A 230,686-nucleotide genomic window follows, 5' to 3' on the forward strand; every position below is an offset into this window, starting at 1 on the left:
AAGGCGCGCTGCCGCTCGGAACCGTGCTGACAATGGCGGCTACCGGCTCGGAGATGAACAACGGCTCGGTCATTACCAATGAAGTCACCAAGGAGAAAATGGGCTGGGGCAGCATCTATGCCTACCCTGCCTTCTCGATCCTGGACCCGGAGAACACCTTCTCCCTGCCGAAGGACCAGACGGTCTATGGAATGGTGGACATTATGTCCCATACCCTGGAGCATTATTTCCACACTGACGGCAATACGCCTGTACAGGACGGCTTCTGTGAGACTCTGCTCCGTACAGTGATCGAGACCGGGCCGAAGCTGATCGAGGATCTGAACAACTATGAACTGCGCGAGACGATTATGTACTGCGGAACGATGGCGCTGAACGGCATGGTAAGCATGGGCTTTGCCGGGGACTGGGCTACGCACAATATCGAACATGCTGTTTCCGCAGTGTATGATATTCCGCACGGCGGCGGCCTGGCGATTCTGTTCCCGCAGTGGATGAAGTATAACCTCAGCACCAATCCTTCCCGCTTCCGCCAGCTGGCGGTGAATGTATTCGGCATTGATCCTGCCGGCAAAACAGATGAGCAGATTGGTCTCGAAGGCATCGAAGCGCTCCGCCGCTTCTGGGATTCCATCGGTGCGCCGAAGACGCTGGGCGATTATAATATCGACGACAGCGAGATCGGAATTATGGCCGACAAGGCAGTCCGCTTCGGCCCGTTCGGCAACTTCCGCAAGCTGGACCGTGAGGATGTTGTAGAGATTTACAAGATGGCGCTGTAAGCCAAGCCAAGGAGCCATATAAGTTATATAAGAGCCGCTTCCCTCTTTCTTTCAATGGGGAAGCGGCTTTTTCAATAGATAAGATTTTATGTTTTGGGGTCTCCGCAAAGTACCTGAGTCATCATCGAAGCTAAAGCCTCACTTTGTGGGGGGATTTCATGGCGTAACAGGTGTCTGCCCGGGTAAATATAAATGAACACCGTTAATTTCGCCGCTCCTTACATACATTATTGAGAGGATTCCCCAAGTTTGTGAAACCAAGGACATGGCTGCTGCGTTTATAGTAGTATGGCAGTCCGGAAGTAATGACGGGAGGAGAATGTTATGCAAACGCTGTATTTGGGCTGTTTGGTGCTTGGTATCTTATTTGCCGTGGTCAGTGTGGTGATTGGCGACCTGATTGGGAGTGCGCTGGACGGGATTTTTCACATGCCGTCGTTCGATTTCTTCAATCCCTCGATCATAGCAGGAGCGGTGACCGTGTTCGGCGGAGCGGGCGTGCTGCTGAACCGCTACAGCGGGCTGGAGGATGGCATCATCCTTGCCCTTGCCCTGTTAATCGCGGCATTCATGGGCGTGGTGATGCATCTGCTCGTGGTGCGGCCGATGCGGAACAGCGAGATGTCGACCGGCTTCTCCATGAGCGAATTGCCGGGCCGGATCGGGGAGATTACCGTGCCGGTTCCGGCAGCGGGCTATGGAGAGATTATGGTGAAGTTCGGCGCAGGCAACAGTCTGCATACAGCGGCGAGCTTTGAACAGCAGGCGCTGCCGGCCGGCATCAAGGTGGTTGTCGTAGAGGTCCGCGAAGGCGTGGCATTGGTATCAGAATTTGAGAAGAGAAGAGGAGAGGATTCATAATGCTAGAGAACATTCCAGAAGCCGTATTTATACCTGCCGTTGTTATCGGCGTCCTGCTGGTCCTCGGACTGGCGTTCTGGGCGCGTTACAAGACAGTCGGACCCGACGAAGGCATGATCGTGACCGGTTCTTTCCTGGGCAAGAATCATATCTCGGATGACGGCTCCGGCCGCAAAATCAAAATCGTCCGCGGCGGCGGTGCTTTCATCCTGCCGGTCTTTCAGAAGGCGGAGTTCATGTCCCTGCTCTCCCATAAGCTCGATGTGACGACCCCTGAGGTCTACACCGAGCAAGGGGTGCCGGTTATCGCCGACGGGGTAGCGATCATCAAGGTGGGCAGCTCCACTGAAGATGTGGCAACGGCAGCCGAGCAGTTCATGGGCAAGCCGATTGACTCGCTGAAGAGTGAAGCACAGGAAGTACTGGAGGGTCATCTGCGGGCGATTCTCGGAACGATGACCGTAGAAGAGGTCTACCGCAACCGCGACCGCTTCGCGCAGGAGGTGCAAGGCGTTGCTGCCCGCGATCTGAAGAAGATGGGGCTGCAGATTGTCTCCTTCACGATCAAGGATGTACGCGATAAGCACGGATATCTGGAAGCGCTCGGTAAGCCGCGGATTGCCGCCGTGAAGCGGGATGCGGAGATTGCCGAAGCGGAAGCGCTGCGGGATGCGCGGATTCAGAAGGCCAATGCCGAAGAGCAGGGGCAGAAGGCGGAACTGCTGCGCGATACCAATATCGCTGAAGCGTCTAAGGAGAACCAGCTGAAGGTTGCGGCGTTCAAGCGCGACCAGGATACCGCCAAGGCGGAAGCCGACCAGGCGTATCACATTCAGGAAGCACGCGCCAAGCAGACCGTGGTGGAAGAGCAAATGAAGGTCGAGCTGGTCCGCAAGGAACGCGAAATTGACATTCAGGCGAAGGAAATCCAGGTCCGCGAGAAGCAGTATGACGCAGAGGTCAAGAAGAAGGCCGAAGCGGACCGCTATGCGGTAGAGCAGGCTGCGGAGGCCGACAAGGCCAAGCGGATGCGCGAAGCCGACGCCCTTCAATACAGTATTGAGAAGCAGGCGCAGGCAACGTCCGAGCAGAAGCGTCTGGAAGGCCAGGCAATTGCGGATGCAGAGCTGGCCAAAGGTAAAGCGGAGGCAGAGGTTATCCGCCTGCGCGGTCTGGCCGAAGCCGAAGCCAAAGAGAAGCTGGCGCAAGCCTTCGAGAAATTCGGCGAAGCCGCCGTGCTCGATATCATTGTCAAGATGCTGCCGGATCTGGCGGGACGGATCGCCGAGCCGCTGGGCTCCATTGACAAGCTGACGGTGGTGGATACCGGCAACGGTGAAGGCGCAGCCCGGGTCAGCAACTATGTGACCCAGCTGATGGCGACAGCACCTGAGATGCTGAAGAGCGTGTCCGGGATTGATGTCGAATCGCTCATCAAGGGACTCACAAGCAAAGGGAGTAAGCCGGAGCAGAACAATGTGGTCAGACATACGGCTGAACCAATCACCTCCGTAGTCACCAGACCGGTTCCGGCATCCCCGGCTCCTCCGGCCCCTAAGGCCGATATAAGCGATAAGGGCGGGCAGCCCGAAGAGTAGAATGAATGAACAATCAGGCATGGCCGGCAGCAGCAAGCCTGCCATGCCTTTTTAGTACATAGAGAATGGAGGGGTAGGCGTGGAGCTCATCTTAGATAATATACGTAAGAGCTTTGACGGCAAGGAAGTGCTGAAGGGGATCGACTTTACCTTTGAGCAAGGCAAAATCTACGGCCTGCTCGGACGTAACGGCGCAGGCAAAACCTCGCTGTTCAACTGTCTGAGCGGGGAGATTCCGATGGATAGCGGGGGGGCTTTTCTACGGAGAAATGAGGTGAGTCTGCCGCTGCTGGAAGAGCAGATCGGTTACGTCTTCTCGCTGCCCATTCTGCCGGATTTCCTCACCGGGTATGAATTCGTGAAGTTCTATATGGATATCAACAAGGACAAGATCGAGCCCGGGCGGACGATTGAGGATTATTTCGAAATCATCCGCTTCGAGGAGGAGGACCGGCACCGGCTGATTAAGGGCTACTCCCACGGCATGAAGAACAAGATCCAGATGCTCTGCTTCATCATTACCCGACCGCCGGTCATCCTGCTGGATGAGCCGCTGACCTCGTTCGATGTCGTGGTGGCGCTGGAGATCAAGAAGCTGCTGCGTGAGATGAAGCAGGATCATATTATTATTTTCTCAACCCATATTCTGCAGCTGGCCGCCGATCTGTGCGATGAACTGGTCATTCTGAACAACGGCTCGCTCCGGGAGATTTCTGCAGAGACCCTGCACAGCCCGGAATTCGAGGAACAGATCATTGCCCTCCTGAAGGATGAGCACCATGATTAGGACGCTGAAGGCCATACTCGAAGTAAGAGGGATGTCCGGTGCCAACCGGCTGATGTTCTATATCCGCAAGCTCCCGCTGATCGGCAGGCTGCTCCCGGCTTCGGTCTACTCCAGGACATCCATGAAGCAGAAGTTATCCATCGTGGTGCATATCCTGAAAGTGCTTATGGCATTCATAACCAAGTTCGCCTACTTGGGCATTATGATCTATCTTCCGGTCAAGCTGGCCGCGCGCGAATCAAGCTTATCCCTGCCCGTGCAGTATCAGCTCTATCTGCAGATCCTGCTGTGCATCAGCTTCCTGACGGGAGCTGTATCCAGCGCGATTATTCTGGAGCCGAAGCGGGACAAGTATATATTCGTGAAGCTGATGAGACTGCCGGCAGAGCGGTATATGCGGACCACCCTCACCTTACGCGGGATCAGCTTCCTGGTCACGTTCCTTCCGGCGCTGCTGCTGTACGGCAGCCTGCTGGGCGCTCCGCTGTGGCAGGGGGCGGTGCTCGCGCTGCTGCTGACGTTCTGGCGAATTGCCTGCGAGGCGGTCCATCTGCTCGTTTTTGACCGCACTGGCATTGTTATTGTCAAAAAAAACGGCTGGGTCTGGAGCTCCATTGCCGCAGGTTATCTGCTGGCGTATCTTCCGCTGCTGCCCGGCTTCGCGGTGGTGGAGAGCGGGCTGCTGTTCAGCCTCCCTGTGCTGCTGGGCGTCCTGTTCCTGGGCGCCTTGGGTTTAATCTATATCGCCCGGTATGGAGACTACAGGAAGGCCGTCGATGCCGTGACCAAAATCGATGATCCGCTGCTGGATTTCGGGCGCATGATGAAGGAGGCGCGGGTGAAGGAGGTCGCCACTCAGGAGCAGAAGCACACGGCAGAGCAGCTTCGGCCAGGCCGATTCTCCGGCAAAAGCGGATATGCGTATCTGAACGCCATTTTCTTCTCGCGGCACCGGCGTTTACTGATCCAGCCGGTGCAGCGGCGTCTGGCGATTATCGGCGGGCTTTTCGCCGCCGGCGTGCTGACGATGCTGTTGTCCGGGGAGGCTTTTGCCATCCTTGTGCAGCTTCTGATCCGTGCTTTACCTGCTTTCCTGTTCATCATGAATTTCACCTCCATCGGAGAACGGGTCTGCAAGGCGATGTTCTATAATTGCGATCTTAGCCTGCTGCGTTACGGATTCTACCGCGAACGCAAGGCGATTCTGAGCAACTTCCGTATCCGGCTGCTGCGGCTCAGCCTGCTTAATCTGATCCCCGCTGCGGCCATCTGCCTGGCGGTGAATCTGCTGATTCTGCTGTCGGATCAGCGCTGGGAGGCGGCGGATGCCGGGATTTACAGTGTGACGATTGTGGCGTTGTCCCTGTTCTACTCGGTGCATCATCTCTTCATGTACTATATTTTCCAGCCATACAGTACAGAGCTGAATGTAAGGAATCCGTTCTTCACTATAGTGAACAGCATCGTGCTGGGGGTAGGAATTGTCGTCATGCAGCTTCAGAGTGAGCCTGGTATGCTGGCTATTACGGTGGTACTCTCTGCTGCCGTCTATATGCTGCTTGCCCTGATTCTGGTCAGCCGTTTCTCGGTCCGCACCTTCCGGGTGAAATGAGCTCACGGCTGCTGTGCAGCACCCTTCTATTTTGAGATGCCGGATGTTATGATAGTAGCTCAAGGCTATCATTAGATGCAGACCCGCGAGGCTGCATTGAGCGAATAAATGAAGGATTCAGAAGGCAAAGAGGTGTGACCGTGAGCAGCATAACAGTGGCTAAGGTGCTTAATAATAATGTGATCATTGCTGAGCACCCCCAGCATGACGAGGTTGTGGTGATTGGCAAGGGGATCGGCTTCAACCGCAAAATGCGGGACCGGATCAGCCTGTCCTCCGTTGAGAAGATGTTCATTCTGCGGAGCCAGGCCGAGCAGGAGCAATATAAGCAGCTGGTGCCGCAGGTGGACGAGAAGCTGATTGAGGTTGTGCAGGAGATAGTGCTGCATATCATGCAGAAGAGCCGCCAGACGGTGAACGAGCATATTCATATTGCGCTTACTGACCATATCTCCTTTGCGATCCGCAGAACCGAGCAGCAGATGGCAATTCATAATCCGTTCCTGTATGAGACGCGGGAGATTTATCCCGAGGAATACAGTCTGGCCGAATATGCCGTGGACCGGATCAACAGGGCGATGGGCGTAACGCTTCCGCCGGATGAGGTCGGCTTCGTGGCCCTGCATATTGTCAGTGCGCTGAGCAACCAGCATATCTCCGAGGTGAAGCAGGATTCCCAGCTTATCGGCGATCTGGTGGGGCTGGTGGAGGATAACCTGGAATACCGCATCCCGCGCGATTCCCTGGACTATTCCAGGCTGGTGACCCATTTGCGGTTCGTGCTGGAGCGGCTCCGGCGGGGAGAGACGGTACGTGAGACCTCGTCGCTGGATGGGCTGATGAAGCGCGAGTATCCCGAGATGTATATGCTTGCCTGGAAGCTGACCAAGGTGATTGAGCAGCGCGTGCATATTCCCGTGTATCCTGCCGAGGTCAGCTATCTGACCATCCATCTGCAGCGGCTGACCCAGAAGAAGGAAGACGAGGCGGATATGGAGCAGCCGGGGAGCGTTTAGGCGATTTTGCCGCTTGCAACTTCTTAACATTGGTGCTACAATGTTCCCTGTTAAGTTATTCAATAGAATAATAACGTGTAACTGATACGATCAGGCATGAGTGATTTACAGTATTATGGTTGTCCTGCCCCATCTTGGGGTACTCTAACGTTAGCGTTAGAACGACAATCTGTGTACTGTATTGCTCATGCCTTTTTTGGCTTTCTGTTACAAGAAATTCAGGGTGAGGAAGTGAATTCAATGTTCAAAAAGTTATTCGGTGTCCTGCAGAGAGTCGGTAAAGCGCTCATGCTGCCGGTCGCCATTCTTCCGGCAGCAGGCTTGCTGCTCGGAATCGGGAACATGCTGGTGAATCCGGACTTCCTGCAATATGTGCCTGCCCTGGAGAATCATATGGTTCAGGCGATCGCCACGGTTTTAATGAATTCCGGGCAAATCGTGTTCGATAATCTCGCTCTGCTGTTTGCAGTCGGCGTAGCCATCGGGCTGGCCGGGGGCGAGGGCGTAGCCGGGCTGGCCGCCATTATCGGCTTCCTGGTCATGAACGTGACCATGGGTACGGTAGTCGGCGTCAATGATTATGTGCTTAGCTTAAGAGACTTCGCTTATGCCCGCGTTCTCGGCATTCCTACCCTGCAGACCGGGGTGTTCGGCGGTATCCTGGTAGGGATACTGGCCGCGTCCATGTACAAAAGGTTCTTCCGCATAGAGCTGCCTTCTTATCTCGGCTTCTTCGCGGGGAAACGCTTCGTACCGATCATGACGGCGGTGACCTCGCTGATACTGGGGCTTGTGCTCACGATTGTATGGCCGCCGATCCAGCACGGTCTGAACTATGTGTCACAGAGTATGATCAACACGAACCTGACGCTGTCGGCCTTCATCTTCGGGGTCGTTGAGCGTTCGCTGATTCCGTTCGGGCTGCATCATATCTTCTATTCACCGTTCTGGTATGAATTCGGCAGCTACATCGACAAGGCAGGGGATCTGGTCCGCGGAGACCAGCGGATCTTCATGCAGCAGCTTCGCGACGGTGTGCAGTTCACAGCCGGTACATTTACTACCGGTAAATATCCGTTCATGATGTTCGGACTTCCGGCCGCTGCGCTGGCGATCTATCATGAGTCCAAGCCGGAGAACCGCCGGGTCGTGGGAAGCTTGATGATCTCCGCCGCTCTGACCTCGTTCCTGACGGGGATTACAGAGCCGCTGGAATTCTCCTTCCTGTTCGTGGCTCCGCTGCTGTTCGCTGTACACGCAGTATTCGCCGGGCTGTCCTTCATGACGATGCATATCCTTAATGTCAAAATCGGCATGACCTTCTCCGGCGGCTTCATCGACTATGTGCTGTTCGGGATCATTCCGAACCGCACCGCCTGGTGGCTGGTCATTCCGGTAGGTCTGGTGCTTGCGGTCATCTACTACTTCGGCTTCCGCTTTGTCATCCGCAAGTTCAACCTGAAGACGCCGGGCCGTGAGGATGCGGCCGAGGATGAAGATGAAGTAAGCACAGAGAGCGTGTCCAAGACGGGCGACGATCTCCCGCGCAACATTCTGTCCGCCCTTGGCGGCAAAGAGAACATCACCCATCTGGATGCCTGCATTACCCGCCTGCGCGTGGAAGTGAAGGATAAAGCGGGTGTCGACAAGAACCGGCTGAAGAAATTAGGTGCTTCTGGGGTTCTGGAAGTGGGTAACAACGTACAAGCGATCTTCGGAACCCGTTCGGACACGATCAAGTCACAGATTCAGGATGTAATGAACGGCAGAACACCAGCCGCAGCGCCTGCGGCTCCGCAGCCGGAGCTGGAACAGGCGGCGGGCGAGCAAGGGGAGGCTATTATCGCGGAGGATATCGTATCCCCGGTGAACGGCGAGCTGCTGGACATTACCGAGGTTCCGGATGCCGTCTTCTCCCAGAAGATGACCGGTGACGGCTTCGCCTTCCTGTCGGCAGACGGCAAGATTGCCTCGCCGGTATACGGCAAGGTATTCAATGTGTTCCCAAGCAAGCACGCCATCGGCATCATGTCGGACGGCGGCAAGGAGGTCCTGGTGCATATCGGGGTCAATACGGTGAAGCTGAAGGGCCAGGGCTTCACGGTGCTGGTAGAGGAAGGCGATCTGGTCGCTGCCGGACAGCCGATTATGGAGGTGGATCTGGACTATGTGAAGGCCAATGCGCCTTCGGTCATCTCTCCGGTCATCTTCTCCAATCTGCCTGAAGGCTCCAGCGTCACCTTGAAGAAGCCGGGCCGGGTATCCATTGGCGATAAGGACATCATCACCATTCAGTAGCATGTGCAATGGCTTAGCGCTTCCATTATAATGAAAGGAAGCGCAAGCCTTCACCATAAATAACTATTCCAAATTAACAGAAAGCGAGATGGATGATATCATGCAGACAACTTTCAGAATTATTGACGAAGACGGAATTCACGCACGCCCGGCAACAGCGCTGGTTAATACAGCTACGAAATTCAAAGGCACTGAGGCTTTTGCTGAAGCCAAGGGCAAGAAGGTAACCCTGAAATCGATCCTGGGCGTACTGTCCCTGGGCCTTGAAGCCGGAGACACCCTCACCCTGATCACAGAAGGCAGTGAAGAAGCAGAAGCACTGAACGCCTTGCAGGAAGTTATGGTCAAGGAAGGGCTGGGAGAAGTTCATGAGTAAAATTTCAGGAATCGCGGCTTCCGCAGGGATTGCAGTTGCCCGTGCCTTTATCCTGGAACATCCGGACTACACCATTACCCGGACAGCAATTACTGATACCGATGCTGAGCTTGCGAAGCTGAATGCCGCCCTGGACCAGTCCAGAGGCGAGCTTCAGCGTATCAAGGAGCGTACACTGGCTGAGCTTGGGGAGAAGAAGGCGGAGATTTTTGAATCGCATCTGCTGATTCTGGATGACCCTGAGCTGATCACCCCGGTAATGGACAAAATCCGTGAGGAATCCGTGAATGCGGACTACGCGCTTCATGAAGTAGCCAATCAGTTTGTGGAAATGTTCCAGAACATGAAAAGCGCCTATCTCCAGGAACGTGCAGCCGATATGCGCGACGTTACCAAGCGGGTGCTGAACCACCTGCTCGGCATCCACTACGTGAGCCCGGCGGAGATCAGCGAAGAGGTAATCGTGATTGCCCAGGACCTGACACCGTCCGATACGGCGCAGCTGAACCGCAATTTCGTCAAAGGCTTCACCACCAACATCGGCGGCCGGACCTCCCACTCGGCGATTATGGCCCGCTCGCTGGAGATTCCGGCGGTTGTCGGAACCAAGAATGTCATGTCGCTGGTTAAGGCCGGAGATCTGGTGATCGTGGATGGTCTGAACGGCGATGTGCTGATCAACCCTTCAGAAGCTGAGGTTGCCGAGTACACAGCGAAGCAGGAAGCTTACAACCTTCAGATTGCGGAATGGAAAAAGCTCCGCGACGAGCCGACGGTATCCGCTGACGGCAAGCATGTGGAGCTGGCGGCCAATATCGGTACGCCGAACGATGTGAACGGTGTCATTGAGAACGGCGGCGAAGGCGTCGGCCTGTACCGGACGGAATTCCTCTACATGGGCCGCGACAAGCTGCCATCCGAGGAGATTCAGTACAACGCCTACCGCACCGTGCTTGAGAATATGCAAGGCAAGCCGGTAGTAGTGCGGACACTGGATATCGGGGGAGACAAGGAGCTGCCTTATCTGGAGCTGCCGAAGGAAATGAACCCGTTCCTGGGCTTCCGGGCGATCCGTCTCTGTCTGGACCGTCAGGATATCTTCCGCACCCAGCTGCGCGCCCTGCTCAGAGCAAGCGCCCACGGCGACCTGCGGATTATGTTCCCGATGATCGCTACCCTTGGCGAGTTCCGGGCGGCCCGCGAGCTGCTGCTGGAGGAGAAGGCCAAGCTGCGTGAAGAGGGCAAAGAGGTGGCCGACAACATTCAGCTCGGCATTATGGTGGAGATTCCTTCGACAGCGGTGCTGGCTGACCAGTTCGCCAAGGAAGTGGACTTCTTCAGTATCGGAACCAATGACCTGATTCAATATACTATGGCGGCCGACCGGATGAATGAACAGGTATCCTACCTGTATCAGCCTTACAACCCGGCTATTCTCCGGCTGGTCAAAATCGTCATCGATGCGGCTCATGCCGAAGGCAAATGGACCGGCATGTGCGGTGAAATGGCTGGCGACGCAACAGCGATTCCGCTGCTGCTGGGCCTCGGCCTGGATGAATTCAGCATGAGCGCCACCTCCATCCTGCCGGCGCGCAGCCAGATTTCCAAGCTGTCTGCTGCAGAGATGAAGGAGATGGCGGCCGAGGCGCTGCAGCTCGGCACGGCTGAGGAAGTGGCTGCCCTCGTGCAGTCCCGCGCGAAGTAACTCCGTTAACTCCTGTTTCCGTATTCCAACTTTTTCCAACAACATTTGCCGGTTCCCGCTTTGGGGGCCGGTTTTTTTCTGAATATGCGGGGAGGAATATAGCAAATCTGGAGCCGCCTGTTCCACAACATTTTTATATAATAACTCCATAACTTTCGGAGGTGGAACGATTCTTGCAGAAATTCAGCGCTTCACAGATTTATCTCTTCATGACCTTTATGATGTCTTTGGCCGCCAGCACGATATTTACAACCTACAGCATCTATTACGTGATGGAGCTCAGACTCAATCCGCTGCAGCTGGTGCTGATCGGGACGGTGCTTGAAGTTACCGTGCTGGTCTTCGAGGGAATTACCGGGGTGGTTGCAGATACCTACAGCCGTAAGCTGTCGGTTATTATTGGCATGTTCGTATTAGGGATGGCTTTTGTCCTGGAGGGGAGCATTGTCTGGATCATGCAGCCGGCTACGCTGCTGCCCGCCTTCGGCTGGCTGCTAATCTCCCAGATGCTGTACGGCATCGGCTGGACGTTCTTCAGTGGTTCGGATACCGCCTGGATTGTGGACGAGCTGGAAGAGGGGCAGACAGGGCAGCTGTTCATGCGCTCCAAAATGTTCGGATTAACCGCGTCTCTGCTGGGCATCGCTGTCAGCGTAGGCCTGTCTATTATTGCACCTAACCTGCCCTTTCTGGCAGGGGGAGCCATCTACTTCCTCCTTGGGCTGATCCTGATCCGTTATATGAAGGAGACGGGATTCACCCGCCGGGAGCGTACGCCGCATTCGTCGCCTCTCCGTGAGCTTGGCAGGACCTGGGCCAGCGGTGCATCTATTCTAAGGCGTCATCCGCTGCTGCTGATGCTGGCGGTTGTAACTTTATTCAGCGGTGCTGCGTCTGAAGGGTATGACAGGCTATGGCCGGTCTACCTGATGAATGACATCGGCTTTCCGGCGGGAGCCGTATCTATGGCCACCGTATTCGGGGCGATCAGCGCAGTGACTGCACTATTAGGGCTGCTGGCCGTACATCTGGCCGGACGGATGCTGGATTTGAACAAGGAGCGGACAGCCGCCGCCGCCCTGTTCCTGCTGACTTTGGCCCGCGCAGGCTGCATTCTGCTGCTGGCGCTTGCATCTGATTTCTACGTTGCAGTCAGCGCGGTGCTGATCCTGGGAGTGGTCGGTTCCGTAACCGAGCCGGTCTATACGACATGGCTGAATACGAAGCTGCCCGCCCGGAACCGGGCGACGCTCCTGTCGATGATCAGCCAGACCGATGCCCTGGGGCAGAGCGCGGGCGGTCCTGCTGTAGGCTATATCGGCAGCCGCATCTCGATTAGAGCTTCGCTGCTGTCCGCCGGCATCCTGCTGCTTCCCGTCATCGCGCTGTACGGGAAGGTGCTGCGCAAGTCCCGGTGAAGCTGCCCAGCTCTTCAATGGAGGGGGCTTGATGCCGATATTGGATAGATGGGGCATTATTCTTCCATTAACCCATACGTGTAAACCTAGTGCAACGTATGATAAGATGAACCCTATATGGCTTGATTCCGGGCATATTCCCGCTTGCAGAGCAGTGCAAGCAATCACAAGTATCAGTTGTCCAAAATGTGGAAATAGCTTGAAGGAGTAGAGCAATTCGTTCTCTGCGCGTTCTGCGGAGGGCATGAGGATGGTGAATATCCATGAGCAGCAATTATATAAATGCAGAATCTGTTATTGAAATCTATGAAGGCAATGACCTTGGCCTAACGTATACTGCGGAATCCAGCCTGTTCAAAGTCTGGGCGCCTACAGCATTTACAGTCTCTCTTGTATTGTATGACACAGGAGGGAACGGACTGGAGGCTGGGACCGGAAGCTACCGGGAGGGCGGCAGGCTTCACAGAATGCAGCGCGCAGAAGGCGGAGTCTGGGAACTCCGGATTCCCGGGAATCTTAAAGGCAAATATTATATGTACCGGGCCGTGTTTGCAGACGGGTCGATCTCTGAAGCGGCGGACCCGTATGCAACCGCTGTATCGGCGAACGGTCTGCGCACAGCCATCGTAGACCTGGCGGAGACGGACCCGGAGGGCTGGGCGCAGGATGCTTCTCCGGCTCTGCCTCATCCGGCCGATGCTGTCCTCTATGAGCTTCATGTCCGTGACTTCTCGGTGCATGAGAGCTCTGGACATAAGTACAAGGGGAAATTCAAGGCGTTCACAGAGAGCGGCCTTAAGGATGCGGCAGGCCATCCTCTGGGTATCGACCATCTGGCCGAGCTGGGCATCACGCATGTCCATCTGCTGCCGGTCTTCGATTATCAGACGGTGGATGAGCTGGCAGCGGAGGGCGCGGAACCCTCGTCTCCGCTGTTCACCGCATACAACTGGGGGTATGATCCGCAGCATTATAATGTGCCTGAAGGCTCCTACAGCACCGATCCGGCTACGCCCGGAACACGCATCCGCGAGTTCAAGGAGATGGTGCAGGCGCTGCATAGCTGCGGCATCTCGGTCATTATGGATGTGGTCTATAACCATACGTACAGTCTGGAGCAGGGGCCGTTCCAGCCGCTGGTGCCGGATTATTATTACCGCCAGGACTCCGGCGGCCGGCTCTCCAACGGTTCGGGTGTCGGCAATGAGCTGGCGACGGAGCGGCCGATGGTCCGCAAGTATATTAAGGATTCCCTGGCTTATTGGGCGGAGGAATATCATATTGACGGGTTCCGCTTCGACCTGATGGGCCTGATCGACAGTGTAACCATGCGCGAGATCACCGAGGAGCTGCGGCTTAAGATTAACCCGAATCTGCTGATCTACGGCGAGCCGTGGACAGGTGGCGACTCCCCGCTCGCAGCCAAGACGCTTAAGGGTGTGCAGAAGGGCAAAGGCTACGCCGTCTTCAACGACAACTTCCGCTCCGCCATTAAGGGTGACAGTGACGGCTGGGGCAGAGGCTTCGTGACAGGGGAACACGGCAAGGAGGGCGCGGTTGCAGCCGGGGTTCTGGGGGCGATTCATGACTTCACCGATTCGCCTGTGGAGACTGTGAACTATGTAACCGCCCATGACAATCTCAATCTGTGGGACAAAATACTCGCCACGCAGGGTCTGCGCGGGGAAGCGCGTCTGCCGGAGCTTGCGGACGGCAAGCTGCGGGGCGGCGGCGATCTGCAGGCTGCCCTTGCACAGGCTGATCCGTACTTCGCGGTAAATACGCTGGAGGTGCTGGAGAATGAGACGGTACGGCGCTCCCTGCTGGCCAGCGGGATTATTCTGACCTCACAGGGCATCCCGTTCCTTCATGCCGGAGATGAGCTGCTGCGCAGCAAATTCGGCGATCATAACAGCTACCGCAGCCCGGACGCCATCAACGCCATCCGCTGGGAGAACAAGCAGCGGTTCATCCCTGTCTTCCAGTATTACAAGGGTCTGATTGAGCTGCGCCGGACACATCCGGCCTTCCGCCTGCACGGCCGCCAGGAGATTGAACGCAGTCTGGAGTTTCTGCGCTGTGACGGCGGGGTGGTGGCTTACATGCTGAAGGATCATGCCGGCGGAGATACATGGAGAAATATCGTGGTGATCTATAATGCCAACATGGAGCCGGTCACCCAGTGTCTCCCGGAGACCACCGGCTGCTGGAACATCGTAGTCGATCATACTAATGCCGGAGCGGAGGCCTTCCGGCAGACGGAGAGCGGCAGTGTAGAGGTCGCCGGTCTGTCGGTGATGGTACTCTATGATGAGTATGATGAACCGGGACCCAGATCGAAGATTATCGAGGTTCATTATGAACGGCCGGACGGCGATTACCGGGGCTGGAATCTCTGGGTATGGGGTACAGGCATTCAGGATGGCCAACGTGACTTCCAGCATATGGAGAACGGACATGCGATAGCGCGGATTGAGGTGCTGCCCGAGACGGCTTCAATCGGATATATTCTCCGGCTGAATGACTGGGAGGAGAAGGACGGTGCCTCGGACCGCTTCATCGACTGTCCGGACGGAGAGGAAGTTATCAAGGTCAGCGTGCGTGAACGCAGCCTGGAGCAGCGCATCGAACGGGCTGATCCGCTGCCGCAGACCAGCTAGAACATAATAAGAGCGGGTCCTGCTCCCCTTGCGGAGAGGGCCCGCTCTTTGTGCATTCCGGACAAGGCAACCCCCAGCGCTAATTCCGCTGGCTGTTGTAGTTATTATCCAGTTGTTCGCTGTACAGACTGGCTTCATTGCCGCCGTTATTCTTGGAGCGGTACATGGCCAGATCAGCGGCGCGGAGCAGCTCGTTGATGGTGCTGCCATGCTTCGGATATAAGGCAACGCCAATGCTGGCAGAGGTATGGAAGCTTGCGCCATGGTTGAAGGACCAGGTTTTGTTGAACAGCTGAAGCAGGCGGCCCAGGATTTCATCCAGCACCTGCGGGCTGTTGAACCGGTGAATCACTACAGCGAATTCATCCCCTCCGATGCGGAAGGCCTGGCCGTAGCCCTTCACGGTCTGCTGCAGCTCCCGGGAGAGCATCTGCAGGAATTCGTCCCCGGCCAGGTGGCCGAGCGTATCATTGAGCTGCTTGAAGCGGTCGCAATCCAGCAGGGCTACGGCGATTTCCTGTCTGTGCTCCTGCGGCTGGTGGATGAGGTTCTCCATATACATTTTGAAATGGGCCCGGTTCGGAATCGCGGTCAGATGGTCATAGAAGGCCAGCTTGTGCAGCCGCTCCTCGTATTGCTTGCGCTGGGTGATCTCGCGCGATACCAGCATGAACTGCGCCGGGAATGCGCGGCTTCCTGCAATCGGGGTCACCTTGGTCTCCAGCCACACCCAGTGCCCTTCGGCTGAACGCATCCGCAGCTCGGAGATTCTGGGGGATGATTGCACCACGCTCTTGAGCTTGGCCCAGGAAATCTCCGCCTCACGGATGTAATTGGACAGCGGCGCCCCCTTGCTGGGCACGTAACCGAGTGCGCTGGCATGGGAAGGGGAGGCGTACAGAATCAGGCCGTTCGGATCAGTCAGCACAATGAAATCAGACATCGTCTCACCGATCAGCTGGTACAGGGATTTCTCCTCCAGCATTTCATTCTGCAGGGTAATCAGTCTGCGGCTGAGATAGATAATCACCAGAACGAGCAGGAAGAGGAAGATGGAATAGACAGCGAACAGCGAGCTTTTGAGATCCTTGAACTCCAGCATCACCTGCTGAGCATAGCTGTCAATCAGCTCCTCGGCATGATCCAGACGTCCTCTTACCTCGTTCAATTCGGTATGTACGGTCAGCAGGGAATAAGAAGCAGGATTCCAGTCGCTCTGAACCCGTTGTGAGATCCATTCCCTGCCGGTATTCTTCCAGTCTGCAAGCGAAGTATTGAACCCGCCCAGCTCGTCTCTTAATTCATCCAGCAGCAGCTCACTTTCCTTCATGCCGCTAAAGGGACTTTTGACGGCGTCCAGATTGTAGCTGGCGGTGCCGATACGCTGCTGTGCCTGGGCATTGTTGTCCTCGAACTCCTGTGACAGTCTGCTGCGCTCTTCGCTGGTCAGCGCTCCGCCGACGGCGGTCTGAAGCGCAAGGGCGGCCTGGTACAGGTCCCGGTCGGCATTCAGGATGAGCTCGGAGTTCTGGTATACATCACTGTACAAGGCATCTGATAATTTGTTAATCGTATGGCTCAGGTACAGCAGGGAGGCTACACTGACGCCCACCAGCAGAACGGAGATTGAGGTGAATAATAGGATTAATCTGCGTGTACTCGTAATCTCGGATAGAACAGCCACTGTGATCCTCTCCCCGCACAGAACTTTTGTGAATCCAAAGGGGTGTATCGTTGATGCATCGGAACGGGTCCATATACGGAAATAAATAAATTGCAGGCAAGATTAAGAGAGTACAGGTTAGGAGTCCTAGCAAGCAGGGGAAGAAGGAGGCAAGGATGCGTGCAGCAGCTTCCGGTCTAGTAGCGGTTACTTTTCACCAGTATATAGGACATCTCTTAAGCAGAGCAATTGCTGAAAAAAATAATAAGCCCCGTCAGCTTCCGCCTCCTGTTGTACAGGCTTAGAAGCGGATCATGGAGCCGGAATGAAAGCTTGGAAGACAGATCAGTTACAGCCGATACAAAGAACTACTATGTATACCATACTACTATGTACAAGGTATTCTGACCTTTGAGTCCTATTACCCACTTTTACTGCAAACGATACCCCTTAGGTATCAAATATGCATTAAAAATATAACCAAAAAATCCGCCAGCCCAGAGATCTGAGACTGACGGATTAAACAGCAGATTATATACTGCAGGGTACAGGAGGCGCTAATCGTTGCGCAGCGCATAGATCGGGCGCATTCTTGCAGCCTTGCTTGCAGGGATCATTCCAAACAGGACACCGATGATCAAAGAGAATGAAAAGGAGATCAGAACCATATTCCAGGAAGGCGCCACATTCAAGGTGGTATAGTTACCGACAGCCCAGCTGGCACCAAGTCCCAGTGCGACTCCGATCAGGCCTCCGGTTCCGCTTAAGACGACGGACTCGATCATGAACTGCATCATGATGTTCTTCTTTTTGGCCCCGATAGCCTTCCGGATGCCAATCTCTCTGGTCCGCTCATTGACGGAGACAATCATAATGTTCATAATCCCTATCCCGCCTACAAATAACGAAATACCGGCGATACCGCCGAGTGCCATTGAAAGTGTGGCGCTGGTTTCATTTACCGTTTCCAGCATCTCCCGGGAATCAAAGACAGAGTAGGCGTTCTCGGCTGCATTGAACTTGGCATCAAGGCTCGCCTCCAGCCTGGTCTTAACCTCATCCACATTGTCGTTAGAAGTGGTTGTGATAGTAATGGAGCGGATTCCTCTGCTCTGCAGGAACCGTTCGGCTGTAGAGATGGGGATCAGCAGCTTCTCATCGCTTGAGCCCATGCTGGTGGAGCCTTTACTCTCCAGCAGCCCGACGATCTTGAAGCTGGTGCCGTTGATCTGCACCTTTTGGCCGACAGGATTATCCGTACCGAATAGATCCTCCGCCGTATCTGATCCGATTAAAGCAACCTTTTGCCGGTATTCTGTATCCATCTCAAGCAGAAATCTTCCGGATTGCACATGGAAATCCTGGACCTCTTCGTAGGCAGGTGTAATCCCTTCTAAGGATACGGAAACGTTGTCGGTACCGTGCTTGGCGGTAACGTTCCCGCTGATTACCGGGGATACATTGTCCACCCCTTCAATCTCACCCAGGGCCAGAGCCTCCTCGTAAGTCAGAGAAGTGGTGGCTCCACGGCCCATAATGTTGACGGTCAGCTGGTTGGTTCCCAGGGAGCTTAGGGACTCTGTTATCTGTGAGGTGGTGCCCTGGCCCACAGCGACAAGTGCAATGACGGAGGAGACCCCGATAATAATGCCCAGCATGGTAAGAAAGGCTCTTACTTTACTGCTGAGGATACTTTTGAAGGCCATTTTCATACTCTGGTACAGCATCATGAGGGCACCACCTTCCGGTCCTCTACAAGATCCCCGTCTTGAATCCGGATCACCCGTTTGGCCTGCTCGGCAATCTCCAGATCATGCGTAATCAGAATAATGGTATGCCCCTGCCCGTTAAGCTCCTTGATCATATGCAGAACTTCCTTGCCTGTCTTGGAGTCCAGCGCTCCGGTCGGCTCATCGGCAAGAAGTATCGGGGGGGTTCCGGCAAGGGCGCGGGCAATAGCCACACGCTGCTGCTGGCCCCCGGACAGCTCGGAGGGACGGTGATTCATTCTGCTCTCCAGGCCTACCCGGACCAGGGCACTGCGGGCGACCTCTCTGCGCTCCCTGTGAGACATTCCACGGTAAATCAAGGGCAGCTCCACATTCTCTACGGCTGATAATTTCGGCAGCAGATTGAAGTTTTGAAAGATGAAGCCAATCTTCTCATTGCGGATCTGAGCCAGCTTGTTGTCAGACAGCCTGCGGATCTCCTGGCCGTCCAGGAAATAATCGCCTTCATTGGCCACATCGAGACAGCCGAGCATGTTCATCAGGGTGGACTTGCCTGACCCTGACGGACCGATAATCGCAACGAATTCTCCGTGATTAATGTTAAAGCTCAGGCTCTTCAGAACCGTCATCGATTCTCCGGCCATTGTGTAGCTGTGCTTCATATTCTCAACCCGGATCAGCGGCTCTGATGAGATCATCGTCCGCCACCGCCTCCGCCGAAGCCGCCGCCCCCGCCGGGGAATCCGCCCCCGCCGCCAGGAAAGCCGCCTCCACCGCCGCCGGGGAATCCGCCCATGCCGCCCATGCCGCCTTGCTGCGGAGAGACGGCATTGCCTGAAGAAGTCACGGTCGGGAGGATCACTTCATCCCCTTCACTTAGGCCGCTGACAATTTCGATGCTGCTCTCATTGTGGATACCGGTCTCTACGGCCACCCGTTTCATACCTGAGCCGAAACCCGCTCCACTTCTTTCGCTTCTTTCGCTTCTGCCTCCGGCTGCCATGCCGGGGAACTCTGCGCCAGCAGGGAACTCTGCGTCAGCAGGGAACTCTCCAGACGGAGGTTCACCACCCTGGAATTCTCTGCCGCTGGGGGCGCCTGGGCCTCTGGTACCCGCTTCATTACCGGAGGGTTCACTACCCGCTGCAGCGCCAGCAGGGGAATTGGAGCCCGGCGCATCTTTGTCCGCCCTGCCGGATTCTTCATCCCCGGTTACCGCTACATTGACAAAGGATTCCCCGTTTATCTTCGTTACAGCTTCGATGGGAACGGTCAGAATATCCTTCTTCTCTTCGATGGTAATCGCCACCTCTGCAGACATGCCGACGAGTACACCTGCTGAGTCATTTAATCCTACAGTGACGTTGAACAGGGAGACACCATTCGATGAGGTGCCTTCTTTGCCGATGTCTATAACTTTACCGGTAAAAGACTTGTCCTCAAGGGCATCCACTGTAATGGTAGAGGCTTGATTCAGCTTGATTTTGGGGATATCCAGCTCGTCTACCTGCACGGTAACGCTTAGGTTAACGTAGTCGGTCATGGTGAACAGCTCAGCACCATTCTGGGCCTGTTCACCATCCGTAATATTCACGGCAGTGATCGTCCCGTCGATAGGTGCGGTCAGCGGATCGGGCGGAGCCATATCTTCGTAGATATCAGCGATAGCTTCCTGCCCGTCCACAATATCACTATTGGCTTTATCAATGGCTTTTTTTGCGGATTCCAGCTCTTCCTCTGTAGCGTCATTCATCGCCAGCGTCTTGTAGCTCTCCTGTTTATTCTCAAGCTCTGTCTTGAGATTCTCCAATGACTTGTTGGCTTCCTTCAGCTTGTCGTCCAGATCGCCCGCAACAAATGTGATCAGCACATCGCCTTTTTTGACGACATCTCCTTTCTTAACCTTGACCTTATCGACCTTCCCGGCTTCTTTGGTACGGATGCTCTCGCTGTTGATTGCCGATACTGCACCTGAACCCGAGACACCCACCAGGATATCCCCCTTACTGGCAACCGCCGTATTCAGCGGAGCGGCAGTGATCTGCCGGTTCTGATCCGGCCAGAGCATATAGCCCGCAATCCCTGCAATAGCAACGGCAACTATAACTGAAGCGGTAATAATACTTTTCTTCTTGTTCATTGTGCGGCTCCTTCAGAATCTCCGGTATTTCCTGCTGCCGCTGCTGCGGAAGAGGAGGAGGTGGCTGCTTTGGCGGTAACCTCAAGGGCATAGGCCTGGCTGGCGATCTCCGTCCGCACTCCCTGGAATTCATCGTAGAATTTAAGGGCATAGGTGCCGGAGCTGAGATTTTTGAACAGAACGCTGGATAGAGTCGTTGAATAAGAGTTGTTTGTTCCCAAGGTCAGGTCGGTTCCCAGCGTCAGTGTTTTCTCGTGAGACTTTCCGTAAGGATCGATTACCTGAAGAATGAGCTTATGCTGGTAAGCGCCTGTCTGATAGGTAGTATCCTGATTGAGATTGTAGTTGAACGTCACAGCAATGCTGCTTGCGCCCTTGGTAAGCTCCCCTATAGAGCTGGTAACTTCCAGTGTGTAAGGGAAAAGTGGAACCGAAGCCAGATTGGTCAAAGGCGTAACCTCTGCCGGAGTCAGTGTCAGCGCTGCTGTATTCACGTATCCTGTCGCTGCCGTTCCGGCGGTAGTCAGCTTGCCATCGGCAATAGCCTGGCTGATATACAGCTGCAGACCTGCGGTGTCCAGATTGGCCGGGACTTTCGCCCAGAAGGTAACCAGTGTTTTGCCCCCAGGGCTGGTCGACAGCTCAGACTGGTTGACTGTAGCTTCAAAATATTGCCCGTCAGCAGTCCTGAACTGTGCGTACAGACGGGCCAGATCGGTCTGCCGGACTTCTTCGCTGTTCATTTCCACTTCACTGTACACCAGGTTCGAGCCGGTTCCTGTATACAGGAGGGTGGACCGTTCCTTCACGGTGGCTTTTTTGCCGGTGGAATTGATCTTGAAGGCTTCTCCTGCAGCCAGCGGAGCTACACTCTTAATGGCACTGTCGCTTGTGCTGAGAGAGAGGAACTGCGACACCTCTGTACCCTTAGTCTCCTGGAGAATGAGCTTGATTTGTCTGACATCCAGGGTGTAGGGAATACGGCCTTGAACCGTGATCTGAGTGCTGGCACCAGGGGCAAGCACCGAAGAGCTGTTGTCCGTATAAGTCTGCGAAGAGGAGCTGAGATCCTGCTGATCCGCCAGGAGTACGCCGGTAAGAGCAGGTAAGGTAATAGATTTGGACGTTGCATTGCGTATCGTCAGTTTGGCCTGTACCAGATCCTCGCTGCTCCAAGGCAGACGCAGCAGGGAGTCCAGCGAGACCGCGAAGGTGCCGTAGGTATTGGTTACGCTGGTCTCAGAGGCGAGATGAATCTGGCTCTCCGGCGTATACGGGATGCGGAAATAGGCCACAGGCAGCGTTATTTTATCCTCGCTGGCTGCAGGAGCAATCATTTGCAGCTCCAGCGAATTCTGAGCCAGCTCCAGCGGAACATTAGCGCTCAGCTCAATCAGCTTCTCTTCCAGCGGCTTCAGGGTCAGGCTGTCGAAGGCTGTGGCCGTTACCGGGAAGCTGTAGCCTTCCGCCGATTTGACATTAAGCTCATAAGCAGGCAAAGTGACCGCTTTGCTGCCGGCATTCTTCACCCGGAGCTGATAGCTCCAGACGCCATTTCCGTTATCCGCGTGTACATTAGCCTTCAGCAGCTGCATATCCACATTGTTGCTGCCTATGGAGATCTTCCTGGTGTAGCCCGCCGCTACGGTGAAGTCTGCGGTTACGGCAGCCGGAAGTGCATAGGAAGAGACGGGCAAGTACAGCTTGAGTCCCTCATCCAGCTTGGCGATCTGCAGCGTCAGCTTGCTGACATTCATGTAGGAAGGGATCTCGGTCATATAATAGAGAGTCTTCTTCTCCTGAGGCTGGAGCTTGAATTCGGAGCTGCTGTCATCCAGTGTAAGCGTGAAGACTGAGCCGCCCGAGGATTTCAGGTACAAGGCATAGCCCGGATCTGTAAGCACTTTGGTCCCCAGATTGGTTACAGTAAGCCCGACCTTGGCATAGACTTTGCCGTTATATTTGTAGATTTGCACGGATTCTGCTTTGGTGCCGGCGGTAATGCCGCCGAGTTCAACCTTCCGGGTCTCCCCTATAAGAGAGGATAATGAATAATTAGAAGGAAGCGTGAACGTGCCTATGCGCTGTTCATAATTAGCGGCGCTGAAATTCCAGCCGTATATGTTGATTTTGAGTCCTTTGACTGAAGCGGCAGTGCCAATATTGGCATAGTATGTAAGGCTGATGCTCTGCTTGGCAGGGATTTTCTTGACAGCATTGTCTGCGCTGACCGGTTTTCCCTTGATGATGCTGCCGCCCGCAGTTACAATTTTGGAGAAATAGTCGGCCAGATTGACGCTGCTGCCGGCATTGTTAGTATAGGTAAGCGTGTAGGTGAGAATATTGCCGCCGGTTTGGCTCTGAATCCCCACATGGCTCAGCTTCACCTGAAGCGCGGTGCCGAGCTTGAGCGCGCTTTGACCGTTAAATGTAGAGACTTCCGTGACCGTGCTTGCGGCGGCAGCCTTTGAACCGGATGAAGCGGCATATGCTGCGGTTCCCGGGCTCCCTACGGTTTGAGTTGCGGCAATTGTGCTAAGCAGCAGCAGAACAAATGCCTTTTTTCGTGTGAGCATGAAATGTCCTCCCTTTATACAAGTCTGTATTCACCTAAAGCGGCCACCTTCCACGGAAGGACAGCCAGATGATCTCATAAGGCAAAATATCAATGTTGACTGAATGTCCGCTGAAAAAATGGCCTTCAAACCGCGCTGAAGCTTAAAGAAAGCTTAAAAGAAGATAAAAAATAAGCAAAATTTGCCCGGCTTGTCAAATTCGCTGTTTTTGCTTATAATAGATGGGCATATCTTCCCAAGTGGAGGATCGAAGTGCAGAGGATATAATCCGCATAAATGCATTGATGGAGAAGAGTACGCAGTGCCTGGCTTACAGGGAGGAAGCGCCGCAGATTGAGAGCGTTTCTAAGAGAGCAGAGCTGCCGAAGTTCACTCCGGAGCAGTTCCCTGAAATTGGCCAAGAGCTTCCTTGGCAGGATAGTAGGGGAGACCGGCCGCAGACCGTTATATCTGCATAGAGTGAGACAGGTCTTGGCCGCACCGGAAGAGGGAATAGTACTCTTAAGGGAAGCATCCGGCCGTCTAACAAGGGTGGTACCACGGTCTTTTCGTCCCTTACCGGGAGGAAAGGCCTTTTTTGTGTTGCACAATACGAGATTTGAGGGGGCAGTACCATTGATGAAGGAGAAATTGGAAGCATTGAAGGCTGAGGCGCTGGCGAAGCTGGAGGCGGTAACCGATCCGCAGCTGCTGAATGACTTGCGTGTCAAATACCTTGGCAAAAAAGGCGAGCTGACCGAGGTTCTGCGCGGAATGGGCGGGCTGAGCGCGGAGGAGCGTCCCGTAATCGGACAGGTGGCGAACCTGGTGCGCAGCGCCATTGAGGAGGTTATCGGCACGAAGCAGGAGTTCTTCCAGCAGGAGGAGACCCGCAGCCGTCTGAACGCCGAGAAGGTGGATGTGACGCTGCCGGGCCGCGGCCTGCCGCAGGGCGGAATTCATCCGCTGAGCCGGGTGCTTCAGGAGGTCGAGGATATCTTCATCGGCATGGGCTTCCGGATCGCTGAGGGCCCTGAGGTGGAGACGGACTATTACAACTTCGAGGCGCTGAATCTGCCGAAGAACCATCCGGCCCGGGATATGCAGGATTCCTTCTATATAACGGATGATATTCTGATGCGGACCCAGACGTCGCCGGTGCAGGTGCGCACCATGCAGGCAGCGAACGGAGAATCTCCGGTCAAAATCATCTGTCCCGGCAAGGTCTTCCGCCGCGACGACGACGATGCGACCCACTCCTTCCAGTTCCATCAGATTGAAGGCCTGGTCATCGGCCGCAATATCCGCATGAGCGACCTGAAGGGCACGCTGCAGCAGTTCACCAAGGAGATGTTCGGACCGGCAGCGGGAATCCGTCTGCGTCCAAGCTTCTTCCCGTTCACCGAGCCGAGCGTTGAGGTCGATGTGAACTGCTTCAAATGCGGCGGCAGCGGCTGCCGTCTCTGCAAGCAGAGCGGCTGGCTGGAGATTCTGGGCGCCGGTATGGTGCACCCGAACGTGCTGCGGATGGGCGGCTACGACCCGGAGGTCTACAGCGGCTTCGCCTTCGGCATGGGCGTGGAGCGGATTGCGATGCTGAAGTACGGCATCGACGACATCCGCAACTTCTACACGAATGATATGGGTTTTGTGCAGCAGTTCAAGGGGATTTAGGGATTTGGCGGGGGTGTGCGGGGCGCGTTGGACAGGAAGGGTGCAGCGGATTTTGAGTTACTGTTTCTTTAACTGTTAAGAATGCACCGGAGGGGAATTTTGGAACTGGAGGAGCGGAAGCGTCCGCCTTTGGATTTGAATTTCTACCGCGGGAAGCGGTTCTAATCAGGAAATTCAAATACAACAGCGGCCGGAAGTCCAAACATTCCTTGCAGGTGCGCTATTAACAGGAATTGTGAAGCAGGAAGGAAAGATCACGCAGCAGCTTCCGAAAAAGGGCCCCAGCACAACCGGCATGGAGATAAATACATCTGAACCAAAAGGAAGTGTGCGATTATGAAAGTATCAACCGCCTGGCTGGCCGATTATATATCGCTGGAAGGGGTGACCGCGGGTGAGCTGGCGGACAAAATCACCACCGCCGGCATCGAGATTGACGGAGTAGAACCGCGCAACAAAGGAATATCCGGGATCGTAACCGGCTATGTGAAATCCAAAGAAAAGCACCCGGATGCCGATAAGCTGAACATCTGTATCGTGGATGCGGGCCAGGGCGAGGACCTGCAGATCGTCTGCGGAGCGAAGAATGTCGCAGCGGGCCAGAAGGTGCCGGTCGCGCTGGTAGGCGCCAAGCTGCCGGGCCTGGAGATCAAAAAAGCCAAGCTGCGCGGCGTGCTGTCGCAAGGCATGATCTGTTCGGCCAAAGAGCTGGGCCTGAACGACAAGCTGCTGCCCAAGGAGCTGCAGGAGGGCATCCTTGTACTGCCTGAGCAGACTGAGGTCGGCCAGGATATTCTCAAGGTGCTGGGGCTGAATGATGAGGTGCTTGATTTCGATCTGACGCCGAACCGTTCCGATTGCCTCAGCATGATCGGCGCCGCTTACGAGGTTAGCGCGGTGCTGGGCCGTGACCTGAAGCTGGCCGATCCGGCGGCAGAGCTGGTGGAGACCGGCGGGAAGGCTGCTGACTCCATTGCGGTTAGCGTAGAGGATGAAGCTTTTTGCAGCCATTATGCCGTGCGTTATATCACCGGTGTGAAGGTCGCTCCATCCCCGCTTTGGATGCAGAACCGCCTGATGGCAGCCGGGGTGCGCCCGATCAACAACATCGTGGATATTACCAACTATGTGATGCTGGAATACGGTCAGCCGCTGCACGCTTTTGACGGAGGAGAATTGCAGGGCGGAACCATCGGTGTGCGCTTCGCCCGTGAAGGCGAGCTGCTGACCACCCTTGACGGGCAGGAACGCAAGCTTGAGCCGCAGATGCTGGTCATTGCCGACGGCTCGGGAGCCATCGGGCTGGCTGGAGTGATGGGCGGACTGTCAACGGAGGTTACGGAGAACACGGTCAGCATCGTATTGGAATCGGCCAAGTTCGACGGCGGAACCGTCCGCAAGACCTCGCGCCAGCTCGGCCTGCGCTCCGAGGCTTCCCAGCGCTTCGAGAAGGAAGTGGACCCGAATGCGGTAATTCCTGCGCTGAACCGCGCTGCCGCTCTGATGGCCCGGTATGCCGGCGGAGCCGTGCATGAAGGCATTGTCCAGGCTGGCGGCGCTCCCGTAGCGGAGAAGGTGATTACGCTGTCGCTGGAGAAGCTGAACCGTTATCTCGGCACGGAGCTGTCCCTGCTGGAAGTGAAGACCCTGTTCGGCCGTCTGCACTTCAAGTGCGGCGATGCGGCCCAGGGAATCGTTGAGGTGCAGGTGCCGACCCGCCGCGGCGACATCACTCAGGATGTCGATCTCATTGAAGAGATTGCCCGTCTGTACGGATACGATAATATTCCGACTACCCTCATTGAAGGGACAACAACGCCAGGTGCTTTCACCAGACAGCAGTTCCTGCGCCGGGAGCTCCGCCGCCTGCTCTCGCTGGGCGGATATCAGGAGGTTATGGGTTATTCCTTCATTCAGCCGGAGCAGACTAAGCTCTTCCCCGCGCTTACGGGCGGCAAGCTGCCGGTGAAGCTGGCGATGCCGATGAGCGAGGAGCGCAGCGTGCTGCGCACCAGCCTGCTGCCGCAGCTGCTGGACATTGCCCTCTACAATACGAACCGCCGCCAAGGCGATCTGGCGCTGTTCGAGATCGGCAATGTGTTCCTTACAGAAGAAGAGGTGCTTACCCGCCAGCCAAGCGAGCTGCCGGTACTCGGCCTGCTGCTGAGCGGCACCCGTGCGGCCAAGCAGTGGAACGTAGCGGCGGAGCCGGTGGACTTCTTCGATCTGAAGGGTGCACTGGAGACGGTGCTTGAGCATCTTGGACTCACTGATCGGATTACCTACGAAGGCGATGCGCCTGAAGGCTATCATCCGGGCCGCTCCGCCTCGGTCTATCTGCAGCAGCCTGAGGGCCGCGTGAAGATCGGTACGCTGGGCCAGCTGCATCCGGAGCTGCAGCGCCGCATGGATCTGGAGGATACTTATGTAGCCGAAGTGCTGCTTCAGCCGCTGTATCATGCGGCCCGTTCCCATCTGCAATACAGCGAGCTGCACCGCTTCCCGGGCGTGGAACGGGATATCGCAGTCGTTGTCGGTGCGGAGGTGCCGGCAAGCCATCTGACCGCTACCATCCGTGAGCATGGCGGAACACTGCTGCAGCATGTGCAGGTCTTCGACATCTATACCGGAGGCAAGATGGAGGCAGGGAAGAAGAGCGTTGCGCTGTCGCTGCTGTACCGCCATACCGACCATACGCTGACCGATGAAGAGGTTGTGGAAGTGCATGACAGAGTAGTCTCTGCGCTGGAACAAACTTTTGGCGCTGAATTAAGAAAATAGCAGGAATTGTGCAAAGCCGCAGCGAATCCATTTAGAAACAGAGATTCGCTGCGGCTTTTCTGTACCCTTGTGAAATGCGGAGTATCACCGTTCTTTTGCCAAAGGTTAAGAAATCACGCTACAATAGGAGCAAGGAAACCATCTTAGAATCCGCACACATACAAAGGAGGGCACAACTGTGGCTATGGACCGGACCCGTGTCGCCGTGGAGATATACGGAACTTCCTATAAGCTTGTTGGAAGCAGTACAGAATATATGAAACAAGTTGCCCGTTATGTCGATGAGCATATGCGTGCAATATCCAAATCACATACACGCCTGGATACCCCGCGGATTGCGGTGCTTGCGGCTGTACATATGGCAGAGCAGGCGATTCAGGTTCAGGATTTCAAAAACGAGCTGAACATGCTGACCGGCGAGCGTACCGAGCTGCGCGCCGAAGTGTCGCGCCTTCAGGATGCGCAGCGTGAGCAGCAGGAAGCCTATGAGAAGCTTGATGCGGCGGCGAAGGAAGAAGCGGCGCGCCTGATTGCCGCTGCGGAAGAAGAGCGCGCAAGGCATCTGGAGGCGCAGGAGCAGGAGCGCCAGCTTCATGCCGAACTGCTGGAGGAAGAGAAGCAGGCTGCGGCTGCCGGCCGTGAGCAGCTTGAGCAGCAGCTGAAGGAACGCGAAGCCGAGCTGAAGACGCTGCGCGAGAATCACGCCGCAGAGCAGGCTGCTGCCCGCGAGGCTGCGCGGCAGGAGCTGGAAGCTGCTGAAGCCCTGCGGCTGAAGCAGGTGGAGGAACTGCAGGCTGCCCATCTGCAGGAGCTGGAGGAGCTGCGCGAGACATTGACCCGCGAGCGGATGGAGACGTTGTCAGGTCTGGAGCAGGAGCTGCAGCAGACCCGGGAATCGATGGGCAGCGAGATCGTGGAGATCCGCAGCACGTTGAGCAAGGAGCTGGCCGAGACGAAGGAGGCGCTCACCGGTGAGCTTGCCCGGGAGCGGGAAGCGCTGGAGAAGGAGCAGGCCAAGACCAAGGAGCTGCGCCAGTCCCAGGGAACGCAGGAGCACCGGCATAAGCAGCAGCTCCAGGAGCTGGAGAAGCAGCTCGGCGAGCTGCGCGGCGGAACCGGACAGCTGCAGTCCCGGCTGCGTGCAGCGGAAGCGGGGCTTAAGAGCGAGCGTGATGCGCGCCAGACGCTGCTCGCCCAGTACGAAGCTGTGCTGAAGCGCGAGGAGCAGCTGGGAGAAGAGCTGAAGCTTGCGGCTGAGCAGGCAGAGCAGCAGAACGCGGCGCTGGAGGAAGTGCGCTCGCAGGCTGCGGCTTCGCAGAGCGAAGCGGAAGCGCTCCGCAGCGAGCTGCGGGATGCAGAGGACAAGCTACGCGCTGCGCAGGAGGAGCTGCATACGGCAAACGAGCTGGGCACCCTGCTGAACGAAGAGCTGGAGGGGCTGCGTAAGCAGGCTACGGCAGCGCAGAGCGAGGCGGAAGCGCTCCGCAGCGAGCTGGAGAATGCAGAGAGCAGACTAAGCGCTGCGCAGGAGGAGCTGCACACAGCGAGCGAGCTGGGCAACCTGCTGAACGAAGAGCTGGATGAGGTGCGTAAGCAGGTTGCGGCTACGAAGAGCGAGGCGGCGGAGCTCCGCAGCGAGCTGCGGGACGCAGAGGGCAAGCTAAGCGAAGCGCAGGAGGAGCTGCACACCGTGAGCGAGCTGGGCACCCTGCTGAACGAGGAGCTGGAAGGGCTGCGTAAGCAGTATGAGCAGACGCACGAGGAAGCAGCGGCTGTGCGCCATTCGCTGCGCGAGACGGCGGAACGGCTGACCCGTACTGAGGCAGACCTGAACCGGACGGCGGAAGAGTCGGCTTCCTGGGAGGCGCTGGCGAATAAGCATATGGAGGATATCAGCGAGCTGGAGATGAGTCTTCTGGAGGCAGGAGAGAAGTCGGAAGCGCTGCAGCGTGAAGTGGAGACCCTGCGGGGCCAGGCCGATGGCATGGTGCAGCAGCTGGACCGCGAAGCGCGGCTTCGTGCCGAGGCGGAGCAGGAGCTGGCTGTGCAGCAAGAGGCGGCAGAGACGGCCCGCAAGGAGCTGGCCGCGCTGCGCGGCCGTTACGAGGAGCTGATTGCCCAGTACGACGAGATTCTGCAGGAGGGCGAGCAGCTGAAGGAGCGGTACGAGCTGCTGGAAGCGGAAGGCGAGGAAGCCGCACGGCGTCTGGAAGAGCTGTACGAGGCAGGCCGCGAAGCCGCAGCAGCGGCAGCAGAGCAGCAGGATGCGCTCCGTGAGACGAGGGAGAACGAGGCTTCCTGGAAGCAGCGCGCGCTGGAGCTTCAGCAGCGGGAGCAGCAGTGGCTTGAGCAGGAAGCGAAGCTGCGTGAGGAGATCGAGATCTGGCAGCAGGAGGCCGGGGAGGCCGAGGCCCAGGCGGAATCGGTGAGCCGCTCGCACAGCGAGACGAAGCAGCAGCTGGAGCAGATCGGCGAGAGCTATGAGCTTGCCCAGGGCCAGCTGCGGCTGGTGCAGGCCCAGGCAGAGCTGCAGCAGGGCGAGCTGGAGAAGCTTGCACAGGAACACCGCAGCCTGCAGGCGGAATATGCCAAGCTGCAAAGTGAATATAATGAATGGATTCAACTGATCGAACAGGACAGTTGAATGGCGGACGCATTACAGGAGGAGCCGTGATAAGCAGAAATGCTTAGAACGGCTCTTTCTGCTGTTTGGGGACGTGGGATCAGGCACGAATTCTGCAATAAATGCAACAATCGAACCTGATAGAAAGCAAGTTACTTGAAATCCTGCACAGAATGCAACATATCCGCGCCAATGCCCCGCCCTACCAGTAACAATCCTGCAAAATGTGCAACAATTGCCGTACCCAAGCCACGATTCAAAGCAGTATCCTGCAAAATGTGCAACATTTGTGATTTCAGGCCGCGATGAGGAGCATAAGTGCACCTGAATTCGCAGATAGTGGGTGGAATGAGCGGATGAAGAGCACGGATGCCCCCACCTTTATACACAAATTTACTATTGCGACCGTTTACAACCAGGGGTAGGATGGGGATTGAGGTGAGGGGGATGGATAAGAAGTGGGTCAGCGGCGCAGGGGTGGTTGTGCTTTTTGTGCTGCTGTTGTATCTGTTTATAGGGTTCGCGCGCCATTCGGCGCGGATGGGGCATATCGTCAAGGAGCTGAGCGGGCATCCCGGCCAGGATAAGCCCGGCCATCATATTGTGCTGATTGAACAGGAGCGGTATCACCCCTACTGGGAGATGGTCGAGAAGGGGGCGCGGGAGGCCGCAGCGAAATATGGCATGGATATCGAATTTACCGGGCCGGTCCGCAATAATATGGAAGAGCAGCTCAGTCTGCTGGAAAAAGCCATTGCCGCGCAGGTCGACGCGATCATCGTGCAGGGGCTCAACGACGAGAAGTTCACGCCGGTGATTGATAAGGCGGTGAACCGGGGGATTCCGGTCATCACGATTGACACCGATGCCCCGGCCAGCCGCCGGCTGGCCTATGTGGGCACCGACAATGTGGCCGCCGGCGAGGCGCTGGGCCGTATGGTGGTACAGACCACCGGCGGCCAGGGCAAAATCGGCGTCATCATCGGCAGCGAGCTGGCCAAGAACCAGCTCCAGCGCCTGGACGGCCTGAAGAATGTCGTGAAGCATTACAGCGGCATGGAGATTGTCGATATCCGCAGCTCCAACATCTCGCATATGGAGGCGATTCAGCAGGCGGCGGACATGCTGCGCTATCACCCGGAGATCGATGTCATGGTCGGCACCAGCGCGACGGATGCACTCGGGATGCTCCAGGCCTCCCGCAGCCTGAAGCGCAGCCCGCTGACCATCATCGGCTTCGATAACCAGGCCGAGACGCTGGACGCTATCAGCCGCGGGGAGATTGCAGGCACGGTCGCACAGCAGCCTTATCTGATGGGGGATATGGCTGTGAGGCTGCTCTATCAGCATTTTCAGGGAGCTCCGCTGCAGTCCAGGTATTATACCGGTGTGAAGGTGCTGGACCGCTCCAATGTGCAGGAGGGAGAGAGCTTATGAGCATCCGCCTCAAGCTGCTGATCTGTATTCCGCTCTTGGTGCTGCTGATGAGCTCCGTCTCCTTCGTGCTGTTCGAGAGCGGCAAGAATGTGCAGGAGAGCTATCACCTGATGATGAACCGGATCATGCTGTACAAGGAAGTGTCCTATGAGGTCGGGGAGAATATGCGCTCCCTGAACCGCTTCATCATGCAGGTCGACCCGGAGAGCTTCCCGGAGGTCGAGAAGCATCTGGCCGCGGTGATGGACCTGCGCAGCAGACTGGACGGAATGGCGACCATAGGCGGCAGCGAGCTTCCGCTGAAGAATTACAGCCATATTATTGATACATTCCTGGAGCAGACCGGCCGGTTGATTACGGAGATTGAAGGCCAGGACGCCAACACGCTGGCGGGCGCGTATATCGAGGCCGAGCAGACCCAGCGGTTCATCCGAGAGGAGGCGCAGGAGCTGGTGGATCTGGAGCTGGACCAGTACAAGCCGATCTACGGGGAGATCATGCAGACGACCGGGAAGCTGAACGGGCTGGGCAGCCTGCTGGTCATCACCGCCGCACTGCTCAGTATCTGCATGGCGGTCTGGCTGTCCGGCAGCATTACCGGGCCGATCCGCAGGCTGGTGGCGACCGCCAAGCAAATCTCCAAGGGACGGATGGATACCAAGGCGCCGGAGAGTGTCAACAATGATGAGATCAGCATTCTGTGCCGTGCTTTTAACGGGATGATCGATAATATCCAGGAGCTGATGAAGGAGAATATCAAAAGCGCGGAGAAGGACCGGCTGGTCAAGGAGCTGGAGCTGAAGATGCTGCAGAGCCAGATTAACCCGCATTTCCTGTTCAATACGCTGAATTCCATCGCTAAGCTGGCGTATCTGGAGGGGGCATCGCGAACCAGCGACCTGACGGTATCCGTCTCGCGTCTGCTGCGTTACAACCTGCAGAAGCTGGATCAGGCGGTCCCGCTGCGCGAGGAGGTCGAGCATCTGAATGAATACATCAATATCCAGCGGGCACGCTTCCGCGACCGGATTGCTTTTGTGATCGAGGTGGATGAGGAGGCGCTCGACGGGATGGTTCCGTGCCTGACGCTGCAGCCGATCTTCGAGAATGCCTTCGTCCACGGGCTGGAGCAGATGGAGGAGGGGGCGGTGCTGTCCCTGTCGATCCGCTGCTACGGCGAAGAGGTGGACATCCGAATCAGCGATAACGGAGCGGGCATGAGCCGGGAGACGGTAGAGCGGCTCATCGGCTCGATACAGAAGGAGACGGCGACGTTCAGCGGCAAGGGCCAGTCGACGGGGCTTGGGACGCATAATGTTTTTAAAAGACTGCATTTATTCTTCGACGGCCAGCAGAGAATCGAGATCAACAGTAGCGAAGGAGAGGGGACGGAGGTTCGGTTCCGGCTGCCCCTGGTGTCGGCCTAGAGCATATAAGAGAAAGGGGAGCAAAAACAATGTTCAAGCTGCTGATTGCCGACGATGAGGCGCTGGAGCGGGAGGGGCTGGAGCTGATGATCCGGCATCTGTATCCGGACAGCTTCGAATTTCATCATGCCGAGAACGGGCGCAGGGCCATTCAGCTTGCCGAGGAGCACCGGCCGGATATGATCTTCATGGATATCAAGATGCCCGGCATCCAGGGACTGGAGGCGGTGCGGCAGATTCTGGAGAAGCTCCCCTCGGTCCAGATCGTGATGATCACAGCCCATGATTACTTCGCTTATGCCAAGGAGGGGCTGCTGCTCGGCGTGCGGGACTATCTGCTGAAGCCTGCAAGGCGGGAGGAGGTCGCGAATGTGCTGGACCAGCTCATTACGGTTATCCGCGAGGAGCGGCGGCGCAGGAACGAAGAGCTGGAGCTGCAGGAGAAGCTGGCCCATCTGCTGCCGCTGGCCGAGAATGAGCTGACCCTGATGCTGATGCTGGAGCATGTGCAGGATCTGGAGCCGGAGCAGCTGGCCGGACTGCTGGAGCTCAATCTGAGCAAGGGCTATGCGATGGTCCTGTCCTTTCCCCGGCACGGGGAGCAGGGCTGGGAGGTGTTCCGCCAGGCTAAGCGGGAGGTCTATGAAGCAGTCAAGCAATTTGCCAAAACAGGCCTCGGCTGCCTGGCCAGCCCGCTGATCGGACACCAGCTGGCGCTCTTTATCCCCCTGCCGCCGGGCCGCACCGGATACTCCCAGCGCGTCAGCTCGCTGGACTTCGGGGAGCGGCTGCGCCAGTATGCCGGGCAGCGCTTCGCCTTGCCCGTCAGCATCGGCATCGGCTCGATCCGCGGCGGCTGGGACGGGCTCAGCCGCTCATACCGGGAAGCCGTCCGCGTCTGCGCCGAGTACCATGATGCCTTCGGGGTGCATCATTATGACGATATCATCCAGAGCTCGGGGCAGACCGCAGTCTCTCTGGATGAGGAGAAAAAGCTGCTGGCCGCTCTGCTCCAGCGCAGCAGACCAGAGGCCGAGGAGCGCTTCCGCGCGCTCTACAGCTATTTGGAGCAGGACGGGCAGCAGCCGCTGCCGGCCCTGCGGGGGGAGGTGACCGGCCTGCTGCTGTTCCTGGCCAGAGGCGTGCACTCTCCGGCCGGCGCGGAGATTCTCGCTTCCTTGAATGCGGCAGAAGATTCCGTTACCCTCAGGCTGAGTGCCGAAGCCTGGCTGGAGCGCTTAATTCACGGGCTGGAGGAGGAGCAGGAGCATAACCGTTCCCATGTCCATCAGCGGGCGCTGCTCTATATCAGCCAGAAGTACAAAGAGGATATCTCGATGGAGCAGACAGCGGAATATGTGAACCTGAGCCCCCATTACTTCAGCAAGCTGTTCCGCCAGCATGAGGGGGAGACCTTCATCGACTATGTGACACGGCTGCGGATCAATGAAGCGAAGCGGCTGATGGCCGGGGAGCAGATGAACCTGAAGGAGATATGCTACGAGGTGGGCTACAAGGACCCGAATTATTTCAGCCGGGTCTTCAAGAAGGCGGAGGGGATGACGCCCAGCGAATTCCGCCAGCTGCAGGAGAAGGGTCCTTGCTGAGAAGCAAGGACTTTTTTGTGCTGTAACCCCGGTTTATCCTATGAAAGGGCAAGGGGAAAATTACATTACAGCAGAGCATCCGGGAATGCGGGTGGAGGATAAAAAAGTGCAGGGATTAGCAGGGGCGGTGCTGTTGTGTTCATGCTACACTTTTTTTGTAAGCGCAATCAAATCTAGGGTCAATGAAAAGGGGCGTAGAAATCGTTGAGAAAATACGGAAGAGCCATTTCCCTGGGAATGGCGGCATTATTGCTGGCGGCGTCAATGGCGGGCTGCGGAGTGGTCTCAAGCGGTAACAACGAGAAAAAAGAGTCCGCTGGAGCAGCTAAGGACGGGGACAAAATTGTCATCGGCATGTCGATGGATACCTTGAAGGAGGAGCGGTGGCAGAAGGACCGGGATATTTTCACAGCGAAGGTTGAGGAGCTTGGCGGCGAAGTGAAGGTGCTGGCGGCGAACGGGGATGATGCAACCCAGCTTAGCCAGGCCGAGCAGCTGATCTCGCAGGGCGTGGATGTGCTGGTGGTCATTGCGCATAATGCGGAGGCAACCGCTCCGATCGTGGAGAAGGCGCATAAGGAAGGCATCAAGGTGATTGCTTATGACCGGCTGATTAACAATTCCGAGGTGGACTATTATATCTCATTCGATAATGTGCGTGTCGGTGAGTTCCAGGCCCAGGCCGTCATTGATAAGGCTCCGAAAGGTAACATCGTCTACATCGGCGGTGCGGATACCGATAACAACGCCCATATGTTCAAGGAAGGGGCAATGAATATTCTGAAGCCTCTGGAAGAGAAGGGAGACATCAAGATTGTCTACGACCAGTTCTCCAAGGACTGGAAGCCGGAAGAAGCGCTGAAAAATATGGAGAATGCGCTGACCGCGAACAATAACGATGTACAGGGTGTGGTTGCTGCCAATGACGGGACGGCGGGCGGTTCCATCCAGGCGCTGACCGCGCAGGGCATGGCCGGCAAAATTCCGGTATCCGGCCAGGATGCCGACCTTGCCGCTGTGCAGCGCATTGCCGAGGGCACCCAGCTCATGACCGTCTACAAGCCGATCAACGCGATTGCAACCAAGGCTGCGGAGATGGCGGTAGCGGCTGCCAAGGGCGAAACAATTTCGACAGACAAGACAGTTAACAACGGTAAAATTGATGTGCCGTCGGTATTGCTTGATCCGATTGCCGTGAATAAGGATAACCTGGATGTGCTGATCAAAGACGGCTTCCACAAGCTTGAGGATGTTTACAAGAACGTTCCGAAGGACCAGTGGCCGAAACAATAAGGGCAGCCTGTACGGCAAGCAGATGCGGCGCCAGTGGCGATAACTGCGTCTGCTTTGCCGCTTGAGGGCCGGAAGGAGGAACGGCAGGCATGAATGTACTTGAGATGGTGGAGATCAGCAAGACCTTCCCCGGCGTGAAGGCGCTGGACCACGTGAATTTCAAGGTGAAGCAAGGGGAAATCCACGCCTTGTGCGGGGAGAACGGCGCAGGCAAATCCACGCTGATGAAGGTGCTGAGCGGCTTGTACCCTGCGGGGACCTATGAAGGCGAGATCCGTATCGGCGGCGAGAAGAAGGCGTTTCATAAAATTACGGATGCGGAGCAGGCCGGGATTGCGATCATTCACCAGGAGCTTGCGCTTGTGAAGGAGATGACGGTTGGCGAGAACATTTTCCTTGGGGCAGAGCCGGTGAAGCGGGGAGCGATCCAGTGGAACGAGCTGTACCATCAGGCGTCCCAGTGGCTGAAGCGGGTCGGGCTGAACCTGTCGCCGGATACGAAGATCGGCAATCTGGGCATCGGGCAGCAGCAGCTCGTAGAGATCGCCAAGGCACTCTCCAAGCATACCCGGATTCTTATCCTGGATGAGCCGACAGCGGCGCTGACCGAGAGCGAGGTGTCCATCCTGATGGGCATTCTGAATCAACTGCGGCGCGAGGGCGTCACCTGTGTCTATATCTCGCACAAAATGCCCGAGGTGTTCGCGCTGGCCGACTCCATCACCGTGCTGCGGGACGGGAAGACGGTGGCGACGCTGGACCGCCAGGCCACCAATGACGACCAGGTGGTCTCGCTGATGGTCGGCCGCGAGCTGACCGAGCGTTATCCCCGGGTGGCGCATTCCCCTGGCGATAAGGTGCTGGAGGTTAAGAATTATCAGGTATGGCACCCGGAGAAGCGCCAGCAGAAGGTGCTGCAGGATATTGAGTTCACGCTCCATAAGGGTGAGATTCTCGGCATCGCCGGGCTGATGGGGGCCGGACGGACCGAGCTGGTCAGCAGCCTGTTCGGTGCGTATGGCGGAAGGAACGAAGGCACGGTGCTGATTGAAGGCAAGGCTGCCCGAATCCGTTCGGTGGCTGATGCAATCAAGGCAGGGATTGCTCTGGTGACGGAGGACCGCAAGCGCCAGGGGCTGGTCATGGGCATGGATGTGAAGCGGAATACAACCTTGGCTACACTCGGCAAAATCGCCAGATTCGGCGTCATCAATGAGAACGAGGAGATCCGGTGGTCGGAGCGGTACGTGAAGGACCTGAAGACGAAAACAGCTTCGCTGGAGACACTGGTCGGCACACTCTCCGGGGGGAACCAGCAGAAGGTGGTTATCGGCAAATGGCTGATGAGTGACCCCAAAATTCTGATTATGGACGAACCTACCCGGGGCATCGACGTCGGGGCGAAGTACGAAATATATAATCTGATGAACAAGCTGGTCGAACAGGGAGTAGCGATCATTATGATCTCCTCCGAGCTTCCCGAGGTGCTGGGGATGAGCGACCGGATTCTGGTCATGTGCGAAGGGCAACTGGTACGGGAATATGACTGGCGCGAGGCAACGCAGGAGAATATTATGCTGGCCGCCACAGGAGGTAAATAGAAATGCAGCTGCAAAAAGAACTCAGGGAGCCGGAAGCGGCTCCGGCTGCCGCAGGCTCAGGCCTGCGCGGTCTGTTCGGCAAAATGGATGTCCGTGCCTACACCATGGTGGGCGCATTGATTCTGATCTGGGTGTTGTTCGGACTGCTGAATCCGACCTTCCTGACCTCGCGGAACCTGTCCAATCTGTTCACCCAGATGTCCGTGACCTCTATTCTGGCGATCGGCATGGTGCTGGTCATTGTGGCCGGGCATATCGACCTGTCCGTCGGCTCCATCGTGGGATTGACCGGCGGGATGGCGGCGATTCTCAGCAACTGGCTGGAGCTTCCCGCAATTGTAGTTATCCTGGGTACGGTTGCCGCCGGTGCGGTGCTGGGTCTGGTGCAGGGCTGGCTGGTCGCCTATAAAATGATTCCGGCCTTCATTGTCACTCTCGGCGGGATGATGGTGTTCCGCGGGGTGCTGATGGGCGTGACCGAATCGATGACCATTCCGGTGTCCGACCCGGTGCTGGCGCTGCTCGGCAATGCTTATTTTGCCCCGGGCTTCGGCATCATTCTGGGCGTACTAGCGGTAGCGCTGCTGCTCTGGAGCGCGTTCACGAAGCGGCGCTCGCGCAAAAAATACGGGTTCGCCGTGGCCCCGCTGGGTATGGATATCTTCAAGGTAGCAGGACTGTCGCTGCTGGTAGTGGTCTTCGTAGCTCTAATGAATAACTATAAAGGCATTCCGTTCCCGATCATTTTCGTCATTGTGCTGGCAGCTATCTTCTACTTCCTGTCGACCAAGACGACCTTCGGCCGCCATATCTATGCCATAGGGGGCAATATTGAGGCCGCCCGGCTCTCCGGGATCAACATCAAGCGCAAGACGATGCTGGTCTTCATCCTCAGCGGATTGCTCGGCTCCATCGCCGCGATTGTGCTGACCTCCCGCCTGGCTTCGGCGACGATTACCGCCGGGAACATGGCGGAGATGGATGCGATTGCCGCCTGCGTCATCGGCGGCACCTCGCTGATGGGCGGAGCCGGGACCGTGATCGGCGCGCTCATCGGGGCGCTGGTCATGACCTCGCTGGATAACGGCATGTCGCTGATGGGGCTGGAGTCGTTCTGGCAGTATGTGGTCAAGGGCTCCATCCTGGTCATTGCCGTCTGGCTGGACATCTCGAACCGGAGCAAGGGTGTGAAGTAAGTATAGGGCTGTAGCAGCTGCTAACGTAAATAAGCCGGTAGGGGAGAATCTCCCCGCCGGCTTATTTGATGTATAGTTGGGCACACAGAGGCGCGCGGACCAAATGTATGCGAAAAACCGAACACATTGGGCACTTCGGAGGCGCGCGGACCAAATGTATGCGAAAAACCGAACACATTGGGCACTTCGGAGGCACGTGGAGCAAATGTATGCGAAAAACCGAACACATTGGGCACTTCGGAGGCACGTGGAGCAAATGTATGCGAAAAACCGAACACATTGGGCGCGGCGGGGGTGCGAGGAGCAAATGTATGCGAAAAACCGAACACATTCGGCGCTGCGGAGGCACGTGGGCCATATACAGTCTACAGGTGCTTAATGAAGAGCACTAATGCACCAGAATTCGCGGGAAGCAGCCTAAAGGAACGAATGAGGTGCACTAATGCTCCTGAAGTCGCCTCAATACGCCTCAATCAATTAATCCGGAGTAGGCGGACGGGGAAGAGAGCTGTTTCCACGCCCTTTACTCCACTATAATCTTGGCAATCATTCCGCTGTGGCCGGAGCCGCACATGATCGCGCAGGTCATCTCATACGTTCCCGCCTTCTCGGGCAGAACCACCTTCGAGGAATTTTTGGCATCCAGCCTCAGCTTCATCTCCGGCACCAGAATGCCGTGATTGCCGCTCTCGTTCACGAATGTGATTTTGACCGGAACGCCTTGCTTCAGATGGTATTCCTGCTGGTCGAAGCTGTAATTGGTAGCGGTAATGACGATCTCTTCTTCAGCCGTCAGGCTGCTCTCCGCTGCGTTGTTAGCGCTCTCAGAATTACTGTTGCCATTGGCTCCGCAGGCGCTCAGCAGCAGGGCGAGCAGTACAGAAGCAGCCATAGCGGACTTCCTGATCATATGCATCCTCCTCTATCAAGCCATCTACACTAGCATAGCGTAAATCCGCCGGGTTGTCTCGGGGAATCTGCGCAGAGAGGACGGGCCGTAAATCGCCTGCAAACTTTGTCGAAAATTGCAAAAATATGATGCAAAAGCTATTTAAATTCTTTATAATTAAAGCTGAACTTTTGTAGTTTATTACTTGGCTGAGAAGTAGGGGATTTACATTAATAGCGCCCATGAAGCGGAACACGCGGAGAAGTGGCACCGCAGAATATTGAACGGATATTGGATGATCGTGCTCTGCCTGATGGCTGCCCAGTACCTTTTTGTGCTGTTCTCCCGCTCTGCTGACTCCGGGGTGATGCTGAGTCCCGGCAAAGGGCATATGTTCCTCGTCTGCAACGTGATGATTGTGCTTACCATGGTTTCTGCGGAGATCTGGCTGCGCCGGTCGTGTACTTATCATAAACAGGCGGTTGTCGTATGCGGGTTCATCGTTTCCTATCTGATGTATTTTGTGCTGGAGCCTTATGTGGACGGTGCCCAGATGACGGTGATGATGCCGATTATGATTGCTCTGATCTATTTCGACCACCGGCTGCTGTACTCTCTTGGAATTTTCAGCACAATATTCTATGCCGTCATCTATTTCGCGCTGGAACGGCCTCTGCTCGGCAAGCCGCTGCTGGAGTTCCTGCTGGTGGAGTGTGTGTATATTATCTTTGCCATTATGGCGCGGACGGTGATTATCCGGGGACGGGAGACCCGTGAATATCTGGAGCAGCTTACCAAGTCTGAGCAGGAGCTGATGGTTGAGCGGGCGATTTCCGATAAGCTGCTGAAGATGGATGCGCTGACCGGCCTCTACAATCACAAGTCGTTCCATGAATATCTGGATTCGCTGCTGGAGCAGTGCGAGAGCAACCGGCTGAGGCTGCAGCTGGCGCTGTTTGATATCGATAATTTTAAGCATATTAATGATACCTACGGACACTGGGTCGGCGACCTTGTACTCAAGGAGGTGGCGGCGAAGGTGAACAGCATGATCGGGCTGAATGATTTTGCGGCCAGGTACGGCGGAGAAGAATTCGCAGTGATTTTTACGGATAAAAGCGTTCAGGACACCTTAGCAACTACTGAGCAGATGCGGGCAGACATTGCTGCAATGGTCCATCCGTATGCCGGAGGCAAGCCGATTACGGTCAGTATCGGGTTCTGCCATTACCAGCTCGGGGACGGCAAGGAAATGCTGTTCCGCAAGACGGACGATGCCCTCTACACCGCCAAGCGGAGCGGCAAAAACACCGTTGTTACCTGCGGACTTGCCCATGACGATAATCCCCAGGTATCCTATGCTTAAGACAAAGAACCCCCAATTCCGAGTTGACCGGGAGCTTGGGGGTTTCGTTTGTCCACTCGCCTATTTGCCTGCTTCGAACGGTGTGGAGACCGGCAGGAAGAGGTCAATAATCCCGATGACCAAGGCGGCAAGCAGGGCGCCGAGAATCGAGACGCTGACACCGCTGACGATGAACTGGGCAATCCAGATGACCAGGGCACTGACCAGGAAGCCGACGATTCCGCGTCCGAAGGGCGTGGTTTTTTTGCCGAAAATCCCTTCAACGACCCAGCCGAGCAGAGCGATTACCAGCGCAAGCATGAAGGCGCTCCAGAAGCCCCCGACTGTGAACTGCGGGACGATCCAGCCCACCACCATCAGAACGATTGCTGCAACCACGAAACGAACCACATGACCTAAGAATCTCAATGAACTAACCTCCTTTGGCGTTCGCTTAAGGATATGTGCGTTGTTATTGTGGCCTTTGTACACTTTTCTATGCCCAGAAATCATACCCAAATAGCGAAAATGGGCTAAATTAGGTATAATGGTTCCATCTATGAAGGGAGCTGTGACGGTAATTGGACGACAAAATTTTGCATACGCTTGAATATCGCAAGATTTTAAATACATTGATGCAGTATACGCAGACACCGATGGGACGGCTGAGGGCTGAAGCGCTTACGCCCTCCGGCGATTTCGAGGGAGTGAAGCTGCTGCTGCAGGCGACGGATGAAGCGGTGAACGTGGACCGGCTGAAGGGAATACCTTCGTTCGGCGGCGTGACCGATATCCGGCCTGCGCTGAAGCGCGCGCAGATCGGCGGAATGCTGGGCACTACGGAGCTGCTCGCGGTTGCGAACACGGTCGGCGGGGCCCGCCGGGTGAAGCGGTTCCTTAGTGCCATGCATGAGGATGAGAATATTCCGATGCTGTATGCGCAGAGCGATCTGCTCTCCGAGCAGAAGCCGGTGGAGGATGCGATCCGCCAGTGTATTGATGAGAATGCTGATATTATGGATTCGGCCAGCCCGGAGCTGGCGAATATCCGCCGCGAGCTGCGCGGCGGCGAGACCCGTATCCGCGAGAAGCTGGATTCGATGATCCGCTCATCTTCGGTGTCGAAGATGCTGCAGGATCAGCTGGTTACCATCCGCGGGGACCGGTTCGTCATTCCGGTCAAGGCGGAGTACCGGGCCCACTTCGGCGGGATTGTCCACGACCAGTCCGGGTCGGGGGCCACGCTGTTCATTGAGCCGGAATCGATTGTGGCGATGAACAACAAGCTGCGGGAGACCCGGCTGCGTGAGGAGCGGGAGATCGAGATCATCCTGCACCGCCTGAGCGCGCTGGTCGGCGATATTGCTGAAGAGATGACTTACGATATCGATATCCTGGGCGGGCTGGACTTCATCTTCGCCAAGGCGCGCCTGGCGCGCAGCATGAAGGCGATCCAGCCGCGCATGAATGACCGCGGGTATCTGCGGCTGCGCAAGGGCCGCCATCCGCTGATTCCGGCGGAGCAGGTCGTGCCGCTGGATGTGGAGCTGGGCAACCAGTACAGCTCGATCATCGTGACCGGCCCCAATACGGGCGGGAAGACGGTTACCCTGAAGACGATCGGGCTGCTCAGCCTGATGGCGATGTCGGGCCTGTTCATTCCGGCTGAGGAAGGCAGCCAGCTGTGTGTCTTCGATGCCATCTATGCCGACATTGGCGATGAGCAGAGTATTGAGCAGAGCCTCAGTACCTTCTCCAGCCATATGACCAATATTATATCCATTCTGAAGCGGATGACCCCAAAGAGCCTTATTTTGCTCGATGAAGTGGGAGCCGGGACAGACCCGGCAGAGGGTTCGGCGCTGGCGATTGCCATTCTGGAGCATATCCACCGTACTGAATCGCGGATGGTGGCAACGACCCACTACAGCGAGCTCAAGGCTTATGCCTATGAGCGCGCAGGGGTCATTAATGCCAGCATGGAATTCGATGTGCAGAGCCTGAGTCCGACTTACCGGCTGCTGGTCGGTGTGCCGGGACGAAGCAATGCGTTCGCGATTGCCGAGCGGCTGGGAATGCCCGGGGCCATTCTTGAGCATGCGCGCGGCGAGGTCAAGGAAGAGGACCTGCGCGTCGAGCATATGATTGCTTCGCTCGAAGAGAACCGTCTTACCGCCGAGAGTGAACGCGAACGGGCGGAAGCGGTCCGCCGCGAGGCGGAGGAATTCCGCAAGCGGCAGCAGCAGGAGCTGGAGAAGCTGGAGAGCCAGCGTGACAAGCGTCTGGAGAAGGCCGAGAAGGATGCCAGCGACATTCTTGCCAAGGCACGCAAGGAAGCCGAGGAGATTATCAGCGACCTCCGCCGCCTGGCGATGGAGGAAGGGGCATCCGTCAAGGAGCATAAGCTGATCGAGGCGCGGCGGCGTCTGGATGAGGCAGAGCCTGCTCCGCGCAAAAAGACAGCTCCGCGCAGCACCTCCAAGGCGCCGCGCAAGATTCAGCCCGGGGACGAAGTCAAGGTGGCGAATGTGAACCAGAAGGGCTTCGTGGTCGAGCTGAGCGGCGCGAAGGAAGCCGTTGTGCAGTTCGGGATCATGAAGATGAAGGTCAACCTCAGCGACCTGGAGTTCGTAGCCTCCGCCCCGGATAATCCGCCGCCGGCGCTGCGCCGGGCCACTACCGTTAAGCGTACGCGCGATGAGAGCATCCGCAGCGAGCTTGATCTGCGGGGGGCTAATCTGGAGGAAGCCATCATGGAGACGGACCGTTTCATCGATGAGGCCTTCCTGGGCAATCTTGGGCAGATCTCGATTATTCACGGCAAGGGGACGGGCGTTCTGCGGACCGGGATACAGGAATATCTGCGCAAGCACAAGCATGTCAAAAGCTACCGGCTTGGGAATTACAATGAAGGCGGCGCCGGTGTTACCGTAGCTGAACTGGAGTAGCGTCCTAACATTCCGGCAGAAAGAGGGAGAAGTATGCAGTATAATATTGATCTTTTGCTGGAACATCCGCTGGGCGCGCTGCTTGGTTATTTTACCGTAGCCATCCTGGGTCTGGTCGTCTTCCTGTCATTCTTCGAAATGGTGACGAAATACAAATGCTGGGAAGAAATCCGCAAAGGGAATGTGGCTGTAGCCATGGCGACCGGAGGCAAAATCTTCGGTATCTGCAATATCCTGCGCTTCAGCATTGAAGCCGGGGCGTCGATCTATGAGACCATGAAGTGGTCGCTTGTGGGCTTCCTGCTGCTGCTGCTGGCCTACTTCCTGTTTGAATTTCTGACCCCGGTGTTTTCGATTGATGACGAGATTGCCGCAGATAACCGGGCAGTGGGACTGATCGCGCTGCTGATCTCCGTCTCTCTGTCCTACGTAATTGGCGCTTCTATATTCTAGACGGGGGAGCGGAGCTTATGAAGATTCTGGTACGGATTCTGTTCGTGTCCGCTCTGGCGTTCCTGGCGGCCGGCATCATCTATTTAACAGTGAATTGAACCGAATGTGAGATATGAAGGAGATAATTACAGATGGAAACAACAGTATGCCCATGGTGCCATACCGAGATTGTATGGGACGAGGAGTTCGGCCCGGAGGAGACTTGTCCGCATTGCAACAATGAGCTTAGCGGTTATCGCACGGTGACGATTGGTGCCGAGGATCTGGAGGATGAAGAGCCGGATGCCACTGACAGCTCTGCAGATGATGAGGTCAGCGATGACCATCTGTGGGATGACGAGGATAAAGACGGTGTGGTGCCTATCTTCAATACGCTGGTCCAGTTCGGCGATGATTATGACCTGAAGCGTTATGAACAGAGCGTCTCGGAGATTCTGGCCGCACAGCTTGAAGCGCCGGAATGTCCGCAATGCCATGAGCTGATGCTCCACTCCGGTAAGCAGCAGGTGGAGGGCTTCACTCCGGCAGCGCCGGAAGCGCTGGGCGGCGGACCTGTTCTGAAAGCGCCGTTCGCGCTTAATCTGTTCGTATGCCCTTCCTGCTTCCATGTACAGCACAGCCTGGCCCAGGAGGACCGCATCCAGCTGGTCCGTAATCTCAGCAAGCCGGCCGAATAATTAGCGTTCATGATTTCCCTGCCGTCTGGACATCTTAGTTAGAGATGAGTAATCAGAGGGCAGGGAGGATTAGCATGACAAGTTCAGTTCGGAGACAGGCAGCGCTGCTGCTGGCCGTAGGCGGACTCTATCTGCTGGCTACGGTGCTTGCGGGAACGTTCCTGAATGTATACCTGTGGAAAAGCCGCCAGAACTTCGCCATGATCGGCTGGTTCACGGTTGCCCAGCAGTTGGCCGTAGGCTTAAGCTTCTGGCTCGGAGGCAAATGGGTGAAAGAGCATAACAAAATGAATGCCCTGCGGCTGGGACTTGCCGTATCGGGCTTTTTTTATTTGCTGGTGCTGTGGCTGCGGGGAGATGCGGTCCATTACATCTGGCCGCTGGGCGGAATTCTCGGCCTGTCCATCGGGCTATACTGGCTGGCCTTCAATATTGTGTTCTTCGAGATCACGGACGCCGTGAACCGGGATTTCTTCAATGGCTGGATGGGGCTGCTCGGTTCCCTGACCGGCATTGTCGGCCCTTGGGTCTCCGGCTGGATGATCTCCTTCTGGCACGGCGAGCGGGGCTACCGTATCGTCTTCATGCTGTCGCTCTGCATCTATGGCGTCGCTGCGGTCCTCAGCTTCGGCCTCCAGCAGCGTCCGCGCGGCCAGGCCTACCTGTGGCTGGAGCCCTGGCAGGAGCTGCGCCGCAAGGGCAGCCCGTGGAGACCGGCCGCAGCGGCGCTGATGTTCCAGGGCATCCGCGAGGGCGTGTTCTCCTTCCTGCTCGGGCTGCTGGTCTACATTGCCGCCCAAGAGGAGAGCAAGCTGGGGCAATACGCGCTGATTACCTCAGCCGTATCCCTGGTCAGCTATTACGCAGCAGGCAAATGGTACAAGCCCCGCGCCCGCCGCAGCGGTATGCTGGCCGGCAGTCTGCTGCTGACCGCCTTCATCCTCCCCCTGCTGTGGAAGGTCAATTACACCACCCTGCTGGTGATGGGCATTGGCACCTGGCTAAGCCTGCCGCTCTATATGCTGCCGATGCTCTCTACCACCTTCGACCTGATGGGCGTCACCGAGGAGAGCGCCGGCAAGCGGGTCGAGCTGATGGTGCTCCGGGAGCTCAGCCTCATGAGCGGCCGCCTCCTCGGCCTGCTGATCTTCATCGCCGTCCTGTCGCAGAGCCAGTCCCTGCGCACCATCACGCTGCTCATGCTGGTGCTGGGCGCCGCGCCGCTGGGGAGCTGGGTGGTGGTGCGGGGGGTGTTGGAGCAGAGGGGGAGGGTATGATTGTTTTATTATTGACATCTTTCCCCCACTACTTCTTACAACACCCTAAACTCATTCCTACAAAACTCAATCAAGCCGTCCCGCTTCATCCATGCCAGCTCTCTGGATAGGGCGCTGCGGTCTACGTCCAGGTACTCGGCCATGGCTTGCCGGTCAAAGGGAATCGTAAAGGTTTCTGTTCCAGCTTCACGCATAACTCTTGTTAAATAAGTTAGGACCTTATCGCGGATAGTCGGCATAATCAGACAATCGTTCCGGTCATGCAGTTCTAACGCGCGTTCAGCAATACTGTCAAACAGATTGCCAAGTAATTGTTCGTGCCCCATACATAGCTTCGTGCAACGGCTCAAGATGTTTTGGATCGGAATAAACAGAACCTCAAGCGGTTCTAAGGCTTTCACTGACATCGGGCATCTTCTTCCCCGGCTAGCTGCTGTGAGAACAGCGGTATATCCGCCCGGATAATGGAGGGATACAATAATTTGTTTTCCCGTGGGGCTGAGTTTCGTGCTTTGAGCGGTACCCTGCAATATGATGCCGAGATCATCCACGTAATCGCCCTCACGGACAACCATCTCATCCTTTGCATATTCTTTGTGTGTGGCTGACAGATATTTAAGCATTTGGGGAATATCACTTAAGGAAATTCCGGCAAATAAACGTGATTGACATAGGGAGTCTAAGTTGTTCATGAAGACTTCTCGTTGCATGTGCAACATCCTTTTTCTTTTCACTATACTATATTAATCATACATACACACGAAGTTTAGCCGTCTTGTCTAATGTCAGAACGGAGGAAGAACCATGCAAACGAAAGAAGATTCAATCAAAGCGAGAAACCGGCTGTTATCATCAAAGGTTATTAAAAATCTGCAAAACAGAAAATTTGAGGCTTACTACTGTGACAACGCCATAGAAGCTGCGGAAAAGGCAATATCCTTAATTCCGGAGTATTCTTCGGTATCTTGGGGCGGGTCAGTCACGCTTGAGGAGATCGGACTGCTTGACCGGGTACGTCAAGGCAGTTATACCATCATTGACCGTGATACAGCGCAAACCATGGAGGAACGTTATGATCTCATGCGCCAATCTCTTTTGTGCGACACCTATTTAACCAGCTTTAACGCCGTTAGCGAAGACGGGATACTGGTCAATATCGACAGTGTGGGCAATCGGACGGCAGCGATTACTTTTGGACCGAAAAGTGTGGTAGCTGTCGTTGGGATGAATAAGGTGTGCAAGACCGCAGAAGATGCAGTGATACGAGCCAGAACCTATGCGGCCCCTATTAACGCAACCCGTTGTTCGAGTTCATCCAGCCCATTCCTGCATTCGCCGCAAAAAACGCCCTGCCTGATCAACGGTGCCTGCGGAGATTGTAAATCGGATGATTGTATCTGTTCTTATATCGTCGAAACCAGAATGTGTAAAACAGCGGGGAGAATAAAGGTTATCCTCGTTGGTGAAGCTTTGGGATATTGAGGTCGGAAATTTCGTGAATAGCGGCTAATGGATAGGAGAAGATCTCCTGTATTCCAGGCCGCTATTTTATATTTTAGGAGGAAAAGTTCTTCTAAAGTTAGACTGAATAGCTGACACAGAATATACTGAAAGGAGCAGTATTAGAACAAATTCCGGAGGCAACCACTCAAATGACAATTGCCGAGCTAGACTTAATTGAACAACTCATGACAAACGCTATCTCCAAGGCTGATTTCTTACAATACTTCACAGTGGATGTTGTGCAGAATCCGAGCTATGTGCTGAAGCTGTTGGGGGAGGCTTATACAGGGAAAAGCGCTGAAGAGGTCGAATATTCCTTATTCATCGGTTTCTCGTTTGATCTCTTCACCAAAGATTACGTGGACATCCTCTGTAAATTGATCGAGTCGGATTGGCATGTTCAGCATGAGAATATAGCGGGGATTCTGCAGAAGCTGAAGTCGCCTGCCAGCGTTGAATCCCTGTACGCTGCGGCAATCACACCTCTCAATTATTTAGAATATGACGATTCCTATGCATTAGCGGTAAAATGTATCTGGGCGCTCGGTGACATTGGCACGGGGGAGTCCAGACGTAATTTGAAGCTCCTTGCCGAATCTGATAATGAGATTATCCGAACCAACGCGCTGCAGCAACTGGAACGGACGGCCGACGCAGCAGACAAAATAATCATGGCCCATTACAATAAGCAAACAGTCAGAGTCTATCAAGCGTATAATCACACAATTGCCGATGAGGCAGTGAGCCTTGGGCGATTCGGGCCTTCTTTTAAAATCGATAGAATGACTTGGATCAAGCCTTCTTTCTTATGGATGATGTACCGGTCGGGCTGGGCGACCAAAACGGATCAGGAACGGATCTTGGCGATTGATATTACCAGAGAGGGCTTCGATCATATTTTGTCACAGGTCGTTCTGTCCTCCTATGACCGTGACCTGTATGCTTCCCGGGAGGAATGGCAGACGAAATTACAGGCTTCCCCGGTGAGATGCCAATGGGACCCCGATAGAGATATCTATGGGAATAAATTAGCGCGCAGAGCCATTCAGTTAGGTCTCAGGGGCGAGATGGTGCATAACTATATTCATAAATGGATTGTGGAGATCCGCGATATTACAGAGTACGTAGCCGATACCAGAGCGGCGGTACAATCCGGGAAGTTCAGCGCGGAGCTGTTGCCGCAGGAGGAGCCGTACCCTTTGGAGAATTCTATCAAAAGAACTTTAGGCATACTGGCAAGGAGAACCTATGAACATTAGAGTGTTGATTGTAGAGGATGACCCGATGGTAGCGAAGTTCAACCGCCATTATCTGGAGCAGGTGCCGGGCTTCGAGTATGCTGGCTGGGCTGCTACAGGGGATGAAGCGATGACGATGCTGGAGAAGCAGCGGGTGGACCTGATGCTGCTGGATATTTATATGCCGCATACAAGCGGGCTGCAGCTGCTCTCCACCCTGCGGGAGCAGGGGAGCAAGGTGGATATCATTGTGATCTCGGCGGCCAGCGACAATGCGAGCATCCGCAAGGCGCTGCAGAACGGGGCGGTGGATTATCTGATCAAGCCGTTTGAGTTCGCCCGCTTCCAAGCGGCCTTGTCGGCTTACCGTGAGGATTATAAGCTGATGCACAAGGAGCATCTCAGCCAGGAGCAGCTCGACAAGCTGCTGCGTCATTCGCAGGGGGCGGAAGAGGACAAGCCGGCAGTGCTGCCTCTGCCCAAAGGGCTGGCGGAAGGCACGCTGGAGAGCATCTGGAACACGATCCATGAGCTTCAGAGTCCGGTATTCTCCACGGAGGATATCAGCAGCCATGCGCCGATCTCGCGGATCTCGGTGCGCAAATACCTGGCTTTTCTGACCGAAGCGGGCATTCTGGAGATGGAGCTGAGCTACGGGGCGGTCGGCAGACCGGTGTATATGTACAAGGTGAAGCCTGAAGGACACCAGTTGATCAGCAAATATATCTAATATGAAAAGCTCTACGAATAAGCAGCAATCAATTACCATATGGAGTCACGGCTGCGTTAAGCGGACCATGACTCCATTTTACTTCATGCACGCAGCTAGCGCATACAGGGTCACTCGAAGGCCTGATGCAGGGCCAGCGGCTGGAACGGGTTGATGATTTTGTAGGCGGCGAGGTGCGGGTTGTTCATATCATTGTCATAAATAATCATGTGCTGGTCACCCTTCAGGATGATGTCGAAGCGTTGCTTGCGGTCAGCCTGGACGATGGTAATATAATAGCTGTGCTTGTTGCCTGTGCTGACATTGCGGGCGGATTTCATCAGGCGGACGCCGGAGAAATCATCATAGATGCGCTTAATCGCCTCCGGTTCTGTCACCACAATATCCTTCTGCTCACCGGGAACAGAGGACAGGCGGGTAATTTCCAGTGCGGCGATATCCTCCAGGCGGAGGGTCCGGGCAACCATGCTCCTGAACGAAGTGTAGCGGCTTGCGGTGTAGGTCATCAGGGAGACGCCCGCAGCAGCCAGAATGGCACCGGCAAGCAGGTACTTATTGCTCTTTTCCATAGGTTCTGTTCCTCCTAATGATACGGATGTGTAAGCTCCAATTATAAAACTTCAGACGCATTCAAGGCAAATGTGCTTACTTTATTTACTATAACCATTTCTTTAATTACTAAATATTCAAGCGCGCTGACATTCAGGTTATGATAATTGTGAAAATATGCACAAACCAATTGGAGGAGAGCTTGAATGAACAGAAAGAGCTGGGCAAGTCTGCTGGGCAAAGGGTTGCTGCTGGCAAGTCTGCTGGTGTTGCCTGCCTGTAACAGTGACAAAGGGGAGTCTACAGACATCGTTATTATCGGGGGCGGCGGAGCTGGGATGACCGCAGCGCTTGAAGCACATAGCCAGGGAGCCAAGGTCATCCTGATTGAGAAAATGCCGATGCTTGGCGGCAACACCGTCCGCGCGGAAGGCGGGCTGAATGCAGCAGGAACACCTTATCAGGAGGCGGCCGGAATCAAGGACAGTCCGGAGCTGCATTTCGAAGATACCATGAAGGGCGGCAAGAATCTCAACAACCCGGATCTGGTCAGAACGCTGACGAACAACGCAGCAGCTTCGGTGGAGTGGCTGAAGGAGAACGGTGCGGAGCTGTCGGAGGTAGGACGCGCAGGCGGAGCCAGCGTGAACCGGATTCACCGTCCGAAGGGCGGCGAGGCGGCCGGGAATTTCATCGTAGTCGCACTGAAGAAGAAGCTGGAAGAAGAGAAGATTGACGTAAGAATGCAGACGACTGCCAAAGAGATTGTCAAGAATGATGAAGGCGTAGTTACCGGAGTGAAGGTGACCGACAAGGAAGGCAAGGAGTACACGATCAACGCCAAATCCGTGATTCTGGCCGCTGGCGGCTTCGGAGCCAATATGGATATGGTCAAGAGCTACCAGCCGCAGCTTGAAGGCTTCTCCACCACCAACCATCCTGGTGCAACCGGTGACGGAACAACGATGGCTGAGAAGATCGGCGCCAAGCTGGTGGACATGAAGGAAATTCAGATTCATCCGACCACCATTCCGGGTCAAGGCGTGCTGATCACCGAAGGGGTGCGCGGAGACGGTGCGATTCTGGTCAACAGTGAGGGCAAACGCTTCACGAATGAGCTGCTGACCCGTGATGTGGTGTCCCAGAACATTCTGGCTCAGCCTGGAAAGGTAGCTTACCTGATCTTCAATGATGAGCTGCGCTCCAATCTGAAGGCAACCGAGGTTTATTTCGGAATGGATCTGGTAAAAGAAGCCGCAACACCTGAAGAACTGGCTGCCCTGATTGATGTAGATGCGAATACGCTGGCCGAGACGGTGAAGACATATAACGGCTTCGTCGCTTCCGGCAAGGACACAGAATTTGAACGTCCCGATCTGACATTGTCTCTGGCCCAAGGCAAATACTATGCAATTCAGGTAACACCGGGAATTCATCACACGATGGGTGGCGTAGCAATTAATCCACAGGCTCAGGTACTGGATACTAATGATCAGGTTATCGCAGGGCTGTATGCAGCAGGCGAGGTTACCGGCGGGGTCCATGGTGCGAACCGTCTGGGCGGTAACGCATTGGCTGATATCATCACCTTCGGACGGATTGCCGCAGACGAAGCCGTGAAGACGCTGAAGAAGTAGAATATATAGGAGGAATTAACAATGCAGAAGTGGATGAGAACCATGCTGTTCCCGGCGGTAGCCGCAGTGAGTATACTTGTAGCGGGATGCTCTTCGTCTTCCGGGCAGTACGTGGACGGAACGTATGATGGAACAGGCAAGGGCGTCAAGAGCGACATTAAGGTAGCGGTGGAAATCAAGGATGAGAAGATCGAAGCCATTACCGTGCAGGAGCACAAAGAGACTCAGGCTATGATTGATGCGGCTGTAGAGAATACCATTCCTGAGATTATCGAAAAGCAGACCACCGAAGGCGTGGACGCCCTCTCCGGCGCTTCCGGCTCCAGCGGCGGCATCATCGAAGCCGTAGCCCAGGCTCTGGACCAGGCGAAGAAGAAAGAATAGTTCATTTATATACCAATTAAGCCCAGCACTCCTGTCTTCCGGCAGCAGAGCTGGGCTTGCTTCATTCCTGCGGAAGCCTCTGTGATCCGAGGGAAAATGGGCTGGCGGGCCTTACTTTACAAATCTGCCTGTAACCCATATAGTTCGGTAATATATAGAGAGATTAAGGGAGGGTGTAATCCCGTTGGCGAAGAAAAAAAGCTTCAGTCTCCGCACCATGGTCGCCGTAATGGTCTCGGCTGTGGTACTGCTGGTCCTGCTGCTCCTGTATATTATCTTCCGCAATCAGATCATCCCGCAGACCCGGCAGGCGCTGGAGGATAAGGCCATTACGATAGCCCGTACGATTGCCCTGATCCCGCTGGTCTCGGAGGGGCTTAGTGAAGGCGACAGCAAGAGAATTCAGGACTATACCTCCAGGATCGCCCGGCGCAACGATATTATGTTCGTGGTCGTCACCGATATGAAGGGCATCCGCTACTCGCACCCGGATGTGTCTCTGGTCGGGCTGCCGTTCGCCGGAGGCGGACAGGAGGTCTCCCTGCACGGCGGGGAGAGTATCTCTGAAGGGGCCGGGCCGCTGGGCAGATCGCTGCGCGCCTTCGTTCCCGTCTATAACAACAGAGGCCATCAGGTGGGAGTGGTGATTGCCGGCCTCTCCCTGGAGCGGGTCGAGCGTCTCGTCCGCCTGAATGAATGGACGATTATTGCGATTCTGGTCTCGGGAGCTCTGCTTGGAGCCGGAGGCGCGTTCATCCTGGGGGGACAGATTAAGCGGATGGTCTTCGGGATGGAGCCGGAGGATATCTCCAAGCTGCTTCAGGAGCGCAGCGCAATGCTGGAGTCGACGCGCGAAGGGATCATCGCCGTTGACCAGGAGGCGCGGATCACCATTCTGAACCGGGAGGCCCAGCGGCTGCTGAAGGGGGCGGGCATGGGCGGGCCGGCCCTGAACCGGCAGATTGCCGAGTATTGGCCGGAGCTGCGTCTGGAGCGGGTACTGGCCCAAGGGGAAGAGATCCGGGACCAGGAGCTGGAGCTGGGAGACAGCTCGCTGCTGGTGAACAGCCTGCCGGTCCGGGTCAACGGGCAGATTGTCGGGGCTATTGCCACCTTCCGCGATGAGACGGAGCTGACGGTGCTGGCGGAGAAGCTGTCAGGCATCTCGGTCTACGCCGATGCGCTGCGGTCCGGTGCCCATGAATACATGAACAAGCTGCATGTTATTATGGGCATGACCCATATGGGCCTGTATGATGAGCTGCAGCAGTATATTCTGGGAACGGTCAGTAATTACCAGAAGGAGATCGGGTCGATTACGAGGCAGATCAAGGACCCGGTGATGGCCGGTTTCCTGCTGGGCAAGCTGAGCCGGGCGCGTGAGGCGGGCATTGAGCTGCTGCTGACCGAGGACAGCTATCTGCCGGAGCCGGCCGATGCGCAGGTGATCCATGAGCTGATTACCATCGCCGGGAATCTGCTGGACAATGCGCTGGAGACGCTGGGAGCGTTCCGCGGACAGGACGGGAAGCGGGTGGAGCTTGCTTTTCAATATGAAGAGGGGCGGCTGTTATGTGAGGTCAGCGACAACGGCCCTGGAGTTCCGGCGCACCTGAAAGAGAAGATCTTCATCCAGGGCTTCTCCTCCAAGGGAGAACACCGGGGCATCGGACTCTATCTGGTTAAGAAAAGCGTAGACAAGCTGAATGGCCATATTGAGCTGGCCGCCGGCTGCGGCACGGGAGCACATTTCATAGTGGACGTGCCGTATGCGGTGAAGGATGAGGCGGACCTGTGGGCTGTGCATTGCCAGTATCGCAGCTGCCGGTCAGGCCTCTGCAGGCCGGAATTAAGTCACTTACTTTAGTTACAAAACTATTTAATTATTTACGGAAGCTTCCAAGACCTGCCCGCTTGCCGCTATGATAATTGTGAAAATATGCACAAGGGGGCAGTCACAATGAATAAGAGAGTAACAGCGGCGCTCATCCTGGTCCTGTCGGTGATGCTGGTGATCGCAGGCTGCGGAAACAACAATGCGGGCGGCAGCAAGAATGAGAGCCAGGGAGCGGGCGGCACAGCTACAGAGCCGGCAGCAACAGAGGCTGCAGCAACCACGGCGCCTAAAGAGACAGCAGAAGCCGTATCGGGAGCATCTGAAGCCAGCTACACACCGTATGACCAGTTACAGGATAAATATGATATCGTCATTGTCGGCGCCGGCGGCGCGGGAATGTCTGCGGCGCTGGAAGCCAAGGCGGCCGGCATGAATCCGGTGATTCTGGAGAAGATGCCGGTGGCCGGCGGTAATACAACCAAATCCTCCTCCGGGATGAATGCCTCGCAGACGAAGTTCCAGAAGGAGCAGGGGATCGAGGACAGCAATGACCTGTTCTATGAAGAGACCCTTAAGGGCGGACATGATACGAACAACAAGGAATTGCTCCGGTACTTCGTAGACAATTCCGCAAGCGCGATTGACTGGCTGGATTCGATCGGCATCCGCCTGAACAATATTACGATTACCGGCGGGATGAAGGAGAAACGCACTCACCGTCCGGAGGACGGCTCAGCGGTTGGGCAATATCTTGTAGCCGGACTGGTCCGCAATGTTCAGGAGCAGGGGATTCCGCTGTTTGTCAATGCAGATGTGAAGGAACTGACCATGCAGGACGGCAAGGTGAACGGCGTGAAGGTGCTGTTCAACCAGAAGGACGAGAAGGTCATCTCGGCTTCAGCCGTTATCGTCGCCACCGGCGGCTTCGGTGCCAACAAAGAGCTGATTGCCAAGGTCCGCCCTGATCTGCAAGGACTGGTTACGACCAACCAGACCGGCAGCACCGGCGACGGCATTACAATGATTGAGAAGGTTGGCGGAACTACAGTGGATCTGGATCAGATTCAGGTTCACCCGACTGTACAGCAGGAGAAATCCTACCTGATCGGCGAAGCGGTGCGGGGCGAAGGAGCGATTCTCGTCTCTGCTGAAGGCAAGCGCTTCGGCAATGAAATGGATACGCGTGACAAGGTAACGGCTTCGATTAATAAGCTTCCTGAGAAATCGGCTTATCTGGTCTTCGACTCCGGTGTGAAATCCCGTGTCAAAGCAGTGGATCAATACATCAAGATGGGTGTGGTCAAGACCGCAGATACGATCGAAGCGCTGGCGGATCAGATCAAGGTTCCGGCGGCTGAATTGAAGACTACGGTGGATACGTGGAATAGTGCAGTGAAGAGTAAATCGGATGCAGCCTTCGGCAGAACGACCGGGATGGACAATGATCTGTCCGGCGCTCCGTTCTATGCCATTCAGATCGGCCCGGGGATTCACTACACGATGGGCGGCGTGGTCATCAACACCAACACTGAGGTACTGGACAAAGACGGCAAGCCGATTTCCGGCCTGTTCGCAGCGGGTGAAGTGGTCGGCGGACTGCACGGCGAGAACCGCATCGGCGGGAACTCGGTCGCTGAGATCATTATCTTTGGGCGTGAGGCAGGAATCAAGTCGGCAGCGTTTGTCAAAGCTCAAGCGAAATAATAATATCTATATAATAAGCAATATCAAAAAGGGATGCTCCCTAGCCGTAACAGGCTGCGGAGCATCCCTTTATCGTATTTACGGCTGCACCGCCGGTGACGGCGCAGGCTTGGCGGAGCGGGTCAAGGAGAACAACTCCAACTCCGGGCGCACCTTGCCGGCCAGCGTATCCGCCAGCAGCTCGGCGGCGATCATGCTGTAGACGGTACCGTTCCCGCCGTAGCCTTCAATGAAATAGCAATGCGGGTATTCTGGATGCGACCCCATGTACGGCAGTCCGTCGTGCGTCGAGCCGAACACTGCCCCCCAGGAGAATTCAGCCTTGATGCCTTTCAATTCCGGGAACAGGGCCGTAACCTCCTCCACCAGACGCTCGCACTGGGAGAGGACCCTGACCTCACGCCGCTCCACGCTGGTCAACTGTTCATCCTTGCCGCCGGCGATGATCCGTCCTTCCGGCGTTGTGCGGAAGTATAGATACGGGCGGGCTGTTTCCCAGAGCAGGCTTCGCTCATGCCACTTTGGAAGGCTTGACAGCGGCTCTGTCATGATAGCATAAGTGTTGATGAGCTCTGCGCCCCGGTCCTTCTTCATCTCCTGGGTCTCATACCCCATGGCGAAGACCACATTCTTCGCATAGATCCGTCCGTTCGCGGTATGGCAGATGACGCCGTCTTCGTTGTACTCATAATGGAGGGCTTCGGTCTGCTCATAGACCCGGACACCCCCCGCATGGGCTTTGTGAATCAGGCTATGCACTGTACGCAGCGGATTCGTCTCCGCATCGCCCCTTGAATATAACGCTGCGGGTTTGGAGAATGAATAGTGCGAGCGTACCTTCTCCTCGTCCCAGAATTCGGAGTCAAAGCCGTGCTTGATCAGATTCTCGTTCTCCAGCTTCAGCATCGCCACATCTTCCGGGCTACTAGCATACAGCAGACTGCTGCGTTCAATAATCTGCGGATCAATATCCAGCTTGCCGGACAGCTCCAGAATGCGGCTCATGGCCTGCTGGCAGAGTCTGTAGAACAGGACGCCGTTCTCTTCCCCGAAGGTATTCATGCAGGCGGTCAATGACTTGTCATTGGCAATCTGCAGCAGGCCGGTATTGGCATGGGTGCTGCCGGTGCCAACCTTTCTTTTCTCGATAAGCACAGTCTCTGCACCGCTGAGGGACATACGGTAAGACATCATAGCTCCGCCCATCCCGCCGCCGACAATCAGACAGTCACAGGTGATATCTTGCTCCAGCACCGGATACTCCGGCGGATCGGGTATTGTTATTTCCCAGGGCAGCTGCCCGCTGACGAGTTTCATGGATAGATCGCTCCTTTATGTGATCCAGAGTTGTATTATTTGCATTGTAAAAGGGTCTCATGCGCGCCTCATCCGGGATTCTTCAGGCACATAAACCGCCTGGCTCCGCGGCATACTAAGGAACGCTTGAATAACCAGAAGGAGGGAATACCCAATATGCAATCCAACCAAATGCAGGCGCTTAGCGGAAAAGAACTGGAATATATCGCCGATTCTATTTCCAACGAGGATCTGCTGATCAAGCAGCTGGCGGCGACAGCCGCAACCACACAGAACTCCGCCGTGCGGGGCATCTGTCTCCAGCAAATGCAGAGCCATAACCACCATATGGATGTGCTGGTCCAACTGCTGCAGCAGCATCAGCAATATGCGCCAACTCAGCCGCAGTAAGCGAACAGATTCCTATAAACCCTAAGGAGGTTATACTGTGTACGCACAAAATGGAACGTCATTTATGGCAGATGAAGATTTACTGAACACGATTCTGGCCGATTTGAAGCGGACAGTCCGTGAATATACCACAGCAGCCACAGAATCGAATTGCCAGGTGGTCAGACGGACATTCAATGATCTGACCATGGATACCCTAAGAATTCAGGGTGATCTGTATACGCAGATGTCGCAGATGAACATGTACACCCCTCCCGGCAAGGCCTTGCGCCAGGACCTGGACAAGCAGCTTCAGACCGCCCAGCAGACCCGGCAGAAGCTGCAGCAGTTCGTCCAGCAGAAAACGGGCGGTGCCGGAGCCTACAATCAGGCCCACGCCTCCAATGTCTCCCAGCACCAGCCGAACGTGCAGCAGCATGGCGGCTCCTACTACATGTAATGTAACCCTGAGGCGGGACCGGTGAAGCAGAAGAGCGCTTACCCGGACGCCCGGGAGAACAAGCAAGTTCAAGACCCCGCCCCGGCGGGGTTATTTTCGTTTGCAGAACTGTTATTTTCATGTCATATTAATACTAAACTCTTTTCGCAGGAGGCTAGGGGAATGAATGAACTGAAGAGGAAAGTGCTGGAACTGCTCAAGGAGGATGCGCGCAGCTCAACCGCCTTGATGGCAACTCTGCTTGGTGCGGAAGAGGAGGATATCAAGACCGCTATCGCACAGATGGAAGAGGATCATGTCATTGTGAAATATGCAACGGTGGTCAACTGGGATAAGGTGGATGAGGAGCGGGTAACGGCGCTGATCGAGGTGCAGATTACACCGGAGCGGGGCCGCGGCTTCGAGGGGATTGCCGAGCGGATCTATCTGTATCCCCAGGTCAAATCCGTCTATCTGATGTCCGGAGCGTACGATCTGCTGGTTGAAGTGGAGGGCCGCAATCTGCGTGAGGTCGCCAATTTTGTCTCCGAGAAGCTGTCGCCGATTGATTCTGTTCTCTCCACCAAGACGAATTTTACGCTCAAAAAATATAAACAGGACGGTATCATCTTCGAAGAGCACGAGGAAGACAACCGTCTGATGATATCTCCGTGAAGGGTGTAAGCCATGATCATTAATAACAGTCAGCATACAGGAGATAAAGGCAAGTCGATGAACGCTTATTTGGCCCCGCTCGTCCAGCAGATTCAGCCTTCGGGCATCCGCAAGTTTTTTGATCTGGCGGCGGGCAGCAAGGATATTATCTCGCTTGGTGTCGGGGAACCCGACTTCAAGACGCCGTGGCATGTCAGGGAAGCCTGCGTCTATTCGCTGGAACGCGGCTTCACCGGATACACCTCCAATGCGGGAATGCCGGAGCTGCGCGCCGGAATTGCCGAATACCTGGAGACCCGCTTCGCGGTGCAGTACGATCCGGCGAATCAGATTATCGCCACGGTCGGCGGCAGCGAGGCCATTGATCTGGCGCTCCGCGCCCTGATCTCCCCGGGAGACGAAATTCTCATTCCTGAGCCATGTTATATCTCTTATTCTCCGATTACCGCCATCGGCGGCGGAATTCCGGTAGGGATTGAGACGTTCGGGGAGAATCAGTTCAAGCTGACCGCCGAAGACCTGGAGGCGAAGATTACTCCGCGCTCCAAGATTCTGATTCTCTGTTATCCCAGCAACCCGACCGGTGCGATTATGAGCCGTGAGGACTGGGAACCGATTGCCAGAGTAGTAGAAAAGCATGATCTCATCGTCATCTCGGATGAAATCTATGCCGAGCTGACCTATGGCAGCAACCATGTCAGCTTCGCCTCGCTGCCGGGCATGCTGGACCGGACGATTCTGGTCAGCGGCTTCTCTAAGGCCTTTGCCATGACGGGCTGGCGCATGGGATATGCCTGCGGGCACCCGGACCTGATCTCGGCCATGCTGAAGATCCACCAGTACACCGTGATGTGTGCGCCTTCGATGGGCCAGGTGGCTGCGCTTGAAGCCCTGACCAACGGAATGGAAGAGAAGGACCGGATGACCGATTCATATAATCAGCGCCGCCGGCTGATTGTCAAAGGGCTGCGCGAGGCCGGACTTGAATGCCATGAGCCGCAGGGCGCTTTTTACGCTTTTCCGAGCATTAAGGCTACCGGGCTGACCTCTGACCAGTTCGCCCAGCGTCTGCTGCTGGAGCATAAGGTCGCCGCCGTACCGGGCAGCGTCTTCGGTCTGGGCGGTGAAGGATACCTGCGCTGCTCGTATGCGACCTCAGTGTCCCAACTGAATGAAGCGGTGGAGCGGATCGGGAACTTCGTGGCCCAGCTTGCCCGTGAAGGGGCGTAGGCAGCCGGCCTTAACGATTGTAATGCAGCAAATGTAGCGGATCATCCTTCTGTATGGTATTATTTTACTCTAAGGACAATAAGCACCTGAGGAGGGATGATTGTGCTGGGCGCAGATGCACAGAGGCTCTCGCTTGAAGCTGAAATCCAGAGCCTTCGCAGCAGAATGGAACAGCTCTTCATGCAGGAGAAGTCGTTTACCTCGGATAAGGTGATTGCCGTCAGCAGCCTGTTAGACACTAAGATTAATGAGTATATGAGAGGCCGCCACCGCAAGGGTGAATAATGCGGCCCGGTTTATATTGAAACGGATGTCTGCCTGTCTGGGGATGTCCGTTTTTTTGTCACTAGTACATCGTCAGGTTTAATTTTATGAATCGGATCAGTAAGACGAACATTGGATTACACACCGGCTCGCGGTCGCAATGTGTTCGGTTTTTCTCATCTTTTTGGACTCTATAGCTTATCATGGACTAAATCTTAAAGGTGGAATTCTCATGGTCAAAGTGTTCAAAAGCGAGACTGGTAAAACCCAGGTACTCCGCTCCTATGACGGGCTTCTTGCCAGCTGGGGAACAGCGTACCAAGAGCTTGAGGTGGAGACGCCCTACGGGACAACCCATTGCATAACGGCTGGAGCGGCTGAGTTACCGCCGTTGCTGCTGTTCCATGGAGTAGGCGACAATTCGGCCGTGATGTGGCTGCTGAATATGAAGGAGCTGTCACAGCATTTCTGCTGTATTGCGGTAGACACGCTGGGCGGGCCGGGGAAGAGTGTTCCGGGGGAGCTGTTTCACAAACGGACCTTCGATCAGGTGGATTGGATCAGCAGTGTCGCGGATGGTCTGGGACTTGGAGACTTCTATGTGGCCGGTGTATCGAACGGAGCCTATATGGCCTTCAATTATACAGTGAACGGTCCCGGCAGAGTGCTGCGGGCGGTCTGTATGGAAGGAGGAATGGTCACGGCCCCTGTCAAAAGCATGATACATACCCTAATGATGATGTTCCCGGAGATTCTCGTCCCCACACATAACAATCTGCTCAAGGCAGCCCGCAAGCTCAGCTCGCCTGCCTCGGGGCTTTTTGATAAGCATCCGGAGGTCGGGGAGCATCTGGTGCTGTTAATGCGCAGCCATAACCAGCAGGCGATGTTCGCCCACAAGCTCCAGCCCTATGAAAAAGAGAAAGCGATTGCATTCAGAGATAAATTGTACTTCCTGCTGGGGGATTATAAGCTGGGGCAGAAGCGGGAACTGACCCGGACGCTGGACGGCGGCGGGTTCCGCTACACAGTTATCCCGGATGCCGGACATGGCGTAAATCATGAGCAGCCGGAGCGGGTGAACCGGGAGCTGGTGGGGTTTCTGAGGGGGAGTGAGGGAGAGCTATGATTCCAGAATCGGTCAGACAACAGGTATTCGGGGAGCTTGGCCGTCCGCCTGAAGCCGTTAAGCTGCTTGGAGGGTATTCAGACAATGTATTTGAGATTGAGCGTGCTCCAGGAAATCCAATCGTGGTCAAAATATTGGATCACACCGTAACCCCCAGGGAGCATACACGCTCGGAGCTGGAGTGGCTGAGTTATCTTGGGGCATGTGATGTACATGCGATACGCCCGATGGATGTGGAGCCTGCGAAATATTTACACCAGGTGTCGGGACCATTCTATTATATCCTCTATCACAAGGCTGAAGGAGTACATGCCGATCTAAAAGATGAGAATGTCTGGAATCCGCTGCTATTTGTCAAATGGGGGGAAGCGATGGGGAAGCTGCATCTCTGTGCTCAGAGCTACAAGGCTGTTTATCCGCGACCACATTGGCAGGAGCATACCCTGTTCCGGCAGAACTTGCTTAGAGCAGACTCTTTTTTATCTGAAAAATGGAGGGGCTACCAAAGAGAATTCAAGCTGCTATCCGCCACAAAAGAAGAATTTGGACTGATTCACGGGGATCTTCATTCGCATAATTTCCTGCTGGATAACGGCAGGCTAACCGTAATAGACTTCGGGGATTCAGAATATCACTGGTATGATTATGATATTGCCATTACGATCTATCACATGGCGCAGACTATACCTGAAGGAGCCGGCAGAAGAATGGCTGTGCTCGAATTTTTTGAAGCTTTTATGAAAGGATACCATGGTGTAAATCCCCGTATAGCATCTGTGGATCGGATCAACTACTTCATAGATTACCGCCATCTCTACTCTTATACCTATCATTCAATATATTCAGAGCCTGGTACGCTGAACGAAGCACAAACATCTTACCTCGCCCAAATGAGGCAGAGTCTTGAAGAGGGAGGGCCGTGCCTGGGGTTTAGTCTAACCTGAGTGTACTGCCAGTCCGGATCAGTCCGAGTACTCTTCCGGTTCAAGGCTGCATACCAATAACCCCCTGTGTGTGTCTGCAGACATGTCAGGGGGTTAGAGCTGCTTCCCGCTTAGCTTACCTTGAACGCTGCAACCGCCTGCTGCAGCCCGTCTGCCATCTTCGCAAGCTCCGTGGAGGCCGCCGCTACCTCCTCCATGGAAGCAAGCTGCTCCTCGGAGGCTGCTGCTGCGCTCTGCGAATGCTCTGCGGCTTGCCTGGCCACTTCAGCCATCTGCACCACCGAGGAGGTCAGCTCTTCGGTACCGGCCAGCAGCTCTTCTGAGGAGGCGGACATCTCGTGAACCTGGGTATTAATCTCGCTGATGCCGCCGAGAATATCCGTGAACAGACGCCCGGCCTCACCTACCCTTTGCGACCCTTGGTGAACAGCGTCTGCATTCGCCAGCACCGCATCGGCGGCTGCCTGGTTGCCCTGCTGAATATCGAGAATCAGGCTGCTGATATGACCTGCGGCTTCAGCGGTCTGCTCGGACAGCTTCTTCACCTCACTCGCGACCACGGAGAAGCCCCGGCCGTACTCGCCCGCCCGGGCAGCCTCAATGGCCGCGTTCAAGGCGAGCATCCCGGTCTGATCGCTTATGCCTTTAATCAGTCCAATGATGTTACCAATCTGCCCGGACTGGGCGCTTAAGGAGGTAATCAGGCTTGAGGCCGCTGCAGCGGTCCGTTCCATCTCTTCCATCTGCTCCACCGTCAGCGTAATGATGGAATACCCGTCCTGCGCCTGGCTTGCGGCCCGCCCGGCTGCTGCGGCAGTATCCATTGAGGCCTCCGCGATGCGCTGCACACCAGCCGCCATTTCTTCCATCGCCCTGGCGGACTCGCTGGTGGACTGGAGCTGATGCTCTGCTCCGGCGGCCAGATCCTGAATATCCTCTACAATAGCTTCCGTAGTGTGATTGGTCTGATTGGCGCTTGACATTAGTTCCTCCGAGGTTGAAGCCACCTGGAGCGAGTGATCGGCAACCGTCCCGAGAAGCCTGCTCAGATTGGCTATCATCTGGTTCAGATGTCCGGCCATATTGCCGAATTCATCCTCGCTGCCGGCCTCCAGCTTCCCGGTGAAGTCCCCCGCTGCCATCCGCTGGGACAGCTCATTGACACGGGCCAGCTGACGGGTAATATAGCGGCTGTATAGATATACGGCTGCTACCGTCAGGATAAGACCCGCAAAGCTAACCAGCAGAATAGACCTTAGCAGCCCTTTAAGCGGCGCATACAGCTCCTGTTCCGGCATGGCAAGACCCACGGTCCAGCCGGTATCCGGCAGCTTTTCATAATACATCTGGATGGTCCTGCCGGAATCTGCATAGGTCACCATTCCCTCATTGCTCTTAAGCATGTCGGCTCCGGCTGCGGCGAGACTGGCGTTAGATTCGGCGGTGATTGTGAGCTTCATATTCTTCTCTGTATCCGGTCCGGCAATGTAATTGCCTTGCCTGTCCAGGAGGAATGCCCATCCGGTCTGGCCAACCTTGGTCTGTTCAATCCTGCTCTGCAGCGTCTTCAGATCGATATCCCCTGCCATTACGCCAAGCAAGGTATTCGCGGCATCCCGGAAAGGAACGGCCACCGTAGCCATTGTAGTCCCGGTAATCGTGTCATAGAAAGGATCGGTAATTCCGACCTGATCCTTGCCGATGGTATACCAGGCCTGTCCGTGATAATTGTATTCGGGGTCATTGTACTCTTCGGTAGTCACAATCTTGTCACCGTCGCGGTGGGCATAGGTAGAGAAGTACTTCAGCCTGCTGTCATACCGCCCCGGTTCAAAATAAATGCCGACACCATATGTATCCGGATTGGCCTGCAGCGCACTGGACAGCATCGTCCGGTATTGCTCCAGTGTGAATTCAGCGGCGTGGCTCTCCAGCGTCCGGGCCAGCACCTCAGGAACCATGCTGTGCACACTTAAGTTTGCATTGATTTCGTTAGAGATATCGGATATCTGCAAATTCATTTTTTGCTTGACCTCACGCTGGATAATACTTTTGGAATACGTGTACGACAACAGAGCGACCAGCACCAGCGTGATCAGAAAGATGGGCAGGATGAATGCAAATGTTCTCATACGAATGCTTTTGAACCGGAGCCTGAAAATTCCCTTGTGGACAACATTGGCCATGTGAATCCCCCCATTAAGAGTGTGAAGCTATTAGTTGATATATTAAATATCATCGGCTGGAGAGCGGCATTGGTTGTAGTCTTTTGTCGAAAAAAATAAAAGAATGTCGCAGCGTTTAAACCAGCATGCTACAACCCGCCCAGGGGCGGAGACCGCAGCGCAATATATGTTTTTCTCTTGAGGGAGTTATTTACATGTCAGATTAGATCAACTTTGTTTGCCTACATACCTAAGAACGATTACACTATTACTATGTGATTTGTTTCGATAGGAGGATGAAATACGATGGCGATCTATACGCGTACGGGGGATCAGGGAGAGACCTCCGTGATCGGCGGCCGGGTGGGTAAGGACGATGTCCGGGTCGAGGCTTACGGCACCATAGATGAACTGAACTGCTTCGTCGGCCAGGCCCGGAGCCTGATGGAGGACGAGCGGTTCGCCGATGTACGGGAACAGCTGCTGGAAATTCAGCATGAGCTGTTCGATTGCGGCTCGGATCTGGCGTTCGTGAAGCTGAGCGAGAACCGATATAAGGTCAAGAGCGAGATGGCCGTGCGTCTGGAAGGCTGGATCGACGCGCTTCAGGCGGAGAATCCGGTGCTGGAGCGCTTCATTCTGCCCGGCGGAAGCCAGCTGTCTTCGGTGCTGCATATCTGCCGGACCGTCTGCCGCCGCGCGGAGCGCCGGGCAGTGACGCTGGCAAGGAGTGCGGAGGTTAATCCGGAGGCGGTCATCTATCTGAACCGGCTGTCGGATTATTTCTTCGCCCTGGCCCGTGCCGCGAATACCCGGCTGAGCATTGCTGACGTAGAATATGTGCGCAGCAAAAAGGTGTTCCGCAACAAATGACCAGCTATTATCCGCCAATCTCCTATACGGTGCCGCCGTCCGAAGACGGCTGGCTGCTGAAGACCATTCTGCAGAAGCGGATGGAGGTCTCCCGCAAGCTGCTGTCCAAGCTCAAATTAACGGACCTTGGCATTACCCTGAACGGCGAGCGCGTCTATATCAGTGTCAAGGTCAGCAGCGGGGATCTGGTGCAGATCCGCATGGAGGAGGAGACGTCTGAGGATATTCTGCCGCAGCCGATCCCCTTCGAGATTCTGTATGAGGACGGGCATCTGCTCGTTGTGAATAAGGCTGCGGGGATGATTGTCCATCCGACCCACGGCCATTATACCGAGACGCTGGCGAACGGAGTCGTTCATTACTGGGTGGAGAAGGGCGAGCGGGTCCGCTTCCGCCCGGTCCACCGGCTGGACCAGGAGACCTCCGGGGTGCTGGTCATCGCCAAGGACCCGTACAGCCATCAGCTGATCTCCGAGCAGATGATCGCCGGCACCGTGGACAAGCGGTATACCGCGTTCGTGCACGGCGTGCCCGCTCAACCCCGCGGCGATATCGACGGTCCGATCGACCGCGATCCGCTGGAGCCGCATCGGCGGATTGTGACGCCGGAGGGCTATCCCTCCCTGACCCGGTACGAGGTCAAGGAGGTCTATGCCGGGGCAGCTTCGCGCGTAGAGCTGAAGCTGGAGACCGGGCGCACCCACCAGATCCGGGTGCACATGGGCTCCATCGGCTGCCCGCTGATCGGTGACGGCATGTACCGTCACCCGCTTTATGGGCAGCCGGGGTCGGCGCAGCTCGCGGGGATCGCCGGGCTGGACGGGCTGGTGCCGCGCCAGGCGCTGCATGCGGCGCGGCTGTCCCTCCGGCACCCGGTTACCGGGGCCGATCTGGTGTTTGAAGCGCCGCTGCCGCCTGATCTGGCGCGGCTGGAGGAGAAGCTCCGTCAGGCGGCAGGGGAAGCGCCGGGCATGTCCTGACCGCAGCTGTTATCTGCATCAGCCCCGAACGCTAATAGTTACCCGGCCGCCACCGCTGGAGCGCATCAGCAGTCTAATAAGTGCCAGGCTGCACTTAATTTCAGCTATATAACGTCTTCGCGGCAAGCAAGTGGAAAAAGTACAATTAATATTGCCCCATACTCCAGAAAGTAACGCTTGTTCACGATTTAAGTGCCGGAAATCCAACTAATTTCACCGACGAGCCGATTTGGGAAGGATTAGTTGTACAATTTCCACTTACTAATGTTGGTCGGCTAATAGCCGGCACTATGCAGAAGACCCAGTCAACGAATTAACGGGCAGTGACAGCCACTATAATTAGCATCACTGCTTCATTTTATAGTCCAAGGAGGAACCGATGAGCAACCTGAAGGTTTATCAATATCCGAAATGCAGCACCTGCCGCAGCGCAGTGAAATGGCTGAAGGAGCAGGGGCATGAGCTTACGCTTCAGCACATCGCCGAGCAGCCCCCTACAGTGGAGGAGCTGCGCGAGCTGGTGAAGCATAGCGGGCTGCCGCTGAAGAAGTTTTTTAATACGAGCGGTGAGGTCTATAGAGAGCTTGGTCTGAAGGATAAACTGGCGGACCTCAGCGAGGACGAGCAGCTTGCGCTGCTGTCCGGGAACGGGATGCTGATCAAGCGTCCGGTCGTCAGCGACGGCAAGCAGGTTACGGTTGGTTTTCAGGCCGGACAGTATGACGAAGTATGGGGCCGCGCTTAAGGCGAGCCTTCGCAACATTATATATGAATGACAAGGAGAGGTTCACATGAGCACAGGTACAGAAACGAAGAGCCGGGTTATGATTGTCGATGGAATGGCTCTGCTGTTCCGGGCTTTTTATGCTACCTCTTATGGAGGATATATCCGCAAGACCCGCGACGGGCTGCCGACGAATGCGGTGTACGGCTTCTTGCAGTATTTCTTCGATGCGGTCAGCACATTCGAGCCTACACATGTCGTCTGCTGCTGGGATATGGGCAAGGGCACCTTCCGCACGGAGAAGTATGACGGCTACAAATCGAACCGCATCGACGCGCCGCTGGAGCTGATTCCGCAGTTTGATCTGGTGAAGGAGGTCGTCGCCGAGCTGGGCGTTCCGAACATTGGACTTGCCGGGTATGAGGCAGATGACTGCATCGGCACCCTGGCGTCCTGCTACAGCGGGGAGTCGGAGGTGTATATTCTTACCGGCGACCACGATATGCTTCAGCTGGTGAATGACAGTGTTAAGGTCGTGATTATGAAAAAAGGCCGCTCCAACTACAAGGTCTACGACCCGGCTGAGCTGCTTGCGGAACGGGGGCTTACGCCTGCGCAGGTGATCGACCTGAAGGGCTTCATGGGCGATACCAGCGACAATTATCCCGGCGTGAAGGGGATCGGGGAGAAGACAGCCACGAAGCTGCTGACCGAATACGGTACAGTGGAAGGCGTGATCGAGAATCTTCACCTCCTGCCCAAGGGCGTCCGCGCTAAGATTGAAGCAGACCTCGATATGCTCCACCTTTCCCGCGAGCTGGCCGAGATCCGCTGTGATGTACCGGTCGTCTGTGAGCTGGCCGAATGTCTCTGGGCGCTGCAGCGGGATACGGCCGCACGCAAATTCCAGGAGCTGGAGTTCGGCAGCCTGCTGCATCTGATCGGCGGAATCGCCGAGACGCGGGATGACCGGGGCATCGTGCAGATTGAGCTTGGAGATCTAGGCTAAACCGTATAATTGGGCAAAAGAACCGGAAAACCCCCTGCGCAAAAGCTGCGTAAGGGGGTTTTGGCGTGGGCGCAGTTTGACGTAACCGTGCAGATCATAAACTGCGGGCTGCTCCCTTTTCAGATGATAATTCCGTCGCAATGATCGATCTCATGCTGGATGACCTGTGCGGCAAATCCGGTAAAGCTGTCCCGGTGCTTTTTGAAAGAATAGTCGTAATACTCTACTTCAATGTAGTCATAGCGCTTCGCCGGGCGTACGCCTTCAAGCGACAGGCAGCCTTCCTCCGTCTCGTAGGGGCGGGCGCGTTTGGTAATTACCGGATTAATCATGGGGATCGTCAGCTTCTGCTGGATACGGATGGCGATGATCCGTTTGTTGACGCCGATCATGTTCGCAGCCATGCCGACACAGCGGTCGGAGTTGGCGTTCAGGGTCTCAACCAGATCCCATAACACAAGCAGATCCTTTTCCGTTGCCGGTTCGGATTTTTGGCTGAGCAGCGTGATGTTTTTGTTAATAGGTTTAATCATCGTATTCTCCATTGTGTGTTGGTTTGGTGCGTTCATCATATCATTTTTGCCGGAGAAGAGTAAATGTGAAGGGGAGGTGTTCAGCGGAAGATAAGGATTGACGAACCGGAGGTTGCCTGACTATAATATTAATATAAGTATTAAATGATTAATAATTATATTAACTTAAAGAGGAGCGTTAACTTCCAATGGCAGAACGTATTGTACTGAACGCAGACATCCGCAAAGGTAAGATTGACCGCAACATCTACGGACATTTCGCTGAGCATCTGGGACGTTGTATCTATGAAGGCATCTGGGTCGGCGAAGATTCCCCTATTCCGAACACCAAGGGTATCCGTAACGACGTAGTGGAAGCGCTTAAGGAAATGAAGATTCCGGTATTGCGCTGGCCGGGCGGCTGCTTCGCTGATGAATATCACTGGAAAGACGGCATTGGCCCGAGCGAAGAGCGCAAACGGATGATCAACACCCACTGGGGCGGTGCAGTAGAGAACAACCACTTCGGTACGCATGAATTCATGCTGCTCTGCGAGATGCTGGGCTGCGAGCCGTATATCAACGGCAATGTCGGCAGCGGAACGGTACAGGAGATGTCCGAGTGGGTGGAATATCTGACCTTTAACGGAATCTCGCCGATGGCTGAGCTGCGTCAGAAGAACGGCCAGGAGGATGCCTGGAGCGTGAAGTATTTTGGCGTGGGGAATGAGAACTGGGGCTGCGGCGGTAACATGCGTCCTGAGTATTATGCCGACCTGTACCGCCAATATCAGACTTACGTGCGCAACTACGGGGACAACAAGATTCACCGGATCGCGTGCGGCGCGAATGCCGATGACTACAACTGGACTGAAGTGCTGATGCGTGAAGCCACCCGCTTCATGGATTCGATCACCCTGCACTACTACACGCTGCCTACATCCGACTGGAACCACAAGGGCGCAGCTACCGGCTTTGAAACCGGCGAGTATTTCAATACCTTGAAGAAGGCGCTGTTCATGGATGAGCTGGTGACCCGCCATATCGCCATTATGGACAAGTACGATCCTGAGAAAAGAGTCGGCCTGATCGTTGACGAGTGGGGCACCTGGTACGATGTTGAGCCGGGCACGAACCCTGGCTTCCTCTACCAGCAGAACACGATCCGCGACGCGCTGGTTGCCGGCCTGACCCTGAATATCTTCCACAAGCACAGCGACCGTGTGCGGATGGCGAACATTGCCCAGACCGTGAACGTGCTGCAGGCTGTCATTCTGACCGAAGGCGAGAAAATGCTTCTGACGCCAACCTACCATGTATTCAACATGTACAAGGTGCACCAGGATGCAGAACTGCTTGATCTGACGATCGACAGCCCGGTATACAGCTATGACGGTGTAGAGATTCCTGAAGTATCTGCATCCGCTTCTGTAACCGCAGAAGGCATAATCCATGTCAGCCTGTGCAACCTGAACCATGCGGCATCCGCAACCCTGCCATTGGAGCTGCGCGGACTGGCTGGCCAGGCTGAAGTTAGCGGGGCTACCCTGGCTGGAGCTTCTATCGATGCTCATAATACCTTTGAGCAGCCGGAAGCAGTAAAACCGCAAGCATTCAGTGCCTTCAAGCTTGAAGGGGATACACTGACGGTAGAGCTGCCTCCAATGTCGGTAACGGTTCTGGAAATCACTCCGAAGGCGTAAGGCACGCAGGATGACAACCACTTCAACCTGCAAGGGCTGCCGGGAGGAGTACAAAGTCACGGAAGCACAGATTGCCCGGATTCTGGCCTCCTCCATGTTCAATCCCGGCAATTCGGCTTCCGACGAGGTCTATGCCGAGCGGCTGGCGATCTGCGGGACCTGCCCGAAGCTGCAGGATGGCGTGACCTGCACGGCCTGCGGCTGTATCATCCCCGTAGTTGCCCGGCTGAAGGCCCGCAGCTGTCCGCTGCCGGGCGGCGGCAAGTGGCAGCCGGTGGCGGAATAACGGAGGCCGGGCGAAATAGATAGGCCGGAAGCCACTCTTGCCATAAGATAAGAGACGGATTGATCACCAAAAGCACCCCCAACCTGCACAATGCGGCGGTTGGGGGTGCTTTTTTTGCGTTGAGGAGGAGAGGGGGGAATGGGCTGGATGAGGAGGGAGGAGCACTAGTGCACCAGAATTCGGCATACGTACCCCTCAACTCTCATCCACCATATACTGACCTACCCAGCACAGGTTTTATCTCACGGCCTGCCTAACACATGCGCTACCCTTCCCCGCCATCCGTATAGAACAGCTCAAACACCAGATCCTCGTTGTAATTGCCGAAGCCTTTGCCGAACAGGGTAAGGCCGCCGATATGCACGGCGTCTTCTTCAACCGCGAGCCTGAAGGTCCATTGCTTGTTGCGGATGCCGACCTGGTCCAGCGTAACGTCCGAGAGCTTCTGTCCGTCCATGAACGTGCCGGCCGGCGTGATCCGCAGCTGCTTCAAAAGACCGTACTGGTTAGTAAGCGCCGGCCACCAGGCCGGGGTGTATTTGCCCGGACTGTCCCCGTAATCGCCGGGGCTTGTCCAGAAGCCGAGCGGCTGCCCGTTCAGGGTGAAGCTGATGTCGGAGGGCCAGTTGTTGTTGATCGAGGGCGCTTCCGAAGCAATCTCCATCGTGATGGCCAGCTCCTCCGGCTTCTGGCTGGACAGCAGGAAGTTCGGGATTTTGTACTCCACGAAGCCCTTGCCGAACCAGAGAATACCGGCATTCATCCGCTCCTGGTCCCAGAAATAACGGGGATCGTCGAAGTTGCCGATGACCCGCTCTGTCGTGGACAGTCCGCAGGTAGGCTCAATCTGGAAGTCGGAATAATGTCCGACCGGAATCTCTTTGCGGTGGGCTCTGCGCTGCTCGCGGGCCTGGCCGGGAAAAATAATCTCCGCCCGGTCGGCGGCGAGTGTGCAGATCTTCTGCAGGCCGCTTTTGCCGGGAGCCATATGGCTGCGGATCAGTCCGGCCGCTTCGAGCTTGCGCACATGCATCGTCATAATCGCGCTGCTGAGCTTCAGGGCTGCGGCCAGTTCCTTCACGTTCATCGGCTTATCGGACAACAGGCGCAGCATATGCAGGCGGACCGCACTGGATAAGGCTTCGTACACGGGCAGAGATTGTTCGGTTAAGTCTAGTTTCATAGGAGGCCTCCACGTTCAGCTTCAGGTTATATAGTTAATAATTATATTACTCATATGAACTTTCTACAAGCAAATCAGGACCGGAACCCGGCATTCCAATTTATATCACAGACAGGCTATATATGCTTCGCTATGATGTAGGGAGAATTAGCGCGAACAAGGTGCTCTAGCCGTAACCGGTAAGAGATAACAGGGAATCGGGTGCAACTCCCGAGCGGTCCCGCCACTGTAAGGAAGAGCTGAGCTTCATGAGGTCACTCGGGGAATCCCGGGGAAGACGAGGCCGTCAGCGCTTGTATTCCAAGCCAGGAGACCTACCTTGTATACGCACACCACGACTCTACGCGGATAGGAGCGGTGTACGGATAGGTTCAGAAGAAGAGGCGTTCTGCCCAGAAGAACCGGAGAAGTCTTGCTATTGAGCAAGAGCGGAATACGCAGAAGAGACGTTCAAGCCCGGGAGGGCAGAGCGGCGTTCTGCTTCCGTCCGGCTGAAGGCGGCACACGCTATCGGATTTGCCTGCGTACATGCACTCCCACTCTTATAGGGTGGGATTTTTTGTGGACTGAAATCTGATAAGAACCTGGAGGCTGACAAATGAAAAAACACAGAAATTGGAGCTTGGCGGCACTGGTGGCCGGATTCACCGTGTACTTTATGCTGAATGAGCCGGGGACTGCCCGGGCCATGCATATTATGGAAGGGTTCCTGCCGGTCGGCTGGGCCGTGTTCTGGTGGGCGGCGTTTATCCCGTTTTTTGTGCTCGGCATCATCAGGCTGCGGGCGATGACCCGCGAGAACCCGGAGCTGAAGCTGCTGCTGGGTCTGGCCGGAGCATTCACCTTCGTCCTCTCGGCACTCAAAATGCCCTCCGTCACCGGAAGCAGCTCCCATCCCACCGGCACCGGACTTGGCGCTGTGATGCTGGGGCCGCTGCCGATGGGCGTGCTCGGCTCGATTGTACTCCTGTTTCAGGCGCTGCTGCTGGCGCATGGCGGGATTACCACACTGGGAGCCAATGCGTTCTCGATGGCGGTGGCGGGTCCTTTTGCCGGATATGCCGTGTATAAGCTGATGATGAGGCTGCCCGACCGCGAGAAGCTGGCCTTGTTCTGTGCCGCAGCGGTGGCGGACCTGAGTACCTATGTGGTGACATCTTTTCAGCTTGCGGTGGCGTTTCCGGCGGCGGATGGCGGTGTGCTGGCGTCTTTTCTGAAATTCGGGGGAATCTTCGCCGTGACCCAGGTCCCGCTGGCGGTCAGCGAAGGGCTGCTGACGGTGCTGCTGTGGAACTGGCTGAAATCGTACAGCCCGAATGAGCTGTCGCTGCTGAAGCGCAAGGTGAACGGAGGTAGAGCCTAATGAGCAATAAATTGAAAAACGGGTTAATGCTGCTGGGCGTCGTCCTGCTAGTTGTTCTGCCGCTGCTGCTGGTCAATGGGGAGTTCGGCGGAGCCGACGATGCAGCCGAGGGCGTGATCACGGAGATGAATCCGGACTACAAGCCCTGGTTCAAGCCGCTGACGGAGCTGCCCGGGGAGACGGAGAGTATGCTGTTCGCGCTGCAGGCGGCGATTGGCGCCGGAGTCATCGGTTATACCGTGGGGCTGCTCAAGGGGAGACAGGGCGCGAAGAAGCAGATTGGCAGCAAGTGATCCGGCGGATTGATGCTCTCTCCTATAATAATGCGCTGAGGGCGTTGTCCCCCATGTGGAAAAGCGCGTTCGCAGCAGCCATGTTCCTGCTCGCTTATACCGTACATCCGCTGCTGCAGATAGCCATTACCCTGTGGATGATGCTCTGGTGTATACGGCAGGCGGGCATTCCTGTCCGTGCTTACGCAATGCTGTTCGGCACCGCACTGGTATTCTACGCCCTGAGTGTCCCGGCGCTGCTGCTGGAATTCGGCCATCCGGCCGCAGGCCAGGCTGGTATATTCCGGCTTCCGGGCCTGTCTCTGCCGGTATATATCACTGCGGCGGGCTTGCATAGAGCCTGGGAGCTGCTGACCCGAATCTCAGCCTGCATGAGCTGCTTCTTTTTCCTGATCTTCACTACACCGTTCAGTGAACTGCTCCAGGTGCTGCGCAGATTGCGCATGCCGCAGATTGTGCTGGAGCTGATGCTGATTATGTACCGTTTCCTGTTCCTGCTCTCGGATGCAGCACACGGGCTGATGCTGGCCCGGCGGCTGCGCGGCGGGAGCAGAGGGTATACGGCCAGGCTGCGGGAGACGGCGGCGATGGGGGGAGCGCTTTTTGGCAACACGATGCACCGGTATTACGGGTTGTCGCAGGGGCTGCTGGCCCGCGGATTCACGGAGGAGATTCTTCTGCCGCCTTATGCGGCGCAGCCGGTGCCCCGGCGGTATGCAGTGCAGGCGTATGCCGGTATAGCACTACTGCTGCTGGCCCAACTGTATCTGTGGCTCACATCATCTTAAAAGGAGTACGTAATGCGTCATGGACGAGGAATATAGTCTGGTATTGGACGGGGTAGTATTCCGTTACCCTGATACGAAGGAGCCTGCCTTGCAGGAATTGACCCTCTCCATTCCGCGTGGCCGCAGAACTGCGGTGCTGGGCCATAACGGCTCCGGCAAATCGACCTTGTTCCTCCATGCGGTGGGTATTCTGCGTCCGCAGAGCGGTACGGTCATGCAGGGCGGTAAGCCATTGTCCTACTCGAAAAAAGAGCTGGCCGCCCTGCGGCGGCGTGTAGGCCTGGTGTTCCAGGACCCGGAGCAGCAGCTGATCCTCAGCACACCGATGGAGGATGTGTCGTTCGGGCTGCGGGGGAGCGGGATGGATGAAGCGGCGATTGCACAGCGCTGCCGGAAGGTCATGGATCTGCTGAATTTAGCGGACCTCAGCGACAAGCCGATCCATCAGCTGAGTCTGGGCCAGAAAAAGCGCACGGCGCTGGCCGGAATCATGGCCATGGAGCCGGAGCTGATTCTGCTGGATGAGCCGACCTCCTATCTGGACCCGTTATCCGAGCAGCAGATGCTGGAGGGTCTCGAAGCGATCCATCAGAGAGGTGCAACGGTCGTTATGGCCACGCATGATATGGACCTGGCCTACCGGTGGGCGGATTGGGTCATTGTGCTGGACCGGGGACGGTGTAGGGCGGAGGGGACGCCGGAGGAGATTTTTGCAGGAAGGGAGCTGCTGCTGGCGGCCGGGCTTCGCCTGCCGCTGCTGGCCGACTTGTGGTACAGCCTGCCTGCTGAACTGACGGGCGGAAGCAGCGCGCCCCGCACGGCCGGTGAATTCAAAGCGCGGCTGAACGGACTGCTGGAACGAAATCCGGCCCTTAAGCATTTATGAACGGGGGAAGAAGAATGGGGAAACAAGGAGAACTGCTGATTATCGGCTTCGGCCCCGGAGCGCTGGAGCATATTACCGGCCGGGCGCTGGCCGCGCTCAAAGAGAGCGAAGCCGTCATCGGCTATACCACTTATGTAGATCTGATCCGGCCGCTGCTTAAGCATCAGGAGATTGTCGGCACCGGCATGACCGAGGAGGTCAGCCGGGCCCAGGAGGCGGTGCGCAGAGCGGAGGCGGGGCAGAAGATAGCTGTTATCTCCAGCGGTGATGCCGGTGTATACGGGATGGCGGGTCTGGTCTATGAGGTGCTCATCGAGCATGGATGGAGCCCTTCCAGCGGCGTTGAGGTTGAGGTCATTCCGGGAATATCGGCGATTCAATCCTGCTCCTCTCTGCTCGGGGCGCCGATTATGCATGACGCCTGTACCATCAGCCTGAGCGATCATCTGACGCCATGGGAGAGCATTGCTGCGCGCGTGGAGGCGGCAGGGGCTGCCGATTTCGTCGTGGCCTTCTATAATCCGCGCAGCGGCAGACGGACGCGGCAGATTGAAGAGGCGCGCCGGATTCTGCTGCGCTACCGTGATCCGTCCACCCCCGTCGGCATTGTCAAAAGCGCCTACCGGGACCGCCAGCAGACGGTCGTCACCACGCTGCAGGATATGCTGGAGCATGAGATCGGCATGCTCTCGACCGTGGTGGTCGGCAACTCGGCGACGATGGTCTACGAGGGGCTGATGGTCACGCCGCGCGGATATGAGCGCAAGTATAGTCTGGGGGCGCAGACGCAGGCGCTGAAGCCGCATGAGCGGCTGCGCCCGGCGGCGGAGCCCTGGTCGCTGGCAGCGGCGGAAGCGGGCGCGAGTGCTGGAGCAGAGATTGGGAAGGCAGCTGCGGCGGAAGAAGTCCGGAGCGTTGGAGCGCAAGGCGGTAAGACGGTTATGGCAGAAGACCGCGCGGGGCTGGTGCGGGAGAAGGCGGCTATGGCGGACCTGTGGGAGATGGAGGTCTCGCCAGCGGTTGGCAGCCGTGAATATAGCGGTGCCCAGATGAAGCTGCTGGCTGAACTGGCAGGCGATGAGGGGCAACTGATTTATACGAAGGATGGAACCTTCCTGCTGCGCGGAAGCCGGATGGATGAAGCGGAGGCGGGAGCGAAACTGATCGCGGCCGGATTGAACGCCGGTGTTCCGGGTGATTACGTGAAGGTGAAGACCTGCGGGTTCTGTGAGCTGCGCCGGAGCGGAGCGCTGAACGCGGCTGCCCGGCTACACAGCCAGCTGCACGGGCTTGCGGTGCCAAGAGAGCTGCACATTAGTGTTGCAGGCTGCGGGATGGCCTGCTCGTCGGCTGTGCTGGACGACATCGGGCTGGTGTATTCACGCGGCAGCTATGAGCTGTATCTGGGCGGCAAGAAGTCCGGCCGGGGCGCACATGCGGGTGTCCTCGTCCGTGAAGGGATGGACGAAGAGGCGGCGGTAGCCGCTGTTGCTGCGGCTGTGGAGGATTACATCGCCCATGGCCGGGAGAACGAACGGTATTCCGCTTATTATGAACGGATGTACAGCAGCCCTGCCGGCATTGTACCAAATAACCAAGATATCCCTGGAGGAGAACGAACCATGAAGACTGTATTGCTGGTTGGACACGGCAGCCGGGTTCCGGCCGGAAATGAGGAGCTGCTCCGGTTCACCGGCCAGCTTGCGGTGCGCAGGCCCGAGCTAAAGATTGAGACCTGCTTCATCGAGCTGGCAGCGCCGTCCATTCTCGGCGGAATTGCCAAATGTGTGGAAGATGGCGCTACTCAGATTTATATTGTGCCGATTATTCTGTTCGCTGCGGGGCACTCGAAGCTGGACATTCCGATGGCGATTGATGAGGCCAAGCGGAAATATCCCGGTGTGGAGTTCATTTATGGACGGCCGCTGGGCGTGCAGCAGCGGGCAGTGGAGCTGCTGCTGGACCGGATCAGCGAGGCGGAGCAGCTGCCGCTGCGTCCAGCCCGCACTTCCGCAGTTGCGGACGAGGACACGGCCGTGCTGCTGATGGGTCGCGGGGGCAGTGACCCGGATGCCAACAGCGACTTCTATAAGCTGGGACGGCTGCTGTGGGAGCGAACCGGCTACCGCACTGTGGAGAGCTGCTTCATTGCTGTCGCCAAGCCCTCGCTGCCGGAAGGCCTTGAACGCTGCCTGGCGCTGGGTGCGCGCAGAATTATTGTACTGCCGTATCTGCTGTTCACCGGTGTGCTGATGGAGCAGTTCGCGGAGACGGTCTCGCGCTTTGCAGCTGAGCATCCGGAGATTGAAGTGGAGATGGGCGGCCCTCTGGGGGCGCATCCGCTGCTGCTGGATATGCTGAATGACCGGATCGATGAGACGCTGGAAGGCCAGGCCTTCAGCAATTGCGATAACTGCCGGTTCCGCGATGAAGCCTCTTTGCATCACCACCACCACCATCATGGTGAGGAGCATCACGGGCATGAGGAGCATGGGCATAGTCATCATAACCACGGGCACCATGAACATCACAACCATGAGCATGTGTGCCAAGGTCATCATGGCCAAGGTCATGGTTGCCACGGCCATAATGGGCAGCACAATCACGGGCATGGATGTCATGGGCAGCATGCTGTAACGGAGACAGCAGCTGCGGCAGAGGGCCGGGAGCTGCCGGAGCCGCGATGATTCTGATGCTGTGCGGCACCAGCGATGCCCGGGAGCTGGCGCTGAGCCTGTCGCGCCAAGGGCTGCCGCTGAAGGCCAGCGTGGTGACCGCAAGCGCGGCGGAGCGGCTGGAGGAAGCAGGTATTGACACCCGCGTGGGCAGGCTGGACCGGGCGGCGATGATCTCGCTGCTGCGGGAGGGGGGCTACCGTGCTGTGGTAGACGGCAGCCATCCCTTTGCGCTGGAGGCCCACGCTAACGCACTGGACGCGGCGGCTGCGCTGGGCCTGCCGTATTTTCGCTACGAACGGCAGAGTCTGATCTATGACAGCCACCCCCGGCTGATCCTGGTGCACTCCTATGAAGAGGCAGCGCGCAGGGCGAAGATGCTGAAGGGCTCCATTATGCTGACCACCGGCGGGAAGACGCTGGAGGTGTTTGCGCAGGAGCTGCTGGGCGATCCGGATATCCGGCTGACCGTCAGGCTGCTGCCCTGCCTGGAGAATCTGGAGAAGTGTCTGGCCCTGGGCATCGAGCAGCGGAATATTATTGCGCTTCAGGGCCCTTTTAGCAGAGAAATGAATGAAGCACTCTACCGGCAGTATGGCACACAGGTCATGATTACGAAGGAGAGCGGAGCGGAAGGCTCGGTGGATGAGAAGCTGTATGCCGCGCTGGATATGGGTCTGTATGTCATTCTGATTATGCGTCCGGGGTTGTCCTACGGCGGCAGCGGGAATGTATTTGATTCGTTTGACGGGATTACGGCTGCCGTGAGGGCTGCGCTTCAAATGACAGGGGAAGAGGGATGAATGTGGATTTCGGTACAGAGTTTAGGCCGGTGACAGTGCAGCCGCAGGAGATTGAGAGTCTTAGCTTTCAGATGATTACCGAGGAACTGGGGGAGCATTCCTTCAGCAGTCTGGAGTATCCGGTGGTACAGCGGGTCCTTCATGCTTCTGCTGATTTTGAGCTGGGGCGCAGCCTTGTGTTTCATGACGGAGCAGTTGAGGCCGGGATCAGCGCGATTCTCCAGGGCAAGCCGATTATTGCGGATGTGCGGATGGTGGAGGCGGGCATAGCCAAGGAACGGATTCAGCGGTACGGCGGAGAAGTCAGAGTACATATCTCAGATCCCGATGTTATCGCGGAAGCGAAGGCGCTGGGGACTACCCGGGCGATTATCGCCACGCGCAAGGCCTGTGCACAGGCTCCGGGAGGCATCTATGTCATCGGCAACGCGCCGACGGCTCTGCTGGAGCTGATCCGTCTGGTCAAGGAAGGTCTGGCGCAGCCTGGGCTGGTGATCGGAATGCCGGTCGGCTTCGTCTCAGCGGCGGAATCCAAGGAGGAGCTGCGCAAGCTGGACATTCCCTACATCACCAACATCGGCCGCAAGGGTGGCAGTACGGTCGTGGTCGCAGCCGTGAACGCGCTGAGTCTGCTGGCGGTCCGCCGGGCTGAAGGTGAGTTGGGGTAGCCGGATCAAAGGATCAGGGGACTGGGAATTGGTGCATGAATGAACAAGCGGAGGGATCAGCAATAGAGCTATTTAGAATTCTGATGCCCGTTCTCACCGATGACGGGTTAATGTGTGGATGAGGATCGGCTGCGGCGTGTGACTGTGGGTCCGCTGATTGTATTCTATACAGTAGAATCCGCAATTTCATGAATGAAATCCGGTTCTATTGCAGTTCGTACACTTGATTTTTGAAGATAGACTCCAAAACGCTTCCTTCACCAAATTCTAATGTACCAAGTACAGCAGATTGATTTTTTGGGCGGATATGACGGGGAGCTAGTGTATAAAGTGCAATGGAGCCAGAAAGAGGGAGGGCCATGACGAAGGGAACATCTGATCAAGCCGGCAGGGGGAGCCGCAGTAAAGAAAATGGTCAAGCAGGTACGGGGCAAGCTGAGCAGGCGGCTGATTCCGGAATGGCCGGTTCCGCATCCGGGGAGGAGACCCCGGCTCCCCCTCTGCGCAAGGGCTACACAACCGGTGCCTGCGCTGCCGCCGCAGCCAAAGGTGCAGTGCTGCTGCTCATCACAGGCGAGCGCCTTCCAGCGGTCGAGATCGACCTTCCGGCCGGGTTCCGGCATACGTTTGAGCTAACGGGCTGGCAGTCTGGCGGCTTGGACTCGGCAAGCTGTGCTACGGTAAAGGATGCCGGAGATGATCCCGATGCGACGCACCGGGCCTGGATCGAAGCAGCGGTAAGCTGGCGGAAGCAGCCGGGGGTGGAAATTGACGGGGGCCGCGGGGTCGGACGGGTCACCAAGCCGGGCCTGCCGATGCCTGTCGGAGAAGCAGCGATTAATCCCGTACCGCGGCAGATGATTCAGCAGGCGGTGTCAGAGGTACTGGAGGAGCATGGCGCTGCGCGGGGGCTGAAGGTCGTCATCAGCGTGCCGGAAGGCGAGAGTATCGCGCAGCGGACCTTGAATCCGCGCCTTGGCATCGTCGGCGGTATTTCTATTCTGGGCACGCGGGGTGTCGTTACGCCCTTCTCCACCGAGGCTTATAAGGCCAGTGTGGTCCAGGCGATATCGGTCGCGGCTGCGGCGGGGAACAGGCAGATCGTGCTGACCACCGGCGGCAGCAGCGAGAAATATGCGATCGCGATGTTCCCGGAGCTTCCGGAGGAGGCTTTTGTGCAGATGGGGGAATATGTGGGCTTCTCGCTGGAGCATGCCAAGGCCTACGGGCTCCGCAAGGTGACGCTGGTCGGAATGGCCGGCAAATTCTCCAAGGTCGCGCAGGGGGCGATGCTGATCCACTCCAGGAATGCTCCGGTCGACTTCGGATTTCTGGCCGCAGTGGCCCGGGAAGCGGGGGCTGAGGAGAAGCAGATCCGGGAGATTGCCGGTGCGAATACGGCCTCCCAGGTGGTGGATCTGATGACGGAGGCGGGGAATACCGTTTTTTTTGCGCAGCTGTGCAGGCATGTCTGTGAACAGAGTCTGCGAGCGGTGAACGGCGGCATGATGGTGGAAATGGTGCTGATTACGATGAAGGGCCGGGTGCTGGGAAGGGCGGAGATGGATGGGTAACGTGATTCATGTGATCGGGATCGGGGAGGATGGCGCGGGCGGATTGACGCCGGACAGCCTGAGCCTGGTGAATAACAGTGAGGTTCTGCTCGGCGGTGAGCGGCAGCTGGGCTTTTTCGGTACATATACAGGTGACAAAATCGTGCTGCAAGGCGGGCTCAAGCCCTTTACAGACAAGCTGGAGGAGGTGTGGCGTGAGCGGCGGACCGTGGTGCTGGCCTCGGGGGACCCGCTCTTTTTTGGCATTGCCGGATATCTTGTCCGCAGGTTTGGACCTGAGAATGTGGAGGTGATTCCGCATTACAGCAGCGTGCAGCTTGCTTTTGCCCGGCTGGGGGACAGCTGGCAGGATGCCGAGCTGATCAGCCTGCACGGACGGCCCATTCAGGGACTGGCCCAGCGGATGGACGGCAGGCACAAGGTGGCCCTGCTGACAGACGCAAACAATACTCCTGCGGTGATCGCCGCTTATCTGCTGGAATTCGGGATGACGGAATATGAGGCTTTCGTCTGTGAACGGCTGGGCGGGAACGGCGAAATCTGCCGCTTTTGGGAGCTGGAGGAGATGGCAGCAGGCGAATTCGACGCATTGAATGTGGTAATTCTGCGCAGGAAGCCGGGAAGTAACGTTCCACTGCGGCGGGGATTCGCTTACCCGGATGAGAATTTCCGGCAGCGTAAGCCGGAGAAAGGCCTGATTACCAAGCGCGAGGTCCGCGCACTGGTCCTGTCGGAGCTGAATCTGTGCGAGGATGCCGTGGTCTGGGATGTCGGCTCCGGCTCCGGTGCGGTGGCAGCGGAATGTGCGCGGATCGCCAGGCTCGGCAAGGTCTATGCCATCGAGAAAGGCGAAGAGAACCTGCCTAACATGGCGGCGAACCGCCTGCACTTCCGGGCTGACTACCAGATTATTCATGAAAAGGCGCCGCAGGGATTAGCTCCCCTGCCTGACCCCGATGCGGTCTTCATCGGCGGCAGCGGCGGGGAGCTGGCGAATATTATTGCTTATAGCGCGGCGAGACTGCGGCCTGAAGGCCGGATCGTGGTGGGGGCCATTACGGTGGAGACGCTGCACGGCAGCATGGGGGCACTGAAGTCGGCCGGGCTTGCCGTAGAGGTCACCCTGCTTCAGGCATCGCGCGGCAAGCCGATTCTCGGCATGACCCGGTTCGACGGGATGAACCCTGTCTATGTGGTCAGCGGGCGCAAGGAATGAGGCAGGAAATGCAGTTCCGGCACCGAATCATTCGTAATAGCAGAAAATGACAGAATCATTACCGAAGGAGGAACCCGCAATGAAGACGAATGTAACGGAGCCGCGCCTGCACATGGACGGGCAGGAGGCCGCCGCAGGAGCTGCCCCGGAGACACTGCTGGCTGAAGCGGCGATGCAGGCTGCGGAGGCGCTCTATGGCGCTGAGGAAGGGCTGAAGCTGGAGGAACGATTGACTCCCCGGGCGGTCGGCACGCTATACGGCATTGGAGTCGGTCCCGGTGACCCGGAGCTGATCACGCTCAAGGCGTGCCGGCTGCTGCGCGAATGTCCGGTGATTGCTTATCCGGCCACGCAAAAAGGCGGCAAATCCTACGCCTACGAAATCATCGAGCTGCATGTGCAGCCGCAGGACAAAATCATGCTCGGCCTGGTGTTCCCTATGACCAAAGATCCCGAGCTGCTGGCCAGCGGCTGGACCCGCACGGCGGAGCTGTGCTGGGGGGAGCTGAAGCAGGGGCGGGATGTGGCTTTTGTGACGGAGGGTGATCCTAATCTCTACAGCACCTTCATTCATCTGGCCCGGCTGATGCAGGAGCTGCACCCCGGTGTGCCGGTTGTCTCGGTTCCGGGGATCTCTTCGGTGCTGGGCGCTGCGGCGGCGCTGGAGCAGCCGCTGGCGGACGGCAATCAGCGGGTGGGGATTATTCCGGCCACAGACGACCGCAATCTGCTCAAGGAAGCGCTGCTGCACCACGATACGGTGGTGTTCCTCAAGGTGGCCAAGGTGCTGGATCTGGTGCTGGATGTGCTGGATGAGCTGGGCTTGTCCGGCCGGGCTTCGGTAGTGACCAAGGTGACCTCGCCGCATGAGGCCGTCTGGCGGGATGCGCGGGAGCTGCGGGGCAAGGATGTGGAGTACTTAAGTCTGATGGTGGTGAGCAAATGACCGGACTTGTCCTGGAGCCGAAGGTATATATTGTAGGGGCCGGCCCCGGTGATCCTGAGCTGATTACGGTCAAGGGCAGCCGGATTCTGCGCTCGGCCGATCTGGTGCTCTATGCCGATTCGCTGGTCAGCGCGGAGCTGATCCGCAGCGCGAAGCCCGGTGCAGAGGTGTTCCAGAGCTCGGGTATGGACCTGGAGCAGCAGGTGGAGCTGATGGCTGGCGCTGTTCAGGCCGGGAAAAGCGTAGCCCGCGTCCACACCGGCGACCCGTCCATGTACGGTGCGATTCTGGAGCAGATGTCGCTCTTGAAGCTGTGCGGCGTCCGCTATGAGATCGTGCCGGGCGTAAGCTCTGTGTTCGCCTCTGCCGCAGCGCTTGGCGCAGAGCTGACCGTGCCGGAGCTGACGCAGACGGTCATTCTGACCCGTGCGGAAGGACGCACCCCGGTGCCGGAGCGTGAGCAGCTGCGCAAGCTGGCGGAGCATCATTGTACGGTGGCGGTGTTTCTTAGCGCTTCCCTGGCCGGGCAGGTGAGCAGCGAGTTCCTGGCGGCAGGCTGGAGCCCGGAGACGCCGGTGGCTGTCGTGCAGCGGGCCAGCTGGCCGGACCAGCAGATTCTGCGGACGACAGTGGCGAGGCTGGAGGCCGATCTGCGTGAAGCGGGGATCACGATGCACGCTATGATTCTGGCCGGATGGGCACTGGACCCGGGCCTAACGGACCGGGACAGCCACCGCTCCAGGCTGTATGATAAGGCCTTCACCCATGGCTGCCGGGAAGGAACCGTCTCCGGTGGGTAAGCGTTACGCGGCGGTTGCCATTACCCGGAACGGAACCCGGCTGGCCCTGAGGCTGGGGGAGCTTCTGGAAGGCACCGCTGTCTTCAGCTATGCCAAATACAGCGGCGGGCTGGAGGGAGAGAACGGGAGGCTTACTGTCTTCGACGGGCCGGTAAAGGAGCTTCTGCCCGGGCTGTTCCGTGATTATGAAGCGGTCATTCTGTTCTTCTCGCTGGGCGCAGCTGTCCGGCTGACCGCTCCGCTTCTGCGGGACAAACGGACCGATCCCGCCGTCATCGTCATCGATGAGCGCGGCGAGCATGTCATCAGCATGCTGTCCGGACATCTGGGGGGAGCCAACCGGCTGACGCTCCAGATTGCCGGACTGCTCGGCAGCCACCCGGTCATTACGACCGCCTCGGATGTGCAGGGCACATTCGCTGTGGACCTGCTTGGCCGGGAATACGGCTGGCGCGCCGACAGCTTTGGGCCGATGAAATCGGTCAGTGCCGCGATTGTAAACGGGGAGCCGGTGGCTGTGGTCCAGGAGAGCGGTGAACGGGAATGGCTGCCCCCGGGCGCTGCGCTGCCGGAGCATGTCCATTTGTTCGCCAGCACGGAGGAGCTGCGGCAGAGCGGATACCGGTGTTATGCGGCGATCCTGGTGAGCGACCGGCTGCTGGAAGCGCCGGATTCCGGCCTTCCTGCTGATCGTACAGTGATGTACCGTCCGCGCAGTCTGGTCGTCGGGCTTGGCTGCAACCGGGGGACCTCTGCGGAGGAGCTGGAGGCCGTTGTCCTGCATACGCTGGCTGAGCTTAGGCTGTCGCTCAGCAGCGTGCGGAATGTGGCGACAGCGGGCATCAAGGGCGATGAAGCAGGATTGCTTGCCCTGTGTGCCAAATATGACTGGGAGCTGGCGCTGTATTCGCCGGAGGAGCTAAACACGGTCAGACTGGAGCATCCGTCCAAGGTGGTATTCCGGGCAACGGGGGCATACGGGGTCTGTGAACCGGCTGCGCTGCTGTCTTCGGGAGCGGCTTCTCTGCTGCAGCCCAAGCTGAAGAGCGGCAATGTGACCATCGCCGTGGCCCGGGTCGTCTATCCCGGAGAAAATGGAGGGGGAAACAGTGAACGGACTTAATTGTGAGGCAGCAGGCCGGGAGCCGCAGCGCCGCGCCCGTCTGGTGATTGCAGGCACAGGCAGCGGTTCCGGCAAAACGACGGTAACGCTGGGGTTAATGCAGGCTTTTGCCCGGCAGGGCCTTACGGTCCAGGGCTTCAAATGCGGACCCGATTATATCGATCCGGCGTATCACAGTGCGGTCACCGGCCGCCCCTCCCGTAATCTGGACTCCTGGATGACTTCAAGCGCCTATCTGCAGGAGTATTTCCTGCGTGCATCTGCGGATGCCGATCTGTCGGTGATTGAAGGCGTCATGGGGCTGTACGACGGCAAAGATGACACCGCCCTTACCGGCTCAACGGCGGAAATCGCCCTGCTGACAGACAGCCCTGTTGTGCTGGTTGTGGATGTCCGCAGCATGGGGCGCAGTGCGGCGGCAATTGTGCTGGGCTTCATGCAGCTTGAGCCGCAGGTGCGGATTGCGGCGGTTATTGTGAACCGGTGCGGCAGCGTGGGGCACTACCGGATGGTCAAGGCCGCCATCGAAGCAGCCTGCGGCATTCCGGTGATCGGCTGGCTGCCCCGCGACGGCGGCCTGGTTGTCCCGGAGCGGCATCTGGGCCTGCTGCCCGCTGTGGAGCGCGGGGAGCTTGCGCCTCTCTTCGGGCATTGCGCCGATGTGCTGGCGCAGGGCACGGACCTGGAGCGGCTGCTGGAGCTTGCAGCCGCTGCACCAGCACTGCCGTATCCGCCGGAAGCGGGTCCGGCAGTGGGTCTGGCGCTGCCGGAGGCGGTGGAACCGGCAGCGCCTGCGCCTGTGATTGCAGTAGCCAGGGACGCGGCATTCAATTTCTACTATGCCGACAATCTGGAGCTGCTTACGCGCGCCGGCGCGCGGCTGGTTGCCTTCAGCCCGCTTAGCGGCGAAGGGATTCCGCCGGAAGCCGACGGAATCTACCTCGGCGGCGGCTTCCCGGAGGAATTCGCGGCGGAGATTGCCGCGAATTCCCTCTTCCTTAGCGGGCTGCGGTCGGCAGCTGCGGCCGGAATGCCGCTGTATGCGGAGTGCGGGGGCTACATGGTTCTCGCCCGCAGCCTGACGGACCGCGCCGGTGCAGTGCATGAGATGGCCGGAATCCTTCCGGCGCATACCCGGATGCTGGACCGCCGCGCCGCGCTTGGCTATCGTGAAGTCACCGCGCTTCAGGATAGCCTGCTGCTGAAGCGGGGCGAGCGGCTGCGCGGCCATGAATTCCACTATTCGGTTATGAATTATGTGGAAGGGGAACCCCAAGCGTTCGCCTATGAGAGCAAGGGCCGGGCGGGCAGCCAGCCTGAAGGCTATATCAGCGGCAACATCATGGCCGCTTATGCGCATATTCACCTGGCTTCCTGCCCATCGGCCGCCGGCCGGCTCGTAGCCGCATGCAGAAGGTACCATCAGCAGAAGCTTCTTGTGGATACAGGGCCATAACGGGCGATTTTCCAGCAAGCCGGTGCCTCTTGCTACAGTGAGCATGTGTGGGGGCGCGTGGGCAAATGTATGCGAAAAAGCGAACAGATTCGGTGTGGCAGGGGCGCGTGGGCCAAATGTATGTGAAAAAGCGAACACATTCGGCGTGACAGGGGTGCGTGAGCCAAATGTATGCGAAAAAGCGAACAGATTCGGTGTGACAGGGGCGCGTGCGCCAAATGTATGCGAAAAAGCGAACAGATCCGGTGTGGCAGGGGCGCGTGGGCCAAATGTATGCGAAAAAGCGAACAGATTCGGTGTGGCAGGGGCGCGTGGGCCAAATGTATGCGAAAAAGCGAACAGATTCGGTGTGGCAGGGGCGCATGGAGCAAATGTAATCGAAAAACCGATCACAATGCGCGGCACGGATACGTGTGGCCAAAGATGGCAATGCGCCGCCCCCATCCCCCTGTCCTCCCACCCTTTTATGTTAACCGCTTGTCACACACTGGGGAGCCACGTATAATAGTTTCGAGAGAGCGCTTAATTCACCCGTTCCATGTCGCCGTTATGGTTGGCGCCGGGGGAATAGCGCGCATTAAGCAGCAACAGCTTAAATGCACACCGAGAGGGGAGTACGCTGCAGTGAAATTGTTAGGAGCAATTGAAGCAGGTGGAACGAAGTTTGTATGCGGAGTAGGATATGAGGACGGAACGGTCATTGACAGAGTGAGCTTTCCGACAACAACACCCCAGGAAACAATGGGGCTGGTGAAGGATTATTTCTCGGGCAAGAGCGTGGAGGCGCTGGGGATTGGGTCGTTTGGACCGATTGACCCGGTGATCGGCAGTCCGACTTACGGATATATCACAACCACTCCGAAGCCTCACTGGGGCGGATATAACCTGGTGGGTGCCATGGAGGAGCAGTTCAAGGTTCCGGTTGGCTTCGATACGGATGTGAACGGTGCGGCTCTGGGCGAATATACCTGGGGAGCCGCGCAGGGGCTAGATAGCTGCCTGTATATCACGGTGGGCACAGGAATCGGTGCAGGCGCCGTCGTGGGCGGGAAGCTGATCCACGGGCTGTCCCATCCCGAGATGGGCCATATTCTGGTCCGCCGTCATCCGGAAGATCAATATCCGGGCTTCTGCCCGTATCACGGCGATTGTCTGGAAGGCCTGGCAGCCGGTCCGGCAATCGGAGCGCGCTGGGGCAAGCCGGCAGGCGAGCTGCCTGCGGACCACCCGGCCTGGGCGATGGAGGCCCACTATCTGGCCCATGCCCTGATGAACTATGTACTGATCCTCTCGCCGCAGAAGATCGTAATGGGCGGAGGAGTCATGAAGCAGAGCCAGCTCTTCCCGCTGATCCATGCCAAGCTGCAGGAATTGCTTGCAGGCTATGTGCAGCATCCCGCACTGAACCAGGACATTGGCAGCTATATTGTTCCGCCGCAGCTGGGCGACAATGCCGGTCTTACCGGTGCGCTGGGCTTAGCCAAGCTTGCTCTGGACCGCAAGTAACACTGCCCGCGCAAAAAGCCATTGACTCTTGCGTAATATATGGTATCCTAGGTTTTAACAGTATAGCATTTAAGAGGAAGCACCTCTTTCACGAAGTTCGTGGGAGAGGTGCTTTTTGTGCGTCCGGGGGTCTGCCGGGACCCTAGTGCTCCAGCAGATCCGGGAAGCTGAGCTTCCCGCCGGCGCAGGGATAATGCTTGCTGCAACACAAAGAAGGTAGGGATTACATATGCAGATTGTATTCATGAACCGCTTGTCCAGAATGTCAGGAGAGAACCGGGAGGTCTTCGCCCAGCTATGGATTGGAGAGGAGGAGGGGCAGTGGCGTCTGGGCTGGCGCGATTTCTCCGGGGAGCAGGAGACGGGCGACAGCCTATGGTATGAAGGCAGCTCATGGAATGAGATGCTGTGCGTATACCGGCATGAGCTGGCCATGAAGATGGGGGAAGGCTACCGGCCCTTGATTGACGGGGGATTTCACGAGGAGGATCAGCTCAGTAGCCGCAGCCAGGAGCAGTTCAGGCTGCAGTATTACAGCGAGCAATTCGGGAATGAGGCGGTCTATGAGGAGCTATGCACCTGGCGCAGGGGGAAGGCCTCCAGCGAGCGGAAAGCCCCCTATCTGCTTGCAAGCAACCGCCTGCTGCGCATGATCAGCGCATTTCTTCCCCGCACGGCAGAGGAACTGCTGCAGCTCCCGGGAGTCGGCGAAGGCAAAGCTTCGCAATATGGCGCAGACTGGCTGGCTATCACCTCGGCAGTTCCGCGCGAGCATTCTTTTCCGCTAGGCTGGGTTAGTGATGTGATTGACGCAGAGAGCTTCAGATCCTGGCAATACAAGCAGAAGGAGCTGAAGTACAGAAGACAGCTGGAACGGCTGCGGCTGCGGCGGGTGCTGCTCCAGGGGATTGAAGAAGGGCAGGACATGGCCCAGCTTACTGCACTTGGCGGAGTGCCCCGCCGTGAAGTACTGGAGGTTGCGGAAGAGCTGGAGAAGGAGGGCTATACGGTGGAGAAGCTGATTGCTCTTGAACTTAAGGAAGTGACCGCTGAAGAACAGAATCAGGTCTGGACGGCCTTCGAACTGCTTGGCGACAGCTTCCTGAAGCCGGTGCTCTATAAGGCTTACGGGGAGGATTTCGCTCCTGCGGAAGGGCTTGAGCAGTATTATGAACGCCTGCGGCTGATCCGGCTCCGCTTCAGAAGGGAGTACCCGGGTCCGCTTGAGGCGGCCACCAGCCTGTAGGACAATATATCAAAAAGACGAAGGCCTCCCTATACCCGGTGGTATGCGGTGCCTTCGTCCTGCTTATTCGTCCGTCCTGCTTCATAGCCACTCCTTCTTGCGGAAGATCACGAGCATTCCGCAGCCGAGCGTCACCATGACGGCAATGACGCCATAGTAGCCGTATTCGGTGTGGATCTCAGGGATATTATCAAAGTTCATACCATAGATCCCGGTAATGACGGTCAGCGGCATGAATATAGTAGTGATCGCTGTAAATACACGCATGATTTCATTGGCGCGGTTCGCAATACTCGATTGGTAGGCTTCGCGCAAGTTGCCCATGAGATCGCGGTACGTCTCGAAGGTTTCAGAGATTTTGACCGCATTCTCGTAGATATCGCTGAAATACTTCTGGAGCTGATCGTCGATCAGCCGGAGATCCTTTTTGTTGAGCGTGTTGATAACTTCCTTCTGCGGACCCAGCATCTTCTTCAGCCAGAGAATTTCACTGCGCAGACCGATAATCTCGCTGAGATGCGATTTCTTGGTGTGCATGAGGATATCCTCCTCCAGCTTCTCAATCCGCGCTTCAATCCGGTCACCGACCGAGAAATAATTGTCGACCACAAGGTCAATCAGCAGATACAGGAACCGGTCAGGCGCGTCGACCTCCTGCTCCCATAGCACGGGCTTCAGCACGCGCAGCTCATGGATCTTCTGCCGGGTTACGGTGATGATGTAATGTCTGCCCAGGAACACGTTGAGCGCCCGGAGGAAAATTTCCTCATCATCGAACCGGATACTGTTCACAACGATAAAATAATGGCTCTCATAAATTTCAAGCTTCGGACGCTGATCCTCTTCGCTGAGGCAGTCCTCCACAGCCAGATCATGCAGGCCGTATAAGGGCTGAAGCTCAACCAGATCCTCTGTATCCGCATCAATCCAGTAGAACCCCTCAGCCGGGGCGGTAAGTGTATCTTCAATGTTATCAATAGGCGTAAAAACCCCTGCATTCACCAGCCGGATTTTCATCTGATTCACTCCTTTTGTCCCTGGTCTTCGTCCAGGGTATGCTCATTTCAGCACACGGAAAAATCAGCTTGGCCGGTGGTACAATCATGGACAAAGTCCACAAGACGGTCCGGGAGCATGAAGAATAAGGGCTCCCGCCGCCGGCAAGCTGATGCTAATCCTGTGTGGTTGTTCATTCTGCACGCTTATTCGCGAGCCCGGGTCGCCTTCCATTCTTCTCTCACCTCTTTTTTTCGCCAATTGGGTTGAAGCACCTGTCTAGTATACCGCTGGGATATGCCTCTTACAAGAGAAATTCTTTTCATTTTGCGGGCTCCTTCAGCATTGTATGGACTTGACGAAAAGGAGGTTCATGATTTAAAGTGAATTTTAAGCAAAGCATCCTTCGGGTGCCTGAAATACCCCAATTGAATACGCGAAATCTTATCAAGAGCAGGTGGAGGGACTGGCCCGATGAAACCCGGCAACCGGCGTGTGAACGCACGGTGCTAATTCTTGCGGAGGCTTGGCAGGACAATGATTGTCCGGCGAAAGCGCTCTGGCAGATGAGAGAGGCGCATATGACAGCAGATATGACCTTTCTCAACCGGGAAAGGTCTTTTTTCGCGGTTGATGCCTTGTTTGCCGACATGCAGACCCTATATCCAGTTAAGGAGTGAACCAGCAATGCCTATCAAAATTCCCGACAGCCTGCCGGCCAAGGAAGTGTTATCCGGTGAGAATATTTTCGTAATGGATGAGAGCCAGGCCTTTCATCAGGATATCCGTCCCTTGCGGATTGCCATTCTGAATCTCATGCCGACCAAAGAGACCACAGAGACGCAGCTCCTGCGCCTGATCGGAAATTCGCCGCTTCAGGTGGATGTGGTGCTGCTGCATCCAAGCTCCCATACGTCGAAGAATACCTCAGCTGAGCATCTGAAGAGCTTTTACAAAACCTTCAATGAAATCAGCCACCGCCGCTTTGACGGCCTGATCGTCACCGGTGCTCCCGTAGAACAGATGGAATTCGAGGATGTCAACTACTGGGAAGAGCTGAAGGTGATCTTTGAGTGGAGCAAGCAGAATGTAACCTCGACCATGCATATATGTTGGGCTGCGCAGGCAGGGCTGTATCATCACTTCGGCGTGCGCAAGGTCAGCCTGCCGGAGAAATGCTTCGGAGTGTTTCCGCATACGTTGAGCCATAATAATGTCAAGCTGCTGCGCGGCTTCGATGAAGTGTTCCATGTTCCGCATTCCCGCCACACAGACGTCTCCCGTGAGGATATTGAGGCGAATCCCGAGCTGCAGATCCTGGCCGAATCGGAGGAAGCCGGAGTCTACCTGGTGGCTACGCATGACGGGAAGCAGATTTTTGTCACCGGGCATTCGGAATATGATCCGTTCTCGCTGAAATGGGAATACGACCGGGATATCGCCAAAGGCATGGAAGTCGCGCTGCCGAAGCACTACTATCCTAAGGATGATCCGACCCGCACCCCACCGGCTGTCTGGCGCGCCCATGCCAACTTATTATTCTCTAACTGGCTCAATTACTATGTATACCAGGAGACGCCTTACGACATCGGGGCTTATATCTAAGCAGCACAGTATTCTTATATAGAAGTAATTAATTATTGTATACACACTGCTGATGCTTCCGAAGTGAGTTTTGCCCGAAGAATAATCAGGCCGTGTACGCTATACAAAACTTTTAGGAGGCCGTGGAGATGGACGAGAAATTGAGAATTGAGAGCAGACTTGCACAGATTGGTTCGCAGGAGGACCCCGCCACCGGAGCGGTGAATTATCCGGTATATCAGTCGACGGCCTTCCGGCACCCGAGACTCGGGCAGAGCACAGGCTTTGACTACATCCGTACCAAAAATCCTACCCGCACTGTGCTCGAAGACGCGGCTGCCGCACTTGAAGCGGGGGATGCGGGCTTCGCGTGTGCCTCCGGGATGGCTGCGCTCACCACCGTGTTCACCTTGTTTGGACAAGGGGATCATCTGGTAGTGTCGCTCGATCTCTACGGCGGGACTTACCGGCTGCTGGAGAGAATTCTCACCAAATATGGCATCAGCGCCTCCTATGTGGATACGAATGACCTTGATGCGCTGGAGGCAGCCCGCCAGCCGGGCACCAAAGCCGTGTTCATCGAGACGCCGACGAATCCGCTGATGATGATTACAGATATTGAAGCGGTGTGTAGCTGGGCACGCACGCACGGGCTGCTCACGATTGTCGATAATACCCTGCTGACCCCGTTCTTCCAGCGTCCGCTGGAGCTTGGGGCAGATATCGTCGTTCACAGCGCGACCAAATACTTAGGCGGACATAACGATGTACTTGCCGGACTCATTGTCACCAAGGGGGCGGAATTGTCGGCGGAAATGGCCGTACTGCACAATTCGCTTGGGGCTGTGCTTGCGCCCAGCGACAGCTACCAGCTGATGAAGGGGATGAAGACGCTCGCGCTGCGCATGGAGCGGCATGAGAGCAATGCGCTGACCATTGCCCGGTATCTGCTGGAGCATCCGGCCATCGCTGAAGTCTTCCACCCCGGGCTGCCGGAGCATCCGGGCTATGCCATCCAGAACCGCCAGTCCTCCGGCAATACCGGCATCTTCTCCTTCAAGGTGAAGGATGCCAGATATGTCGAGCCGCTGCTGCGCCATATCCGCCTGATCGCCTTCGCTGAGAGTCTGGGCGGAGTGGAATCGCTCATGACCTACCCGGCGATACAGACCCATGCCGACATTCCGGTGGAGATCCGCGATGCTGTAGGCGTGGATGACCGGCTGCTGCGCTTCTCTGTCGGCATTGAGCATGTGGATGATCTGATCGCAGATCTGGGACAGGCTCTGGAGGCAGCCAGACTTGAACTGGAGAACTAAGCAGAAGCTCTCCATATTATAGCAATCAAGGCAGCAGCGCCGGAGGGTGCTGCTGTTTGCTGTGGGCAGAATTTCAATTCTCTCCTGCGAAACATTTTTCAAGGGCAGCCGATTGTGATACGATGGAAGAACGGATATTTTAAAATATAAGAATTTATATGTTGCACACGATAACTTATCCTTCTATTTCCCGCTGAAACGGTACCGTCCTCTAAAAGGACGGCAAAGCCGTTTCCGCTTGTTTCAAATTGTATTTATCTCATAGACTTCATAGATGAAGAGGAGGCCGTGAACAGTGAGTGCAATCGATCTTATTCTGGATAAGGCACTGAAGGGTGAACGTCTTCAGTTGGAAGATACGGTCACATTGTTTGAGAGCAATGAAATTGAGAAGATGGGGGCGGCAGCAGATATTATTATGAAGCGCTGGCACCCGGAGCCGATCACCACATTCGTAATCGGCCGCAATATTAACTACACCAACGTATGCGATGTCTATTGCCGCTTCTGCGCCTTCTACCGCAGACCCGGCTCGGAGGAAGGCTATGTGCTTCCCGATGAAGCTATCTATCAGAAGATTGCCGAGACAGTCAGCGTAAACGGGACTGAGATTCTGATGCAGGGCGGAACGAATCCGAATTTGCCATTCAGCTATTATACGGATATTCTGCGCGGGATTAAGCAACGCTTCCCGGACATTACGATGCACTCCTTCTCCCCGGCAGAGATCATGAAGATGGTGGAGGTCTCCGGCCTGCCGCTGGAGCAGGTAATGCGCGAGATTCATGCCGCCGGGCTGGATTCCCTGCCGGGTGGAGGCGCTGAGATTCTCGATGACCGTACCCGCCGCAAGATCAGCCGGCTGAAGGGCTCCTGGCGTGAATGGATGGATGTCATGCAGACCGCCCACCGGATCGGCATGAACACTACCGCCACGATGGTAATCGGCCTCGGCGAGAGCATGGAGGAGCGGGCGCTGCATCTGCTGCGTGTGCGCGAAGCCCAGGACGAGTGTATTGCGAACAAATATGACTCGGAAGGATTCCTGGCGTTCATCTCCTGGACCTTCCAGCCGGACAATACGAACCTGAAGCTGGACCGCCAGACTCCGGAGGAATATCTGAAGACCGTAGCCATCAGCCGCCTGGTGCTGGATAACATTAAGAACTTCCAGTCCTCGTGGGTCACGATGGGGCCTGAGATCGGCAAGCTCTCGCTGCAATACGGCTGCAATGACTTCGGCAGTACGATGATCGAGGAGAACGTAGTGTCCTCGGCGGGCGCGACCTACAAGGTCAACATCGAGTCGATCACCCAGATCATCCGTGAGGCAGGCAAGATCCCGGCGCAGCGCAATACGCGTTATGACATTCTGCGCACGTTTGAGGATGCGAATGCGAAGATTGATCATGATTTTATTATGCAGAACTAATGCGAGGTTTTAGATGATTTTGGCATAACATAATAGGGTAAATAGATCATAGGTAAAATAGCGGGTATGTACTACACATCTTGTAGTATTTACCCGCTATTTTCACATGTTCAGCTACAACGCTTGGAAACTGTATAGTCCCCCATTTCAGAATACAGAGAACGGTGATGAAATAGTATTCGTGATTTAGTGACGGTGCATTCTACTAAACTATTGTTTCTTACCAAGTAATCCAACCGCTTGTTCGTTGATAGTTGCTTAGAAGATCGTATTGTTCACTACGCATTAAACATTTCATTTGTGTTCTGTACTTTCGATAATCATTTTTTCTTGCTGATTTACATTCTTTGTTGAAATGAACACTTTTGATTCCTTTGCGATAATCCTTTAGCTTTTCTGTCCTAGGGTCCTTGTACTTTTTAATGTATTTCCAATAATGTGGATTCTGATTTTCCCACGACTGAACTTCTTCCTGCTTAAACAACTTCATCCCCGTCGCGCCGGGTTAGATTATAGCTATGTCAGCCATTACCTCGACACAACTAATAGAAGAAGACCTTTGGATTAAACATGTGCTCACCTCTTGTTTGATACTGTTGCGCTACAAGTCCCCTTTCATTTCGAAAATAATATATCAGATATAGGGAAAATTTACTATAATGAATCCATAGTACATTCAGGAAGAAAGTATAAGAGCGGGGAGCTCGTGATAAGCAAGTACGGTTTAGCGGCTATTAATTAAGGACGAACCTGGTTGTACACCTTTAAACGGATGGAATCAGTCTACGAATGAGCTTTACGGAGAAAACACGCATTCTCAGCGTAAAGGATGCCCAAAAATGATAAAAATAGATTATGGAATGAGGTAATGAAAGGCCAGAGGAAATCCCATAATTCGCAGATGGATGTTGTACTAGCTTTATGGAACAAGGGACTTATCATACAAGAGGAAGGTCAAGAATGAATAAAAATTTATTCATAGTATTTGTTGTGATCTTTAGTTTGCTAGTTGCTAATCATCTAGAGAGTCTTTATCCAGCTAAATACGATGACGCAGATGTTATTGCAACTTATATTTTTAAATCTGAAGGCAGTGATAATGAAATTAAAACAGACAAGTCCTCTTCAACCTTCACAAAGAAAATTAACGCAAAGGTAATCTCGGTTATAGATGGTGATACCTTCCAGATTAAAGTGGAGGATGGAGGAGCAATAGAAGAAGTTAAGCTTAATCTGATTGATGCTCCCGGAATACAACCGGTTCAGCCGTTTGGACCGGAGGCTAAAGCTTTTATCAGCAAACTTCTTCTTGGCAAGACCATAATACTGGAGACTGATCTATCAGTGCGGGACGAAGATGGGCGTATACTGGCTTTTGCCTATTATGAGAATAATATAGTTAACCAAATGCTGCTTGAGAATGGACTGGCTAGGGTTAAAATGGATCAGACGGATAAGTTGGACCAAAAGGGCGTCGACTATTTAAGTCAGTTTATACAGGTTCAATCGCAGGCTCAAGAAGCCAAGCTTGGTATATGGAGCTGGAGCTGACAGATTCCACTCTATGAATATGTTACGTTTTGACGGTCAACTAGAGTTTTTCCAGTGTAACTCACTCTACAACATCTAATACACCTTAGCCAATTTAAGTATGATTCTGCCAGGCGGAGTCATCTTAAATTGGTTTTTTGTTGTTTTGTCATAGAATTGTAAATTTGTATCGTTATTTTTTACAAAAAATGATGCGAAAATGTGAGGTTTTACACAACAAATTAATTGCGTTAATGAATTTTGATAGATTCATAGGCATGGCTATGATACAATTTTTCGGACAGTGGTAGAATAATATAGCAATCATGGGGAGGAAATTAGATTTATGGGAGAGAGAAGATGGAACAAGCCGATAGCTTCGTTATTGGCTACCACAGTTCTGGCTGCACAGGTGCTGGGCGGAGTATTTCAGGTTCCTGTGCTGGCGGCAGGAAAGGCTGAGGCTTCTCCGGTGATTGAGCCGGGAACCATTAATTTACGTTTGATGAGTACCACTGATGTGCATACGAACGTATACGGCTGGGATTATTTCAAGGGTGCCCCCTCCGCGACTGTTGGTCTGGACCGTACTTCAACCTTGGTAAAGGCTGCGCGCAGTGAAGCAGAGGGAAAGAATAACCTTTTGCTGGACAACGGCGATTTAATTCAAGGCACACCGCTGGGAACGTATATGGCCCAGATTTCTGATTTCAAAGACAGCGAGGATCAGATTCACCCGATCATTGCAGCGATGAACCTCATGGGTTATGATGCGGCAACCTTTGGCAATCATGAATTTAACTACGGACTCGACTATTTGGACCGTACGATTAACGGTAATGTAAGCAGTGCCACTTATAAAGATTCTACGGGTGCTAAATTCCCTTATATCAATGCGAATATTTACAATTTGTCCGATGGTAAAAATACGTTTGAACCGTATAAAATCATCGATAAAGAAGTAACGGACAGCAAAGGCAATAAGTTTACCATTAAAGTCGGCCTCCTGGGTCTGGTTACTCCGCAGATTTTGGAGTGGGACAAGGTGAACCTGGAGGGCAAGGTAATTGCTAAGGATATTGTGGCAACCGCGGAGGAATTCGTGCCTGTAATGAGAGACAAAGGCGCAGATGTCATCGTTGCCATGACGCATTCCGGGTTCGATGCGGCAGCCTCCGGTGAAAATGCGGAGAATGTCATCAACTTGCTGAGCAAGGTTAAAGGCATCGATGCCATTACCTTCTCGCATACCCACAAGGTATTCCCGACAAACGGGGATAACAGCAAGCTGGATGCTTCCTTCAAAGATCCGTCCACCAAGCTTCCTTACAATAATGATATTGCCGTAGTGGACAATGTTAACGGCCATATCAACGACACTCCTGCTGTACAGGCTGGCTATGGCGGAGGCTATCTGGGCCTGATCGACCTGAAGATTGTCCATAACAGCGACGGCTGGGCGGTAGACAAAGCAGCCTCCAAGGCTTCTACGCGCTCTATTGCAGGCGCAGCTGTTGACACGGCTATTGAAGATCTTGCCGGAGCGGCACATCAAGCTACGATTGATTACGTGAATCAGCCGCTCGGTGAGACAACTGCGCCGATGAACAGCTACTTTGCGCTGGTGCAGGATGATCCGACAGTGCAGATTGTAACGTATGCCCAGCAGAAGTATGTTTCTAACCTGATTCATACGAATGATAATCTGTCCGCATACAGAGATCTGCCGATCCTGAGCGTTGGTGCACCGTTTAAGGCTGGACGCAACGGCCCGGATGAATACACAGACATTAAGAAGGGCGACCTTACTATCGCCAGTGCAAGCGATCTGTATCTCTATGACAATACGCTGAAGGCGATTGTAGTGAAAGGCTCGACCGTCAAGGAATGGGTAGAGATGAGTGCTGGTGCGTTTAACCGCATCAAGCCGGGCATCTCCACGCCTCAGCCGCTGCTGAATTCAGCATTTGCTGTATATAATTTCGATGTTATTGACGGCATCAAGTATACAATCGACGTGACCCGCAATGCGAAGTACAAGCCGGACGGCAGCATCAACGATGAGTCCTCCAGCCGGGTAACCTCCATCACTTACAATGACCAACCTCTGGATCTTAAACAGGACTTTGTGGTTGTTACCAACAACTATCGTGCAAGCGGCGGCGGGAACTTCCCGGGCGTCAAAGGCGCGCACATGATCATTGATTCCCAGATGGAGAACCGCCAGGTGTTGATGGACTATATCAGCGCTGCGGGAACCGTTGATCCTACAGCAGACAACAACTGGTCGATTGCTCCTATTGAAGGGAATGTCAATGTGACCTTCACTTCTTCACCTAAGGCAGCGGCATCCGCTCCTTCGAGCATTACAGATACAGGGGCCCAGGATATCAAAGGCTTTGCAATCTACAACCTTAACTTGAAAAAAGCCGTTCCGGCACCAACAGGAGATGTTGAAGTTCACCTGCTGGGCATCAATGACTTCCACGGCCAACTGGACACCACTTCTGTGGTGAACGGGGAAAATGTAGGAACGGCAGCAACACTGGCCGCTTACCTGAAGGAAGCACGGTCCAAATATGAGCATTCTCTGCTGTTCCATAACGGCGACTCTGTGGGTGCATCCGCTCCGGTATCTTCGCTGGAACGCGACAAGCCAACGATGGAATGGATGAACCTCATGAAGTTCGACGTCGGCACCCTGGGGAACCATGAGTTTGACCAAGGTGTTGAGGCGATGAAGGCTCAAATCTATGGCGGCAAGGACCCTAAGAACGATAAGGTCGTCCATAATGGTGCCGATTTCGATTATATCAATGCCAACGCAGTGGACAGCAGCACTGGCAAACCAATTATCACACCTTATGTTGTAAAAGAAGTTGGCGGCGTGAAGATCGGCTTCATCGGGGTTGTGACTAAAGCAACGCCAAGTAAAGTATCGCCAGCCGGAACAGCTGGTGTAAAATTCCTGAGTGCCGAGGAAGAAGTAGCAGCGATTGAGCAGTATGCTGCCGAGCTGAAGAGCAAGGGCGTCAATGCGATCATCGTACTCGCCCATGATCCGGCTACTACCAAGGTTGATCCAGTCACCAAAAAGAATGTATCCACCGGTGAAGCTGTAGATCTGGCCAATGCACTGCCTGCCGACTCTCCGGTTGACGTTATCGTGGCCGGCGACAACCACGGCTACGCTAACGATGTAGTCAACGGCAAGCTGATTGTTCAGGCGTATTCTTACGGAACCGCTTTTGAAGACATCAAGCTGATCATTGATGGGTCTACAGGCAAGGTGAAGGATAAGAAGGCAGTAGTAACAAACACTGTTCAGAGCAAAATTCAACCCGATGCCGAAACCAAGGCACTGGTAGACTTCTACCTGAACCGTCACCCTGAACTGACCCAGCCTGTAGGAACGACAGACGGGACAGTAACACGCACAGACGCATACACCAAGGAAGCTCCGCTGGGCAACCTGATTGCGGACGCTATGCGTCATGCTAAATTCGATGACGGAGTTTCAGAACCTGCTGATTTCGCCTTCATGAATCCGGGCGGTATCCGTGCCGATCTTCCGAAAGGGAACGTATCCTTCGGAGATCTGGCGAAGATCCAGCCGTTCGGCAACACGCTGGTGAAGCTGACCCTGACCGGTGAACAGATCAAGACGCTGCTTCAGCAGCAATGGAATGTGAAGGCAGACGGAACGCCTGACATCAAAACGCTGCAAATCTCCGGCCTGAAATACACAGCCAACATGTATCTTCCGGTTGGGCAGCGTGTGGCTAACCTGACCAAGACAGATGGAACACCGATTGAAATGACGAAGAGCTACACCGCTGTAGTCAATAATTTCATGGCTGCGGGCGGTGACAATTACAAGGTACTGACACAGGCAAGCAGTTCGCTGGCCGGACCGATTGATCTGGATGTGTTCTATGGTTACATTAAGGATACATTCAATGGTGGGGCCATCACCGCCGCCATCGAAGGCCGGATCACGAATGTGGAGAAAGATCCTGGAACGGTGACCCCATCTCCTACGCCTAGCTCCAATCCTGGCTCTAACCCGGGACCGGTTGTGACCGCAACTCCTAAGCCTACAGCGTCGCCTTCGGCTACGCCAAGTCCGGCGGCAACAGCAACACCGGCACCAACAGCAACACCTGTGCCAACCGCTACACCGGCTGCCGCTGCAGTGTTTAAGGATCTGGGCAAGGTTGCCTGGGCTGCAGACGCAATTAATGCGCTCGCTGCCAAAGGAATCGTCAAAGGCATGGACGGCACGAACTTTGCACCGGCAAAGAGTGTCACCCGTGCGGAATTCGTAACGATGCTTGTCCGCTCGCTTAATCTGGACCATGCAGCAACACCTGCATCATTCAGCGATGTGAAGCAAGGGGTCTGGTACTCCAGTCCGATTGCTGCCGCTGTGAATGCAGGGCTGGTCAAAGGCTCCGGCAATGGCAAATTTGAACCTGGCCGTGAGATTACCCGTGAAGAAATGGCTATTATGATTGCTAATGCGCTCAAAGACCAGCTTCAGCCGGCAGATGCCGTAGTATTGGGCAAGTTCACCGACAAAGCCAAAATTGCGCCTTACGCTCAGCAGGCGGTGGCCCAATTGACCGAGGCTGGAATCGTTAACGGTGTGGATGTTAAGCAATTTGCACCAAAGAGTCTGGCGAACCGCGCCCAGGCGGCAGTGATTATCTTCCGTATGCTGGAAAAGACAGCCTCTTAATTAACAGTAGATGTAAAAATATACAGACCAAGGCCCGTGCTGCTTAGCACGGGCCTTGGTCTGTCTGGGATAACAGGCAGCGTATGCTGTAACGAATGATAGAATTTTCACGAAACGGATTTACATATGTATCCAAAAGTGATATCATGATTATATCAAATACATATCTTATGGAGGCGGCATTATGAAAGAGAAATTGTTACATCCGGTCAGCGGTTTCTGGGTGCTCGCTTTGATTGCAGTGTGTCTTGGCGGCGGGATCTATGGCTCGGTTGAGGGGTACATAACCCTGCCGGTGATCCTGTTTGTTGCCGCTGGTATTCTGTGTACCGGTATATCAGTGGTTCAGCCGAACAGCTCAGTGGTCGTGACCTTCTTCGGCCGGTACGTGGGGACGATAGCTTCAAGCGGAATGTACGCGGTCATTCCGTTCAGCATCCGTAAGACCGTATCGCTGCGGGTGCGCAACTTCAACAGCGTGAAGCTGAAGGTCAATGATGTGGAGGGGAATCCGATTGAGATTGCTGCGGTGATTGTCTTCAAGGTCATCAACTCGGCGAAGGCGCTGTTTGATGTCGATAAATATATGGCCTTCGTGGAGATCCAGAGTGAGACGGCACTGCGGCATGTCGCCAGCAAGTATCCTTATGACAACTTCAATGAGACCGGCATGTCCCTGCGGGCTAACGCGGATGAGATTGCCAAAGAGCTTGCCTCGGAGCTGCAGGAACGCCTGTCCTTGTCCGGCGTAGAAGTAATCGAAGCCCGGCTGACCCATCTGGCCTATTCCACCGAGATCGCCAGCACGATGCTGCAGCGCCAGCAGGCTTCCGCGATTCTGTCCGCACGCCAGATTATTGTCGAAGGCGCGGTCAGCATGGTCGATATGGCGATCCGCCAGCTGAAGGACAGCGGTGTAGTTGAGCTGGACGAAGAGCGCAAGGCGGCCATGATCAACAATCTGATGGTGGCGATTGTATCTGAACGCGGCGCGAGCCCGGTTATTAACGCCGGCTCGCTGTACTAAAGGCGGGAATATTATGGCGGCCAAAAAAAGCTTTCCGCTGCGGATTGATCCTGCAGTGCATGAAGCGCTGGAACGCTGGGCGGGAGAAGAGTTTCGCAGCGTAAACGCACATATTGAATACTTGCTGCGTGAGTCTTTGAAGCGTGCAGGCCGCTTGCCGGGCAAGAAGCGACAGGAAGAAGAATAGTCCGTCCGGTATAGCGGCGGTTCACTCCTGAGGAGCGGCAGCCGTTACAAGCTTGACGGAAGATTAGCGGCGATTTATAATTACCGTAAATGTGTTATCAGCGTTGACAAAGATATGAATCGTGGCTCTGGACCGTTTCAGAGAGAGGGAACCTCAGGCTGTAATTCCCTCCGGTGCCTGCCGCTGGTTTACCCCTTTGTAGCTGCGGTGAAGAATTTCTGGTAAGACCCGGGCTATGGCTTGAGGTCATTCCAACGGATAGTAAGAACCGCCGGTTCATAACCGTTATCTTATGGTAATGAAGGATGATTTTGTGCAGGAAGCGCTTGGTCTCAGGCAGCTTATGCAGGAATGAATCGAATTTGGGTGGAATCACGGGTGCAATCACTCGTCCCTTCGCGGGACGGGTGTTTTTTGTGTGCAGACGCCGCAGTAGAACGAATCTTAAGCATCAGACCAACATGTAGGGGGAAAGAACAATGTCAGTAAATATCAAGCTTCCGGACGGGTCCGTCCGGGAATACGCAGAGGGCAGCAGCATCGATGATGTGGCAGCCTCAATCAGCAGCGGACTCCGCAAGAATGCCGCAGCCGGCAAGCTCAACGGGATTGTCGTAGACCTGTCCGCCAAGCTTCACGAAGGCGATCTGGTGGAAATTGTAACCCTGGATTCACCGGAGGGCCTGGAGGTTATGCGTCACAGTACCGCACACCTGATGGCCCAGGCGGTAAGACGCCTGTTCGGCACGAAGGAAGTGAAGCTGGGGGTAGGTCCTGTCATTGAAGACGGCTTCTATTATGACATGGACCTGGAGCATCCGCTTAATCCCGAGGATCTGCTGAAGATCGAGAAAGAGATGGAGCGGATTGTCTCGGAGAATCTGCCGATTGTCCGCCATGAGGTCAGCCGCCAGGAAGCGCTGGACCGCTTCGGCGAGCTGGGTGATCCTTACAAGCTGGAGCTGATTGAAGCGCTCCCTGAGGACAGTGTGATTACGATCTATGAGCAGGGTGAGTTCTTCGACCTGTGCCGCGGCCCGCATCTGCCATCCACAGCCAAGATCAAGGTGTTCAAGCTGATGAATGTAGCCGGCGCTTACTGGCGCGGTGACAGCAAGAATAAAATGCTGCAGCGTGTTTATGGCACAGCTTGGGTTAAGAAAGCGCAGCTGGATGAGTATCTGCGCCTGCTGGAGGAAGCGAAGAAGCGCGACCATCGCAAGCTTGGCAAGGAGCTGGAGATCTTCACCTTCAACCAGCTGGTTGGACAAGGCCTGCCGATCTGGCTGCCGAAGGGCGCGAAGCTGCGCAGCATTCTGGAGCGTTATATCGTGGATCTGGAAGCGAGCCTTGGCTACCAGCATGTGTACACTCCTGTACTCGGTAACGTGGAGCTGTACAAAACCTCCGGGCACTGGGAGCACTACCAGGAGGATATGTTCCCTAAGATGGTCATTGATAACGAGGAGTTTGTCCTTCGCCCGATGAACTGTCCGCATCACATGATGATTTATAAGAGCTCCATGCACAGCTACCGCGATCTGCCGATCCGGATTGCCGAGCTTGGGATTCAGCACCGCTATGAAATGTCGGGAGCCTTGACCGGCCTGCACCGTGTACGTTCCATGACCCTGAATGACTCGCATATCTTCTGCCGTCTGGACCAGATCAAGAGCGAATTCATCCGCGTACTGGAGTTGATCAAGCAGGTGTACAGCGACTTCGGCATTGAGGATTACCGGTTCCGCCTCTCTTATCGTGATCCTAAGGATACAGAGAAATACTACGCTAATGATGAGATGTGGGAGACTGCACAGCGGATGCTGCGCGAGGTAGTCGAAGAAGCCGGCTTGCCGTTCTACGAAGCCGAAGGCGAAGCGGCCTTCTACGGTCCGAAGCTGGATGTGCAGATTAAGACGGTTCTCGGCAAGGAAGAGACACTCTCGACTGTGCAGATCGACTTCCTCCTGCCGGAGCGCTTCGAGCTGGAATATGTCGGCGACGATGGACAGAAGCACCGTCCGGTTGTCCTGCACCGCGGGATTCTGGGAACGATGGAACGCTTCGTAGCCTTCCTGCTAGAGAACTTTGCCGGCTCGCTGCCGCTCTGGTTGTCTCCACAGCAGGTGAAGATTATTCCGGTATCGTCAGCCTTCGACGACTACGCGAAGGAAGTGGAAGTGAAGCTGCTGAAGAGCGGCATCCGTGCGGAAGTGGACCTGCGTAATGAGAAGATGGGCTACAAGATCCGCGAAGCGCAGCTGGAGAAGCTTCCATATATGTTCGTCGTCGGCGAGAACGAAATGAATGCCGGCAGCGTATCGATCCGCAAACGCGGAGAAGGCGACATCGGCGCCCGTCCGCTCGAGGAAGCCGTTGACACGCTTGCCCAGGAGATTGCCGGACGCGTTATCTAATCATCTAATCCTGACTGAACCTCTGAATAAGCCACATGGGACCGCTGTAATGCGGTCTCATGTATAAAGTTTTGTGAATCAGGAAACCCTCGTACTATGGGGAGGGTTTAACTAATGAACAAAATGGGCTTATATCAGAGGTTTTGGTGTCTTTTTGTCACACTTGTCCTTCTGCTGACCGCAGCCGGGATTTACCCGGACAACTCACATCAGTCGGCTCAGGCGAGAGGACTGGAAGACACTGCAGGACAGTATAGCAGCAGTTCACAGGTGAAGTTACAGGCTCAGCGTCAACATACAGGTTCAGCATCTGCGCTCGGAGGCTCCTCCAGATCCGTCCGGCGCGAAGCACCAGTTACGGCTCCGAAGGCTCAGGCCCCGGCGGCTAAGCCGCAGACCGCAGTGAAGCGGCCGGAATCCTTACCGGTAGCCGCACCGGCACCGGAACAGATCATCACTTCACTTAAGGTAACAGCAACCGGTTATACGGCCGGATATGAATCTACAGGCAAAACGGCCAGCCATCCGGAGTATGGCATTACCTATTCAGGAGTTAAGGTACGCCGCGACAAGAATGCGGTATCCACCATCGCCGCAGACCCGAAGGTTCTGCCGCTGGGAAGCATTTTATATATACCGGGTTACGGATATGGCATTGTTGCCGACACCGGGTCTGCGATTAAAGGAAGGAAGATCGATCTGTACTTCAGCACCACCAAACAGGTCTACAAGGAATGGGGCAAGAAGACGGTCACGGTTCAGCTGATCAAGCGCGGCAACGGCAAATGCACCGAAAGTATGCTGAAGAGCCTCGGCCGTGCCATACAGACCTACAAAACGGTTCCGCAGCATATCCTGGAAGAGGCCATTTAAGCTTAAACCGTCAGGTGCGAAGAATGATTTTATTTTCACGTGCTCATGCATAATACGCCTTCCTGATTCCCATAATATCGACTGGGGCAAAACAATTGCTTCTTCCGATGGATAAGGGAGGTGATTTCCGTGGCTAATTCCAAGAAACCAAAGGTTCAAGAGAACTACAAGACACCGAATGAAAAATACAATGCTGAGTTTGCCGTTGAGAACGACGGCGCTTTGAAGCCAAGCAGCAATACAATTGCCAAGCCGGCTCAGAAACCGCAGCAGTAATGCTGTGATTCCGGCAGGTCTCTAAGAGACGCCAAGACTGTCCTGTTCTGCCCGTTAACCGGGTGGCGGGACAGTTTTTTATTGCATTTTATTCCAGTTGTCTCGGTCTGGAGACTGAGAGGCGCTTCCTTCTCCCGCCGCTGTTCTCCGCTGCCAACTTCCTGTACACTGTACATATAAGCGCGACAAGGGAAAGCTGTACTATCCATGAGGGGGAATTCATTATGAAACGAAGGTACACAAGCCGGGTGCTTGGAGGTCTGCTGCTGATCGGTCTGGGGGGGCTGTTCCTGCTCCGGCAGATGGGCTACACCTCTTTCAGCCTGGGCACACTGATCTCCACGTATTGGCCGGCTGTGCTGATAGTGATGGGGGTCCAACGGTTGTTGGCATCGGATGACGAGCGTTCCAGATTCTCTGCGATGCTGGGCGGATGCTTCTTTCTGGCGATCGGGCTGTTCTTCCTGGGGCGGAACCTGAACTGGTTCTATTACTCGGCAAGCGATTTCTTCAGAATGCTGATTCCGGTCATGCTGATCGGCGGCGGCCTGGCAGTCATCTTCAAGCCGCGCAGCTCCACACCGCCGGTACCTCCGGTGCCGCCAGCACCGCCGAACTATTACCCGCCCGGACCGGGCAAGGGACCGCTGAATCCGGAGCCGCCCGCACCGCTGGAATCTACGCTGGATGAACAGTTCGAGCAGAAATTCGGCAAGCCGGCAGGCAGCAGGGAGCGGGATTGGAACGGCTATCTGTCGAAGGAGGATGAGGACAACGAGCGTGATCCTCATCTCTCCTCGGCGGAAGACCGCTGGCAGGAGAAGCAGGAACGCCATGAACGCAGACGCCAGGAACGTCAGGAACGGCAGGCCCGCCGCCACGGCGAATGGCATGAGGAGTTCCAGCATACTTCGCATGACAAGGATACGACGAACCGTTCTGCTTTTATCGGGGATGTGCATATGGGGCGTGAGCATTTCCAGCTGAAGAGAACCAATATTTCGCAGTTCATCGGCGATGCGGTGCTCGACCTGACCAACGCGCAGATTCCTTACGGCGAGACCAAGATTAACATTTCCGCCTTTGTTGGCGATATCAAGGTTTATATTCCGGATGATATGGACCTCGGCGTTGCCGTGACCAGCAGCTCTTTTATTGGAGATATGCAGGTACTGGAGCAGTCCCGCAGCGGATTTATGAGCAATGTGCAGGTCAAGACACCTTATTACAAGGAAGCTGGCAAAAAAGTCCGGATCAACGCCAGCTGCTTCATCGGTGACATTAAGGTCAAAACGGTGGGCTAGATGGGGATGATCTTCAGCAATACGAAATGGATGCTGCTGGTGTATTTCCTTCTGAGCGGCGGGGTAACCGCCGGTCTGATGTATGCAGGCACATGCCTGGGCTATATTCAGGTAGTGGACACGCGGATGTGGATCTACCTGTGCCTGGGCATCGTGCTGTTTACGGTCATTATCGGCTATATCGCTGGGCAGCGGATTCAGCGGCGGATTGATCATCTGGATCTGAATATGCTGCAGGTCGCCAAGGGAAATATGTCGGTGCGGATGCCGGAGAGCGATGACCAGTCTTTTGCCCGGGTCTATCATGAGTTCAACATGATGATGGATACGGTGGAGAAGAAAATGAAGCTGCTTCAGCAGCTTGGCGAGCAGGAAGTCATCGAGAAAGAGAAGGCGGCGGAGAGTGCGGTGCTGGAGGAGCGCCGGCGTATGGCCCGTGATCTGCATGATACGGTGAGCCAGCAGCTGTTCGCGATCCATATGTCCGCCTCCTCGCTGCCTAAAGTGCTGGAACGCAGCGCCGAGCACGGGCAGACGGTCATGGATCAGCTGATCAGCATGTCGCAGATGGCGCAGAAGCAGATGAGAGCGCTGATTGCACAGCTGCGTCCGGTGGAGCTGGAGGGGCGCAATCTGTTCGAGGCGCTGGAGAAATGGTTCCCCGATTACTGCCGCCAGAACGGGCTCAAAGGGGTGAAGGAGCTTGAGCTGCAGGGCGAGCTGTCCGAGGCTATTGAGCACCAGCTTTTCCTGATTATCCAGGAGTCGATGGCGAATATCGTCAAGCATGCCGGCGCGCGTGTCGTCAGCCTGTCGCTGCGCGAGGTGCCGCGCCAGGTCGTGCTGAGCATCAGCGATGACGGGCAGGGCTTCGAGCATGTGCAGCATAAGCAGGGGTCCTACGGACTGACTACAATGCGCGAGCGGGCCGAGAAGCTTGGCGGCCAGGTCGAGATTATCAGCCGCAGGGGTGCGGGAACGACGATCCGCGTACATATTCCGAAGTTTGTCCAGGGCCACGCTGAGCCGGTCGAGAGTAACCGTCCGGTTACCGGACCGGAGGCGGAGGCGTATTCCGAAGAGGCTTGAAGGCTCTTATGCGTGATGATACAAGATATTAGGGGGAATACGGGATGAGTCTCGTTAGAGTACTGCTGGTGGATGATCACGATATGGTGCGGATGGGCCTTAAAACCTATCTGATGCTGGAGCCGATGTTTGAGGTGATCGGCGAGGCAGGGAACGGCCATGAAGCGCTGGAAATGCTGCGTGAGATGGGACCGGAGGGGCTGCCCGACCTGGTGCTGATGGATCTGATGATGCCGGTGATGAACGGGGCGGAGACCACCCGTGCCGTCCTGGCTGAATTCCCGGGGCTTAAGATTGTCATTCTCACCAGCTTCCTGGAGGATGATCTGGTCGTGGATGCGATTGAAGCCGGTGCGGTCAGCTATGTGCTCAAAACCGTTTCGGCCGAAGAGCTGATCTACGCGCTGCAGGGTGCCTACCGCGGGATGCCGGTAATGACCGGCGATGTCTCCCAGGCGCTGACACGCGGCATCCGCCAGCGGACCGTGCAGGGCGACTCCTCCGGCTTGACCGAGCGGGAGAAGGAGGTGCTGCTGCTGATTGCCGAGGGCAAGACCAATAAGGAGATCGGCGAGGAGCTGCATATCAGCATCAAGACCGTCAAGACCCATGTCAGCAACCTGCTGATGAAGTGCGAGCTGGATGACCGCACTCAGCTGGCGATCTATGCGCACCGCAAGGGCTGGGCGCAGAATTAACGGTCTGTGCACACAAGTAAAGAGGCTGTTCCGGTAGTTGTCAGGTTGCGACTGCCGGAACGGCCTCTTTTACATAAATGCTTGATGTGTAGGGCTTAAGGGCAAGGCTGCCATTCAAGGCTGCCGCCGTAGATGGGATGGTAACGCCATACAGAGCAGAGCTGCTGATTATCATTGCCGTTACCCGGCTTCTTGTTGTCCGGTTTAGGCGTACTCTTCGGCTGGTTCTTCGCGGCTTCTTGTTTCGCTTTCTCCAGATATTGCGCGAAATTATCCAACAGCTGTTGTTTGGTTAGGCCGGTCTGCTCCAGATAGGCAGAATCATACGTATGCACTGCATTCATATAAGGGTTCCACAGCACCACCGCGTTGCTTGCTTCACCAATGAAGCGAAGGGGCACCAGCGTGTTGCCGCTGATAATGGCGGCAGGCTCTGCCAGCTGTACGGATTTTCCGTTAATCACAGCCTGTTTGCTGCCTACCTTAATCGAGAATTCCAGACCGGACTTGGTGCCGTGCACCGTTTGAGCCGCCTGGTCCCAGCGTAAAGCTATACCAAGCGCCGCAAATACAGGCCGCATCGGCACCAGTGTAGTGCCGTTCTTCGCATAAGGCGGCGTATTAAGCTGTAGCTGTTTATCATTATGAATGACGACAATCTGCGGGCTGCCCTGGGCCAGCACGGTTGTTTGAGTTAGTGGTAGCAGCAGCAGTAGAACGGCAAGTGTGGCGGCCAGTGTTCTCACCAGCTTCAATCTTCATCAACTCCTTTTCTTCATTTGTACCCCTCATCCTTAGCTGTGAACCCCCAAAAAATCCTGTTATATGGTATGCCTATGCTGATCTTTTATCTCCGCTTAAATTGTTTTTAAGGTGACCTTAAGGTTCAAAGTCCAATATAAGAACAAGAAAACAAATAACACTTTGCCTGGCACGGCAAGGCGCGGGAGGAAAGAACCATGGACGATAACAAAAACAACTTCAACCCAGAAAACAACAACAATCGTGATCATGAACCGGGACCGGATCGTGAATGGGACAATAACAATAATAACAGCACAAATTCTTCTGAAGGCGGCTCTTACTACTATTCCTATGGACCTTTTAAATCCCTGAATAATGAGGACACCGGCAGCAATGATCCGCAGCATTATAACCGCCGGGAGCCGGAACGGGTGGAGGTTACACCTCCTCAGCCGATGAAATCTCTGCCTTACAGCACCTCGCTCCGCACTAGCGGGAATGACGGGAACGGCGGGCGGGGCGGCAATGACGGCGGGGGCGCCTGGCAGTATAACCGCAAGCCGAAGAAGCCGGTGAAGGCGGTGCTGATTTCTTTTCTCGCCGGAATGGTTGTCCTATCAGGTTCGATGTTCATGGCTGACCGGGGGAACTGGTTCACAGGTGGCGAGGCTGCAACGGCGGTAGCTACGAACCCGGCAGGGAAGACAGCAAGCGGTGATGCCAAAATCACACCATCCACTTCCACCGCTGCACTGGTCACCGGTTCAGGAGACGTATCCGGTGTAGTGGACAGTGTCGGACCGGCAGTCGTTAAGATTGAGACCCTGGTCAAGACAAACAACTCGCGGAACAGAAGCAGCAGCCCGAATATGAATGACCCGTTCTATCAGTTCTTCTTCGGGGATCAGTTCGGCGGCGGCTCTTCCGGTTCGAATAATTCGGAATCCCAGCCGGGCTCAAATAATTCCAATTCATCACAGCTGACACCTTACGGCATCGGCACAGGCTTCATCTATAATTCTGACGGATATATCCTGACCAACCAGCACGTGGTGGATGGCGCCGATGTGATCCAGGTTACCGTAGACGGCAACACCAAGCCTTACGAAGCGAAGCTGCTGGGCTCCAGTAAGGATCTGGATCTGGCGGTACTGAAGATTGAAGGATCAGACTTCCCGTCCGTGGCTCTTGGCGACTCCGACAGCATCAAGGTCGGTTCTGAGGTCGTGGCGATCGGGAACCCGCAGGGCTTCGACCATACCGTGACCACCGGGGTGCTTAGCGCCAGAGGCCGCAGCATCGATATTGCGGAAGAAGACGGCAGTGGTACAAAAACCTATAAAAACCTGCTCCAGACCGACGCTTCCATTAATCCGGGGAATTCAGGCGGACCGCTGCTCAATATGAACGGCCAGGTTATTGGTATGAACGTTGCGGTGAGCAGAGATGCCCAGGGGATCGGCTTTGCGATCCCGGTTAATACAATCAAAGGCGTAGTGGATAAGCTGGAAGCGAATCAGGAAATTCCTAAAGAACCGGTTCCATTCATCGGTGCGACTCTGATGACCATTACCGATGAAGTTGCTAAGCAGATGGGTACAGACATCAAAGAAGGCTCGGTTGTGGCCGAGATTGTCTTCAAATCTCCTGCGTATGTAGCAGACCTTCGTCCTTACGATATCATTACCGGAATCGACGGCAAGAATTATGCGACCAACCAGGATCTGATCACCTACATCCAGACGCTTAAGGTAGGCGATAAGGTGACTCTGAATGTGGTCCGTGACGGCAAGAAGCTGGATCTGCCGGTAACGATCGGCAACAAGAATGATTTCGTGAATGAACAGACTCAGAAGCAATAAGCACACCGGGCGGTGAGCGGCAGAGCGGAAGGGGCAGCCCTTCCGTTCTGTGCTGTCCGGGTACTGAAGCGTAAGCGGATGCGGAGAGGCGGATGCATCTGCTACAATAGAGATATATGACATGGACAATGGGGGCTGCCGGATGCGACCGAATATATTAATTATTGATGACGATGAGAAAATAATCTCGATGCTGCGCCGCGGGCTGGCTTTTGAGGGCTACGATGTCAAGACTGCAGCCAACGGGGCGGACGGCCTGCGTGCCGTATTGAACAGCGATCCCGATGTGGTCATTCTGGATGTTATGATGCCCCAGGTGGACGGGTTCGAGGTGTGCCGCCGTCTGCGGGAGGGCGGGAGCAGTGTGCCGATTCTGATGCTGACCGCAAAGGACGAGATAGAACACCGTGTCAAGGGACTGGACCTCGGTGCAGATGACTATCTGGTGAAGCCGTTTGCCCTGGAGGAGCTGTTGGCCCGGGTGCGGGCGCTGCTGCGCCGCAAGAGTGAACAGGGGGAAGCCTCCGAGCAGGCCATCTCCTATGAAGACATTACGCTCGATGTGGATTCCCGGGAAGTGACCCGCGCGGGCAGACGCCTGGAGCTGACCGCGAAGGAATTCGAGCTGCTGCATCTGTTCATGCAGAATCCGAAGCGTGTGCTCTCCCGTGATCTGATCATGGATAAGATCTGGGGCTATGATTACAGCGGCGAATCCAATGTGCTTGAAGTCTATATTGCCATGCTGCGCCAGAAGACTGAGGAGCATGGCGGCAAACGGTTGATTCAGACGATCCGGGGAGCCGGTTACATCCTAAGAGGTGACTAATATGTCCATACGACTGCGGCTGACTGCCTGGTACTCAGGAATTCTGGCCGTTATGCTGCTGGTCTTGTCCGGCGTGATCTACGCGTTTGTCTATATTAATACGTACGGCGACCTGAAGAGCCGGCTCCAGAGCCAGTCGCAGCAGGTCGAGCTGAAGGCGGGCCTGACACCAGACGGAACCCTGCAGCCGGTGCTTGGCGGGCCGGCGGGTCAGAGCCTGTTCGCCCAGATGTACATCTATGACCTGGACCGGCTGGTTCTAAGCCAGAATATGACCGAAATTGAACTGAAATTCCAGGTTCCCGCCAAGGAGAACCTGCATAACCAGGAGGGATTCCTGCAAGCCAGCTATGGCGGCAATCCTTTCCTGATCTATCAGAGGGCGGTTAATGTAACGCTCAATAACAACAGTCTGCCTGCGCCTGCTGTCCTTCAGGTCGCTGTCTATACGGGTGAGCAGGTGACGCTGCTTAACCGGCTGAAAAATATTCTGCTGGCCGGCTCCTTCGCGACCCTGGTGGCGGCCTTCACCTTCGGCTTGTTCCTGGCCCGCAAGGCGATGAGCCCGATCGGCATGGTCATTGAGGCGGCGAACGGGATACAGACAGGAACGGATCTCAGCTCACGGATCGAATATGACGGGCCGCAGGATGAGATCGGTCGGCTGATCGCGACGGTTAACAGCATGCTCGGGCGGATGGAGGGCTTCTATACGGGGCTGGAGGAGGCCTATGCCACCCAGCGCCGCTTCGTCTCCGATGCTTCGCATGAGCTGCGGACACCGCTTACCACCATCCGCGGCAATATTGACCTGCTGCAAAAGATCTGGGAGATGGACCCGGAGGATAGCCGGATGACGGAGGCAGAGATCCGCCAGCTCTCGATTGAATCGGTGAAGGATATTGCCGATGAATCCAAGCGGATGAGCCGGCTGGTGGCGGATATGCTGTCCCTGGCCCGCGCCGATACCGGCCGGACCTTCGACATCGAGCCGGTTGCGCTGGAGCCGATGATGAACGAGGTAGCCCGCCGGGCGTCCTTCCTGCCACGGGAGGCGGAATGGTCCGTGGGCGACCTGAGCCATCTGAACGGCAAGTATATCCTTGGGAACAAGGATTATCTGCAGCAGATGATGTTTATCTTCATTGATAACGCCTTCAAGTACACGCCGGAGGGCGAGGTTACGCTGGATGCGGTCTTTTATCAGAATCAGGTGGGAATACGTATTGCCGATACCGGAATCGGGATGGACAAGGATGAGGTGCCGCATATCTTCGACCGCTTCTACCGCGCGGATGAATCCAGGGGAATTACGGAGGGCATCGGCCTGGGATTGTCCATTGCCAAATGGATTATCGAGGAGCATGGAGGCTCTGTTGAGGTGGTCACCCGGCGGGGGGAAGGCACGACGTTTGTGATCTGGCTGCCCCTTCTCTTTGCCCCGCCGCTGGAATAGGGTATAATTGAGGGGCTTCTATTACAGCAGTCATTGACAGCAGAAAGCGGTGAATTCATTGGAAGTCCTCAAGATCTCTCCCCGGGGCTATTGCTATGGCGTAGTCGATGCGATGGTGATGGCACGGCAGGCTGCGCAGAATCTGGATCTGCCCCGGCCGATTTATATATTGGGCATGATTGTGCATAACAGCCATGTTACGAATTCCTTCGAGGATGACGGAATTATTACGCTGGACGGGCATAACCGTCTGGAGATTCTGGAGCAAGTGGACAAGGGAACGGTGATCTTCACTGCGCACGGCGTATCGCCTGAGGTCCGCAAGATGGCCCGCGCGAAAGGGCTGACTACGGTGGACGCGACCTGCCCGGATGTAACGAAGACGCATGACCTCATCAAGGAGAAGGTAGAAGAGGGTTATGAGGTGATCTATATCGGCAAGAAGGGCCATCCCGAGCCGGAAGGCGCCGTAGGGATCGCTCCCGAGCACGTCCACCTGATCGAGAAGGAGGAAGAGATTGCCGGTCTTAAGGTGCCTTCCTCGCGTATTGTTATTACGAACCAGACAACGATGAGCCAGTGGGATATCAAGCATATTATGCGAAAATTGCTGGAGACCTTCCCCGGCGCCGAGGTCCACAATGAGATCTGCATGGCGACCCAGGTCCGGCAGGAGGCGGTGGCTGAGCAAGCGGGCCAGTGTGAGCTGGTCATTGTTGTGGGCGATCCGCGCAGCAATAACTCCAACCGTCTGGCTCAAGTGTCGGAGGAGATTGCCGGCGTGCCGGCCCACCGCATCTCTGACGTATCTGAGTTGAATACGGAGTGGCTGAAGGGCATCAAGAAGGTAGGCGTGACCTCCGGCGCTTCCACGCCGACACCGATCACCAAGGAAGTCATCAATTACCTGGAGCAGTATGATGAGGCCGATCCGGCCACCTGGGAGATCAAGCGCACTGTCAATATGGCGAAGCTGCTTCCGCCGGTCAAGAAGACAACAGCGAACTCATAGTAATGTAAATAGCAGGCAGTACGGCCCTGGGGGGCTGTGCTGCCTTTTTTCTGATTAGGGGATTATGATTGTATGCGGAAAACCGAACATAATGGGGACGTCGAGGGTGTTCGGACGGAATGTATGCGGAAAACCGAACACAATTGGCAGACGCAGGTACGCGAAGAAAATTGAGGTGCAGCTTATGGAGCGGCATAAAGCACCGGCACCCTGCACCTTCCACCTGCAGGGTGATTCTGTTCTACTAGGACCTCTGCGTGCCGGAACGGGCGAATAAAGGTTGACTGAAACGGGATTTTGCGGTAGAATCACTTTAGTGCTTAAAAGCGTACACGCGTCGTAGCGTAATAGTGCCGGACACTGGTATAACCACTATTAAGTTTATTAATACGGGTCCAAAAGGGGAGCTATAATATGATCGTTATTACATCTAATCAGACACCGCAGGAACAGGTAGATGATATCATCGCCGTCATTGAGAAGGAAGGGCTGCAGGTTCATCTCTCCAGAGGGGCGGACCACACGGTCATCGGACTGGTCGGGGGCGTTACGCCCAAGCTGGCCGAGCATCTGCGCCAGATGAAGGGCGTCGAGAATGTGGTGAAGATTACCAAGTCCTATAAGCTCGCCAGCCGCGACTTCCATCCTCAGGATACCATTATTGATATCCGCGGGGTGAAGATCGGCGGGGAGAATCTGGTCGTGATGGGCGGTCCGTGTGCGGTGGAATCGCCGGAGCAGATCGATGAGATTGCCCGGCTGGTTAAGGCGTCCGGCGGCCAGGTGCTGCGCGGGGGAGCCTTCAAGCCTCGTACCGGGCCTTACAGCTTCCAGGGAGTGGGCGTAGAAGGGCTTACCATGATGGCGGAAGCCGGCAAACGCCATGGCCTGCTGACCATTACAGAAGTTATGACGCCGGAATATGTAGATATCTGTGCCGAGCACGCGGATATTCTGCAGGTAGGCACACGCAATATGCAGAACTTCGATCTGCTGCGCAAGCTGGGCACCTGCGGCCGTCCTGTGCTGCTGAAGCGCGGCTTCAGTGCGACTTACGATGAGCTGCTGAACGCGGCGGAGTACATTCTCGCCGGGGGCAACCGGGATGTTATGCTGTGCGAGCGGGGCATCCGTACCTTTGAGACTTACACGCGCAACACGCTGGATCTGTCTGCAATTCCGGTGCTGCAGAATCTCAGCCACCTGCCGGTGATCTCTGACCCGAGCCACGGCACCGGCCGCCGTGAGCTGGTTGCTCCTATGGCCAAGGCATCTGTTGCGGCAGGCGCCAACGGCCTGATTATTGAGATGCATACCGACCCGGATAATTCGATGACAGGCGATGGTGTGCAATCGTTGTTCCCTGAGCAGTTCGATGCTCTGCTGCGCGATCTGGAGAAGCTGGCACCACTGGTGGGCCGCAAGTTCTCCGAGTCGCTGGAGGCAGCGCCTGCGCTTTAATTTTGAGGTATGCTTATAGCTTGAAGAGCAGCTCTCTTTTTCCGTATTGTGCGGGGGAAGAGGGCTGTTTGTGCTGGGATTTGGACAAATTGACATGGGACGCGGCAGTTTTATGATTTTTCACTAAAGCGTCAGAATATCTCACATTGTTGCAAGAAATACCTGACATAAGCATTGACGATGTTAGGTATGAGATTTATAATGACGACAGCAAAAAAATAAAAAACAAGAACATTTGATACGAAGAGCGGCCTAATGTTCGGAACTTGGGGAGGAATTAAGCATGTCGGTTGAAAAAGTGTTGCAGACGATCAAGGAAAACAATATCGAGTGGGTGGATTTCCGGTTTGTAGATCTGGGTGGACGTGCTCACCATATCTCACTGCCAGCATCCGCAGTTGAAGAAGAAACATTTGTAAACGGGGTAGCATTTGATGGTTCTTCCATTACAGGTTTCCGGGGGATTGAAGAATCGGATATGGTAATGATGCCTGATCCAAGCACAACTTACATCGATCCGTTCACAGCTCACCCGACGCTGAACATTATGTGCGACATCTTCACGCCTGACGGCGAACGTTATGAGCGCGACCCGCGCGGTATCGCGGTGAAGGCTGAAGAATTCCTGCAGGCGAGCGGTGTAGGTACAGCAGCATTCTTCGCACCTGAGTCTGAGTTCTTCATCTTCGACGATGTCCGTTACGAGAGCGGAATGAACACTTCCTCCTTCTTCGTGGATTCTGAGGAAGCGAATTGGAACACAGGCCGTAAGGAAGAAGGCGGCAACCTGGGCTTCAAAGTAGGCGTCAAAGGCGGATACGTGCCAGTAGCTCCGGTAGATTCCCAGCAGGACATCCGCAGTGAAATGTGCCGTCTGCTTACAGAAGCCGGCCTTGAGATCGAACGCCACCACCATGAAGTAGCCACTGCAGGCCAGGCGGAAATTAACTTCCGTTTTGACACCCTGAAGAAAACAGCTGATAACCTCCTCACTTACAAATACATTGTGCACAACACTGCACGCCAATACGGCAAAGTAGCGACCTTCATGCCAAAACCGCTGTTCGGTGATAACGGAAGCGGGATGCACGTTCACCAGTCGATTTTCAACGGAGATTCTCCTCTGTTCTACGAAAAAGGCGCTTATGCCAACCTGAGTGAATTGGCGCTGAACTACATCGGCGGTATCCTGTACCATGCACCTGCACTGATCGCGCTGACTAACCCAAGCACCAACTCGTTCAAACGTCTGGTTCCTGGTTATGAAGCTCCGGTCAACCTGGTATACTCCAAGGGTAACCGTTCCGCCGCTGTGCGTATCCCGGTAGCTGCCGTGACACCTAAGGGCTGCCGCATCGAGTTCCGTACACCGGACTCCACTGCTAACCCTTACCTGGCCTTCTCCGCTATGCTGATGGCTGGCCTGGACGGAATCAAGAAGAAGATCAACCCTGAAGAAATGGGCTACGGTCCGCTGGACAAGAACATCTACGAATTGTCCGATGCCGACAAGGAGAAGATCCGCAGCGTTCCAGGTACACTGGACGAAGCACTGGATGCTCTGGAAGCCGACTACGAATTCCTGACTGAAGGCGGCGTGTTCACCAAGGACTTCATCGATAACTACATCGCCCTGAAGCGTTCCGAAGCCCAGGCCGTTGCGATCCGTGTTCATCCGCATGAATACTCCCTGTACTTCGATGTATAAGATTAGCTAATGTGAATATAGCTTGAAGAAGCCCCTGGAATCTTTGGATTCCGGGGGTTTTTTGCGTGCAGACAAGCTCCAGGTGGCAGGTTGGGTTGGGGGTGAGGATAGCGGGATAGAGTGCTAGATGGATAGAGGGCTAAAGGGTAAAAGGTGAAGGGTGAAAGGTGAAAGGTGAAAGGTGAAAGGGACAAATCCCCTTGGCTCGGCTGGACGTGGGCCGGAGGGAGAAATGAAGGGGAGAAATCCCTCTGATGCGGCCGGAAGTAGGCCAGAGGGAGAAATGAGAGGGAGGAATGAGAGGGAGGAATCTATCAAATGCTACTACGTAAAACTGAGGAAGAGTAATGATGTGGAGCACTAATGCACCTGATTCCGGCTAAAGTGGGCATATGAATATGAGCAAAATGAAGAGCATTAGTGCACCTGGATTCAGCGAATGTGTGCTAAGTGAACGATGAGAGTCATTAGTGCCCCTCATGAAGCCAGTAACTCCCTCAGGATGAGATGAGAAGGCAGTTTTCACTTGGTTTAACTAGCATGATATTGGTGTTTCGTAAAAGTTTCGTTACTGAAATGCTAATAATGCGATAATATTACATTTTTACGCGAGAAGCTGCGTTATTGAGCATTTCATTTCGGTTATTTCTCCTACTAAAAGTCACAAAAACCGCTTTACAAAGAGATACAACGATGTGATAATGAAACCGAAACCGATTTCGGAAAGCGCAGACAGAGCTGTACTGGCTGTACCGGCATGAGCAACAGCACTAATGTCAGCGCAATTATGAATACATCTGATGAGGAACAGCAGTAATCTCTGGACAATCAAGAATACATCTGCTGTCAGGGAACAGGGAGGATGAATGTATTGAAAAAGCAAACGAATGTGTCACAAGCCGGCTGGAGGTTTACCGGGAATAACGGGGATTTCAGGCTGGAGCAGCCGGACCGGAGCAGTTATTTATATTTTCCGCTGGTGAATGAAGGGGGCATGATGTCCTCGATTAGTCCTAAGCTGCACGGGCAGGTGACTTCGGGTCATAATACGTTTCTTACGCCGCCCATCTCGGTAGAGGATCTGCATAACTCCCGGGCCTCGCGCAACTTCTGGGTCTACATTGAAGGCAAAGGCGCCTGGTCGGCGGCGGGCAATTCCGCGCGGCAGAATGCGGCATTCTATAGTGAAGCGGCAGATGAAGTGGTACTGGATGCCGGACTTTTGTGGCATAAAGTGACGCGTGAGAGCAAGGAGCTGGGGCTGCGGGCAGAGATCACCAGCTTTGTACCGTGCGGCACGGATAAGGTGGAGCTGATGAAGGTATCGCTCACGAACACCGGATCGGACCCGCTCAAGCTGACCGCAACGGCAGCGATTCCGCTGTATGCGCGTTCGGCGGATGATCTCCGTGACCACCGGCATGTCACTTCGCTGCTGAACCGCATCTATACCTCCGCTTATGGCGTTGAAGTGCAGCCTGCCTTGTCCTTTGACGAACGGGGTCACCGGGTGAACCATACCTCTTACGGGGTGTTCGGTGCGGCGGAAGGCGGAGAAGCTCCGGCCGGCTTCTTCCCGGTGCAGGAGGACTTCATCGGGGAAGGCGGAAGTCTGGACTGGCCGGAGGCGGTCGTGAACAATCTGGCACCGGAGTCTGGTGAAGACGGCGGGTTACATAGGGAAGGCTACGAGGCACTGGGCGGCCTGCGCTTTGCGGAGATTACACTGGCTCCCGGCCAGAGTTATTCTTATGTCGTAGCGATGGCGATTGCCAGTGACCGAATCGATGTGCCGGCACTGATGGCGAAGGTTGGTTCGGCGGCGGCTTTTGATGCGCTGCTGGAGGAGAACAAGAGCTTCTGGGCCGATAAAATCAACACCGTGGAGTTCCACACCGGCGATCACGCAGCCGATGAATGGATGAAGTGGGTGACGCTGCAGCCGGTGCTGCGCAGACTGTACGGAAACTCCTTCCTGCCATACCATGATTACGGCAGAGGCGGACGCGGCTGGCGCGATCTGTGGCAGGACTGCCTGGCCCTGCTGATTATGGAGCCTGCCGATGTCCGCAGCCTGCTCCTGAATAACTATGCCGGCGTCCGGATCGACGGCAGCAATGCGACGATTATCGGGCAGCAGCCCGGTGAGTTCATTGCCGACCGCAACAATATTCCCCGGGTCTGGATGGACCACGGCGCCTGGCCGTTCCTGACGACGATGCTGTATCTGGATCAGAGCGGCGATCTCGACTTCCTGCTGCAGGAGCAGACCTATTTCCGCGATACCTTCATGAACCGCTGCAAGGAGCGCGATACCTCTGGGGAGCCGGGCACAGGAAGCAGCCTGCGGACGGCGGCAGGCGAGGTCTATACCGGAACGATTCTGGAGCATATTCTATTGCAGAATCTGGTGCCGTTCTTCAATGTGGGCGAGCATAACAACATCCTGCTGGAAGGGGCGGACTGGAATGATGGCCTGGATATGGCCGCCCAGCGCGGAGAGAGTGTAACCTTCACCGCCTTCTACGCCAGCAACCTGCTGGATCTTTCGAACCTGCTGATAACCCTGAAGGAGCGGACTGGCAGTGACACTCTGGAGCTTGCTGAAGAAATGGTACTGTTGCTTGACTCGTTAGGCGAATCCGTTGATTATGAATCGGTTGCGGCTAAGCACGAGCTGCTGAACCGCTTCTATGCAGCCGCGCCGAATAAGGTAAGCGGAGTAAGAGCGGCCTTGAAGCTGGAAGAGGTAGCGCGTGATCTGGCCCGCAAGGCGGAATGGATCTTCAGCCACCTGCGCACGAATGAATGGGTAGAGAGCGAACATGGAGACGGCTGGTTCAACGGCTATTATAATAATGACGGAGAGCGCGTTGAAGGGGAACGGGCCGACGGCACCCGCATGACCTTAACCGGCCAGGTCTTCCCGCTGCTGGGCCACGCTGCGGCGCCAGAGCAGATTCCGAATATCATCTCGGCGGTGGAGCGCAATCTGTTCGATGAGAAGACCGGCTACCGCCTGAACAGCAACTTCGGCGGCATTCAGCAGAATCTGGGGCGCGCGTTCGGCTTCGCCTTCGGCCACAAGGAGAACGGGGCAATGTTCAGCCATATGACCGTAATGTACGGCAATGCCCTGTATAAACGCGGTTATGTCCGGGAAGGCCGCAAGGTGCTGGATTCCCTGTACCGTCTGAGCGCTAACTTTGAGGTCAGCCGGATGTACCCGGGCATCCCGGAATACATCAGCGAAGAGGGCCGAGGCATGTATACGTATCTGACCGGCTCGGCCAGCTGGCTGCTGCTGACGATGGTTACAGAGGTGTTCGGCGTCAAAGGCAAGCTCGGCGATCTGCTGCTGCAGCCGAAGCTGGTCAAGGAACAATTCGATGCGCAGAAGAGCGCTTCGATCAAAACACTCTTCGCCGGACGCGAGCTGAAAGTCGTCTATACGGCTTCAGGAAGCACCGAGTTCGGTGAGTACCAAATACACTCTGCAAAGCTTAACGGGGCTGAGGTAACGCTTCAGCGCGTCTCAGAGGGTGCTGTTGTGGCCCGCAGCCTGCTGACGGCTCTGCCTGAAGGAGAAGTTCATCTGTTAGAGGTGGAGCTGGCGTAAGCTGCAAGCCGGACCACTGTCAATTAACGCCTGTCCCGCCGGTCTGCCGGGGGCAGGCGTTTTTAACTAAAATTAACGAAAAATATCCCGCTATCCAGCGGATATGGATATAATTGTACAAGTGCAGGTTAGAGGCATTTAGCACACAGAAAATTTAGCTTGGACCGGAAAGGATGGACATGAAATGGCGCGTATTCTCTCAAACGGGCAGCTGACCGTGGAGATTGCTGATGTGGGTGCGTATGGAGGCACCCGGTTTGACTGGAGCGGATTTATTACCGGAGTGACTCTGGAGCAGGGAGGGCATACCTTTTGTGTTCCCGAGAGCCTGATTCCCGGACAAGGGACAGGAGGCAGCGGACTGTGCAACGAGTTCGGCATTTCCCGGGCAATTGGCTATGACGATGCTGCACCGGGAGAATGGTTCCCGAAGTTCGGAGTGGGACTGCTGCAGAAGCAGAAGGATGAGCCCTACTCGTTCGTGGGGGAGTATCCTCTAACTCCTTTCCCTGTAACTGAAGAATGGACTACAGACTCTGTTACATATACGGTAGAGCCGCTGGAATGCCGGGGCTACAGCATGAAGCTGGTTAAGACGCTGAAGCTGGAGGGAAACAGGCTGGACATCTTTTACTATGTGGAAAATGTTGGAATGAAGCCGCTCCGTCTGGAAGAGTATATCCACAACTTTGTCGGAATCGATCAGGCTGATGTAGGGCCGGATTATGTGCTTAAGCTGCCGGGAAGCCCCCGGGTTACTTCGCCCGAATCCTCCTTCACAGAGAATCTGCTCAAGGTTGAGGGGAACCACCTGACATGGACAGGGGGGGCGGAACGCCAGTTCTACTGCAAGCTGGAGGGCTGGGAGCAGGCCGAGGCGGATTATTACTGGGAGCTGGTCCATAAGTCCAGCGGAGCCGGTATCCGGGAGAGCGGAGATTTTGCCGCAGAACGGATTGCATTATGGGGAGACAAGCATGTCATTTCCCCTGAAGTTTTTATCGACATCACCATTTTACCGCGTCACAGCAAGGGTTGGCGCCGCAGCTATCAATTTTTCACCTGCTGAACGCGCACTAGCTTACCTCATATGTGAATAATTATACTTGCTGGTGTTTAACTTTATCTGCTATCATAGCGATATCCATATTCATAGGAGAGAAAGGGTGGGAGCTATTTTGAGCAAGAGAGCATACAATTTTAATGCCGGTCCGGCAGCGTTGCCGCTGGAAGTATTGGAACGCGCACAGGCAGAGTTTGTTGAATTCCGGGAGAGCGGAATGTCGATTATGGAGATGTCGCACCGTGGGGCGATATACGAATCTGTGCATAATGAAGCTCAGGAACGCTTGCTTTCGCTCCTTGGCAATCCGCAGGGATATAAGGTATTGTTCATCCAGGGCGGTGCAAGCACACAATTCGCTATGGTGCCGATGAACCTGATCGGTGCAGGCCAGGTGGGCAGCTATGTGATGACAGGCAGCTGGGCCGAGAAGGCCTTGAAGGAAGCCAAGCTGACCGGGGGCGGACATGTAGCCGCATCCTCAGAAGACAAGAAATTCCTGGCGATTCCTGAGCTTGCCAGCATTAAGGCTGCGGACAATGCCGCTTATCTGCATATCACCTCGAATGAGACCATCGAAGGCACACAGTATGCCGAATACCCGGATACTGGTGAACTTCCGCTGATTGCCGACATGTCCAGCGACATTCTGAGCCGCTCCTTCGACATCAATAAGTTCGGCCTGATCTATGCCGGTGCGCAGAAGAATCTCGGACCTTCAGGTGTCACGGTAGTGATTGCCAAGGAGGAGCTGATCTCCAGTTCTCCGGCAACGATTCCGACGATTCTGCGGTATGATACTCACTTCAAGAACAACTCTCTCTACAATACGCCGCCATCCTTCTCTGTATATATGGTCAACGAAGTGTTAAAATGGGTTGAGGAACAGGGAGGACTTGCCGGTATCGAAGCCAAGAACCGTGACAAGGCAGGTCTCCTATATGAAACGATCGACAGCAGTGACGGCTTCTTCCGCGGAGTCGCGGAGCAAGGCAGCCGCTCCATTATGAATGTTACGTTCCGGATGCAATCGGAGGAACTGGAGAAGCAGTTCATTAAGGCATCCGAAGCAGAAGGCTTCGTCGGCCTCAAGGGACACCGCAGTGTAGGGGGCTTGCGCGCTTCAATCTACAACGCAGTGCCTCATGAGAGCGTCAAGGCGCTGGCTGACTTCATGAAGCATTTCCGGCAGACCCAAGGGTAATCTAAGAACGTTCCTGACCTTCCGCCTGGCAGCGGAAGGTTTCTTCATGCCCGCACCCGGAAAGAACGTCTCCGTCTGCTCCCGGAAGCACCCGGAATTCATCACAGGGCCAAGTGCCCTACAGAGAGGAAGTATCCGTATTATGGCATTACACATCGTGCTGGTGGAACCGGAAATTCCGGCGAACACCGGCAACATCGCCCGCACCTGTGCGGCTACGGGAACTCACCTGCATCTTGTGCATCCGCTGGGCTTCCGCACAGACGATGCGACGCTGAAGCGTGCCGGGCTCGATTATTGGCATGCCGTGCATATTGAATATCACAATTCGTTCAATGAAGTGCTGGAGAAGTACAAGGAGGGCCGGTTCTTCTATGCCACGACCAAGGCCAAGAAGCGGTACACCGATTTCCAGTTCCGTGATGGAGATTTCTTCGTATTCGGCAAAGAAACCAAGGGATTGCCTGCGGAGATCCTGGAAGCCGGACAAGAAACGGCCATGCGGATGCCGATGGGCCAGGCGGTGAGATCGCTGAATCTGTCCAATTCTGCAGCGATTGTGGTCTATGAAGCGCTTCGTCAACTGGATTTCCCAGAACTTTTCTAAAAGTTGACATCATTTTTTATTTTTTTCAGCAGGATTCGACATAAAAGTAACGAAATAGTTGAATAGTGCCGAAATAAGTAGTATGACTACTAATTATAAGTTGAACAGGAGAGTGTAAGTTAGATATGAAACCTGCCGGCGTTGTACGTAAAGTAGATCAGCTGGGTAGAATTGTTCTGCCTAAGTCTCTGCGTAAAAGGTATCAAATGAATGAGGGAGATCCCGTAGAAATTCTCGTTCAGGGCGACCATATTATTCTGGAGCGTTACCGCCCGAAATGTGTCTTTTGCGGGTCAATGGATGGTGTAACCGAATACAAGGACCGTTATATTTGCGCAAGCTGCCTTTCGGAAATGACGCAATTGCCAAGACACGCGTAAGAGCAGACCGCACACTATCTACATAGGGACAGTGCCAGAGCGGCTTCCTGTAACAGGGTTGCTGGTTGGACAATGCTCAAGTACATCATGAACACACACAAAAAAAGAGCGCCGCACATCCGTGCGGTGCTCCTTTTTGCTGTAGGCTTAAAGCCGCTTGCCGATGGGCGCTGCTTAGAGCCCCTTGGTCTTGTCATCATTGTAGGAGGAAGTAAGGATGCCGGCAAGAAACAGCGCAAATACCAGGGTCACGATCCAAAAGGTCAGGGAGAACGACATGCAGGGCACCTCCGTGATGGACTATATTCGTTATCCTGAGTATACCTTGTTCTCCCGCAAAAATAAACGAAAATGTGATATTTAGCATTGACGATATTGCGCCGGGTTACTTGAAGAACAGGAAGCTGGTCGGGACACGGCGCAGATTGCCGTCAGAGGGCTTGTTGATGACCTTGCCTCTGAAGATCAGGGAGGACGAGCCGCCGCCATCCAGATTGTAAGCGTCGATCACACCGAGATTGTACAGCTTGTCCTGCAGCTCGGCCAGGGTAGCCCCGGAGTTGCCGTTCTCATTGTAGCCGTCAGCGACCAGGACCAGCAGCTGGTTATCCTTATAGTTGCCGATTACGGTACGCGGCGCCCGCTTCGGAGCGAGCTGCCATTTCTGCGGAATGACCATCTTGCTCTGGTTCTTCAATAACACTGGAACAAAGGTCGCACCGAAGACCGGCTCAAGCTGATCCAGCTGTGCGCGGCTGGTGAATTTCCCTCCGATCAGCTGGCCGGACTTGTTCAGACCGACGAAGCTGAGATCCTTGTAGCTCGGCTCGAAGCCGTACAGATACTTGCCGCCGACAATAGTCGTCGAGAGCGGGTAACGCTTGCCGTTCTGGTCGGCGAAACCGCCGGCGTTGATGCCGGCTGCTGCGCCGTAGCGGTTCACCGCCTGCAGCGTGGTCTCAGAGGCGCCGGTGCCGTCACCGGCCAGGCTCATTTTCATTGCGGATGTATCCTTCAGTCTGATCTTCAGGGCGTAAGCTGTATAGTTGCCGGGATTAAGCCGGTATAATTCCATGGTTATCCGGTCGCTGTTGATCACATCGGCAGGAATGCCCAGCCGGGACGAGATCCGCCGGTTATAGATCCGCTCAGGGCGGGAGGCCTGCGCAGCCGCTGTACTGACCATCGCATTCATAGCGTTCGTGGTCTGCTTATACAGCTGGGCGCTGGCGCTGATCGAGTCAATGGTGTATGCCGCCTTGTCTTTGGCGGCGGCCAGCTCCTGCTTCAGCTGTTCGGTCTCCTGCACCGGGCCGGGAACAGCAGCGAACGGTTCGGTGTTCAGTGTCAGCTGAAGCGGCGGCTGGTACAGCCACAGACAGAGCAGCAGTCCGAACAATGGAGCGGTCAGGAGCATGAAGAACCGGTTCACTCTTTTGACAGGCGTCATCATTTCAGCAGATCCATCTCTTTCTTGAGCGTATCAAGCTGCTTCTTGACCTCGCTTAATTGCGTGTACAGCTTGTTGCTGTTATCCGTCTTGTTGCTGGCATTATCTTTGGTGAAGGTCAGGAGCTCGTTGAAGGTCTGGACAGTGCTCTGCAGCTCCTTCACCTGCTCGGTCAGGACGGCAATTCTGGATTCGTAATCGGTCTTCAAAACGGCAAGCTGCTGCTGGCTTTGAGATCCAAGCTCGCTCAGCACCTGATCCTTCAGATGGTTAGTGTAGCTGTACACGGCATAAACGCCGGCTGCGATCATCAAAACCCAGAACAGTAAAAACCATTTTACGGAAGAACCGCTTCTCTCTGTGGTTCGCCGAGAGTGTACCCGGGTCGATTCCGCTAGCGGTTGCATTTCATCACCTCATACCATATTTTTTCAAGTCCCCATTCTATCAGACTTTTGGTATTTTCGCAAAAGTGAAAGAGCAGGAGGTGAAACGACAAAAAGTAATTGCATCCGGTTAATCTACTGCGATACAATTTCTATAGATTGGAATATCTGAGGGACGTATTCAAGGTAAAAGAAGGAAGATTGGATTTGACAGCATAGATCCTTGCTTGCGTGTTGACAGGAAACGCTGATAGCGCTCTCCATTCTGGTAAATTATATAGATAGCAGGAGGTCTTGGCAGGAATGATGAAGGTCTGGCGGGTGGTCATTGTGGGGTGTCATCCCACAAGCATGTTAGGAACCAAACTTATACTTGAGGATGAGGAGGAGCTTGCGGTAGACGGAATGTACGCCACCTGGGGAGAATGCCTCCCGGTGGTTGAGGAGTTGAAGCCGGATTTGGTGCTCAGTGATTACCAGATGCCTGAAGGAACGGTGGAGCAGGTGCTGCCGGAGCTCAAAAAAGGCTCGCCAAACTCCCATGTCATTATTATGACGGAGGAGAACGACAAGGATATTTTTCAGCCTCTGATTGAGCTTGGAGCGAGCGGGGTATTGTCGAAGGGAGCCACCCCGGGACAGCTCCTGCAGATGATTAACGGAATCCGTGAAGGTTTCCTCTCCATTCCGCTGGAATGGATCGAGAAGGGCTTCCGGCCGGTCACCTCCTCCAGAGGACTGGAGGGCGTAATGCAGCTGACACAGACTGAGATGTTCATCATGGAACGCATTGTGCAAGGAATTACATACGATAAAATCGCACTGGAGATTCAAGTAAGCCGCCGCTCGATAGACAACTATCTGCGCAAGATTTATGTGAAGCTGGATGTCTCGACCCGGGCGCAGGCCATTGAGAAATTTGCACTGTTCTCCAGGCAGAACAAGCCAATCTACGCATAATCTCTGGATTACGACATAATAGAGTCAGGACCGGAATATTCTTAAACCAGATAAAAGGGGGGAAGCGTATGAAGTATGAGTTCTCTTCGCGCGCACATACATTGTTATCTTCACCGCTGCTTAGCATCCGTAAGCAGACAAGGAAGGGTACGCTGATCTCGCTGGCAGAGGAGCTTCCGGCGGAGGAGCTGTTCCCGCTGCCGCTGTTATCTGAAGCAGCATCTACCGTCATCTCGGAGGATGCAGGGGCTCTCCAGTACGGGGAGCCTGAAGGATACGGCCCGCTGCGGGAATGGCTCACCGGAGACTGGCTGAAGAGCAAAGGTGTGGCGGTGCCCGAAGGCGGGGTGCTGCTGACAACAGGAAGCCAGCAGGCGATTGACTTGCTCTGCCGGGTATATATTGATCCGGGAGACCATGTGCTGGTGGAGAATCCGACCTCACCGGGGATTCTGCAGGCCCTGCGGATGCAGGGGGCCGTTATTATTCCGGTGCAGGGAGACCAGGAGGGGCTGCTGCCGGAGCATCTGCGCAGCATGATCCGCCAGTACCGGCCCAAGATGCTGTTCACCGCCCCTAGCTTCACCAACCCGAGCGGCGTGCTCTGGAGTCTCGCCCGGCGGCAGGAGATTCTGCAGCTGTGCATCTCGCACAATGTATTAATCGTTGAAGATGATTCATACGGGGACCTGCACTTCAGCCGCTACGATAAACACCCTTCGGTGAAATATCCCACCCTGTACGCTATGGAGAATGTCAGTGAAGGCGGACATGTGTTATACATCGGCTCCTTCAGCAAGACCGTCGCGCCTGCGCTGCGGACGGGCTGGGCGGCGGGAAGCCGGGAGCTGGTCGGCATGATGGCGGCTGCCAAGCAGATGGCGGACTGGCAGTCCAGCTCGCTGAACCAGCGGCTGCTGCATCATCTGCTGAGTGTCTCGGCGTTCGATCTGCGGGAGCATATCGCCCTGCTCAACCGCGAATACCATACCCGCCTGAAGCTGATGGCGGAGCTGCTCAAGCGGCCAGCCTGGAAGAGCAGCGTATACGATATGCCGGCAGGCGGCATGTTCCTCTGGGTATCGCTGCCGGAGGGCCTTGACGCCATGGCTCTGCTGCGCGCCTCCCTGGTGAAGGGGGTCGCCTTCCTGCCCGGCCCGCTCTGCTCGGTGAGCGGCGGCTCCGGCCGCATCCGGCTCAACTTCAGCCACCCCGGCCGGGATGAGCTGCTGCTCGGGATGAATCTGATGAGTGAAGCGGTGACCGAATTCACGGCGCGCAGCTAGACGGCGGGAAGCGGATGAACGGTAGGGAGTTTATTAATGAGAAAGACTGCTTCGCCTTGAGGGCCGGCAGTCTTTTTGTTGTAGAGAAGAATGCTAAACTCCGAACATATTGGGCAGATGCGGCGGCGGATGGGGGAATGTAATCGAAAAAGTGAACATATGGAGCGGGTGCGGCGGCGGATGAGGGAATGTAATCGAAAAAGCGAACATATTGGGCAGATGCGAGGACAGGTGAGCGGGATGTGTGCGGAAAAGCGAATACAATGAGGCGGCTGGCGTTCCGCCGGCCGCCTCATTGTAAGCTTGCGGCGCGGCCTACAGCTTGGCCGCGCCCGCACTGATCTCCGCGACTGCTGCATACTCCAGCAGCGCGGCTTTCCCTGCGGTCGTGAGCGTGTAACGGCCGCGCTGTACGCGGAAGAACCACGCATAGTAGTTCTTCTGCAGAATCGCAGCGGCGCCGGGCACGCCGCTGTGCTTACGCAGCGCGGCGGGCGTCACACCGCCGCCGCGCGCAGCGTCGAGGCCGGCCGCCGCCCCGGCGGCTTCGGCCTCCAGGGCCTGCAGCGCGAGTGCCACGCGCAGCGCCTTCTCGCGGTAGGCAGTCACGAGCTTGACGCGCGTGCTGCCGCCGGTGTTGTAGTCCCCGCTGCGCTCACGGAACTCATAGAGCAGGCGCTCGCGGCGGCGCAGCGCGCTGCGGGCCTGCGGCGGCGCGTCGCCCGGCTCCGCGAGCACCTCAACGAGCGGGGCCTTCGTCTTGTAGAAGACGACGGTGATCAGCCCCAGGCCGAGCCGGCGGCACAGCCCGGTGAGCTCGCCCCAGCGCTGGTTCACCGCGCCTTTCTTTGCCCGGACGCGCTCTACCGCGAGGTAGACGTTCGGGCTGAGCCGCAAGCGTTCCACCCCCTGCAGCAGCAGGGCGAGGTTGAACGATTTTTTCATCTCCACGATGAGCGGCGGGTCCTCGTCCTCCCGGATGCCCACCAGGTCGCACGTCCGCACCTCGCCCTTGATCTCATAGCCCTGCCGCTCAAAAAAAGCCTTAAGCGGAGCATACAGCTCCGTCTCCTGTCTGATTGCCATTTGAATGTCACTCCTGCGCCCGGATGGCAGCTTAATCCTAACCCGGTGATCATGATTCTCTATTATAGCACAGCAAAAAAGAGGTCAACTATTCCGGGCTCCGCGCATAGTTATGTAATACACTTTCTAAGCTTGGTGGAGTAAGCAGGAGCGCAAGAGGAGGCAGCGAGCCAATGGATATTTTTGAGCGTATAGCTTCGTATCGGGCTGAGAACGACCGTTTGGCGTGGAGCGGCACTTTCAAGGACTATATAGAACTGCTGAAACTGGACCCCGCTCCCGCAAAAACGGCTCATGCCCGCGTCTACGACATGATCAAGTCACACGGCGTCGAGGAAATCAACGGGCGGAAGAGGTATAAGTTTTTTGAACAGGAGATCTTTGGACTGGACCGTGCCGTGGAAAAGCTGGTGGAGGAGTACTTCCATTCGGCCGCCCGGCGGCTGGATGTGCGCAAACGGATTCTGCTATTGATGGGACCGGTCAGCGGGGGGAAGTCCACCCTGGTGACGCTGCTGAAGCGCGGGCTGGAGCAGTATTCACGCACTGAGGAAGGTGCGGTCTACGCGATTGAAGGCTGCCCGATGCATGAGGACCCGCTGCATCTGATTCCGCTGGAGCTGCGCCCGGAGATCGAACGCGAGCTGGGGGTGCGGATTGAAGGCAATCTCTGCCCGTCCTGCCAGATGCGGCTGAAGAATGAGTATGGCGGGGATATCGAAGCGGTGCCGGTGGTGCGGGTGCTGTTCTCGGAAGGCGAGCGGGTGGGCATCGGGACCTTCAGCCCCTCCGATCCGAAGTCACAGGATATTGCCGACCTGACGGGCAGCATCGACTTCTCCACGATTACTGAATACGGCTCAGAGTCCGATCCGCGGGCCTACCGCTTCGACGGCGAGCTGAACAAGGCGAACCGCGGGCTGATGGAGTTCCAGGAGATGCTGAAGTGTGACGAGAAGTTTCTGTGGAATCTGCTGTCGCTGACCCAGGAGGGCAATTTCAAGGCCGGCCGGTTTGCACTGATCAGTGCAGACGAATTGATTGTGGCCCATACGAACGAGACCGAATATAAAGCCTTCATCGCCAATAAAAAGAACGAAGCGCTCCAGTCCCGCATGATTGTCATGCCTGTACCCTACAATCTGCGCGTGTCGGAGGAGGAGAAAATCTACGCCAAGCTGATTGCCCAGAGCGATATGAAGCATGTGCATATTGCCCCCCATGCGCTGCGCGCGGCGGCGATCTTCTCGATCCTGACCCGGCTCAAGGAGAGCAAGAAGCAGGGCATGGACCTGATCAAGAAGCTGCGCATGTACGACGGCGAAGAGGTGGAGGGCTACAAGGAAGCCGATCTCAAGGAGATGCAGACCGAGTATCTGGATGAGGGCATGTCCGGCGTAGACCCGCGGTATGTCATCAACCGTATTTCCAGCGCCTTGATCAAGGGCGATCTGCAATGCATGAACGCGCTGGATGTGCTGCGGGCGATCAAGGACGGCCTGGACCAGCATCCTTCGATTACGAAGGAGGAGCGCGAGCGGTATCTTAACTTCATTTCCATCGCCCGCAAGGAATACGATATTCTCGCCAAGAGCGAGGTGCAGAAGGCGTTTGTGTACTCTTTTGAGGAATCCGCCAAAACGCTGTTCGAGAATTATCTCGACAATATCGAAGCCTTCTGCAACTGGTCCAAAATCCGTGATCCGCTCACGGACGAGGAGATGGAGCCGGATGAGCGGCTGATGCGCTCGATTGAAGAGCAGATCGGCATCTCCGAGAATGCCAAGAAGGCCTTCCGGGAAGAGATTCTGATCCGGATCTCCGCTTACTCCCGCAAGGGCAAGAAGTTCGAGTACAACAATCACGACCGGCTGCGGGAAGCGATTGAGAAGAAGCTGTTCGCAGACCTCAAGGATATCGTCAAAATCACCACCTCCTCCAAAACGCCGGATGAGAGCCAGCTCAAACGGATCAACGAGGTCAGCCGCCGCCTGATCGACGAGCATGATTACTGCCCGATCTGCGCCAATGAGCTGCTGAAATATGTCGGAAGCCTGCTGAACCGCTGACGGTGAGAATGCTGAGGATGCTTCACGGATAAAGGGGAATCGGGACTGCCTGCGGGCAGTCCTTAGGTCTGTTACGGGTTAAAGAACATATCCATGCGTATGCAAAAAAAAAGGATATCCCGCCCGTCATGGGCTTAAGGATATCCCCTGCTGCAGTCGTTCAGGCTCAGGCTTAGTCCTTGGAAGCTTTGTCCTCTTCGGCTTCGGCAGCTCCTTTGGCTTTCTTGGCCTCAGCCTCTTTGCCGCCAATCTTGATGCTTAATTGCCCGTTGTATTTGCCTACCTGTCCGCCTAGGCCGATCCCGGCACCTTGCCCGCCGCCGAGCTGGGCCTTGGCTCCTGCACCGAGGCCATGCTCGCCGCCAAGCTGCACATTTGCCTTAAGCCCGGCGCCTTCGCTGAGGCCCAGGTGTCCGCCGGCCTCAGCACTCAGCCCGTGTTCGCCTCCGGCTTGCGCTCCCAGCTGGGCCTTTGCGCCTTCGCCGCCGCCGACTTGGGCCTTGCCCTGTGCAGCTACGCCGTATTTGCCGAAGGCCTGGGCTCCGGCGTTCACACCGAGTCCCTGCCCGCCGCCCAGATGGGTATCGCCATGGGCTTCAATGCCATAGGACGGGCTGCCGATATGGCCGCCGGCCTGTACTCCTGCGCCGTCCAAGCCCAATTTCCCGCCGGCGCTTACGCCAATGCCGTGCTTGCCGCCGATCTCGCCTCCGGCCTCTGCCTGAATGCCCTGCCCGCCGCCTGCGTTAGCATTCATATGGCCCTTGACGAGCTCAATATCGGTGGCAGGGCTAACGTCCGGCTGGGGAGGCGGACTTGGCTCCGAGCGGGTCAGATGGTAGTAGTGGGAATAAGGAAAAGGGTCATACTCCGGGAAATGACGATAGGCGGAAGGAGAAGCTGGACGGTTCTGGTCTTCGTTCCCATTGGTCATGTGGATTACCTCCATTATTCATTTCATTATAATAGCCTATTCACGCCAGTGTGGAATGATAACCCCGGAATCAGGAGAATCCGGGTGGAATTCAGCAAGACAGGAGCGGTCCCGGACACGGCCCTCTGTTATAATCGAATGAGCTATGTTTTACAGAAAGGCCGGTGGAGCCCTTGAATTACAGCAGAGAGATCGGGCGGAGTATTGAATATATTGAGGAGCATTTGCGGGAGAACCTGACGGCAGAGCAGATTGCGGCGCATGCGGGGTATTCGCTGTACCATTTCTGCCGGATGTTCAGCCAGGTCCAGAGCATGCCGGTCATGGAATATGTGCGGAGCCGGAGGCTGTCGCTGGCCGCTGTAGATTTATTTCACGGGCGGAGAATTACGGATATCGCGCTGGAATACGGCTTCGAGACCCCCGGCGGCTTCGCCAAAGCCTTCCGCAAGACCTACGGCTACAGCCCCTCCCAGTACGCAGTCCGGATGAACGGCTATGTCCGGGACCGGCTGGAGTATGACATCCGGGAATACATTGCGGAGCCTGTTTTGGTGACGAGGCCTGCTTTTAACGTAGCGGGGTATGGAATTGAGACCGATGTGGAGGCCGGACATGCCACGCAGGATGTCGCTTCGTTCTGGTATCATTATGAAGGGGATAACCTGGAGGACCAAATGTATGCGAAGCTGAACCCGCCCAGACACGGGGAGGTCGGCTTATGTATACCGGCAGACGCGGGCGGCAATGCTGTGTATCTGCTGGGGGTAATCGTGGATGACTTCAACCTGGTCACTTCAGACATGCTTACGGCTGTAGTTCCGGCGGCGCAGTACGCAGTATTCACAACACCTCCGGTGGACGCTACCGATACGGCGAGACCGGAGACTTTTGCCGAGGTGGTCAAAAGTACCTGGAGATATATCTTCGAGGACTGGTTCCCGGGAAGCGGCTATGTGCATGATGAGGGCAAGCTGAACTTTGAATTCTACGACGAGCGCTGCCACGCCCGGGTGGATTCGGTGATGGAGATTTATGTTCCGGTGCGGGGGCGCGGGTTCCATGAAAGCGTCAAGTAGGTTATAGTAATAAGTGGAAAAATAGAGTGGAGGAGCTAACGGTGGCTAAACAACGCAAGATTTTACTAACTGTAACCGTATTGTACACATTGCTTGTGCTGTATTTTATGTTTTTCGCTTTCGGCAGAGGAGAGGCTTCGGATAACGTTTCGGGATATACCTTTATTTTCGTGCCCGATAATTTCCTTCATTTGCCGGCTCCAGCTGATCTTATGCCTCCCACTCTGATGGATTTGGTGGGTTTCGGGAACACGCTTGCGTTTATTCCGTTCGGTATATTGATTCCCTGGCTGTACCGGGTCGGCTTCGTCCGGTTCATCAGCTTATTCTTCATCGCGATTCTTGTGCTGGAAACGATCCAGGCTCTTACGTTCCTGGGCAGCTTCGATATCAACGACGCTCTTCAGAATACGATTGGTGCAGCCCTCGGTTTTGGGGCATACAAGCTTGGCTTCCGTTACCGGAGCCTCGGGCGCAATCTGGTCGCAACGGCTATATCGGGGGTGATTCTTTTTATAGCTTTATGGGGATTAGGGGCAGCGGTAGACAAAATAATCACTAAAGTAGAGGGTCCGTTTACGGCGATCACTGAATGGACGGACACCTCGGGCAATTCTTCCACCGGAGACAAACCGGGCAGTATTCAAATCAACGGACAGCAGATACCGCTCCGCAATACCTTATATGGCGCTGAAAACGGAGATTCCAGCACGTTCACGTACAAGTCTGTGGGGCAGACAATTTTCTCCTTCCATTACGGGAATCCCGAACCAACGGATTATTCCGGAGACGTCAGTGTTACCCTGGACGGCAGGGAGATTATGAGCAATTCCGGAGAACTTCAGCGTACTGATCCTGATCTGTTCCCGGGGTTATTCGAAATTCCGCTTGAGCCGGGGGATGAGCTGAAGATCACGGTTAGGGGCGAAATGAAAGTATGGGATGCCGGGTATAAGCGGATGCAGTATTTCTGGAACTGAGTGCTTGATCTTCCACTAAGAGAGGATGGGTGACGGTAATGAAAATGGCATTTGTAGTGTTCGACGGTATGACCATTATGGACCTTGTGGGCTTCTATGAAGCAGTGAGCTGGGTGGCGATCCAGAAGGCGATGGAGAATGTATCCTGGACCTTCTGCGCCAATAAGGCGGAGGTGACGGATGACCGGGGGCTGACCATGAAGGCTAATGAGGTGCTGCCTGATCTGGGGGCATTTGATCTGGTCTTCCTCCCGGGCGGTCTTGCCACGCGGACACTGCGCTTCGACGAGGACTTCATAAGCTGGATACGGACGGCAGAAGGCGCACGCTATAAGGTGTCGGTCTGCACGGGGGCGCTGCTCTTAGGGGCGGCAGGATTCCTGGAGGGTAAAAAAGCGACCACGAACTCGTCAGCCTACGACCTGCTTGCCCCATACTGCGGGGAGGTCATTAAGGCCCGGGCCGTCCGGGACGGTGATACCTTTACCGGAGGCGGAGTGACGTCTTCCATCGACCTCGGCCTGTACCTGATCGAGTGCTTAGTGGACACCGACACTGCGCGCCTGGTGCAGCGAAGACTGGAGTACCCTTACTACCAGGCAGGTAATCTGAGCGATATTTACTATCCGTATGAAGATAAATAGACAGTTGGTCTCCGGTAATTTAGAATCAAGAAAGGCAAGCCCCGCCGGGGGTTGCCTTTGCACGTATATCCAGCTCATGCACCTTTGCGGCGGCTCAATGTAATCGGTTTTTCCATTACATTTGGCCATAAGCCTGCGTCGTGGCTCAATGTGATCGGTTTTTCGACTATATTTGGTCATATCCATGCGCCGCTGCTTAATGTAATCGGTTTTTCGATTACATTTGGTCATAAGCCTGCGTCGTGGCTCAATGTGATCGGTTTTTCGACTACATTTGGTCATATCCATGCGCCGCTGCTTAATGTGATCGGTTTTTCGATTACATTTTGGATTCCTTATTCGTAAGAGCACTTATCCATGGGCAGGCGTAAATCAGAATTCCCTAAACAGCAAGAAAGGCAAGCCCCTCCGGGGGCTTGCCTTTCTTCTGTTATTGCTGGGCTGCGGCATCTAATTGAACCGCTACATAGCTTCCCAGCTCAACCATGCCTGCGCTATCCAACTTGCTGGCATCGTATTGCTTGATGACCTCGGCGGTTTTCTGCATCAGCTCCGAGCTGCCGGTATCGGCCAGAACGCGCAGGACCACCAGGGTCTCCCCTTGCTTCAACTGCTCGGCGAGCTTGTTCTTGTAATCATCCAGGGAATCTACCTCCAGCCCCTGGGTCACGTAATAATCGTAGGCATTGCTGGTCGCCTTGAACAGAGGCAGCTCATGGTCCAGCCAGTAGGCTTTGTCCATTATATACTCCACATCGGTGGCTGTAGCGTCATTGGAGTTGTAGAGCAGATAAGGCAGTCCGGTATTGGTGGCATTGTTGGTCGGATCGACATTGACCCATTCATCCCCGATCTTCACCTTGTTCCAGGCGTGACTCACGCCGCTCATGGTTCCTGTGACGACCATCGAAGGGACCTGGACCAGGTCGGAGAGCAGTTGGAAGGTGTGCGCGTAGCTCATGCATACCCCGATCTTTTTGACCAGAATGCCGTAGGTACTAAAAGAATCGTTATATTTCGCATCCACCGTCTTAAAATCCTGCTCCTCGGCATTCTCAAGCGCGGCATCATCGTAGGCCGTGTTGTCATTCAGGTAATTGTAGATCGCCATCTGCTTGTCATCGGCGCTCATGCCGTCCTTGATAATGGCTGCGATGACCTTGTCGGCCTCGGCCAGAATCTCCTTCTGCTTGGAACGGATCACCTCGGCAGAATCATCGAAGGTCACTTTCAGTGTAAGCGTCTTATAATCATACCCGTAGCCGCGGAATCCGAGAATTAGCGGGTTCTGGTAGACAACCTTCTGGATGACATCGACCAGAGTACGGGCATTCTGCGCCTCCGGGAAGGCCTGCAGCGGGATTTCGGTCTCACCATTGATCAGTGTCAAGGCTAGATACTCTTCCAGCGCAGAGTCGGCATGAATCAGATCTGCCCGGATCGTGGTGCCCGGTACCGCCTGCTTGTTGCCTTCGTCTACCTTGTTTTTGGTATTCTCTTTTTGCTGGTCAATAAGGTTATTACCGGGTTCTCCGGCGTTTCCGCTGCCGCTGTCGTCAATAATGGTCGGTACATCAGGAGCAGGCACATAATCAGTATTATTCTCCGGCTCGACATACCCCGGGTTGGCCCCTTTGCTCTGGGCGGCAGCAAGGCTCTTCAGATCTGCTTCCGTCAGCTGTGATACCTGGACATATCCCTTGAGTGCGGTGCCTTGAATCGAGTAGGGAAGGTCGATAGGGCCGGATGGTTTAAGCGTGTCAGCGTCTGTGTCGTATATAACCGCTGCCGGTGCTTTGGAGCCGTCAATATACTCAACTGGGACAGCCTTCGGCAGCTCGGCGGCATTCTTGAACAGCTTCAGGTTAATATTATCCTCGGAAGCTACAGTACGCGGGAGCCGTTTTGACATCGCTACCGTATCAACCGAGGAGCTGAAGCTGGACTCTTTGTCTCCCTGCACGGCAGTAACGTAGTATTCACCTTGTACATTGTTGTTCTGGATACTGGTGATCGTCTCATCGACAATCCCCAGCGCACCGCGCCCGTCCTTCATGAAGTCGTTATAGGCATTGCCCTGCACCGTTGCAATCTTCAGCGGACGCTGATCCGCATAACCCTGCTCGGCGCCGCTGAGCGGCTCATTGGTGTTCTCCATCGTAATATGGGAGGCGCTGTAAATATTGTAGCTCTCCGCGCCCGGTACCTCATTCCAGACCAGGGTCAATCGTCCGTCCGGACTGATGTCGGCCTGCAGATTGGGCACCGGCAGATCCGATTTTACCGTGAACGGAATAATTATCGGCTGCTTCAGCGGCGTAGGCTTGGACGCATCCAGATCATAGTTGAGCCGGATGTAGTAGACAGGGGCATTCCCCCAGGAGCTGTCTCCCGTGGCACGCAGAGAATCGGATGGAAGTACACCGAAGCCGAGCGGCTTGATGGAGTACACGCTTTTGCCGTCTACAAGCTGTGAATCCTCCAGCGTTGCAACCTTGCTCTCGGGCAGCGCCTTGATATCGGTATGTACGGACAGCGTTTTGCCGATTGCGTCAGAGCCCAGATCCGTATTGAACCGGAAAACGAATTCCATATCCTGATCCACATTATACATCGGCATGATGCCGGGATTGCTGTCTTCCTCGTCATCCTCATATTTCTGCTTCAGATCATACACCGTCTGCGAAGCATCCGGCGGCGGGTTCCCCGCAGTGCTCTTCGGCTCAGCTGACGCACTGGCCTGCGGCGTTGCTGACGGTCCCGGACCGGCTTCCTTGCTGCTCCCCATGCAGCCTGTCAGCACTATGCACAGGATAAGCATAATGACTGCCAGTTGTTTCACTTTCCATATCCTCTTCACTTTCACCTTCATGCTTGTCCTCTCCCGTCTGTTTCTGTTTGTCTATTTGAGTTTTATAACCCATCCAGACACGATTAAAACAAATTTGGGATATTTTATATTTATTAGTTTGAGGCGAGGGGTGGGGCGGCAAGGGTGCGCTGAGTTTTTGGGGGGAATCATGTTATAATTCAAGTACACTCAATCCGCTTGTAGCGAAGGAGGCTGGGCCCAGTGTCGAACCCGGATGAGAAGAAGCGTCATACGTATCAGGATTGGCTGTCGTGGGAGGGACCATGGGAATTAATTAACGGCCAGGCTCATAATATGTCACCCGCTCCAACTGCCCTTCACCAGTTTGTTGTAGGGGAGTTATACTTCGCACTGCGCACACACTTGCAGAATAAGAGCTGTCATGTGTTTGTCGCCCCGTTCGATGTTTTCTTCAGCGAGAGCAATTCAATGAACACGCCCGATCATGTCGTCCAGCCTGATCTGTCTGTGGTCTGCTCAAGGGATCAGATTACGAAGAACGGCTGCCACGGTGCGCCGACAATGATTATCGAAGTATTATCGCCGTCAACGGCGCTCAAGGACTTCAATGAGAAGTTCAATCTGTATCAGAAATATAGCGTTCAGGAATACTGGATTGTCGATCCCGGCAACCGGACGGCTCATGTATATGCCTTGCAGGAGGGCATCTATCAGGTTCGTAACTTATATTCTGAGCAAGATTATGCGTCTTCGCAAGTGTTCCAGGATCTCAAAATCCCGCTGGGCAGGCTGTTTGACATGGAGACCCGGCCTGAAGGCACAAACAACCCAGCCGCAGATTAATTGCGCGTAACAACTCAGAATGCGGCTGGTAAGAACCGATACATATACTTTACAGAAACTTCCGCTGCACCTTTTTGCCGTCATAGGTAAAAAGGGCTTTTTTGTCTTCCACCACCGTCTGCAGATGAACGCTCCGTCCCCATAGCGCGTAAATATGCGGGAGTGTGCGCTCCAGATATTTCAGGTCCAGCTCAATGCTCTCGTAGCGGTGGGTGATCAGCAGCTCCCCGTTCCGCTCATAATCGGCATCCTCAATGACAAGATAGGGCGAGCCGCCGTTGACCCGGGCCAGCACAAGCTGGTCGCGCACATTTTCCCAGGCTTTATCGGTGATTTTCCATTCCGGGCCCTTCTTCTCGAATACGTAGAGGTCTAGGTCGTTCACCAGTTCCTTCGACAGATAGCTGCGGATGAAGGAGATGTCGGAATCGAGCTCCCGCACCTCGAACATTTTGTCCCGGTCCCAGCGCTTTTCGATGTCCTCGAAGATCTTGAGTCCTAAATAATAGGGATTCAGGCTCTGGCGTGAGGGCTGCACCACAGCCGAATTCAACTTGGCGTATTCCACCGTCTCTTCAGCCGTCAGGTCCAGCTCGCGCATAATCCGCTGATGCCAGTAGGAGGCCCAGCCTTCATTCATGATCTTCGTCTCCATCTGCGGCCAGAAGTAGAGCATCTCGTCACGCAGCATCGTCATGATGTCGCGCTGCCAGTCCTCCAGAACCGTGGAGTATTGCTGGATGAACCAGACGATATCTTTTTCCGGCTCGGGGGGAAAAGGCTTCTTGTTATTCGCGTCAGGTGCCGGCCCAGCAGACTCATCCGGGTCCAGCTCCCACAGCTCACTGTAAGGACTGGCGGGACCGGAATTGCCCGGCGTAGCGCCCTTGCGCTCCTTCATTTTGGCTTCGAGCAGATGGGTCTTGCCCAGCTTGCGCGGCTGGATCAGGCTGGGATCGATATGCTCTTGAATGGACAGCACCGAATCAATGAAGCTCTCCACCGTATCGGTACCATAAGTCACTGAGTAATCATTAATCCGGTCAGCGGTGGCGGACATGCTCTCGACCATATCCCGGTTGGACATGGAGAAGCGCATATTGTTCTTGAAGAAATCGCAGTGCGCCAGCACATGCGCGACAATCAGCTTGTTCTGCACCAGGGAGTTGCCGTCCAGCAGGAAGGCGTAACAGGGGTTGGAGTTGATCACCAGCTCATAAATTTTGCTCAGGCCGAAGTCGTATTGGGATTTCATTTTATGAAAAGTCTTGCCGAAGCTCCAGTGCCCGAACCGGGTAGGCATCCCGTACGCACCGAAGGTATAAATAATATCTGCCGGACATATCTCATAACGCATCGGATAAAAATCGAGCCCGAACCCGGACGCAATCTCCGTAATCTCGGCAATCGCCCGCTCCAGCGCCTTGACCTCATCTTCACCGGGCATGATCCATCTCTCCTTCCAGCATATGCAGCGTTCTTCCTATGTATATGGGGGGAGGGGAGGGAGTATGATGGGGGATACGCAGGCGTTAGAGGACAGATGAGTTTTTGTACAAAGATAGCCTAGCCCATAGCGATTACGCTAAGAGGTTAAGCTATTTATTTGTTCTTCTTAGGATGCGATGCCTTGAATGTATGCGGAAAACAGCAAACATTTGCTGTTGCGTGGGCATGTGGCTCGAATGTATGCGGAAAACAGCATACATTTGCTGGAACGCAGGCATGTGGCCCGAATGTATGCGGAAAACAGCATACATTTGCTGGAACGCAGGCATGTGGCCCGAATGTATGCGGAAAACAGCATACATTGTGCTGTAACGCAGGCATGTGGCTCGAATGTATGCGGAAAACAGTATACATTCTGCTGAAACGCAGGTAATCTCATTCCTCCGGGAGGGTGATTTTGTCCAGTAATTGGGCAAACTCTTCTTCGCTATTACTGTAAGTGGAGATTCCATCCATGCGGTCCTTCTGAGCTTGCAGAAGTTGGGAGAGAATATCTTCATCTTTGAATATGACCGAGGTCATTTGCTGCTTTTGTTCGTCTGTAAGTGTTCTGACCATTCGAGCTAATCTAGGTTTTCTAAAAGCACGAATCTCCACCTTCAACTCCTCATTTCCAGTATGCGACACAATCACCCCATCCTTGGCTTGCAGCAATTCCTTGGTAGCTTCTTTCGGGTCCTGGATAGCACGTATTAGGGCGACATCATCAACATATTTAATGTTTCCTTCGGTATGCGATGCAAGGATTTGCAGCTTAACATATTGATCAGGATAAATCTTACGAACCTCTTTCCATTGCACGGCTGGCACCTCCAGTTGGGCTTGTCCTTTCATTGTATCAGAATATTGCCATTAAAAAGCTCTCCAGAACGATCCTGTATCGTTCATGGAGAGCCTTTTTGCGTGAGGTACATTGACAATCGACTACAAGTCAATTATTATTGACTCGTAGTCATTGACTAAAAGTCAATTATATGCGGGAGATTTATTTATATTATAAGGAGGCTTTTTTCATGAGCAAAAAGGTTATTCTAATCACTGGAGCTTCATCGGGAATCGGCAAGGAAACGGCGAGGAGGCTTTTATCAGAAGGTTACATTGTCTATGCTGCGGCAAGACGGGTGGAACACATGCAGGAGCTCAAGGAGTTAGGAGCAATAACGGTGAAAATGGACATTTCACAAGAGAATGATATTAAAGCATGTGTGGATACCATTATTAAGGAACAAGGCAGAATTGATGTGCTCTTTAATAACGCCGGATATGCTCTTTATGGAAGTGTTGAGGAGGTCAGTCTGAGCGATGCGCGGTATCAGTTTGAGGTGAATCTCTTTGGCCTTTCTTATATAACACAGCTTATTCTGCCGCATATGAGGAAGCAAGGAAGCGGGAAAATTATCAGTACCTCTTCTGTCGCAGGTAAAATCCACGCTCCGCTCGGCGCATGGTATCATGCAAGCAAACACGCGCTGGAAGGGTGGTCGGATTGCCTGCGGCTCGAAGTGAAGAAATTCGGCATTGAAGTCGTTCTTATTGAACCGGGTTCGATCGAAACGGAATTCGCCCAGGTGTCGGGAGCGCCGATGCTGAAGAACTCCGGAAACGGACCCTACCGGGAACTGGCAAAGGCGGTTGCGAAGGTGCATCACAATTCATATAAACCGGGGGCGGCGTTGTCCCCTTCCGTTGTTGCAGAGAAGGTGCTGCAGGCGATCAAAGCTCAAAAACCCAAAACAAGGATTGCCCTTGGGAAAATGGCTAAGCCCGCGATCATAATGAGCAGAGTGCTCAGTGACAGAGCGATGGACAGTATGGTCATGAGTATGATGAAGTAGACATTAGACCTTTACAATATACATGTAAAGCCATACCATTGACTTGGAGTCAATCCGGGTATTTGAAGATCAGGGGTGATGGTATGAAAAGAGCAATGACAGACAGTGCCAAGGCTGAGAAGGCCAAATTAATACTGGATGCAGCTTATGAAATCTACAAGACGAATCCGTTCGAAAAAATCAAAATGACCGATATAGCCAAGGCAGCAAAGGTGTCAAATGGAACCCTTTTCTATTACTACAGCACCAAAGAAACTCTGTTTATGGAAATCGTGTTCAGGGAATACGAGCAGCGGTTTAAGCAGTTTGAAGACCTGTTACGGCCCATTGAAACGATGACCTTTAGTGAGTTTAAAGTGCTGTTCTTGAAAGAGATGGAGAGTATTCTGGATCAGGATTCCGTCTTTATCCGGCTGATTGCCATTAAGAGTACCATCCTGGAGAAAAATGTGGATTATGATACGGCTACCAAGGTCAGTCTGGGCCTGTTCAATTTATTGAATGCCATCGTTCGTTTATTGAGCGAAAGATTGGATTTTATCACGGCGGAATCTTATTATGAATTGCTGCAGGCGCAAAATGCAATAATTATCGGATATGCGAATGCAGCCAGCTTTCCCGCGGCCATGCTCCAGGTTCTCGTCGAACATAAACTGGATGGCTTCAAGCTGGATTTCAAAAGGGATGCCCTCAAGGCCATGGAATATTATTTAGATGGCGTATATGAACGTGAGCGTCAGAAGCGCACCGCTGAATAGCTGAACCAACCATTGCAGCTCTCGGGTAACCAAAAGCTCTCCAAAACGATCCCGCATCGTTCATGGAGAGCTTTTTTACGTGCGCATGTTGGCGAGTCGAAGCCCAGCCTCCTAATTCTCCCTTATTCCGCTTCCGTATAGAACAGTTTAAGCAGAATATTCTGCGGATAGTTTCCGAAGTGCTCCCCGAAGATGGTGAGTCCGCCTTTGTTGTTGGAATTTCCGTCAATCCCAATCCTCAGCTTGATGAAGGGGGAGTCTTCGATTTTTAGCTGGGGAAGGGTGACCGATGATATTTTCTGACCGTCTATTCCGGTATTGTTCTTGGTGACTCTTAAATGCTTCAACAGGCCGTACTGGCTGAGTTCGTTATTCCACCAGGTTGGTGTTAATTTCCCGCGCACATCGGAGAAGTTTCCTGGAGCCGTCCAGGTGCCTAAAAATACATCGTTGATATAAAAAGCAATATCACTTGGCCAATTATTGTTGGATTCAGGAAACTCAGAAGATAGCTCCAAGGATAACTCTAATAATTCGGCAGTGAAATTGTGGTTGAACTCATTCGGAATGATATATTCAACGAAGCCCTCCGCAAACCAAAGTAAGGAAGCCTCGATCCGGTCATTGGAGACGAAGGTCCGTTGATCATCCAGCTTGCCGATAATTTTCGCCTGGCTGGCTAATCCGCAGGTAGGGGTGACGGAGAAGTTAGAATAGTATCCCAGCTTGATTTCATTCGTAATGACTTTAAAAGGAAGATGGAGCTTCTGCGGTAAGTTGAGGGCAATATGATCCACCGCAACAATGAAATTCTTTTTTCGGCTGTCGGCAGCCTCCAGGTTGTCCTGGAGCTTGATGATCCTGGCGTCCTCCAGTAACCGGATATGGCGTGAGACGATCGCTTTGCTTAAGTTAAGTTTTGCGGCCAGCTCACTGACAGTAAGCGGTGTATGCAGTAAGAGTCTAAGAATCGAAGCTCTGGTGTCCGATGCCAGTGCTTTCAGAACAGAAATACCATGATCGTCGAGTTCTAAGAACATATGGACCTCCGGTTGTTAACTTTTTGGTTTACAATAAACAATCTGGTTATGCGCTAATTTTACTTAGTATACCACAAAGTTGAAAATCACAGATAACGCTGATATATCCTTGAAATAACGCTTTCATCATGATAGTATTTGCTTGCCCGCGAGGAAGATTGACTATTAAAACCATAAAAAGTTAACTTTTATTATTGTGGACTACTAAGATGGGAGCTGAAGCTAAATGACACACAGGATGGAATATCCGCGTCCGCAGTTCGTCAGAGACGCATGGCTTAACTTAAATGGAACGTGGCAATTTGAATTTGATGACAGGAATGAGGGAGCCGCGCAGCGATGGTTTGATCCAGGTGAAAGCTTCAGCCGGACCATTCAGGTTCCCTTTGCTTTTCAGACCCCTGCCAGCGGAATACACGATACCACATTTCATGACTATGTCTGGTATAAACGCAATTTCACACTCGATCCGGACTGGTATCAGAAGCGGGTGATTTTACATTTTGGCGCGGTAGATTACAGAGCCTGGGTGTATGTGAATGGTCAATATATCGGGATGCATGAGGGAGGACACACTTCATTTTCTTTTGACATTACCCATGCCTTGACCGGACAGGAGGAACAGGTAACGGTTCATGTGGAGGACCCTTCAACAGACGAGACGATCCCTCGGGGCAAACAGTTCTGGATAGAGCAGCCGGAAAGCATCTGGTATACCCGCACGAGCGGGATTTGGCAGACCGTGTGGCTGGAGGCGGTCAACCCTGTGCATATTCAGCAGGTGAAATTTACGCCGGATTTGGACCATGGGAGTGTTGGGATAGAGGTTAAATCGGAGGGGCATGGATCAGAAGAATTAGATTTGGAACTTCGTATTTCTTTTGGCGGAGCACTTGTGATTCAGGACCGGGTACGATTATTACAGCCTATAACAAGCAGAATAGTAGATCTGTTTGGTCTAAAAATATTCCGTACCAACTTCCATCGCGCCGGCTGGACATGGAGCCCGGAAGCTCCTAATTTGTTCGATGTGGAGATGAAGCTGTACGATCACGGGGTTGAGGTGGACTCGATAGAGTCGTATTTCGGCATGCGGAAGGTTCATACAGAGAATGGTATGGTCTATCTGAATAACAAACCTTATTACCAGAAGCTTGTACTGGACCAGGGGTATTGGCAGGAAGGATTGCTTACAGCGCCAACGGATGACCATCTGAAAAAGGATATTGAATTAGCTAAGGAATTAGGGTTCAACGGTTGCCGTAAGCATCAGAAGGTCGAGGACCCGCGGTTTTTATACTGGGCAGACCGTATAGGGTTCCTCGTATGGGGAGAATGTGCGGCCAACGCCTCTTACAATAATGATGCTGTAGCCCGGTTAACCAAAGAATGGATTGAGATTATCGACCGTGACTTCAATCATCCCTCGATTGTGGCCTGGGTCCCGCTTAACGAGAGCTGGGGGATTCCAATGGTGAAATCGGATAAGCAGCAGCAGTATCACAGCGTAGCCATGTATAGTCTGATTCATTCATTGGATGATACCCGGTTAGTGATATCGAATGACGGATGGGAAATGACGCTGACTGACATTTGTGCGGTACACAATTATCAGCACGGCCGGGCAGATGAGCCCGATAAGTATGAAGAGTTCAAGCGGATTCTTTCTACCAAAGATACCATGCTTGCTTCCAAGCCATCGGCCCGCAGTGTATATGCAGACGGGTATGAGCACCGGGGCGAGCCCATCCTGTTGACTGAATTCGGGGGGATCAGCTATAAGGCCGGCACTGACGACGGCTGGGGATATACCAGTGCACAATCTGCAGAGGATCTTGTTCAGGAATACGGAAGAATCATGAAAGCGGTATACGCGTCCAAGATTATTTATGGATATTGTTATACACAGTTAACGGATGTGGAGCAGGAGATTAACGGCCTCGTAGCCTATGACCGGACACCTAAATGCGATCTGGCGTTAATTAAAGAAATTAACGATCAGTGGCATCTGCGGACCATTTAACCGTGCCTATTTAATAATAAGGAGCTGATGAATTTATGACAAATGAAGGATTGCTGCAAAAAATCGGACTGGTCGTAGACAGGCTTATGAACCTGGGCGGCAGCGACTATGAAAAGGATAAAACCGTGGTTCAGGCCGAGACCAGAATAGGGATTGTGCAGCGGGATTTCGGCATTGAAGAATGGGATTGGCCTCAGGGCGTAGGCCTGTATGGTCTTTACAAGCTGCAGAACTATTATGGCGATACGCGTTATATGGAATTTTTCCGGAATTGGTATTCCCGTAACCTGGAGGCGGGCCTGCCTTCCAAAAACATTAATACGACCGCTCCATATCTGCCTTTGGTGCTGCTCCTGGATCAGCTTGAGCCTTCCGGTGAACTGGAGGAGCTATGCCGGGAGCATGCGGATTGGCTCATTCATGAGCTGCCCAAAACCAAAGAAGGCGGCTTTCAGCATACGGTCACTGCCATTGGCAACCGGGATGGAATTCACCTGCACAACGGACAGCTATGGATTGATACGCTGTTTATGGCGGTGCTGTTTCTGAACCAGGCGGGGCACAAGTTTAACCGGCCGGAGTGGGCGCATGAGGCTGAACACCAGATTCTGCTCCATATCAAATATTTGTTCGACAAGCATACCGGCCTGTTCTTCCACGGCTGGAGCTTCGAACGCAATGATAATTTCGGCAGCATCTTCTGGTGCCGCGGCAATTCCTGGTTCACGTACGGGATCGTTGATTACCTGGAAGCCTGCCAGGATTCGATTAGCCCGGGGCTCCGGCGGTTTCTGATTGATACGTATACGGCTCAGGTCAATGCTCTGGTATCCCTCCAGGCAGCATCCGGTCTGTGGCATACCGTCCTGCTGGACCCGTCCAGCTATGAAGAGGTATCCGGGTCGGCCGCAATCGCTGCAGGGATGATCAAAGGCATCAAAGCCGGTATTCTGGATTCCTCTTATCAGGCTGCGGCAGACAAGGCCATTCAGGCGGTATGTCAAAATATTAGCGCAGATGGAACGGTGCTGAATGTGTCGGCCGGAACCGGTATGGGCATGGATAAGGACCATTACAAGAACATTGCCCTCAGACCTATGGCGTACGGACAGTCCTTAGCTCTTATTGCTTTATATGAAGCGTTAAACTAAACAGCAGAAAGCCTAATCCTTGAGCATGTACGCCAAAGGGTTAGGCTTTTTTTCGCAATAAATTATGTTAAGATTACATCAATAAAAATTTTTTGGCGAACGGGGAGAGAGATGTAATGACTGACTTTACAGCGATTCGGGACCTGTTCCACATTACGGAGCCATGCGGATTCGATAATGATTCGTTGGCACCGTGGATAGAACGTTACGGGCATATTCCGGAGGTGCTGCGGACGTATTATACGGAGCTTGGGGCCCACTCAGCATTGAACGCAACCCAGGATTTTCTGGTTCCGCCTCACAAGTTCCCGCGTTATATGGAAGAAGACTACTGCATCTTTTATACCGAAAATCAAGAAGCCTGTGTGTGGGGAATCCGTGCAGCGGACATGAAGCTTGATAATCCTCCCGTCTATGTGCGCAGCGGAGAGGAATGGGAGCGCCTGCGTTCGTCTGTTAAGGAATTTTTGCTGGCCATGGCCCACATGCAGGCAGTGCTGGCGATGGAGTATAGCAGCGAAGAATATTGGGAGGTTGATGAGGCTGCTGTGGAGCGGATTGAGCAGAGCTTTCCCTCGCGCCAAGCGGATTCGGATTTGTACACGGGTGTTCGTTTTTTTGGCCGGCCGGGTGAATTGATTGTAATTATGAACAACAACGGGGGCCATCTGCTAATGTTCGCGGCCGAAGACGAGGAACGCCTTGATGAATTGTACAACCTCTTTGAGCAGTGGACGGATCAATAGCTCCGCCCGCGTCAAATGGGCCTGACCGCAGTCAGGCCCCGCTCAACATCCATCAAACTGTTTCCGTTTTATTTAAACTGGAACCAGGTTAAATTGGCTACTGTGCTTGAATCGGACTTCACAAAAGTAACATATACCGTATGATTTCCTACAGCTGTTCCGGCACTAATCGGGATATTCTTGAGCGACCATTTCTGCCATCCGCCGGTGCTTTCTGCTGTCCAATAACCCAGCATAGTGCCAGTAGGGCTGTCCAGGTGGAATTCAATTCTTCCGCCGGAGTTAGCAGATGCAACCTTCAGATCAATGCTTGTTTTGGCTGTACTGCCAAAGTCTACATTTTTAAATGCGATATAGTCCCCATTAGTCCCGGCACCCACATTCAGCCCGCCGTCAGTGCTTGACTCATAGGAAAGAACACCTGAGCTAAGGTTATAGCCTTCCGCTTCAAACTTCAAAGTGTTGAATTTGGGAGCTGCAGCATAGCTGTTTGTATCTGTTATTTTCAAATCTGTCAAATTATCTACCGCAACGCCACCGACGCGAACATTATTGATTGTAACTCCAGAGACAGTAGCGGTATCACTCCAGCCCTTCATGATGGAAACCTCACCTAAAGCGCGTAAATTGATATTATTATAGACCACATTTTTGATCGGACCGGTTTTGGCCGACAGATCGAACCATCTGGAGTGAACACCGGATCTTGGCCAGAAGCCTTCCACATCGATATTATCAAAGATGATGTTCTGTGCTGCCGGAGTTCCATATAGATGACCTACTGCTAAAGCGCGCCAGCACCGGTATACAAAAGAGTTTTTAACAACAATGCCGTCCTGAAGCTGTTTCACTCCATCTCCAACCTTGAATGCTCCGCATCTGCTCCAAGCCAAAGCATCATCCACAACTACATTGGACTGGTTCTCAGGAGTTCCCGGCCAGTTTGCAGCGATATCCGTAGTGGCTACATCCCATGTCTTAAAAGAGTAGGTGTCATCCTCCGATACGGCTACAGTGTGCTTGATGAGTACATTCTGGCTCTCTTGAATGTCTATGGCATCATTCTCATAATCCAGCTCATTGTTGTTGAAGTGCTTGGTGTTCTGGAAGGTTACGTTATTCGATCTGGTAACGATTGTAGCCCAGCCGCCGCTGTCTCTGATGGTGATGCCGTCAACCGTGAAGTTGCTACACTGCAAGGGGACAAGAATATTGTTCAAATAATTGTTTGTATTCCTCATATAATGGCCATTGCCGTCAATAGTTCCCCTGCCGTATATCTTAATATTGTTGGCATTGGTTTCGGTATAAATAAACCAGGTTCCATCCTTATTCAGAGAGTTCTTATGGAAATGGGTAGTGTAATCGCTTGGATTTCCTGAACCCCGTATAACCGAACCACCCTCCAGATAAACCGAGACATTGCTTTTTAGAACAATGTTTCCGCTCTTGTACACACCGGCTGGAACGTATACGATACCGCCGCCTGCTGCGTTAGCCGCATTAATGGCATTCTGTATGGCCGTTGTAGCCAATGTGGCACCGGTACTGTCAGCACCGTACTGGGTTTTAACATTGTATATCCCTGAACCGGATGAGGCCGGAACATTGGTTTCAAGCGCATCTGCCGCAATCACCAGATCCTTCAGGTTATTGATTTTAACGATAAGATAGGTTGGCGATGAAAGGGTAAAGGTAAGTGTATTCCCGCTCTTGGTTGCAGTGATTCCCAATGCTTTGGGAGAAATATTATAGGTATTGATAGGCTCGCTGGCTGTTATTGTGATGGTAGTCGTACCTGAAAAAGAGAAATTACAATAATTATAGTTTACAAATACCTCTGAAGTGTCGATGACCGGTATATTGGTAGAGTCTGCTGTTACCGTGTATTGACTGGTCGTGGTATAGACCGATGGTAGTGGATAGCTCACAATTGTACCCGCCGCGTTTGCTGTTAAAGGAACGACAGCTACAATACTGGCGAGCATACAAACAATTAAACTTAATAACCTTAACCGTTTGAACATAAATGAACACCTCTTTCATATTTTTTAGAAAATACTATCTATCCTTTTGTATTCGCTTACAACCTGATTATAGTTTGATAGACGCATCCGGATAAGGCGGGTAATCCCACATTAAGGGCAGATTTCTGCAGCAGCTGTATACAGCAAAAGGAGGCAATCTCCGCCCTGCGGAAATCCCTCCCCTGCACATTCTTATTCTTTTCCAAAAAATGCAGTGTGAAGCCGGCTCAATGAAGAGTTTTCCGACATGGCCTAATAGTCCGCTCCCTTAACCGTACACCCGCACCTCAATAATCTCCGCATACTCCCTGCCGTTGGTCTCCAGAACCACGACCCGCAGACGGCCGGTGGTCACGGCCTCGCTCAGCGTGTGTACCCGCTTGCGCTTATAGTTGCCCTGTGCTTCTGCAATCACAGTCCATTCCCCGCTGATGTAGGCTTCGATCCGGTAATCCTTGACCAGTGTAGGCAGGATCTCGGCGTCTGTGATATGGTGATGCAGGTTGATCAGGTCCTCGTTCACATCGTCATTGAAGGTAACATGAACCTCGCGCAGCGTTACCGGCTCATTCCAGGCCAGCTCCAGCCATTCCGGCTGGCCGGAGGCCATATGGTCCGAGGACCACAGATGCGGGCCGCCGTACGGACGCAGGTAGCCGTCAATCACTTTGTCCGCCGCAAAGGCGCGGGTGGTCCCGGTCAGGCGGAGGCACGGAGCGTTGTGGTCAAATTTCTTTTTGTCCCACAGTACTACCGGCTGGGCGGGTTGATCCGCGAAATCCCGCGAGGCTGCGGGAGTGTCGCTATGCCCGTAGGCAAGCATCCCCGAAGCCGGCTCATCTGCCATATGCAGCGACAGTGCAGCGTTAGCCTTCACGACCAGGAACGCGTTGCGCGGTGTCTCCGGCTTCCATTGCAGCGGGAGCTTCACCCACTGCGCGGGTCCGGTCTGGACGGGAGCGGATGCAGATTGAATCAGCGTATGGGGAACATAATTCTCCGGCCGTCCGGTCTCCCATAACTCGACCGTCAACTCTCCGGCTTCGGCTGCATCGATCAGCAGCTCGATCCCGTCCAGCTCAGGATCAACCGGAACGGTGATGCCGATGTTATTGGTTAGTGGAACGCTGAACGCTGAAGCCTCCACGCTGAACCGGCTGCGTTCGCTGGAGGCGCTGACTGCGGCCGCCAGCGCCAGATCGGCTTCATCCTCGTTGCGCAGCCCGAGGACAGAAGCGTCCTGGCGGAGCAGCGTCTGCTGCAGCTCCTGCAGGTGTTCCGCCTGCAATTCGCGCGGCGTGATTCCCTTGGCGGCGCAGAGCGCAGCACCGGTACCGGCGGCTTCGCCGATGACCGCGCAGGTGGCCATGACGCGGGTCGTGCCGAACGCTACATGCGTAGCGCTAATGTCGCGGCCGGCCATCAGCAGATTGCTGACGTTCACGGAATACAGCGAACGGAACGGGATGTGATAGTTGCCGTCCGAGTACATATGCTTCGAGCCTGATTCTGTAGCGTACACGCCCTGCGGCGGATGCAGGTCAATGGACCAGCCGCCGAAGGCTACGCGGTCCGGGAATTCGCGTTGTGCCAGGATATCGTTCTGATTCAGAATATAATCGCCTATGAACCGGCGGTACTCGCGTTTGCCGGGAATCGAGCCGACCCATTCGAGGGTCATCTGGTCTGCATCGAATTTGCCGGAGTTCTTAATATAGTCCCAGATTCCGTAGATAACCGACCACAGCTCGTCGCGGATCGCCTCATTGTCATGAACGGTATCCTGCTCCCCGCCGAATTCAATCCACCAGTAGGCGCAGCCATTGTCGCCGCTGCGGATGATACGGCGCTCGGTAATCGAGGTCTGAGTAACATCGATAGCCATAGCCGGAGCAATATATTTGACCGGATGGCCGGCGTCCTTGGTGTAGAAGAGCAGGGTGCTGCCCAGCGTAATGTCATCCGGCGTCTCCGGTGCCCATTCTTCATTGAATTCTTCACGCGCTTCGCGGCCGAGCCGGAATTCAGCACCTGCCAGGAACCCTACCAGGCCGTCCCCCGTACAATCCAGAAAGACTGCGCTTTCAAAAGTAATTCTCCGCTCCGAGCCCATCATCCAGCCTGTGACGGAGCGGATGCTCCGCCCGCCACTGCCGTCCTCGTAAGCATCGACCTCATGCACATCTGTATTCAGGAATAGCTGGATATTCGGTTCGGCCTTAATCGCCTCCAGTACGACCATATCCCACAGATAAGGATTGCCGTCTTTGTTGCGGTACTGGTTCTCCACAAACAGCTCGCCCATAATCCCCGTCTCACGGGCATACCGGTGAGTGCCGTGCGAGGTTGCGCCGCATACCCATACCCGCACCTCACTGCTGGAGTTGCCGCCCAGCACCGGCCGGTTATTAATCAGCGCCACACGCTGGCCCAGCCGTGCTGCCGCAATTGCCGCACATACCCCCGCCAGTCCGCCACCCACGACAGTTACATCGGTATTAACCGTTTCACTACGCATTGTTGTATCTCTCCTTTGGTGTGTGTTAATATATCCGTAATTTCATGATAGTTGAATTGATAACCAATTAACATGCATGTAATTTCTAAGAATATATACTTTATTTCAATAGCATCATACGGGGAGGATAAGGCATGCGTACACACTGGTCCGTCCAGCCGGCAACCTATCTCTATTGGGATCAGAAAAAGCATTTTCTGCTGGAGCATGATACCTATCCGGTATGGACGATCTTCGCGGTCGAGCAAGGACAATTCGCTTACCGGTTCGGTGAGCACGAAGGGGAAGGCGGATTCGGGGACCTTATTGTATGTCCGCCCAAGACAGCTTTTTACCGGAGAACACTCACCGCTCTAACCTTCCACTTCATTCAATTCATATGGGAAGAGGAAGGGAAGTCCGAAGAGGACGCCCTGCTTGCGGGCAAATGGACCGTCCGGGATGCGGAGCGTCTCAGGTCAACGTACCGTTATCTGCGGAGCATCGGCAGAGGAGTGCTGGGCGAGCCTGCGCTTGGCAGGATGAAGCATATGGTGGAGGACCTGTGGAGGTTACTTGAAATTGAACACAGCAGCGCGGCGCACAATCAGCAATCCGCAGAGGCCCGTCCCGGTCCGCTGATGCAGCAGGCCAGGCAATGGCTGGAGGAGCATGCCGGTACCTCTATGAGTATGAGTCATTTGGCCCGGCTGCTGGAGCTTACCCCGGTTCAATTGACAAGACAATTCCGGTCTGCCTATGGGACGACCCCTTCGGAATTCGTGACCGGACTCAGGCTTAAGCGTGCCTGCCGGCTGCTGGAGGATTCCACGCAGTCCATCGACCTGATTGCCCAGCAGTGCGGCTATGAGAACGGCTTTTACCTCAGCCGGGTGTTCACAGCGAAGCTGGGAATCACGCCGTCGCAATACCGCAGGCAGCACCGCTTATAGCGCTAACCTGCCTGACTTATGACAATGCCGTGGAAGATTCGGTTTTTGTTTGGAAATAAGCTTCCATTGTTGTGTTAGAATATGAATATACAGATAAAGGAAGGGCACAAAGGATTGCTTATTGCCGATTTTGACCAATGAGGAGGCATCCCAATGGCAGAGCGAAGATGCGGAATTGTCAAATGGTACAAGGCAGATGAAGGGTACGGGCGGATTATGCTGGACGGGCAGGACGGGGAGCATGTTTTTGTACATTTCAGCGAGATTCTGCCGGACCCGCTTAAGGGCCCGCAAGGCTTCAGATTCCTGGAGGAGGGGCAGCAGGTGGCCTTTGATTTATGCGAATTCCCGAACATCTCAGATTCCCAGTACAGGACAGCTAAGAATGTGCGGGTACTGGAGGATTAGAGCAGGCAGGCATTTTGTAAAAAAGACAGATGAACGGGGGACCCACGCTAATGGAATCACTGGAACACTATATGAAGCAGCTCACCGCTGCTGCCGCGCAGAGCGCAGCCTTCCATAAGGAGCTGCCCTTTGGGAAGTGGCGGGCCGCTCTTGCTGAGAGGTTCGCGAAGCGGCTGGGCGGCTTCCCCGCGCAGTCGGCGGCGCTTGCACCTTTGCTGCTGGAGCGGACCGTCTGCAGCGGATACATACGTGAACGTGTAGAGATTACCACTTATGAAGGACTCAGAATGCCGCTCTATCTGCTGCTTCCGCAGGAGCCGGTCTCTTCCCCCTGCCCGGCAGTACTGGCGATTCACGGACACGGCTATGGCAGCCGGGAGATCACCGGCTTGAGCCCGGACGGGTCGGAACGCACAGGCGACCCGGGGCTGCATAAGGATTTTGCCGTCTCGCTGGTGAAGCAGGGCTTCGTGGTTGCTGCACCGGAGGTGCTGGGCTTCGGAGACAGGCGGCTGGCCGAGGATGCGGAGAGCGGAGAGCCCGGCCGCAATTCCTGCTTCCGGCTGTCCTCTGCGCTGCTGCTGGCGGGTCAGACCATGGCAGGTTACCGGATCTATGAGACGATGAGGGCGCTGGATTATCTGCTGGCACGGGAAGAGGTCCATAGCGGCCGGATCGGCATCATGGGCATTTCCGGCGGCGGGCTGGTGGCCGGCTTCACGGCTGCTCTGGATGAACGGATTCACTGTGCGGTGGTCAGCGGGTACGCTAGCACATTCGCTGACAGCATTCTTGCGCGAAGCCATTGTCTGGATAATTACATCCCGGCGATTCTGCTGGAGGCAGAGATGCCGGATTTACTTGGCCTAATCGCTCCCCGCAGCCTGTTCCTGGAGTCGGGGGACCGTGACCACCTGTTCGGACCGGAAGCCGCCCGGACAGCGTTAGCCAGGCTGAAGGACATTTACAGGGCGGCAGGCAGCGAGGAACAGGTAGAAGCTGACTTTTTCAGCGGGGGACATGAGATTCACGGCGGACCGGCATATACGTGGCTGCGGAGACAGCTTGCCGGAGTCTGACACTGGACAGAAGCAACAATCGCAGGATGGTCCTGCAGAATCGCGGAGGCTTGAACTGGAATGGAACAGGAAATACAGCGGATAACTGAATGGATTGGCAGCCGGGAGGAGCGGATCATTATCGGCATCTCGGGCCACGGTGCCTCCGGCAAAACAACGTTTGCCACCGAGCTGATAAGCCGTCTGGGGCAGGATACGGTGAATGTTCTAAATACTGATCCTTACATTATCGGGTCTGATCTCAGGAAGTACGCTATGATCGAATATGAATACAACGGTGAACATTACCGCGACAAAATGACAGCCTGCCACCCGTCCGCCCATCATGCCAGTGCGCTGGAGCGGGACATCCGGATGCTGCGGGACGGGCTGGAGCTGTATTCGATAGCAACCCATTATGCGGAGAGCACACGGCTCACGCCTGACCGCAAGCTTAATATTATCGAGGGGATGAGCGTGGCGTTCACGGACCCGGCGTTATACGATCTCACAATCTATCTGTATACTGATGGCGAGACCGAGCTGGAACGCAGAGGGGTCCGTGATGTGGCCGAGCGGGGGACAGAACTCGCTTACCTGCTGAAATCCCATGAGCAGCGCAGGATTCAATATGAATTATTCATGCATCCCTATCATGAGAATTTCGACATCGTCATCAGGAATCAGCCTTGACGGCTTGAAGCGTCTTCAGAAACCTCTCAATCTGCTTCTTATGGTGCTTGTCATGCGGAAGAAAGCCGCGCAGATGCTTGCGGATGCTGAAGGCTTTGCCGTCGCCATCCTTGTAGGTCTGCTCCAGAGCTTCATCGCTCAGGGAGGCGGCGTAACTGGTGATTTTGCGCCGGTAGAGAATGAATTGGCTGATCGCTTCCTGTACGCTCACAGTCTCCGCATAACGGACGGCATTGGCATTAAACTCATTGAAGTTCAAATGCTGAGAGGTCAGCGGACGGCCCTCCCGGATGCTTACAAAAGCGGCTTCATAGAAATACTTGTCCCACAGCATCAGGTGACACAGCAGGTCTTTAAGGGACCATTTGCCTGGCTCCAGTGGTGTCACCCAGACGCCAGGCTCAAGTTTGGCAAGAGATTCAATGTAGGGAATCAGAGCTTCATATTCCTGAATAAGCTGCATGTTGGTTTTGGCTGCCACGATCATTCCACCTTCTCAAGTAGTATTGGATAAAAGTGCTATATAGACTACTATACCTGAAGTAACCTGACGGCAGCCTGTCAGGTTTGTTAGAACCGGCATGAACAGTGGTATAATCTACGGATAGAATGTCAGTCATACAGGAGGTTCATTATGCAGCAGAGAGTGCTGCTGATTGAGGATGATGAAGCAATCAGCGAGATGGTCAGCTCTTATCTGACCAGGGAAGGCTATATAGTAGATACCGCTTACGATGGAGAGGCAGCGGTCAGCAGGTTCCTTGGCAGTCCGGCGTACGACTTGGTGCTGCTGGATCTGATGCTGCCGAAGCGCAGCGGCACCGATGTGCTGCAGATCATCCGCGGCGGCAGTCTGGTGCCGGTGCTGATCATGTCGGCGAAGGACAGCGATGTGGACAAGGCACTGGGGCTGGGCTTCGGTGCGGATGATTATATCACCAAGCCGTTCTCGATGATTGAGCTGGCGGCCCGGGTGAAGGCGGCGATCCGCCGGGCCGGTTATGCAGCCGCCGGAAGCCAGGCGGCCGTTGGCAGCCTCACGCCGCCCGGAACGGAGCCGCAGCCGGAACCCAAGATAATTACGCGGGGCGGATTAACTGTGGATCTCGATAACTTCGCTGTGCTGAAGAACGGGGAGAATGTGAAGCTCACGGCCAAGGAATTCCACATCCTGAAGCTGTTCGTCAGCAATCCCGGAAGGGTCTTCACGAAGGCGCAAATCTACAGCCTCGTCTGGGAGGAAGACTATTTCGGCGACGAGAATGTCATTAATGTACATATGCGCAGACTGCGCGAGAAGATTGAGGAGGATCCGTCTCATCCGGTATATATCCGCACACTGTGGGGGATCGGCTACAAGCTGGGGGACCTGCCGTAATGATTATCCTGCTGTCCATACTGGTTGTGCTGTTGTTGATCATCATCCTGCTGCAATCCATGAGCGCACGCAAGCATTCACGCCAGCTTGACTATATTCATCACAAGCTGGAGCATATTCTGGAGCAGGGCACGCATGAACGGCTCTTGATGATGAGCCAGAGTCCGCAGGTGCAGCAGCTGCTGACCGACCTGAACCGGCTGCTGGATATCAACCATCAGGGGGCGGTGCAGCGCGCCCGGCTGGAGAAATCGATGCGCGGGATGCTGGCCAATGTCTCCCATGATCTGAAGACCCCGCTGACCGTAGTGCTCGGATACATTGAGACGCTGCTGCATGATGAGACGGTCTCCGCAGAGGAGCAGCAGCGCATCCTGCGCACCATCCACGCCAAGGCTGGAGAGGTGATTACGCTGATGAACCGCTTCTTCGATCTGGCCAAGCTGGAGTCGGGGGACCGGAACATTGTGTTATCCCGGATTGAGCTGGGCGAGGTATGCCGCCGCAATATTCTGGCCTTCTACGATCTCCTTAGTGCCAAGGGCGCCGAGGTGGAGATCGAGATCCCCGATGAGCCGCTCTACATCATGGGCAACGATGAGGCGCTGGACCGGGTGCTGTCCAATCTGCTGTCCAACAGTATTACTTACGGCGATGCTGGCGGAGTGCTTGGACTGAGGCTGTATGCGGATACCGGACGGGTATACATCGAGGTCTGGGACCGGGGCAAGGGCATCGCCGAGGGCCATGAGGACAAGGTGTTTGAGCGGCTGTACACCCTGGAGGATTCGCGCAACCGCGATTACCAGGGCAGCGGGCTGGGGCTGACCATCTCGAAGCGGCTGACCGAGCAGATGAACGGGACGATCTCGCTGAGCAGCCAGCCGTATGTCCGGACGGCGTTTACGCTTTCTTTTCCCCGGCACACCTTCTGAGCTTCTTAAGAATTAAGTAAGATTTCAGTAAGATAAAAGCAAATTCCGCCCTGTAGAATCAGTATCAGGAAGACAAACAAGAGGCTAAAGGGGATAACGGAAATGACGACGATACTGCGGACATGGGATTTAACCAAGGTCTATCAGGATAAGGAAATCGTAAGCAGTGTGAACATGGAGATCAGGCAGGGTGAAATCTACGGGTTCCTGGGACCCAACGGCGCCGGCAAAACGACCGTGATGAAGATGATCACGAACCTCGTGAAGCCGACCGCAGGAGAGATTGAATTCTTCGGTGAAAAGATGACCGCCCGCTCCTACGAAATGCTGAAGCGCATGGGCAGCATCATTGAATATCCGGTGTTCTACGATAAGCTGAGTGCCCGCGAGAATCTGGCGCTGCACGGGGAGTATATGGGCTTTTATGATGCTAACGCGGTAGAGGAAGCACTTGAGCTGGTCAAGCTGAGAGCCGTGGACAGTAAGCCAGTGAAGAACTTCTCACTGGGGATGAAGCAGCGGCTGGGTATTGCCCGAGCGGTGATGACGAAGCCGGAGCTGCTCATTCTGGATGAGCCGATCAACGGGCTGGACCCGATGGGCATTATGGAGCTGCGCGAGGTGTTCCGCATGTTAAGCCGGGAATACGGGATGACCCTGCTGATCTCCAGCCACCTTCTTGGGGAAATTGAGCAGGTTGCCGATACGGTTGGCGTTATTCGCGAAGGCAAGCTGGTCGAGCAGGTGGCGATGGATACGATCCGCAGCCAGAATACACAGTACATTGAGCTGATTACAGGGGAGAGCACGAAGGCGGTATACGTTCTGTCGCACAAGCTGGGCCTGACCAACTTCAAGGTACTGGACCCGCGCACCATCCGTATCTATGAGGATATCCCGCAGCTAACGCTGAGCAAGGCACTGGTAGAAGCCGAGGTCGGGCTGGAGAGCCTGAGCAAGAAGCATCATTCTCTTGAAGATCATTTCGTAGAACTGATGGGAGGTGCCCGCCATGCTTAAGCTGATGCGGCTGGAGCTGCGCAAGAGCAAGTTCACGTTCCTTCGGAGTGTGCTGATTGCAGATCTGGCGATCCTTGGGTTTATGATTCTGCTGATTCTCACCGGGATGGATGAGGGAGACTTCGAGTCGTATGATAATGTGTTTCAAGGCGTGTCTGTATTGGTAAAAGCAACCTATATCATCTTTGCCTCCGTGCTGCTCAGCAAGCTGGTGATCGACGAGTACAAGAGCAATACGATCACAGTACTGTTCATGTACCCGGTGCCGCGCAAAATGCTCATGGCCGCCAAGCTGATCATTGTTTTCCTGTTTACCTTCTTCGGCATTTTGCTGTCGGATGTGGTGATCAGCAGCATTCTTGCAGGAGTGACTTATGTATTTCCTGATGCGATTCAAGGATCTCTAACCCGGGAGCTGATTGTTTCGAATCTGCTGCGGGCCGGAACAGATGCGCTCTATGCGGCCGGCATCGGACTGATTCCGTTATTCTTCGGAATGCGCCGCAAATCGGTACCGGCGACGATTGTCTCCGCCGTCCTGATCGTCATGGTGATCTCCTCCGGCTTCGGCGAATTCCGCATGGGCAATCTGCTTGGAATTTCAGTCACGCTTGCCCTGGCCGGTGCGTTCATTGCCTATCTGTCGATCCGCAATATTGAGCATCAGGATGTAGGTTAAGCCTGCATCCGGTATGGCACTGAATCAAACAGACAACCGCCCAATCCTTCATGAGGATTGGGCGGTTGTTTGCTGTATGCGGATGGCAGGATGCGATGTTTTGGTGGCGACCATCTGCAATTTTTTTGCTATAATAAGAAATAATTCAGAAGCGTTCTACATATTCAGACTGCTTGTGCAGTCTTCGTATATTACATTACAGCTAAGCTTGGAGCAGCAGAGGAGGTGGGCTATGATTAAAGATTGGACTTCCATTCTGGACCGGACGCTATCGGGAGACAGTGCTTACCGGGCGTTGTATGATCATCATCCGGACCTTATTCTTGTGCTGGACCGGCAGGGGCGTTACATCGACAGCAACCGGATGTTAAATGCCGGAGAGGCTGGCAGGATGAACGGACTGCGGCTGCATCCTCCCGGCGGGACACATTTCGCTTCCGCTCTGGCCGGCATTGCTTCCAGCTTCGGGCTGGAGGTTGAAGCGGCAGAGGAGCACCGGGACATCACCCGGGAAGCGGGAGCAACGGTACAATACGTTCCGCTCCATACGGAGGAAGGCATAGCCGGAGTTTTTGCCATCTTCCATGATCCGGTGAACCGGCCCGCCTCTCTGCTGCTGGAGAGCTGGATCGCTATGGGCACCGCAGCGGGAGGCGCAGGCCGGACCGGGGAATGGACAGACGGGGAGATAAGGTCAGAGGAGGAGGGAGAGCTGCCGCTGGCCGAGTTCGTCTTCGAGATGGCGGAGGACAAGCGGCTGAGCCTGATTCTGAATTCCGTTGCTGCCGGCATCTTCGGCCTGGACACGCTGGGCCGGACGATCTTCATTAACCGCGAAGGGGCGCAGATGCTGGGCTATGAGCCTGCGGAGCTGGCCGGGCAGCCGATGATGGAGATGATTCATTATATCCGCGGGAGCGCCGCAGGCCATTCCCCGCTGGAATGCCCGATCATGCTGACCGTGCAGGACGGGATGACCCGCAGCAAGGCGGATGAAATCTTCTGGCGCAAGGACGGCACCAGCTTTTTCGTGAATTACCGGATCGCTCCGCTGCTGGACAGAGGCATCATCTGCGGCGTGGTGGTCTCGTTCAGCGATATTACGAACGAACGGGAGATTCTCCGTGCCAAGGAATCGGCAGAGCAGGCCGCCCAGGCCAAGTCCGATTTCCTGGCGATGATGAGCCATGAGATCCGTACCCCCATGAACGGAATGATCGGCATGGCTGACCTGCTGCTGGAGACGGAGCTTGGAGAGGAGCAGCGCAGCTACGCCGAGATTCTGCGCAGCAGCAGCTACAGTCTGCTGCAGATTCTCAATGATATTCTGGATTTCAGCAAGATGGAGGCCGGCAAAATGCCGCTGCAATCCGAGCGCTTCGACCTGCGCGAGATGCTGGAGGGCGTCATTGACCTGTTCACCCCGAAGGCGGAGGAGAAGAAGCTCGCCCTGCGCTGGTGGGCCGATACCACCGTGCCGGATACAGTCACTACAGATCCGAGCCGGCTGCGTCAGATTATCGTCAATCTGGTCGGCAACGCGCTGAAGTTCACCGAACAGGGCAGCGTGACCCTGTCGGTGAAGAATATTCCGCTCCCGGCCTCGCCTGAATATTTGCTGGAATTCTCTGTCCGCGATACCGGAGTAGGCATTGCAGACAGCAAGCTGAACCTGCTGTTCCTGTCCTTCTCCCAGCTTCACCCGTCCATTAACCGCAAATACGGCGGCACCGGGCTGGGGCTGGCGATCTGCAAGCAGCTGGTGGAGCTGATGGGCGGAACGATCTTTGTGGAAAGTGAGGAGGGCCGGGGGTCGATATTCCGGTTTATGCTTCCTTTTGTGAAGGAGGAGGAGGAACTCTATGCAGGAACAAATGTCGATTACGAATAAAGCCGCTTGGGAATCCAAAGCCTACCAAGCCTGGACTCAGCACCATGGAACACCCGATGCGCTTGCTGTGCGATTGAAGCAGAACCCCACACATAAGCTGCGTTATTGGCTTAAGTATACAGGTGACCCGGCGGGGCTAAAGGTGCTGAATCTGCTTGGCTCCCACGGTATGAAGGCTATTTGCTTCGCGCTGCTGGGGGCTGAGGCTACGGTTGTAGACATTTCGGAGGAGAACCGCTTATATGCCTGTGAGGTCGCGGAGGCAGCAGGGATCAGGCTGAACTACATTTGTGCAGACGTCATGAATATTCCTGCAGAAGAGACTTTGGGAACGTTCGATGTGGTGCTGATGGAGTTTGGAGTTCTGCATTATTTTACAGATTTGAATGCTGTGTTTGCCTTGATCCGCAGACATCTGAAGGCGAGTGGACGACTCCTGCTGACCGACTTCCATCCGTTCGCCAGAGCCTGGCTGACCACCAAGACGCTTCAGCATCCTACTGGCAGTTATTTTGACGATTCGCTCAGAGCAGGTGAGGTTGCCTATGCCAAGCTGCTTCCCGAAGAGGAGCGTGCCGGGCTGCCGCAGGTGGTGACACGGAGCTGGACGCTGGGGGATATCCTGACCTCCGTAGCTTCCCAGGGACTATCGATCCGCGCCTTCGAAGAAATCCCAAGCGCCGAAGACCCGAGATTCCCCGAATTCTACACACTGGTTGCTGATGCGGCTGAGGGGCTGTTAAGCCCGTTATACCCCGGTACGACAACATAATAGTATCCAGCAAAAAAACAGCAGGTCTCCATTTGGGGACCTGCTGTTTCTTGTTGGCAGAATGTAATCGAAAAACCGGTTACAATGGACGTGGCGGAGGCGCATCGGCCAAATGTATACGAAAAAGCGAACACAATTGGAGCTACGAAGGCCCGTCAGCCAAATGTATGCGAAACGAACACAATAGGAGCTACGTAAGCACATCGGCCAAATGTATGCGAAAAAGTGAATACAATTGGAGCTACGTAAGCACACGAGCCAAATGTATGCGAAAAAGCAAACACAATGGGTGTGGCGGAGGCGCGCGAGCCAAATGTATGCGAAAAAGCGAACACAATTGGAGCTACGAAGGCCCATCAGCCAAATGTATGCGAAAAAGCGAACACAATTGGAGCTACGAAGGCACATCAGCCAAATGTATGCGGAAAAGCGAACACAATTGGAGCTACGTAAGCACATCGGCCAAATGTAATCGAAAAACCGATCACATGTACCCGCTTCTACCGCATATACATCAGACCCACGGTAGCGGGACCGCAATGGCTGCCGATGACACAGCCGGCATGAATGACGGCGATCTCGGAGACGTTGGTCTGTCTCCGCAGCGCGGACTCCAAGTACTTGGCGTCCTCATCGGCCAGCGTATGGGCGACAATCAGCAGCTCTGTATCCATGTCGGCTGCATTCGCCAGCGCATGCTGGAGCATCTGCTCCACCGCCTTCTCCTTCTTGCCGCGGATGCGGGCAACCGGCACAATGGCCCCGTCCACCAGCCGCAGAACCGGCCGGATCTTCAGCAGGCTGCCGATGAAGTTCTGCATCCCCGAGCAGCGGCCGCCCATATATAAGTAGTCCAGCGTGTCGACCACGAATTCTGATTCCACCCGGCTGCGGGCTGCGGTGATCATCGCTGCGATGTCGGCGGCACTCTGTCCCTTGGCGGCGGCACGGGCTGCCTTCATCACCAGCAGCGCGATACCGCCGCATAAGGTCTCCGAATCGACGACATGCACCCGGCCCTCCGGGAATTCACCCGCTGCCAGAAGTGCATTCTGATATGTAGAGGATAGAGCAGAGGATAGACTGATATAGACGATATCATGGCCGCTATCAATTACCGGCTGAAAGGCAGTGATGAAATCTGCCGGGGAAGGGGCAGCTGTCTTGGGCAGAGCGCCGCGCGCGGCTACCCGGCGGTACACTTCCTCAGGGGTAATCTCTACCCCATCCTTAAATGTGCCGTCCTCAAAAACGACATATAACGGAACAATGCCGATATCATACGTGTCCTTCCAGCCTTGAGGCAAATCGGAAGTGCTGTCTGAAAAGATTTTTACGATAGACATGAATATCTCCTTCACCAATGTCGGATGAGAATACACTAGATTAAGACTCTATAATCTGTTTATTATACCAAGCTTACATAGAATCTCAAAACAAAAAAATGTAACCGGCCAGACACACAGCGCCGCCGCCCACGCCAAAACGGCCTCACCGTCCATGTTAGACAGCGAAGCCGTTCCCGGATACACACCATGCCTTGAATCTTATTTCTTCACCGGAATCCATACTTCACAGACATAATCCCCGGATGTCGTATCGCCGGGCGGGTACAGCTCGAACTCAGGCCCGCCGGTATGCTGATACCCCGTTCCCGGGAACCATTCCTGGTAGATCCGCTGCCACACCCCTTGAATCGCATGCGGCAAAGCACCCTCGGACCGGAAGACCGCCCAACTGGTGGCCGGAACGACTGCCGTCTCATACCCCTGAGCGTCCGTCTCCGGCGTTCCTTCCACCCCGATCCAGTAGGTCAGCATTTCCTTCTCCATATCCATACACATACAGATGCCAAGCCATTTGCCGGAGGCACTAAGCTCAATCAGCTTATCGGAAGTGCCGTCCTCATTGCATTCGTCCCAGAACTGCGGGATTCTGCGGAGATTCTCCCCGTCACGGGTGGTTACCTCGATTGATTTGCCGATAACGGTAAAAGCTGGTTTATCCACGATTTTGTAGTCCATGTCCTGATCTCCCTTCAATGATAGGTGGAATGAGATGCGGGGGAAGGCTTTGAGCTGGACGCCGGGCTTACGCGCTGCCGAAGGGGTAATCCCATGGGTTTTGCGGAACGCCCTGGCGAAGGATTCCGGCGAGTCATATCCGTATTTCAGCGCCACATCCAGCACACGAACCTTGGACATGGCCAGCTCCTGGGCAGCCAGCGTCAATCTGCGTTTGCGGATATAGTCGGCCACGGTGAAGCCGGTCAGCATACTGAACATGCGCTGGAAGTGGAAGGGTGAGACAAAGGCCACTTCAGCCACTTCCTCAATGCGCAGAGTGTCCGTCATTTTCAGCTCCATATAGTCCAGCGCATTCTTCATTCGGATCAGCCATTCCAAGCTCCCCATCTCCCTCTGCAATCATCCTACCACACCATCGAACGAATGTTCCTGTTATTCTCTGCTCAAGAGTGACAGGTTCCTATCCACCTATGATGTCATATTCGAAGGGGTTTGTCAGCCTCCGGTGCGCTACCCGATCCGGCAGACTCTGGCCTCGTAAGGGCGGAGGGTGCTGCGGTCCATGGCTGCCGGCTCTTCGGGGTAATTGCTGATAATCGTTGCGGTGACGGTATTCAGCTCCTCCGTTAAGTCAGCCGTCTGCGGGGTATCGCTGAAGTTAAGCAGAATCAGCCACTTTTCCCCTTCCAGGGTGCGGGTATAGGCATAGATATATTCATGCTCCGGCAGCAGCAGCTCATAATCGCCATAGACCATAATCAGATGCTGCTTGCGCAGACGAATCAACTGCTGATAATAGTAAAATACTGAGTCGGGATCAGCCAGCGCCTGCTCCACATTGATCTCCGTATACCGGGGGTTGAGCTTTAGCCATGGGGTCCCGGTGGTGAAGCCGGCATTCGCCGAAGCGTCCCACTGCATCGGAGTGCGGGCGTTGTCGCGGCCTTTGGCATGAATCGCCTGCAGAATGGTGTCGTGGTCCTCGCCGCCTTCGGTCACCTTTTCCCGGTACATATTGAGAATCTCAATGTCCTTATAGTCCTCCAGCCCGGAGAACTTCACATTGGTCATGCCGATTTCCTCACCTTGATAGATGTAAGGCGTGCCTTTGAGCGTGTGCAGCAGGGTGGCCAGCATTTTGGCCGATTGCACGCGGTATTTGCCGTCATTGCCGAACCGGGAGACCATCCGCGGCTGATCGTGGTTGTTGAGATAGAGACTGTTCCAGCCCTTGTCTGCAAGCCCCACCTGCCATTTATGCAAAATATCCCGCAGCCCCTTCAGCGTCCACGGTACCACATTCCACTTGCCGCCTTGGCCGGAATCCACGTCCATATGCTCAAACTGGAACACCATTTGCAGCTCATGACGGTCTTCGCCTGTGTAGAGAATGGCATCTTCTACGGTAGCTCCCGGGGTCTCCCCAACGGTCATAACATCATAGCGGGAGAGCACCTCGCGGTTCATCTCCTGCAGATATTCATGGACCCGGGGTCCGTTCATGTAGTACTCTCCGCCGCCCGTCAGCTCGCCTGGCGCGAGGTCCTCATGCTGCACCGAAGGCAGGCCCTCCACCTTGGAGATCAGGTTGATCACATCCATCCGCAGCCCGTCCACGCCCTTGTCCAGCCAGAAGGCGATCATTTTGTAGAGGGCTTCCCGCAGCTTAGGATTATCCCAGTTCAGATCCGGCTGCTTGCGCGAGAACAGGTGAAGATAATATTCGCCGGTGGTCTCGTCCAGCTCCCAGGCCGGTCCGCTGAAGATGGAGCTCCAGTTATTCGGCAGTGCGCCGTCCGGCCCGCCGGGACGCCAGATGTAATAATCGCGGTAGGGATTATCCTTGGAGGAGCGGGATTCCGCGAACCAGGCGTGCTCGTCCGAGGAATGGTTAATGACGAGGTCCATCATCAGCTTCATGCCGCGTTCGTGCAGTCCGGCGAGCAGCTCCTCCCAGTCCCGCATGGTGCCGAATTCATCCATAATATCCTCATAGTCGCTAATGTCGTAACCATTGTCATCGTTCGGTGATTTGTAGACCGGCGACAGCCAGACGACATCAACGCCCAGCTTCTGCAGATAATCCAGCCGGGAGAGGATACCCCGCAGATCGCCGATGCCGTCTCCGTTGCTGTCCTGGAAGCTGCGCGGGTAGATTTGGTAGACAACGGCTTCTTTCCAAAAGGCTCTTTTCATAAATGTAGCTCCTTTACCATGGTATATTAGGTTTATAGATTACAAGGGAATGGAGATGATTAATTTGACATTGAAAGCGGTTCTTTTTGATCTGGATGGCACACTGCTGGACGGGAGCTTACTACTCGATGATTACTTATCCAACTTCCAGCAACATTGTACAGGTTACCCTAACTTGTTAACTACGCTTACTGCGCTGAAGAATAACGGCCTAAAGATTGCGTTGATCTCCAACGGTTACGGCCAATTCCAGTACGATAATTTCAAGGCGCTGAACATCGCGCATTTATTCGATGAGGTGCTCATTTCCGAATGGGAGGGACTCCGTAAACCGGATCAGGCCATCTTCCATCGTGCATTTGGCCCGATTGGGTGTAGACGCTGAACAAGCCGTTTATGTTGGAGATCATCCGGATAACGATATCCGGGCCAGCCGCGAAGCGGGAATGAAGGCCGTCTGGAAGCGCAACCATCAGTTTGTTACTATGGCCGAAGCCGATGCTGTCATTGATGATTTGGGTGAATTAATAGATCTCTTATTGCAAAAAAGCCCCGAAGAAACCGGATATCTTCGGGGCTGATAAGCTTACACCGTAACAGAAGTGCCTGCGGCGCTGACGGTGCCCAGTCCGTTGACTGTGTATTTCTTGCCGTGGATGGTCAGGGCAGCCGGAACCTCGGTTTCATTGCTGACGGTAATCTGCGCATCGGTTACGGTCACCTTCAGGCGGGAGCCGCGGAACATGATTTTGAACGAATAAGAGGTCCAGTGTCCGGGATTGGACGGGTTCAGCACGAGCCGGTCATTCAGCACGCGCAGTCCGCCGAAGCCATGAACCACCGACATCCAAGTGCCCGCCATGCTGGTCGTATGGCAGCCGTCCTCCGTATCGTTATTGTAATTGTCGAGATCCAGCCGCGAGGTCCGGAGATACATCTCGTACGCCTTCTCCTTGTAGCCCAGCTCACAGGCCAGAATGGCATGGATGCAAGGGGAGAGGGAGGACTCATGCACGGTAATCGGCTCATAGAAGTCGAAGTTACGCTTCTTGGTCTCCAGATCGTAGCGGTCGCCCAGGAAGTAGAGTCCCTGCAGCACATCCGCCTGCTTGATGAAGCAGGAACGGAGAATCCGGTCCCACGACCATTTCTGGTTCAGCGGCAGGTTCTCCGGAGACACATCCTTGACCTGGATAATCTCTTTGTCGAGGAAGCCGTCCTGCTGGAGGAAGATGCCGCGTTCGTCGTCCGCCGGGTAGTACATTTTGCCGATAATCTCATTCCACTTGGCCGTTTCGCTCTCCAGCAGTTCCAGCTTATCGGCCAGCTCGGCATAACGTGAAGGCTCCTGCTCCCGCAGGTAATCCAGCGCTTCCAGCGTGTATTCCATCGTCCAGGCGGCGATGCGGTTCGTGTACCAGTTGTTGTTGACATTATTCTCGTATTCATTCGGGCCGGTGACGCCGAGCATCACGTATTTGTCCTTGTGCGCCACGTAGTGCACGCGTTCCTCCCAGAAGCGGGAAATCTCCACCAGCACCTCCAGGCCATATTGGCCGAGATACGCTTTGTCGCCGGTATAATTGACATAATTATAGATGGCATAAGCAATCGCACCGTTGCGGTGAATCTCCTCGAACGTGATCTCCCACTCGTTGTGGCATTCCTCGCCGTTCATCGTCACCATCGGGTAGAGCGCGCCTTTGCGGTAGCCGAGCTTGCGGGCGTTCTCCTTGGCCTTCTCCAGATGCTTGTAGCGGTAGATCAGCAGATTGCGGGCAATCGATGCGTCTGCGGTGCTGAGATAGAACGGCACACAATAGGCTTCCGTATCCCAGTAGGTGCTGCCGCCGTATTTTTCCCCGGTGAAGCCCTTCGGTCCGATGTTGAGCCGATCGTCTTCACCTGTATACGTCTGATTCAGCTGAAAAATATTAAACCGGATCGCCTGCTGCGCCGACACATCGCCCTCGATAATAATGTCGCTTTCCTTCCACTTGTCGCCCCAAGCCGCGGCTTGCTCAGCTAGTAGCGCAACGAAGCCGGCCTCCTGTGCACTTTGCAGTGCTGTATGAGCGGCGTCCACCAGCTGGCCCAGCCCGTAATTGCGGGAGGTCACATTGGCGACGTATTTGTAGATCACAAGCTGATCGCCGGATTGCACCGGAACCGTCACTTTACTGCCCACATATTTCTCCTGTTCCAGCACTTCAGCTTCGGCCGTAGCCGGCTCCCCATTCAGCAGAACATCGAAGGCAAAGGCCGAGGTCACATGAAAATCCAGCTTCTTGGTCTTCAGCGTCAGATGCCCGCCCGCCGGTCCGGCCTTTTTCTCCACCTCGTTCCAGAATTTCTCGTCATAGTTGGAATCCTTGTTCTTGACGTCCCCGTCCAGGTAAGGGGTGATGGTAATCAAGCCGGAGAAGTTCAGCGGCATCACGGAATAACGGATCGCTCCGATCTCATGGCGGGCCATGCTGACAATGCGGATGCTCTCAACCTTGACTTCTTTGCCGTCCTGCGTGGCTGCGGTGAAGCTGCGGGAGAGTGTGCCTTCCTTCATGTTCAGTACCCGGCTGAACTCGCTGACTGTGCATTCGGCCAGATCCAGCGGCGTCCCGTCCAGCTCAATGTTGATGCCGATCCAGTTGGTGCTGTTCAGTACTTTGGCAAAATACTCCGGGTACCCGTTCTTCCACCAGCCGACCCGTGTCTTGTCAGGGTAATAGACCCCGGCCATGTAGCTGCCCTGCAGGCTGTGCCCGCTGTATTGCTCCTCGAAATTGGCCCGGCCGCCCATGTATCCGTTCCCGATGCTGAAGATGCTCTCGGAAATCTCCTGGGTCTGCGGATCAAAGGACTCTTCAATGATGGACCATTCGTCAATTTTTAAGTATTGTTTCATTGTTTTGGCTCCTTTAAGGGGGATAGGGATATAAAATGAACTAAAACCCGTATTAAAATTATGGTGACTGTACCGCCGCTGCGCGTAATGTTTGGACTTCCGGTCGCTGTTATAATCAGATTTCTTTATATTGGTAGCGGATGAAATCTGATTATAAAGGCGAACGCTGACGCTCCTACAGTTCCAAACTTTCACTCCGCAGCTTCGTCTCCATAAGTTTAATGACTGCTTTCAGTTCTTTTATTGAGAGTAGGGAAGCAAACAGGTGCATCCGCCCGCGTATATGCTTACTTCCGGTGTGCGGCGGAACATAGTTGCTTGAGTTAGTTGTATTCTGTACATTTACAATTGGCGATTCGATGTACATTAGCAGTATAAGTGTAGTCTGTACAACTAAATCTGCCTTAAATGGGCATATCAGCTTTAAAGCGGGCACCACAATTGTACAAAGTACAACTAAGCGGATAATCGGGAGCTAAATTGGCAATTTAGTTGTACAAAGTGCAGTAAGGCTATCCGGCGGACTGGAGATGCCGCTCAACAAGAGGCCTGCACACGGCCCTGTCCGGCTCCTGTTACTATTCGTCAGACAGAGGCAAAGAATTCCTGCAACGCGGCAACACTGAGCTGCTGCAGGGAAGGGACAACTAGCGTGGCTTCGCCAAGCGTCTCGGGCGAGCCGATACCGACGCTGCGCATACCGGCGCGGGAAGCGGCCAGGATGCCGGCGGCGGCATCCTCGAAGACAACACAGTGGGCGGGAGCCGTATCCAGCGCCTTCGCTCCGAGCAGAAAGACCTCAGGGTCGGGCTTAGCGGCGCTGGTATGCGTGCCGTCGATGATGGCATCGAAATAAGGAGTCAGGCCGGTATTGTCCAGGATGGTCATCGCATTTTTGCTGGCAGAGCCGAGGGCCACCTTGATTCCCTGTTCCCGGCATTCCTTCAGGAAGTCCAGAGCGCCGGGCAGGATCTCCGAGCTGTCCATCCTGGCGATATACTCGACATAGCGGCTGTTTTTCTGCTCCGCCAGCCGCGCCTTCTCCTCTTCACCAAGCTTGATGCCGCCGATCTCCAGCAGAATGTTCAGCGAAGCGGCCCGGCTGACGCCCTTGAGCCGTTCATTATCCTGCGGGGTAAAGTCGAATCCCAGCGATTCGGCCAGCTCTTTCCAGGCGATATAATGATAGCGGGCCGTGTCCACGAGAACGCCGTCCAGATCGAACAGGCAGGCTTTGATTTCAGACATTGTTGTTCCTCCTACAAAAGTAATAGTGAACCAATATATGTGGAGCGCCCCAATGGGACGGAATTCCTGTAACTTTTGCAACTCTCCACTGCTGAATGGTGCCCATGTGGCAGAAATCCTGCACATAATTCAACAATTGGTGAGCGTAGCGCGCCAAACGGGTGAGAATCCTGCACAAAGTGCAACATTTCCTATGCAGAGGAGGGCCGGGCAACAGTAATTCCATAAGTGTGTACCAGCAGCATTCTAGACATCCTGAACATTAGCGCAAACGTTTGAACAAATTACGAAAAAATAAATGAAGCATCGAAAGCTTCATTCATCTTTCTTGTTCCTGTCTTATTTCCCCGGAGCATACATCGAGGACTCGCGGACGATCAGGCGGTGGGGGATGACAAAACGGTTCGTATATCCGTCCTGGTTCTCCGGCTTCTGAATACTCTGGATCAGTACCTGCGATGCCGTGTAGCCCAGATGATAAATCCCGATATCAATACTGCTGATCGGGGGGCTGGACAGCTCGGACAGCGGGATGTTGTTGAAGCTGACAATGGCCAGATCCTCGGGCACCTTGTACTTCAGCTCATTCAGCCCGCGCAATACGCCGAAGGAGACCATATCATCCACAGCCACAAGCGCAGTCGGCCGGTTCGGGAGATTCATGAAGAAGGACATGGCCCGGTATCCGCTGTCCTGCAGGAACTCGCCTTCGACGATCCATTCCTCGCGCATCTCCAGACCCTTGCTCTGCATCGCCTTGCGGTACCCCTCCAGACGGTCGCGAGACACGATCAGATTCGGCGGTCCGCTGACGAAGCCGATGCGCTCATGTCCCATCGCAATGAGATGATTCGTCGCATCAAAGGCGGCCATGACATTATCGTTATCCACCGAGAGAATATCCTCGTAACGGTCGCTTCGTCCCACCAGGACAAACGGATAATCGCCCGCCTGCAGGAAATCAATGACCGCATCATCCTTGCGGGAATACAGCAGAATCACACCGTCAACGCGGCGTCCCTTGAGCAGACGGGAGACTGCTTCCAGCTCCTCCTTCTCATTGGCGCCTGAGCTGATCAGCACATCATAGCCGGAGCGGCTGGACTGGGTGACGATCCCGCGGATCAGTTCCATGAAGAACAGGTTAGAGAACAGCTCCTCTGCAGGCTTCGGAAGAATGATGCAGATGCTGTTCGTTGTTTTGGAAACCAGGCTCTTGGCCATCATGTTCGGGGTGTAGCCCATTTCTTCCATAATCAATTTGACCTTGCGGGAAGTTTCCAAGCTGATTCTGGGATGGCCTGACAACACCCTGGACACCGTGGAGGGCGAGACCCCCGCTTTCCTGGCTACGTCCTTAATGGTAACTGTCATAGAAACCTCCTAATGGAACCGTTTGCTTTACACAGTAATATTAATCGAAGTGCTGATGATTGTAAATAGATAAACCCTGAACAGGGCATAATTCCGGCGAAAAACAGACTATCTTCCCTAGAGACAGTCGCTAGGACAGCAGCGGGCTGCGCATAAGAACGTGCGCAAATTTGTGCAATTTTTAAAGTGATAATGTGCAAATCAAGCAGATGGTGTGCTTCACAGTCTTCTTAAAATAGTTGTTGACAGTTGCTTTTCTGATGACTTAGTATGTTAACGAATTGTAGCAAGCGTTTACAAAAGCTGATTTCATGCAGAATTCAGAAGTCACAACCTTGTGTGTCCAGGAAGAAAGCTCTCCGACAACTTTTTTGCAAACGTTTGCGCAAATTATTGCCTGGTTGAAGGCGGGCTTTGTATTTAAATAATCGAAAGGGGGCAGGCAGTTACGTATTGACGGGTCGCATCTGCAGCAATTGCCCGTAAGGAGAATTATTGTCCGCCATATGGGCTGAACATCATTAACACTATGGGGGGATTAACGAACATGAGATTTGCTGTGCGGGTTAAGAAAATATTTACAGTCCTGATGGTTCTTGCTCTCATCTGCTCCGGCCTCGGCATCGGTCCGGCCAGAGTAAGCGCCGCAGCGGTAAAGGCAGTGCTTGTAGGCGATCTGCAGACGAAGTTCGCCGGGCTGGACCCGGCGGAGACGAAGGACTGGAACGAGACCTCGACGGTAACGGAGATGACATACAGGGGAGCGGGCTTGTACATATTCTCAGGCACTCTGCCCAAGGGAACGTATGAATACAAGGTAGCTCTCAACGATAGCTGGTCGGAGAGTTACGGCTACAGCAGCTATACGAATCCGAATGGAGAGGATGCCGGGGGCAATATCCGGATTTCTCTTGCCGAAGAGACCCATGTGACCTTTTATTATAATGACCTGACCAAGGCTGTCGCGGATTCGACGTATTATTCACCGGTAGCGCCGGAGCGCCAGCCGCGGGTGATCGGTACCTTGCAGACTGCGCTGGGTGATTCGGCTGACAACTCCCCGGCAGATGCAGGGACGCTGCTAAGTGATGCGGATCTGGATGGAGTGTACGAGCAGACTGTGCTGCTGCCTGAGGGTGACTATACTTACCAGATTTATCTGCCGGGTGCTGAACCTTCTGATGGTACGGCTTACCCGGAACTGGCGCAGGAGCTTAAGCTGCCCGCGAAGCTTCCGGTAACGTTCAAATATAACACAGCGGATCATAGTGTCTCCGCACTTTATACATCCCCTGGAGGTGCGGGTGAGGTACAGCCGGTTCCGGCGGGGCATCTGCGGGTTCATTACCAGCGTGCGGACGGCAATTATGCCGACCTGGGCTTGTGGACCTGGGGGGATGTAGTCTCCCCGTCCGCGAACTGGCCGAAGGGTGCGGTTCCTTTTCCGGCGGGACAGACCGATGCTTACGGCGCTTATGTCGATCTGCCCATCAAGGATGGGGCGAAATCGGTCTCCTTCCTGGTCGTTAACCGGGTGAACGGCGTCAAGGAGATGGAGAACGGGGATAAGACCTTCCTGATCGGCACACCAGAAACCAATGAGGTCTGGATCAGGGAAGGCTCCAATCTGACGACACCTTACGAGCCGGTGTCTCTCCCGGAGAATACGGTGCGGATTCATTATTCACGTGCCGATAACAATCAGAGCCAGTACGGCCTGTGGTTATGGGATGATGTAGCCTCGCCGTCCGAAGGCTGGCCTAAGGGCGCAACTCCGTTCGCGCCGGAGCATAAGGATGCTTATGGCGCATACGTTGATATCCCGCTCAAAGAGAACGCCAAGACGATCAGCTTCATCGTCATGAAGCCTGCTAACGGTGACAAGGACGGGCCGGCAGGCAATGAGAACAAAAGCTTTGCTTTTCTGGACCGCTACAATCAGCTATGGGTGAGGGAGAATGATGCGAACGTCTACACCTCTCCCTTCGGCGAGACGCCGGTCGGACTGTTGTCAGCGGAGGTGCTGTCTGCCAGCAAGCTGGTGCTGGGCTTCACCATGACGGACGGGCTGGACCCGGCTGCGCTGAAGACCGCCATTTCCGTGAAGGACGCGGAAGGGACGGCCATTCCGGTCACTGCGGTGACGATTACGGGCAGAAGCTCCATGGAGGTGGCAACCGGTGCATTTGACCTGCGCAAGATTCCGCTCAGTGTAACTTACGCCGGCAAAACGGTCTCCGCTTCCACCGGCTGGAGAATGCTCGATGAGCTGTACAATTATACCGGGGATGATCTGGGCGCCACTTACCATCAGGACGACCGTTCGGCAACGCTGAAGCTGTGGGCGCCGAAGGCAAGCGCTGTGACTGCCGTGGTGTACGATGCGGCGGTTGCAGACCACACGGTTGGTCGGGTGGAGCTGACTCTTGGTGAGAAAGGCGTCTGGTCAACGCGCCTAACGGCTGCTGATCTCACAGGCGCACCCGGTGCAGAGGATGTCAGAGGCTTCTACTACCAGTATGAAGTGACGAATGATGCGGTCACCCGGCAGGTGCTTGATCCCTATGCCAAGTCGATGGCGGTGTTCACCGTGAATACGGCAGGGGAAGCAGGCGCTGGCGGCGATACGGTGGGCAAGGCGGCCATTGTTGATCTCAGCACAACGAATCCGCCAGACTTCAAGGCGGCTGATATCTCCGGCTACGAGGAGCGCGAGGACGCGGTGATCTATGAGGCCCATATCCGGGACTTCACCTCCGATCCGGCGATTCAGTCCAGTCTGGGCGGAGAGCGTTGGGGGTCTTATACCGCTTTTGCGAAGAAGCTGGATTATATCAAGTCCCTTGGGGTGACCCACATTCAGCTGCTGCCGGTCATGGCCTGGTATTACGGGGATGAGACGCGGATGGACGATCGGGAGCTGGATTACTCAGCCCAGGGCAATGAATACAACTGGGGGTATGATCCGCACAGCTATTTCTCCCCGGATGGGGCGTATTCACAGCGTCCGGCCGACCCCGAAGCGCGGATCAGAGAGCTGAAGGGCCTGATCGATGCGGTGCATGAGGCCGGAATGGGTGTCATTCTTGATGTCGTGTACACTCACATGGCCAAGAAGGAATTGCTGAACGATATTGTACCCGGTTATTATGCCTTCCAGGATGCGCACGGCAACTTCATCGGCGGCTTCGGCAATAACCTGGCGACCAGTCACAAGATGGCTGAGAAGCTGATGGTGGATTCGGTAAAATATTGGTTCCAGGAGTATAAAATCGACGGGATGCGCTGGGACATGATGGGCGACGCCACAGCAGACGCAGTCCAAGCGGCTTATGACGCTGCGTCGGCCATCAATCCGAAGGCGTTGTTCATCGGCGAAGGCTGGATTACCTTCGGAGGAGATGCTGGAGAGCCTGAGCTCAAAGGAAAAGGTGCCGACCAGAAATGGATGGACCAAACGGACAGCGTCGGCGTGTTCTCCGATGAATTCCGCAACGAGCTGAAATCGGGCTTCGGCTCGGAGGGAGAGCCGCGCTTCATTACCGGCGGCGCGCGCGAGCTGAACACGATCCTGAACAATATCAAGGCCCAGCCGTCCAATGTTCCGGCGGACGATCCGGGCGATATGGTGCCATATATCGAGGCGCATGACAATCTGACGCTTCACGATGTGATTGCCTTAACGCTCCATAAGAATCCGCAGCTTGCGGAGAATGAGCTGGAGATCCAAAAGCGCATCAGGCTCGGCAATTTGCTGCTGCTGACCTCACAGGGTACGGCCTTCCTCCATGCCGGGCAGGAATACGGGCGCACGAAGCAGTGGATGGCGTCAGGCGTTCCCGAGCAGAAATATACCGAGGTCCGGGATGCCGGGGACCAGTCGGTCAGTTATTTCATCCACGATTCCTACGATTCGTCGGATAGCGTCAATAAGTTTGACTGGGCCGCAGCAACGGATGCGGTGAAGCATCCGGTACAGAATGAGACCAGAGCTTATACGGCCGGGCTGATCCAGCTCAGGAAATCGACCAATGCCTTCCGGCTGGGCGATATAGGGCTGGTGAATGCCAATGTCAAGCTGATCCAGGCTCCGGAAATGCAGGCGCAGGATCTGGTGATCGGCTACTCCAGCAAGGCTACAGATGGAACGGGCATCTATTATGTCCTCATGAATGGCGACAGTAAGGCCAGAACGCTGACTTTGCCGGAGGATCTGTCCGGCGCTGAGGTGCTTGCCGACAGCGATCAGGCCGGAACAGAACCGATTGCTCCGGCGGAGCAGAGCGGCTTCCGGATGAGCGCTGGAACGATTACGATCGAACCGCTGACCTCGGTGATCCTGCGCAAGGAGGCGCCGGCAGCGGTGTTGACCAAGCTTGCGGCCGACAAGTCTGCCTATACACTGCAGGCAGGCGGCACGCACCAGGCTGCAGTTACCGCCACCTACGATGACGGGGCTTCAAGCACTGTCACTGCCAAGGCGCAGTATGTATCGGATAAGCCGGAGGTAGCTACAGTTACCGCTAAAGGGCTGATCAAGGGACTGAAAGCAGGCTCGGCTACCATAACGATTACGTATGGCGGCTTGTCTGTTCAAGTCACGGTTGAAGTCGCAGCGAAGCCAGTGGACAGCAAGCGGTATGTGCAGTTCAACTACACCCGTCCGGACAAGAACTACAAAGATTGGAGTGTATGGTTATGGTATACCGGAGCCACTGACGGCGAAGTCAAGCTGCCTGAGCCTGTAGAAGGTTCTGCAAGCTCCAGTGTGCTGATCGAGGTGGGCAAGGAAGCCACCCGGGTAGGCTTCGTACTGATTAAGGGTCTGGACTGGTCGGTGAACAAACAGGATATTGCGGATGACCGCTATATTGAGCTGACGCCGGGCGAGCTTTTTACCAAAGTCTATGTGACCAGCATGGTTCAGGAGCTTGCCGTAATGCCGGCGGTCCGTGGTCCGCTCCTGCAAGGCGAAGCTGTGACGTTCCTCTACCGGGATGATGAGCTGTTCCGCAGCGGGGACATGTCTGCCATTACGGGGATAAAGGTGAAGGTGAACGGAACCGAATATCCGATGACGTATGATCCGGCCAAGGAGTGGTTCAGCTACCGGCTGGAAGGACTTCATGAGGGCGATTATAAATATAGCTTCCTGGTGACCCGGGATGGTGAGACCCGCGAGCTGACGGACCCGCACAATACGGTGGACGGCGAATCGGTGATCCGCTACCACAAGCCGGAGGTGCAGATTACAGCGGAAGTAAGCCCGCCTGCGGTGAACTTCAATGAGAACGCTGTGGTAACGGTAAAAGCGGCTTCCAAGGAGGAAGTGTCCTACACGGACGCTTATCTGGATCTTACGGAGCTGGGCGGACCTGCCAGGGTCAAGCTCGATACAGAGCTGATGCAGCAGACTGTGTCGGTGAAGCATGATGTAACAGCCGGGCGCAAGAGCATTCCGGTGGTCCTGGTGGACCAGTACGGCAATGCGCATAGACAGACGGCTGAGATAGAAGTTAAGGCCAGAACGTACAGCGGCGGCAAGGCGGATTTTGACTGGGATGAGGCACGGATCTACTTCGCGCTGACTGACCGCTTCAAGGACGGCGACCCTGAGAACAATGAGAATGTGGACAAAAGCCATCCTGAAGCCTATCACGGCGGCGATTTCAGAGGCATGATCGACAATCTCGATTACCTGCAGGAGCTGGGCATCAACACACTCTGGATTACGCCGGTTGTCGATAATATCGATTTCAACCAGGGGGCCAGCTTCGGCGGCAAGCAGTATGCCTACCACGGGTATTGGGCCAAGGATTTCACCAAGCTTGACGAGCATCTGGGCGATATGGATACCTTCAAGGAGCTAATCGACAAGGCACATGACCGGGGCATCAAAATCATGGTCGATGTTGTGCTTAACCACGCGGGCTACGGGCTGAAGGAGAGCGACGAACAGCCTGGAGTGACGGCTGAGGATAAGGCGCGCTTCGCAGACATGCTGCGTACAGACGGAGTACAGGCAGACCAGGATGTGATTGCAGGCGAGCTGAGCGGGCTTCCGGACTTCCGCACGGAAGATCCTGCGGTGCGCGGGAAGCTGATCGCCTGGCAGACCGGCTGGCTGAACAACGCGCGTACAGAACGCGGGGATACGATTGATTATTTCCGGGTGGACACCGTGAAGCATGTAGAGGATACGACCTGGAAAGCGTTCAAAAACGCGCTGACCGCAATCGATCCAGGCTTCAAGCTGGTGGGCGAATACTTTGGCGGAACCGCCGATAATGACGGCGGAACGCTGGAGAGCGGCCAGATGGACGGGCTGCTTGATTTCGGCTTCAAGGAGCAGGCGAAGCGGTTCACTGGCGGGGCTATCACTGCTGTCGATGCTTATCTGCAGGAGCGTGAAGCGAAGATCAGCAATACACGCATGATGGCGCAGTTCCTGAGCAGCCACGACGAGGACGGCTTCCTGTCCGAATACGTGGACGGGGACAAAGGCAAGCTCAAGGTTGCCGCTGCCCTGCAGATTACAGCCAAGGGCCAGCCCGTTATCTATTACGGCGAGGAGCTGGGCCGCTCAGGCAAGAACGCCGGCAATATGGCCGAGGGCGAGTTCAGCGGGAACCGCGGGGATATGCCGTGGGAGCAGCTTGCCGCCGAGCAGGGGCTTCACGATCATTACCGGAAGCTGCTGAATATCCGGGCAGACTATTCTGAGGTGTTCGCCAGAGGAACCCGCAGCTGGCTTGCCGGCTCCGATGAGTCCGGGTATCTGGCCTTCAACAAGCAATATGGCAAAACGAATATTGTGACGGTCATCAACAGCAGGGCGGAAGGCCAGAACGTGGAGATTCCTGTTCCATATGCCCCTCTGTCTGCTGTGAAGGATGAATACAGCGGCAAGGAGTATACGGTATCGGCTGCGGGGAAGGTTAGTATCGGTCTGCCAGGCAGAGATGATGGCGGGACTGTCATTCTGGCGTTGAAGCCTGAGATGGTGGTTCCGACGCCGACGCCAACACCAACACCAGCGCCGACAGAGATGCCGACAGCAACTCCAGTGCCGGGTGGAGAATCCGGCGGAACTCCGGCAGTTACGCCAGTTCCAAGCGCAGCGGTTTCCGGCGATATCCAGGAAATTACTGAGGCACAGCTCCGCTCTGTTACGGACGGCCAAGTAGAGCTTCGTCTGGAAGCGGGCAAGACAGCGGTCCTGCTGCCGCTTCAGGCAGCTAGCTTACTGGGCAAGAATGAACTGATTATTCACTCGGAGGGGCTGTCCGTAACGCTCCCGAGTGCGGCGCTTGCTGCCATGATTAAGGAGACAGACGCTGGAAGCACGCGGCTCCTGCTGGAGCTTCGTCCGCTTGGCCCGGATGCGGTGCAGGATGCAATGCGCGGTCTGAGTAAGGAGAATAAGACAGTAACTGCTGCGTCTGGAATCTATGAGCTTAAGCTGCAACTGGTCAAGCAGGACGGCACACGTCTGCCGGTTAGCTCACTTCAGCAGCCGGTAACCTTAACGCTGAAGCCTACAGGCCAGCCGGTGAAGGATTGGACAGGTGTGTTCGGTTGGGGAGACAGCGGTGAGCTGCGGTACATGGGAGGAGCAGTCCAGGCGGACGGTTCCTACACAGCAGCAGCTGTACAGCCCGGCAGGTATGCTGTGCTTGAGGTGCACACTGTATTCAAGGATGTGCCGGTTACCCACTGGGCTTCTGCCGCAGTTACCTCGCTGGCTGCGAAGCAAGTCGTTACCGGAGTAAGTGCTGTCGCCTTTGAACCAGCGCGGATGGTGACACGTGCAGAATTCACGGCACTGCTGATGCGTGCGCTCGGGCAGTCTGGTGAAGGGCACAGCCTGTTCACCGATGTCCGGCCTGGTGCATGGTATGCCTCATACGTGCAGGCAGCCGCAAGCCTGGGCATTGTCCAGGGGCGCAGCGGCAGCGCCTTTGCACCGGATGCGGCTATCAGCCGGGAGGAAATGGCAGTTATGGCCGTCCGTGCCCTGGAGTTCAAGCAGGGCAGGAAGCTGGCCACTGCCGGATACCCGGCAGCGTTCGCCGATGCTTCCGGCATAGGAGAATGGGCGAAGCCTTATGTCCATGCCGCCGCTGCACTTAAGCTTGTAGCGGGCAGAGAGCCGGGGCGGTTCTTCCCGCAGGGACAGCTCACCCGTGCTGAGAGCGCGCAGGTGATCTATAATATGCTCGGACATTTCTGATCCGGCTTCATAACGAAACAGGGTATTCCGCCAGCCAGACGGCTGCTGCGGAATACCCTGTTTGTGTTGGCGGTAATTGCCGGTATATGGTCCAATGTATGCGAAGAACCGAACACATTGCATCCGCCAGCCGGAGTGTGATCAATCCATAAATTTATACCTGACGATGTACTAGGACATCTGGGCCTGAAGGATAGCGAAGCCGTAGGCCGGCAGCTTGAAGGACAGCTTGCCGCGTTCGGCGCGCAGCGCTTCGCCGTTCCACAGGTTCACCCAGTCGCGCTCAAGCACGTCCAGGCGGAAGGTCTGGGCAGTCTCATCCGTATTGATCAGCACGACAATCAGATCATCGCCCAGGCTGCGCTCGTAAGCCAGCTTGCTGCCCTGTGGACCAGCTTCAAGGAAGCTGAAGCGTCCCGTACGCAGGGCCGGATGTGCGCTGCGGATGTCAATCAGCTTACGGTAAAAGGCGAACAAGTCGCGGTCCTGCCGCTCCGGATTCCACTCCATGCATTTCCGGCAGTCCGGGTCTCCTGCACCGTCCATGCCGATCTCATCCCCGTAGTAGATGCACGGTGTGCCCATGAAGGTGAACTGGAACAGTGCAGCCAGCTTCATCTTGTGCTTGTCCCCCCCGGCAAGGGTCAGAAGGCGCGGGGTGTCATGGCTGTCCAGCAGATTGAAGGCAACCTCGCTGGCCTGCAGCGGATATCGGGATAGCTGTCTGCCGATCGAGCCTGCGAAGCCTTCCGCATCAAGCGTTCCATTGACGAAGAAGTCGAGCACCGCATCAGTGAACGGATAGTTCATGACAGCATCGAATTTGTCGCCTTCCAGCCACGGGGCGGATTCATGCCAGATCTCCCCGAGTATGTAAGCCTCAGGATTGGCCCGCTTGACCACCTTGCGGAAATCGCGCCAGAATTCATGATCCACCTCGTTGGCCACATCCAGACGCCAGCCGTCGATGCCGACCTCCTTGATCCAGTACTCAGCGACCTTCAGCAGATATTCCTTGACCTCGGGATGCTCTGTATTTAGCTTCGGCATCAGCGGCTCGAACGCAAAGGCGTCATAGGTCGGAATATTGTTCACCACCTGAAGCGGATACTCACGGATGTGGAACCAGTTCTTGTACTCGGACGCTTCCCCCTTCTCCAGCACATCCACAAACGGAGCGAACGTACGGCCCGAGTGGTTGAAGACAGCGTCCAGCAGCACGCGGATGCCGCGCTCATGGCAGGCATCGACTAATCTTTTCAGGGTAGCAACATCGCCGAAATGCGGGTCCACCTGCATGTAGTCCTCTGTATCATACTTGTGATTGGTAGTGGCAGTGAAGATTGGCGTGAAGTAGATTCCAGTGATCCCCAGCTCGGTAAGATGATCCAGGTGGTCGATAACCCCTTGCAGGTCGCCCCCGAAGAAGTTATCGGGCCGCGGCGTTCCGCCCCAGGGCTCTACATTCTCAGGATTCAGGCTGGGATCGCCATTCGCGAAGCGTTCAGGGAAGATCTGATAAAATACCGCATCCTTCACCCAGGCTGGAGGCGTGAAGACATCACCGCGGCTGATGTACGGGAATTCGAACAGCCGGTTCGGATTGGCCGGACGCTCCTTCTGGAATTCGCTCTCGGTCATCCAGATGCGCTCATTGCCCTGCTGGAGCAGGAAGCCGTATTTCAGCCTGCGGTAGAGCGGAACCGACTCGCATTCCCAGTAATCGAACATATTGTCTGAGGTGAACAGTGTCATAGGGATCAGTTCCTTGGTAGTGTCCCAGGCATATTTATCGCCGGCCCAGGCGTAGACCTCGGTCAGATCTCCTTTTTTGGCCCGCAGGCGCAGGTGGATCGTATTGTGATCGTAGGCGTACGACCAGTTGAGGCGGGGGCGGTGATAGACGGCTTCTAATAACATAATGACTCCTCCTGTAAAGTGATTATTGAACCTCCAATTCCGCCCATGGCAAAAAGGCACAACCGGGGTAAAAGCTACACCGAGGTTGTACCAGAGAGAAGGAACAGTGCCTTTAAATTAGGTGAAGAATTGGGTGGTTCATATTGGTTTGGATTATAGCATGGAAAGATGGAAGCTTCAAGAGGTTTGTACAAACAGTTGCACAAATAAAAAGGGGCAGGAAACCGATTTCCAATGTCTGTAAATTCAATAAAGTGCCTGTTTTCACGAAATAATATTACATTATTTGGTTATGATTACGAATTTAGAGACTGATACAAGAATAAAAAGAAGCTATTTGAAGTAATCATGTGAAATATGAAGTAAATATCAATTATAACCCAATAAATGGCTCATTATTAGCGAATTTCATATGTGCAAACGTTTTTACAATTGTATTGATAGTGATGTATGATGGATTCATGAATGAAGCGCTTTCTAAACAGAGTGCAACGCTTAAGTCAGAGGCAATTTGCAAGAGAAAGATTTTTTTTGACTCTTCTGAAATCGTTTGCGCAAAGTTGGGGGCATCATCTTGTAGTTAAGGCAAGATACAAAAACGGGAGGGGTTAACAGCAATGCAGCTTAAAAAATGGATGGTACTTACTGCAGCCTGCTCAATGGCAATCTCGATTACGGCCTGCGGCTCGAACAACAGCAACGGAGGGAATGCGGCAGCTACCAATGCTCCGTCAGACAATGCGACAGCCACAAATAACGCCGGAGGAGACAGCGGGAATGCACCGGCAGCTGGTGATATCGTACCTGAAGAAGGCGCTTCCCTGGTCATCTGGGAGAGCAAGGAAGAAAGACAGTTCGCTGAGGAAGTGGCTAAGCAGTTCACTGCGAAATATAACGTTCCCGTCAAAATCGAAGAGGTTGCACCGCCGGATCAAGTCGGCAAGCTGACCCAGGATGGTCCTTCCGGCCTGGCCGCAGACGTTATGGTCATTCCGCATGATAACCTTGGCAAGGCAGCAAGTGCGAGCCTGCTGCTCCCGAATGATATCTTCGCCGAGCAGACCAAGGCTGAGAATACTGAGGCTTCCATTGTAGGCTCCTCCTATGACGGCGAGCTGTACGGCTATCCTAGAGCGGCAGAGACTTATGCGCTGTACTATAATAAATCCTTGGTGAAGGAAGCTCCGAAATCCTTCGACGATGTGATTGCCTTCAGCAAGACGTTCACTGATAAGGCCAAGAACAGATACGGCATTATGTGGGAAGTCGGCAACATGTACTTCAACTATCCGTTTATCGCAACGACGGGCGGCTACCTGTTCGGCAAGGACGGCACCGATAAGGACGATATCGGCCTGAACAATGAAGGTGCAATTAAAGGCCTGGCCGAGTACGCCAAGCTGAAGGAAGTCCTGCCGATCAAGAGCGGAGACATTAACCCTGATATCAAGCGCAGCCTGTTCAACTCGGGCGATGTGGCGATGGATATCAACGGACCTTGGGAGCTGGCGGGCTACAAGGAAGCGCTGGGCGACAACCTCGGGATCGCACCAGTTCCTACAATTGACGGCAAGACTTCTATTACGTTCTCCGGGATCAAAATTTTCACCGTCAATGCTTACACGCAATATCCGAATGCTGCCAAACTGTACGCCCAATTTGCTTCCAATAAAGATTCACAGCTGATTCTCAACAAGCTGGTCGGCTCCGTACCAACGAACAATGAGGCGCTGCAGGACCCGCAGATTACCGGTGACCAATATGTATCCGCCTTCGCTGAACAGGCCAAGAACTCCCAGCCGATGCCTTCCATTCCTGAGATGGGCAACGTCTGGAGCCCGGTCAACGCAGCCCTTCCTGCCATCTGGGATAACAACACTGATCCTAAGGAAGCCATGGACAAAGCCGTACAGCAGATCAAGGATCTGAACAACGGAGCCGCTGCCCAATAATCGCAGTAACATATACACCATCAGCTTATAGTGGAATCCATCCGCCCGCCGCATAGCCTGCGGCGGGCAGTTTCCTGAATTCCGCACGGAGAGGAGAACGGAAGGGAAATGCAGCGACACAAAGCGAAAGCCGGGATACTGTCGGCCCTTTTTATGGGATTGGGACAAATATATAACCGCCAATTCATCAAAGGCATACTGTTCATAGCTGTAGAGGCCGCAGCACTGGCCTATTTCATCAACAATCTGGGAAGAGCCTTCTGGGGCATCACCACACTGGGAGAATCGCCAAGCCGTCTGGAGAAGGTCAAGGGAATTGCCAAAATGGTCCCCGGGGACCACTCCATCGTCATCCTGATTGAAAGTTTAATTACTCTGCTGTTCTTTGTGTTATTCCTGATTGCCTGGTATATGAATATTAAGGATGCCTACGCAGTGGGTGCAGCACGCGAAAACGGACGTCCATCGCATACATTTAAGCAATCTGTACGGTTCATTCTCGATTATAAATTCGCTCAGAGCTTCTTGCTGCTTCCGGGGATCGGGATTCTGTTCTTCACCATTATGCCGATTATCTTCATGATCATGCTGGCCTTCACCAACTATGCTGCGCCGAATCACATCCCTCCGGCCAAGCTGGTGGACTGGGTGGGCCTGGAGACCTTCCGCAACCTGCTGGTGCTGAAATCCTGGAGCCATACCTTCTACGGTGTACTTACCTGGACCATTATCTGGGCGGTTCTTTCGACCATCACTACTTACTTCGGCGGAATGCTGGTCGCGCTGCTGATCAACCAGAAGGGAATCCGCTTCAAGGGAATGTGGAGAATGGTGCTCATCATTCCTTATGCCATTCCGCAGATGATCTCCCTCTTGCTGATGCGTAACCTGTTCAATGGCCAGTTCGGCCCGATCAACCAGTATCTCGGCTACTTTGGACTCGGCGGTCTGCCTTGGCTCACTGATCCGTTCTGGGCGAAGGTTACGGTCATTATCGTCAACATGTGGGTCGGGATTCCGGTATCCATGCTGCTGATTATGGGGGTGCTGACTACCATTCCGCGCGATATGTATGAGGCGGCAGAGGTCGACGGCGCCACCAATTATCAGAAATTCCGCATCGTTACCCTGCCGATGATCCTGTTCTCCACCGCGCCTACGCTGATTATGCAGTTCGCGGGCAACATTAATAACTTCAATGCGATCTTCCTGCTGACCGGAGGGAATCCGGTGAACGGCAACTATCAATACGCCGGCTCGACCGACCTTCTCGTCACCTGGCTGTATAAGCTGACGCTGGATCAGAACAAGAACAATATGGCATCGGCCATAGGTATTATTCTGTTCATCATTGTCGCCGGGTTCTCCCTGTACAACTACCGACGGACCAAATCATTCCAAGAGGAGGACATGATCCAATGATGATCGGACGCAAAGCGGCGAATTTCGTTCGTCTGGGCTTAAGCTACATCGTACTCATTGCACTGGCTGTGGCTGCACTCTATCCGGCCCTCTGGATACTGCTCGCATCTTTCCGGCCGGGCAAGTCCTTGTATAGCAAGACACTGATCCCTGAAAAGTTCACTCTGGGCCATTACAAGGAGTTGTTCACATCAGATGTCTATATGTTTGGTACCTGGTATGCCAATACGCTGAAAATTGCGGTGTTCTCGATGCTGATCGGGGTGGTGCTGACGCTTTTGACCAGTTATGCCTTATCCCGGTTCCGGTTCCGGAGCCGCAAGACGACCATGTCCACCCTGCTGATCCTCGGGATGTTCCCGGGCTTCATGAGCATGATCGCTATCTATCTGCTGCTGAAGGAATTCAACCTGCTGGATACGCATCTGGCCCTGATTATCGTGTATGCGGCCGGAGCGCCGCTAGGGGGAACGCTGATTGCCAAAGGCTTCCTCGATACGATTCCGCGTTCGCTGGACGAAGCGGCACGGATTGACGGGGCGAGCAACTTCGGTATCTTCACCCGGATCATTCTGCCGTTGTCACGGCCGATGATTACGTATATGGCGCTGACCCAGTTTGTCGGACCGTGGGTGGACTTTATTTTCGCCAAGCTGATTCTGCGGACCAAGGAGAACTGGACGGTTGCGGTTGGCATGTGGGATATGGTCAATACCATGCAGAACTCCAACTTCACTTTGTTTGCGGCGGGTGCGGTCCTGATCTCGGTGCCGATCATGATTCTGTTCGGCTTCCTGCAGCGGCTGCTGGTTGACGGCCTGACGGCGGGGGCAAGCAAAGGGTAACCAGATCCGTGTTCTTATGAATAACAGGTGCGGCCTTAAGCAGTGATGAGGGGCTGCACCTTTATTTTTGCGGGGATGGGTTCCCAGCATACTAAGGGGAGAGTGTAGCGTACAATGAAGCGGCAGCGTACATTGAACTTCAGCTCGGTTGGCGTCAAGTTGTTTGTCATTTTGTTCTGTACCATTGTCCTGTTGTCCTCGGTTCTGGGTGTAACCTCGTATTACGCGGCCAAAGGCATCATCACCGATGAGGTCGCCGCGGCTTCCTCGCAATCGATTGTGCAGGCGGCGGATAAGCTGGATTTCCTGTTCGCCGAGTATGAGGCCTTATCCAGACAATTTGCTGTAGATTCTTCATTAAAAGCGGACATGGAAGCTATAGCTGATCCCGGGACGGGAACGGTGGCGAAGGCGGCAGCAGAAGACCGCATCCGCCGCAAGCTCGATTCAGTCAGAGGCTCGGACGAGCGGCTGCTCGGTGTCCGGCTGGTTGCCCGAAGTATGGTCGATGCCGAATCCTACAAATCGACCGGCATCACCGGTGTGCGCAGTGACGAGGGGATTCTGGCCCGCATGAAAGAGGTCGAGGCCGGCAAGGGTAATCCGGTCTGGTTCCCGGTAAGGGCCAAGGGCTTCTTCGATACCTATAGTGAGCCCACTCTGACCATGGGCCGCCTGCTGCGGAATATCAAGAACCCGGCGGCAGAGTATTACATGTTGATTGAGGTGAAGGGCAAGGCGCTTGGTGGTGTGCTGTCCAATCTGCATATCGGCCAGGCCGGGGAGATCCGTATCCTTGATCCTGCGGGCCGGGTTGTATACAGTGGAGATGATGCGCTGCTCGGCCAGGCTTCTTACATACATACGCCGGATATGCCGGGGGCTGGGAAGGAAGCGGAACAGGAGCCGGCTGGAGCGGCAGAAGCTGTGAAGGTGCAGCGCGAAACGTTAAAAGACGCTTCTCAGGAGCAGTCCTTCACGGCCGGGGATGAGCAGGGCAAGCCGCAACTGGTGGTCTATCAGCCGCTGGCAACGGCGGACTGGACGCTGCTGGGCTATGCGCCGGTGAGCGACTTCACGAAGTCAGCAGACCGGCTGCTCTATATTACGCTGCTGGTCGTTGTCGCTGCGGCCCTGATTGCCCTTGTCATCGGCTATATTCTGGTCCGGCTGATCGGCCGTCCGCTCGGCAAGCTGGCCCGGCTGATGGAGGAGGGCGAGCAGGGCAATCTGCAGGTACGGACGAGCTTCAAGGGCCGCGATGAGATCGGGCGGCTGGGCCACAGCTTCAACCGGATGATGGAGCAGATCTCCCGGCTGGCCGGGCGGAGCAGCAGCTCGGCCGCGGAGGTGCTGGCCACCTCGGAGCAGCTTGTCGCCGCTTCGGGGGCGATCAGCAGCCATGCCAGCGAGGTGGCTGCCGCCACCGGGGAGATAGCCGGCGGCGCGGCAAGTCTGGCGGCTGAGGCGGAGAGCAGCAACGGCAAGGTGGAGCAGATGGGTGACAAGATGCGCGAGGTGGCCGGGACGAATGTGGTTATGGCGGCTTCCGCAGACAAAATCATGGTGGCCAGCAACCAGGGAGCGGAGCAGATGAGGAAGCTGGTTGCAGTGAGTGAGAGTGTCCTTGCAATGATGAGCCGGATTCAGGAGAATTCCGCCCGGCTGCGGGACAGCACGGTGCTGATCCGCAGCATTCTCTCCCCGATGATCGCCATGAATAAGCAGACGAATATTCTGGCGCTTAATGCTTCTATAGAAGCGGTGCGTGCAGGCGCTGCGGGCAGAGGGTTCGTTGTAATTGCCGAGGAGATCCGCAGGCTGGCCCAGCAGTCTAGCCAGTCCATTGCCACGGTCTCCGGCATTACCGAGGAGATTGGCAGCCAGATTGAGAACACAGTCAAAGTGGTGGGGGAAGCCGCGCCGCTGTTCGGCAGCCAGATTGCTTCCGTGCGCGAATCCTCACAGACCTTCGAGAGTGTCAGAGCCGAGATGGAGGTGTTCAGCGGGTATTTGGCCGCGTCCTCAGCGGCGGTCTCCGAGCTGACCGGCATCCAGCAGCAGCTTGGGCAATCCATGGCCAGCGTGATCTCTGTAGTGCAGCAGACCAGCGGCTCCACACAGGAAGTAGCCTCCATGTCCTCCCAGCAGTTCACCGTCAGCAGAGAGCTGGTGACGCTGTCGGCCAGACTGGAGGAGCTGGCAGAGGAGCTCAAGGCGTCGATGCAGTCTTTTCAGGGGTGAAGGTCGTGGTGTGAGTGGGAGCAGAGGGCGTTGGCCTTCTGCTCTTATTTTTTCGCGCGGCGAAGCTTGAGTATGATCCAAGCGGGCGAGAAGGCAGATGCAGGACCGAATGTAATCGGAAAACCGATTACATTTGGCTGGCGAGGGGCGCGTGGGCGGAGGGGTTTACCCTGCTTCTTGTCCCGGACGCGCTCAAGCGATACACTTGTGCTATCGATACTGGCAGAGCGGAGGCGGGCGGTGTGGCGGAGATGAACGGGAGTCTTTTTGAGCAGGCACTCATGGAGCGGGATTACAGCCCGCACTTTCTGGCTTACTATTATAGGCAGTGGAGCAATTACACGATGGCTTATCATCACCATAACTCTACGGAGATCATGTACCTTATCTCGGGGAGCTGTGTGGTCGAGGTCCGGGATGAAGCGGGCGGGGAGACACCTTTTCATCTGAAGCGGGGGGAGATGATTCTGCTGGATGCCGGGGTTGCGCACCGGCTGATGGTGGAGGAGGGGACTTCCTGCCGGATGCTGAATGTGGAGTTTGCTTTTAAGGAATACGGGGGTGTGGTCCCTTCCATCGGCAGTCTGGCCCGCGAGGTAGAGGCGCTTGCTGAATTGCTGCGGCATCCCTTCGATAGTCTGGTGCTGTCTGATCAGGAGGAAGTCTTCCATGTGCTGAAGGCGCTGGTGCTGGAGCTGGATCAACGGGGCCGGAAGGAGAGCAGTATGGTGCATCTGTTGTTCGCGGAGCTGCTGTTGCGTCTGGCCCGGTTGCGCAGGGAATCCCTTCCGGCCAGCCAGCAGTCCTCGCAGTTCTATGTGCGGCGGGCGATCGAGTTCCTGCACCAGAATTATGACCGGGCGATTCAAGTCAAGGAGGTTGCGCTCTCCGTGAATATTCACCCGGGGTATCTCCACCGCATCTTCCGGGCGCATACGGGACAGACTCTCACTGGTTACCTGAACAAGCTGCGGATGGAGAAGGCCCGGATGCTGCTGGGGCAGGGGGAGATTCCTGTGGCGGAGATTGCCGATTATGTGGGGATCAGCAGCAGGCAGTATTTTCATCTCCTGTTCAAGAAGGACACGGGCTGTACCCCGATCGAATACCGCAACTCGGTGGAACGGCATTTCTGGAGTGAGGAATAGCTCTGGATCGCTGCAAAAAGTTAGGATTGTTGACACCCTCCCGGCAAAATGGTCATGATATTGGTTACGCTTCCGTCCGCCGCCTTGCTACAATGGACAGGAGTTAACCAATTCATTGCCGGAGGATGATTGCGATGTCTTTTAAAGTAACCTTTATCGGGGCGGGCAGTATCGGGTTTACCCGCGGACTGCTGCGCGACCTGCTGACTGTGCCGGAATTCCGCAATATTGAAGTTTCTTTCATGGATATAAACAGCCACAACCTGGATATGGTGACCGAGCTGTGCCAGCGCGATATCAAGGAGAACGGTCTGGATATTAAGATCTCTGCCACCACGGACCGCAGGGAGGCGTTGAAGGGGGCCAAGTACGTATTTTGTACTATCCGTGTGGGCGGGCTGGAGGCGTTCGCGACTGATGTGGATATTCCGCTTAAGTACGGCGTGGACCAGTGTGTCGGGGATACGCTGTGCGCAGGCGGCATTATGTATGGACAGCGCGGGATTGCCGAGATGCTGCAGATCTGCCGCGATATCCGCGAGATGGCTGCCCCGGAGGTGCTGCTGCTGAACTACTCCAATCCGATGGCGATGCTGACCTGGGCCTGCAACAAATACGGTGGTGTGCAGACAATCGGGCTCTGCCATGGTGTACAGCATGGACATCAGCAGATCGCCCAGGTGTACGGGCTGGAGAAATCGCAGGTGGATATTATCTGCGCGGGCATCAACCACCAGACCTGGTATATCTCCGCGAAGCATGAAGGCAAGGATCTGACCGCCGGTCTGCTGGAGGCCTTCGAGAAGCATCCTGATTACAGCCGTACGGAGAAGGTACGGATTGATATGCTGCGCCGCTTCGGCTATTACAGCACAGAGTCGAACGGCCACCTGAGTGAATACGTTCCCTGGTACCGCAAGCGCCCCGAGGAGATCATGGACTGGATCGATCTGGGCGTGTGGATCAACGGCGAGACGGGCGGCTACCTGCGGATCTGTACCGAAGGCCGCAACTGGTTCGAGACGGACTTCCCGAACTGGATGAAGGACCCGGCGCTGGAGTATCTCCCGGAGAAGCGCGGCGAAGAGCATGGCTCCTATATTATCGAAGGGCTGGAGACAGGCCGCGTCTACAGAGGCCACTTCAACATGGTCAATAACGGCGTTATCTCCAATCTGCCGGATGATGCCGTTATTGAAGCGCCGGGCTATGTGGACCGCAACGGCATCTCCATGCCGCTGGTTGGCGATCTGCCGCTCGGACCGGCGGCGGTCTGCAACGTCAGCATCTCTGTGCAGCGTCTCGCGGTAGAAGCAGCCGTGCACGGTGACGACAAGCTGCTGCGCCAGGCGTTCATGATGGACCCGCTGGTCGGCGCCGTCTGCAATCCGAAGGAAATCTGGCAGATGGTCGATGAGATGCTGGTGGCGGGAGAACAATGGCTGCCGCAGTACGGCGCAGCTATTGCAGAAGCGAAGGAACGGCTTGCTTCCGGCAATCTGATTCCGACGAAGGCGGACAATGAAGGCGCTGCCCGGCTGAAGGTGAAGACGGTGGACGAGATGATGCAGGACCGCGAAGCCGCGAACAAGAACGCCGGAGAATCCGACAAGGGCAAGGACCGCGAGAAGGTGAAGTAAGCGGGCGGGCGTCAGCTTGACGCGAAGCGAGTTAATCAATGAATGAGCCTCTCCCCGGCGGGAGAGGCTATATTTTTGCGTATAGTAAAGTGAGAATTTGGTGGGGTGCGGGAGAGGGAGGAGAGTAGACATCCGCTTCTGCTTCGGAGATAAGGAAAATAGTTGGATTTAGGGCACTTGCTGACGAACAAATGGACTATTGTCCGGCAAGAGTTGTATAAACAACACTTAAATCTTCAAATAACCGCCAACAGTGGGGACATAGGCTCCAGCAGATGCTGTTTTTCCAATTGTTTCTCCGAGAAGATCTGAAGTGAAAGAAATAAACTACATTATTCCACTTGTTAACTGCTGTGACTGTATGATCTTCTCCCATATGATGATGTTGTTATGCGATAGATCGCAAAAAAGGAATACAATGGAACGGAGCGAAATATAAACATGGGAAATACAAACTATATCTATTGAAGGGGAATAAGGAATTTGAAGAAGAAAATACATAACGCTAATCTGTTATTAATCCTGCTGATTACTCTGCTGGGCATTGCGATGACCGGTAATACATTATCCGCAGCAACAGCAACACAGAATGCCAAGGGAATCCGTGTATATGTGCAAAATAAGGAGATCCATCCGCGTGCGGCCTCGGTGATTCAAGGAGGAACTGTGTATGTTGAATTCCGCAGTGTGGTGCAGGCTTTGGGCTTTAAATTCAAGTATGATGCTGCCGGCAAGCAGATTACAGCTACCTCAGAGGATGCTTCCTTTAAAGTTGATCTCAAAACGAAAAAAACATTCGTAAACGGTTCTCTGTACACCTATGATTCGAACATTCCGATGGTTATTGGTTCGGGTGCAGATGCCTTGGTTGCGCTCACGTTGTATAGTGAGACTGACTATATTAGTGCTGACTATGATAAGACGAACAAAATAGTTAAAGTATACGAGGATCCGCAAGGCAAGCCTAAAAAGGCGGACCTGAAAAAAATACAGGCACTAATTAAAGCCCATTATCAGACTTTGGATGGTTTTCAGTCGATCGACAAGCTTGAAATGAAATCATGGAGAGGGTATACCGTAATGCTTGCTGATGTCTCCTTTCGTAAGACAGGTACTGAACTCCTGGACCGGGTTGAGCATGTAACCTTGGAAATGGAGCATAAGCCCGATGCGAGTTGGACGATCCATAATGTAGAAATCAATAATACAGAATATCTAGACTATACTTCATTGATAAATAAAGAGGTAAGCGTTCCGGCCGCAGATCAAATGGCCATTCGTGAGTTGCTCGCTGCTTATTGTAAAGCTATAAATGACAAAGATGTGGATGCGGAACTGGCGCTGCAGGACCCTGCCAACAGGACTGCTGACTACGAACAGGGGATCAGAGAGCTCCGGGAATGGTCGAATCGAAAATTGGATATAGAATATACGCAAGAACAGGTGGTCATTGTCTCTTTTTCGGCAAAGAAAGCAGTTGTCTATTCTATCTATACACTTCAAGCTAACAACGATCCATCGAAGTTCAAGGAGCGGTTCTACTCACTTACCTCTGTAGTTAAAAATAAGGATAAATGGTATTTTGATTCAAATGAAGAAATTGCACTCGGCAGCGAGACTATCGAGTAGTGCTTGAATGATCATGGGGAGGCCCTGCAGCAGCTAATGTGTGACCTGCGGGCCTCCCTTTGTATATTTATTCCTCACTCCCGAATCAGCTTCTCCTGCCGCAGCCGTGCGGCCTTGCGGCGGAGCGGCAGGCTGAGCCACACGAAGAACAGGCCAAGAACGATAATAGACACTCCTACGATAAAGTTGAATTTGTGAATGAAAGAAGAAGCATTCAGCATAAGCAGCATGATATTTAAGGAGCCTACGACCAGCTCCATGAGCGCGAGGGACAAATATACTTTATAGATTCGCTGATAGTGTTTGATTTTGGAATCCGTATCGGAATAGATCTGGAAGGGGCCTTCCGCGGCCTTCCTTCTGAAGATCACCCAGCGATGATTGGTAAATGAACGCTTGCCCTTGTCAGTGGTTCTGGCAGGTACACGCTCCGCTCCGGTCTCTTCCATGAATTGCAGATAATCGGCCGCCTCCTTCGGGTCCTTCTCCAGCAGCTCAATCCGGTAAATATACTCTCCTCCGGCGCTCTCCTCGAATACATAACCGGCCCATGAGTATTCAACCAGTGCAAGCCCCTTAGACGACATCTTATTCAACCACGCTTCTTCTTTTTCGAAATCAAGGAAATATTTGCGCACTATCCGCCTCATTACTCTTCGCCTCCCAGCAGCTTTTTTCCATTAGTAAGCAACTCCTCAAGCCTAGCCATCTCATTCTGGACAATGGATCTGCCCAGCTCTGTAATCTGATATTCTTTCTTACGCGAATCCTCTCCGCCGGCCATCAGGCCGATCCAGCCCCGTTCTACAAGCGTGCTTAGCGCACCATAGAGTGTACCGGCACCCAGCTCCACGCGGCCATTACTCAGTTGCTTCACGTTCTGCATAATTCCGTAGCCGTGCATCGGAGTGAACAGCGACAGAAGGATATAGTAGACGCCTTCGGTCAGCGCCCCGTGGTCATTGGCTCCACCCATCTGTTTCACCTGCCTTCATCTAGTATCTGTTACCGTTACATCACTCGACGTTATACCAATTGACGTTATATCGTCAACCGATATATTTAGTATATCGTCAGCCGATATAATAGTCAACAGGCTTTTACCACATAGCCCCAAGCCAGCACAAAAAAACCCGCACACCGCATAAAGCGGCAGGGCGGGGCGGGAACTCAATAGCACGCAAGAATGCGCATAGCCATTATGGCTCAACTACTCGACTGCTCAACTACACAGGCTGACAATCCTGAAGCAAAGCTGTTTAAGCTTCAGTTGCTTTTTTACCGAAAAATACCTTCAGCGCCTGATACACTTCCTTCTTATCCTTAATCACATAATGCATGAACTGCTCCTGCTTCAGGTGGCGGTAGGCGGACATCAGAGTGCTGCTGCGGTTGTACTGGTTGACCTCGCCGTAGCCGAACATGTTGCTGCGCTGGAGCAGCTCGCCGATCAGCTTGACACAGCGCTCGTTGTCCGAGGTCAGGTTGTCGCCATCCGAGAAGTGGAAGGGATAGATGTTATACTTGGCCGGCGGATAGCGGCTGTCGATAATCTCCAGTGCTTTCTGGTATGCCGAGGAGCAGATGGTGCCGCCGCTCTCCCCGCGGGTGAAGAAGTCCTGCTCGCTGACCTCCTTGGCTTCCGTATGGTGGGCCAGGAACACAATCTCGACCTTCTCATACTGGCGGCGCAGGAAGCGGGTCATCCAGAAGAAGAAGCTGCGGGCACAGTATTTTTCAAAAGTACCCATACTTCCTGACGTGTCCATCATCGCGATAATTACGGCGTTGGAGTGGGGGATTGTGATGTCATCCCAGGTTTTGTAGCGCAGGTCATCCGGGCTGATGCTGTGGATGCCGGGCTTGCCGCTGCTGGCGTTGCGCCGCAGGTTCTCCAGGAGGGTGCGCTTTTTGTCGATGTTGGACATCATGCCTTTTTTGCGGATATCGTTGAAGACAATGGATTTGACCTCGATTTCTTCCTTATCCTTCGGCTTCAGGCGGGGAAGCTCCATATCCTCGAACAGAATATCCTCCAGATCCTCCAGATTGACCTCGGCTTCGATGGTATCCGCACCGGGCTGATCTCCGGCCTTCTCCCCTTTGCCCGGCTGGGCGGATTGGGAGTCGCGGCCGAGTACATCCCCCACCTGGCTGTCCCCGTCCCCCTGGCCGACATGCTTCTGCTTGCGGAAGTTATAGATAATCCGGTATTCGTCCAGACTGCGGATCGGCACCTTCACAATCTGCTTGCCGCCTGACAAAATAATGTTCTCTTCGGTAACCAGATCCGGCAGATTTCCCTTGATGGCTTCCCTGACCTTTTGCTGGTGACGCTCCTGATCCTGATGGCCTTTACGGTGCAGGGACCAGTCTTCTTTGGATACGACAAAAGCGAATGGACCGGTTGGCTGTGACAGGATGACCACCTCCCATGGACTGTGAAATTGGAATGCTGGTGAGGCTAAGGCAGTGGCAGCAGGTTGTAACTAAAGTATATTCAGGGGGAGGGTGGATATGTGAGCTGTCTTATTCACTGATTTCTTCGATGAGCAGTCTGTAGCTGTTAGAGCGGGCTTCACCGGAATACTTGCGTCCGTCAATGTTGAACAGGTACAGCGCGGCCGAGAAGCCTTGCAGATCCTTGCCCATATATCCGGTGTTGATCCTTACCAGATAGCTCAGTGTAACGGTCTGGCCGGCCTGCAGAGTTCCCAGGCGAACCGTCCCGCTAAAAGGGGTTCCGGGTACAGTGACAGCGCTTATGGTCACAATGTCCGGCTCAATGACCGTGCCCTGCGGCACCAGGCGGATGACCGCGACCTCTGCCGGATAGTTCCCGCTGTTGGTCACTTGAATCCGGAATTCGGCTGTGCCTCCAGGCTCGACAACCGGCGGCTCCCCTTCCATCTGAATGGAGATGACCGGCGACAGCAGCAGGGTGGTCACCGGGTTGGGACGGGCGGCCTGCCGGACATTGCGCCCGTCCGGGAGGGTGAAGGTGTACTGGACAATCCCCTGGTTCTGAATGGCCGGGGTCTGGCGGATATCGGTGGCACCCGGGATGGAGACAAGAAAATCAACTACGATTGCTGTGCCTGCCCTTAAGGTACCGAGCGGAATGCCGTCTCCGGGACGTACACCCCGCTGGGGAATACCGTCGATCCGGATGCTGTCCCATATGAACAGCGTACCTTGCGGAATAACCTCCGCGAGCAGGGCATTCACGGCCAGGTTCCCATTATTGCGGATCGTGAATTCATACCGCAGATTGTCGCCCGGAGCGGCGCTGTAGAGATCCACCCTGAGACTGGCAGACAGCCCGGGCTGGATCACGGTAATCCTAACTATGTTGCTTACTGTAGTATCTCTGCTGTCATATGCCTCATAGGAGACCTGTGCCGTTGCCTGCAATACGGAATCCGGGGGGAGAGAGCTTACCCGGACACGGAAGGAGACCTCCGCGCTAGAGCCTGCACTGAGCGAGCCAAGACTGATCCCGGAGGCCGGGTCAGCCTCCGGCAAATAGACTCCGCCGGCAACGACACTGCCGGGAATGAATACCGCTCCTTCCGGTAGAGGAATGACGGCAATTTTTCCGGTCAGCGGCAGGGCTCCTTCATTCCTGAGCTGAAGGGTATAAGTGACGGTATCCCCGATGAAGGTAGTTAATGTACTGGCGGAGAGCAGTGTGGCCAGCTGGTAGGACAGCAGGGAGACACTGACCGGATTGGAGCGGACTTCTCCGCGTACCGTTCTTCCCTCTACGGTCTCGAAGGAATAGCTGCCGGTGGCACTGTTCTCCAGGACAAGGGAGGGCGGAAGCGAGACGACAATGACCTGGAAGACGATAAAGACCCCCGAGTGCGGATTGAGCACCCCGGCCGGGATGCCGGAAGACGGAGTGACCCCCGGAAGAGGCACTCCGTCTCTAAGCACACTATTGGCAATGAAGGATACACCCGGCGGCAGGACGTCAACGATCGTGACCAGCGCCGGGGTATTGCCGCTGTTCCAGACGGCCACGGTGTAGACGAGCGTCTCTCCCAGGGAAGCGCTCGTGCGGTCAGCTTCTTTTACGAGAGACAGCACCGGACCCACAACCGGCGTGTTGACGGTATTGGAGTAGGTGATAGCATCCGTTCCCTCCGCCGAGCTGAACCTGACCAAGGATTGATTCGTTACGACAGGCTGAAGCCTTGAGCGGTCTGTCATATCTCTATGACCTGAACCTGGAAGGTTACGGTGACAGAGGCTCCCGGAGCGATGGTTCCAATGGTAACTCCGGTGGCCGGATTGGCTCCCGCACGCGGAGTGCCGTCTACGGTAACACTGCCGGGAACGAACTGGCTGCCGGCCGGAATCGGGTCTACCAGCACTACGTTGTTGACGTTCACAATGCCGTTGTTGGTCACAACAATGGTATACGTGATGGTATCGCCAACAACCGCATCGACTGCCGGAGTGCTCTTGACTGCGGTTACGTCCGGCGAAGAGACTGGAATGACCAGCGTATTCGACAATGCAGATCCTGAGAGCAGGCGGCCGTCCGGCGGCGTGAAGGTGAAGGTGGCGGCTGCCTGGTTCACAAGCTGCTGCGGTGAAGGCAGAGAAGCTACGGTCACCTGCAGGGTGACGGTCAGTGTGACCGTGGCTCCGGCTGCAACGGTTCCCAGGCTGATGCCGGCCGTCGGATCGGCCCCCGGAACAGGCTGGCCGTTAACCAGTACGCTGTTTGGAATGAACACAGCTCCTGCCGGAATGGAATCTGTCAAGGTGACCACAGCAGCAAGATTGCCGGTGTTGGTTATGCTGAGCGAATAGGTGACGGTATCGCCTACTGTCGCATTTGCGGTATCCGCAGCTTTCAGGATGCCGATTACCGGCTGATACACCGGAGTGACCAGTGTGTTGGAATAAGACGCGCCGGAGAATGCCCCGGAGGTGAAGCTGACCGATGCCCGGTTGCTCAGGGCCGCCGGATTCGGCAGAGCATTGACCAGGATATTGAAGGCAACCTGAACGGTTGCTCCCGGAGCGATGGTTCCCAGTGAGATTCCGTTGGCAGGCGCTGCCCCGGGTACCGGTGTGCCATCCACGGTTACGCTGCCGGCAACGAAGGAAGCGCCGGAAGGAACCGGATCGCTAAGCACCACATTGTTGACCGGGGCGATGCCGCTGTTGGTGACCGCAATGCTGTAAGGGACCGTATCCCCAGGGACGGCGTCGATGACAGTAGTGCTTTTGACAACCAATACATTCGGTGAGGATACAGCAATCAGGTTGATATTCGAGCTGGCGGACTGGTTGAAGACTCTTCCGTCGGGCAGTGTATAGCTGAAGGCGATAACCGCCTGGTTGCTGAGCTGCTGGCTGGCCGGCAGGGTGTCGATGACGACTGAGAATAATACAGTCAGCGTGGCACCGGCAGCAATGCTGCCCAGCAGGATTCCGGTAGCCGGATCGGCCCCCGGCGACGGGAAGCCGTTAATCAGCACACTGTTCGGAATCAGTGTTGTGCCTGCGGGGATAGTGTCGGTCAGAGTAGCCGTCGCCGCATAATTTCCCGAATTGCTGACAGTGACGGTATAGAGGATCGTGTCTCCAACCGTTGCATTCTGGGTATTCGAGCTCTTGGCTGCAGCCAGGACCGGCTGGAAGACCGGTGTGGTTACAATGTTCGAGAAGGCTACACTGGCCAAGGCACCGGACGTAAAGCTGGCGGATGACTGATTGTTCAGCACACCTGAAGACGGCAGGGAGGTCACTGTTACATTGAATGCAACGGTGACTGAGGCCCCTGGAGCAATGCTGCCGATTGTCACGCCGGTAGCCGGTGAGGCGGCCGGGCGGGGGACACCGTCCACCAGCACGCTGCCCGGAACCAGACTGGTACCGGCTGGCAGAGCATCTGTGAATACCACATTATTTACTGTAGCGATCCCGTTGTTGGTCAAGGCTACGGAATATGTGATCGTATCTCCGACATTGGCTGCAGTGGTTGCGGTGGTCTTGACAACCGCCAGGTTGGGGTTCGAGACAGGGATCGTCAAGGTGTTGGTTGGCGATGAGCCTCCCAGGGTTCTGCCGTCAGGCAGGGTGAAGCTGTAGGTAATGTTCCCCTGGTTCACCAGGAGCTGCGGTGACGGCAGCGAGGTGATGACTACCGAGAAGGAGACAGCTACGGTTGCCCCCGGAGCGATTGTTCCGGCAGTGATCCCGGATGTGGGATTGGCCTGCGGCAGAGGCAGACCGTTAATCAGCACGCTGTTATCGACAAGAGTGGTGCCGGCCGGAATATTGTCGGTAACAGTCAGAATTGCCTCGTAGTTGCCTGTATTGCTCACCGTCAGGGTATACGTCACGGTATCGCCGACAGTCGCGTTCGTGGTACTCCCTGTTTTGACCGCCGAAATATTCGGCTGGAATACAGGAACAGCAACAGGGTTAGAGAAGGTTGAGCCGGTAAAGACACCGGAGGTGTAGGTGACCGTCGCCTGATTGTTTATGGAAGCAGCTGCGGGCACCGATGTTACTGTAACCGAGTAGGAGACTGTAGCCGATGCGCCTGGGGCAAGCGTGCCTATGGTGACCCCGGTGGCCGGATTGGCAATAGGAAAAGGTACCCCATTTACTGAAACACTGCCCGGTACAAAGGTTGCTCCTGCCGGCGTCGGATCGCTGAGCAGTATGTTGTTCACCGGGTCTATCCCGCTATTGGTGATGCTCACGGAATAGGCGATCGTATCTCCAAGAGCAACAGAAGTGGAGGTTGTGCTCTTGACCACCGCCAAATTGGGAGCGGAGACCGCTATGGTTACCGTATTGGAGGCGGCGCTGCCGGTCAGCAGCCGTCCGTCAGGCGGAGTGAAGGTATACGTGGCGTTCGCCTGATTCACAAGCTGCTGCGGGGATGGCAGGGACAGAATGAAGACGGTGAAGCTCACGGTTACAGTGGCTCCGGGGGCGACAACACCGACCGTAATCGCGGTATCCGGCGCAACGCCCGGCTGGGGGAAGCCGCCGACAATGACGCTGTTGGGATCGAAAGCGGTGCCGGCCGGAATATTGTCCGTAAGCGTCACATTGGCTGCCACATTCCCGGTATTGCTGACCAGAATCGTATAAATGATCGTGTCGCCGACGGTTGCGTTCAGGTCATTGGCGCTTTTGACAAGGGTGATCTGCGGCTGTGTTACCGGTGTGGTGGTAACGTTGGATGATGAAGAGCCGGAGAAGACCCCGGAGGTGAAACTGACAGTAGACTGGTTATTGACCTGTGAAGGAATCGGCATTGTTATCCTCACCTCGAATGTTACGGCAACGGAGGCACCAGGGCCCAGACTGCCGATTGGAATGCCGGCGGACGGAACTGCCAGCGGCTGGGAGACGCCGCCTACAATTACGGTTCCGGGAATGAAGGCTGCATTCTCAGGAAGCGGATCACTGAGAATGATATTGCTGACAGAAGCGATGCTGTTGTTCGTCAGCACGGAGGTAAATGTAAGGATGTCGCCGGTCACGGCATCGATCGCATTTACACTTTTGACGATACTGACATTGGGGGCAGAGACGGGAAGCGTCAAGGTGTTGGATACGGTGTTGCCGCCCAGCGTCCGCCCATCCGGCAGGGTGAAGGTGAAGGAAGCCGCTGCTGAATTCGACAGCTGCTGGCTCGGCGGCAGGGCCGTTACCGTAACCAGAAAGCTGACCGTGACGCTGTCTCCGGGGGCCAGCGGACCCACCGGAATGCCGGTCAGGGGACTGTAGCCGGGCAGCGGCGTGCCGCCGATGCTGACGCTGTTGGTCTCGAATACCGTCTGCGGCGGCAGGATGTCGGTCAGATTAAGCGTGGCGGCGATGTTGCCCGTGTTGCTGGCCAGGATGGAGAAGGAGAGCAGACTGCCCACTGAGGCCTGAGCCGGGCTTGAGCTTTTGACCAGGCCTATCACCGGAATGAATACCGGAGTTTGTACAGTGTTCGACAGTGCGGTTCCGCTGAAGCTCCCGGCCGTGAATGATACGCTGGCCCGGTTGCTGAGCTGAGCCGGGCTGGGAATAGAGGTGGCATTCACCTGGAAGACCACTGTTCTTGTTGCTCCGGCTGCAAGCGTGCCGAGAGCAATTCCGGTATTGGGGTTAGCCGAGGGTACGGCTGCCCCGTTCACTGTGACGGTTCCGGCGACAAAAGCGCTGCCGGCCGGGGCCGGATCAGACAGCACGACATTGTTAACCGCTACCCCGCTGGGATTGGATACTGACACGGTGTAGGTGAGATATTCGCCTACAGCGACAGCTGTGCGGTTAGCGCTTTTGAGAACCGTAAGGTTGGGGGCAGAGACGGGCAGGGTCACGGTGTTCGATAGGCTCCCCCCGGACAGGGAGCGTCCGCTGGGCAGCTGGTACGTGTAGCTGCTGCTGCCCTGGTCGGTCAAGGTGGCCGGGGACGGCAGGGCCTGAACGGAGGTCAGGAAGGTAACCGTCAAGGCCGCCCCCGGGGCTACCGCTCCCAGCGGGATGCCGCTGACCGGGGAATCGGAAGGCCGGACTGTCCCGTTCACCGTCACGCTTCCCGGGACGAAGGCAGTCCCCGCCGGGATGGTATCGAATAAGGTTGTTGTTGCTGCAAGATTGCCTGTGTTCTGCACCTGGAGCGTATATTGGACATTCCCGCCGACGGTTGCGCTGCCCGGGGTTGCGCTCTTGACAATGCTGATGACCGGCTGGTAGACAGGGGTCAGGATCGTATTGGATTGGGAGATGGCGGTGAAAGACCCTGAGCTGTAAGAGGCCGATGACTGGTTAGAGAGCTGGCCGCCGCTTGGCACGGCAGTAACATTCACCTGGAAGGTGACCGTCACACTGGCTCCCGGAGCAAGGGTGCCGACGGATATTCCCGAAGCCGGATCTGCGGCCGGCCGGGCGCTGCCGGCCACGGTCACACTGCCAGGCACCAGCGTGCTGCCGGAAGGGATCGGATCAGACAGCACGACACTCGTGATGGCGGCGATTCCGTTGTTGGTAATCACCGAGGTGTATTGCAGGGTATCGCCTACGGTGACATCGGGGAAGCTGGCGCTTTTGGCGATGGTGACATTGGGTAGCCTGACTGGAATAGTCAACGTGTTGGAGGCGGCGCTGCCGCTGACGGTCCGCCCGTCAGGAACGGTGAAGGTGTATGCGGCGGTTGCCCGATCGGTCAGCTGCGGCGGCGAGGGCAGGCTGTTCACCAGTACGCTGAACTGGACGGTAGAGCTGGCCCCGGCTGCGATGGTGCCGATGGCGATGCCGGCAGCGGGATTGCCGGCCACAGGCGCACCGTTCACGGTGAAGCTTCCCGGAACATATGAGCTGCCTGCAGGAATGTTATCAGTGAGTGTAGTGACCGCCCCGATATTGCCGGTATTGGAGATCTGCAGCGTGTAGAGAATCTGGTCCCCGACGGTAGCATTGGTGGTGTTCGCACTCTTGACGATGCCGAGAACCGGAGAATAGACCGGCAGCGAGTTCGTATTAGACGGAATGACCCCGCTCACAACCGGCCCGCCGGCGACACTCTGGAAGGTGAACGCGGCATTGGCGGTGTTGGGCACGAATTGCGGGCTTGGCAGTGAAGTCACTCTGGCCTGGTATGTAACGGTGATAGAGGTGCCAAGAGCCAGGGAGCCGAGCGGTATGCCTGAAGTAATGTCATAGGCCGGGCGGGACACACCGGCGACTACTACGCTGCCTGTAACAAAGGTAAGGCCTGCCGGCAAGGCATCCGATAGAACAACACTGGCCGCACTGGCCGTCCCTGTATTGCTGACGGTTACGGTGTAGGTGACCAGGTCACCGACGATCGTACCGGCGGCATTGGCGCTTTTGACGAGTGAGATCTTGGGTGCATTGATATCAATCTGCAGGGCGTTGGCATTGACGACATAGGCGTCACCTGATGTAGTTAGTGTCAGCAAGGCGGCTGACTGATTGTTGATAAGGCGTGCAGATACATCCACATTGGTAATATCCCAGCCCTGGCGGCCGCCGATGATATTGCTGCCCGGACTGCCGTTGGTCTGGTTGCGGGTTCCGAAGGTTCCGGTCGTGTTCAGGTTGCCGGCATCGTTGTTGATCTGCGAGGCGAAGAAGTTGTTGGCAAAATTATTCGGACCTGACAACGCCACCTGGGTGGTGGAGGTAGGACCGAAGAGCGCCTGATCCCCGGAACGGTTGGCATCCCCTTCCTGGGCGCTGAACAGGATACGGCCGCCAAGCGCGCCGGTGACTGGGGTGGCGAAGCCGGTAATAGTTGTAACCACCGGAGCCGAGGTGGATTGGACCAGGACAGCGCCTGCGCGCAGGGACATGTTGCGGAAGGGCAGTGACGGATTCTGATAGATGACAGCAAGGGTCCAGCCGGCATGGTTGGCGGTGGAATCCCCGGTGATTACGATAGTGCCGACGACACCGCCCGTGACATAGGTCCCGGCGCCGGAGGCCTGGATCGTACTCGTTACATTGGCGGAACGGACATATGCGAGCGCTCCGCCGCCGAGATCCACGGAATTGGCCGTCGCCGAATCCGGCGTTACACTGACGGTGTTGCCAAGCGGTGTTGTAAAGGAGACCGGATTGTTGATCGCTGCAGTGAGGTTGACATTGCCGTTAACATACGAACCGCCCCAGATCAGCTCTGCATACAGAACCGTACTTCCGGCGGGAAGAGTCAGAATGGCGGCTGAGCTGTTGCTCTGATACACACTCGTAGTGCCCGCAGGATAGGTGCCGAATACGGATGCGGTATTCGTTGTAGTGAAGGCTCCGATACTGTCCAGCGTGCCGGGAACACCGGAAGTATCAGAGCGGCTAAGCCCCAGCGTGTTGCCTGTAAATGTAATGGCGCCTGTTGCGTTAACCGTAGACCGGACAACTAGAGGAATGATTATCACCTCCTTATGGAAATGGATGTGCCGGAGATAGGCGGACAGCGAAAAAAAGCAGACCAGCCCTGCGGGGAGCCGGCGTGCCTCTTTCTTGTCTGTATTGTTAGCCTATGAGAAATACAGAATAATTTTGTCTGTCCATTTCCAAATTTTACAACGAATTTAGCCTGCGCTGTCCCCGCAGCCGCCGCTCAAGCAGCACCTGAGGCTCGGGATACACCTGTCTGCTCATCGTTTCCAGCTCTTCCGGGGTAATCGCCTGCTTCACAACCGCGAAATGATACATAATCTCGTGCACCACATTGGACTGCAGCGCCTTCAGCACCTCAAGCTCCTCCGCCTCATAGAGCGAATCGTCAAAAGGATACTGATAGAACAGCTCCATCCGCAGCAGTCTGAAATCAAACGGCGGCACCGGTGCGGGATAATCCGGAATCTCCGGGCAGAGCGGGCTTCCGGACGGCTGAAAAAAGGTGCCGGTGAAATAGCGGGGGGTGTACTCGTCGAACTTTTGCCTGAACATCGGGTTGGAGGCATGAGGGAAGCTGTGCGCATAGGGTGAAAGAATGCAGACCACCGCTTTATGCGTGCTGATCCGGTGAAGCTCTGCCATCGCGGCATACAGATCGCTGATATAGGGCATGACCCGGCTGGCCATAACGAATTCGGCGGTCTGATCCGGCAGGGGAATTCCCTCGCAAATGTCGCAGACAATATCTACTCCAGGGTAGGGCTTGCAGTCGATTCCCAGATAACCTGACTCTTTGCGGGTGCCGCAGCCGATATCGATTCTCAGGGGAAATCACTCCTTTTAGCGTGCAGGATAAGGCTCTTTCACCATTGTATTAATCGGGGCGTTTCTCTGCTTACGGCTGATGCCCAGCCCGGCCAGGCAAGTTTATGCAGCCAGGCTTGTGGGGTAATCCTAATTAAAGCCGGTGCCTGCCGCCGGCTAACCGCAACCCATAGAGGAGGTAACAATCATCATGAGATCACAACGTTCGCTGCCCGCTATGACCGCGATTGCTGCACTGCTGCTCACCTTAACGGCTTGCGGAGGAAACGCCCTGCCGGAAGTGTCCGGTGAACCGTCAGCTAAGGCTTCTAATCCTCCTGTACAGACAACGGCTGCACCTGCTGCCAGTCCGGTTCTTCAGCCAAGTGCTTCGGCAGCGGAGGAGACGCAGAGCATTCAGGGCTCCGGCATTTATGTCGGTCAGATTGATAACCATTCCGTGGAGATTGAGACAGAGGAAGGGCCGACCGCCTTTGAGCTGGGGCCAGGTACGGAGAATGCACCTGATGCTCTGGAGATGGATGACCCGGTAGTCTTTGTATATACCGAACGAGCCGTGGGAGATGAACCGGGTATAACTCAGCGGATTCTGTCCAGCCTGGTCAAGGCAGATGGCCTGGATACGCCGCCCGGGGCCGGAGCACATATTTCACTCTTCAAAGGTTTTATTTCTGTAACCAGTATATGGAGAAACTTTTTCTGACCTTCATGCGTCAAAAGGATAGTGAAATGAGATTGTGTTCCTATCCGGGAGGGTGAGCTTGTGAGAAAAGTATGGATTTCGATTGTAGCAGGATTATTAATGTTCCCTGTGTTGTTTCAGGCTCCGGCCCAGGCAGCAGCCAAACCCATCAAAATTATTATTGATGGTGTGACGCTGTCCACCGACCAGCCGCCGGTCATGGTGAACGGGCGGACGATGGTGCCCCTGCGGGCCATCTTCGAGGCCTTCAACGCCGGCATCAAGTGGGATCAGAAGACACAGACAGTAACTGCTTCCCAAGGTGATACCACGATTGTGCTCAAGATTGGCTCCAAGCTGGCCACGATTAACAACAAGGCTGTTACCCTCGATGTACCGGGCCTGAATCTGAAGGGCCGGACAATGGTGCCAACCCGGTTCGTCAGCGAAGCGCTGGGCCGGGAGGTAGGCTGGAATCCGTCCGCCCAGACTGTGACCATTAAGACGCCTGTTCCGGTATTCGGCAATGCGGCTCCGGTTAATGGAGTAGCCGCCCAGGATGTCAGTGATTACGGAGACGGACGGGACCTGCAGGTCAGCTTCAACCGGGTAGCCGACGAGTCGCTGGTGGATCACTACCGCGTCCTGATTGTCAAGGCAGGCACTTCGCTGAATCTGTCATCAGCGCTTGCAGTAGGCTCCAATAATTATTCCGTTGTTCTGGCAACAGGAGCGAACCCTGTATTGAAGCTGAACGCTGCGACCCGTACGATGGACGGGGACCTGATTAAGAATAATCAGGGGTATACCGCTTATGTCATTACGGTGGGCAAGGGAAACAATAACAGCGCGTTATCCGCCCCGTCATCCCCTGTTACCCTGGTCAACAAGACCGTACCGGCCTTTGGTACGGTGCAGGCCAATGACACGAATGATTACGGGGACGGCCGGGATATCCAGGTCAGCTTCAACAAGCTGGCAGATGAGTCGAAGGTCAGCTTCTACCGGATCTTCGTAGTCAAGGCTGCGAATGCTTCCGCCTTCGACCGGGACAGAGCCATTGCGGTATCCAGCGCCAATTACACGCAGATCAGCAAGAACGGCAATAATCTGAGCCTGAATCTCTCCTCCGGCGCGCGGGATACGGATGGGGCGCTGCTCCGTCCAGGCAACAGCTACCGGGTGTTCGTGCTGGCAGTTGACAGCGGCAATGCGGCCAATAATGTATTGTCTGCTCCGTCCGCAGCGCTTACCCTGACCACAGCCGGAATCTCAAATCTGAGCGTAAGTGATGTGAATGACTATAATGACGGACGCGATCTGAAGGTCTCCTTCACACATCCGACAGACGAGAGCAACATCAGCCAGTACCGGGTCATGGTTGTTCCTGTATCCAGCTACAACAGCTTCAGCCTGAGTGATGCGAATAATGTGCCTAATGCCTACTATACGGCGGTAAGCACATCCGGCTCATCCTCAGAGCAGGTGCTCAGCGCCTCCAGCAGGGATGTGAGAGGGAACTACATTAAGAACGGATCCAGTTACCGGGTATATGTATTATCAGTTGCCAAAGGCAATAATCCGGGCGCAAATATTCTGTCTGCCGCTTCCCCGGCGGTTACCCTGCTCAACACCTCCAGCCTGAGCACTGTATCCGGCTTGAATGTAAGTGATGTGAATGATTACGGCGATGGCCGTGATCTAAGGGTATCCTTCACCCATGCCAGTGACGAAAGCTACATTAGCCAGTACCGGATTCTGGTGGTGCCGGTGAAGGAGTACAGCAGCTTCAGCTTGAATGATGCAAATAATGCGCCCCACTATACCTCCGTTGGCGTATCCGGGAACAGCACCAGTCAAGTCTTGGAGGCTTCGGCGAGAGATGTGCGCGGAGCATTGATTAAGCCGGGAACCAGCTACCGGGTGTATGTGCTGTCTGTGCGCAGCGGAAACTACCCGGGAGCGAACGCTCTGTCCGGGGGCTCGTCAGCCATCAGTCTGTCGGAGAAGCTTCCGGTTGTCTCTGTAACGAATGTGACCTACGGTACGGATAACGGCAGAATAGTCGTCCACTTCACCAAATCCGCCCGGGAGACGAATCTCTCGGAATACCGGGTATTCGTGGTTCCTTCGAGACAGAGCTTCGGCGCAGCAGAGGCACTCGATGTGAAGTCCTCCAATTACAGATCCGCTGCGCCTAACGGAAGCAACCAGACTGTAGCGGCTGCGGACCGGGATATCAACGGCAATGCCATTGTCAAAGGAACCAAATACAAATTATATGTACTCGCAGTAGCCAATAATTCAGGTGTGCAGAATGGCGGATTATCCGATTCCAGTGAAGAGTTTCAGCTATAGACACAATAAAATACAGCATATCCCGGTTCAGCGGGATATGCTGTATTTTGCTGTAACGGCGGTGCTCAGGCTGCCCCGGCATTCACCAGGACCACGGACAGCAGCAGCATGAAGAGGAGCAGGAAAATGGCGTTGATCAGGGTTCCGAGGACGGCAAAGACCTTGCGGCGCTGCCGGAAGGTTAAGCCGACAATGCCGGTTACAGCGCCTATAACATTGAGCGCTACCAGAATCAGCACAGTCACGCCCAGATACATAATTAACTCTGCTGATTCAGGGAGCAGCTTATTATTCTCACCCAAGATAGATGCAGCCTTCGCGCCTGTATATACGAAGGCTGCCACATAGCCGGCCAGTGTGAGCATAGCGATGACGAAGGAAGCGATGCCGGGGCCGGAATGCTTGTAGTCGCGCGGATTCTCTTCATATTTATACTCCGGCTCCGGGGACATGCCTTGAGCGGGATTTCCCCACCTGTCTACTGTTTGACTGTCTGTATCCGGTTTGGGGGGAGATTGATAGTCCATGGGCTGCACTCCTTAAGATAGAATGGGTTACTATTACTTCATCACAAGCAGTCTTCAAAAGCAAGCTATCCGCTAAAAATCTTCCCCGGTTCCTTCAAGCTGGCGGCAGGCTGTGCCGATACGTTAGAATAGGAGAAGCTGAAGACAAAGAAGGAGCTGTGAACCCATGCAACGAAGATTGATCGGCTGGGGAGCTGTGCTGGCGATGCTGTCCGTAGGAATCGGGGCGTTCGGCTCGCACATTCTGAAGCCTGTGATCAGTGAGGATTATCTGAAGGTGTACGAGACGGGGGTGCAGTACCATATGGCCCACGCCCTGGCGCTGGTGCTCATCGGCCTGGCCGCAGGCCAGTGGGGCGACAGCACCCGTCTGCGCTGGGCGGGAAGGCTGATCGGAGCCGGAATTCTGCTCTTCTCCGGGAGTCTGTACATTCTCAGTACCTCAGGCATCAAAATCCTTGGAGCCATCACCCCCCTTGGAGGCGTGTGTTTCCTTGCGGGCTGGATCTGCTTTGCTGCTGAAGCCTTCGCCCGCAAGCGGTGAAGAGCGGCCAGCGGCCTGACACGAAGAAACACCCGTCCGGGAGATTCGGAACGGGTGCTTCTTCGCGTTACAGAAATTCATCGATTTCATTAAGCTTGAAGGTGTATACCTGCTTCTCATCCACATGGTATACGCTTAGCGAGTTGGCGCTTTCATCGAAATTCAGAATCCGGCAGGGCATGGACACCTGCTTCCCGTGCCGGTTCGCTCTCAGGCGGACCAGCTGGTTATTCTGGATATACTGTCTGATCTTACCGAATACATCGGCCGGAGTCTCTACCGGAGCAGGCGCTGCAGGCGGCTTCTTGGCTGCCGGTTTCTCGGCTGGCTTGTCCGCCGGCTTCCTGTGTACATTCACTGCAACCGGAGCGGGTACAGGGGAGTCACTGTTCAGAGCCAGCTTGGCGGATTTCAGCAGGTGGTCGATGGTTCTGCCCAGCTCCAGGCCGGAGTTGATGTTGAAGTCAGTAACATTGCCGCTGCCGTTCAACATTTCAAGCAAATATTGCAATGCAAGCGGATTAGTACGGGCATTTATCAGGATGTCAACATTGAATAAATAGTTCCCGTCGGTGTGTTGTAATCTTTTATCCATTAATCCCCCAGCTTTATCGTTTGGCACGATTACTTAAATATTAAATTTAGTATATAAACTATACCACTAAATATGTGGAAATTATAGACCCCTCAACAGAGAAAATAAGGACTTACGGCCCGCTAAATTATCTGTGGAGTAGGACCATCGTCCACACGTGCCCGGCAGCAGAAGCATAACCTAAAATCGTGAACGCGAAAACAGGGAGGCGCTGCAAATGGTAACATTAGAGCCTGTACAGGTGGGCGGTCATATCCTGGTCGGAGTTGAGGTGAAGCTGCCCAAAACCACGCTGCTCAGTATCAGCACTGACAAGGGGTACATCATGTGCGGGGCGCTGGATGTCGGATTGCTGAACGAGACGCTGGCAGACCGTCACATTATCGCGGCAAGGGCTGTGGGCGTGCGCACGCTTGCCCAACTGCTGGCCGCGCCGCTGGAGTCGGTAACGATAGAGGCGGAGAAGCTGGGAATTGTGCCGGGAATGACCGGGGCGGATGCCCTGCTTCTCATGGTCTGAAGGAGACGGAGGAATGCCGCCTGCAGGAGCAGTCACACTCTTGGCGGGCGGCATAAATCTGTGCAGGAAAAATACATAATGCAGCATAAGGAGCGCCCGCTTGGCTCATTCTATGGAGTAAGGATGTGAAGCTGCGGTGTGCGGCAGGCGGAAGGGGCCTGTACAAGCACTCTTGTTTCGCTCTGCAGGCGAAAGGGTAAATGGAGATTAGACAACGCAAGGCCGGAGCATGAGTCAGCAGCCGGCCAAATTTATGGATAAGGAAGGGATCATCTAATGGCTAAAGCGTCAAATAAAGTGAACACTTCTTCAATCGAACAAGTACTTAACCGTCAGGTTGCGAACCTGAACGTCCTCTATGTGAAAGTGCATAATTATCACTGGTATGTGAAGGGTGAGCAGTTCTTTGCCCTGCATGTGAAGTTCGAAGAGCTGTACGATGATATTACGCTCAAAATGGACGAGGTGGCTGAGCGCCTGCTGAGCATTAAGGGCAGCCCGGCAGCGACCATGAAAGAATATCTGGAAATTGCAACGATTCAGGAAGCGACAGGCAAGGAAGACGCCCGCGGCATGGTGCAGACGCTCATCGAAGACTTCGCTACTGTTGCGGAGGAACTGACGGAAGGCATCGAGCTGGCTGAAGAGAACAGCGACCAGCCGACCGCCGACCTGTTCATCAAGATCCGCACCGATCTGGAGAAGAATCAATGGATGCTGCGCGCATTCCTGGGCTGATTGGCGGGTAAACGTTCAGAAGGAAGAAGATGAAGGGGCTGTCCCAAAAGTGACAGCCCCTTCATTGCGGGAACGGAAAACAGCATCTATTCCAGCATAAAGAGCTACCCCAAGCAGCCATTTCATGGCTTTTGGGGCAGCTCCTTTATTTTTTTGGGACTATGATCAATCATCGTCTGTATAAATTTCAGCGAAGCCTGCAGCTCCGGCTCTGTGAAGGGGGTCATGGTCTCAAGGAATTTCTGCTCAAGGTGCTCATGCATTCTGGCGTGGATGTCAAAGAGCTGTCTGCCTTTGGGGGCAAGGCTGAAGTACACCTCTTTCTTGTTATCGTTCATCCGGCTTCGCTTGATGCAGCCATCCTGAAGAAGCTTGGTGCTGATTTTGGTGATGCTCGCCTTGGACAGCTTCATCTTGTCTGCGATTGCAGTACTGTTAATCGGTTCGTTATTGCCGATACAATCGAGGACATGAATGCTGGTTAGACTGATTGACGAGAACGTAATCCCATACTCCTCCAGAAGTTCTGCAATAGCATTCTCCTCAGCGGCAAAAAACTCTTCAGATAAATGGGATAAATGGATAAAACGTTCATACAGCAGGCGCTTGAGTCCTTCGGCTGGATACATGGGGCGGAGCCACTCCTTTTGTATTTGTTAAGTCTATTCTAAACAATTATTGTTCATTAGTAAACTAAAAATTATTAATATTAAATATTGTAATGATGGATTGACATCCTCCATTTTTGAAAATATAGTTTACTGGTAAATCATTTTATGAATACCAGACTATATTCGGGGAGGAATGAGAGTGGAGAATGTGTCCGGAACCATAAGAGAACGGCGGACGGTTAGGAGATTCAGCGATATGCCGGTTGAGCAGGAGGTTATTGTATCTTTACTGAAGGAAGCCGCCGGTCTATACGAGGCCGAGGGAACTCCTCTCTGGCGCTGTATTTATGCCGGTACCCCCGAGTCCCGGGATGAACTGGCAGAAGGTATGATGGCAAAGGTAAAGGGAAGCAATCTCGCCAAGCTCCTTCCTGCCAAAATGACCGATCTTCTGAAAAAGCAAATCATAAATACACCGGCCCACCTGATCTTTATTGCTGAAGCAGGTGAAACGGAGCGCCAGCAGGATATCAATTATGCCGCAGTATGCAGCATCATGCAGGGTGTCCAGCTTTTGGGCTGGGAGCAAGGGCTCGGTATGTTGTGGTACACTGATCCAATGATGCATAGCGAACTTTTTTATCAGAAAATTGGTTTGCGGGAAAAAGAAAGGTTCGCCGGAATTCTGGAAATCGGCTACTTTGACAAAATACCGAAGGCGCGGAAAAGAACGCCGGCTGAGCGGAATTGGACTACAATCGGTGAAGGGGGAAGCTTGCCTGCGGATTCCGCTCGGCCTACTCCACAAAGCGTGCTGAAGCTGCTGAACGAAGCGGTCTGGGCACCAAATGACGGCATGCGGGAACCGTGGCGGTTCATCTACGTAACCGGCAGCGAGGCTGTCCGTCAACTCGGCTCCGCAGAGAACGCTGTGCTGCCGCTCCTGCTGGTTGTAGCCAAAGAAGAAGCCGATCCTCATAAGCAGCAGGAGGACTACGCCGCAGTCTGTTGTCTCATTCAGAATTTCCAGCTGCTGGCCAAATCTGGGCCGTGGCAGGTACGCCGCCACATTCCGGAATGGGTGTATGAACGGGAACGGTGTAAGGCACTGGGGCTTCGTCCGCTGGAACGGATCGTTGCGGTGCTGGAATTGGGCGGGGACTCAAGCAGGTCTGAATCCGGATCTTTGCCTCCGGCAGTAAGAATAGAGCTGAATACATTTGTAAAAACCGGCCCTTTGTAATAAAATTAGTGAGAATCATTGATAATCATCTTGAATGAATTTATAATAATTATAATGTGATAGAAAATCTAATTGCTTGTAGCCAGGTTATCCTGTGACAATACAACTTTCTGATTTCGCAAATCGATCAATGGAGGGAATAATAATTATGGCAGCAGAATTTGTCATTGAGGGACTGAAAGCGACGATTGAAGGAAAGGAAATCCTGAAGGGTATTAACCTTCAAATGAAGGGCGGGGAGATTCATGCCATCATGGGACCGAACGGTACCGGTAAAAGTACGCTGGCTTCAGCCCTGATGGGTCACCCGAAGTATGAGGTCACAGAGGGCACAGCCCTGCTGGAAGGCGAAGACCTGCTGGAGATGGCGGTGGACGAACGAGCCCGCGCCGGATTGTTCCTGGCCATGCAGTATCCAAGTGAGATCAGCGGTGTGACCAACTCCGACTTCATGCGCAGCGCGATTAACTCCCGCCGTGAAGAAGGCAGCGAGATCTCCTTGATCCGCTTCATCCGCCTGATGGAAGCGAAAATGAAGGAACTGGATATGAACCCTGAATTTCTGCACCGCTACCTGAACGAAGGCTTCTCCGGCGGTGAGAAGAAGCGCAATGAGATTCTACAGATGATGATGCTGGACCCTAAGATTGTCATTCTTGATGAAATCGACTCCGGTCTGGATATTGACGCACTCAAAATTGTGGCCGACGGTGTGAACTCCATGCGCAGTCCCGAACGCGGATTCCTGGTCATCACCCACTATCAGCGGCTGCTTAACTATATCAAGCCTGATTATGTCCATGTCATGATGCAGGGACGGATTGTGAAATCCGGCGGTCCTGAGCTGGCACAGCGTCTGGAAGCAGACGGCTATGAATGGATCAAGGAAGAACTCGGAATTGAAGACGAGACGGTAGGACAAGAAGCTTAAGAAGCGCTGGAAGGAGGAAACCACTTATGACGACGCAAACCATACTGCCTGTAGATGCCCAGAAGCTTAGCGGGCTATCGCAGCGCAGCGGCGAACCGGATTGGCTGAAGGACAGCCGGCTGAAGGCTCTTGAGCTGGCAGCGGATCTGCCGCTGCCGAAGGTAGAGAAGACACGGATCGACCGCTGGAATATCAACAATTACGGTGAATACAAGACGGGCGGAGCATGGGCGTCCCTGAACGAAGCGCCTGCTTCGGTTGCCGGGCTGATCAAGGACCAGGAGCAAGGCAGCCTGATCATTCAACAGAACTCTGGGGCGGTATACACCTCTCTGGCTCCAGGACTGGCAGAGCAGGGTGTGATCTTCACTGACCTGCAGACTGCAGCCCGTGAGCACGGAGACCTGGTGCAGCGTTATCTGCATAAGGCGGTACTGCCTGAAGAGCATTCCATCGCTGCACTCCATGCCGCTCTATGGAACGGCGGGGTCTTCCTCTATGTACCGAAGAACGTGGTCATTGAGACTCCAGTGCAGGCGGTATTGCTTACTGACGATGCCGAAGCTGCATTTGTTCCGCATATCCTGATCGTAGCCGATGCTAACAGCTCGGTAACCTACGTAGATAACTATGTTTCAGACAAAACCGAAGCGGGTCTGCATAACGGCGCTGTGGAAGTCTTCGTAGGCGCAGGCGCTGCTGTGCGTTATGCCACTGTGCATCAGCTGGGTGAAGATACGACGGATATTACCTACCGCCGGGCTGTTGTCGAGAATGACGGCAGCATTGAATGGATCATCGGCGAGATGAACTATGGCGATACGGCCAGCGATACCAAGTCTGTGCTGAAGGGCAACGGAGCAAGCTCGGATGCCAAGGTTATCGCCGTAGGCTCCGGTGCGCAGAAGCTGAGCTATACGACCCAAGCCCAGCATTTCGGGCGCAATACCCCTAGTGACATGATTACCCGTGCTGTGATGCGGGATTCGGCCACTTCGATTATCAACGGGATTACCAAGATTGAGAAGGGTGCCACCAGAGCAGACGGGCAGCAGACGGAGAAGGTGCTGATGCTGAGTCCCAAAGCCCGCGGCGACGCCAACCCGATCCTCCTGATTGATGAAGACGATGTAACTGCAGGCCATGCCGCTTCCGTAGGACAGGTCAATTATGAACAGGTCTATTACCTGATGTCCCGTGGATTGACACGGCATGAAGCAGAAACACTGATCATATACGGCTTCCTTGCGCCTGTTGTGTCGCAAATTCCACTGGAGGGACTGCGCAATCAGCTCCAATCTCTTGTGGAAAGGAAGTTAGGCCAATGATTAGCAGCCTGATCCGGGAGCAGTTTCCCATCCTGAACCAGAAGATTAACGGCCATCCGTTGGTCTATCTGGACAGTGCGGCAACCTCGCAGAAGCCGCGCCAGGTCATTGAGGCGGTCAAATCCTATTATGAATGGGATAATTCCAACGTGCACCGCGGGGTTCACACCCTGGGCAGCCGGGCAACCGATGCTTATGAAGGGGCCCGCGAGAAGCTGAAGAACTTCATTAATGCCCGCAGCACCAAGGAGATTATCTTCACCCGCGGTACAACCACCGCGCTTAATATTGTAGCTTCCTCCTATGGACCTTCCGTTCTGAAGGAAGGGGATGAGATTGTGATCACCCAGATGGAGCATCACAGTAATTTCATTCCCTGGCAGCAGCTGGCCAAGAGAACCGGGGCCACCCTGAAGTTCCTGCCGCTGCAGAAGGATGGAACAATCACGCTGGAGGATGCCGAGCAGACGATTACGGATCAGACCAAGATTGTAGCCATAGCATATGTATCCAATGTGATGGGCGTTACCCACCCTGTTAAAGAGCTTGCGGCTATTGCCCACCGCCACGGCGCAGTAATCGTCGTGGACGGGGCGCAGAGCACGCCGCATCTGAAGGTGGATGTGCAGGATCTGGACTGCGATTTCTATGCTTTATCCGGCCATAAAATGCTTGCGCCAACGGGAATCGGCGCTCTATACGGCAAGAAGGCGCTGCTGGAAGCCATGGAGCCTGTCGAGTTCGGCGGCGAGATGATCGATGATGTCGGGCTGTACGAGTCCACCTGGAAGGAGCTGCCCTGGAGGTTTGAAGGCGGAACACCGATTATTGCCGGTGCTGTTGGCTTAGGGGCAGCGATTGATTTCCTGCAGGAGGTGGGGATGGATGAAATACACCGCCACGAAATACAGCTTGCCGCCTACGCGGAGCAGGTGCTGTCAGAGATCAGCGACTTGACGATTTACGGCCCGCGCAACCGTCAGGTAGGCGTAGTCACCTTCAATCTGGGTGATGTCCATCCGCATGACGTAGCGACTGTGCTGGATGCGGAGGGCGTGGCTGTCCGGGCCGGACATCACTGCTGCCAGCCGCTCATGCGCTGGCTTGAGGTCAGCTCTACCGCGCGGGCGAGCTTCTATCTGTACAATACGGAGCAGGATGTAGATGCGCTGGCTAAGGCCTTAATGAAGGCAAAGGAGTATTTCAGTTATGAACTTGGATGACTTATACCGTCGCGTCATTATGGATCATTACAAGAATCCCCGGAACCGCGGTTCCTTTGAAGATGAGGCTCTGAAGATTGAGCTGAACAACCCGACCTGCGGCGACCGCATTACGCTTCAGCTGAAGGTTGAGGAGGGTATTGTCAAGGACGCCCGCTTCAGCGGCGAAGGCTGTTCGATCAGCATGTCATCAGCTTCGATGATGACCGAGGCAGTCAAGGGCCAGACCGTAGCCCGTGCGCTGGAGATGGCCGACAGCTTCTCCTCGCTGATGAAGGGGGAAGAGGCAGACTTCGGAGATTATGAGGATATCGAGGCACTGTCCGGTGTGAATAAATTCCCTGCGCGGATCAAATGTGCCACATTGGCCTGGAACGCGCTTCGCAAAGGCATAGATACGGAAGAAGCACATCAATAACATTACAAACAAGGAGGCTGACACCATGGCTAAGAAAGCACCTGATATGGAGGAATACCAGTACGGATTCCGTGACGAGCACAAGTCGATATTTCAGTCTGGTAAAGGACTCACGGAAGAGATTGTCCGGGAAATCTCCGCAATCAAGAACGAGCCGGACTGGATGCTGGAATTCCGCCTGAAGTCCCTGGAGCAGTTCCGCAAGATGCCGATGCCTAAGTGGGGCGGCAATCTGGATGATCTGGACTTCGATGACATTCAATATTATGTAAGACCTTCGGAGAAGCAGGGCAAGACCTGGGAGGAGGTTCCCTCCGAGATCAAGGAGACCTTCGATAAGCTGGGGATTCCGGAAGCCGAGCAGAAATTCCTGGCCGGTGTCTCTGCACAGTATGAATCCGAGGTCGTCTATCACAGCATGCAGAAGAACCTGGAAGAGCAGGGTGTTATTTTCACAGATACCGATTCGGCACTGCGTGATCATCCCGAGCTGTTCAAGAAGTTCTTCGGCACGATCATTCCGCCTGCTGACAACAAGTTCGCTGCACTGAACAGTGCTGTATGGTCCGGGGGCAGCTTCATCTATGTGCCGAAGGGCGTTAAGTGTGAAGTGCCGCTGCAGGCTTACTTCCGGATCAATTCCGAGAATATGGGACAGTTCGAGCGTACCCTGATTCTGGCGGACGAAGACAGCTTCGTGCATTATGTGGAAGGCTGTACCGCACCGATCTACAGCACCAACTCGCTGCACAGCGCTGTGGTTGAGATTCTCTGCATGAAGAATGCCCGTGTCCGTTACACCACGATTCAGAACTGGGCCCCGAATATCTACAACCTGGTTACAAAACGTGCGGTGGCTGAAGAGAATGCAACGATGGAATGGGTAGACGGCAACATCGGCTCCAAGCTGACGATGAAATATCCGGCTGTAGTGCTGAAAGGCCGCGGAGCCAAAGGCTCTGTATTATCGATTGCTGTAGCAGGCAAGGACCAGCATCAGGATGCAGGGGCCAAGATGATCCATCTGGCACCGGATACCACCTCCACGATTGTATCCAAGTCGATCAGTAAGCATGGCGGCAAGGTAACATACCGCGGACTCGCTTCCTTTGGCCGTAAGGCAGAAGGCGCTAAGTCCAATATCAAATGCGATACGCTCATTCTGGATAACGAGTCCACCTCGGACACGATTCCATACAATGAGATCATGAACGATAACATTGTGCTGGAGCATGAGGCTACCGTCTCCAAGGTCTCTGAGGAGCAGCTGTTCTACCTCATGAGCCGCGGCCTTTCCGAAGCCGATGCCACCCAGATGATCATCATGGGCTTCATTGAGCCATTCACCAAAGAGCTGCCGATGGAATATGCGGTAGAAATGAATAGATTGATCAAGTTCGAGATGGAAGGCAGTATCGGGTAATCCGGAGCGGAGCCTCATCCATCTAAATAGGCAACATTCAATACGTGTCCCTGAATCTTTACGGCCTTAGGCCGAAGATTTAGGGGCACGTTTTTTGGTATGTGGACTCAAAAGCGCTTATTGCTCCAAAAAAGCTGATATTGGTGCTGAAACGGACTGAGATTCCGTTATCTTGATTTTCCGGGGCCTGAAACAGGCGTGTTCAGTGTAATAAAGGAATCTGAGTCCAGTTGGCGGGCAGATACTCCTGATTTTCCGGAATAGCGGAATTTCAGTCCACCACTTCATGCTGACAGAGACCATTCTCCCAAGAAAAATACATAAAATTCCTATTAACAGACTGCCTAAAAGCTAATTCTCACCCTTGAATCTTGCTATATCTTAATTGAACAGGATTTGCGAGGAAATCGCAGCAATTGAAACGACGGGCATCCTTTTGTTCCCGCTTAAGCCGTGTTTTTTCCGAAAAAACAGGGAAAACGGAGGTTTCTCCCCTTTGCCGCATTAAATTAGGGATGATAAACTGCTTAAAGTCCCTAAATTGGAAGCGCTAAAAAATGAGAGTTCACGTGTTAATAGCTGCTGCCAGGGGGACTCAGTTTATGCTTACGAAGCAAGCTTTACTTCGTAAAGCCAAGTTTATGCTTACGAAGCGAGCTTTACTTCGTAAAGCTTTAAGGAGGAGAGATATGGATGTTCTCAGGCAACTGCGGGGCTTTTATCGGGAGAAGCTGCATTATTTAATTCTGTCGATTATCTGTTTGGCGGCCGCAACTGCAGTGGGGCTTATTACCCCCAATTTGTTAAGGAAATTGATTGATGACGTTATTGTTCCCCTAAAGTTTGCTGAGGTGCCCGTACTCGCTCTTAGTGTGCTTGCTGTTATTTTTGTCAAAGCGTGTCTGCAGTTTGCCCATGGCTTCTTCGGCGGGCGGCTGGGGAATTTCCTGGCTTACCGGCTGCGCAATGCCTGTTATGAGAAGCTGCAATTTCTGTCCTTCCGGTATTATGATACCGCGAAGACAGGCGACCTGATGTCCCGGCTGACCGGGGACCTGGAAGCGATCCGGATGTTCATCGGCTTCGGCTTCGCCCAATTGCTGAATGTATTTTTCATGGTGATGTTCGGCTCCATTATGATGTTTACTATCAACTGGAAGCTGACATTGGTTACGCTGATTACGATGCCGTTTCTGGCGATGGTTGCCTTTAAGTTTGAATCCAAGATTCATCCGGCCTTTCAGGAGATGCGCCTGGCGTTAAGTTCCCTGACAACGGCTGTACAGGAGAATGTCACCGGGGTGAGAACGGTCAAATCGTTTGCCAGAGAAGGCTACGAGGTTGAGAAATTCTCACACCGTAATGAACGTTATAAGGATAACCAGATTTTTGCGGCTGAGCTGTGGAGCAAGTTCTTCCCGGTCATGGAGCTGCTGGCTTCGGTCAGTGTTGCAATATTGCTCGGGGTCGGCGGTACGCTGGTCATTAACAAGCAGATGTCGCTGGGCGAGCTCGTTGCCTTCTTCAGCCTGATCTGGTACATCATCGGTCCGGTATGGGGGCTCGGGTTCCATATCAACAACTATACCCAGTCCAAGGCCTCGGGTGAGCGTGTACTGGAGGTGCTGAATCAGCCGATCGATGTGAAGGATAAAGAAGGTGCAAAAGAGCTTGTGCCGACTGATGTGAAGGGCGAGGTTGAATTCGACCATGTGACCTTTGCATACGGGAATAAAATGCCGGCGGTCAAGGATATTCACTTCCATGCCGCGCCGGGTGCGGTTATCGGCTTCCTTGGGGGAACCGGGTCCGGCAAATCTACTATCACCCAGCTGATGATGCGGGCCTATGATGTGAACCAGGGGAGCATCAAGCTCGATGGCGTGGACATCCGCGAGTTCCAGGTCCGCAGTCTGCGCTCACAGATCTCGACGGTATTCCAGGAGACGTTCCTGTTCTCCTCCTCCATCCGCAACAATATCTCCTATGGGCTCAAAAATGTCAGCATGGACGAGATTATCCGTGCCGCCGAGCTGGCGAAGGCCCATGACTTCATAATGGAGATGCCTGAAGGCTATGACACGGTGGTCGGGGAGCGCGGCATGGGTCTCTCCGGCGGCCAGAAGCAGCGGATCGCGATTGCCCGGGCGCTGCTGAAGAATCCGCGGATTCTTATTCTGGATGATGCCACCAGTGCGGTGGATATGGAGACCGAGCATGAGATTCAGGCCGGATTCCAGGAGGTTATGCGCGGGCGGACGACGCTGATTATTGCCCACCGGATCTCCTCCCTGCGCCATGCCGACCAGATCATCGTAATGAATGAAGGCAAGATGGTCCAGCAGGGCACCCATCAGGAATTGATTGAGGTTCCCGGACCTTACCAGGATGTGTACCGGATTCAGTACGCCGACTATCTGTCCAGGGTAAATGACCGAGAGGCAGGTGATCCGGCATGAGTCTTGAGACCTCCAAGCAGACCGCTAACGGTGCAGCAGGAGCTAAGAACGGCAAGGCAGAAGAGCAGACGCTGGAAGAACGCTTCATCTATAAGGATGATGATGTAATTGATAAGGCTTTTGACTGGAAGCAGTTCATCCGCCTGTTCAGTTATATGAAGCCTTATGCGAAGCAGATGCTGCCGCTGGTCTCGGTTATGATGATTCTGGGGACGATTACCAAGCTTACGGTTCCGTTCCTGACCAGTATGGCAATCGACAAAGCGATAGCTCCCAAAGAGGGGAATCCCAGCCTGACCCTGCTCTACACGTTGACGGCCTGTGTCATTATCCTGTATCTGATTCAATGGATCGCCGGTGTGTACCGGATTAAATACACGAATGTGATCGGGCAGCGGGTTATCTATGATCTGCGCTCAGACCTGTTCCGGCATATCCAGAAGCTGTCCTTCAACTTCTTCGATAAACGACCTGCCGGATCGGTGCTGGTCCGGGTGACCAATGATATTAACTCGCTGCAGGACCTGTTCACCAACGGGGTGGTCAATCTGATGATTGACTGCGTACAGCTCTTCGGGATTATGATTATTCTGCTGCTGATTAACTGGAAGCTGGGGCTTGCGGTGATGGTTACCGTGCCGATTATGTTCCTGATCTCCACCAAGCTGCGGCAGAGAATTCGTATCGCCTGGCAGGATGTGCGGATGAAGAATTCGCGGATTAACTCCCATCTGAACGAGTCGATTCAGGGAATTCGGGTCACGCAGGCCTACACCCAGGAAGAAGAGAATATGCAGTATTTCAATGCAATGAACATGGACAGCCGCAAAGCGTGGAACAAGGCGTCGGCGATGAACCAGGCGTTCGGTCCAATCATTGAAGTTACCGGCGGGTTCGGGACGATGATCCTGTTCTGGTTCGGGGCTTATCTGATCCAGTCCGGTGAGCTGACGGTCGGCTTCCTGGTCGCCTTCAGCAGCTATGTCAGCAACTTCTGGGACCCGATCAACCGGCTGGGACAAATGTACAACCAGCTGCTGGTGGCAATGGCTTCCTCCGAGCGGATCTTCGAATATCTTGACGAGCAGCCTGCCGTACAGGATAAGCCGGGGGCAACGCCGCTGGCCAAGATCAAGGGAGACATTCACTTCAATAATGTAGTGTTCGAATATGAGAAGGGCCGCGCTGCATTGAAGGGCATCAATCTGGATGTTAAGGCAGGCCAATCCATAGCTCTCGTAGGGCATACCGGCTCCGGCAAAAGCACCATCATCAATCTGATCGGCCGGTTCTATGATATCAAGAGCGGCCAGATTACGATTGACGGCCGGGATATCCGCGATGTTACGCTGCAGAGCCTGCGCGAGCAGATCGGGATTGTGCTTCAGGATACGTTCATCTTCTCGGGAACGATCCGCGATAATATCCGCTTCGGACGGCTGGATGCCACCGACGAGCAGATTGAAGCAGCGGCCAAGGCGGTGGACGCTCATGAATTCATCATGAAGCTGCCCCGCGGCTATGATACCGAGGTAGAGGAACGCGGCAGTGCGCTGTCGATGGGACAGCGGCAGCTGCTCTCCTTCGCCCGGGCGCTGCTGGCCGATCCGCGGATTCTGATTCTGGATGAGGCGACGGCCAGCATTGATACGGAGACGGAGATTAAGATCCAGGAGGCGCTGAAGCTGCTGCTTCAGGGCCGGACCTCCTTCATCGTAGCCCACCGCCTCTCTACGATCCGCCATGCGGATAAGATTGTGGTGCTGGATCACGGCGAGATCAAGGAAGAAGGCAACCATGCCGAGCTGACGAAGCATGACGGCATCTATAACGGCTTAATTGAAGCGCAGTTCCGCTTCCTGTAAGCAGCCTAAGCAGCAGCCCGTCCCGGATAAGGGAGGGCTGCTGCTTTTTTGCTGTCTGCATGGCTACCGCCGTTTCCTGCCGGGCTTTCCGCTGACCCGAACCTCCAGCAGCTGCGCGCTGATCTCCTGCTGCCAGACTTCGTCCTGCGTATCTGCTGCCAGCAGCCCTTCCATATGCAGCCTCGCCATCTCCCAGCAATAGACGGTGTTGACATGCAGGCAGTACTGAAGCTCATCCTGCTCTGCCGCCGCCAGCGGGCGTTTCAGACTAAGGGTGTACAGCTCAGCCAGGCGCTGATGAACCGCAAGCATACCATCCCTCCTCAGGTAGTATTGTGGGAGCAGGCATCACAGGCGCTGTCCGCACGGAATATCTGTTATCAGCGTAGCCCTGCCGCCGGGATTTCAAACCGGATAGCGGAGGAGTTCTATTTTTTCGGACAAAGGGGCTTGAAATCGCTTTTATTTGTGCTACAATAACAGTAATACAGGATTGTGACCGGTAACGCGGGCAATGCCTAAGCTGATTCGAGTATCATTTTATGAATGATATTGGAATTAACTTAGGCTTTTTTTGTACAATCTATGGTGAGGAGGTGAAATAGAGATGATCATCGAGAAGGTGCTGAACAACAATGTGCTGCTGACGAAGAACCGGAAGGGCAAAGAAGTCATCGTCATGGGCCGGGGGATTTCCTTCAACAAGGTTGCGGGCGATTATGTCGATCCGGCCAAGGTGGATAAGATCTTCCTGCTGAACGAGAATGAATTCACCGCCAGGCTGACGGAGCTGCTGAATGAGATTCCGGTGACTCATCTGGAGCTGGCGAGCGAAATTGTTGCTTATGCCAATGAAGTGCTGGGTACAGAGCTGAGCGATAATCTCTACCTGACACTGACCGATCATATTCATTTTGCGCTGCAGCGGTTCGAGAAGGGCATCAAGCTCAAGAATGCGATGCTGTTTGAGATCAAGCGCTTCTACCACAAGGAGTTCGCCATCGGCCTGGACGCTCTGAAGATTATCGAGCAGGCTACCGGATTCGCGCTTGGGGAAGATGAGGCCGGATTCATTGCTCTGCATCTGGTGAACGCCAGACTGGACGGCAATGAGGTCAGATCGACCATCAAGATGACAGAGATTGTCCAGAATATTCTGAATATCGTTACCTATCATTACAAGGTGGTGCTGGATGAGACTTCGCTGAACTATTCGCGGTTCCTGACCCATCTGCAGTATTTCTCCATGCGGGTGCTGAAGAAGGAGACGAATAACAGCGGCGAGGAATTTCTGTATAATCAGGTGAAGCAGACGTATGTCAAGGCTTTTGAATGTGTGGGCAAAATTAATGATTATCTGGAGAGCTCCTACGGCCAGAGCCTCAGCAAGGATGAATACGTCTACCTGACCATTCATATCCAGCGGGTAACAGAGCGCAATAGCCTGGAATAGCTATCACTTAAGCATCATCATCATAACTTCATATGATCATAAGTACAGGGTGTAACTGGTCATGCAGGCAAAACCTGAACTGACGGCAAAAAAGCGTTCATTTGACGCCTTCTTTTGCCTTGAGTTCAGGTTTTTCTTGTTTGCAGAGGGGAAAGATATTATCTGCTGGCATATTCCGCCTCTGCAACGTATCAATACTTACAGACAAGGAGCAAATCCAATGAGTAACAAAGACTTATCCAAACAAATTATTACACTTGTCGGCGGGGATGATAATGTGAATTCTGTATTCCATTGTGCCACACGTCTCCGGTTCAAGCTGAAGGATAGCGGCAAGGCCAATAAAGCGGCGCTGGAAAAAACGCCCGGAGTCATCACCGTAGTCGAGAGCAGCGGGCAGTTCCAGGTGGTCATCGGCAACAATGTCAGCCAGGTGTTCGAGCAGATCATGAAGGAAACCTCGCTTCAGGACGCGGAGAAAAGCGGCAGTGAGGAGAGCTCGGAAAGCACCGGCATCCTCGGTAAAGCAGTCGATATCATTTCAAGCATCTTCTCGCCGATTCTTGGAGCGCTGGCCGGAGCGGGGATTCTCAAAGGCCTGCTGGCCCTGATTCTGTCGCTGGAATGGATCAGTGCCGAGAGCGGGACATACATGATTCTCAATGCGGCCTCGGACAGTGTGTTCTATTTCCTGCCGCTCTTCCTCGCGGTTACATCAGCGCGCAAATTCAAGGCGAACCAGTTTGTGTCCCTTGCCGTTGCCGGAGCGTTGATCTATCCCAAGGTCATTGAAGCGGTTGGCTCGCCGGATGCCCTGAATTTCCTGGGTATCAAAATCGTGCTGATCAACTACTCCTCCAGCGTCATTCCGATTATTCTGGCGGTATGGGTGCAATCGTATGTGGAACGCTGGTTCCGTTCGTTCATTCACGAGTCGGTCCGCAATATTCTCGTGCCCATGTTCGCGCTGCTGATTGTCATTCCGCTGACGTTCCTGGCGTTCGGGCCTGTAGGCTCGCTGATCAGTGACGGTCTGGCTTCCGGTTATACCTGGCTGTACAATCTTAGTCCGCTGGTCGCCGGGGCGATTGCCGGGGCGTTCTGGCAAGTCTTCGTCATCTTCGGGGTTCACTGGGGCTTCGTGCCGATTATGCTAAGCAATATTGCGACTCTGGGACAGGATACGATGCTGCCGATTCTAAGTGCTGCCGTGCTGTCGCAGGCCGGGGCGGTGTTCGGGGTATTCCTGAAAACAAGAAATACGCAGCTGAAGGCGCTGGCCGGTTCATCCACATTGTCAGCCATCTTCGGGATTACGGAGCCGACAATCTATGGCGTTACCCTCAAGCTCAAAAAACCGTTCATCTACGCCTGCATCTCCGGGGCGGTCGGCGGTGCTATTATTGCCGCAGGCGGCGCAAGAGCCTTATCCTTCTCCCTGCCGGGCCTGCTGGCCTTGCCGACTTATTTCGGCACCGGCTTTGTCTGGGTTGTCATTGGTATCCTTGTAGCCTTTGTGCTGGCGGCTGTGCTGGTACTGGTGCTTGGCTATACCGAGCCGGAGGCTGCGGCAGAGTCTTCAGCTAATCCGGCCGGAACTGCCGCCAGCACTGCTCCGACAGTGATTGCTAAAGAACTGGTTGTCAGTCCGTTGGCCGGAACGCTGCAGCCGCTGAAGAATCTGCCGGATGAAGCCTTCGCTTCCGGGGCTATGGGTCAAGGCATTGTTATTGAGCCTTCTTCGGGCCGGCTGACCTCACCGGTGAGCGGAACAGTGACTACCGTCTTCCCGACCGGTCATGCCATTGGCATTACCTCGGATAACGGGGCCGAGCTGCTGATTCATATCGGCGTCAATACGGTGAAGCTCAAGGGACAGCATTTCAATAAAATTGCCAAGGAAGGCGACCGGGTGGAGCAGGGCCAGCTATTGCTGGAGTTCGATGTGGAGGCCATCCGTGCCGCCGGATTCGTCACCGCGACTCCAGTGATTGTAACCAACTCGGCGCAGTACCTTGACGTGCTGAAGAGTACAGCAACGGAAATAACCAGCGGTGATCTGCTGCTGACGCTCATCCGGTAGCATCTATATAATACTTTACTTCAAGCAGTGCTTCTGCGTCAGCGCAGGGGTGCTGCTTGATCTGTTTCTGGATCTGTTTATGAAGCCAGCGGATTTGCCAGAGAAGGGATTTCACTTTAGAATGTAGTGAGAACTATTCTCAAATGGAGGGTCCACAATTATGAATGACATGCATCAGGAGCTTGCTGGTTACCATTACCGGCTGGCCGGACCGGCTCCGGCGGGGGAATCCGCATTCTTCCGGCCAGAAGAGCTGAAGAGCCGGGAATATCTTCATACACTGCTGCTCTTGAGCGGGCCTGTTAAGCGGCATTCCAGTTATAAGTATAAGCAAGCCTCCATACAGGCCGTGAAAATCCTTCCACCGGAAGCTGATCCTGCGGATCATGCAGCGGGCTGGGAGAGGGACATGAGCTTAAGCTTCGTGATTCTCGGGGAGAGATCATCCGGGAATCCTGAGCCGGTCTGCCTGGAACGGCCTCTCGAATATCTTCCGCTCCCGGGCATCCCGCTGATGGATATGGGAATGGAGATTCTGGAGCAGCTCGCCGGAAGCAGACTGCAGCAGATGAAGGCGAATATCCTGTTTCAGGAGCTGCTGTTTATCTTGCTTGAGAGCTCTTCCGGCCCGCAGGAATCGGCCCATGAGCTGGCGATTGCCAGGACGGTTGAATATATGGAACGGAATTACGCACGAAGTGTGACCCGGGAGAAGCTGGCAGAGGTAGCGGGAATGAGCCCGGATTATTATTCCAGGCTATTCAAGAAGCAGCTTGGCCAGACGCCTGTTGAATGCCTGACGGGTATCCGTCTGAAGCGCGCCAAGCAGGCGCTGCTGTCCAGCAAGGATTCCTTCCGCACCATCGCCCACAGTGTCGGCTTTGCGGATGAGTTCTATTTCAGCCGGAAGTTCCGGTCAGTGGTAGGCATGTCTCCCACCCAATATGTACGCCAAGTGAAATCCTCGGAACGGATTGTCTCCCTGGAGCATCATCTGACAGGCCATCTCCTGGCGCTCGGCATTGAGCCATACGGTGCATTAATCAACGGATATTATCCGCTTAAGCTGAAGCGGACCCGGGAGATCGGCCATCTGCGGCCCGATCTGGACAAGCTGGCCGCAGCAGAGCCGGAGGTTATTCTCACCTGCGAGGTCTATGATGAGCAGACGCAGCCCAAGGCTAGGATGTTCGAGCATATTGCGCAGGTAGTGACCATTCCGTTCTTCGATGACTGGCGCACCCAGCTTCGCAAGGTGGCCCTGGCTACCGGGCGGGAAGAGGCAGGAGAGGCCTGGCTGGCGCAATATGAGCTCAAGGCGCAGAGAATCCGCGCGGCCCTGTCATCTTTTACGGAGGGCAGGACGGTTCTTATTGTTGGAGTTGGAGGCGGTCGGATCTGCCTGTTTGGCCGCAGGAATGGAGGCGAGGTCTTCTATGGGGATCTGGGATTTCAGGCTCCTGAGGGGCTGGGCGACATCCCGTTGTTCCGGGAGATCAAGAATAGTGAAGTGTACAGCTATGACCCGGATATTCTGCTGTTCACCAGCCTGCGTAATGACGGCAGCCCGCAGGCGAAGCAGTCGATCCGGGAGAAGGTGCAGCAGATTAAGGGAGATTCCCGCTGGATGACCATGAAGGCTGCCCGTGCGGGCAGAGTCTATTCCCTGTTCGAGGAGCAGCATTTGTATACGATGTATACGGCGTATTCGCATAATTTACTGCTGGATAGAATCTGTGAGCTATGGAGAACGGAAATGTCCAAAATGTGAACGCAATCGGCTATGTTCACCCCGGCGGCTTTTTCTATAATTAATAATGAGAATCAATATCAATTAGATTTGAATTCTCAAGTACATAGATCAAGGCGGGGGAGATTGAATAATGATGAAGCACCGATACAACAGAAGACCAGTCTGGATGGCAGCTCTGCTGCTGATTGTCATGCTGATCGCAGCAGGCTGCGGCCAGAAGGCGGACAGCGCTGCAGAGACATCCCAGCCTCAGGCTACAGAGCAGGCGGCTGCACAGAATGCCGGAAGTACGCAAGCGCCGGATTCATCGTCAGATGAGGTGCGGACGATCAAGCATGTGATGGGAGAGACACAGATCACAGGCACTCCGGTGCGGGTGGTCAGCCTGTATCAGGGAGCGAATGATGCTTCGGCCGCTTTTGGCATCAAGCCGGTTGGCATTGTAGAATCCTGGCTGCAGAAGCCGGTGTATGAATACCTCCGTGCAGAGCTCGGGGATGTGCAGCAGATCGGAACCGAGACTCAGCCGAATCTTGAGGAGATCTACAAGCTGAAGCCTGATGTTATTTTTGCCAACAAAACCCGTCATGAGGCGATTTATGATCAGCTTAGCCAAATTGCACCGACCGTAATGACGGATCTGGTATACGACTGGAAGGGCACGGTCAAGCTGATGGGCGAGGTCATGAATCAGCAGGATAAGTCGGATAAGCTGCTGGCGGATTGGGATAACCGGGTGGCGGATTTCAAACAGAAGATGGGGGATAAGCTGCCTATCGAAGCTACGATTACTAACTTCCGGGAGGACCACGCACGGATCTTCTATATGGGATACGCCGGAGGCATTCTGAAGGAGCTGGGCTTCACCCGGCCGCCGGGCCATGATGCCGATGTATGGGGCGTGCAGCTCACCTCCAAGGAGAATATCCCTGATATGAACGCTGATGTCATCTTCAACTTCAATTCCGGGAACGACGAGGCAGCGGTTCAGAAGCTGTTCTCCGACTGGACCAGCCATCCGCTGTGGAAGAACCTGGATGCTGTGCGGAATAATCAGGTCTACCAGGTAGACGAGGTATCCTGGAATATGGCGGGCGGCATTATTTCGGCTAACCAGATGCTGGACAGCCTGTATAAGATGTTCAATCTGCCCCAATGAATAAGCGCAACACCATACTGCTGTGTAGCTTAATAGTACTGCTGTGCGCTGCCTTCACCGCCAGTCTGCTGCTGGGCAGAACGCCCATCACCTGGGGCACGCTGGTCAAGGCGTTCACGGAGTACGATGCCTCTAGTGTAGAGCAACTGATTGTCCGTACGGAGCGGCTGTCGCGTGCGGTGATTGCGCTGGCGGTTGGAGCCTGCCTGGCACTGGCCGGCACCCTGATGCAGGCGATGAGCCGCAATCCGCTGGCCTCGCCGGATGTGTTCGGTGTAAGCTCCGGGGCTATACTGATGGTGGTTCTGGCTGTGCTTGTGAATCCCGCTACGCCGCTGCTGCTGCTCTCGCTCTATGCTGTCGGCGGAGCTATAATCGCTGCTGCAATTGTCTATGCGCTGGGTTCGCTTGGACGCGACGGCTTGACACCGGTCAAGCTGGTGCTGGCCGGCTCCGCGATTACCGCGCTGTTCGCCTCCAGCACCCAGGCGGTGCTGGTCATGAATGAGGCGGGCCTGCAGGATGTGCTGTTCTGGCTGGCCGGCTCGATCAGCGGCCGTTCGCTTGACAACGTGCTGCCGCTGCTGCCGTTCATCGGGGTGGCGGCGCTGGCCGCCCTTAGTATGGGCCGGTCACTGAATCTGCTATCTACGGGCGAAGATGTGGCGAGAGGCCTCGGACAGCGGACCGGTATGGTCAAGCTGCTGCTTGGTGCTCTGATTGTCATTCTGGCCGGAGGTTCTGTGGCTATGGTGGGAGCGGTCGGCTTCATCGGACTGTTCGTTCCCCATATGGCCCGCGGGCTGGCCGGCAATGATTACCGCTGGGTGCTGCCCTTCTCGGCACTGCTGGGAGCCGCGCTCCTGCTGCTCTCCGATGTGGCCGCCCGGCTGCTGATCAGCCCGTCGGAGATTCCGATCGGCGTAATGACCGCTGCAGTGGGGGTTCCCTTCTTCATCCATGTGGCCCGTAAGGGAGGTGCATGGAAATGAAGCATTCAGCGAAGCTGGGCGGGAAGCCCCGGCGCTTGTCCGCGCCCTCAGAGTGGAGAACCGCGTGGGCGCTGGCGGCCGGGCTCTGCTTGTATATCGTAGCGATTGCCGCGGGAACCGGCTGGGGGAACGATTATATCTCTCCGCTTGGTGTTCTGCAGACGATATTCGGCACCGGACAGGGAGAATATGATTTCGTAATTATGACACTGAGACTGCCGCGTGTTCTGACCGCTCTTCTGGTGGGCTCGGCCCTGGGCGTATCCGGGGCTATTCTCCAGGGGGTGATCCGCAATCCGCTGGCTTCACCCGATATCATCGGCATTACGGGCGGTGCTTCCGCTGCGGCAGTGGCCTTCATTACCTTCCTCAGCGGCAGTGTAAGCATCAAGCTGCTGCCGGCTGCGGCCGTAGCCGGTGCGCTGGTGGTCTCTGTGCTGGTCTACGCCTTGTCATGGCAAAAGGGTGTGACTCCCATCCGCCTGGTGCTGATCGGGATCGGTCTGTCGGCCGCCGCGAAGGCGGCAACCACACTTATGATTGTTATGAGCTCATCGATCTCGGCAGCCAAGGCCTATCTCTGGATGACAGGCAGCATCTACGGAGCAGCCTGGGAGCAGGTGTACACTGTGCTTCCTGCACTGCTGGCGGGATTGCCGGCAGCCCTGTATTTCGCCCGAAGCCTGAATGCCCAGGAGCTGGGGGATGATGTGGCGGGCAGCCTGGGCGTCACGGTGCAGCGGCACCGGATGCTGCTGGTGCTGATCAGTGTGATTCTGG

Annotated in this window: 180 protein-coding genes, 2 riboswitches and 1 other annotated feature (2 of these 183 only partly in view); of the genes, 137 read left to right on the plus strand and 43 right to left on the minus strand. The window is 54.9% G+C overall.

Going from position 1 to position 230,686, the window contains the following annotated elements; translation table 11 throughout:
- The 11 genes from MHI24_RS24745 to pulA form a co-directional block, all read left to right on the plus strand.
- Positions 1-782, plus strand: partial view of an iron-containing alcohol dehydrogenase gene (locus MHI24_RS24745; protein ID WP_340022181.1) — the 3' portion only. Its footprint begins 382 nt before the window's first position; the window shows 782 of its 1,164 coding nt (coding positions 383-1,164); its start codon lies off the left edge, out of view; the stop codon is at positions 780-782.
- Positions 783-1,106: 324 nt separating this feature from the next.
- On the plus strand, positions 1,107-1,643 hold the full coding sequence (locus MHI24_RS24750; protein ID WP_340022182.1) for a protease: 537 nt from the start codon (positions 1,107-1,109) through the stop codon (positions 1,641-1,643).
- A complete protein-coding gene (locus MHI24_RS24755; protein ID WP_340022184.1) occupies positions 1,643-3,241 on the plus strand; it encodes a flotillin family protein in 1,599 nt (532 codons plus the stop codon). The genes MHI24_RS24750 and MHI24_RS24755 overlap by 1 nt, the downstream gene beginning before the upstream one ends.
- Before the next feature lie 79 nt (positions 3,242-3,320).
- Positions 3,321-4,028: an ABC transporter ATP-binding protein gene (locus tag MHI24_RS24760; RefSeq protein WP_340022185.1), complete on the plus strand. Its 708-nt coding sequence runs from the start codon at positions 3,321-3,323 to the stop codon at positions 4,026-4,028.
- The gene (locus MHI24_RS24765; protein WP_340022186.1) at positions 4,021-5,640 is read left to right on the plus strand and encodes a hypothetical protein; all 1,620 of its coding nucleotides are present in this window, start codon (positions 4,021-4,023) and stop codon (positions 5,638-5,640) included. Before MHI24_RS24760 ends, MHI24_RS24765 begins: the two co-directional genes overlap by 8 nt.
- A gap of 140 nt (positions 5,641-5,780) precedes the next feature.
- Positions 5,781-6,656 (plus strand): PRD domain-containing protein, encoded by an 876-nt coding sequence (locus MHI24_RS24770; RefSeq protein ID WP_340022188.1) that lies wholly within the window; start codon positions 5,781-5,783, stop codon positions 6,654-6,656.
- Positions 6,657-6,896: 240 nt separating this feature from the next.
- Positions 6,897-8,954 (plus strand): glucose-specific PTS transporter subunit IIBC, encoded by a 2,058-nt coding sequence (gene ptsG, locus MHI24_RS24775; protein ID WP_340022190.1) that lies wholly within the window; start codon positions 6,897-6,899, stop codon positions 8,952-8,954.
- A gap of 100 nt (positions 8,955-9,054) precedes the next feature.
- The gene (locus tag MHI24_RS24780) at positions 9,055-9,330 is read left to right on the plus strand and encodes an HPr family phosphocarrier protein (protein ID WP_036696683.1); all 276 of its coding nucleotides are present in this window, start codon (positions 9,055-9,057) and stop codon (positions 9,328-9,330) included.
- The gene (gene ptsP / locus MHI24_RS24785; protein ID WP_340022192.1) at positions 9,323-11,035 is read left to right on the plus strand and encodes a phosphoenolpyruvate--protein phosphotransferase; all 1,713 of its coding nucleotides are present in this window, start codon (positions 9,323-9,325) and stop codon (positions 11,033-11,035) included. The genes MHI24_RS24780 and ptsP overlap by 8 nt, the downstream gene beginning before the upstream one ends.
- Before the next feature lie 173 nt (positions 11,036-11,208).
- Entirely contained in the window at positions 11,209-12,453 is a 1,245-nt protein-coding gene (locus MHI24_RS24790) for an MFS transporter (protein WP_340022193.1), read from the plus strand.
- Between the two features lie 263 nt (positions 12,454-12,716).
- Positions 12,717-15,113, plus strand: coding sequence for a type I pullulanase (gene pulA, locus MHI24_RS24795; RefSeq protein WP_340022195.1), 2,397 nt, complete (start codon positions 12,717-12,719; stop codon positions 15,111-15,113).
- A 79-nt stretch (positions 15,114-15,192) separates the two neighbouring features.
- On the opposite strand, the gene MHI24_RS24800 is transcribed toward pulA, so the two are convergent.
- From MHI24_RS24800 to MHI24_RS24820, 5 genes are all read right to left on the minus strand, one after another.
- Positions 15,193-16,797 (minus strand): sensor domain-containing diguanylate cyclase, encoded by a 1,605-nt coding sequence (locus MHI24_RS24800; RefSeq protein ID WP_340022196.1) that lies wholly within the window; start codon positions 16,795-16,797, stop codon positions 15,193-15,195.
- A 536-nt stretch (positions 16,798-17,333) separates the two neighbouring features.
- Positions 17,334-18,506 (minus strand): ABC transporter permease, encoded by a 1,173-nt coding sequence (locus tag MHI24_RS24805; protein WP_340022197.1) that lies wholly within the window; start codon positions 18,504-18,506, stop codon positions 17,334-17,336.
- Positions 18,503-19,204: an ABC transporter ATP-binding protein gene (locus MHI24_RS24810; protein WP_340022199.1), complete on the minus strand. Its 702-nt coding sequence runs from the start codon at positions 19,202-19,204 to the stop codon at positions 18,503-18,505. The genes MHI24_RS24805 and MHI24_RS24810 overlap by 4 nt, the downstream gene beginning before the upstream one ends.
- A complete protein-coding gene (locus tag MHI24_RS24815) occupies positions 19,201-20,646 on the minus strand; it encodes an efflux RND transporter periplasmic adaptor subunit (protein WP_340022201.1) in 1,446 nt (481 codons plus the stop codon). The genes MHI24_RS24810 and MHI24_RS24815 overlap by 4 nt, the downstream gene beginning before the upstream one ends.
- Positions 20,643-23,222: a hypothetical protein gene (locus MHI24_RS24820; protein WP_340022202.1), complete on the minus strand. Its 2,580-nt coding sequence runs from the start codon at positions 23,220-23,222 to the stop codon at positions 20,643-20,645. The genes MHI24_RS24815 and MHI24_RS24820 overlap by 4 nt, the downstream gene beginning before the upstream one ends.
- A 272-nt stretch (positions 23,223-23,494) precedes the next feature.
- Positions 23,495-23,781, plus strand: a binding site (T-box leader).
- Between the two features lie 59 nt (positions 23,782-23,840).
- Between MHI24_RS24820 and pheS the strand changes: the two genes are divergently transcribed.
- The 9 genes from pheS to MHI24_RS24865 all read left to right on the plus strand — a co-directional run bounded on the left by pheS (position 23,841) and on the right by MHI24_RS24865 (position 38,840).
- A complete protein-coding gene (gene pheS / locus MHI24_RS24825; protein WP_340022204.1) occupies positions 23,841-24,875 on the plus strand; it encodes a phenylalanine--tRNA ligase subunit alpha in 1,035 nt (344 codons plus the stop codon).
- 336 nt (positions 24,876-25,211) lie between these two features.
- The gene (gene pheT, locus MHI24_RS24830) at positions 25,212-27,656 is read left to right on the plus strand and encodes a phenylalanine--tRNA ligase subunit beta (RefSeq protein WP_340022206.1); all 2,445 of its coding nucleotides are present in this window, start codon (positions 25,212-25,214) and stop codon (positions 27,654-27,656) included.
- A 178-nt stretch (positions 27,657-27,834) separates the two neighbouring features.
- Positions 27,835-30,300, plus strand: coding sequence for a hypothetical protein (locus tag MHI24_RS24835; RefSeq protein ID WP_340022208.1), 2,466 nt, complete (start codon positions 27,835-27,837; stop codon positions 30,298-30,300).
- 426 nt (positions 30,301-30,726) lie between these two features.
- Positions 30,727-31,716, plus strand: a complete 990-nt coding sequence (locus tag MHI24_RS24840) for a sugar-binding protein (protein ID WP_340022210.1) — start codon at positions 30,727-30,729, stop codon at positions 31,714-31,716.
- Positions 31,713-33,143, plus strand: a complete 1,431-nt coding sequence (locus tag MHI24_RS24845) for a sensor histidine kinase (RefSeq protein WP_340022211.1) — start codon at positions 31,713-31,715, stop codon at positions 33,141-33,143. The genes MHI24_RS24840 and MHI24_RS24845 overlap by 4 nt, the downstream gene beginning before the upstream one ends.
- Positions 33,144-33,172: 29 nt before the next feature.
- On the plus strand, positions 33,173-34,750 hold the full coding sequence (locus MHI24_RS24850; RefSeq protein WP_340022212.1) for a helix-turn-helix domain-containing protein: 1,578 nt from the start codon (positions 33,173-33,175) through the stop codon (positions 34,748-34,750).
- Positions 34,751-34,987: 237 nt separating this feature from the next.
- Complete coding sequence (gene xylF, locus MHI24_RS24855) at positions 34,988-36,043, plus strand: D-xylose ABC transporter substrate-binding protein (RefSeq protein ID WP_340026782.1); 1,056 nt, start codon at positions 34,988-34,990, stop codon at positions 36,041-36,043.
- An 89-nt stretch (positions 36,044-36,132) separates the two neighbouring features.
- Positions 36,133-37,644, plus strand: a complete 1,512-nt coding sequence (locus tag MHI24_RS24860; protein ID WP_340022213.1) for a xylose ABC transporter ATP-binding protein — start codon at positions 36,133-36,135, stop codon at positions 37,642-37,644.
- A 2-nt stretch (positions 37,645-37,646) separates the two neighbouring features.
- Entirely contained in the window at positions 37,647-38,840 is a 1,194-nt protein-coding gene (locus MHI24_RS24865; protein ID WP_340022214.1) for a sugar ABC transporter permease, read from the plus strand.
- Between the two features lie 523 nt (positions 38,841-39,363).
- Here MHI24_RS24865 and MHI24_RS24870 read toward each other — a convergent pair.
- A complete protein-coding gene (locus MHI24_RS24870; protein ID WP_340022215.1) occupies positions 39,364-39,750 on the minus strand; it encodes a cupredoxin domain-containing protein in 387 nt (128 codons plus the stop codon).
- 259 nt (positions 39,751-40,009) lie between these two features.
- Between MHI24_RS24870 and MHI24_RS24875 the strand changes: the two genes are divergently transcribed.
- A complete protein-coding gene (locus tag MHI24_RS24875) occupies positions 40,010-41,095 on the plus strand; it encodes a GGDEF domain-containing protein (RefSeq protein WP_340022217.1) in 1,086 nt (361 codons plus the stop codon).
- Between the two features lie 60 nt (positions 41,096-41,155).
- Here the strand turns inward: MHI24_RS24875 and MHI24_RS24880 are convergent, their stop codons facing one another.
- The gene (locus MHI24_RS24880; RefSeq protein ID WP_238654274.1) at positions 41,156-41,503 is read right to left on the minus strand and encodes a phage holin family protein; all 348 of its coding nucleotides are present in this window, start codon (positions 41,501-41,503) and stop codon (positions 41,156-41,158) included.
- Between the two features lie 152 nt (positions 41,504-41,655).
- Here MHI24_RS24880 and MHI24_RS24885 point away from each other — a divergent pair, with 152 nt between their 5' ends.
- The 4 genes from MHI24_RS24885 to MHI24_RS24900 all read left to right on the plus strand — a co-directional run bounded on the left by MHI24_RS24885 (position 41,656) and on the right by MHI24_RS24900 (position 46,429).
- Positions 41,656-44,022, plus strand: coding sequence for an endonuclease MutS2 (locus MHI24_RS24885; RefSeq protein WP_340022218.1), 2,367 nt, complete (start codon positions 41,656-41,658; stop codon positions 44,020-44,022).
- A 33-nt stretch (positions 44,023-44,055) separates the two neighbouring features.
- On the plus strand, positions 44,056-44,475 hold the full coding sequence (locus tag MHI24_RS24890; protein ID WP_340022219.1) for a DUF350 domain-containing protein: 420 nt from the start codon (positions 44,056-44,058) through the stop codon (positions 44,473-44,475).
- 131 nt (positions 44,476-44,606) lie between these two features.
- A complete protein-coding gene (locus tag MHI24_RS24895) occupies positions 44,607-45,152 on the plus strand; it encodes a hypothetical protein (RefSeq protein WP_340022220.1) in 546 nt (181 codons plus the stop codon).
- Between the two features lie 74 nt (positions 45,153-45,226).
- Entirely contained in the window at positions 45,227-46,429 is a 1,203-nt protein-coding gene (locus MHI24_RS24900) for an MFS transporter (protein ID WP_340022222.1), read from the plus strand.
- 35 nt (positions 46,430-46,464) lie between these two features.
- Here MHI24_RS24900 and MHI24_RS24905 read toward each other — a convergent pair whose 3' ends face one another.
- Positions 46,465-47,121 (minus strand): Crp/Fnr family transcriptional regulator, encoded by a 657-nt coding sequence (locus MHI24_RS24905; RefSeq protein WP_340022224.1) that lies wholly within the window; start codon positions 47,119-47,121, stop codon positions 46,465-46,467.
- A 112-nt stretch (positions 47,122-47,233) separates the two neighbouring features.
- Here MHI24_RS24905 and MHI24_RS24910 point away from each other — a divergent pair, with 112 nt between their 5' ends.
- The 3 genes from MHI24_RS24910 to MHI24_RS24920 all read left to right on the plus strand — a co-directional run bounded on the left by MHI24_RS24910 (position 47,234) and on the right by MHI24_RS24920 (position 49,900).
- Positions 47,234-47,911, plus strand: a complete 678-nt coding sequence (locus tag MHI24_RS24910) for a lactate utilization protein (protein ID WP_340022226.1) — start codon at positions 47,234-47,236, stop codon at positions 47,909-47,911.
- A 170-nt stretch (positions 47,912-48,081) separates the two neighbouring features.
- Positions 48,082-49,191 (plus strand): DUF4291 domain-containing protein, encoded by a 1,110-nt coding sequence (locus MHI24_RS24915; RefSeq protein WP_340022228.1) that lies wholly within the window; start codon positions 48,082-48,084, stop codon positions 49,189-49,191.
- A complete protein-coding gene (locus MHI24_RS24920; RefSeq protein WP_340022229.1) occupies positions 49,181-49,900 on the plus strand; it encodes a response regulator in 720 nt (239 codons plus the stop codon). Before MHI24_RS24915 ends, MHI24_RS24920 begins: the two co-directional genes overlap by 11 nt.
- Before the next feature lie 110 nt (positions 49,901-50,010).
- On the opposite strand, the gene MHI24_RS24925 is transcribed toward MHI24_RS24920, so the two are convergent.
- Positions 50,011-50,469 (minus strand): hypothetical protein, encoded by a 459-nt coding sequence (locus MHI24_RS24925; protein ID WP_340022231.1) that lies wholly within the window; start codon positions 50,467-50,469, stop codon positions 50,011-50,013.
- Positions 50,470-50,655: 186 nt separating this feature from the next.
- Between MHI24_RS24925 and MHI24_RS24930 the strand changes: the two genes are divergently transcribed.
- The 4 genes from MHI24_RS24930 to MHI24_RS24945 all read left to right on the plus strand — a co-directional run bounded on the left by MHI24_RS24930 (position 50,656) and on the right by MHI24_RS24945 (position 56,011).
- Positions 50,656-52,086, plus strand: coding sequence for a flavocytochrome c (locus tag MHI24_RS24930; RefSeq protein WP_340022233.1), 1,431 nt, complete (start codon positions 50,656-50,658; stop codon positions 52,084-52,086).
- Between the two features lie 21 nt (positions 52,087-52,107).
- Positions 52,108-52,470: an FMN-binding protein gene (locus tag MHI24_RS24935; RefSeq protein ID WP_340022235.1), complete on the plus strand. Its 363-nt coding sequence runs from the start codon at positions 52,108-52,110 to the stop codon at positions 52,468-52,470.
- A 184-nt stretch (positions 52,471-52,654) separates the two neighbouring features.
- On the plus strand, positions 52,655-54,337 hold the full coding sequence (gene dcuS / locus MHI24_RS24940) for a DcuS/MalK family sensor histidine kinase (protein ID WP_340022237.1): 1,683 nt from the start codon (positions 52,655-52,657) through the stop codon (positions 54,335-54,337).
- A 93-nt stretch (positions 54,338-54,430) separates the two neighbouring features.
- A complete protein-coding gene (locus MHI24_RS24945) occupies positions 54,431-56,011 on the plus strand; it encodes a flavocytochrome c (protein ID WP_340022238.1) in 1,581 nt (526 codons plus the stop codon).
- 78 nt (positions 56,012-56,089) lie between these two features.
- Here the strand turns inward: MHI24_RS24945 and MHI24_RS24950 are convergent, their stop codons facing one another.
- Positions 56,090-57,328 (minus strand): FAD-dependent oxidoreductase, encoded by a 1,239-nt coding sequence (locus tag MHI24_RS24950; RefSeq protein ID WP_340022239.1) that lies wholly within the window; start codon positions 57,326-57,328, stop codon positions 56,090-56,092.
- Positions 57,329-57,484: 156 nt separating this feature from the next.
- Between MHI24_RS24950 and MHI24_RS24955 the strand changes: the two genes are divergently transcribed.
- The 7 genes from MHI24_RS24955 (at position 57,485) to MHI24_RS24985 (ending at position 62,378) form a co-directional block, all read left to right on the plus strand.
- Positions 57,485-57,718 (plus strand): hypothetical protein, encoded by a 234-nt coding sequence (locus tag MHI24_RS24955; RefSeq protein ID WP_340022241.1) that lies wholly within the window; start codon positions 57,485-57,487, stop codon positions 57,716-57,718.
- A gap of 37 nt (positions 57,719-57,755) precedes the next feature.
- The gene (locus tag MHI24_RS24960; protein WP_340022243.1) at positions 57,756-58,157 is read left to right on the plus strand and encodes a spore coat protein; all 402 of its coding nucleotides are present in this window, start codon (positions 57,756-57,758) and stop codon (positions 58,155-58,157) included.
- 162 nt (positions 58,158-58,319) lie between these two features.
- Positions 58,320-58,811, plus strand: a complete 492-nt coding sequence (locus MHI24_RS24965) for an Lrp/AsnC family transcriptional regulator (RefSeq protein ID WP_340022245.1) — start codon at positions 58,320-58,322, stop codon at positions 58,809-58,811.
- 12 nt (positions 58,812-58,823) lie between these two features.
- The gene (locus tag MHI24_RS24970; protein ID WP_340022247.1) at positions 58,824-60,041 is read left to right on the plus strand and encodes an aminotransferase class I/II-fold pyridoxal phosphate-dependent enzyme; all 1,218 of its coding nucleotides are present in this window, start codon (positions 58,824-58,826) and stop codon (positions 60,039-60,041) included.
- A 102-nt stretch (positions 60,042-60,143) separates the two neighbouring features.
- Positions 60,144-60,326 (plus strand): aspartyl-phosphate phosphatase Spo0E family protein, encoded by a 183-nt coding sequence (locus MHI24_RS24975; protein WP_340022248.1) that lies wholly within the window; start codon positions 60,144-60,146, stop codon positions 60,324-60,326.
- A 211-nt stretch (positions 60,327-60,537) separates the two neighbouring features.
- A complete protein-coding gene (locus MHI24_RS24980; protein ID WP_340022249.1) occupies positions 60,538-61,434 on the plus strand; it encodes an alpha/beta hydrolase in 897 nt (298 codons plus the stop codon).
- Positions 61,431-62,378 carry a phosphotransferase gene (locus MHI24_RS24985; RefSeq protein ID WP_340022251.1) on the plus strand — a complete coding sequence of 316 codons (948 nt, stop codon included), beginning with the start codon at positions 61,431-61,433 and terminating at the stop codon, positions 62,376-62,378. The genes MHI24_RS24980 and MHI24_RS24985 overlap by 4 nt, the downstream gene beginning before the upstream one ends.
- A 110-nt stretch (positions 62,379-62,488) precedes the next feature.
- Here the strand turns inward: MHI24_RS24985 and MHI24_RS24990 are convergent, their stop codons facing one another.
- Positions 62,489-64,510 (minus strand): methyl-accepting chemotaxis protein, encoded by a 2,022-nt coding sequence (locus MHI24_RS24990; protein ID WP_340022253.1) that lies wholly within the window; start codon positions 64,508-64,510, stop codon positions 62,489-62,491.
- A 339-nt stretch (positions 64,511-64,849) separates the two neighbouring features.
- Between MHI24_RS24990 and MHI24_RS24995 the strand changes: the two genes are divergently transcribed.
- The 4 genes from MHI24_RS24995 to MHI24_RS25010 all read left to right on the plus strand — a co-directional run bounded on the left by MHI24_RS24995 (position 64,850) and on the right by MHI24_RS25010 (position 68,129).
- Positions 64,850-65,416: a cob(I)yrinic acid a,c-diamide adenosyltransferase gene (locus MHI24_RS24995; RefSeq protein ID WP_340022254.1), complete on the plus strand. Its 567-nt coding sequence runs from the start codon at positions 64,850-64,852 to the stop codon at positions 65,414-65,416.
- On the plus strand, positions 65,413-66,396 hold the full coding sequence (locus MHI24_RS25000; protein ID WP_340022255.1) for an RluA family pseudouridine synthase: 984 nt from the start codon (positions 65,413-65,415) through the stop codon (positions 66,394-66,396). Before MHI24_RS24995 ends, MHI24_RS25000 begins: the two co-directional genes overlap by 4 nt.
- Positions 66,397-66,775: 379 nt before the next feature.
- The gene (locus MHI24_RS25005) at positions 66,776-67,141 is read left to right on the plus strand and encodes an arsenate reductase family protein (RefSeq protein WP_340022256.1); all 366 of its coding nucleotides are present in this window, start codon (positions 66,776-66,778) and stop codon (positions 67,139-67,141) included.
- A 46-nt stretch (positions 67,142-67,187) separates the two neighbouring features.
- On the plus strand, positions 67,188-68,129 hold the full coding sequence (locus MHI24_RS25010; protein WP_340022257.1) for a 5'-3' exonuclease H3TH domain-containing protein: 942 nt from the start codon (positions 67,188-67,190) through the stop codon (positions 68,127-68,129).
- Between the two features lie 119 nt (positions 68,130-68,248).
- Here MHI24_RS25010 and MHI24_RS25015 read toward each other — a convergent pair whose 3' ends face one another.
- Positions 68,249-68,662, minus strand: a complete 414-nt coding sequence (locus tag MHI24_RS25015; protein ID WP_340022258.1) for a peptide deformylase — start codon at positions 68,660-68,662, stop codon at positions 68,249-68,251.
- Positions 68,663-68,850: 188 nt separating this feature from the next.
- Here MHI24_RS25015 and MHI24_RS25020 point away from each other — a divergent pair, with 188 nt between their 5' ends.
- Both MHI24_RS25020 and MHI24_RS25025 read left to right on the plus strand, forming a co-directional pair.
- On the plus strand, positions 68,851-70,344 hold the full coding sequence (locus tag MHI24_RS25020; protein ID WP_340022259.1) for an alpha-N-arabinofuranosidase: 1,494 nt from the start codon (positions 68,851-68,853) through the stop codon (positions 70,342-70,344).
- Between the two features lie 10 nt (positions 70,345-70,354).
- Positions 70,355-70,630 (plus strand): DUF6171 family protein, encoded by a 276-nt coding sequence (locus tag MHI24_RS25025; RefSeq protein WP_340022260.1) that lies wholly within the window; start codon positions 70,355-70,357, stop codon positions 70,628-70,630.
- A 265-nt stretch (positions 70,631-70,895) separates the two neighbouring features.
- Here the strand turns inward: MHI24_RS25025 and MHI24_RS25030 are convergent, their stop codons facing one another.
- A complete protein-coding gene (locus MHI24_RS25030; protein ID WP_340022262.1) occupies positions 70,896-71,813 on the minus strand; it encodes a helix-turn-helix domain-containing protein in 918 nt (305 codons plus the stop codon).
- A gap of 142 nt (positions 71,814-71,955) precedes the next feature.
- Positions 71,956-72,150: riboswitch (cobalamin riboswitch) on the plus strand.
- Between the two features lie 261 nt (positions 72,151-72,411).
- Here MHI24_RS25030 and MHI24_RS25035 point away from each other — a divergent pair.
- From MHI24_RS25035 to MHI24_RS25105, 15 genes are all read left to right on the plus strand, one after another.
- Entirely contained in the window at positions 72,412-73,176 is a 765-nt protein-coding gene (locus tag MHI24_RS25035; RefSeq protein WP_340022263.1) for an energy-coupling factor ABC transporter permease, read from the plus strand.
- Positions 73,176-73,469: an energy-coupling factor ABC transporter substrate-binding protein gene (locus MHI24_RS25040; RefSeq protein ID WP_340022265.1), complete on the plus strand. Its 294-nt coding sequence runs from the start codon at positions 73,176-73,178 to the stop codon at positions 73,467-73,469. The genes MHI24_RS25035 and MHI24_RS25040 overlap by 1 nt, the downstream gene beginning before the upstream one ends.
- On the plus strand, positions 73,466-74,257 hold the full coding sequence (gene cbiQ / locus MHI24_RS25045; protein WP_340022266.1) for a cobalt ECF transporter T component CbiQ: 792 nt from the start codon (positions 73,466-73,468) through the stop codon (positions 74,255-74,257). The genes MHI24_RS25040 and cbiQ overlap by 4 nt, the downstream gene beginning before the upstream one ends.
- A 19-nt stretch (positions 74,258-74,276) precedes the next feature.
- Complete coding sequence (locus MHI24_RS25050; RefSeq protein ID WP_340022268.1) at positions 74,277-75,143, plus strand: ABC transporter ATP-binding protein; 867 nt, start codon at positions 74,277-74,279, stop codon at positions 75,141-75,143.
- Between the two features lie 14 nt (positions 75,144-75,157).
- Complete coding sequence (cobJ, locus tag MHI24_RS25055) at positions 75,158-77,830, plus strand: precorrin-3B C(17)-methyltransferase (protein ID WP_340022270.1); 2,673 nt, start codon at positions 75,158-75,160, stop codon at positions 77,828-77,830.
- Positions 77,827-78,621, plus strand: coding sequence for a precorrin-6A reductase (gene cobK / locus MHI24_RS25060; RefSeq protein ID WP_340022271.1), 795 nt, complete (start codon positions 77,827-77,829; stop codon positions 78,619-78,621). The genes cobJ and cobK overlap by 4 nt, the downstream gene beginning before the upstream one ends.
- A gap of 2 nt (positions 78,622-78,623) precedes the next feature.
- Positions 78,624-79,289, plus strand: a complete 666-nt coding sequence (locus tag MHI24_RS25065; protein WP_340026783.1) for a precorrin-8X methylmutase — start codon at positions 78,624-78,626, stop codon at positions 79,287-79,289.
- Positions 79,290-79,747: 458 nt separating this feature from the next.
- Positions 79,748-80,863 carry a cobalt-precorrin-5B (C(1))-methyltransferase gene (locus tag MHI24_RS25070; RefSeq protein WP_340026784.1) on the plus strand — a complete coding sequence of 372 codons (1,116 nt, stop codon included), beginning with the start codon at positions 79,748-79,750 and terminating at the stop codon, positions 80,861-80,863.
- Positions 80,856-82,079, plus strand: a complete 1,224-nt coding sequence (gene cbiE, locus MHI24_RS25075; RefSeq protein WP_340022272.1) for a precorrin-6y C5,15-methyltransferase (decarboxylating) subunit CbiE — start codon at positions 80,856-80,858, stop codon at positions 82,077-82,079. The genes MHI24_RS25070 and cbiE overlap by 8 nt, the downstream gene beginning before the upstream one ends.
- Positions 82,080-82,158: 79 nt before the next feature.
- A complete protein-coding gene (gene cobI, locus MHI24_RS25080) occupies positions 82,159-83,025 on the plus strand; it encodes a precorrin-2 C(20)-methyltransferase (RefSeq protein WP_340022273.1) in 867 nt (288 codons plus the stop codon).
- Positions 83,022-83,825 (plus strand): precorrin-4 C(11)-methyltransferase, encoded by an 804-nt coding sequence (gene cobM, locus MHI24_RS25085; RefSeq protein WP_340022274.1) that lies wholly within the window; start codon positions 83,022-83,024, stop codon positions 83,823-83,825. Before cobI ends, cobM begins: the two co-directional genes overlap by 4 nt.
- The gene (locus MHI24_RS25090; protein ID WP_340022275.1) at positions 83,818-84,948 is read left to right on the plus strand and encodes a cobalamin biosynthesis protein; all 1,131 of its coding nucleotides are present in this window, start codon (positions 83,818-83,820) and stop codon (positions 84,946-84,948) included. The genes cobM and MHI24_RS25090 overlap by 8 nt, the downstream gene beginning before the upstream one ends.
- On the plus strand, positions 84,935-86,404 hold the full coding sequence (locus MHI24_RS25095) for a cobyrinate a,c-diamide synthase (RefSeq protein WP_340022276.1): 1,470 nt from the start codon (positions 84,935-84,937) through the stop codon (positions 86,402-86,404). Before MHI24_RS25090 ends, MHI24_RS25095 begins: the two co-directional genes overlap by 14 nt.
- 624 nt (positions 86,405-87,028) lie before the next feature.
- A complete protein-coding gene (locus MHI24_RS25100; protein ID WP_340022277.1) occupies positions 87,029-87,910 on the plus strand; it encodes an ROK family protein in 882 nt (293 codons plus the stop codon).
- 229 nt (positions 87,911-88,139) lie between these two features.
- Positions 88,140-89,156 (plus strand): HRDC domain-containing protein, encoded by a 1,017-nt coding sequence (locus MHI24_RS25105; protein ID WP_340022278.1) that lies wholly within the window; start codon positions 88,140-88,142, stop codon positions 89,154-89,156.
- 81 nt (positions 89,157-89,237) lie between these two features.
- Here the strand turns inward: MHI24_RS25105 and corA are convergent, their stop codons facing one another.
- On the minus strand, positions 89,238-90,173 hold the full coding sequence (gene corA, locus MHI24_RS25110) for a magnesium/cobalt transporter CorA (protein ID WP_340022279.1): 936 nt from the start codon (positions 90,171-90,173) through the stop codon (positions 89,238-89,240).
- 420 nt (positions 90,174-90,593) lie between these two features.
- A riboswitch (SAM riboswitch) is annotated at positions 90,594-90,725 on the plus strand.
- Between the two features lie 114 nt (positions 90,726-90,839).
- Here corA and metA point away from each other — a divergent pair.
- The 13 genes from metA to MHI24_RS25175 all read left to right on the plus strand — a co-directional run bounded on the left by metA (position 90,840) and on the right by MHI24_RS25175 (position 108,629).
- Positions 90,840-91,757, plus strand: a complete 918-nt coding sequence (gene metA, locus MHI24_RS25115) for a homoserine O-succinyltransferase (RefSeq protein WP_340022280.1) — start codon at positions 90,840-90,842, stop codon at positions 91,755-91,757.
- A gap of 128 nt (positions 91,758-91,885) precedes the next feature.
- On the plus strand, positions 91,886-93,055 hold the full coding sequence (locus MHI24_RS25120; protein ID WP_340022281.1) for a PLP-dependent transferase: 1,170 nt from the start codon (positions 91,886-91,888) through the stop codon (positions 93,053-93,055).
- 295 nt (positions 93,056-93,350) lie between these two features.
- Positions 93,351-94,487: a cyclic dehypoxanthinyl futalosine synthase gene (gene mqnC / locus MHI24_RS25125; RefSeq protein WP_340022282.1), complete on the plus strand. Its 1,137-nt coding sequence runs from the start codon at positions 93,351-93,353 to the stop codon at positions 94,485-94,487.
- 960 nt (positions 94,488-95,447) lie between these two features.
- A complete protein-coding gene (locus MHI24_RS25130; RefSeq protein WP_340022283.1) occupies positions 95,448-96,038 on the plus strand; it encodes a thermonuclease family protein in 591 nt (196 codons plus the stop codon).
- A 325-nt stretch (positions 96,039-96,363) separates the two neighbouring features.
- Positions 96,364-100,758, plus strand: a complete 4,395-nt coding sequence (locus MHI24_RS25135) for a bifunctional 2',3'-cyclic-nucleotide 2'-phosphodiesterase/3'-nucleotidase (RefSeq protein ID WP_340022284.1) — start codon at positions 96,364-96,366, stop codon at positions 100,756-100,758.
- Positions 100,759-100,942: 184 nt separating this feature from the next.
- Positions 100,943-101,785 (plus strand): SPFH domain-containing protein, encoded by an 843-nt coding sequence (locus MHI24_RS25140; RefSeq protein ID WP_340022285.1) that lies wholly within the window; start codon positions 100,943-100,945, stop codon positions 101,783-101,785.
- A 13-nt stretch (positions 101,786-101,798) separates the two neighbouring features.
- Positions 101,799-101,972, plus strand: a complete 174-nt coding sequence (locus MHI24_RS25145; protein WP_238653208.1) for a toxin-antitoxin system HicB family antitoxin — start codon at positions 101,799-101,801, stop codon at positions 101,970-101,972.
- 479 nt (positions 101,973-102,451) lie between these two features.
- Entirely contained in the window at positions 102,452-104,389 is a 1,938-nt protein-coding gene (gene thrS, locus MHI24_RS25150; protein ID WP_340022287.1) for a threonine--tRNA ligase, read from the plus strand.
- 114 nt (positions 104,390-104,503) lie between these two features.
- The gene (locus tag MHI24_RS25155) at positions 104,504-105,262 is read left to right on the plus strand and encodes a 3D domain-containing protein (RefSeq protein WP_340022288.1); all 759 of its coding nucleotides are present in this window, start codon (positions 104,504-104,506) and stop codon (positions 105,260-105,262) included.
- A gap of 129 nt (positions 105,263-105,391) precedes the next feature.
- Positions 105,392-105,538: a hypothetical protein gene (locus MHI24_RS25160; RefSeq protein ID WP_340022289.1), complete on the plus strand. Its 147-nt coding sequence runs from the start codon at positions 105,392-105,394 to the stop codon at positions 105,536-105,538.
- 224 nt (positions 105,539-105,762) lie between these two features.
- Positions 105,763-106,842 carry a cell wall-active antibiotics response protein LiaF gene (gene liaF, locus MHI24_RS25165; RefSeq protein ID WP_340022290.1) on the plus strand — a complete coding sequence of 360 codons (1,080 nt, stop codon included), beginning with the start codon at positions 105,763-105,765 and terminating at the stop codon, positions 106,840-106,842.
- Complete coding sequence (locus tag MHI24_RS25170) at positions 106,843-107,931, plus strand: sensor histidine kinase (RefSeq protein WP_340022291.1); 1,089 nt, start codon at positions 106,843-106,845, stop codon at positions 107,929-107,931.
- A gap of 44 nt (positions 107,932-107,975) precedes the next feature.
- The gene (locus MHI24_RS25175) at positions 107,976-108,629 is read left to right on the plus strand and encodes a response regulator transcription factor (RefSeq protein ID WP_340022292.1); all 654 of its coding nucleotides are present in this window, start codon (positions 107,976-107,978) and stop codon (positions 108,627-108,629) included.
- A 95-nt stretch (positions 108,630-108,724) separates the two neighbouring features.
- On the opposite strand, the gene MHI24_RS25180 is transcribed toward MHI24_RS25175, so the two are convergent.
- Positions 108,725-109,375 carry a stalk domain-containing protein gene (locus MHI24_RS25180; protein WP_340026785.1) on the minus strand — a complete coding sequence of 217 codons (651 nt, stop codon included), beginning with the start codon at positions 109,373-109,375 and terminating at the stop codon, positions 108,725-108,727.
- A 213-nt stretch (positions 109,376-109,588) separates the two neighbouring features.
- Here MHI24_RS25180 and MHI24_RS25185 point away from each other — a divergent pair, with 213 nt between their 5' ends.
- From MHI24_RS25185 to MHI24_RS25240, 12 genes are all read left to right on the plus strand, one after another.
- The gene (locus MHI24_RS25185) at positions 109,589-111,235 is read left to right on the plus strand and encodes a trypsin-like peptidase domain-containing protein (RefSeq protein ID WP_340022293.1); all 1,647 of its coding nucleotides are present in this window, start codon (positions 109,589-109,591) and stop codon (positions 111,233-111,235) included.
- A gap of 142 nt (positions 111,236-111,377) precedes the next feature.
- Positions 111,378-112,064, plus strand: coding sequence for a response regulator transcription factor (locus MHI24_RS25190; RefSeq protein ID WP_340022294.1), 687 nt, complete (start codon positions 111,378-111,380; stop codon positions 112,062-112,064).
- 1 nt (position 112,065) lies between these two features.
- Positions 112,066-113,520 (plus strand): HAMP domain-containing sensor histidine kinase, encoded by a 1,455-nt coding sequence (locus tag MHI24_RS25195; protein WP_340022295.1) that lies wholly within the window; start codon positions 112,066-112,068, stop codon positions 113,518-113,520.
- 58 nt (positions 113,521-113,578) lie between these two features.
- On the plus strand, positions 113,579-114,532 hold the full coding sequence (locus tag MHI24_RS25200) for a 4-hydroxy-3-methylbut-2-enyl diphosphate reductase (protein WP_340026786.1): 954 nt from the start codon (positions 113,579-113,581) through the stop codon (positions 114,530-114,532).
- Between the two features lie 414 nt (positions 114,533-114,946).
- Positions 114,947-115,993, plus strand: coding sequence for a 3-deoxy-7-phosphoheptulonate synthase (gene aroF / locus MHI24_RS25205; protein WP_340022296.1), 1,047 nt, complete (start codon positions 114,947-114,949; stop codon positions 115,991-115,993).
- 283 nt (positions 115,994-116,276) lie between these two features.
- The gene (glnA, locus tag MHI24_RS25210; protein WP_340022297.1) at positions 116,277-117,701 is read left to right on the plus strand and encodes a type I glutamate--ammonia ligase; all 1,425 of its coding nucleotides are present in this window, start codon (positions 116,277-116,279) and stop codon (positions 117,699-117,701) included.
- 871 nt (positions 117,702-118,572) lie between these two features.
- Positions 118,573-121,320, plus strand: a complete 2,748-nt coding sequence (locus MHI24_RS25215) for a cellobiose phosphorylase (protein WP_340022298.1) — start codon at positions 118,573-118,575, stop codon at positions 121,318-121,320.
- 184 nt (positions 121,321-121,504) lie between these two features.
- Positions 121,505-122,389, plus strand: coding sequence for a hypothetical protein (locus MHI24_RS25220; protein WP_340022299.1), 885 nt, complete (start codon positions 121,505-121,507; stop codon positions 122,387-122,389).
- Between the two features lie 106 nt (positions 122,390-122,495).
- On the plus strand, positions 122,496-123,587 hold the full coding sequence (serC, locus tag MHI24_RS25225; protein WP_340026787.1) for a 3-phosphoserine/phosphohydroxythreonine transaminase: 1,092 nt from the start codon (positions 122,496-122,498) through the stop codon (positions 123,585-123,587).
- Between the two features lie 142 nt (positions 123,588-123,729).
- Positions 123,730-124,194 carry a tRNA (uridine(34)/cytosine(34)/5-carboxymethylaminomethyluridine(34)-2'-O)-methyltransferase TrmL gene (gene trmL, locus MHI24_RS25230; protein WP_340022300.1) on the plus strand — a complete coding sequence of 155 codons (465 nt, stop codon included), beginning with the start codon at positions 123,730-123,732 and terminating at the stop codon, positions 124,192-124,194.
- Positions 124,195-124,319: 125 nt separating this feature from the next.
- The gene (locus MHI24_RS25235) at positions 124,320-124,574 is read left to right on the plus strand and encodes an AbrB/MazE/SpoVT family DNA-binding domain-containing protein (protein WP_238653222.1); all 255 of its coding nucleotides are present in this window, start codon (positions 124,320-124,322) and stop codon (positions 124,572-124,574) included.
- Positions 124,575-124,791: 217 nt separating this feature from the next.
- Positions 124,792-124,938, plus strand: coding sequence for a hypothetical protein (locus MHI24_RS25240; RefSeq protein ID WP_340026867.1), 147 nt, complete (start codon positions 124,792-124,794; stop codon positions 124,936-124,938).
- Between the two features lie 21 nt (positions 124,939-124,959).
- On the opposite strand, the gene MHI24_RS25245 is transcribed toward MHI24_RS25240, so the two are convergent.
- Together MHI24_RS25245 and MHI24_RS25250 are read right to left on the minus strand one after the other, a co-directional pair.
- Positions 124,960-126,027, minus strand: a complete 1,068-nt coding sequence (locus MHI24_RS25245) for a phosphodiester glycosidase family protein (protein ID WP_340022301.1) — start codon at positions 126,025-126,027, stop codon at positions 124,960-124,962.
- Positions 126,024-126,431: a hypothetical protein gene (locus tag MHI24_RS25250; protein ID WP_340022302.1), complete on the minus strand. Its 408-nt coding sequence runs from the start codon at positions 126,429-126,431 to the stop codon at positions 126,024-126,026. The genes MHI24_RS25245 and MHI24_RS25250 overlap by 4 nt, the downstream gene beginning before the upstream one ends.
- Positions 126,432-126,713: 282 nt before the next feature.
- Here MHI24_RS25250 and MHI24_RS25255 point away from each other — a divergent pair, with 282 nt between their 5' ends.
- Complete coding sequence (locus MHI24_RS25255; RefSeq protein WP_340022304.1) at positions 126,714-127,370, plus strand: response regulator transcription factor; 657 nt, start codon at positions 126,714-126,716, stop codon at positions 127,368-127,370.
- A 68-nt stretch (positions 127,371-127,438) separates the two neighbouring features.
- On the plus strand, positions 127,439-128,656 hold the full coding sequence (locus MHI24_RS25260; RefSeq protein WP_340022305.1) for a PLP-dependent aminotransferase family protein: 1,218 nt from the start codon (positions 127,439-127,441) through the stop codon (positions 128,654-128,656).
- 315 nt (positions 128,657-128,971) lie between these two features.
- Here MHI24_RS25260 and MHI24_RS25265 read toward each other — a convergent pair whose 3' ends face one another.
- The gene (locus MHI24_RS25265) at positions 128,972-129,742 is read right to left on the minus strand and encodes a DUF2161 family putative PD-(D/E)XK-type phosphodiesterase (protein ID WP_340022306.1); all 771 of its coding nucleotides are present in this window, start codon (positions 129,740-129,742) and stop codon (positions 128,972-128,974) included.
- Between the two features lie 173 nt (positions 129,743-129,915).
- On the opposite strand from MHI24_RS25265, the gene MHI24_RS25270 reads away from it, so the two are divergent.
- Positions 129,916-131,811: a PrkA family serine protein kinase gene (locus MHI24_RS25270; protein WP_340022307.1), complete on the plus strand. Its 1,896-nt coding sequence runs from the start codon at positions 129,916-129,918 to the stop codon at positions 131,809-131,811.
- Between the two features lie 172 nt (positions 131,812-131,983).
- Here MHI24_RS25270 and MHI24_RS25275 read toward each other — a convergent pair whose 3' ends face one another.
- Positions 131,984-132,745 carry a hypothetical protein gene (locus MHI24_RS25275; RefSeq protein ID WP_340022308.1) on the minus strand — a complete coding sequence of 254 codons (762 nt, stop codon included), beginning with the start codon at positions 132,743-132,745 and terminating at the stop codon, positions 131,984-131,986.
- Between the two features lie 173 nt (positions 132,746-132,918).
- Between MHI24_RS25275 and MHI24_RS25280 the strand changes: the two genes are divergently transcribed.
- From MHI24_RS25280 to MHI24_RS25295, 4 genes are read left to right on the plus strand one after another with little or no spacing between them, the layout of a single operon-like run.
- On the plus strand, positions 132,919-133,824 hold the full coding sequence (locus tag MHI24_RS25280) for a helix-turn-helix domain-containing protein (protein WP_340022309.1): 906 nt from the start codon (positions 132,919-132,921) through the stop codon (positions 133,822-133,824).
- A 41-nt stretch (positions 133,825-133,865) separates the two neighbouring features.
- The gene (locus MHI24_RS25285; protein ID WP_340022311.1) at positions 133,866-134,804 is read left to right on the plus strand and encodes a VanZ family protein; all 939 of its coding nucleotides are present in this window, start codon (positions 133,866-133,868) and stop codon (positions 134,802-134,804) included.
- 38 nt (positions 134,805-134,842) lie between these two features.
- Positions 134,843-135,448, plus strand: a complete 606-nt coding sequence (locus MHI24_RS25290; RefSeq protein ID WP_340022312.1) for a DJ-1/PfpI family protein — start codon at positions 134,843-134,845, stop codon at positions 135,446-135,448.
- A 57-nt stretch (positions 135,449-135,505) separates the two neighbouring features.
- A complete protein-coding gene (locus MHI24_RS25295; protein WP_340022313.1) occupies positions 135,506-135,793 on the plus strand; it encodes a hypothetical protein in 288 nt (95 codons plus the stop codon).
- Between the two features lie 85 nt (positions 135,794-135,878).
- Here the strand turns inward: MHI24_RS25295 and MHI24_RS25300 are convergent, their stop codons facing one another.
- Complete coding sequence (locus tag MHI24_RS25300) at positions 135,879-138,290, minus strand: transglutaminase-like domain-containing protein (protein WP_340022314.1); 2,412 nt, start codon at positions 138,288-138,290, stop codon at positions 135,879-135,881.
- A 231-nt stretch (positions 138,291-138,521) separates the two neighbouring features.
- On the opposite strand from MHI24_RS25300, the gene MHI24_RS25305 reads away from it, so the two are divergent.
- Positions 138,522-139,124: a Uma2 family endonuclease gene (locus MHI24_RS25305; protein ID WP_340022315.1), complete on the plus strand. Its 603-nt coding sequence runs from the start codon at positions 138,522-138,524 to the stop codon at positions 139,122-139,124.
- Between the two features lie 49 nt (positions 139,125-139,173).
- Here the strand turns inward: MHI24_RS25305 and MHI24_RS25310 are convergent, their stop codons facing one another.
- Together MHI24_RS25310 and MHI24_RS25315 are read right to left on the minus strand one after the other, a co-directional pair.
- The gene (locus MHI24_RS25310; RefSeq protein WP_340022316.1) at positions 139,174-140,571 is read right to left on the minus strand and encodes a SpoVR family protein; all 1,398 of its coding nucleotides are present in this window, start codon (positions 140,569-140,571) and stop codon (positions 139,174-139,176) included.
- A gap of 437 nt (positions 140,572-141,008) precedes the next feature.
- Entirely contained in the window at positions 141,009-141,434 is a 426-nt protein-coding gene (locus tag MHI24_RS25315; RefSeq protein WP_340022317.1) for a hypothetical protein, read from the minus strand.
- A gap of 212 nt (positions 141,435-141,646) precedes the next feature.
- Between MHI24_RS25315 and MHI24_RS25320 the strand changes: the two genes are divergently transcribed.
- Entirely contained in the window at positions 141,647-142,468 is an 822-nt protein-coding gene (locus MHI24_RS25320) for an oxidoreductase (protein ID WP_340022318.1), read from the plus strand.
- Positions 142,469-142,551: 83 nt separating this feature from the next.
- Positions 142,552-143,226: a TetR family transcriptional regulator gene (locus MHI24_RS25325; RefSeq protein ID WP_340022319.1), complete on the plus strand. Its 675-nt coding sequence runs from the start codon at positions 142,552-142,554 to the stop codon at positions 143,224-143,226.
- Between the two features lie 122 nt (positions 143,227-143,348).
- Here the strand turns inward: MHI24_RS25325 and MHI24_RS25330 are convergent, their stop codons facing one another.
- Positions 143,349-144,266, minus strand: a complete 918-nt coding sequence (locus tag MHI24_RS25330) for an ArsR family transcriptional regulator (protein ID WP_340022320.1) — start codon at positions 144,264-144,266, stop codon at positions 143,349-143,351.
- 226 nt (positions 144,267-144,492) lie between these two features.
- On the opposite strand from MHI24_RS25330, the gene MHI24_RS25335 reads away from it, so the two are divergent.
- The 3 genes from MHI24_RS25335 (at position 144,493) to MHI24_RS25345 (ending at position 148,186) form a co-directional block, all read left to right on the plus strand.
- Positions 144,493-146,289 carry a sugar-binding domain-containing protein gene (locus tag MHI24_RS25335; protein WP_340022321.1) on the plus strand — a complete coding sequence of 599 codons (1,797 nt, stop codon included), beginning with the start codon at positions 144,493-144,495 and terminating at the stop codon, positions 146,287-146,289.
- 35 nt (positions 146,290-146,324) lie between these two features.
- Positions 146,325-147,440 carry a glycoside hydrolase family 88 protein gene (locus MHI24_RS25340; protein ID WP_340022322.1) on the plus strand — a complete coding sequence of 372 codons (1,116 nt, stop codon included), beginning with the start codon at positions 146,325-146,327 and terminating at the stop codon, positions 147,438-147,440.
- Between the two features lie 116 nt (positions 147,441-147,556).
- Entirely contained in the window at positions 147,557-148,186 is a 630-nt protein-coding gene (locus MHI24_RS25345; RefSeq protein ID WP_340022324.1) for a hypothetical protein, read from the plus strand.
- A 68-nt stretch (positions 148,187-148,254) separates the two neighbouring features.
- On the opposite strand, the gene MHI24_RS25350 is transcribed toward MHI24_RS25345, so the two are convergent.
- Entirely contained in the window at positions 148,255-150,213 is a 1,959-nt protein-coding gene (locus MHI24_RS25350) for a carbohydrate-binding protein (protein WP_340022325.1), read from the minus strand.
- Between the two features lie 268 nt (positions 150,214-150,481).
- Entirely contained in the window at positions 150,482-152,731 is a 2,250-nt protein-coding gene (locus tag MHI24_RS25355) for an FAD-dependent oxidoreductase (protein WP_340022326.1), read from the minus strand.
- Between the two features lie 134 nt (positions 152,732-152,865).
- On the opposite strand from MHI24_RS25355, the gene MHI24_RS25360 reads away from it, so the two are divergent.
- The 4 genes from MHI24_RS25360 to MHI24_RS25375 all read left to right on the plus strand — a co-directional run bounded on the left by MHI24_RS25360 (position 152,866) and on the right by MHI24_RS25375 (position 155,822).
- On the plus strand, positions 152,866-153,663 hold the full coding sequence (locus tag MHI24_RS25360) for an AraC family transcriptional regulator (protein WP_340022327.1): 798 nt from the start codon (positions 152,866-152,868) through the stop codon (positions 153,661-153,663).
- Between the two features lie 153 nt (positions 153,664-153,816).
- On the plus strand, positions 153,817-154,071 hold the full coding sequence (locus tag MHI24_RS25365; protein WP_238653243.1) for a cold shock domain-containing protein: 255 nt from the start codon (positions 153,817-153,819) through the stop codon (positions 154,069-154,071).
- Positions 154,072-154,121: 50 nt separating this feature from the next.
- The gene (locus MHI24_RS25370; protein WP_340022328.1) at positions 154,122-155,150 is read left to right on the plus strand and encodes an alpha/beta hydrolase family protein; all 1,029 of its coding nucleotides are present in this window, start codon (positions 154,122-154,124) and stop codon (positions 155,148-155,150) included.
- A 60-nt stretch (positions 155,151-155,210) separates the two neighbouring features.
- Positions 155,211-155,822, plus strand: coding sequence for a phosphoribulokinase (locus MHI24_RS25375; RefSeq protein WP_340022329.1), 612 nt, complete (start codon positions 155,211-155,213; stop codon positions 155,820-155,822).
- Here the strand turns inward: MHI24_RS25375 and MHI24_RS25380 are convergent.
- Positions 155,806-156,303: a DinB family protein gene (locus MHI24_RS25380; protein ID WP_340022330.1), complete on the minus strand. Its 498-nt coding sequence runs from the start codon at positions 156,301-156,303 to the stop codon at positions 155,806-155,808. The genes MHI24_RS25375 and MHI24_RS25380 overlap by 17 nt on opposite strands.
- A gap of 153 nt (positions 156,304-156,456) precedes the next feature.
- Here MHI24_RS25380 and MHI24_RS25385 point away from each other — a divergent pair, with 153 nt between their 5' ends.
- The 6 genes from MHI24_RS25385 (at position 156,457) to MHI24_RS25410 (ending at position 162,497) form a co-directional block, all read left to right on the plus strand.
- Positions 156,457-157,200: a response regulator transcription factor gene (locus MHI24_RS25385; RefSeq protein ID WP_340022331.1), complete on the plus strand. Its 744-nt coding sequence runs from the start codon at positions 156,457-156,459 to the stop codon at positions 157,198-157,200.
- Positions 157,200-158,135: a sensor histidine kinase gene (locus MHI24_RS25390; RefSeq protein WP_340022332.1), complete on the plus strand. Its 936-nt coding sequence runs from the start codon at positions 157,200-157,202 to the stop codon at positions 158,133-158,135. The genes MHI24_RS25385 and MHI24_RS25390 overlap by 1 nt, the downstream gene beginning before the upstream one ends.
- 102 nt (positions 158,136-158,237) lie before the next feature.
- Positions 158,238-159,155 carry an ABC transporter ATP-binding protein gene (locus tag MHI24_RS25395; RefSeq protein ID WP_340022333.1) on the plus strand — a complete coding sequence of 306 codons (918 nt, stop codon included), beginning with the start codon at positions 158,238-158,240 and terminating at the stop codon, positions 159,153-159,155.
- A complete protein-coding gene (locus MHI24_RS25400) occupies positions 159,148-159,834 on the plus strand; it encodes an ABC transporter permease (protein ID WP_340022334.1) in 687 nt (228 codons plus the stop codon). The genes MHI24_RS25395 and MHI24_RS25400 overlap by 8 nt, the downstream gene beginning before the upstream one ends.
- Before the next feature lie 232 nt (positions 159,835-160,066).
- On the plus strand, positions 160,067-161,725 hold the full coding sequence (locus tag MHI24_RS25405) for an ATP-binding protein (RefSeq protein ID WP_340022335.1): 1,659 nt from the start codon (positions 160,067-160,069) through the stop codon (positions 161,723-161,725).
- On the plus strand, positions 161,697-162,497 hold the full coding sequence (locus MHI24_RS25410) for a methyltransferase domain-containing protein (protein WP_340022336.1): 801 nt from the start codon (positions 161,697-161,699) through the stop codon (positions 162,495-162,497). The genes MHI24_RS25405 and MHI24_RS25410 overlap by 29 nt, the downstream gene beginning before the upstream one ends.
- Positions 162,498-162,997: 500 nt before the next feature.
- Here MHI24_RS25410 and MHI24_RS25415 read toward each other — a convergent pair whose 3' ends face one another.
- The 3 genes from MHI24_RS25415 to MHI24_RS25425 all read right to left on the minus strand — a co-directional run bounded on the left by MHI24_RS25415 (position 162,998) and on the right by MHI24_RS25425 (position 166,720).
- Entirely contained in the window at positions 162,998-163,843 is an 846-nt protein-coding gene (locus MHI24_RS25415) for a DegV family protein (protein ID WP_340022337.1), read from the minus strand.
- 201 nt (positions 163,844-164,044) lie between these two features.
- Complete coding sequence (locus tag MHI24_RS25420) at positions 164,045-164,902, minus strand: AraC family transcriptional regulator (protein ID WP_340022338.1); 858 nt, start codon at positions 164,900-164,902, stop codon at positions 164,045-164,047.
- Between the two features lie 132 nt (positions 164,903-165,034).
- On the minus strand, positions 165,035-166,720 hold the full coding sequence (locus tag MHI24_RS25425; protein ID WP_340022339.1) for an alpha-glucosidase: 1,686 nt from the start codon (positions 166,718-166,720) through the stop codon (positions 165,035-165,037).
- A gap of 64 nt (positions 166,721-166,784) precedes the next feature.
- Here MHI24_RS25425 and MHI24_RS25430 point away from each other — a divergent pair, with 64 nt between their 5' ends.
- Both MHI24_RS25430 and MHI24_RS25435 read left to right on the plus strand, forming a co-directional pair.
- Positions 166,785-167,105 (plus strand): HAD hydrolase-like protein, encoded by a 321-nt coding sequence (locus MHI24_RS25430; protein ID WP_340022341.1) that lies wholly within the window; start codon positions 166,785-166,787, stop codon positions 167,103-167,105.
- On the plus strand, positions 167,089-167,301 hold the full coding sequence (locus MHI24_RS25435) for an HAD hydrolase-like protein (protein ID WP_340022342.1): 213 nt from the start codon (positions 167,089-167,091) through the stop codon (positions 167,299-167,301). The genes MHI24_RS25430 and MHI24_RS25435 overlap by 17 nt, the downstream gene beginning before the upstream one ends.
- Before the next feature lie 5 nt (positions 167,302-167,306).
- Here MHI24_RS25435 and MHI24_RS25440 read toward each other — a convergent pair whose 3' ends face one another.
- The 3 genes from MHI24_RS25440 to MHI24_RS25450 form a co-directional block, all read right to left on the minus strand.
- On the minus strand, positions 167,307-169,625 hold the full coding sequence (locus MHI24_RS25440) for a glycoside hydrolase family 65 protein (protein WP_340022343.1): 2,319 nt from the start codon (positions 169,623-169,625) through the stop codon (positions 167,307-167,309).
- Positions 169,626-170,210: 585 nt separating this feature from the next.
- Positions 170,211-170,873 carry a beta-phosphoglucomutase gene (pgmB, locus tag MHI24_RS25445; protein WP_340022344.1) on the minus strand — a complete coding sequence of 221 codons (663 nt, stop codon included), beginning with the start codon at positions 170,871-170,873 and terminating at the stop codon, positions 170,211-170,213.
- Between the two features lie 339 nt (positions 170,874-171,212).
- Positions 171,213-172,247: a LacI family DNA-binding transcriptional regulator gene (locus tag MHI24_RS25450; protein WP_340022345.1), complete on the minus strand. Its 1,035-nt coding sequence runs from the start codon at positions 172,245-172,247 to the stop codon at positions 171,213-171,215.
- Positions 172,248-172,794: 547 nt separating this feature from the next.
- Here MHI24_RS25450 and MHI24_RS25455 point away from each other — a divergent pair.
- Entirely contained in the window at positions 172,795-180,480 is a 7,686-nt protein-coding gene (locus MHI24_RS25455; RefSeq protein WP_340022346.1) for a pullulanase, read from the plus strand.
- A gap of 171 nt (positions 180,481-180,651) precedes the next feature.
- Here the strand turns inward: MHI24_RS25455 and MHI24_RS25460 are convergent, their stop codons facing one another.
- Positions 180,652-182,400 (minus strand): alpha-glycosidase, encoded by a 1,749-nt coding sequence (locus tag MHI24_RS25460; protein ID WP_340022347.1) that lies wholly within the window; start codon positions 182,398-182,400, stop codon positions 180,652-180,654.
- A 617-nt stretch (positions 182,401-183,017) separates the two neighbouring features.
- Here MHI24_RS25460 and MHI24_RS25465 point away from each other — a divergent pair.
- The 7 genes from MHI24_RS25465 to MHI24_RS25495 all read left to right on the plus strand — a co-directional run bounded on the left by MHI24_RS25465 (position 183,018) and on the right by MHI24_RS25495 (position 193,280).
- Positions 183,018-184,352, plus strand: coding sequence for an extracellular solute-binding protein (locus MHI24_RS25465; RefSeq protein ID WP_340022348.1), 1,335 nt, complete (start codon positions 183,018-183,020; stop codon positions 184,350-184,352).
- Positions 184,353-184,460: 108 nt separating this feature from the next.
- A complete protein-coding gene (locus MHI24_RS25470; protein WP_340022349.1) occupies positions 184,461-185,774 on the plus strand; it encodes an ABC transporter permease subunit in 1,314 nt (437 codons plus the stop codon).
- Positions 185,771-186,619 (plus strand): sugar ABC transporter permease, encoded by an 849-nt coding sequence (locus MHI24_RS25475; protein WP_340022350.1) that lies wholly within the window; start codon positions 185,771-185,773, stop codon positions 186,617-186,619. Before MHI24_RS25470 ends, MHI24_RS25475 begins: the two co-directional genes overlap by 4 nt.
- 114 nt (positions 186,620-186,733) lie before the next feature.
- Positions 186,734-188,863 carry a methyl-accepting chemotaxis protein gene (locus tag MHI24_RS25480; protein ID WP_340022351.1) on the plus strand — a complete coding sequence of 710 codons (2,130 nt, stop codon included), beginning with the start codon at positions 186,734-186,736 and terminating at the stop codon, positions 188,861-188,863.
- A 251-nt stretch (positions 188,864-189,114) separates the two neighbouring features.
- Positions 189,115-190,011: an AraC family transcriptional regulator gene (locus tag MHI24_RS25485; protein WP_340026788.1), complete on the plus strand. Its 897-nt coding sequence runs from the start codon at positions 189,115-189,117 to the stop codon at positions 190,009-190,011.
- A 134-nt stretch (positions 190,012-190,145) separates the two neighbouring features.
- Positions 190,146-191,651 (plus strand): alpha-glucosidase/alpha-galactosidase, encoded by a 1,506-nt coding sequence (locus MHI24_RS25490; RefSeq protein WP_340022352.1) that lies wholly within the window; start codon positions 190,146-190,148, stop codon positions 191,649-191,651.
- A gap of 483 nt (positions 191,652-192,134) precedes the next feature.
- Positions 192,135-193,280, plus strand: a complete 1,146-nt coding sequence (locus tag MHI24_RS25495) for a stalk domain-containing protein (RefSeq protein ID WP_340022353.1) — start codon at positions 192,135-192,137, stop codon at positions 193,278-193,280.
- A 74-nt stretch (positions 193,281-193,354) separates the two neighbouring features.
- On the opposite strand, the gene MHI24_RS25500 is transcribed toward MHI24_RS25495, so the two are convergent.
- From MHI24_RS25500 to MHI24_RS25525, 6 genes are all read right to left on the minus strand, one after another.
- Entirely contained in the window at positions 193,355-193,930 is a 576-nt protein-coding gene (locus MHI24_RS25500; RefSeq protein WP_340022354.1) for a DUF2812 domain-containing protein, read from the minus strand.
- Complete coding sequence (locus MHI24_RS25505; protein WP_340022355.1) at positions 193,930-194,256, minus strand: PadR family transcriptional regulator; 327 nt, start codon at positions 194,254-194,256, stop codon at positions 193,930-193,932. Before MHI24_RS25505 ends, MHI24_RS25500 begins: the two co-directional genes overlap by 1 nt.
- Positions 194,257-194,539: 283 nt before the next feature.
- Positions 194,540-195,700, minus strand: a complete 1,161-nt coding sequence (yhbH, locus tag MHI24_RS25510; protein ID WP_340026789.1) for a sporulation protein YhbH — start codon at positions 195,698-195,700, stop codon at positions 194,540-194,542.
- A 109-nt stretch (positions 195,701-195,809) separates the two neighbouring features.
- On the minus strand, positions 195,810-197,495 hold the full coding sequence (locus tag MHI24_RS25515) for a DUF11 domain-containing protein (RefSeq protein WP_340022356.1): 1,686 nt from the start codon (positions 197,493-197,495) through the stop codon (positions 195,810-195,812).
- Positions 197,492-204,211 carry a hypothetical protein gene (locus tag MHI24_RS25520; protein WP_340022357.1) on the minus strand — a complete coding sequence of 2,240 codons (6,720 nt, stop codon included), beginning with the start codon at positions 204,209-204,211 and terminating at the stop codon, positions 197,492-197,494. Before MHI24_RS25520 ends, MHI24_RS25515 begins: the two co-directional genes overlap by 4 nt.
- 145 nt (positions 204,212-204,356) lie before the next feature.
- On the minus strand, positions 204,357-204,863 hold the full coding sequence (locus MHI24_RS25525; RefSeq protein WP_340022358.1) for a hypothetical protein: 507 nt from the start codon (positions 204,861-204,863) through the stop codon (positions 204,357-204,359).
- A gap of 328 nt (positions 204,864-205,191) precedes the next feature.
- On the opposite strand from MHI24_RS25525, the gene MHI24_RS25530 reads away from it, so the two are divergent.
- Both MHI24_RS25530 and MHI24_RS25535 read left to right on the plus strand, forming a co-directional pair.
- Positions 205,192-205,704 carry a hypothetical protein gene (locus MHI24_RS25530; RefSeq protein WP_340022359.1) on the plus strand — a complete coding sequence of 171 codons (513 nt, stop codon included), beginning with the start codon at positions 205,192-205,194 and terminating at the stop codon, positions 205,702-205,704.
- Between the two features lie 60 nt (positions 205,705-205,764).
- The gene (locus MHI24_RS25535) at positions 205,765-208,041 is read left to right on the plus strand and encodes a copper amine oxidase N-terminal domain-containing protein (RefSeq protein ID WP_340022361.1); all 2,277 of its coding nucleotides are present in this window, start codon (positions 205,765-205,767) and stop codon (positions 208,039-208,041) included.
- A 65-nt stretch (positions 208,042-208,106) separates the two neighbouring features.
- On the opposite strand, the gene MHI24_RS25540 is transcribed toward MHI24_RS25535, so the two are convergent.
- Complete coding sequence (locus MHI24_RS25540; protein WP_340022362.1) at positions 208,107-208,568, minus strand: hypothetical protein; 462 nt, start codon at positions 208,566-208,568, stop codon at positions 208,107-208,109.
- A 166-nt stretch (positions 208,569-208,734) separates the two neighbouring features.
- On the opposite strand from MHI24_RS25540, the gene MHI24_RS25545 reads away from it, so the two are divergent.
- The gene (locus tag MHI24_RS25545) at positions 208,735-209,112 is read left to right on the plus strand and encodes a DUF423 domain-containing protein (RefSeq protein WP_340022363.1); all 378 of its coding nucleotides are present in this window, start codon (positions 208,735-208,737) and stop codon (positions 209,110-209,112) included.
- 67 nt (positions 209,113-209,179) lie between these two features.
- On the opposite strand, the gene MHI24_RS25550 is transcribed toward MHI24_RS25545, so the two are convergent.
- Positions 209,180-209,707: a hypothetical protein gene (locus MHI24_RS25550; RefSeq protein ID WP_340022364.1), complete on the minus strand. Its 528-nt coding sequence runs from the start codon at positions 209,705-209,707 to the stop codon at positions 209,180-209,182.
- Positions 209,708-209,924: 217 nt separating this feature from the next.
- Between MHI24_RS25550 and MHI24_RS25555 the strand changes: the two genes are divergently transcribed.
- Both MHI24_RS25555 and MHI24_RS25560 read left to right on the plus strand, forming a co-directional pair.
- A complete protein-coding gene (locus MHI24_RS25555) occupies positions 209,925-210,227 on the plus strand; it encodes a DUF1805 domain-containing protein (RefSeq protein WP_340022365.1) in 303 nt (100 codons plus the stop codon).
- 276 nt (positions 210,228-210,503) lie between these two features.
- Positions 210,504-210,965 carry a Dps family protein gene (locus MHI24_RS25560; RefSeq protein WP_340022366.1) on the plus strand — a complete coding sequence of 154 codons (462 nt, stop codon included), beginning with the start codon at positions 210,504-210,506 and terminating at the stop codon, positions 210,963-210,965.
- 122 nt (positions 210,966-211,087) lie between these two features.
- On the opposite strand, the gene MHI24_RS25565 is transcribed toward MHI24_RS25560, so the two are convergent.
- Positions 211,088-211,594 carry a MarR family transcriptional regulator gene (locus MHI24_RS25565; protein WP_340022367.1) on the minus strand — a complete coding sequence of 169 codons (507 nt, stop codon included), beginning with the start codon at positions 211,592-211,594 and terminating at the stop codon, positions 211,088-211,090.
- A gap of 181 nt (positions 211,595-211,775) precedes the next feature.
- Here MHI24_RS25565 and MHI24_RS25570 point away from each other — a divergent pair, with 181 nt between their 5' ends.
- From MHI24_RS25570 to MHI24_RS25605, 8 genes are all read left to right on the plus strand, one after another.
- Positions 211,776-212,819, plus strand: a complete 1,044-nt coding sequence (locus tag MHI24_RS25570) for a nitroreductase family protein (protein WP_340022369.1) — start codon at positions 211,776-211,778, stop codon at positions 212,817-212,819.
- A 148-nt stretch (positions 212,820-212,967) separates the two neighbouring features.
- On the plus strand, positions 212,968-213,750 hold the full coding sequence (gene sufC / locus MHI24_RS25575) for a Fe-S cluster assembly ATPase SufC (protein ID WP_238653280.1): 783 nt from the start codon (positions 212,968-212,970) through the stop codon (positions 213,748-213,750).
- Positions 213,751-213,776: 26 nt separating this feature from the next.
- Positions 213,777-215,078: a Fe-S cluster assembly protein SufD gene (gene sufD / locus MHI24_RS25580; RefSeq protein ID WP_340022370.1), complete on the plus strand. Its 1,302-nt coding sequence runs from the start codon at positions 213,777-213,779 to the stop codon at positions 215,076-215,078.
- Positions 215,075-216,301, plus strand: coding sequence for a cysteine desulfurase (locus MHI24_RS25585; protein ID WP_340022371.1), 1,227 nt, complete (start codon positions 215,075-215,077; stop codon positions 216,299-216,301). The genes sufD and MHI24_RS25585 overlap by 4 nt, the downstream gene beginning before the upstream one ends.
- Entirely contained in the window at positions 216,288-216,719 is a 432-nt protein-coding gene (gene sufU / locus MHI24_RS25590; RefSeq protein ID WP_340022372.1) for a Fe-S cluster assembly sulfur transfer protein SufU, read from the plus strand. The genes MHI24_RS25585 and sufU overlap by 14 nt, the downstream gene beginning before the upstream one ends.
- Positions 216,720-216,744: 25 nt before the next feature.
- Positions 216,745-218,142 carry a Fe-S cluster assembly protein SufB gene (gene sufB / locus MHI24_RS25595; protein ID WP_340022373.1) on the plus strand — a complete coding sequence of 466 codons (1,398 nt, stop codon included), beginning with the start codon at positions 216,745-216,747 and terminating at the stop codon, positions 218,140-218,142.
- Positions 218,143-218,831: 689 nt separating this feature from the next.
- Positions 218,832-220,601, plus strand: a complete 1,770-nt coding sequence (locus MHI24_RS25600) for an ABC transporter ATP-binding protein (protein ID WP_340022375.1) — start codon at positions 218,832-218,834, stop codon at positions 220,599-220,601.
- A complete protein-coding gene (locus MHI24_RS25605) occupies positions 220,598-222,466 on the plus strand; it encodes an ABC transporter ATP-binding protein (protein ID WP_340022376.1) in 1,869 nt (622 codons plus the stop codon). Before MHI24_RS25600 ends, MHI24_RS25605 begins: the two co-directional genes overlap by 4 nt.
- Before the next feature lie 63 nt (positions 222,467-222,529).
- On the opposite strand, the gene MHI24_RS25610 is transcribed toward MHI24_RS25605, so the two are convergent.
- Positions 222,530-222,778 (minus strand): hypothetical protein, encoded by a 249-nt coding sequence (locus MHI24_RS25610; protein ID WP_340022377.1) that lies wholly within the window; start codon positions 222,776-222,778, stop codon positions 222,530-222,532.
- A 295-nt stretch (positions 222,779-223,073) separates the two neighbouring features.
- On the opposite strand from MHI24_RS25610, the gene MHI24_RS25615 reads away from it, so the two are divergent.
- The 6 genes from MHI24_RS25615 to MHI24_RS25640 form a co-directional block, all read left to right on the plus strand.
- Positions 223,074-223,919 carry a PRD domain-containing protein gene (locus MHI24_RS25615; protein WP_340022378.1) on the plus strand — a complete coding sequence of 282 codons (846 nt, stop codon included), beginning with the start codon at positions 223,074-223,076 and terminating at the stop codon, positions 223,917-223,919.
- A 220-nt stretch (positions 223,920-224,139) separates the two neighbouring features.
- Positions 224,140-226,002, plus strand: a complete 1,863-nt coding sequence (locus MHI24_RS25620; protein ID WP_340022379.1) for a beta-glucoside-specific PTS transporter subunit IIABC — start codon at positions 224,140-224,142, stop codon at positions 226,000-226,002.
- Positions 226,003-226,162: 160 nt separating this feature from the next.
- On the plus strand, positions 226,163-227,773 hold the full coding sequence (locus MHI24_RS25625) for a helix-turn-helix domain-containing protein (protein WP_340022380.1): 1,611 nt from the start codon (positions 226,163-226,165) through the stop codon (positions 227,771-227,773).
- A gap of 112 nt (positions 227,774-227,885) precedes the next feature.
- Positions 227,886-228,914, plus strand: coding sequence for an iron-siderophore ABC transporter substrate-binding protein (locus MHI24_RS25630; RefSeq protein WP_340022381.1), 1,029 nt, complete (start codon positions 227,886-227,888; stop codon positions 228,912-228,914).
- Positions 228,911-229,906: an iron ABC transporter permease gene (locus MHI24_RS25635; protein ID WP_340022382.1), complete on the plus strand. Its 996-nt coding sequence runs from the start codon at positions 228,911-228,913 to the stop codon at positions 229,904-229,906. Before MHI24_RS25630 ends, MHI24_RS25635 begins: the two co-directional genes overlap by 4 nt.
- On the plus strand, positions 229,903-230,686 hold the 5' portion of the coding sequence (locus tag MHI24_RS25640; protein WP_340022383.1) for an iron ABC transporter permease. The gene runs 260 nt beyond the window's last position; 784 of the gene's 1,044 nt are visible here — the first part of the coding sequence; the start codon lies at positions 229,903-229,905; its stop codon lies off the right edge, out of view. Before MHI24_RS25635 ends, MHI24_RS25640 begins: the two co-directional genes overlap by 4 nt.

Origin of the sequence: Paenibacillus sp. FSL K6-1096, from assembly GCF_037977055.1 — a bacterium.
In the GTDB taxonomy this organism is placed as follows: Bacteria; Bacillota; Bacilli; order Paenibacillales; family Paenibacillaceae; genus Paenibacillus_AQ.

Bases quoted from the DNA above. Each gene is read 5' to 3' on its own strand.
- MHI24_RS24750 (WP_340022182.1), top strand. From the start codon at position 1,107: ATGCAAACGCTGTATTTGGGCTGTTTGGTGCTTGGTATCTTATTTGCC.
- MHI24_RS24755 (WP_340022184.1), top strand. From the start codon at position 1,643: ATGCTAGAGAACATTCCAGAAGCCGTATTTATACCTGCCGTTGTTATC.
- MHI24_RS24765 (WP_340022186.1), top strand. From the start codon at position 4,021: ATGATTAGGACGCTGAAGGCCATACTCGAAGTAAGAGGGATGTCCGGT.
- ptsG (WP_340022190.1), top strand. From the start codon at position 6,897: ATGTTCAAAAAGTTATTCGGTGTCCTGCAGAGAGTCGGTAAAGCGCTC.
- MHI24_RS24780 (WP_036696683.1), top strand. From the start codon at position 9,055: ATGCAGACAACTTTCAGAATTATTGACGAAGACGGAATTCACGCACGC.
- ptsP (WP_340022192.1), top strand. From the start codon at position 9,323: ATGAGTAAAATTTCAGGAATCGCGGCTTCCGCAGGGATTGCAGTTGCC.
- pulA (WP_340022195.1), top strand. From the start codon at position 12,717: ATGAGCAGCAATTATATAAATGCAGAATCTGTTATTGAAATCTATGAA.
- MHI24_RS24805 (WP_340022197.1), bottom strand. From the start codon at position 18,506: ATGATGCTGTACCAGAGTATGAAAATGGCCTTCAAAAGTATCCTCAGC.
- MHI24_RS24810 (WP_340022199.1), bottom strand. From the start codon at position 19,204: ATGATCTCATCAGAGCCGCTGATCCGGGTTGAGAATATGAAGCACAGC.
- MHI24_RS24815 (WP_340022201.1), bottom strand. From the start codon at position 20,646: ATGAACAAGAAGAAAAGTATTATTACCGCTTCAGTTATAGTTGCCGTT.
- MHI24_RS24820 (WP_340022202.1), bottom strand. From the start codon at position 23,222: ATGCTCACACGAAAAAAGGCATTTGTTCTGCTGCTGCTTAGCACAATT.
- pheS (WP_340022204.1), top strand. From the start codon at position 23,841: ATGAAGGAGAAATTGGAAGCATTGAAGGCTGAGGCGCTGGCGAAGCTG.
- pheT (WP_340022206.1), top strand. From the start codon at position 25,212: ATGAAAGTATCAACCGCCTGGCTGGCCGATTATATATCGCTGGAAGGG.
- MHI24_RS24840 (WP_340022210.1), top strand. From the start codon at position 30,727: ATGGATAAGAAGTGGGTCAGCGGCGCAGGGGTGGTTGTGCTTTTTGTG.
- MHI24_RS24845 (WP_340022211.1), top strand. From the start codon at position 31,713: ATGAGCATCCGCCTCAAGCTGCTGATCTGTATTCCGCTCTTGGTGCTG.
- MHI24_RS24850 (WP_340022212.1), top strand. From the start codon at position 33,173: ATGTTCAAGCTGCTGATTGCCGACGATGAGGCGCTGGAGCGGGAGGGG.
- xylF (WP_340026782.1), top strand. From the start codon at position 34,988: ATGGCGGCATTATTGCTGGCGGCGTCAATGGCGGGCTGCGGAGTGGTC.
- MHI24_RS24860 (WP_340022213.1), top strand. From the start codon at position 36,133: ATGAATGTACTTGAGATGGTGGAGATCAGCAAGACCTTCCCCGGCGTG.
- MHI24_RS24865 (WP_340022214.1), top strand. From the start codon at position 37,647: ATGCAGCTGCAAAAAGAACTCAGGGAGCCGGAAGCGGCTCCGGCTGCC.
- MHI24_RS24870 (WP_340022215.1), bottom strand. From the start codon at position 39,750: ATGATCAGGAAGTCCGCTATGGCTGCTTCTGTACTGCTCGCCCTGCTG.
- MHI24_RS24890 (WP_340022219.1), top strand. From the start codon at position 44,056: ATGCAGTATAATATTGATCTTTTGCTGGAACATCCGCTGGGCGCGCTG.
- MHI24_RS24895 (WP_340022220.1), top strand. From the start codon at position 44,607: ATGGAAACAACAGTATGCCCATGGTGCCATACCGAGATTGTATGGGAC.
- MHI24_RS24900 (WP_340022222.1), top strand. From the start codon at position 45,227: ATGACAAGTTCAGTTCGGAGACAGGCAGCGCTGCTGCTGGCCGTAGGC.
- MHI24_RS24905 (WP_340022224.1), bottom strand. From the start codon at position 47,121: ATGAACAACTTAGACTCCCTATGTCAATCACGTTTATTTGCCGGAATT.
- MHI24_RS24910 (WP_340022226.1), top strand. From the start codon at position 47,234: ATGCAAACGAAAGAAGATTCAATCAAAGCGAGAAACCGGCTGTTATCA.
- MHI24_RS24915 (WP_340022228.1), top strand. From the start codon at position 48,082: ATGACAATTGCCGAGCTAGACTTAATTGAACAACTCATGACAAACGCT.
- MHI24_RS24920 (WP_340022229.1), top strand. From the start codon at position 49,181: ATGAACATTAGAGTGTTGATTGTAGAGGATGACCCGATGGTAGCGAAG.
- MHI24_RS24925 (WP_340022231.1), bottom strand. From the start codon at position 50,469: ATGGAAAAGAGCAATAAGTACCTGCTTGCCGGTGCCATTCTGGCTGCT.
- MHI24_RS24930 (WP_340022233.1), top strand. From the start codon at position 50,656: ATGAACAGAAAGAGCTGGGCAAGTCTGCTGGGCAAAGGGTTGCTGCTG.
- MHI24_RS24935 (WP_340022235.1), top strand. From the start codon at position 52,108: ATGCAGAAGTGGATGAGAACCATGCTGTTCCCGGCGGTAGCCGCAGTG.
- MHI24_RS24945 (WP_340022238.1), top strand. From the start codon at position 54,431: ATGAATAAGAGAGTAACAGCGGCGCTCATCCTGGTCCTGTCGGTGATG.
- MHI24_RS24950 (WP_340022239.1), bottom strand. From the start codon at position 57,328: ATGAAACTCGTCAGCGGGCAGCTGCCCTGGGAAATAACAATACCCGAT.
- MHI24_RS24955 (WP_340022241.1), top strand. From the start codon at position 57,485: ATGCAATCCAACCAAATGCAGGCGCTTAGCGGAAAAGAACTGGAATAT.
- MHI24_RS24965 (WP_340022245.1), top strand. From the start codon at position 58,320: ATGAATGAACTGAAGAGGAAAGTGCTGGAACTGCTCAAGGAGGATGCG.
- MHI24_RS24970 (WP_340022247.1), top strand. From the start codon at position 58,824: ATGATCATTAATAACAGTCAGCATACAGGAGATAAAGGCAAGTCGATG.
- MHI24_RS24980 (WP_340022249.1), top strand. From the start codon at position 60,538: ATGGTCAAAGTGTTCAAAAGCGAGACTGGTAAAACCCAGGTACTCCGC.
- MHI24_RS24985 (WP_340022251.1), top strand. From the start codon at position 61,431: ATGATTCCAGAATCGGTCAGACAACAGGTATTCGGGGAGCTTGGCCGT.
- MHI24_RS24990 (WP_340022253.1), bottom strand. From the start codon at position 64,510: ATGAGAACATTTGCATTCATCCTGCCCATCTTTCTGATCACGCTGGTG.
- MHI24_RS24995 (WP_340022254.1), top strand. From the start codon at position 64,850: ATGGCGATCTATACGCGTACGGGGGATCAGGGAGAGACCTCCGTGATC.
- MHI24_RS25000 (WP_340022255.1), top strand. From the start codon at position 65,413: ATGACCAGCTATTATCCGCCAATCTCCTATACGGTGCCGCCGTCCGAA.
- MHI24_RS25005 (WP_340022256.1), top strand. From the start codon at position 66,776: ATGAGCAACCTGAAGGTTTATCAATATCCGAAATGCAGCACCTGCCGC.
- MHI24_RS25010 (WP_340022257.1), top strand. From the start codon at position 67,188: ATGAGCACAGGTACAGAAACGAAGAGCCGGGTTATGATTGTCGATGGA.
- MHI24_RS25015 (WP_340022258.1), bottom strand. From the start codon at position 68,662: ATGATTAAACCTATTAACAAAAACATCACGCTGCTCAGCCAAAAATCC.
- MHI24_RS25020 (WP_340022259.1), top strand. From the start codon at position 68,851: ATGGCAGAACGTATTGTACTGAACGCAGACATCCGCAAAGGTAAGATT.
- MHI24_RS25025 (WP_340022260.1), top strand. From the start codon at position 70,355: ATGACAACCACTTCAACCTGCAAGGGCTGCCGGGAGGAGTACAAAGTC.
- MHI24_RS25030 (WP_340022262.1), bottom strand. From the start codon at position 71,813: ATGAAACTAGACTTAACCGAACAATCTCTGCCCGTGTACGAAGCCTTA.
- MHI24_RS25035 (WP_340022263.1), top strand. From the start codon at position 72,412: ATGAAAAAACACAGAAATTGGAGCTTGGCGGCACTGGTGGCCGGATTC.
- MHI24_RS25040 (WP_340022265.1), top strand. From the start codon at position 73,176: ATGAGCAATAAATTGAAAAACGGGTTAATGCTGCTGGGCGTCGTCCTG.
- MHI24_RS25050 (WP_340022268.1), top strand. From the start codon at position 74,277: ATGGACGAGGAATATAGTCTGGTATTGGACGGGGTAGTATTCCGTTAC.
- cobJ (WP_340022270.1), top strand. From the start codon at position 75,158: ATGGGGAAACAAGGAGAACTGCTGATTATCGGCTTCGGCCCCGGAGCG.
- cobK (WP_340022271.1), top strand. From the start codon at position 77,827: ATGATTCTGATGCTGTGCGGCACCAGCGATGCCCGGGAGCTGGCGCTG.
- MHI24_RS25070 (WP_340026784.1), top strand. From the start codon at position 79,748: ATGGCCGGTTCCGCATCCGGGGAGGAGACCCCGGCTCCCCCTCTGCGC.
- cbiE (WP_340022272.1), top strand. From the start codon at position 80,856: ATGGGTAACGTGATTCATGTGATCGGGATCGGGGAGGATGGCGCGGGC.
- cobI (WP_340022273.1), top strand. From the start codon at position 82,159: ATGAAGACGAATGTAACGGAGCCGCGCCTGCACATGGACGGGCAGGAG.
- cobM (WP_340022274.1), top strand. From the start codon at position 83,022: ATGACCGGACTTGTCCTGGAGCCGAAGGTATATATTGTAGGGGCCGGC.
- MHI24_RS25105 (WP_340022278.1), top strand. From the start codon at position 88,140: ATGCAGATTGTATTCATGAACCGCTTGTCCAGAATGTCAGGAGAGAAC.
- corA (WP_340022279.1), bottom strand. From the start codon at position 90,173: ATGAAAATCCGGCTGGTGAATGCAGGGGTTTTTACGCCTATTGATAAC.
- metA (WP_340022280.1), top strand. From the start codon at position 90,840: ATGCCTATCAAAATTCCCGACAGCCTGCCGGCCAAGGAAGTGTTATCC.
- MHI24_RS25120 (WP_340022281.1), top strand. From the start codon at position 91,886: ATGGACGAGAAATTGAGAATTGAGAGCAGACTTGCACAGATTGGTTCG.
- MHI24_RS25130 (WP_340022283.1), top strand. From the start codon at position 95,448: ATGAATAAAAATTTATTCATAGTATTTGTTGTGATCTTTAGTTTGCTA.
- MHI24_RS25135 (WP_340022284.1), top strand. From the start codon at position 96,364: ATGGGAGAGAGAAGATGGAACAAGCCGATAGCTTCGTTATTGGCTACC.
- MHI24_RS25140 (WP_340022285.1), top strand. From the start codon at position 100,943: ATGAAAGAGAAATTGTTACATCCGGTCAGCGGTTTCTGGGTGCTCGCT.
- MHI24_RS25145 (WP_238653208.1), top strand. From the start codon at position 101,799: ATGGCGGCCAAAAAAAGCTTTCCGCTGCGGATTGATCCTGCAGTGCAT.
- thrS (WP_340022287.1), top strand. From the start codon at position 102,452: ATGTCAGTAAATATCAAGCTTCCGGACGGGTCCGTCCGGGAATACGCA.
- MHI24_RS25155 (WP_340022288.1), top strand. From the start codon at position 104,504: ATGAACAAAATGGGCTTATATCAGAGGTTTTGGTGTCTTTTTGTCACA.
- liaF (WP_340022290.1), top strand. From the start codon at position 105,763: ATGAAACGAAGGTACACAAGCCGGGTGCTTGGAGGTCTGCTGCTGATC.
- MHI24_RS25170 (WP_340022291.1), top strand. From the start codon at position 106,843: ATGGGGATGATCTTCAGCAATACGAAATGGATGCTGCTGGTGTATTTC.
- MHI24_RS25175 (WP_340022292.1), top strand. From the start codon at position 107,976: ATGAGTCTCGTTAGAGTACTGCTGGTGGATGATCACGATATGGTGCGG.
- MHI24_RS25185 (WP_340022293.1), top strand. From the start codon at position 109,589: ATGGACGATAACAAAAACAACTTCAACCCAGAAAACAACAACAATCGT.
- MHI24_RS25190 (WP_340022294.1), top strand. From the start codon at position 111,378: ATGCGACCGAATATATTAATTATTGATGACGATGAGAAAATAATCTCG.
- MHI24_RS25195 (WP_340022295.1), top strand. From the start codon at position 112,066: ATGTCCATACGACTGCGGCTGACTGCCTGGTACTCAGGAATTCTGGCC.
- aroF (WP_340022296.1), top strand. From the start codon at position 114,947: ATGATCGTTATTACATCTAATCAGACACCGCAGGAACAGGTAGATGAT.
- glnA (WP_340022297.1), top strand. From the start codon at position 116,277: ATGTCGGTTGAAAAAGTGTTGCAGACGATCAAGGAAAACAATATCGAG.
- MHI24_RS25220 (WP_340022299.1), top strand. From the start codon at position 121,505: ATGGCGCGTATTCTCTCAAACGGGCAGCTGACCGTGGAGATTGCTGAT.
- trmL (WP_340022300.1), top strand. From the start codon at position 123,730: ATGGCATTACACATCGTGCTGGTGGAACCGGAAATTCCGGCGAACACC.
- MHI24_RS25235 (WP_238653222.1), top strand. From the start codon at position 124,320: ATGAAACCTGCCGGCGTTGTACGTAAAGTAGATCAGCTGGGTAGAATT.
- MHI24_RS25240 (WP_340026867.1), top strand. From the start codon at position 124,792: ATGCCGGCAAGAAACAGCGCAAATACCAGGGTCACGATCCAAAAGGTC.
- MHI24_RS25245 (WP_340022301.1), bottom strand. From the start codon at position 126,027: ATGATGACGCCTGTCAAAAGAGTGAACCGGTTCTTCATGCTCCTGACC.
- MHI24_RS25250 (WP_340022302.1), bottom strand. From the start codon at position 126,431: ATGCAACCGCTAGCGGAATCGACCCGGGTACACTCTCGGCGAACCACA.
- MHI24_RS25255 (WP_340022304.1), top strand. From the start codon at position 126,714: ATGATGAAGGTCTGGCGGGTGGTCATTGTGGGGTGTCATCCCACAAGC.
- MHI24_RS25260 (WP_340022305.1), top strand. From the start codon at position 127,439: ATGAAGTATGAGTTCTCTTCGCGCGCACATACATTGTTATCTTCACCG.
- MHI24_RS25265 (WP_340022306.1), bottom strand. From the start codon at position 129,742: ATGGCAATCAGACAGGAGACGGAGCTGTATGCTCCGCTTAAGGCTTTT.
- MHI24_RS25270 (WP_340022307.1), top strand. From the start codon at position 129,916: ATGGATATTTTTGAGCGTATAGCTTCGTATCGGGCTGAGAACGACCGT.
- MHI24_RS25275 (WP_340022308.1), bottom strand. From the start codon at position 132,745: ATGACCAATGGGAACGAAGACCAGAACCGTCCAGCTTCTCCTTCCGCC.
- MHI24_RS25290 (WP_340022312.1), top strand. From the start codon at position 134,843: ATGAAAATGGCATTTGTAGTGTTCGACGGTATGACCATTATGGACCTT.
- MHI24_RS25310 (WP_340022316.1), bottom strand. From the start codon at position 140,571: ATGCCCGGTGAAGATGAGGTCAAGGCGCTGGAGCGGGCGATTGCCGAG.
- MHI24_RS25320 (WP_340022318.1), top strand. From the start codon at position 141,647: ATGAGCAAAAAGGTTATTCTAATCACTGGAGCTTCATCGGGAATCGGC.
- MHI24_RS25325 (WP_340022319.1), top strand. From the start codon at position 142,552: ATGAAAAGAGCAATGACAGACAGTGCCAAGGCTGAGAAGGCCAAATTA.
- MHI24_RS25330 (WP_340022320.1), bottom strand. From the start codon at position 144,266: ATGTTCTTAGAACTCGACGATCATGGTATTTCTGTTCTGAAAGCACTG.
- MHI24_RS25335 (WP_340022321.1), top strand. From the start codon at position 144,493: ATGACACACAGGATGGAATATCCGCGTCCGCAGTTCGTCAGAGACGCA.
- MHI24_RS25340 (WP_340022322.1), top strand. From the start codon at position 146,325: ATGACAAATGAAGGATTGCTGCAAAAAATCGGACTGGTCGTAGACAGG.
- MHI24_RS25345 (WP_340022324.1), top strand. From the start codon at position 147,557: ATGACTGACTTTACAGCGATTCGGGACCTGTTCCACATTACGGAGCCA.
- MHI24_RS25350 (WP_340022325.1), bottom strand. From the start codon at position 150,213: ATGTTCAAACGGTTAAGGTTATTAAGTTTAATTGTTTGTATGCTCGCC.
- MHI24_RS25355 (WP_340022326.1), bottom strand. From the start codon at position 152,731: ATGCGTAGTGAAACGGTTAATACCGATGTAACTGTCGTGGGTGGCGGA.
- MHI24_RS25360 (WP_340022327.1), top strand. From the start codon at position 152,866: ATGCGTACACACTGGTCCGTCCAGCCGGCAACCTATCTCTATTGGGAT.
- MHI24_RS25365 (WP_238653243.1), top strand. From the start codon at position 153,817: ATGGCAGAGCGAAGATGCGGAATTGTCAAATGGTACAAGGCAGATGAA.
- MHI24_RS25370 (WP_340022328.1), top strand. From the start codon at position 154,122: ATGGAATCACTGGAACACTATATGAAGCAGCTCACCGCTGCTGCCGCG.
- MHI24_RS25375 (WP_340022329.1), top strand. From the start codon at position 155,211: ATGGAACAGGAAATACAGCGGATAACTGAATGGATTGGCAGCCGGGAG.
- MHI24_RS25385 (WP_340022331.1), top strand. From the start codon at position 156,457: ATGCAGCAGAGAGTGCTGCTGATTGAGGATGATGAAGCAATCAGCGAG.
- MHI24_RS25390 (WP_340022332.1), top strand. From the start codon at position 157,200: ATGATTATCCTGCTGTCCATACTGGTTGTGCTGTTGTTGATCATCATC.
- MHI24_RS25395 (WP_340022333.1), top strand. From the start codon at position 158,238: ATGACGACGATACTGCGGACATGGGATTTAACCAAGGTCTATCAGGAT.
- MHI24_RS25400 (WP_340022334.1), top strand. From the start codon at position 159,148: ATGCTTAAGCTGATGCGGCTGGAGCTGCGCAAGAGCAAGTTCACGTTC.
- MHI24_RS25405 (WP_340022335.1), top strand. From the start codon at position 160,067: ATGATTAAAGATTGGACTTCCATTCTGGACCGGACGCTATCGGGAGAC.
- MHI24_RS25410 (WP_340022336.1), top strand. From the start codon at position 161,697: ATGCAGGAACAAATGTCGATTACGAATAAAGCCGCTTGGGAATCCAAA.
- MHI24_RS25415 (WP_340022337.1), bottom strand. From the start codon at position 163,843: ATGTCTATCGTAAAAATCTTTTCAGACAGCACTTCCGATTTGCCTCAA.
- MHI24_RS25425 (WP_340022339.1), bottom strand. From the start codon at position 166,720: ATGAAAAGAGCCTTTTGGAAAGAAGCCGTTGTCTACCAAATCTACCCG.
- MHI24_RS25440 (WP_340022343.1), bottom strand. From the start codon at position 169,625: ATGAAACAATACTTAAAAATTGACGAATGGTCCATCATTGAAGAGTCC.
- pgmB (WP_340022344.1), bottom strand. From the start codon at position 170,873: ATGTCTGAAATCAAAGCCTGCCTGTTCGATCTGGACGGCGTTCTCGTG.
- MHI24_RS25450 (WP_340022345.1), bottom strand. From the start codon at position 172,247: ATGACAGTTACCATTAAGGACGTAGCCAGGAAAGCGGGGGTCTCGCCC.
- MHI24_RS25455 (WP_340022346.1), top strand. From the start codon at position 172,795: ATGAGATTTGCTGTGCGGGTTAAGAAAATATTTACAGTCCTGATGGTT.
- MHI24_RS25460 (WP_340022347.1), bottom strand. From the start codon at position 182,400: ATGTTATTAGAAGCCGTCTATCACCGCCCCCGCCTCAACTGGTCGTAC.
- MHI24_RS25465 (WP_340022348.1), top strand. From the start codon at position 183,018: ATGCAGCTTAAAAAATGGATGGTACTTACTGCAGCCTGCTCAATGGCA.
- MHI24_RS25470 (WP_340022349.1), top strand. From the start codon at position 184,461: ATGCAGCGACACAAAGCGAAAGCCGGGATACTGTCGGCCCTTTTTATG.
- MHI24_RS25475 (WP_340022350.1), top strand. From the start codon at position 185,771: ATGATGATCGGACGCAAAGCGGCGAATTTCGTTCGTCTGGGCTTAAGC.
- MHI24_RS25480 (WP_340022351.1), top strand. From the start codon at position 186,734: ATGAAGCGGCAGCGTACATTGAACTTCAGCTCGGTTGGCGTCAAGTTG.
- MHI24_RS25485 (WP_340026788.1), top strand. From the start codon at position 189,115: ATGAACGGGAGTCTTTTTGAGCAGGCACTCATGGAGCGGGATTACAGC.
- MHI24_RS25490 (WP_340022352.1), top strand. From the start codon at position 190,146: ATGTCTTTTAAAGTAACCTTTATCGGGGCGGGCAGTATCGGGTTTACC.
- MHI24_RS25500 (WP_340022354.1), bottom strand. From the start codon at position 193,930: ATGAGGCGGATAGTGCGCAAATATTTCCTTGATTTCGAAAAAGAAGAA.
- MHI24_RS25505 (WP_340022355.1), bottom strand. From the start codon at position 194,256: ATGGGTGGAGCCAATGACCACGGGGCGCTGACCGAAGGCGTCTACTAT.
- MHI24_RS25515 (WP_340022356.1), bottom strand. From the start codon at position 197,495: ATGACAGACCGCTCAAGGCTTCAGCCTGTCGTAACGAATCAATCCTTG.
- MHI24_RS25525 (WP_340022358.1), bottom strand. From the start codon at position 204,863: ATGGCCAGCCGGGTCATGCCCTATATCAGCGATCTGTATGCCGCGATG.
- MHI24_RS25530 (WP_340022359.1), top strand. From the start codon at position 205,192: ATGAGATCACAACGTTCGCTGCCCGCTATGACCGCGATTGCTGCACTG.
- MHI24_RS25540 (WP_340022362.1), bottom strand. From the start codon at position 208,568: ATGGACTATCAATCTCCCCCCAAACCGGATACAGACAGTCAAACAGTA.
- MHI24_RS25545 (WP_340022363.1), top strand. From the start codon at position 208,735: ATGCAACGAAGATTGATCGGCTGGGGAGCTGTGCTGGCGATGCTGTCC.
- MHI24_RS25550 (WP_340022364.1), bottom strand. From the start codon at position 209,707: ATGGATAAAAGATTACAACACACCGACGGGAACTATTTATTCAATGTT.
- MHI24_RS25555 (WP_340022365.1), top strand. From the start codon at position 209,925: ATGGTAACATTAGAGCCTGTACAGGTGGGCGGTCATATCCTGGTCGGA.
- MHI24_RS25560 (WP_340022366.1), top strand. From the start codon at position 210,504: ATGGCTAAAGCGTCAAATAAAGTGAACACTTCTTCAATCGAACAAGTA.
- MHI24_RS25565 (WP_340022367.1), bottom strand. From the start codon at position 211,594: ATGTATCCAGCCGAAGGACTCAAGCGCCTGCTGTATGAACGTTTTATC.
- sufC (WP_238653280.1), top strand. From the start codon at position 212,968: ATGGCAGCAGAATTTGTCATTGAGGGACTGAAAGCGACGATTGAAGGA.
- sufD (WP_340022370.1), top strand. From the start codon at position 213,777: ATGACGACGCAAACCATACTGCCTGTAGATGCCCAGAAGCTTAGCGGG.
- MHI24_RS25585 (WP_340022371.1), top strand. From the start codon at position 215,075: ATGATTAGCAGCCTGATCCGGGAGCAGTTTCCCATCCTGAACCAGAAG.
- sufU (WP_340022372.1), top strand. From the start codon at position 216,288: ATGAACTTGGATGACTTATACCGTCGCGTCATTATGGATCATTACAAG.
- sufB (WP_340022373.1), top strand. From the start codon at position 216,745: ATGGCTAAGAAAGCACCTGATATGGAGGAATACCAGTACGGATTCCGT.
- MHI24_RS25600 (WP_340022375.1), top strand. From the start codon at position 218,832: ATGGATGTTCTCAGGCAACTGCGGGGCTTTTATCGGGAGAAGCTGCAT.
- MHI24_RS25605 (WP_340022376.1), top strand. From the start codon at position 220,598: ATGAGTCTTGAGACCTCCAAGCAGACCGCTAACGGTGCAGCAGGAGCT.
- MHI24_RS25610 (WP_340022377.1), bottom strand. From the start codon at position 222,778: ATGCTTGCGGTTCATCAGCGCCTGGCTGAGCTGTACACCCTTAGTCTG.
- MHI24_RS25615 (WP_340022378.1), top strand. From the start codon at position 223,074: ATGATCATCGAGAAGGTGCTGAACAACAATGTGCTGCTGACGAAGAAC.
- MHI24_RS25620 (WP_340022379.1), top strand. From the start codon at position 224,140: ATGAGTAACAAAGACTTATCCAAACAAATTATTACACTTGTCGGCGGG.
- MHI24_RS25625 (WP_340022380.1), top strand. From the start codon at position 226,163: ATGAATGACATGCATCAGGAGCTTGCTGGTTACCATTACCGGCTGGCC.
- MHI24_RS25630 (WP_340022381.1), top strand. From the start codon at position 227,886: ATGATGAAGCACCGATACAACAGAAGACCAGTCTGGATGGCAGCTCTG.
- MHI24_RS25635 (WP_340022382.1), top strand. From the start codon at position 228,911: ATGAATAAGCGCAACACCATACTGCTGTGTAGCTTAATAGTACTGCTG.